Source organism: Aggregatibacter aphrophilus ATCC 33389, assembly GCF_900636915.1.
In the GTDB taxonomy this organism is placed as follows: Bacteria; Pseudomonadota; Gammaproteobacteria; order Enterobacterales; family Pasteurellaceae; genus Aggregatibacter; species Aggregatibacter aphrophilus.
In genome coordinates this window covers 2,016,237-2,246,922 of the sequence record NZ_LR134327.1, presented here as the reverse complement: position 1 = coordinate 2,246,922, position 230,686 = coordinate 2,016,237, and the positions used below count along the sequence as shown (strand labels likewise).

The following is a 230,686-nucleotide window of genomic DNA, read 5'->3' as shown; positions in this document are numbered from 1 at the left end:
TTTAGAAAAACATAAAAAATAATCTTTTATGTTTTCTCTAATCGACTGATTTGGCTGATAATTTCCCCGTCGGCCAATCGGGTTCTGATTTGCTCACCAACATTCACTTCTTTGATCGAACGAATCGTCAAATTTTGTTGGTTTTGTGTAATAGAGTAGCCACGTGCTAAAACTTTTAACGGGCTTAAACTATCCAACTTACCACACAGATGTGCTAACTGTTTTTGTTGAAGACCTAGGGTTAAATTCATTTGGGAATTTAACCGCACTTTTAGCTGAGAGAGTTGTTGTTCGTGTTGTTGTATACGTAATGGTAGCGGGTTTTTATACAACCGCGTCGAAAGTGTGGTCAGATTTTCCGATGTTTTTTGGCAATGATGACGTAAGCTTTGTTGCAATCGATGGCTTAACTGTGTGATTAGCTGTTGCTGAATGCGGAGTTGTGCCTGAGGATGTTGATTTTGCAAGCGCAAAGACAGATGCCGTAGTATCTGTTGTTTCTCCACAAATAGACGATCCAACGCAATTTCGATACGTTGTCGGTGATATTGAAGCTGTTGCAGTAATTCCGTTTGATTCCGACGAACCAATTCTGCCGCGGCAGAGGGGGTTGGAGCACGTAAATCGGCAACAAAATCCGCAATGGTGACATCGGTTTCATGCCCTACGGCGCTAATCACCGGAAGATTAGAATGAAAAATAGCACGAGCCACAATTTCTTCATTGAAACACCATAAATCTTCCAATGAACCTCCGCCACGGCCAACGATCAGTACATCTACTTCTTGGCGCCGATTGGCCAATTCGATCATCTGCGCGATTTCGACCGCCGCATCTTTGCCTTGTACGGCCGTTGGATAAATAACAATCTGAAGACTCGGATCACGACGTTGCAAAATATGTAAAATATCCTGCAATGCCGCCCCGGTTTTTGACGTGATAATACCTACCGCTTTACTAAAGTGCGGTAGGTTTTTTTTGAGATGTTGTGCAAATAACCCTTCTGTCGCCAGCTTCAATTTTAATGCTTCAAATTGCTGCATTAATAAACCTTCACCGGCCAAGTGCATGCTTTCAATAATCAGTTGATAATCACCGCGAGGCTCATACAACGTTACATTGGCATGCACCAACACTTGCATTCCGTTGGTCGGACGAAATCCCACACGCATATTTTTCATACGAAACATGGCGCAACGCACTTGGGCGTTTTCGTCTTTTAGACTTAAATACCAGTGACCGGAAACCGGTTGGCTAAAGTTGGAAATTTCACCGGTCAGCCAAACAGGCCCCAGTTGATTTTCCAACATTAATCGCACGGATTGATTGAGTTGGCTGACAGAATAAATATTACCAGTCGACTTCATTCACCTTCTCGTGTAACAACACCAAAGCATCATCCAGCCAGTTGCAAATGCTATCGATTAAAATATCCAAAGCGGCTTGTTTATCTTCGGCATTTTCAATTAAACGGGTTAAAAACGCATAATCAACCGCTTCGCCATCGGCTAATTGTTTTAAGATTTCCACTTCGGTATCAGTGAGTTCGTCCATCCATTCGCCGTTAGCATAAACGCGCAATGGGCTTTCGGTGTAAAGCAGTTTGCAGTTATTATCTTGAACCAATGTTGCACCGCTTTCGAAAGCATCAAGAACATCACTAGGATCTGCCATTTCCGGCATTTCCCAAAGGTCGTAACGTCTGCGACTGACTGTGGTTGCAACGGTTTGTTGGAATAACTGATCAAATTGCTCAGACTCAGACAGCTGCTGTAAGAACTGCTGTTTTAGCTGTTGAACCATTTGCGGATCCAGTTTACCGGTTTTCTGTACGTTTGGATTTAAGCGGAACGGAATCGCTAATTCGTTAGTTTCTAAATTTGGATGACGCAAATTTTCGCTAAGATTTTCAATTAAATCTGTCGCATTTGGATAACGTAAACCGAAGGAGAACGTTAAACTGTCACCTTGTGCAACACCATAGTGCGATAAGCGGGATGGTACATACAGCACATCACCCGGTGCCAATACTTCATCAAAAATCAACTCACCCATGTCATCAAAAATACGAATTGGTTGATTCGGCTTGAATTCGGTTGACGGATCACACCATTTACCCAACTGCCAACGACGATGACCATATGCTTGCACCAAAAATACATCATATTCATCATAATGCTTGCCGACTGAGCCGCCATCCGGCGCCATGGAAACCATGATGTCATCACGTTGCCATTGCGGGATGAAACCAAATTTGTTCCATAAACTGCCCAATGTCGGTGACCACTGTTCCAAATTTTGGATCAGAATAGACCATCTATCAGGTAAATTTTCAAAGTCATCTAAGTCAAACGGGCTGGTAAATAACTCCCAGTTGTCTTCAGAATGTTGCTTTATTAGACGCGCGGTAACATCTTCTGACTGCGCTAAATTCATAATTTCCGATGCATCAAGCTCATCGATAATTTCAGGTAGGCCGTTACGAATGAGTAATGGTTTTTTTTGCCAGTAATCACGTAAAAAGATTTCCGGCGTTATTTCGGGAGGTAAACAATAGTTACTCATGTATATTCCTTAGTTATATATGAATCAGTGTATCTGGAAAGATTTTTTATATAACAGACAAGTTTCTTTAATTAATTTCAGAAAATAAACTTTGCTCCAGAAAGATTTCACTAATCAACAATGGTACTTGCTGAATGAAAATCAAAGAGCGACGGGCATAATATTGAGTTTGGTAATCAAATGCCCACTGAATTTTTTGCCGTTGAAGCGCTTGAGTAAAAAGCCATTCACCAATAGGTTTCGTGCCTAATTGTAACAAATTTTGATGAGATTTCAGCAGTTCATATGAAATTAATGTGCGTGCAGCAACCCACTGACTGTTATCACCATATAACAAGACTTCTCGACACCAGTAGGGCTTATTCGGCAAAAGTGCGGTCTCATTTTCAAATATTTTTTCTATCCATTTCTCAGACTGCACTTTAACATCAAACTGTTGGCAGACTTGCTTTAATCTTGCTGTTAACGAGCCTTTTTCAAATAACCAACTTTGAACGGTTAATGGAATCTGCATGGTCTGCAAAACCTGTTCTTCATGCCATTGTAAACGGGGAAAAATGGAATTAGGCATTGCTATAAATCTCTCGATTATTCAGCCAGCGACGAATGAGCAATTCTGCCTGCTGTGGATATTTTTGTACGAGTTGTTTGGCATAAAACTGCACGGTCGGTAACATTTTACGATCTCGCATTAAATTTGCTACTTTAAATTCGGTAATGCCTGTTTGTTTAGTGCCAAGCACTTCGCCCGGTCCTCGAATTTCTAAATCTTTTTCCGAAATGACAAAGCCATCTTGCGTGTCCCGCATTACCTGCAGGCGTTTCTGCGAAATTTTACCTAATGGCGGTTTATACATTAGTACGCAAAAAGAAGCTGTGGTGCCACGCCCAACCCGACCGCGTAATTGGTGAAGTTGCGATAACCCTAGGCGTTCGGCATTTTCAATAATCATTAAACTGGCATTTGGCACATCGACGCCCACTTCAATCACTGTCGTCGCGACCAGTAAATCCAAATTAGCATCCTTAAACTCTTGCATAATTTCTCGTTTTTCAGCAGGCTTCATTCGCCCGTGTACCAGACCGATACGTAAGTGCGGTAGGATTTTACGAAGATCTTCAGCAACCGCTTCGGCGGCTTGCGCTTCCAATACTTCTGACTCATCAATCAAGGTACAGACCCAATAAGCCTGCCGCTTTTCTTCTGTACAAGCCTGGTTAACCCGCTCAATAATGTCGGCACGACGATCTTCAGAGATAGCAATTGTTGTTATTGGCGTACGTCCGGGCGGTAGCTCGTCAATAATTGAGGTGTCCAAATCGGCATATACAGTCATGGCCAATGTGCGTGGAATCGGCGTGGCGGTCATAATAAGCTGATGAGGATAAACGCCTGCTTGGTTGCCTTTTTCACGCAACATTAAACGTTGGTGTACGCCAAAACGATGTTGTTCATCCACAATGACCAAACTCAGATTATGAAATGCAACTTCGTCTTGAAATAGGGCGTGCGTCCCGACCACCATTTGTACATGGCTGTTTTTAATCCGTTCTAATTCAGCAGTGCGTTGTTTACCTTTGACTTTGCCGGCCAGCCAACCGACATCAATGCCAAGCGGCTCAAACCAACGGCGGAAATTTGTGGCATGCTGTTCGGCTAAAATTTCTGTTGGAGCCATTAACGCCACTTGTTTACCATTATCAATTGCCGTCAACGCCGCTAATGCGGCGACCAATGTTTTACCGGAGCCTACATCGCCCTGCACCAAGCGCATCATAGGATAATTTTGCTGCAAATCCTGTTCAATATCTTGGGTAACGCGCAATTGTGCATGGGTCGGTGTGAAAGGTAATTGTGCTAAAAAGCGTTGTTTTAAATCCGATTGCGCACGTAATGGTTCTGCAAAATTCTCCTGAATTCCTGACCGCACTTTTTGCATAGCTAAATTATACGCCAGCAATTCCTCAAAAATGAGGCGCTGTTGGGCTGGGTGCTTCCCCTCTTCTAACGTCTCCAACGAAACATCCGGTGGCGGATTGTGTAAAAACTGAATTGCTGACTTGAGATCAAAAGGGTGTGGGTTAAACTCCGTTGGCAATAATTCCGCTAATGGTGTTTTTTCCAACACCTGTAGAGCCTGAGCGATGAGTTTACGCAAAGAAGTTTGCTTTAAACCTTCGGTTGTAGGATAAATCGGCGTTAACGTTTCCGACAAAACCAAAGGTTTATTGTCATGAATAATTTGATATTCAGGATGGTGCATTTCTGCCATAAAACGCCCACGACGCACCTCACCAAAGGCTTTTACCCTTGCCCCCGGTTGTAAACTGTTTTTCATCCCGGCGTTAAAATTAAAAAAACGTAACGCGAGTTTTGCTGAGCCGTCAGACAGGTATGTCATTAACATTGGACGGCGTCCAAATTGCACTTCCGTGCTTTGCACTACACCTTCTATAGTGGCATATTGTTCAGGTCGGAGATCAATGATGGGGGTGATGCGGGTACGATCTTCATAACGCAGAGGAAGATGAAATAGAAGATCTTGCAGATTTAAAATGCCCACTTTGCCTAGTTTTTCTGCAATTACAGCCCCAACACCGGAGATGGCAGTGAGTGGAATGGCATCTAATAATTGGGCGTGCATTATTGATTGATGTTACGTTCAATGTGAATCAATTCAGGCATCTGTTTGATTTTACGGATGATATTTGCCAAGTGTTTAATATCTTTTACCGTTAATAACACGATAATTTGATATAAACGGCCTTCCTGTTCTTCCGTCCAAATGCTTTGAATATTGCTGTCCATGGAAGAAATGGTGGACATCAAATGTGGCAAAGTACCTTGTTGGTTAATCATTTCAATACGCAATTCGGTCTCAAATTCAATTTGCGTATCGCTTTTTTCCCAATCCACAGACATATAATGTTTAGGATCATCTTTGCGGTTTTTCAAATTAGAACACAATTCGTGGTGAATGACCAAGCCTTTGCCCGGGCTGGCATATGCAATAATCGGATCGCCCGGCACAGGATGACAACATTGCGCAAAGGTGGTTAATAAACCGCCATTACCTTTAATTTCTAATGGAGTTGCATTGTTATCCGGATTACCATCAGTGTCGATTTCGATAGATTCTCCCAACAAACGATGTGCAATTACCGTACTCATTTGATTGCCCAAACCGATTTCCATAAATAAATCATTAAGGCTAGCTAATTTGAGATCGGTTAATACATTTTGAGTGAATTCTAGATTAAGTTCTTCCAGTTTTAGCGGGCTTAAAGCATGCGCTAATTGGCGTCTGCCCGACTCAATAGCTTCATCGCGGCGTAAATCTTTTAATGCATGGCGGATACTGGAACGGGCTTTTGCGGTAACTACAAAATTTAACCAAGCCACATTCGGACGCGCATTGGGTGAGGTTAAAATATCAATTGTCTGTCCGGATTCTAAAGCTTGGGATAATGGGTATGGTTTGCGATCGACATTAGCCGCCACACAATTTTTACCCACGTCGGTATGTACTGCATATGCAAAATCTACCGGAGTAGCCCCTTTCGGTAATTCCACAATACGACCTTTTGGCGTAAACACGTAAATTTCTTTCGGGAAAAATTCGGATTTCACGCTTTCGATAAATTCGAAAGAATTACCCGCACTTTGTTGCAGTTCTACCAAACTTTGTAGCCAACGTTGAGCGCGAATTTGCGCCGGCGTACTATCATTTTTCCCGCCTTGTTTATATGCCCAATGTGCGGCTACGCCCATTTCCGCCATTTGATCCATTTCTTCTGTGCGAATTTGCACTTCAACAGGCACACCATGCGGGCCGATCATAGAGGTATGTAAGGATTGATAGCCATTAGCTTTCGGCACCGCAATATAATCCTTAACCCGCCCCGGACGTGGTTTATAAAGGCTGTGCATTTGTCCTAAAACGCGATAGCAAGTATCCACATTATTCACAACAGTACGGAACGCGTAAATGTCCATAATAGAATGAAATTGTTGATCTTTTAAGCGCATTTTTTGATAAATGGCATAGAGATGCTTCTCACGCCCAAAGACTCGCGCTTGAATGCCCACATCTTCTAATCGCCCTTTAATTTCTGCAGAAATACGTTCAATCATGTCTTTACGATTGCCACGTGCGATTTGCACGACTTTTTGCAGCACAGCATAACGTTGGGGATGCATCGCCTCAAAGCCCAAATCCTCAAGCTCATTTTTGATATGTTCAATGCCTAAACGATGAGCAAGTGGGGCGTAAATTTCGAGGGTTTCTTTGGCAATTCGACGACGTTTATCAGGACGTAATGCGCTTAAGGTACGCATATTATGGGTTCGGTCGGCAAGTTTTATCAGCACGACGCGAATATCCTTGGTCATTGACAAGATCATCTTACGGAAATTGGCGACCTCAGCTTCTTGACGGGTACGAAATTTGAGCTTATCTAATTTAGAAACGCCTTCAACGATTTCAGCGACACTAGCACCGAATTCGCCTTTCAGTTGTTCTTCTGTATAAGGCGTGTCTTCAATTACATCATGTAATAAAGCCGCCATTACTGCCTCATGATCCAAACGCATCCCGGCAATAATGGACGCTACGGCGACAGGGTGGGTGATATAAGGTTCGCCACTAGAGCGAGACTGTCCTTCGTGTGCATCGCGGGCAATCACAAATGCACGTTTAACTAATTCAACTTGTTCAGGCGGTAAGTATTCCTGAATAATATGATTTAAGCCTTCGAATAGATACAAAACACACCCAACTGACTAAAAACGTTGTAAATATTAACCGCACTTTACTCGGACAACAAAGAAACGGCGCTCACTTCAACACGCTCATGCGCCAAATGTTCTTGGCGTTCTTGCGCATCTAAAATTTCATTGTTAATTAAACCTTTCTCAATTTCACGCAACGCGATAACAGTTGGCTTATCGTTATCTTCCGGCACCAACGGTTCGCGGGTATGTAACTGCAATTGTCTTGCACGACGAGCCGCAGTTAAAATTAAATCAAAACGGTTACCAATTTTTTCTACTGCATCTTGCACGGTTACACGAGCCATAAATTACTCCAGTTTGCTAAATCTAATGAATCTAAAAGGGCAGTATGATACTAAAACTACCCTTAATTTGCCAGTAATTGTTCAATTAAGCCTTTATTTTCTTGTTGTTGGTGACTTAGTGTTAAACGTTCGGCACGCAAAATTGCTTGCAAATCAAAGAGTGCCTGTTCGAAATCATCATTCACAATCACATAATCGTACTCATCATAATGGGAAATTTCGCTCATGGCTTTTTCCATGCGGTCGGCAATCACTTCTGCGGAGTCTTGTCCGCGTCCGATTAAGCGCTTTTCCAACTCACTTAATGACGGCGGCAGAATAAAAATGCTTTTTACGCCCGCTACCTTTTTACGAATTTGTTGTGCGCCTTGCCAGTCAATATCTAAAAACACATCAATACCTTTGGCTAAATTTTCCTCAATAGCAAACAAAGAAGTGCCGTAATAATTGCCACCAAACACTTTGGCATATTCTAAAAACGCATGTCGTGCGATGAGGTCTTCAAATTCGCTATGGGACACAAAATAATAATGTACACCTTCTTGTTCACCAGGGCGGGGCGGTCTGGTCGTATGAGATACGGAAACCATCATTTTATGGCTGTTGGCTCTTTTTAATAATGCGCTAATTAATGAAGATTTGCCGGCCCCACTTGGCGCGGAAATGATGTATAAATTGCCTTGTAACATAATGATTCTCTCGTTAATGATTTTCGCTATTATGCCCCTAAGTTAATAAAAAATCAGCAAAAGTGCGGTCATTTTTTACAGAATTTTTTTATTCGGTGAACTATCATGTTTTTTTGTTCATCCCCAAAAGAGATACATTCTCAAATTCAAGAAAGCATGTTATAATCCCCCTCGAAATTGGTAGATGGAAATCAAACATCCACTTCTATTTATTTAACCTTTTCGTTTAACTTAAAAATATAAGGTGAAATCTTATGGCAATTAAAATTGGTATCAATGGTTTTGGTCGTATCGGCCGTATCGTATTTCGTGCAGCACAACATCGTGATGACATCGAAGTAGTCGGTATCAACGACTTAATCGACGTTGAATACATGGCTTACATGTTAAAATATGATTCAACTCACGGTCGTTTCGATGGCACAGTTGAAGTAAAAGACGGCAACCTAGTGGTAAACGGCAAAACTATCCGCGTTACTGCTGAACGTGATCCAGCTAACCTTAACTGGGGTGCAATCGGTGTTGATGTTGCAGTTGAAGCAACTGGTTTATTCTTAACTGACGAAACAGCTCGTAAACACATCACTGCCGGTGCGAAAAAAGTTGTTTTAACCGGTCCATCCAAAGACAGCACACCAATGTTCGTACGTGGTGTAAACTTTGATGCTTATAAAGGCCAAGACATCGTTTCTAACGCGTCTTGTACAACTAACTGTTTAGCGCCATTAGCAAAAGTTATCAACGACAAATTCGGTATCAAAGACGGTTTAATGACCACTGTTCACGCAACCACAGCAACACAAAAAACTGTTGACGGTCCATCTGCAAAAGACTGGCGCGGTGGTCGTGGTGCGGCACAAAACATCATCCCATCTTCTACCGGTGCAGCCAAAGCTGTAGGTAAAGTTATTCCTGCATTAAACGGCAAATTAACCGGTATGGCGTTCCGTGTTCCAACTCCAAACGTGTCTGTTGTTGACTTAACCGTTAACCTTGAAAAACCTGCAACTTACGCGGAAATCTGTGCGGAATTAAAACGCGCCTCCGAAAACGAAATGAAAGGCGTTTTAGGCTACACTGAAGATGCAGTAGTTTCTACCGACTTCAACGGTTGCTCACTCACTTCTGTGTTTGACGCTGCTGCAGGTATTGCATTAACCGACACATTCGTGAAACTTGTATCTTGGTACGATAACGAAACCGGTTACTCTCACAAAGTATTAGACTTAGTTGCTCACGTTTACAACTACAAAGGCTAATCCTGAGTTTCAACGATAAAAATAGCTCCTTTTTAGGAGCTATTTTTTTGCTTGAGAATAGCGAAAAAAATGAAAAGTGCGGTCGTTTTTTCGGGTATTTTTTAAAACGCCAACACCAACACGCCGGATAAAATCAAGCCTGCACCAATCAACAATTTTGCGCTGATAGGCTCACCTAATACGGTTATTCCTAAAATAATGGCAATAACCACACTGAGTTTATCAATCGGCGCCACCCAAGACGCAGGGGCAAGTTGTAACGCACGATAATAACACAGCCAAGAAAGACCTGTTGCTATGCCTGATAGAATTAAAAAAATCACCGGCTTAGCCACAATATGTTGCGGTAACTGCCACTCATTTCGCATTGAAATAATGGCCATCACAACAAATAAAATCACCACAGTACGAATAAATGTGGCCAAATTACTATTCAATCCTTCCACACCTAATTTTCCCAAAATGGCGGTTAACCCGGCAAAAAATGCGGAACCGATCGCAAACCACACCCAATTCATATTTATTCCTTAATGTTTTTACACAATTTCCTTTATAATACACCACGTTTTTCGACAAAGAAATTTACCTTGACATGACTACCGTTAACCAATCAGCACTGGTTGCTTACAGTGCAGCCCAAATATACCAACTTGTGAACAATTATGAACGCTATCCCGAATTTCTTCCCGGTTGTGTTGGCAGTAGAACTTTAACAAAAAGTGCGGTGCAATTAACTGGAGAATTAGAAATAAGTAAGGCGGGTATTCGACAAAAGTTCACTACCTGTAATACAATGGTGGAGAATCAATCTATTAAGATGCAATTGGTCGATGGCCCATTCAAATTTTTACAAGGCGAATGGCGGTTTGTTGAATTAGATGAAACAAGCTGTCAAATTCAGCTCTATTTAGAATTTGAATTTTCTAATCCATTGGTTGCATTTGCGTTCGGTCAGATCTTTACTCATTTAACCAATAAAATGATTGATGCCTTTAAACAGAGAGCAAAACAAATTTATGGTTGATAAGATTAAAATTCAAATTGCTTATGCATTTCCTGATTATCATTATCTAAAATCTTTTAGTGTAGATGAAGGCACGATGGTACAAACCGCTATTTTGCAATCAGGAATATTACAGCAATTTACCGATATTGATTTACGCAATAACAAAATCGGTATTTTCAGTCGTCCGGTAAAACTCACCGATCAATTAAAAGACGGCGATCGTATTGAAATTTATCGTCCGTTACTCGCCGATCCGAAAGAAATTCGTCGGAAACGTGCCGAAGAACAGGCAAAGAAGAAATAATATTTAATTAAAGTTATTATGGTGACCCTACCCAAACCTACGCTCCTTTTTTTTGATTCCGGCGTTGGCGGCTTAAGTGTTTATCAAGAAGTACAGAAATTACTCCCCGATTGTCATTACCTCTACTGTTTCGATAATGCGTTTTTTCCCTATTCTGAAAAGCCTGAAGAAGGCATTGTTGAGCGTACGTTAAAAATTTGCCAATGTATCGACAACATGTATCCTTTAGATCTTATTGTTATCGCCTGTAATACGGCAAGTACGGTGGTTTTGCCGGTATTGCGTAAACATTTTTCCATTCCTATTGTTGGTACGGTACCTGCGATTAAACCTGCGGCAGAACAAACGCAAACTAAGCATATCGGATTGCTTGCCACTAAGGGAACGGTAAAACGTCAATATTTATCTGATTTAATTGATAAATATGCCTCTTTTTGTCAGGTTGAGAAAATTGGTAGTACAAAATTAGTGGAATTGGCCGAACACAAGTTGCATGGTTATCCTATTGATTTAAATGAGATAAAAGTAGAATTGAGTGAATGGGAAAATATACCTGATTTAGACGCTGTCGTACTGGGCTGTACGCATTTCCCGCTTATCAAATCTGAAATTCAGCAATGTTTACCGCAAGTTAAGTATTTTATTGATTCTGGCGTAGCAATTGCAAAACGGGTGAAATCCTTACTAAAAGAGGTAAAAGTGCGGTCAAAAAATCAAATGAATTCTCAAGTGTTTTGTACCAAGCCGCTTGTAAAAGAAGATAGCTTATTACAACGTATTCATTCATTGGGTTTTGAAAAATTAAGTTTACTGGATATTGATAGCGAAATTTTGTGCGAATTTGATAAAAAATAATCAATCGAAAAATATTTTGCAAAAAATCACAAAAAGGGGTTGCAAGGTCTGGATAAAAGCCTATAATACGCCCCCACAACGACGCGCCGTTGTAAAGCACTAAACAGCGCGTCGTTTTTTGTTCTTTAACAATCAATCAGACAAACTGTGTGGGCACTTGAAGATTCGTTTTTAAAAGAATTTTAAAATTGAACTGAATAGTGCTACGAAGATTCGTTTATTTATAGATAGATTAATTAAGTCAGCAGTATTGAGCGATTAAACTTTTTGAATTGAAGAGTTTGATCATGGCTCAGATTGAACGCTGGCGGCAGGCTTAACACATGCAAGTCGAACGGTAACAGGTAAGTACTTGTACTTATGCTGACGAGTGGCGGACGGGTGAGTAATGCTTGGGGATCTGGCTTATGGAGGGGGATAACGACGGGAAACTGTCGCTAATACCGCGTAGAATCGGGAGATGAAAGTGTGGGACCTTCGGGCCACATGCCATAGGATGAACCCAAGTGGGATTAGGTAGTTGGTGGGGTAATGGCCTACCAAGCCGACGATCTCTAGCTGGTCTGAGAGGATGACCAGCCACACCGGGACTGAGACACGGCCCGGACTCCTACGGGAGGCAGCAGTGGGGAATATTGCGCAATGGGGGCAACCCTGACGCAGCCATGCCGCGTGAATGAAGAAGGCCTTCGGGTTGTAAAGTTCTTTCGGTGACGAGGAAGGTTGTTGTGTTAATAGCGCAACAAATTGACGTTAATCACAGAAGAAGCACCGGCTAACTCCGTGCCAGCAGCCGCGGTAATACGGAGGGTGCGAGCGTTAATCGGAATAACTGGGCGTAAAGGGCACGCAGGCGGACTTTTAAGTGAGGTGTGAAATCCCCGGGCTTAACCTGGGAATTGCATTTCAGACTGGGGGTCTAGAGTACTTTAGGGAGGGGTAGAATTCCACGTGTAGCGGTGAAATGCGTAGAGATGTGGAGGAATACCGAAGGCGAAGGCAGCCCCTTGGGAATGTACTGACGCTCATGTGCGAAAGCGTGGGGAGCAAACAGGATTAGATACCCTGGTAGTCCACGCTGTAAACGCTGTCGATTTGGGGATTGTGCTTTGAGCTTGGTGCCCGTAGCTAACGTGATAAATCGACCGCCTGGGGAGTACGGCCGCAAGGTTAAAACTCAAATGAATTGACGGGGGCCCGCACAAGCGGTGGAGCATGTGGTTTAATTCGATGCAACGCGAAGAACCTTACCTACTCTTGACATCCATGGAATCTTGTAGAGATATGAGAGTGCCTTCGGGAACCATGAGACAGGTGCTGCATGGCTGTCGTCAGCTCGTGTTGTGAAATGTTGGGTTAAGTCCCGCAACGAGCGCAACCCTTATCCTTTGTTGCCAGCGATTTGGTCGGGAACTCAAAGGAGACTGCCGGTGATAAACCGGAGGAAGGTGGGGATGACGTCAAGTCATCATGGCCCTTACGAGTAGGGCTACACACGTGCTACAATGGCGTATACAGAGGGCGACGAAGCCGCGAGGTGGAGTGAATCTCAGAAAGTACGTCTAAGTCCGGATTGGAGTCTGCAACTCGACTCCATGAAGTCGGAATCGCTAGTAATCGCGAATCAGAATGTCGCGGTGAATACGTTCCCGGGCCTTGTACACACCGCCCGTCACACCATGGGAGTGGGTTGTACCAGAAGTAGATAGCTTAACCGCAAGGGGGGCGTTTACCACGGTATGATTCATGACTGGGGTGAAGTCGTAACAAGGTAACCGTAGGGGAACCTGCGGTTGGATCACCTCCTTACCGAAAGACGAACTTAAGTGTCCACACAGTTTGGCTGATGATTGTAGACAGAGCCAGAACACTATAGAAGACAAGAAATCCTGTTGGGTCTGTAGCTCAGGTGGTTAGAGCGCACCCCTGATAAGGGTGAGGTCGGTGGTTCAAGTCCACTCAGACCCACCACTTAGACTGGTGAGTTTGGTTGGTTAATTTCATTGTGAATTAACTTTCAATATATCAAAAGCACTATGTGTGAGTGAAAGCCAAAGGATATGATTGGGGATATAGCTCAGCTGGGAGAGCGCCTGCCTTGCACGCAGGAGGTCAGCGGTTCGAACCCGCTTATCTCCACCAATATCGTCATAGTTAAGTTTATTGCATACGTATTATTAAAAATACCATACTTATCTTCTTTACTTAAAGTAGATACGTTATTTGTGGTCCAAATAGGTAGGCGTAAAGATATCAAGTCAATAAATTTAACTATGATGATAAAGAAACAAACTTCTTTATAAAAACCTGTTCTTTAACAAACCGGAAACAAGCTGAAAACGAGACTTTCAAGAAAGTCTGAGTGAGAGTGATTGATAAAAGGTGATTACTCTTAATAAATTAACTGTTACTGCTTAGCGGCGTTAAGTGTTTTTCGATTCAATGTTGTGATTTTAAGTGGATTTTCAATTTAATGTTAAGTTCATGAGGTTGAGTTAATCATAAGGTTGAGTTAATCATAAGAATACTTGAGGTTGTATGGTTAAGTGACAAAGCGTACAAGGTGGATGCCTTGGCAATCAGAGGCGAAGAAGGACGTGCTAATCTGCGAAAAGCTTGGATGAGTCGATAAGAGGCGTTTAATCCAAGATGTCCGAATGGGGAAACCCAGTGGGTGAAGAACCCACTATCATTATCTGAATCCATAGGATAATGAGGCGAACCGGGAGAACTGAAACATCTAAGTACCCCGAGGAAAAGAAATCAACCGAGATTTCGTTAGTAGCGGCGAGCGAACGCGAAGGAGCCTGTTAGTGATAATGACAGAGGCAGAGGAACAAGCTGGGAAGCTTGGCGACACAGGGTGATAGCCCCGTACTCGAAGTCCAGGTTATGGTACTAAGCTAACGACAAGTAAGGCGGGACACGTGATATCCTGTTTGAAGATGGGGGGACCATCCTCCAAGGCTAAATACTCCTGATTGACCGATAGTGAACCAGTACTGTGAAGGAAAGGCGAAAAGAACCCCGGTGAGGGGAGTGAAATAGAACCTGAAACCTTGTACGTACAAGCAGTGGGAGCCTGAAAGGGTGACTGCGTACCTTTTGTATAATGGGTCAGCGACTTATATTTTGTAGCGAGGTTAACCGAATAGGGGAGCCGAAGGGAAACCGAGTCTTAACTGGGCGAGTAGTTGCAAGGTATAGACCCGAAACCCGGTGATCTAGCCATGGGCAGGTTGAAGGTTGGGTAACACTAACTGGAGGACCGAACCGACTAATGTTGAAAAATTAGCGGATGACTTGTGGCTGGGGGTGAAAGGCCAATCAAACCGGGAGATAGCTGGTTCTCCCCGAAATCTATTTAGGTAGAGCCTTGAGTGGACACCTTCGGGGGTAGAGCACTGTTTCGGCTAGGGGTCCATCCCGGATTACCAACCCGATGCAAACTGCGAATACCGAAGAGTGATACTCAGGAGACACACGGCGGGTGCTAACGTTCGTCGTGGAGAGGGAAACAACCCAGACCGCCAGCTAAGGTCCCAAAGTCTATATTAAGTGGGAAACGAAGTGGGAAGGCTTAGACAGCTAGGATGTTGGCTTAGAAGCAGCCATCATTTAAAGAAAGCGTAATAGCTCACTAGTCGAGTCGGCCTGCGCGGAAGATGTAACGGGGCTCAAATATAGCACCGAAGCTGCGGCATCAGTAGCAATACTGTTGGGTAGGGGAGCGTTGTGTAAGCGGAAGAAGGTGGCTCGAGAGGGCTGCTGGACGTATCACAAGTGCGAATGCTGACATAAGTAACGATAAAACGGGTGAAAAACCCGTTCGCCGGAAGACCAAGGGTTCCTGTCCAACGTTAATCGGGGCAGGGTGAGTCGGCCCCTAAGGCGAGGCTGAAAAGCGTAGTCGATGGGAAACGGGTTAATATTCCCGTACTTGGATAAACTGCGATGTGGGGACGGAGCAGGTTAGGTTAGCGTGCTGTTGGATATGCACGTTTAAGTTGGTAGGTGGGGAGTTTAGGCAAATCCGGACTTCCTTAACACTGAGAGATGATGACGAGGCTCTACGGAGCTGAAGTAACCGATACCACACTTCCAGGAAAAGCCACTAAGCTTCAGGTTTATCTAAACCGTACTGAAAACCGACACAGGTGGTCAGGTAGAGAATACTCAGGCGCTTGAGAGAACTCGGGTGAAGGAACTAGGCAAAATAGCACCGTAACTTCGGGAGAAGGTGCGCCGGCGTAGATTGTAAGGGTTTACCCCTGAAGGTTGAACCGGTCGAAGTGACCCGCTGGCTGCAACTGTTTATTAAAAACACAGCACTCTGCAAACACGAAAGTGGACGTATAGGGTGTGATGCCTGCCCGGTGCTGGAAGGTTAATTGATGGTGTAATCGCAAGAGAAGCACCTGATCGAAGCCCCAGTAAACGGCGGCCGTAACTATAACGGTCCTAAGGTAGCGAAATTCCTTGTCGGGTAAGTTCCGACCTGCACGAATGGCATAATGATGGCCAGGCTGTCTCCACCCGAGACTCAGTGAAATTGAAATCGCCGTGAAGATGCGGTGTACCCGCGGCTAGACGGAAAGACCCCGTGAACCTTTACTATAGCTTGACACTGAACATTGAATTTTGATGTGTAGGATAGGTGGGAGACTATGAAGATGATACGCCAGTATTGTTGGAGTCGACCTTGAAATACCACCCTTTAACGTTTGATGTTCTAACGAAGATGACGAAACGTGGTCTCGGACAGTGTCTGGTGGGTAGTTTGACTGGGGCGGTCTCCTCCCAAAGAGTAACGGAGGAGCACGAAGGTTTGCTAATGACGGTCGGACATCGTCAGGTTAGTGCAATGGTATAAGCAAGCTTAACTGCGAGACGGACAAGTCGAGCAGGTACGAAAGTAGGTCATAGTGATCCGGTGGTTCTGCATGGAAGGGCCATCGCTCAACGGATAAAAGGTACTCCGGGGATAACAGGCTGATACCGCCCAAGAGTTCATATCGACGGCGGTGTTTGGCACCTCGATGTCGGCTCATCACATCCTGGGGCTGAAGTAGGTCCCAAGGGTATGGCTGTTCGCCATTTAAAGTGGTACGCGAGCTGGGTTTAGAACGTCGTGAGACAGTTCGGTCCCTATCTGCCGTGGGCGTTGGAGAATTGGTTGGGGCTGCTCCTAGTACGAGAGGACCGGAGTGGACGCACCGCTGGTGTTCCGGTTGTGTCGCCAGACGCATTGCCGGGTAGCTAAGTGCGGAAGAGATAAGTGCTGAAAGCATCTAAGCACGAAACTTGCCAAGAGATGAGTTCTCCCAGATTATAAATCTGTAAGGGTTGTTTAAGACTAAGACGTAGATAGGCATGGTGTGTAAGTGGTGCGAGCCATTGAGCTAACATGTACTAATTGCCCGAGAGGCTTAGCCATACAACGCTCAAGTGTTTTTTGGGGAGACCTGAGGCATGAGGGCGGAATTGGGTGAGTAGCAGTTAAGAGAGAGTAAAGAGAGACTGTAGGTGATTCACCGGGAATAGAGGTGATGATACAGAGAGAAAGTTGAGAGTCAGCTTGTTTTGGTTTGAAGGATAGAGAGTAAGATAAAGAAGACGGATTTTAAGTCATCGACCGAATTTTGGCGGCGATAATGCGGTGGGTCCACCTGACTCCATCCCGAACTCAGAAGTGAAACGCCGTAATGCCGATGGTAGTGTGGGATGTTCCCATGTGAGAGTAGGTCACCGCCAAGCTGAATGTAGCCCCCTGATGTGAATGCATCGGGGGGTTTTGTTTTTGGGCAAAGCGGATAAACAGGATTAAGTTAAAGGTTGAAGAAAGACTAAAGGCAAAGAAAGAGAGCAAAAAGTAAGAGAATGACAAGTTACCAATTAAAGAGATAACGGAGAGATAACAAGGGAATTTAGCGAAAAAGAAAACCGCACTTTGGAATAGATTCAAAGTGCGGTTAGTTTTTGGGATGTTTTTATAGACGTGGGATTATTTTCCGCTCCATGCCTTGATGACATTTAAACGTGCATCAACTTTGCTTTGAGAGTCACCTTTGTAATAATCTTTTGCTAGGCCGCCTTCCCAGCCACCGTAATTTGGGTTAGGTAAAACAATATAAGTTTTACCGAATTTAGCTTGGTTTTTGGCAACAAAATCACGACGATCCGCATTTAATTTTCCATGTGTAGCGTCACCAAAATCATCTAAGTTATCGCCCATATAAAGTACAATATCGTAACCTTGGCTTTCAATTTCGGCGAAACGGGCAGATTTAGCAGATTTATCTTTTTTCAAATAAAGTGAACTTTCATCAACACCGGTAAAGCCTAGACGCTTCATGTCATCAATTGTACCGGCTTTTTCATTACTGTCTTTGCGATTAGAGACATAGAACATTTTACCTTTATTGGCATTGACATAATTATTAAACTCTACTGCACCGGCAATGGCTTTGGATTCTCTAGCATCAACCCAACGAGTCCAATCTTTGCTATCAAATGGTTTATTGTTTTGAATTTGCCAGCCAGCATAGGCACTGTTATCGATCATAGTTTCGTCTAAATCAACAACAACCGCTTTTTTCTTGCCTTTTTTCGCTTTGGCATGATCAAATGCTACTTTAGCTGTATTAAATGCTTGATAGGCCAATGCATCATATTCACCGGATTCTTGCATCCAGTTAATTCCTAGCACAGCTTGTTGCTGTAATTGAGTATCTCCTTTTGATGTATTTTGTGTACAACCCACTAATACAAACGCTGACATTACAGCAACTGCAGTTATTTTTAGTGTATTTTTCATTGTTTTTCTCCTCTTAATTTATGTGATAAATACCTGAAAAATTATAACAAGCATCATGTATAATTCATAGCATTCTATTCCCCATTCTCTTTCTTTTTTATAAGGTTTTACGATGTCTGAATTATCTAATCCTGAGCTAGTAAAAACGGTAGTTTTATTGGCCACCAGTGTCACTATTGTTCCGCTTTTTAAACGTGTTGGGTTGGGAAGTGTATTAGGTTATTTAGTTGCCGGATGTTTGATCGGGCCCTCTGGTTTTGGCTTGTTTCAAGACCCCTCCAATATTGTTCACATGGCTGAATTAGGCGTTGTAATGTTTCTTTTTATTATTGGTTTGGAAATGCATCCAGAGCGTCTATGGGCAATGCGTAAGGCGATTTTTGGACGAGGCTTGCTGCAAGTAGGGCTTTGTGGTGTGTTATTGACATTAGCGGGTATTCATTTGCTAAATCTCAGTCTTCCTATTGCCTTCATTGCGGCGATGGGATTTACACTTTCTTCTACCGCTATTGTCATGCAAGTTTTGGAAGAGCGTGGCATCAGTTCAACGCCTAAAGGCCAGCGTGTTGTTTCCACATTATTATTTGAAGACCTTTCTATCGTTCCCTTGTTGGCATTTGTGGCCTTTCTTTCTCCGGAAACAGATAATGCATCACATTCTACCAACTGGGCAGGTATTGGCATGGCATTGGCTGCGGTATTAGGATTAGTCGCTGCCGGTAAATGGCTGATGAATCCGATTTTCCGAATGATTTCGAAGGCACATATTCGAGAAATGATGACGGCAGCTGCCTTACTAGTGGTACTTGGGGCTGCATTAGCTATGGAAATCAGTGGGTTGTCTATGGCGATGGGGGCGTTTGTTGCTGGTGTAATGTTATCTGAATCGGCTTTTCGACATCAATTAGAAGCTGATATAGAACCGTTTCGTGGATTATTGCTAGGTCTATTTTTCATGGGCGTAGGGATGTCATTAGATTTTGCATTAGTTTGGCATAATGCGTTATGGCTACTCGGTATTGTTTTCTTGTATATATTAGGGAAGGCTATAAGCGTGTATGCTGTGGCACGTATGACATTATTAAACCATAAAGAAGCCATTGGGCGTACGGCAATTATGGCGCATGGTGGCGAGTTTGCATTCGTTTTATTTTCTGCTGCGACAACCGCAGGTGTCCTGTCTGCAGGTTTAAATGCAACATTTACGGCAGCCGTGATTATTTCTATGTTGTTTTCGCCATTAATTGTATTAGTTCTACGTCGCTTATCAAAGCCAAATACTAAGGAGAATATAAATACCGATCATGTAGATAGCATTGATTTGATTGAAAGCGTTGAAAATAATGTTGTGGTACTGGGTTTTGGACGTTTTAGTCAAATTGTTTGTCAGACATTGTTGGCTCGAGGTATTCAAGTCACCGTGATTGATGCCAATATTGAACGCATTCGTTCTGCGGCAAAATTTGGTTTTAAAGTGTTCTACGGCGATGGTTCCCGCTTAGATGTATTGCGCGCTTGCGGTTTAGAAAAAGCCTCTTGTTTAATTTTAGGGATTAGTGATACAAAAGGTATTGAATTGATTGTTGAGCAGATTAAACATGAATATCCGTTATTGCCAGTACTTGCTAGAACTTATGATCGGCAAAGTGCGGTCAATTTAGTGAAACTTAGTATTGATTTTCAAATTCGTGAGACCTTTGAATCTGCCTTGCTTTTAGGACGAGAAGCGTTAATTCGTTTAGGTGTAGATCAAATTGAGGCTGATGAAGTTGTTACTTTCATTCGTCAATTAGATCAGGAGCGTTTAAATGAAGAGGTTTTGCACGGATTTTCAGCTGAATTGGTCAGAAAATATTGGACGCCAAAACCTTTTATTCGTCCCACACAACATGCTGAAGCGTTAAATGAAGAAGCCGCAGATATTTTGGCTGAAACAGACCAAGCTTCTTCAGTTGAAGAACATACAAATGAACAGATAAAAGCGGTTTGATTGTTCATAAAATAAAGGCACGAAATTATTTCGTGCCTTTATTTTGAAATTTATTCTATTATTTTGCTAAGCATTGTGCATAGCTATCTGCTGTAAATTGGAGGAATGCAGCATAAGAATTGGCTCCGAGTTTAACGGCATCTCCCATCGGGTCAAGGCGACCGACATTCACTTTAGTACCTTTACTTAAGCTCTCAATCACTTTTGGCGTAAATTGAGGCTCGGCAAATAAGCAGGTCACTTTATGTTCGGCAATTTCTTCTTTAATTTTCGCTAAGGTTTTTGCACCCGGTGCAACTAGCGGATTAATCGTGAAATAGCCAGTTTGTTTTAGACCGTAAGCGTTGTTGAAATAGCCGTAGGCATCATGGAATACATAGAAGCCTTTCTCTTTGACATCTGCCAATTGTGTTTTGATTTTGGCACTTTGTTCATCTAAAGTGCGGTTAAATTCTGCAACGTTTTTTTCAATGAGATCTTTTTTCTCCGGATATTGTTTGAGTAATTTCGCAGCAATACGTTGTGCTACCGCTTTGCTAATGTCCGGAGAATACCAAATATGCCAATTCACACCCAAATCTTCATGCTCGTGATCATGATGGTGCTCGTGCCCTTCGTGTTCATGTTTGTGATCGTGACCTTCATGCGCGTGCTCATGTCCTTTGTGTGCATGATCGTGATCTTCATGCACATCGCCTTCGCTATGATGATGGTGATGATGTTCACCTTTTAATAAAAACGGTTCAATGGCGGCAATATCTTTGATCGTCAACACTTTTTTATAATCCAAATCATCAATGGATTTATCTAAGAAAGCATCGACATCTTCACCGATCCATATCAGCATTTCAGCAGATTTTAGCTTTTGTACATCGGAAGGTTTTAAACTGTAATCGTGCGGTGAGGCGCCGGCAGGTACTAGCACTTCGGTATCAGTGACACCATTAGCAATTGAGGAAGCAATAAAACCTAAAGGTTTAACGGAAGTTACGATAGAGGCCGAGGCCGCAGCAGAAAAAGAAAGAATGGCCGCAGCAATCGCGGTAGTTTTTAAGTGTTGAGCTAACATAGTCTTGTATTTCCTTCTATTATTGGAATATGAATGAGATAAAACCAAGGTAGGTTACTCTTTTTTCATTTAAATTTCTATCTTTTTTTATTTTGAAAAATAAGTTAGTTGTTATTTTTGTGATAACCTTTCTAGCACTCGTGATACCGCGAAAAAACCAAAAGTAGCAGTAATCATTGTTGCCGCACCGAATCCATTGGCACAGTTCATGGTAGCGGAAGTGGTACAATTATCACGCACTTGCGGAAAAATAATAGGTTGTGTGGAAAACACGCTATCGACAGCAAATTTTCGTTTTGGATTTTGTGTAAAATGAAAATCCTTGCGTAAAACCGACCGCACTTTTGCCAGCAAAGGATCTTGAATAGTGCGGCTTAAATCAGCTATTTGAATCTGGCCGGGATCCGTTTGCCCGCCGGCACCGCCGACCGTGATAATTTTGATTTTATTCCGTTTACAGTAGGCTATTAGTGCAGCCTTGGTTTTTACGCTATCAATGGCATCTATTACATAATCGTAGTCTGGATGGATATATTGGGCCAAATTTTCGCCAGAAATAAAGTCATCAATTATTTGCACGTCACACTCAGGGTTAATAAGTTTAACCCGTTGTTGCATGACTTCGGTTTTGAGTTGGCCGATATTACCGGTTAGCGCATGAATTTGGCGGTTAATATTGGTGACACAAATGTCATCCATGTCGATCATGGTGATTTTGCCTACGCCTGAACGGGCAAGGGCTTCCACCGCCCATGACCCCACACCGCCAATGCCAATGACACAAATATGCGCTTGGCGCAAACGGGCTAAGGCATCTGCGCCATATAAGCGCCCAATGCCGCCGAAACGCTGTTCGTAGTTGTCAATGCGTGCCATTAACGTAACACCCAAACGCGACCATAATGTTTAGATAACCCTGCAATGTGGCCGGCTTGATCACCGATACCGCGATATAAATCGAAGTGATGTCCGTTCACGGCGCCCCCCACATCTAATGCTACCATCAAATGTAGCTGATGTTGTTTTGTCCAATTGCCCTCATTATCAATTTGTGGCACTTCTACCAATAATACGCTACCCATCGGAATGACACTGCGATCCGATGCTACGGAAGCCATTGGCACCAAAGGTACGCCGGCGGCGCCTTTCACTTTGCCGTAAGGATCATTTTTAAAGAAGACATAAGATGGATTGCGCTCTAATAGGCCTTGGGCGCGGGATGGATTTGCTTTGACCCACTCCCGAATAGCCTGAATAGACATTTTCTCTTTTGGAATTTCACCGTCTTCCACCAACAAGCGGCCTACCGATTGATATTTATAACCGTTTTGACCGGCATAGGCGAAATAGTTTAAATTGCCTTCACCAAAATCCACATAGCCACTTCCTTGCACGCCCAATAAGAAGTTATCAATCATGGAGTCGCTGTAAGCCAGTTCCAAGCCTTTGCCTTTCAATGCGCCTGCGTAAATTTCAGCACGAGAGAAACGTTTTTGTGTCGGTAAGGCATAAATCGGTTGGTTATATTGACCTTGTGGTGTGCGGCGGGCATGAATGACCGGTGAATAGTAACCGGTCATTAACACGTTTTGATAGCCGTCAAAACCTTTCATTACTTGCGGATTAATGCCGAAATTGGCAAGCTCGCCCACATTCGCTCCGGCTAACACCCACGCTGTAATTTTTTCATAAGTGGGCGCAAAATTGCTACTGAGTTTGCTGGAGTAAGTATTTACATTAGAAAGCTGTGTTAAAAAATCACCTTGATTTATGACCGCACTTTGGTTCTCGACGCGGGGTACCGGGGTAAAAATAGCCTGTTGATAATTGCGTCCGTTATACACCGCACCGAATTTTTGCGGATCGACATCGGTTGCGTTCGGACTGCTACTTGGCGTTACGGTATTTTTATTGGTGTTCGAAGAACAAGCTGTTAAAACCGCCATGGCGGAAAGGGTCAGAAATTTATAAAGGGAGGTTCGATTCAATAGCATACAACGTCCTAAGAAAGAGTGGATAAAACAAAGAAAGGCGAATTTTACACCAATTTACTGTGGATGAATATGAAATTCATGCTCGTTGGCATCAAGTGCGGTCATAAATAATGGTGTTTTTTGTGTTAAGTATTATGGGTTTTATGTTTAAAAAAACAACGTATCGTTTATTTTTACAACGAATAAACAAAATTTTTACACTTAAACTTGCAATTGATTTTCAAACGGGTATATTAGGCGCCCTCGAACGCGGGGTGGAGCAGCTTGGTAGCTCGTCGGGCTCATAACCCGAAGGTCGTTGGTTCAAATCCGGCCCCCGCAACCAAATTTTAAGAAAGGCATTCATTACAAACGAATGCCTTTTTTCTTATCTATTAAATGCTTTTCTTTTGCAACGCATCTAAAATTTTCTGATGAATACCGCCAAAGCTACCGTTGGACATTACCAAAATATGGTCGGTTGGTTTCGCTTCGGTTGCGATCATATTAACCAGTGTCTCTAGCTCATCACTATGCGAAGTTGGTTGTGTTAGTGCGTTGGCAATGTCTGTTACCTTCCATGGAATGGTTTCCGGCTGGAATAAAAATACCGCATCGGCTTTTTCCAATGCCGGAGCGATTTCATCTTTATGCACTCCCATTTTCATCGTGTTAGAACGAGGTTCCAGCACCGCTAAAATGCGGGCATTGGCACCGACTTTGTCGCGAAGTGCGGTCAATGTTGCGCGTATTTCTGTAGGGTGATGGGCAAAATCGTCATAAACGGTGATGTCATGTATGTTTCCTTTGACTTCCAAACGGCGTTTGGCATTGATAAATGTTCCTAAGGCTTCGCAGGCTTTTTGAATGTTCACGCCTGCATGATGGGCTGCGGCAATGGCCATTAAACCGTTACGCATGTTGTGTTCTCCCACAATATTCCAGTGTACTTCAGCGACTTTTTCACCTTTGTGGAACACCGCAAATTCTGTGCAATCATGGGGAATGCGTTCAGCATACCATTCCTGATCTTTGCCTACATATTGGCATTCTGACCAACAGCCCATAGCGAGGGTTTGTTCCACGCTTTGTTCACCGGCAAAAGACAAAATGCGGCCATTGTTTGGAATTGTGCGAATCATATGATGAAATTGGCGCTGAATGGCTTTTAAATCCTCAAAAATATCTGCGTGATCGAAACCGATGTTATTAATAATCAACGTGCGTGGGTTGTAATGTACGAATTTTGAACGCTTATCGAAAAATGCGGTGTCATATTCATCCGCTTCAATGACGAAATACGGACTTTTCCCTAAACGTGCAGAAATGCCGAAATTCCCTGCGATACCGCCGATTAAGAAACCCGGTTCTAAGCCATTTTGTTCTAAAATCCAAGTGAGCATACCGGTAGTGGTGGTTTTACCGTGTGTGCCGGATACCGCCAAGACCCAACGATCACGCAATAAATGATCATGCAACCATTGTGGGCCGGAGGTGTAAGGAATGTTGTTTTCTAACATATATTCAATGCTAGGATTTCCACGTTTCATAGCATTGCCCACAATAATCATATCCGGCGCGGGTTGCAGTTGGCTCGGCTCAAAGTGCGGTATGATTTCGATGTGATTTTCTGCGAGGAAGGTGCTCATTGGTGGGTAAACATTTGTGTCAGAGCCCGTTACATGATAGCCCATTTGTTTGGCGATCATTGCTATGCCACCCATGAATGTGCCGCAAATACCTAAAATATGAATGTGTTTAGTCGTCATCTTGAATCCTTTTAATATCGCATTATTTGCCGCTTGATATGAAAAAATGTGTTGTGAATCACAGAAATAGGAATCTTTTCTATCAGCAAGAATCTAAGCTGTTATAATAAAGTAAGTTCGGAATTGAGTAAATTCATTAATCAAACAAGGAATAAAACATGAAAACGTTAGGCGAATTTATTGTAGAACGACAAGCTGAATATCCCAATGCTAAAGGTGAGTTGAGCGGTATTTTATCTTCTATCCGATTAGTGGCAAAAGTGATCCATCGTGATATTAATAAAGCGGGGTTGACCAATAATATTATCGGTAACAGCGGAGTGGAGAACGTGCAGGGCGAGGCGCAGATGAAGTTGGATTTATTCGCCCATAACACGATGAAACAAGCTCTTATGAGTCGTGAAGAAGTCGCCGGGTTCGCTTCTGAAGAAGAAGAAAATTTCATTGCATTTGATACGGAACGTGGTCGTAATGCCAAATATGTGATTTTAACTGACCCATTAGATGGTTCATCAAATATTGATGTAAACGTTGCAGTGGGAACAATTTTCTCCATTTATCGTCGTGTATCACCTCTTGGTACACCGGTAACGCTGGAAGACTTCATGCAGCCGGGCAATCGTCAGGTTGCGGCAGGTTATATCGTGTATGGTTCCTCCACCATGTTGGTTTATACCACAGGTAATGGCGTTAACGGTTTTACGTACGATCCATCTCTTGGAGTGTTCTGCCTTTCTCACGAAAACATTAAAATCCCACAAACAGGCAAAATTTATTCCATTAATGAAGGGCAATACCTCAAATTCCCAATGGGCGTGAAAAAATATTTGAAATACTGTCAAGAAGAAGATAAGGAAACCCAACGTCCATACACATCTCGTTATATTGGTTCTCTGGTATCTGATTTCCACCGCAATATGTTAAAAGGTGGTATTTACATTTACCCAAGCGCTACTAACTACCCAAATGGCAAATTGCGTTTATTGTATGAAGGTAACCCAATGGCCTTCTTGGCAGAACAAGCGGGTGGTGTAGCAAGTGATGGTTATAATCGAATCTTAGATATTAAACCAACAACCTTGCATCAAAGGGTACCACTATTCATTGGTTCTAAAGAAATGGTTAAAAAAGCTGAGCAATTAATGCGTGATTTTAAAGATCAATAATAGATGTTAAAGTGCGGTTGGAAAAATAGGTATTTTTTATATTATCTTTGCATGCCTATTTTCTTTATTTTGAGTGCCTACGCTATATTTAGATGTTTCTTCTTTATTTTTAATCCGATTTAATTATAAGGATATTTTATTAATAAGATTTCCAAAGTTATTTGGAACGGCTCAACATAACTGTTTAGTTGTCTCAGAGTTATCAAGAACTCATGCTAAATCCAGTTCAATCATAATACATTTATATTCAATCTTTTCTAAAATCTTTAAACTGAGCGCGATAAGTGCATTTTTTTCTTCAGTTTCACTTTTCGCTGACGCTGGGTCGTATCAAGTTTTTGGTAGCGGTTCAACAACCGCTGCTGCAGTAGGAACAAATGAGGCGACAGTAAATGGCATAACCTACGGCGGTTTTGCAGGTAATAATCCACTAGCCACTGTAAGCGTAGGTTCCGAAGGTAAAGAAAGAACCATTACTAACGTGGCTGCAGGTCGAATTAGCAAAACTTCTACAGATGCCATTAATGGCTCTCAACTCTATGCTGCATTAGAAAAAAATACGATTGTTAATAATAACAACACCTATAATATTAATAGGTTAGAAAATAAAATGAATAGGGAAAACAAACGCTTACGCGCAGGTGTTGCAGGTGCAACAGCAACAGCTGGTTTACCACAGGCTTATACGCCGGGTAAAAGCATGGTAGCTGCTGCTGTGGGTGGCTATCGCGACCAAAGTGCGTTAGCGGTAGGCGCTTCCCGCATTACCGACAACGGAAAAGTCATTTTGAAATTAACCGGTAACGTTAATACACGTGGTGATTTCGGTGGCTCTGTTGGTGCAGGCTATCAATGGTAAGATAAATTTACCTATGCAGAAAATAAAAAAACCTCCTCAGCATTGAGGAGGTTTTTTTATTCCTAAGCTTAGAGGGTATAAGCAAAGTTTGCCCATAGTGGCAGGCTTGCACTAATAAATAACAAAATAATTAAAGTGTTATAAGAGAGTTTCCACTGTTTAAAAATATGTACGGTAAGCATGGCAGCAATGACAAAGTGCAGTAAAACATACAGCAATAAGGCAAATTCATTGTAAAAAATGACCGCACTTTGTTGGGCAAAATAGAACAAATTTGCCACTACAAAAATCGCATTCAAAGCAAGGATAACGATGGCCGACAACATTAACAATGCGATAAAACCTTGCAGTCGATTACGGGAAATAACTAATGCTAAATTGGCTAAAATAATCCCTAACAGGATTTGTGCTACAGGGTTAAATTGGATTAAATTTTCCGTATCAAAGAGAACTATGCCATAACATATTACGCCTAAGGTGCCGATCAAACCGGCTATTTTAAGTAAACCATCACGTAATTCCTCTTCCTGCGGTTGTCTCCACGTGGTGAGAACTAATGCTAAACCGCAGACGCTTACAAAGTCTGTCAGAATATAATGATAATTTGACCAAAAACTCAGCAAAAACCAAACTACCCAAAAGATAGCAAAATACATATTTACCAAACTGAGGCGGGAGCGTTGTCCGTTACAAATTTCACCTTTAAGAAAGACAATCAGACAAATCAGTTGCGCCGTTAATACACCAAGAGCTAAGTGTGAAATGGCTTTTGATTGTGGTTGTAGCCATAAAGCGAAAATATCAATGACGAGCAATAATAAAACAGGAAATAAAGAGGCAAGTGCGGTTAAAAATTTGGGTTGTTGTTCGGACATAATGTTTCCTAGGCATGAGCAGAGTCAATTTTGTGGTGCATTATGCAAGAATTCGCAGAAGGGGTCAAAAGTGCGGTGGAAAATCCCACAGTTTTTTTATGCATTAAATATAGTATTTTGACTCTTCTCTTTCTAAAATAACGCCACCAACAAATAGGAGAAAATATGTCCGTGAATTTAATTGAAATGGGAAAACAGGCTAAACAAGCCGCTTTTGTGCTTTCTCAACTTTCCCAACATGAAAAAAATAACGCCTTGGCATTGATTGCCGACCAACTGGAACAGGAACAAGAACGTATTTTAGCTGCCAATGCGCAAGATATTGCGGCAGCCAAGCAAAATGGCTTGTCAGATGCGATTATCGATCGCTTGCTGTTAACGCCGGCACGTTTACAGGGCATTGCTAATGATGTACGTCATGTGATTTCTTTAGCGGATCCGGTAGGTAAAATTATTGATGGTGGTTTACTGGATAGTGGTGTGAAAATTGAGCGGGTTCGGGTACCGTTAGGGGTGATTGGAACCATTTATGAGGCGCGCCCGAATGTTACTATTGATGTGGCGAGCCTATGCTTAAAAACCGGTAATGCGGTGATTTTGCGCGGTGGAAAAGAAACACAACATTCTAATCAGGTGTTGGTGGAAGTCGTGCAAAATGCTTTATCCCAAGCGGGCTTGCCGAAAACCGCGGTACAGGCGATTACTGATCCGGATCGTGCGTTAGTGATGGAATTGTTAAAATTAGATCAATATGTGGACATGATTATTCCTCGTGGGGGCGCGGCATTACATCAATTAGCCAAGGAGCATTCAACCATTCCAGTGATTGTGGGCGGTATCGGTGTTTGTCACATGTTTGTGGAAGAAAGTGCTGATTTGGAAAAAGCCCTGCCGGTGATTTTAAATGCTAAAACTCAACGCCCAAGCACATGTAATACGTTGGAAACTCTTCTAGTACAACGCAGTATTGCGGATGCATTTTTACCAAAATTGGCGGAGGCGTTGAAGGAAAAAAATGTAAAATTGCACGCTGATTCGACCGCACTTTTCCTATTGCAAAAAGCTGGGGCGAATGTTGTGCCGTTGCAGGAAGAGTCGCTTAAGCAAGAATGGTTGTCGCTAGATTTAAATGTCGTTATCGTGGATGATTTGACACAAGCGGTGGCGCATATTCGCCAATATGGTAGCCAACATTCCGACAGTATTTTGACCTCCTCGCAAAAATTGACCCAACAATTCATTGCTCAAGTGGATTCTGCTGCAGTTTATGTCAATGCCAGTACGCGTTTTACCGATGGGGGGCAATTCGGCTTGGGGGCGGAAGTTGCTGTGAGTACGCAAAAACTCCATGCTCGTGGTCCTATGGGATTGGAGGCATTGACCACCTATAAATGGGTTTGTGTTGGAGATTATTCGATTAGATCTTAATTTTTTCAGTAAAATTTATAAATTATCTAAAATTATAAATTAATTGTTTGACAAAACTCCGATAAATGAGTAATCGTATGGTAAAAATACAATTCATACTTATTAATCGGAGTTTATTATGTCCCATCTGTCAGTTGCTAAATTTGGTGGCAGTAGTGTTGCCAATTATCCTGCCATGCAGTCTTGCGCCAAAATCGTTATTGCTGATCCGAACACCCGCGTTGTGGTGCTTTCCGCTTCCGCCGGCGTCACCAATTTATTGGTTGCCTTAGCAAACGGTTGCGAAGAGCCTGAACGTAGTAAATTATTAGGCGAAGTGCGTCAAATTCAAGAAAATATTTTGAATGAATTAAAAGATGACAGCACTGTTCGTCCGAAGATTGAAGCCTTATTAGACAACATTACTTCCCTTGCAGAAGCCGCTAATCTTGCGACGTCACTCGCATTAACCGATGAACTCATTAGCCATGGCGAAATGATGTCTTCACTGATTTTTGTGGAAGTTTTGCGTGAGTTTGAAGTTCAAGCCACTTGGTTGGATGTACGTCAAATCGTAGCCACTAACAGCCATTTTGGCAAAGCCGCACCTAATGATGAACAAACCCGCGCCAATAGTGAGCGGGTGTTAAAACCGTTAATTGATCGTGGTGAACTGGTGATTACGCAAGGGTTTATCGGCCGTGATGAACAAGGCAAAACGACGACATTAGGTCGTGGCGGTAGCGACTATTCTGCTGCTTTGTTAGCAGAAGTGCTTGATGCGGAAGATGTGCTTATTTGGACGGATGTAGCCGGTATTTATACGACGGATCCTCGTATCGTACCAAATGCACAACGTATTAGCACCATGAGCTTCTCTGAAGCCGCGGAAATGGCGACCTTTGGTGCGAAAGTGTTGCATCCTGCAACCTTATTACCGGCGGTGCGTAGCAATATCCCAGTGTATGTCGGTTCCAGTAAAGTCCCGCAAGATGGAGGCACTTGGGTCACCCGTGATCCTCAACCGCGCCCGACTTTCCGCGCTATTGCACTACGCCGTGATCAAACGTTATTAACGTTATCTAGTCTCAATATGCTGCATGCTCAAGGTTTCTTAGCCAATATTTTTACTATTTTAGCGAAACACAAAATTTCTGTAGATACCATCACGACTTCAGAAGTGAGCGTGGCGATCACCCTAGATAAAACAGGTTCAGCCTCTTCTGGTGCAACATTATTGTCTAACGAATTGATTAGTGAGTTGAGCGAGTTTTGCACGGTCAAAGTGGATACCGGTTTATCCTTGATCGCGTTGATTGGTAATGCATTACATACAACTTCAGGTACAGCAAAACGTATTTTTGACACCTTAGAGGCCTACAATATTCGTATGATAAGCTACGGCGCCAGCACCAATAACGTTTGTTTATTGGCGGATAGTGATAAAGCCGATGAAATCGTACGTGCCTTGCATAAATCATTGTTCGAATAAAAACTATAAAAAAAATGACCGCACTTTGTAAGATACGGTCATTTTTTTGAATATTATAACGTTGGATAGATCGAAAATTAGGCAGGTTTTCAAAATATTCTGCCAATTAGTACCTAATATTATTCTTATAGATTTACCTGCAATAAAAAATAGCACACATAGCCAAATCTATTATTTCAAGCCATTTTTACGAATATCTCTAGTATTTAGAGGGTGTTGAATGGTGCCCGAGGCCAGACTTGAACTGGCACGCCTCGAAAGGCGAGGGATTTTAAATCCCTTGTGTCTACCGATTCCACCACTCGGGCATCGAGTGATTAGCTAACTGCTTTTGGAGTTATGGAGGCGTGTCCCGGAGTCGAACCGAGCTACATGGATTTGCAATCCAGTGCATAACCGCTTTGCTAACACGCCATGAGTTTGGAGCGGGAAACGAGGCTCGAACTCGAGACCCCGACCTTGGCAAGGTCGTGCTCTACCAACTGAGCTATTCCCGCATTTGTTGTTAGTGCGGTGCATTTTACTGACTTATGCCTAACTGTCAACAAACAATTAAAAAAATAAGTGTGTTTGTTGAAAAAAATGCAAAAAATTCAACTTTAAGAGACAGAAAATTTAATCCGTTTAATCAAGTACTTATAAAAATTTTCTTTAATAGCACAAGGGTTTGTGCCAAAATGAGCCTCAATTTTTATAAAAATTGCGATATGAAATTTTGTTATTTTATCGGAGGATGTATGATGCAAGAATATGAGATTGATACTTTATTAGTTCAAGCCGGTAATCGTTCAGATGAGCGAACCGGCGCGGTTTCCACCCCTATTTTCCTTTCCACGGCCTACGGCCATCACGGAATTGGTGAAAGCACTGGCTTTGATTACACCAGAACTAAAAACCCAACCCGTAGCATATTAGAAGACACCATTGCCAAATTAGAAAAAGGTGAACGCGGATTTGCTTGTTCTTCTGGTATGGCTGCAATTCAATTATTGATGTCATTATTTACTTCACCGGATGGATGGATTGTGTCCAGCGATGTGTACGGTGGCACTTATCGTTTATTGGATTTTTGTTATAAAAACACCAACGGCGTGAAACCGGTATATGTAAATACCGCGTCTGTAAATGAAATTGAGGCAGCGATTACGCCGAATACCAAAGCCATTTTTATTGAGACGCCGTCTAATCCGTTAATGGAAGAATGCGATGTGGATGCCATTGCGAAGGTAGCGAAAAAGCATGATTTATTACTCATTGTTGATAATACATTTTTAACACCGGTGTTATTCCGCCCGATGGAGCATGGCGCGGATATTGTTATTCACAGCGGCACAAAATATATTGCCGGTCATAATGATGTGTTGGTAGGTTTAATTGTTGCGAAAGGGCAGGAATTGTGTGATCGTCTAGCTTATATTCAGAACGGTGCAGGTCCGGTGTTATCACCATTTGATTCTTGGCTAACCATTCGTGGCATGAAAACCTTAGCCTTACGTATGCAACGTCATGAAGAAAATGCGAAAGCCATTGCGGAATTTTTAAAACAACAACCACAAGTTAAAGATGTGTTATATCCTAACAAAGGCGGGATGTTATCGTTCCGCTTACAAGATGAAAACTGGGTGAATATTTTTTTAAAATCCATTAGATTGATTACCTTTGCTGAAAGCCTTGGTGGTACGGAAAGTTTTATTACTTATCCGGCAACCCAAACCCACATGGATATTCCGGAAGCAGAACGTATTGCGCGCGGAATTACGGACAATCTGTTACGTTTCTCTGTGGGGTTAGAAAATGTTGAGGACATTAAGGCTGATTTAGCACAAGCATTTGCACAACTGAAATAAGTGATTAACGGAGGGCAAAATGAAAGTTGCGGTGTACAGTACGAAAAGTTATGACCGAAAATATTTAGAATTAATTAACGCTAAGTATGGTTTGTCGTTAGAGTTTTACGATTTTATGCTTAGCGAGAGAACAGCAAAAATGGCCGAGCATTGTGAAGCGGTGTGCATTTTTGTGAATGATGACGGAAGTCGAAAAGTGTTGGAAAAACTAGCCGCACTTGGTGTGAAAATTATCGCGTTACGTTGCGCCGGGTTTAATAATGTGGATTTAAAAGCAGCGCAAGAGTTAGGTTTAACCGTTGTTCGCGTGCCGGCCTATTCACCGGAGGCTGTTGCAGAACATACTGTTGGGTTGATGATGACATTAAACCGCCGTATTCACCGTGCTTATCAACGTACTCGTGAAGCGAATTTTTCTTTAGAAGGGCTGATCGGCTTTAATATGCATGGACGAACCGTCGGTGTTATCGGTACCGGTAAGATTGGTGTTGCCGTTATGCGTATTCTAAAAGGATTCGGTATGCATATTTTGGCTTATGATCCGTTCAAAAATGCGGCTGCAGAAGAGCTGGGGGCGGAATATGTGAGTTTAGATGAGATTTATCGTCGCTCTCACGTTATTACTCTGCATTGTCCGGCCACACCGGAAAACTACCATTTATTAAATCGTGATGCTTTTGCCAAAATGAAAGACGGCGTGATGATTATTAACACCAGCCGTGGTACTTTAATTGATACCCAAGCCGCCATTGATGCGTTAAAACAACGTAAAATCGGTTCTTTAGGGATGGATGTGTATGAAAACGAAAGAGATTTATTCTTTGAAGACAAATCTAACGAAGTGATTTTAGATGACGTCTTCCGTCGCTTGTCTTCTTGCCACAATGTGTTATTAACCGGGCATCAAGCCTTTTTAACGGAAGAAGCGTTAACCAGTATTGCCGATGTAACGTTATCAAATATCTACGCGGTAGGCAAAGGAAAACCTTGCGATAATACAGTGCAACCATCTTAGTTTTTAGCAATTAAACTAATTTGTGCGAATGGCATCACGCTATGCTATTATGCGCGAACATTTAAACAAAAAATGCCATGTGAAATGGCATTGTTCATCAAAAGAAATAAGGACAGAAAAATGAGTGAAGTATTACATTCCAGCGATGCAACTTTCGTAGCCGATGTTGTTAATTCAGACGTTCCGGTATTGTTAGATTTTTGGGCGCCATGGTGCGGTCCGTGCAAAATGATTGCCCCGATTTTAGATGATTTAGCAGTAGAATTTGCCGGTAAAGTGAAAATTGTAAAAATCAATATTGATGATAACCAAGCTACACCGGCACAATTTGGTGTTCGCAGTATCCCAACATTGCTGTTATTCAAAGACGGCAAACTGGTGGCAACCCAAGTTGGTGCATTACCTAAAAATCAATTAGCGGCTTTCATAAACCAAAATATCTAATTTAATCAAACAAAAAACGCCGAGCTTTATGCTTGGCGTTTTATTTTGTGACAAAAGTACGGTGGAATTTAAAAATATTTTTAAAACCTACCGCACTTTTATTTCATATCGCGCAACCGCTTTAAAATTCCTTTCATATAATTATCCAACTGCGCCGTCAATCGCAAGGTTTCGCCGGTATGTGGATGTTCAAAACGAATCGAGTAAGCGTGTAAAAAGAGGCGTGTTAAACCTAATTCGGCCATTTGTTGATTGAATACTTTGTCGCCATATTTGCTATCTAAGGCAATCGGATGACCGGCATATTGGGTGTGGACGCGGATTTGATGGGTTCGCCCGGTTACCGGCGAAGCCTTAACCAAGGTCGCATTAACATAACGCTCCTCCACGGAAAAACGGGTTTCCGACGGTTTACCCTGTTCGCTGACTTTGACAATACGTTCGCCGCTAGATAGTTCATTTTTTAATAACGGAGCCTGCACTACTTTGCAATGAGATTGCCACTGCCCACGCACAAGCGCTAAATACTCTTTTTGTACTGTTTTTTCACGCAGTTGTTTATGAAGATTGCGCAAGGCTGAACGTTTTTTTGCCACCAATAGAATACCCGAGGTGTCACGATCCAAACGATGAACCAATTCTAAAAAACGGGCTTCCGGACGTAGCGCACGTAATGCCTCAATCACGCCAAAATCGAGCCCGCTCCCACCATGCACGGCGATACCGGAAGGCTTATTGAGCACCAATAAGTAATTGTCTTCAAATATAATTTGTTGTTCTAGTTGGGTGACTTTGGTCAGCTTATTGGAAATTGTCTCCTGTGCTTTTTCTGCCACGCGTACCAGTGGAATTCGTACCACATCATCAGCTTGTAATTTATATTCCGGCTTGCTTCTGCCTTTATTCACCCGTACTTCGCCTTTACGCACAATGCGATAAATCAGGCTTTTAGGCACACCTTTTAAGCGCGCAAGGAGAAAATTGTCTAATCGTTGGCCGGCTTCGTCATCATTTATGGTGAGAAATTGTACGTTTGGGTTAACTATCTTTTCATTCATCTTTTTTGGTTATTACGATCTTTTACATAAAAATTGACGCGCATCATAGCATATTGCGCTATGAGTTTGAATGTCGCAAAGAATCTTCCCGGAAGGGTAAAACGCCTTGCTAAAAATCCCTATTCAGGCGATAATAATGCGCCTTTTTAAGTCATAAAAAAGGCTTTAAAATAAACACGTTATCATTGATAAAATACAATGCGGCATTCGGCATAAGACGTTGTTATTGCAATGATTTTTAACCATCAGTATGAGCGACAGCTTGCAAGCCATTTTTTAACAGGTTTTGTTTTTTATTCACATATCAAGATGGTATGAATGTGAATAAGGTGGCCAATGCACCCAGCAGATGACAGTCGGGAAGACGGACATTCTGCGACAGACACGAGGTCGGCGACTAAGCAAAGTGCGGTCATTTTTGATGACGTATTTTTAGGGTGTTAAACCCTTTTGATAAAAGAGAAAACGAATGAAAAGAATGTTAATTAACGCAACTCAAAAAGAAGAGTTGCGCGTTGCGTTAGTCGATGGACAACGCTTATTTGACTTGGACATTGAAAGTCCTGGTCACGAACAGAAAAAAGCCAATATTTACAAAGGAAAAATCACTCGCGTTGAGCCGAGTTTGGAAGCTGCTTTTGTGGATTATGGCGCAGAACGCCACGGTTTTTTACCGTTAAAAGAAATTGCACGCGAATATTTTCCGGCCGATTATGTGTATCAAGGTCGTCCAAATATTCGCGATATTATCTCTGAAGGACAGGAAGTCATTGTTCAGGTTAACAAAGAGGAGCGCGGTAATAAAGGCGCAGCACTGACAACCTTTGTTTCCTTAGCCGGAAGTTATTTGGTGATTATGCCAAACAACCCGCGTGCCGGTGGCATTTCTCGTCGCATTGAAGGCGATGAGCGTTTGGAATTAAAAGATGCTTTGAGTTCTTTAGATGTGCCTGAAGGTGTCGGTTTAATCGTGCGTACCGCCGGTGTAGGTAAATCGCCTGAAGAATTACAATGGGACTTGAAAGTTCTGTTACATCACTGGGAAGCTATTAAACAGGCGTCACAAAGTCGTCCGGCTCCTTTCTTAATTCATCAAGAAAGTGACGTTATCGTTCGTGCGATTCGCGACTATTTGCGTCGTGACATCGGCGAAATTCTTATTGATAGTCCGAAAGTCTATGAAAAAGCGAAAGCACATATTAAATTAGTGCGCCTGGATTTCATTAATCGGGTAAAACTTTATCAAGGCGAAGTGCCGCTGTTCAGCCATTATCAAATCGAATCACAAATCGAATCTGCTTTCCAACGTGAAGTTCGTTTGCCTTCCGGCGGTTCAATTGTCATTGATGTTACTGAAGCACTAACCGCTATCGATATTAACTCTGCACGTTCAACTCGAGGCGGTGATATTGAAGAAACAGCATTAAATACTAACCTTGAAGCAGCCGATGAAATTGCTCGTCAATTACGTTTACGCGACTTGGGTGGTTTGATTGTGATCGACTTTATCGACATGACGCCGGTGCGCCATCAACGTGAAGTAGAAAATCGTATTCGCGATGCTGTGCGCCAAGACCGCGCGCGTATTCAAATTAGCCGCATTTCCCGTTTTGGTTTGTTGGAAATGTCCCGCCAGCGTTTAAGTCCATCTCTAGGTGAGTCTTCGCATCATGTATGCCCGCGTTGTCAGGGGATGGGTAAGATTCGTGATAATGAGTCATTGTCTCTTTCTATTCTTCGTTTGTTAGAAGAAGAAGCGTTAAAAGAAAATACCAAACAGGTTCATACGATTGTTCCGGTACAAATCGCGTCTTACTTATTAAACGAAAAACGCAAAGCCATTCATAGCATCGAAAAACGCCATAATGTGGATATTGTGGTGGTGCCGAATGAAGCGATGGAAACACCGCATTTTAGCGTGTTCCGTGTGCGTGATGGCGAAGAGATGAATGAGTTAAGCTACAATTTGGTAAAATTACATCAAGATCGGGATGAAACATTTGCTGCAGAAGAATCTTTAGTTTCCCGTAATATTGATAGTGCTGAAGCTGAAACGCCAGCGGTTGAAAGTGCTGCGGTATCTTTAGCCATTACAATGCCTGCGCCTGAGCCGGTAGAGCATAAAGAAAAAAGTGCTCCATCTTTGTTCTCTCGCTTATTGTCTGCGCTAAAAGGTTTGTTTGCCTCTGAACCAAAACTGGAAGAACAAACTAAGAAAGCGCGTAATAATAACCGCAATAGTAACAATCGTAATCGTCGTAATCAAGAGCGTCGTAATAGCCGTCGTCAGCGTAATGATAATGCGGATAATGTTGATGTACAGGCAACGGAAAGAACAGAAAAATCTGAGACTAAAAACCGTAATCAAGAGCGTAATGCAAAACGTAACCGTAAAGCAGAAGTGATTGAAGAGGTTATTAATCAGAATGCTATTGAATCAGCAACGAATGAAACCAAATCGGAACAGGTGACGCAACGTCGTCAACGTCGTGATTTACGTAAGAAAGTGCGCGTTAATGAAGAGGTTGCAGAAACGAATGTTGTAGATGCAGAGACTATCGCGTTCGCAGAACAAAAAAGCGTAGAATCAAAACCTGCAGTGCAACAAGTTGATGAAAATGTTGTTGTAGCAGAATCCGTTGAAGTGGTAGACGTTGAAAACGAAGCTGAAAAATTCCATGATAATTCACGCCAACGCCGTTTGCCACGTCATCTGCGCGTGAATAATCAGCGTCGCCGCCGTAGTAATGCTCAAGAGAAGTCACCGATGCCATTATTTGCGGCAGTAGCTTCTCCTGAATTGGCAAGCGGTAAAGTTTGGATTGATATGAATCAGCTTAATCAACCGAAAGAAAATACATTTTTGTCTGTTGATGAGCTATTAGAACAACAAAACCAATGTGTGTCGAATGAACCGGAAATTACGGTTCCGGCATTAGACATGATTGTTGAGAAAAGTAAAAGCGATGTGCAACCTTTGACGGAGTTTATTACCCAACCGGCAAATGATTCCGTTGAGAAAAAAGTACAGGCTTCTTTACAGCGTTTGAATCTCAATAATGTGGTTTCTGAACCAACCGCAACCAAAGTTGAAGAGAGCGTTTCTGCCCCTATTGCCGATGCTGTAAAATGTATGCCGGAAACTGACCGCACTTTTAGCTTTAGCGGTCGTTTAGGCACATTTTCTCCGGTAACCCATACCAAGGCTGAAATGACTTGTGCAAAAGCCTCGGAAGGGCCGATTACTGCGTATCCTATTCAGGAATGGAAAGAATCCCGTTACTATTTTTATGGTAAAGGGGCAGCAGGGCATCATATGGCAATTAGTCATGTGTATTCCGAACCGACAAAAGCATAATCGTTGGAAAATAAAGCAGTTAAATAATTTCTTTTATTTAACTGCTTGACTTGGGTGGGTAAAGTCCGTATTATTCACCTCGCTCAAAACCACGGAGGAATGGTCGAGCGGTTGAAGGCACCGGTCTTGAAAACCGGCGAGGGTTTACGCCCTCCCTGGGTTCGAATCCCAGTTCCTCCGCCATATTTCAAAAAAAGCGCTAAGTTTATGATTTAGCGCTTTTTGTTTTCCGTTATCTGTGGTTTTTTGTGTACTAAAATGATGATTAATTAAATTTGTAGTATGAATTCTTAATGTTACTGATTTGCTGAAATTACCATCGACTTATCATGATGGAGAGCTTATTCCATAAGCCGATGAAGTTAAAAAACATCTGAATAATCCACCGCACTTTGTGTCGATTTCTTTTTTATAAATACAAAAAAGGACTAGGTGCTAAACCTAATCCTTTATTTTCTTATCATGTTTTAAATTATTTCTTTGCTATTTTGTTATCTAATGCAAATGCTCTGGCTCCTGCAAAAACAAAGTATAAGAAGATAAAACAGTATAAAATTGTTGGCTCACCGCCATTCATAAGTGGGAAGAAAAAGCCTTTAGGGGCATGGAACATAAAATAGGCTACGGCCATTTGACCGCTTAATAAGAAGGCGGATACTCGGGTAAATAAACCTAGAGTTAACAAGATGCCGAAGACTAATTCGATCACACCGCCAATGCCCATTAAAGAAGTGAGCTCTACGGAACCGTTACCGCCGGTCATTGACATCGGGAATTCCCAGAATTTTGTCGTGGCGTGTAACACGAAGGCTTAGCCTGAAACAATGCATAATAAGCCCAAAAAGTAATTGCTGTATTTGTTTAAAAACATAAATTTTCCTTAAGTAAAACCATCATGAATGAATTAGACGGCGTATGCTAATATAAAATTTAAGGAACAAAAATATCAAAACAGAAAATAATTTTTTACTTTTTGTTAATAATTGGCGCTTTTGGCGGCATTTAGTGTTGCGATAAATTCATTCGCAGGTAAAAAACCGGTAATGCGTTGAGATTGAATTTCTTCTCCTTGTTTATTAAAGAAAACGATGGTAGGCAAGCCCGTCACGGCCAGAGCTTTCATCAAAGTGCGGTTAGATTCGCTGTTATTTGTCATATCAACTCTTAATAATAAAAGATCCTTCAACGCCATTTGTACTTGCGGGTCTACAAAGGTTTTATGTTCAAATTCTTTACAGGCAACGCACCAATCCGCATATAAATCTAACATGGCAATTTTATTTGGGTGCTGTTTTAGCACTGTTTGCAATTCGTCATAGTTTGAAATTTGTTGAAAAACGAGTGAATTTTTAACCGCACTTTGTGTATTCGCTGTTTGTGAGGTAGCGGTATTGTCTTGCCACACCCAGTTTTGTAATGGTTGTGCCGAAACAATGGCAGCGATAAAGAACAAAATGCGGAAGAATAAACCGATGCCGTTTGAGCGCATTTGTGTTGCTAACCAAATAAAGAAACTCACGCCGAGTAATGCCCATAAACGCGGTTCCCAAATGCTTGGAATAATGCGCGAAATCAGGAAAATCGGTAGGGCTAACATAACAAAGCCAAAGGCTGTTTTCACGTTTTCCATCCAAGCCCCGGATTTCGGTAAGATTCTATTGCCAAATACGGTGATTAATATTAACGGTAGGCCCATGCCTAATGCCAATAAATAAAGGGTTAATGCGCCGATGACGAAATCGCCGGATTGTGCGACATAAAGTAGGGCGCCGGATAACGGCGCAGAGGTGCAAGGGGAGGCCACTAAGCCGGCAATCGCTCCCATGGCAAAGACACCGAAAAAAGCGCCGCTTTTTTGTTGTTGGCTAAATTGAGTGAGTTTGGTTTGCAAAGATGATGGCAATTGCAAGGTGAATAGGCCGAACATGGATAGTGCTAACAATACGAAGATGATGGAAAGTCCAATCAAGACATAAGGGCTTTGCAACGCAATTTGGAACGGTAGGCCGATCAACACGACAATTAATCCGAGCAACGTATAGGTTAAGGCCATGCCTTGTACGTATACAAAACTTAGCGCAAGTGCGCGCCAGTTGCCGGCATCTTCTTTTCTACCGCCAATAACAATGGCGGAAAGCAACGGCAACATCGGTAGCACACAAGGCGTGAAGGCCAATCCGATACCTAATACAAAAAACCACAACATGGCATATTTGCTTTGTGACAGACTATCTGCCAGTTGATTTTGCTGTGATGAAAAAACGTTGGGATTTTCCACCGCACTTTGTGATTCCTGATGGGAGGCGGCGGTGTTTTGTTTCATATCGGCAGTTGAGACGTTGGGTAAAATGTCGCCAATTTTGAATTTTTTAGTTTTCGGCGGATAACAAAAGCCCTGAGTACAACCTTGATAAGTCACTTCAAGCAGATCCTGAGGTTTCGCGTTTTTGAATGGTAAGCTTAGGTTAAGTTCATGTTTAAAGATGCTGACTAAACCAAAGTAAGGATCTTTATAGTGTTCTGCTTGTGAGAGAAATTTAGGCGTGCTTTCAACAGGCTTACCATTCACGGCAAATTCAAGTTTATCTTGATATAAATAGTAATTTTCTACCATTTGCCAATGCATTGAGAGTTCATTATCAGCTCTTTGCACTTGAAGTTGGAAGGCTTGATCCACGGGCAAGAATTTAGGCTTATTATTAAATAAATCTGCTTGTGAGGCCAAAGAGGTAAAGAAACAAACCAGTAAAATAAATAGTCTTTTCATCATAAAATTGTGTGTAATCCTAAATAAAAATGGCACACATTCTAGCATTAGAGCAAGAATTTTGCTGTAAAATATCATTTTTAAAATTTATCACTACGATTTATAAAATGTATTGCCGAATCGGCATTAAAGACATAAGTAGGACATAAAGATGAATATTACCGTTTATTGCGGCGCAAGTTTAGGCAATCAGCCTGAATATCAACAGGCCGCTGTAGCCTTAGGACGATGGATTGCACAAAAACAACATACCTTAATTTATGGTGGTGGCAGAGTCGGATTGATGGGAGTGTTAGCTGATACGGTATTAGCCAACGGCGGAAAGGTTATCGGTATTATTCCTGCCTTTTTGCAAGCGCGGGAATTGACACACTCAGACTGTACCGAGTTGATTGTGGTAGACTCTATGGCAGAACGAAAAGGTTGCATGCTCAAATTGACCGATGCCTGTATTGCTTTGCCTGGCGGCCCTGGCACATTAGAAGAAATCAGTGAAGTTTGCTCTTGGACAAGAATCGGTCACCCCCCCATCCTTGCATTTTGTTCAATACAAATGGCTTTTATGAAGCATTAAGAGCGATGTATCAACGTATGGTTGAGACAGATTTTCTCAATGAAACTTATTTTAAAAAATGACTATTCAGTGATAATCGCACGGAAATTGAGCAATTTATTGCCGAATATCAACCACCTGAAATCCGTACTTATTAAAGTGCGGTCAGAAATTCTCTCGTTTTTTTACAAGAATTAAGTTGTCTCAAGTCTATTAATTGGCAGTACGTTTTTTCTTTGTTTTTTACTTTAATGGATAAAAAATAGGGGTCTTATTTTTCTATTGAAAATAAGTTTGCGTGAAAAATATTTTTAGTGTAGGATAGCGCGCATTGTTATTTTTCACTAAAAAATAAGGTTGTAAACAAATGAAAAAAGGTATTCACCCTGAAAATTATCGAACCGTGCTTTTTTATGATTCTAACGCCAAGCAAGGCTTTTTGATTCGTTCTTGTGCCCGAACTACTAATACCATGAAATGGGAAGATGGCAACGAATACCCAGTATTTATGTGCGATACATCTTCTGCGTCGCATCCATTTTATACCGGTAAAACAAGACAAATTGCCAGCGAGGGCCGTGCGAGCGAATTCGCGTCTCGTTACGGAAAATTCGGTTCGTTAAAATTAAAATAAGGAAGCGAAAATGCAAGTGTTATCTTCATTAAAAAGTGCCAAAACGCGTCATCCTGGTTGTAAAGTCGTGCGTCGCCATGGCGTTGTATATGTGATTTGTAAAGAAAATCCTCGTTTTAAAGCCCGTCAAGGCGGTAAAAAGAAACGTTAAAATAATATTATTGTTTTGTGTGTAAATTTTGAGCGGTTGCTCAATTTATCCTCCGAAGGTACTCAGACCATAGGAGGATTTTTTATTTTGTAAAAAGCCACTTAAACCTGGCTAATTTTATGACCTAGATCATAAAATCAAGCGCTAATACCTATAATGTTGTATTTTTTATTGTTACAATAATGTTGCAACTATAAAATGGAACTTATTAAAAATCTCACGGCCTTATGGTAAAGCAATAACTAAGAAAATTAAGGATTTGCCAATGCAAACACCACAAATTTTAATTGTTGAAGACGAAACTATCACTAGAAACACGTTAAAAAGCATTTTTGAAGCAGAAGGATATGATGTATTTGAGGCCTCCGATGGTTCTCAAATGCACAAAATCTTGGATACGCAAACGATTCATTTGGTGATCATGGATATTAACCTACCGGGAAAAAACGGTTTAATGTTAGCCCGTGAATTACGTGAAAATGCCGACATTGCATTAATGTTCCTGACAGGCCGCGATAATGAAGTTGATAAAATCCTCGGATTGGAAATCGGGGCTGATGATTACATCACCAAGCCATTCAACCCTCGTGAATTAACTATCCGTGCACGCAACTTGCTACAACGCACCATGCAGGAAAACCAACGCGCGCAGCATGTAGAGCAATATAAATTTAACGGTTGGATATTGGATTTAAACAGTCGTACATTGATTACGCCGGAAGGCGAAGAACGCAAGCTACCGCGTAGTGAATTTCGTGCTATGTTACATTTCTGCGAAAATCCGGGCAAAATTCAAAGCCGTGAAGAGTTATTGAAGAAAATGACCGGTCGTGAACTGAAACCGCAAGATCGTACTGTGGATGTGACTATTCGTCGCATTCGGAAACATTTTGAGGATCATCATGATACGCCGGAAATTATTGCGACTATTCACGGCGAAGGCTATCGCTTCTGTGGTGATTTGGAATAAATAAAAAAATCAGCGTTTCGGCGCTGATTTTTTATTTCTTGAAACTTAAAGTGCGATCGAAATTTACTTTAAAAATTGACCGCACTTTAGTTTTATGTCACTTTCAAACAGGCTACAAAATGGCTGTTATTCTCGCTATTAAATGCCGGTTTCTGTTGGGCACAACACTCATCGGCAAGCACGCAACGGGTGCGAAACACACAGCCTGATGGCGGATTAATCGGTGAAGGCAACTCACCTTCCAGTAGCTGGATGGACTTATTGCGTTCCAATTTAGGATCGGGAATCGGTACGGCGGACATGAGGGCTTTGGTATAAGGATGTTTAGTATCTTTATACACTTCCTCATCAGTGCCAAGCTCTACAGCGTTGCCAAGATACATCACCAATACGCGGTCGGAAATGTGTTTTACGATAGCCAAATCGTGGGCAATAAAAATCAACGACAAGCCCATTTCTTTTTGTAACGATTTTAATAAATTCACTACCTGTGCCTGAATTGACACATCCAACGCAGATACCGGTTCATCGCAAATAATCATTTTCGGTTCAATGATTAAAGCACGTGCAATGCCGATACGTTGACATTGTCCTCCGGAAAACTCGTGCGGATAGCGGTTAATCAAGTTTGGCAATAAACCGACTTTTAACATCATCGCCTGCACTTTTTCTTTGACTTGTGCTGTAGTCAAATGCGGTTGATAAATTTTTAGCGGCTCGGCGATAATCTCACCGATATTCATGCGTGGATTTAATGAAGCCAAGGGATCTTGGAAAATCATCTGAATATCTTTACGGGTGTGGCGCCACTGTTTTTGCGATTGCTTCCGTAAATCTTTACCAAGCCACACAATTTCGCCCTCTGAGGCTTCTACTAAGCCGATAATGGCGCGCGCAAGCGTTGATTTACCACAGCCTGATTCGCCCACTACACCAAGTGTTTCTCCCTCATAAAGTTTAAAGGACACGTCCTTCACTGCTTTTAGCGTTTGCGGTTTGGCAAAAAATAAGGATTTATCGTTCTTAATTTTGAAGTTCACGCCGAGATTTTTTACTTCTAGCAGTAATTTTTTTTCTAATTTATTGTTCATATTGACAATTCCTCCGGTGCGAGCCAGCAGTTACGCAAATGTCCATCGGAAAGTGCGGTGAGTTTTGGCGGTGTTTTTTGGCATTGGTCGGATGCAAATTGACAACGTGGTGAGAACGGACAACCTTGTGGCAAATGTAATAAATTCGGTGGATTGCCGGGAATGGTCACCAAATGTTCTTCATCAACATCGAGGCGCGGAATGGCGTCCATCAAGCCGATAGAATACGGATGGGTAGGGTGATAGAAAATTTGTTCCGCGTTGCCGTATTCCATCGTACGTCCTGCATACATCACCAAAACATGATCACAAATGCCGGCAACTACGCCGAGATCGTGGGTAATCATAATAATCGCCGTATTAAATTCATGTTTCAGTTCATTTAATAAGGTCATAATCTGCGCTTGCACGGTGACGTCCAAGGCGGTAGTCGGTTCATCGGCGATTAATAATTTCGGACGACATAACAAGGCCATGGCAATCATCACCCGTTGGCGCATGCCACCGGAAAACTCGTGCGGATACATGCCCATGCGCTTTTTCGCTTCGGGCATTTTTACCGCATCGAGCATTTTTACCGATTCATTAAAGGCAGTTTGTTTGTCATAACCTTTATGCAACATTAACACTTCCATGAGCTGTTCGCCGATTTTCATGTAAGGATTTAACGATGTCATCGGGTCTTGGAAAATCATAGAAATTTTTTCCGCACGGATTTTATTCAGTTTGGTCGTCGGTAAATTGACTAATTGAATACCGTCAAACAAGGCTGAGCCGGAAACAATTCCATTTGCTGCTAACAAGCCCATTAAGGCGAATGCCGTTTGAGATTTCCCCGAACCGGATTCTCCTACGATACCTAGCGTGTGGCCTGCGTCTAGGGTGAAGTTTAGATCGTTTACTGCCGTGACAATGCCGTCTGGTGTTTTAAAACTGACATGCAAATTTTGCACATCCAATAAGTGGGTTGAGTTTGTCATGAACAGATCCTATCGGTCTTTCGGGTCAAGAGCATCGCGTAGCCCGTCGCCGATAAAGTTAAAACAAAATAATGTTAAACATAAAAAGAATGCCGGAAAAATTAGCAACCAAGGTGAGACTTCCATTTGTGCCGCACCGTCGCTTAATAAAGCGCCCCAACTACTCATCGGTTCTTGCGTGCCTAGACCTAAGAAACTTAGGAACGATTCAAACAGAATAAATCCGGGCACTTCCAGTGAAGCATATACCGCCACCAGTCCCAATACATTCAGAATAATATGTTTGAAGATAATTTGCCGACGTGGCACACCGCAAACGATCGCGGCTTCCACGAATTCTTTATTTTTTAGACTGAGGGTTTGCCCGCGCACAATACGTGCAAGACCAAGCCAGGCAATAGCACCGATAGCGACGAAAATCAGGAGAATATTTTGTCCGAATAACGTTACTAATAAGATAACGAAAAACATGAACGGGAATGAACTTAAAATTTCCAGAAAACGCATCATTACCATATCGATTTTGCCACCGAAATAGCCGGAAATGGCGCCGTAAATTGTACCGATACACACGGAAATCAATGCGCCGGCAATACCCACCATTAACGAAATACGGCCGCCAATAGCGGTGCGTACCAATAAATCACGACCTGAGGCGTCTGTGCCAAAGAAATGGTATCCTTCCAACGTTGGGGCGGTGCTCATCATATTCCAATCCGTATCTTCGTAAGTAAAAGGGAAGAATAACGGTGCGAACGAAATAAATAATAAGATGAGAAATAAAATCACCAAACTGGCAACCGCCGCTTTATTGCGGAAAAAACGGCGTTTAGCATCTTGCCATAAGCTACGACCTTCCAGTTGCATATCTTCCATACGATCGGCAACCTGTTCCATAAAATCCGCATTTTTTTGATTGATCGGTTTACTACGTTTAATTGTTGTCATACTGCATCCTTAGTAACAAATTTTCGGATCAATCACCGCATATAGAATATCGACGATAGCGTTAAATAAAATCGTTAATGTGCCGACTAAAATGGTCAGGCTTAACACCAAAGAATAGTCACGGTTTAACGCGCCATTGACGAATAATTGGCCCATGCCGGGCAAACCGAATACACTTTCAATGACCATAGAACCGGTAATGATGCCGACAAACGCGGGGCCTAAATAGGTAATAACCGGCAACAGAGCAGGGCGTAATGCGTGTTTTAAAATAATGCGGGCGGTAGATAGCCCTTTGGCTTTAGCGGTGCGGATAAAATTAGAATGCAGCACTTCAATCATAGAACCTCGCATAATCCGTGCAATGCCTGCCACATAGCCAATCGTTAGCGAGGCTACGGGCAAAATCATATACAGGGCGGCGCCACCGTTCCATCCACCCGCAGGCAACCAGCCTAGGGTTATGGCGAATAGCAAGACCAATAATGGAGCAAACACGAAACTTGGCATTACTACGCCGATCATGGAAAAGCTCATGAGAATGTAATCCCATCGACTATTTTGGTTTAGCGCGGCCAAGCTACCGGCTAATATGCCGATAAGCACGGCAAAAGCAAAGGCGGTCATCCCTAATTTAAACGAAACAGGAAAAGCAGAGGCGATCAAATCATTCACTGATTGATCTTTATATTTAAAAGACGGACCAAAATCTCCTTGAGCCAGATTTTTTAAATATAGGATGTATTGTTTATGTAAGGGTTCATTTAGGTGATATTTGGCTTCTATATTGGCCATAACTTCAGGCGGATAAGCGCGTTCCGAAGTGAACGGACTACCCGGCGCCAATCGCATTAGAAAGAACGAAAAGGTGATTAAAATAAACAGGGTTGGCAAGGCTTCCAACACCCGTTTAAGGATAAACTTGAACATAACTGCCCCAACAGACCTAAAACAGGGAAAAAAGAGCGGTCAAAATTTTTAGCGTTTTTTGAGCCGCTCTAAAAAGAGCTAACACAAGGTTAGTGTTTAATAATATAAAGGTTACGTAATAAGATGTGATCTTGCGGATCTTTGCCTGAATAACCTTTTACATAAGGTTTCACTAAACGTGGATTGACATAGTTAAAAATCGGCACGATAGCAAAATCATTCGCTAAGATTTCTTCCGCTTTGGCATAGGCCTCAGCACGTCCTTTTGCATCTCCGGCAAGGTAAGATGCTTCGATAGCTTTATCGTATTCCGGATTTTTGTATTTTGCCGTGTTATTGCTAGAGTTAGACAAGAAATAGTTACCGAACGTAGTCGCTTGGTTATAGTCCGCATTCCAACCTGCGCGGGCTACATCGTAGCGTTGTCCGCGACGGTTATCGATGTAGGTTTTCCATTCTTGGTTTTCCAGTTTTACGTCCACCAAGCCTTTAGTATTAGCTTTCCACATGGAGGCTGCTGCAATAGCAACTTTTTTGTGGTTTTCATTGGTGTTATAAAGAATAGTGAATTTCAACGGATTGGCTTTGCTGAAGCCTGCTTCTTCTAACAATTTGATGGCTTCTTCATTTCGTTTTGCCATTGGTTCTTTGGAATAGGCCGGTTGTTGAATCAATTCACCCTCCGCAATGTAGGTTGGAGTAAACACATAGGTTGGTGTTTGACCTTGGGCAAGCACTTTGTCGGTGATAACATTACGATCCAATGCCAAGTTCAACGCTTTTCTGACCCGAACATCATAAAATGGCGCTTTAGTGTGATTGATTTCATAAGAATAAGTGGCCAAAGTTCTGGTAGTAAACACTTCGTCTGGTAATTCTTTTTTCAACTTGGCAAACTGTTCAGGCGGTAGGGCGTAATTGGTAATATCCAAATCTCCCGCACGGTAACGTGCTACGTCAGTGCTTGCGTTTTCAATCGCTAAAAATGTTGCTGAATTAACCACGGTTTCTTTATCATTCCAATAAAGCGGGTTACGTTCAAATTCAATTTTCTCATTAATTACATGATTTTTTAATTTATACGCGCCATTGCCCACAATATTGTCTTTTTTCACCCAAGCATCACCAAATTTTTCTACAATTTTTTGTGGCAATGGTAGTAAAGATTGGTGAGTGGTTAACCCGACAGCATAAGGTACAGGATTGTCGGTGTGCACTACAAAGGTGTAGTCATCTTTGGCTTCAACGCCGAGTTCTTCAGGTTTTTTCTTGCCGTCAATAATGTCTTGGGCATTTTGTACTTGTAAATAATCTAAAAAACTAGCATAAGGTGAGGCGGTTGCCGGGGTTACTAAACGACGCCATGAGAATACAAAATCATGGGCAGTAACAGGATCACCATTTGACCATTTAGCATCTTTACGTAAATGGAACGTCCAGGTTTTGTAGTCCGGTGTATTTTCCCAGCTTTCAGCTACACCGGGAATTAAATTCCCATCCGAATCCATGCTGACTAACCCTTCAAATAATTGATAAGCCACTTCAGATTCTGGTACACCTTCGGTTTTATGAGGGTCAAAACTTTGTGGTTCGGAGCCATTATTAAGCATAATATTTTGTGTCTCGGCCAACTGTGTTCCTTCAGGCACTTTGGCGGCATAAACGCTACCGGATAATGCAATAGCGAGAGCTGAGAGAAGTAGTTTATGTTGCATTTGAGTCTCCTTGTTATTAGCAATCAACAGTTGTTTGTCTCTAGAAAAATTGTTTATCGCAAAAAAATAAGTTTGTAAAGGTTAATTAATAGAAAATGTCGCTTTATTCATTTTTTATTAAAAAATTAAGTAGAAATCACAGAAAATGAAATAATCTTAAAGAATATCCAAGCTCTGCCAAATATCGTCAATGCGTTTTATTACCTCGGGATCTTTTTTGATCGGCGTTCCCCATTCCCGCGTAGTTTCACCTATCCACTTGTTGGTGGCATCAATGCCCATTTTGGAACCAAGCCCTGCAATTGGGGAGGCAAAATCTAAATAATCAATTGGTGTATGTTCAATCATTGTGGTGTCGCGGGCAGGATCACAACGAGTCGTCATCGCCCAAATTACATCTTTCCAATCGCGGATATTAATGTCGTCATCACATACGATGACAAATTTGGTGTACATAAACTGCCGTAAAAATGACCAAACTCCCATCATCACCCGCTTGGCATGGCCGGCATATTGTTTTTTCATGGAAACCACTGCTAGGCGGTAAGAACAGCCTTCCGGCGGTAAATAGAAATCGACGATTTCAGGAAATTGCTTTTGTAGAATCGGGATAAACACTTCATTTAACGCTTCTCCCAGCACTGCCGGTTCATCAGGCGGACGACCTGTGTATGTAGAATGGTAAATCGGCTTATGGCGCATGGTGATATGGGTGACGGTGAATACAGGGAAATATTCCTGTTCGTTGTAGTAGCCCGTGTGATCGCCATAAGGGCCTTCAAGTGCGGTCTCTTTTGGATCAATATAGCCCTCCAAGACGATTTCCGCACCGGCAGGCACTTCTAATTCGTTGCTGATCGATTTCACCACTTCTGTTTTCGTGCCACGCAATAAGCCTGCGAAGGCATACTCCGATAAACTGTCCGGCACCGGTGTTACTGCTGCTAAAATGGTTGCAGGATCTGCCCCCAATGCCACGGAAACCGGAAATGGCTCATTCGGATGAGCTTGCTGCCATTCCTGAAAATCTAATGCACCGCCACGATGAGAAAGCCAACGCATAATCAATTTATTTTTGCCAATTAACTGTTGTCGGTAAATGCCTAAATTTTGGCGTTTTTTATTTGGCCCTTTCGTGATGGTTAGCCCCCAGGTGATTAACGGCGCAACATCGTCTTTCCAACATTGCATAATCGGTAATTGATATAAATCCACTTCATCGCCGCTTAACAGAATTTGCTGGCAATCCGCCTTGCTTAGAACCTTGGTTGGCATATTCAACACCTGTTTATATTGTGGCAATGTTTGCCATAATTCTTTAAAGCCTTTCGGCGGTTCGGGTTCTTTTAAAAACGCCAATAATTTTCCGACTTCACGTAACGCAGTTACCTCTTCTTGCCCCATACCTAACGCGACCCGTTTCGGGGTACCGAATAAATTGCACAGCACCGGAATATCAAAGCCTTTCGGATTCTCAAATAGCAGGGCAGGGCCACCGGCGCGTAAAGTGCGGTCGGAAATTTCGGTCATTTCTAAATAAGGGTCGATTTCTTGGGAAATGCGTTTAAGCTCGCCTTTGCTTTCCAAAAGGGCGAGAAAATCGCGTAAATCTTTATATTTCATTTTGTTAGCCTGAATTTATAGGAGGGTAAGCATTTCGGTTATGTTATAGTAATCTGATGCGTTTTGCTATCTTTGAGCGGATTCGGTAGAATGAGCGCCAATTTATTTTAAATATCAAACAGATTATGACGAAGAAAAAAGCAAAAGTGGCGTCTAACACCATCGCATTGAACAAACGCGCCCGCCATGACTATTTTATTGAAGACGAAATCGAAGCTGGCCTTGAATTGCAAGGTTGGGAAGTGAAATCCATGCGTGCGGGCAAGGCCAATATTAGTGACAGTTATGTTATTTTCAAAAACGGGGAGGCTTTCCTCTTTGGCGCTACAGTACAGCCATTGAGTGTCGCCTCTACGCATGTGGTCTGCGATCCGACCCGTACCCGTAAACTGTTATTAAAACAGCGCGAATTGGATTCTTTATTCGGCAAAGCAAACCGTGACGGGTTCACATTGGTTGCCCTTTCGCTTTATTGGAAAGGCGCATGGGCAAAAGTGAAAATCGGTTTGGCGAAAGGGAAAAAACAACATGATAAACGTGACGATATTAAAGAGCGGGAATGGAAAGTGGCGAAAGATCGTATTATGAAAAACGCAGCGCGTGGATAGGGCTTAACGCCAAAAAAAGTGCGGTTAAAATTCACAGAGAATTTCGACCGCACTTTTTTATTTCTAGGGAAGGTTAAGGCTTATAGATAATTTCTACGTCTTCTTCATCTTCTTCTGACCAGTCATCCCAATCATCGTCTTCATCGTCAAAATCGGCATTTTCCAATTGCTCCTGATGATATTCTTCCCATTTGAATTTCACTTCTTCGTTTTCAACCGGAACCGCTTCGGTCTCACGTGGGTTGGCTTCCAAGAAGTCCATAATATCACGGCAAAGCTGCGACACGTTTTTGCCTGTGGCGGCAGAAATTAAATAATAATTCTCCGTCCAGCCAAGGCGTTCGGCGATAGCTTCGGCACGTTCATGGGCTTCTTCATCGCTCATTGTGTCGATTTTATTAAACACTAACCAGCGTGGCTTCTCTGCCAAGAATTCGCTGTATTGAAACAATTCTGATTCAATAATCGCCACATTATCTGCCGGATCGGATTCATCGATAGGGTGAATATCTACCAAGTGAATTAATACGCGGCAACGTTCTAGATGTTTTAGGAAGCGAATGCCTAATCCCGCACCTTCGGAGGCACCTTCAATTAAGCCCGGAATATCGGCTACCACAAAACTGCGATTGTCATCCACTTTCACTACGCCTAAACTTGGCACCAAAGTGGTGAACGGGTAATCTGCGACTTTCGGTTTGGCAGCGGAAACAGCACGGATAAACGTAGATTTACCGGCATTGGGTAAACCCAACATGCCCACATCGGCAAGCAACATAAGCTCTAACAATAAATCGCGTTTTTCTCCTTCCGTGCCCATGGTTTTTTGGCGTGGAGCACGGTTGACGGAGGATTTAAAGCGGGTGTTGCCGAGCCCGTGATAACCGCCTTTGGCCACCAATAATTTCATACCGTTTTGGGTTAAATCACCAATGACTTCTTGGGTGTCGTTATCAATAGCGCGGGTGCCTACCGGCACGCGTAATGTGATGTCTTTGCCGCGGTGTCCGGTGCAATTAGCGCTACGTCCGTTTTCCCCGCGTTCGGCGGCATAACGTTTTTCAAAACGGTAGTCAATTAACGTATTTAGGTTTTCATCAGCGATTAAATAAACATCGCCGCCATCACCACCATCGCCACCGTCCGGTCCGCCTTTCGGAATATATTTTTCACGACGGAAACTGGTACAACCATTGCCCCCGTCACCTGCTTCGACGCGAATCAAAGCTTCATCAATAAATTTCATTCAACTTCTCCAAAATACTGAAAATTATCACCGCACTTATTGGCGGGCAGAGAATAACGTGTGCCCGATGGCGGATAAAATTGCTCCGCATACTACAATAAACGCACCGATATAGCTAATAGTATTTAGTTCCGGTGCGGTAAAATCTGTCGGGTCGATGTAGTGAGCGATATGAGCAAATAAAATGGTAAATAACGGCACTAAGGTGATAACCACGCTCACTTTCGACACATCCCATCGGTTTAGGGCTTCCGCATAGGCACCATAGCCGAAAAGCGTGTTTAGGCAACAATAAATAAAGCAACCTAGGGCAAATGGGGTTAGATTTTCCACTTGGGAAAATTCGGCAAAAGGTGTGAATACAAGGGCGCAACCCAAATAGATCATTAACAGGATTTGCTGCGAGCTAAATTTACGGAGCATTAATTTTTGTGCCATGCCATAGGCTACCCAAACTAAAGAGGCGCTAATACTGATCAGAACACCGGTAGAATAGGCGTTTAACCCGGTAAAAATATCTAACCGATCGTTGAAAAATAATCCTAAACCGATAAGCAATAAAAATAAGCCGATTTTTTGATGCATGCCGAGCTTTTCTTTAAAAACGAATATGCCACAAATTAGCATTCCGAAAGAGGACACGTGAATAAAAATTTGCGCAACGGAAGGCTCGATGTAATTAAGCGAGCTGTTGAATAAGAAAAAGTTACCGGCTAAGCCAATAATGCCGACGACAACCAACCAGCCGTAATACCCGAGCTTGGCTATCTGCGGCAATTTGTTTTTATATCCGAGCAAGATAAATAAGACGAGGCTGGCAGTGATGAAGCGATACCACACGATGGTTTGCACGCTCATACTGGAAAGCACTTGTTTCAACGCAACAGGTAAAGACCCCCATGCCATGGCGGTGATTAATGCAAAGAGAAAACCCAAGACAGGCTGTTGTTTCATTAAAATTACCTATAAAAAAACCCTGCTTTTGCAGGGCTTTTTATTTTTATTCTGTGAGTAAAATTATTCAGTTACGATACTTACGTATTTACGATTTTTTTCGCCTTTCACTTCAAATTTTACTTTACCATCGGCAGTTGCGAATAAGGTGTGGTCACGTCCCATTCCAACATTGTTGCCTGCGTGGAATTTAGTACCACGTTGACGAACGATGATGCTGCCTGCTAATACAGATTCACCACCGAAACGTTTTACACCAAGACGTTTAGCTTCAGAATCACGACCGTTACGAGTTGAACCACCAGCTTTTTTAGTTGCCATCTACTTGATCTCCTCTGAAATTATGCTTGAATCCCAGTGATTTTCACTTCTGTGAACCACTGACGATGACCTTGTTGTTTACGGCTGTGTTTGCGACGACGGAACTTAACGATTTTAACTTTATCGCCACGACCTTGTGCAACTACTTCAGCCACTACTTTCGCGCCGGCAACGACCGGTGCGCCGATTTTAACATCTTCACCATTAACGACCATCAACACTGAATCGAATTCAACTGTTGCGCCAGTTGCAAGTTCAAGTTTCTCTAAACGAACTACTTGACCTTCGCTTACTCGGTGTTGTTTACCGCCACTTTGGAAAACTGCGTACATAAATACTCCGCTATAATTGTGCTCTAATGTTGTTTCATTTCGCACATAAAATTCATATAAATAGGGCGCAAATTCTACGGAAAAATTTACCCCATGGCAAGGGTTTATTTGAAAGAAAATAAAAAATTTCGGAATTTCGGCGGATTGATTTCAGAAAGCCTAAAAAATCAGGTAAAATCCACCGCACTTTAATGTTCCCGGTTTAACCTAATCGGCCTCAGTTAGTCAAAATTAGATGAAATGAATACAACAAATTTAATGGATATGAATGCAATCCAAGCGCTAAGCCACGCGGATATGCAAAAAGTGAACGAATCAATTTTAGCCCAACTCAACTCAGATGTTGTTTTAATTAACCAATTAGGCTTTTATATCGTGCAAGGCGGTGGTAAGCGCATTCGTCCGTTAATTGCCGTGTTGGCGGCAAGAGCCTTGGGCTTTGAAGGACCGCAGGCGATTACCTGCGCAACCTTTGTAGAATTTATTCACACCGCGTCTTTACTGCATGATGATGTCGTAGATGAGTCCGATATGCGACGCGGACGTGCTACGGCGAACGCGGAATTTGGTAATGCGGCTAGTGTGTTGGTGGGGGATTTTATTTATACCCGCGCCTTCCAATTGGTTGCTCAGCTGGAATCCTTAAAAATTTTGCGCATTATGGCGGATGCCACCAATGTGTTGGCAGAAGGCGAAGTGCAACAGTTAATGAACGTTAATGATCCGCAAACCAGTGAAGAGAATTATATGCGGGTGATTTACAGCAAAACCGCTCGTTTATTTGAAGTGGCGGCCCAGGCAGCAGCAATTATCGCCGGCAGCAATGAGGCGCAGGAACAGGCCTTGCAAAGTTATGGACGTTATCTCGGCACAGCATTCCAGTTAGTGGATGATGTGTTAGATTACAGCGCTAATGTTAAGGCCTTAGGGAAAAATGTGGGCGATGATTTAGCTGAAGGTAAGCCGACGCTTCCTTTATTACACGCGATGCACCACGGCAATGAACAACAAGCCGCGTTAATTCGCGAAGCCATCGAACAAGGTGGGAAACGTGAGGCCATTGATGAGGTGTTAGCTATTATGGCAGAACATAAATCCCTTGATTATGCGATGGATCGCGCTAAACAAGAAGCACAAAAAGCCGTTGATGCGATTCAGATTCTGCCGGAAAGTGAGTATAAACAAGCGTTGATTTCCTTAGCGTATTTATCCGTGGATAGAGCATATTAATGAAAAAGCGACTCCTAACATGTTTGTTGTGCTTTTTTAACCAATCAGTTTTATCAGCCGATTTTTCCTGCGCAGAACCAAATGGCGCATCTAAAATGGTGACATTTTTCAACCAAATTGATAAGCATCACATGGAAAGCGGTTTGCTACCGCCCAACGAAAAACTCGTTCGAACCGATAATTCACAGATGTGGGAATATACAAATAAGGCGAATACAAAGGCTGTACTTGAAGTAAAGTCTGCCGATACGCCAAAGTTTTTTTGTTTTCACTTTATAATCCAAAAGGTTCAACAATATTTGTTTATAAATGTATCGAAATTCTTCAAGCTAAATAATCATGACAGAACAACAATCTCAAAGTGCGGTCGGTTTTCAACATAAAACGCGCAAACAAAAACCGCGCAAAGATCCGAACGCACCTTTTATCCGTGAAACACTGGAATTGCCCGAAGGGCACAATAAACTTCTTTTGCATTCCTGTTGCGCGCCTTGCTCGGGCGAGGTGATGGAAGCCATTTTGGCATCCGGTATTGAATTTACGATTTATTTCTACAACCCGAATATCCACCCGTTAAAAGAATATTTGATTCGCAAAGAAGAAAATATTCGTTTTGCACAGAAATTTGGTATCCCGTTTATTGATGCCGACTATGATCGTCAAGAATGGTTTGATCGTGCTAAAGGCATGGAATGGGAGCCGGAGCGCGGCATTCGTTGTACCATGTGTTTTGATATGCGTTTTGAAAAAGCGGCTGAATACGCACATGAACACGGTTTCCCGGTGTTCACCAGTTGCCTTGGTATTTCGCGTTGGAAAGACATGGAGCAAATTAACGGTTGCGGTCATCGTGCGGCAGAAAAATATGACGATGTGATCTATTGGGATTATAACTGGCGTAAAGAAGGTGGCTCACAACGGATGATTGAAATCAGTAAACGTGAGCGTTTTTATCAGCAAGAATATTGCGGTTGCGTTTATTCTTTGCGTGATAGTAATAAATGGCGCGAACAAACCGGTCGTCAAAAAATTGAAATCGGTAAACTTTATTACTCGCCGAATCAATAAGTTATTCAATGTATTCATCAACGGCAGATTATAAGCCCAAGGCGTAACGCAATGCCTGTTTTTTCAATATCGGGGTTTTATCTGCCGCTACCAACGCCAAATTACGTAACACCTTCAATGGCAAAATCTCTTCCTTAAAGGCCTTATAAAACAGATCCATACCTGATTGCATCAGCAAATTATCGACTTTGCGTTTTTGTTGGTAACGCGCCAGTACCTTATCATTGGCGATATTTTCCTACTGCCGAAGCGCAGAGCGTATGATCTCAATTAAGACTTTCATATCTTTAAAACCGAAGGTGCATGCCACACCGATCATGCCGCCACCGACGACAATAACATCTTTTTGAATATTCGCCATTTTTCCCGTTTCTCCTCCTGTTTCAAACGGGCTTTATTCTACCTCCAATAGGTAAAATTCTAAAGAAAATCTGCTTTTTGGCTAGTCAGTAAAAGCGCAAAACTGTAGAATAGCCAGTCAATTTTTATGATTAATTAGAGTGAATTTCAACCCATATGACGCAAAAATTACATATTAAAACCTGGGGCTGCCAGATGAATGAATACGATTCATCCAAAATGGCGGATTTGTTGCATAGCACGCATGGACTAGAATTAACGGATGTGCCGGAGGAAGCGGATGTATTGTTATTGAACACTTGTTCCATTCGTGAAAAAGCGCAGGAAAAAGTATTTCATCAGTTAGGCCGTTGGAAAGAATTAAAGAAAAGCAATCCTAAGTTATTAATCGGCGTAGGCGGTTGCGTAGCATCGCAAGAAGGCGAGCATATCCGCACCCGCGCACCTTATGTGGACATTGTTTTTGGACCGCAAACGTTGCACCGCCTGCCGGAAATGATTAACCAAATCCGTGGCGGCAAAAGCTCCGTCGTGGACATTAGTTTCCCGGAAATCGAAAAATTTGACCGTCTGCCGGAACCGCGTGCGGAAGGTCCGACAGCGTTCGTTTCTATTATGGAAGGTTGTAATAAATATTGTACTTACTGCGTAGTGCCTTATACACGCGGTGAGGAAGTGAGCCGTCCGGTGGATGATATTCTGTTTGAAATTGCCCAGTTAGCAGAGCAGGGGGTGCGTGAAGTGAATTTGCTTGGTCAAAACGTGAACGCTTACCGCGGGCCAACATTTGACGGTGAAATCTGTACTTTTGCCGAGTTATTGCGTTTAGTGGCAGCCATTGACGGCATTGACCGTTTGCGTTTTACCACCAGCCATCCGATTGAATTCACTGACGACATTATCGATGTGTATCGTGACACGCCGGAATTGGTGAGTTTCTTACATTTGCCGGTGCAATCCGGTTCTGACCGCATTTTAACGATGATGAAACGTGGTCATACGGCGATTGAATACAAATCCATTATTCGCAAACTGAAAGCGGTGCGTCCGAATATTCAAATCAGCTCAGACTTTATTGTCGGTTTCCCGGGTGAAACGGAAGAGGATTTCGAGCAAACCATGAATTTAATCGCACAAGTGAATTTCGATATGAGTTTCAGCTTCATTTATTCCGCGCGTCCCGGTACGCCGGCAGCGGATTACCCTGATGACGTGACCGAAGACGAGAAAAAACAGCGCTTATATTTGTTGCAGCAACGCATTAACAACCAAGCTGCACAATTCAGCCGTGCGATGTTAGGCACCGAGCAACGCGTATTGGTGGAAGGCCCGTCCAAGAAAGACATTATGGAATTGACCGGACGTACGGAGAATAACCGTATCGTCAACTTCCAAGGTTCACCGGATATGATCGGTAAATTTGTGGATATTAAAATCACGGACGTGTTCACTAACTCCCTACGCGGTGAGGTTGTGCGCACGGAAGATGAAATGGGATTGCGAGTATTGCAATCGCCACAAATGGTGATTAACCGTACCCGTAAAGAAGATGAGCTTGGCGTAGGACGTTACGTTGGCTAATGAGAACGCATTAAAATGAAAAAACCTTGCAATGTGTTGCGAGGTTTTTTTGTGGTTATTTCTGCGTTTCAAGGAAAACCAAATATTCTTCCAACATTTCAATGGCTTCTAAACAACGGGCGCGGCGTTGTTCTAGTTGTTCCAGTTTTTGTCGATTAAACGGCAACCCTTCTCTTTGCGCTTTGCTTAAATCATCTTGTTCACACTGAATTTTTTCATTAAAAGAGGCTAAGTATTCATAGTATTTCGCTAAGCGTTCGCGCGGTGGTAAGGTATGAACAGGATGATAGCGTTTATCCGCCAACTTGCTTTCTTCTTTCGCTTTAATAGGAAAGAGTTGTACATTTTGCTGCTGACGGGTTAACGCATCCGAAAGTGCGGTGCATTGTGCCGACAGTTTTTGCGTGTAAAACTGCAAGGCTTCAAGATTCTCACTTTTAATCTGCTCAATCTGAGAGAAAGTTTGTTCGATCTGCTCAAAATAAAACGCTGTTTTTCGCCAGTTTTCCGTGAATAAATTTTCCGAAAATTTGGTGTAAACCGTTTCTTCTTTCTGCGCGTCATAACGCTCGAAAAAATGCTGAAGGCTTTTTTTTAAACGTTGGATGGAAATGTTTTTCATAGGCGTATAGAAAATGAAAGTGCGGTGAAAAATTTACGTGTTTTTTCAACCGCACTTTTGAACTTACAAATACATGGCAGCAATCCAACCGAAGACTATTAACGGAATATTGTAGTGAATAAAGGTCGGCACAACGGAATCCCAAATGTGGTCGTGTTTGCCATCCATATTCAAACCGGATGTCGGCCCTAATGTGGAGTCAGATGCTGGTGAACCTGCATCACCCAACGCTGCTGCAACACCGACAATGGACACGGTAGCGAGTGCGGAGAAACCGAAAGATAAACAAAGTGGCACATAAATGGAAGTAATAATCGGCACGGTAGAGAAAGAAGAACCGATCCCCATGGTAATAAGTAAACCGACGAGCAACATCAAGAACGCAGCAAGTCCTTTGCTTTGGATGACGCCGGTACTTAACACTTCAACCAATTCTTTTACACCGCTCGTGCTATTAATCACATTGGCAAAACCGGAGGCGGCAATCATCACGAAGCCGATCATCGCCATTAAGCGTAAGCCTTGTTGGAAAATATCGTTGCTTTCTTTGAGTTTAAAAATACCGAATACGGCGAAGATGATTAAACCCACTAAGCCTCCGATAATTGTGGAGCTAGTAACTAATTGCACAGTGAAGGTGGCAACAATAGCGATTAAACTGGCTGTAATTTGTTTAGGGGTAATATTAGCAATGTGCTGCTCAATGTCTTTGGTTGTCGGCTCGGCTGTGGCGACAACATATTCACGCGGTTTGCGATAAGTAATGAAGATGGCTGTAAGTAATCCTAAAATCATGCCGATAACCGGAATAGTCATTGCCAACGAAACTTCACCTACGGTGGTTTGTAAGCCTAGCGCTCCGCCTACGGAGTTAATATTTTTCACCAAAACACTTTCGATAAAGATTTTTCCGAAGCCTACTGGTAATAGCATATAGGTAGCGGTTAAACCGAATGTCAGCACACACGCTACGGCACGGCGGTCAATTTTCAATTTGTTGAAAATAGCAAGAAGTGGTGGGACAACAATTGGAATAAACGCGATGTGTACCGGCAATAGGTTTTGTGAAGAAATTGCGAATAATACTAAAACGCCCAATAACACATATTTGAACATAGCAATGCCGTTGGCGGATGGAGTTTTGTTCATGCGAGTAATGATTTTATAGGCGAGTAAATCGGTGATGCCGGATTTAGAAATAGCAATGGCAAATGCACCGAGCATGGCATAGTTCATAGCTACTTCAGCACCGCCACCTAGCCCACCGGTGAAGGCTTCAATGGTTTTTGTTAGGCCTAAATCACCGATTAAACCTGCCGTGAGGGCAGAGATAACCAGTGCAATGACTACATTAATTCGTAGCAAGCTAAGCGCCAGCAAGACGATGATTGAGATAACGACAGGGTTAGTTAACATGTGTTTATCCTTATAAGTTAAGTTATTGATAATTTACTCGAAATACAAAATTTGTCTAATAAAATTGCCATTTTATTTTGTGGGAATTAATTTTGATGTAAAAAAAGAAACCCCCTCGAAAGCGGACTTCCGAGGGGGCGATATGCAATGATTTATTCGTACCTGCTCGGAAGTTATCTTCCAAGCACACCAAATACCTGAAAGATCATTCAGTTACATGGTGGTGATGGTGACGAATAAAGTTCATTTTAAATCTCCTGCGTGACTTGCTTTTTAAACTACTGGAAAAATTTTTTTGTCGCAAGTACTTTTTCAAAAAATTTGCAAAGTGCGGTCAATATTGGTGGCGTTTTTAATCTTCTGTCGCAATATGTGGAAATCCACCCAGTGTTTTTAAGTGATTCACCATATAACAAAATAATTCTGCAGTACGTTCCGTATCGTAGAGGGCAGAGTGTGCTTGTGATCCATCAAAAGGGATTTTGGCCGCTTGGCAGGCTTTAATTAACACCGTTTGACCAAACATAAAACCGCTTAGGGTTGCCGTATCAAAGGTGGAAAAAGGGTGAAATGGGTTGCGTTTGGCGTTGGTGCGTTGTGCTGCTGCCATAATAAAGCCCTGATCAAAGGCTGCATTATGCGCCACAATAATCGAGCGTTGGCACTCGGCATCTTTCTGTGCGCGGCGTACCATTTTAAACATTTCGCTGATGGCAATGTTTTCACTGATGGCACCGCGCAGCGGGTTGTCAATGTCAATGCCGTTAAATTTAATGGATTCAGGATCGATATTTGCGCCTTCAAAAGGTTGAATGTGGAAATGGCATTTTTGATCCGGTACCAAATGACCATTGTCATCCATTTTTACCGTAATTGCTGCCAGTTCTAACAATGCATTGGTTTTAGCATTCAAGCCTGCGGTTTCCACATCAATAATTACCGGTAAATAGCCACGGAAACGATGTTTTAAGAGATTATAGTTTATGGTTTCTTGTGTTTCAGACATACATTTTCCTAAAAATAAAACGTGGATAACCGTTCATAATCCACGTTAAAAAACGTTTGAATTTTCTATCGCACTTTTGGCGCGAATTAGTTGCCTAATCCGGCTTGTGCGTTTTTGTTTTCGATAAATTCGATTTTATAACCGTCCGGATCTTCCACAAAGGCAATCACGGTTTTGCCGCCTTTTACCGGGCCGGGCTCGCGGGTGACATTGCCACCGGCTTTACGCACGGCTTCACAAGTGGCGTAAATATCGTCCGTGCCGATAGCGATATGCCCGTAAGCGGTGCCGAGTTCGTATTTATCCACGCCCCAGTTGTAAGTCAGTTCCAACACGGAAGCCTTGTCTTCATCGTCGTAACCTAAAAATGCCAGAGAATATTTGTACTCGGGATTTTCGCCGGTGCGCAATAAACGCATACCCAACACATCTTGATAAAACCGAATGGAACGTTGTAAATCGCCGACGCGTAACATGGTGTGTAAAATTCGCATGGTATTCTCCCATAAGTGAAAACTGTGCCAATTATGCCACAGAATGAGGGCATTTGTTTTGAGAAAATAAAAAGGACTAAGCAGCTTAGGCTTAATCCTTTTTGAATATGGCGCATCATAGAAACACGGTGAAAACCCACCGCACTTCTATGGCTTAGAAGGTGTAATTGACATTTAAGCGAACATCGCGACCCGGTTCGGGTAGGGTGGAAACACCTGCACGTTGGCTGTGGCTGCGATAATATTTATTAAACGCATTATTTAACGCCAAGTTAACGTTGATGTTTTCAACCGGTTTCCATGTGACGTAGAAATCGTTCACACCATATCCGGGGCGTTTAGTGGTGGTTGAACCGCCACCACGGTTATTCGTGCTGGTATCATAACTCGTATGCTGTACGAAACGTCCTCTCCAGCCAATTTCTACATCAGGTTGCTCAAAGCGGTAAGCCACGCCGGTAGTCCAAGTCCGACCAATTGGAATGGCAGTAACCGTACTGTCGACGGTTCTGCCATCTAATTCAGGCTTGCTATAGGCTACACTGGCACGTAAAGTTAAACCTTCATATTTATATGCCGCACCTAATTCGTAACCGCTATTTCTCAACTTACCTGCATTTTGAATTTCAAAATAACCCGGTCTGATTTGAGTGAACGCGTGAGTATCCTGAATCGTTTGCCAGAAATAGCTACCGTTTAATGAAAGGCTATCGGCTAATTTATAGTTGAAACCGATTTCCGTATTGCGTGACTTTTCAGATTTAATATTGCCGGCAATGGAATAGACTGCAGGGTTTCCTCTGGTAGTTCCTGACGACAATAGAATTTCCCGGAAACGAGGACTACGGGTTGCGTAGTTTAAGCTGGCACTAAAACTTAAATCCTTCGTTACTTCATAGATTAAACCAAAACTTGGGTTTAAATTACCTTTGTTTGATTTTCTGCCATCCATAGCTCGGAATGAGAAGTGATCGTAACGTAAACCTGTGGTTAAGGTGAATGCACCGAGACCCCAGATACCTTCTGCATAAACGCCCACATCACGTTTCTTTTGATTTCTTATTTGTACCCCGTTTTGCACCGTGAGAGAATTTGGTCTGCCTTCTTGATCACGGTAATTGACACCATATTTGATTAAGTGAGACTCACCGATTTGAGAATCTAAGTTAAGGTTTGCACCATTGGCAACCAAATGGATTTTGGAACGTTCGGTAGGTTCTTCTCGGCTAATAACTGTACGCCAAACATTGGCTTTTGCGGTACTGATAAAGCCAATGTTTTTGCCGGTCCACTCAATCTTGCCGGTATCATTAGTGGTGACGCGATAGCGTGGAGCATTAACTGATTCTCTTCCGTCCTGAGCAAAGTCAAACTCCTCACGTAGTGCGCGGACACCATAATGGCGTTCTTGGCGACGGCTTAATTCAATACGATGATCTTCGTTTAGATCTACACCGACTTTAGCCAATAAACCACGCTGACCCAGTGCACTATTTTTGATCTTATAGCCATTACCCGCTTTGTAATCACGTTCTTTTACCCAGTTACCGGAAATTAAAGCATCGAATGCACCGACTTTGGAATAAATGGTGGCGCCTTTGCTCCAACCACTATTCGAACTTACACCGGCATTAACTTTAAAACCAAAGTCTTGTTCCTCTTTCAGCAAATCTTTTGCGCTGACAGTTTCCGCCACGATTGTACCACTGGTGGCGCCAATGCCGGCGCTGGCTGACCCAGTCCCTTTTTGCACGCTCACTTTCTTGAATAGTGCCGGATCAAACATGAAACGGCCTTGGTGGTGGAAGAGTTGGGCGTCGGTATAAGCATCATCCACTTTCACATCCACTTGATCTTGCCCCATCCCACGAATGGTAAACCATTGTGATGTTCCGTGACCACCTCCGAAGTTAATCGCCGGTTCGTCTTTCAATAAACCTTTTAATTCGGTTTCCGTACTGCGATTAATCGATTCAGTTGTAATCACATTAGTTTTACTTTTGGCACCGGTATTTTCTGAAACCACGTTAATGACTTCTAAGTTGTCCGCATAAACCGCGGTGGCAACTAACATTGCGAGGGGAAGCAATGAAAAATGTTTGCGCATAAATGCTCCTATGAAGGTTAATGACGATAAATAAATTACGGGGGGAATTTAGCCTATTTATTGAATTTTTGCAAATGATAATTATTACTATGCTTGCTCTTATATACCCCTATATTTCCTCCTTTTTTAAGCGGAAAAAAGTGTGGTACTTTTTGCGGAACGTTACATAAATGTGTTTGTTGATAAGTTTGTTCAATGATTTCGGAATCTTCAATATCTACCGCAATGCTATTGTTAAGTTTGTATGCGAACAACAAGAAGAGCCTTTAAAAAATAATAGAGGAATAGAGGAAAAGATTGGTAAATTTTTTTGAGATCATTAATTTTGTTTAAAAAGGGAGTTTTGAACTAAAAATAAAGTTTTTATTAGAAGATTATTCTGTTGTGGCTTATTTGATTCCTAGTAAAATCTACAGTAAAAAATAAAAGAAAAGTGATCTGTGTGCTAATTTTGAGTCTTTATGTAGATAAGTTAAATAACCTATTAAATGAGGTAAATTAAATGTATATAACTTGTTATGTTATCTTGTGAAGTTGCTTTCTTGCTTATGGTCAGACCAGTTTTTTTATTGACTGAGTGTAAGAGAAATACCTTTATTTATCAGGTGTCATAAAAGGTTTTACCATCTTCCTCAAAATCGTCATGTGTTTTTATTGTTTTTACCAAAAAAGGATCTTTGATATTTTATAAAAGATGTTGTTATTGAAGGTATTTCTTGGCAACAGAACATTCACATCATTAAACGAAAACAAAGGAGTTTTTTATGTTTTCATTTCTCAGGGCCTCTCCGCCGGCATCTCGAATTGAGTCTTCCCGAGTTGATGCGGAGTATAAGAAATTACGTTGGCAGGTATTTGCCGGGGTATTTATAGGTTATGCGGCCTATTATTTGATCCGCAAAAACTTTTCTTTAGCTATTCCATACTTAATTGACGAATATGGTTTTACCAAAGCCGATTTGGGAACGGTGGGAGTCGCATTATCACTGGCTTACGGCTTTAGTAAGTTCATTATGGGGAACGTATCCGATCGTAGCAATCCGAAGTATTTTATTACCATTGGTTTATTGGGGTCTGCTACAGTCAGCTTGATTTTTGGTTTAGTGCCAGGCGTACTTTCTTCCATTCCGATAATGATCGTGCTTGCTGCCTTAAATGGTTGGTTCCAAGGCATGGGTTATCCTCCTGGGGCGAAAACGATGACTAACTGGTTCTCAGTGTCCGAACGGGGCGCTTGGTGGAGTTGGTGGAACGTTTCTCACAATTTAGGTGGCGGGTTAATTGGTCCATTAGCGATTTTGGGTCTATCCATATTCGGCGTATGGCAATCTTTATTCTATTTGCCGGCGTTAATCGCCATTGTGTTAGCCTTCATCATGTTCTATTTAATGCGTGATACGCCAGAATCTCAAGGCTTGCCGCCGGTAGATGAGTGGCGAGGCGAAAAGGTGGTGCAACATGTTGAATCAGCCCACACGCTTTCATCCACAGATATTTTCAAAAAATATATTCTAAATAACAAATTCTTATGGGCGATTGCTATTGCCAATGTATTTGTATATTTCATTCGTTATGGCATTATCGACTGGGCACCGACCTACTTAAAAGAAGTGAAACATTTTTCCGTAGATAAACAAAGCTGGGCATATTTCCTGTATGAGTATGCAGGGATTTTCGGCATGCTGACCAGTGGTTATTTGAGCGATAAAGTGTTCAAAGGTCACCGCGCCCCGCCAATGCTGTTGTTCCTGACAGGTGTGCTTGTTGCGATTTTTGTTTATTGGAAAAATCCGGCGGGTAATCCGTTGGTCGATAATATCTGTTTGGTCGCAATTGGTTTCCTGATTTACGGACCGGTGATGATGATCGGCTTGCAGGCAGCCGATTTGGTTCCTCGCGTGGCCACCGGCACTGCAACAGGATTAACCGGATTATTCGGTTATCTGCTCGGGTCCGCCAGTGCGGGGTATGTGATGGGTAAATTAGTGGATTTATTCGGTTGGGACGGCGGTTTCTATGCGCTGATTGTTTCCTGTTTCTTAGGTTTTGGCTTTATTGCCGTCACCTTGTTCCATAAACCCAATGCAACTAAATAATATTTAGCTTGCTTTGAATGATAAAGTGCGGTCAAAATTCATCACAAAAAGTGACCGCACTTTTGCTTTCTTTTTAATTTAAAAATTGGCAGAATACGTTTGATTTTTAATTAAAAAATTAAAAGGAAGGAGTATGAACACCTCATCTTTGTTCAATTTATCCTGGCCTCGTTATCTTAATTTACTTTTTTTATTATTAAGTGCCGGGTTTCTTACTAGCGGTATTGTGACTTTAATTGCCGCCAATTTGGATTATTTTTCCGATCTTGCAAAAATTTATGGATTACAAGCCGTATTACTATTTTCTATTGCATTGGGCTTTTGCTTTTTTCTGCGCGAAAGCCGTAAATTGGAAAAAGAAAAATTAAAACTACTATCTGCCACTTTCTTTTTTATCACCTCTGTTCTTATCGGCGCTGTTTTTGCTTTGGTGGGACAAACCTATCAAACGGGGGCTAACGCATGGGAATTATTTGCCATTTGGTCAGTATGCCAATTGCCGTTGTTATTATTACTACCAAATGTCGCCTCAGCGTTATTGTTGGTTGCAACTACCAATATTGCCTTATTTTTGTTTAATGATAGCAGCTATGAGAATGACATCGCGCTTTCCGCGGTAAGTTTAAATTTTATTTTCTTGCTGTTAAGTGAATTATTTATTCATCGATTGCATGATGGGAACTGGCGACTTCTGCCTAAGTTCCTTGTATTCTTAGTGCTGGTGAATCTGTTTTTTGTCAGGATTTTGACAGATTTTCTAGGTAATGACGTTGATTCCAGCGTTTATTTCTTTATTCTTTTCTTGCAAGTGGCGCTTCCATCTTTGGCGTGTATTTGTTTTTATAAACAGTATCGCATTGACTTTGTGAACTTAATTACTGCCACTGTGAGCTTGATTACTGCCTTTGGCTTTTTCCTTTTTTCTAATGTGAATTCTGCCGATTTTGCCGTATTAAGCGGTTTATTACTGTTTATTATTACCATCGGCGCTATCATGTTATTACATGGTTGGTATAAACGTCATTATCCGCAACGGAAAAGTATTTCTTGGGCGTTATCTATTCTGCTTATTTTCGCCATTTTTATCGGTATCGTTACCGGCCTAATTTGGATCTTCTTAGCATTAAACGTATCCGATCCGCGCATGAGTTTGTTGGTACTAAGCGTTATCGTGTTATTTATTGCTTTAGGGATGCATTTTGGTAATCCTGATGCGGAAAGTCATATATCAATTATCATCGGTATTTTCTTCTTAATGGGCTATTGTTTGTTGGGCGGTTATTTTCTTTCTGATGTATTTGATAGATACGATAGCGGTACATTAACGATAACTACGCCATTATTATTTATGGTCGTGGTGGGGATATTTTATTTTTTACGCAAAGAAATTTGGTTGCGTACATTAACCATCATGACTGTGTTGGTGATGTGGCATATCTATTTTAGTGATTTCTATTTCATTGGACTCGATTACGCTAATCAAGTGGAATACCACTATGTGCCTTTCTACATTTTGACTATGCTAGGTTGCGTAGTGGCATTTTTAACTCAAAAAGTTTATGGCGAAAACGAAAAAGTCAGCGCACAGATTTCGCCTTTTGCTTGGGCGTTTTTGCTGTTTAGTATTTGTGCTTCTTTGCAAAATGCGGGCTATATCTTGGTTGGTTTTAGCCAAATGGCCGATGAATTGCCAAAAGTGATGAGCTTTGCGGAGCTCTTTGATGTCATGACTGCAGGCGTATTTACCCATGCAGATTTCGTACTGGGCTGGATCATTCCGTTTTTAGTTGGTCTTACACCGTTGGTTATTTTCTTGGTTATTCGTCGTTTATTTGTCTTAGATCGAGCTGAAACTATCTTGATAAGTTTGGCTTTTGCTTTATTTATCATCGGGTTTATTTCTCAACCGTCAATTTTATTTTTGGTGACATTATTGTTGTTGGCATATTTGATGAATAGCCGAATGTTATTTTTTATCGCCGTTTTCTTTTTAACGATGAATTTAGGCATATATTATTACTCCTTGATCATTCCATTGCTTTATAAAGCGTTGTTATTGCTTCTCTTTGCCTTGATATTTAGCTGTGTTGCTATTTATTTGTTACGAAAATATAAACCACAAACTCAAAGTGCGGTCGGTTTTGCCAACGTTTCTAAAGTGAAGCCGTTGGTGGCATTAGCTGTAGTATTGCTGATACTGATTCCTCTGAATTACAAAGTGCAGCAGTTTGAAGATGTGTTGGCGACGGGTAAACCGGTGGTGTTAAAAATTGCACCGGTGGATCCGCGCTCCTTGATGCAAGGGGATTACATGGCATTGAGTTATGCGATTTTAAACGACATTCGTGCCAATTTGAATGAATCTGAAGATGGCGTGACTCTTGCTAAAGAGAAAAAACATCCAAGTAAAGTTTATGCGCTGATTCATCAAGACGAACAAGGCGTTGCTACCTTATGTCAGGTGGAAGATAGTCCGCCGAACGATTTTAAAGATTGTGTCGCTAATGTGTATTTGCCGGTGAATAATTTCAAATGGTTGCCTGAATTACCGAGCCAAGAATATTTCTTTGCTGAAGGCAAAGGGCAACATTATGCGCAGGCGGAATATGCCGAATACCGTTTTAAGGATGGTATTTTGTTGTTGGCTCGCTTGTTGGATAAGGATTTGAAAGCGTTATAGAAAAATTGAAAAGAAAAGTGCGGTGGGTGTCGTTTAAAAACGCATTAAAAACCTACCGCACTTTTTATTTTAGCCAATTATTTTATCGCCACCATAGAACCGAAATTAAAGCACTGAAACCAAAGTTCTACATGAGAAAATCCCACGTTTTTTAACCGCACTTTGTGAGAGTCAATGGAGTCGGTTCGCATGACATTTTCAAGTGCGGTACGTTTTTGGCTTACTTCTAATTCGCTGTAGCCATTGGCGCGTTTAAATTGATGGTGTAAATCAATGAGCAATTCATTGATGGCAGTATCTTCAAAACGGAATTTCTCCGACAATACTAATAAGCCGTTTGGGTTTAATCCTTGGTAGATTTTTGTCAGCAATGCCACGCGATCCTCTGGGGGCAAAAATTGTAGGGTGAAATTTAAAATCACCATGGACGCATTTTTGATTTCAACTTGGCGAATATCATCACATAAAATATCTACCGGGATGTCGCTATGATAGGCCGCAATGTGCTGACGGCAACGCTCGACCATAGGTTGGGAATTATCGATACCGATAATTTTTACATTGGGCTGTTGAATATGACGACGGGCGGACAATGTTGCCGCGCCACGGGAACAGCCGAGATCGTAAACATTACTGTTGGGCGTGACAAAACGTTCGGCTAGCATACCTATAGCGGTAATGATATTGGAATAGCCGGGAATAGAGCGTTGGATCATGTCCGGAAACACTTCGGCAACGCTTTCATCAAAAGTAAAATCACCCAATTTTTCGATTGGGGTGGAGAAAATGGTGTCTTTGTTCATGAGAGTAAATAAAAATTACATGATTTAAAAATAACTATTTTATGGTGTTCTAGATATAGAATATATAGATTTAGATATTATGATTTTCTTTAAACAAGCATTTCATCGCCTTTTCTTCTTGCATAATACGGATAGCTAAGATGATCATGTATAAAGGTAATATAAACATGGCAGTTAGTTTAGCTTGGCATAGTAAGCTTAAACCAATTAATTCGGGAATGATATTCAGAAAATAATTAGGATGTCTAAAATATTTGAATATAAATGAAGTATTTATCTTATGATTAGGCAAGATGTAAACTTTTACAGTCCAAATTTCTTTTAGTTGATAGATTACGTAAAATAGCATTATAAGAGAGAAAATCAAGATTATTAATCCAATCTGAGATTCTTTATTAAAAATAACTTGATTGTAATTGGCTTCAGTAATACATGAAAGATAGAATAAAATATGTACTACTGATAAGGCAATTGAATTTTTCTTTCCATATTGTATGGCGCCTTTTTTTAGTAAATTTTTTTCATTTCTGATTGAAATAGATAAAGTATAAAATCGTAATAATAGAGCTAACGCAAAGAAAATGTTAATAAGTAACATAAAGGCTATCCTTTTTAAGTGATATGTCGTGTGATAACAAAGGGTTATGTTTATTTTATCGTTCTATGAGTATAACTCATGTAAGAAGCTGATAATGACTATAGTATAATATCTCTTATAATAAGAAATATAATTTTTATTGATAGGTATTTTAAGTTACTATACTTTTTCGCATACTAAATAGATTTATCAAAATGAGGTATAAAAATGATGCGTTCACATTATTGCGGTGCGTTAAATCGTACCAATATTGGTCAAGAAATAACCTTAAGCGGATGGGTTCATCGTCGCCGTGATTTAGGTGGTTTAATTTTTATTGATATGCGCGATCGTGAAGGCATCGTGCAAGTGTGTTTTGATCCGAAATATCAAGAAGCCTTAACCGCCGCTGCGGGTTTGCGTAACGAATTTTGTATTAAAATTCAAGGCGAAGTCATTGCCCGTCCGGATAATCAAATCAACAAAAATATGGCGACCGGTGAAGTGGAAGTGTTGGCAAAAGTGTTGAAAATTTACAATGCTTCCGATGTGTTACCGCTCGATTTCAACCAAAACAATACTGAAGAACAACGCCTAAAATATCGTTATTTGGATTTACGTCGTCCTGAAATGGCGCAGCATTTGAAAACCCGCGCGAAAATCACTGGTTTTGTGCGCCGCTTTATGGACGACAACGGTTTCTTGGATATTGAAACGCCGATGCTCACTAAAGCCACCCCGGAAGGCGCGCGCGACTATCTTGTGCCAAGCCGTGTGCATAAAGGCAAATTCTACGCGCTTCCGCAATCGCCGCAGCTTTTTAAACAGCTTTTGATGATGTCCGGTTTTGATCGTTATTATCAAATCGTGAAATGCTTCCGCGATGAAGATTTACGCGCGGATCGTCAGCCGGAATTCACGCAGATTGATGTGGAAACTTCGTTCTTAACCGCGCCGGAGGTACGTGAAATCATGGAACGTATGGTGCACGGTTTGTGGCAGCATATTTTAGGTGCCGATTTGGGCAAATTCCTGGTGATGACCTGGCAAGAAGCAATGACTCGTTTCGGTTCGGATAAACCGGATTTGCGTAACCCGCTTGAATTGGTCGATGTGGCAGATATTGTTAAAAATGTTGAATTTAAAGTATTTAATGAGCCGGCAAACAATCCAAACGGCCGTGTTGCCGTAATTCGTGTACCAAATGGTGCTGAAATTACCCGTAAACAAATTGATGAATATACACAATTTGTTGGTATTTACGGTGCGAAAGGTTTGGCTTGGGCGAAAGTGAACGATATTAATGCCGGTCTTGAAGGCGTACAAAGCCCGATTGCAAAATTCTTAAATGAAAATGTGTGGAAAGCGTTAGCTGAGCGTGTTAAAGCACAAACTGGTGATATTTTATTCTTTGGCGCAGATAAATGGCAAACTACGACAGATGCAATGGGCGCATTGCGTTTGAAATTAGGTCGCGACCTTGGCTTAACCCGTTTAGACGAATGGCAACCGCTTTGGGTGATTGATTTCCCCATGTTTGAGCGTGATGATGAAGGCAACCTTGCTGCAATGCATCACCCATTTACCTCACCAAAAGATTTTACGCCGGAACAATTAGAAGCAGAACCCACTGATGCGGTAGCGAATGCTTACGATATGGTCATTAACGGTTACGAAGTGGGTGGTGGTTCTGTCCGTATTTTCGACCCGAAAATGCAACAAACCGTGTTCCGTATTCTTGGTATTAATGAACAAGAACAACGCGAAAAATTCGGCTTCTTGTTAGATGCATTAAAATTCGGTACACCTCCGCATGCAGGTTTGGCATTTGGTTTAGATCGTTTAACTATGCTCTTAACGGGCACTGAAAATATCCGTGATGTGATTGCATTCCCGAAAACAACAGCAGCGGCTTGTTTAATGACTGAAGCCCCAAGTTTTGCGAATCCGCAAGCTTTGACAGAGTTAAGTATTCAAGTTGTTAAAACAGGCAAGGAAGACGAATAGATTAATCTCAGTAAATTTACTCATGAAATGGATTGGGTAGGGTTGTTTTTTCCTGATGTTGCAAAATCGTTTTATCCGCGATAGCACGTAAGTCATAGGTTAATTTAGAATAAGATTGATATATGAAAAGACCTATATCTATTCCTATTATTTGTTGGGCAAATATCGCCATTAATTATCTTATCGCTTTGGTTCTTACTTTAGTGATTTTGGCTATCGGGACATCTTTCATTAGTATGGGAGACTAGTTAGCCTTAATTTTGCCTTATCTTAACCTTATTTATTTTAGTTGTTTATTTGAATAATATGATTCTTCGTGGGCAACGCTGGTCAAGAGAGATTTTTATTGCTTGGTGCATTGTTCTTAATGTACTGGGGTATGTTCTTTTTGAAGATATGCAAATTACGTTAGTCAGTGTTGCATTTTCTATTATTAATATTATTTGTTTGTATCATTCTTCTGCCAATCACTTTTTTGCTTGGAAAGGTGCTTAATGGTTAAGGTGGATATTAAGAGCTGGCTAATTGAAATATAAAAATAACCAATCCGTTCTCATTGTCATTTATGCGGAAGATACACGACGGGTACTGATGTTACAACGACGGGATGACCCAGATTTTTGGCAATCGGTAACTGGCTCTCTAGAGATGGATGAAACCCCCACTGAAACTGCAATTCGTGAATTGTGGGAGGAGGTGCGGTTAGAAATAGAAGCAAAATCGACCGCACTTTTTGATTGTGATGAGCGTATAGAATTTGAAATTTTTCCGCATTTCCGCTATAAATACGCACCGGATGTCACCCATTGTCGAGAGCATTGGTTTTTATTGGCAGTGGAGCAGGAATTTACGCCTGAATTGACCGAACATCTCGCGTTTCAATGGGTTTCGCCGGCTCGAGCGATTCAAATGACAAAATCTCCAAATAATGCGGAAGCAATTAGAAAATATTTATTATAGGGGCAATTATTGCCCTAGTTTCATTATATAAATTAAGGTGCAGAAAGTTGCACTCTACGTTAGAAGGAAAACAACATGGCAGGCCACAGTAAATGGGCAAATATTAAACACCGTAAAGCCGCACAAGACGCACAACGCGGTAAAATCTTTACAAAATTAATCCGTGAATTAGTTACAGCGGCAAAAATTGGTGGTGGTGATGTCAGTGCTAATCCTCGTTTACGCGCGGCAGTAGATAAAGCCTTAAGTAATAACATGACCCGGGATACGATTAACCGTGCTATTGAACGAGGAGTCGGTGGTGGCGATGATACTAATATGGAAACCCGCGTTTATGAAGGTTATGGTCCGGGTGGTACGGCGGTTATGGTTGAATGTTTAAGTGATAATGCCAACCGTACCATTTCTCAAGTTCGTCCAAGTTTTACTAAATGTGGTGGTAACTTAGGTACCGAAGGTTCCGTCGGTTATCTTTTCAGCAAGAAAGGATTGATTTTAGTGAATCAAGCCGATGAAGATGCATTAATGGAAGCTGCGATTGAAGGTGGCGCAGATGATGTTCAGCCTCAAGATGACAGTTCTTTTGAAATTTATACTGCGTGGGAAGATCTAGGCTCCGTGCGTGATGCCATAGAGGCTGCGGGCTTTAAAATCGAAAGCGCAGAAATAACAATGATTCCATCAACGACAGTGGATTTGGATGCGGAAACCGCGCCGAAGTTACTTCGTTTAATTGATATGTTGGAAGACTGTGATGATGTACAAAACGTCTATCACAATGGTGAAATTAGCGATGAAGTCGCAGCAATGCTATAGAAGGAGCATTTATGAAATTAGTTAAAACATTATCAGCTATCGCAGTTGTCGCCGTTTTGGCTGCTTGTTCAAACTCTGCTAAAAAAGAAGAGCCGATAGTTAAATCTGAGAAAACAGTTGTTTATTCTTGCGGTAAAAAACCTGTGAAGGTTGTGTATCAGTTTGAGGGTAAAGAAGCGGTTGAAGCTCAAGTTTCTTTAGGTAAAAAGGTTATTGCCGAAGGGTTACAACGTGATACAGCACAAAAAGATTTCACATCTTTTGCTTCCGATAAATATACTTGGAATGTAGATACCGGTTTCACTTTGGACAATACGACTGAAGTTGATGCGGTAATGTTGACACAGAAGGGTAAAAAATCAGATAAGATTTTAGCAAAAAATTGTTCTATTAATGCTAAAGCCACAGCTAAAGCAAATCAATAGAATCTTATTTAGATTAAAACGGCTAGATATTCTAGCCGTTTATTTTATTCCATAGACTATGACGATTATTTTAGGTATTGATCCTGGTTCGCGCGTGACAGGATATGGAGTGATTCGACAACATGGCCGCCAATTGGAATATTTAGGCAGCGGCGCTATTCGCACTCAAGTGGATGATTTACCAACCCGTTTAAAGCGTATTTATGCGGGGGTGACGGAAATTATTACGCAATTTCAGCCGGATATGTTTGTCATTGAACAGGTATTTATGGCAAAAAATGCCGATTCTGCCTTGAAACTGGGGCAGGCGCGAGGTACTGCTATTGTTGCGGCGGTAAATCATGATTTGCCGGTATTTGAATATGCTGCGCGTTTAATTAAACAAACTGTCGTAGGAATTGGCTCGGCAGATAAAATTCAAGTACAGGATATGGTGATGCGTATTCTCAACCTTTCCGATAAACCACAGGCAGATGCCGCAGATGCTTTGGCCATTGCCATTACGCACGCCCATTCCATACAACATTCTTTCCATGTCGCCGGTGCGGTAAATCAGCACAAAACGCAAGAAAAAGTGACCGCACTTTTGCGTACTAGATATAGCCGAGGGCGATTTCGATTAAAAATTTAACTGGATATTTATCCAGTTTTATTTTATCCTAAGCTCAATTTTTTACTCAGTCATCAGGATACTTATGATCGGCCATTTAACCGGCATTTTAATGGAAAAACAACCTCCGGAAATTTTATTGGATGTGCAAGGCGTAGGGTATGAACTTTTATTGCCTATGACCAGTTTCTACAACTTGCCGGAGGTGGGCAAGCAAACCAGTTTATTTACGCATTTGGTGGTGCGAGAAGACGCCCATTTGCTTTTTGGATTTTCGCAAAAAACCGACCGCACTTTATTTCGTGAACTCATCAAAACCAATGGCGTGGGGCCGAAGCTGGCGTTGGCGATTTTGTCCGCGATGTCAGTGGATGAGTTTGCCTATGCCATTGAGCGCGAGGAATTATCCCGTTTAGTTAAAATTCCGGGGATTGGTAAGAAAACGGCAGAACGCTTGTTGGTTGAATTAAAAGGTAAATTTAAAGAAGTGAAAACCCATGATTTCTTTGTACAGGGCGACCACTTGCCAAGTGTTAATGCTGAAACCGTAGCGACAATTGAACCTTCAAATGAAGCAGTAGCTGCATTGATAGCCTTGGGTTATAAACCATTGGATGCTGAAAAGATGGTGAAAAAAGTCTCCAAACCGGAGCTTTCCAGTGAGCAATTAATTCGCGAAGCATTGAAAGCAGCATTGTAATTAGAGATAGCCAAGATGATTGAAGCAGATAGAATTATCAGTGCCACCGCGAAATTAGATGAAGATGTCATTGATCGTGCCATTCGTCCAAAATTGTTGGCAGATTATGTGGGACAGCCACAAGTTTGTGAGCAAATGGAAATTTTTATTAAAGCGGCTAAATTACGCCAAGACGCTCTAGATCATTTATTAATTTTTGGGCCGCCAGGGCTCGGAAAAACCACATTAGCCAATATTGTCGCCAATGAAATGGGGGTCAATATTCGTACAACCTCAGGCCCAGTATTGGAAAAGGCGGGTGACTTAGCAGCAATGTTAACAAATCTTGAGCCACATGATGTGTTATTTATTGATGAAATTCATCGTCTTTCACCGGCGATCGAAGAGGTTCTTTACCCAGCTATGGAAGACTATCAATTGGACATTATGATTGGTGAAGGTCCAGCTGCCCGTTCGATTAAGCTAGATTTGCCGCCCTTTACATTAATCGGTGCAACAACCCGCGCAGGTTCTTTAACATCGCCGCTACGTGATCGTTTTGGTATTGTGCAGCGTTTAGAGTTTTATTCTGTGTCGGATTTAACCTCAATTGTGTATAGAAGTGCGGTCTGTTTACAGCTTAAAATTGATGATGCCGCCGCTTACGAAATTGCCCGCCGCTCTCGTGGCACGCCGCGTATTGCTAATCGGTTACTACGCCGCGTGCGAGATTATGCTGATGTACGTAACAATGGCATGATTACAGAAGAAATTGCCAAAGCGGCATTAGCAATGTTGGATATTGATGACGCAGGGTTTGATTATTTGGATAGAAAATTATTGATGGCTGTGTTAGAGCGCTTTGATGGTGGGCCGGTTGGGTTGGATAACTTGGCTGCAGCGATTGGTGAAGAGAGAGATACTATTGAAGATGTGCTCGAGCCTTATTTAATTCAGCAAGGCTTTTTGCAACGAACACCAAGAGGGCGAATTGCGACACTAACAACATATCGCCATTTTGGTGTTGAAAAGATTACATGATAGAACAAATAAAAGGCTTATTGAAAATCAATAAGCCTTTTATTTGTTCTGTTAGAAATTATTGCGTTTGTTGTTGCTGTTGTTTCATACTATTCAATTTAGCTAACGCAACATCACAGCTTTTAATCTGTGTTGCTAATTCCATTTCTAGGATTTGCTTTTTGCTTTGGTTAAGCTTGCTTCTGATTTTATTAACTTGGGGATGTGTGCCAGGCTGTTTTTCTGCTTCGGCAATCAAATTTTCAGTTTCGCTAAATAAATCTTTACATTGCTTTGGCATTTCAACCGCTGTTTTTATGTTTTTTTCTTTGACGGTTTCTGTGGCGCCGACCATATTAGAAAAACTCATAACCGCCATTATTGAAAAAAGTGCGGTCAGAATTTGAGTTATTTTTTTTGTCATTTGAAAGCCTTTCAATTGTTCAAGTTATAGTCCATAAATCTCGCATGAAGCTATCAGAATCTCTTATTGATGTCTAGAGTTTTTTATATTTTTTGATTTTTGTATGATAAAAGTGGAATAAATGTTATGAGTTTGTTAATTAGAAATGCAATTTGACATCTATCAATTTAACTAAAATTACTTATTTGGGGTTATTTTTGATTTAGTTCACAAAAATGTGACTTGTATAACAATTTTACTATTCTTTATCCCTATATTTAGTAGTAGAATACACAAGTTACTTGGGTTATCTATGTAATAATCGACTCAAACAACTGCAAGAAGTGGTCATTATAAAGATAATTCTATATGCAAATTCAAAACATTTTTGAGTTTATGGGGTGGTTACTCAGTAATCATAAAATTTAAGGACTTGTATCCTTTACAAGGAGTCGAGATGTTAGACGTTGTTGAACTCTCAAGACTGCAGTTTGCTTTAACTGCATTATATCACTTCATATTTGTGCCATTAACGTTAGGGATGACTTTTCTGTTGGTTATCATGGAAACACTTTATGTCGTCACAAATAAAGAAGTTTATAAAGATATGACCAAATTCTGGGGTAAGTTATTTGGTATTAACTTTGCGCTGGGCGTAACCACCGGCGTTACAATGGAATTTGAATTCGGCACTAACTGGTCATATTATTCTCATTATGTGGGAGATATTTTCGGCGCACCTCTTGCCATTGAAGCGTTGTTAGCCTTTTTTTTGGAATCTACTTTTGTCGGTCTTTTCTTTTTTGGATGGGATCGTTTAAGTAAAGGTAAACACCTTTTGGCAACTTACTGTGTTGCATTCGGTTCAAATCTTTCCGCCATGTGGATTCTAGTGGCAAACGGCTGGATGCAGTCTCCGGTCGGTTCCGAATTTAACTTTGAAACCATGCGGATGGAAATGACCAGTTTCATGGATTTGTGGTTAAATCCGATTGCGCAAAGTAAATTCTTACATACTTTATCCGCCGGTTATGTTTCCGCTGCATTCTTTGTATTAGCAATCAGCTCCTACTATTTACTGAAAGGTCGCGATATTGGTTTTGCCAAACGTTCCTTCTCTGTTGCTTCTACTTTCGGTATTATCTCTGTGGTTTCTGTGTTAATCGTGGGGGACGAATCCGGTTATGAAATCGGCTACGCACAGCCGACTAAGTTGGCTGCGATGGAAGGCGAATGGCATACCCAGCCAGCTCCGGCTGCCTGGAATATGATTATTGTTGCAAATCAAGCAGAGCAGAAAAATGATTTCTCCTTGCAAATTCCATATGTAGCAGGGATTATTGTTACCCGTTCATTTGACAAACAATTCAGTGGTTTGATCGATTTGCAAGAACGTAATCTTGAACGTGTGCGTAGTGGTATCCAAGCCTATGCCTTATTGCAACAACTGAGAGCGGAGAAAAAGGCAAACGGTCAGGCAAGTGAAGAAACAAAAGCGAAATTTGATAAAGTACAAAAAGATTTAGGTTTCGGCTTATTGCTAAAACGTTATACCGATAACGTGGTTGATGCTACTGAAGAACAAATTAAACAGGCAGCAGCAGATACAATTCCTAAAGTAGCACCGACATTCTGGTCTTTCCGTGTGATGATGGCTACCGGTGGTGCGATTTTACTGCTAATGTTGCTTGCCTTTGTACAGAATGTTCGTAAAACCGTAGGCAGTCGTCCGTTATTATTAAAAGCATTATTGTGGGGGTTGCCACTGCCGTGGATTGGTATTGAGTGCGGTTGGTTTTTGGCGGAATATGGTCGTCAGCCTTGGGCGATTTATGAAGTATTGCCGGTAGGTGTTTCTGCTTCCAAGCTTGCGCCGGGCGATTTGTGGTTCTCTATCGGTTTGATTTGTGCGTTATATACCTTATTCCTCGTCGTAGAAATGTACTTAACGTTTAAATACGGAAGATTGGGTCCAAGTGCATTAAAAACCGGCCGTTATTATTTCGAACAATCCTCTAAATAGGCAGGAGCTTAACTATGTTTGATTATGAATTTCTACGTTTTGTATGGTGGATCCTAGTTTGCGTATTGCTTATTGGATTTGTCGTTACCGATGGTTTTGATATGGGTGTTTTAAACTTATTACCATTTACTGGTAAAAAAGAAGTGGAAAAACGCATTATGATCAATACTATCGCTCCACATTGGGATGGTAACCAGGTTTGGTTGCTTACTGCTGGCGGTGCGATGTTTGCTGCATGGCCGACGGTTTATGCAACATCATTCTCCGGCTTTTTCATCGCAATGATTTTAGTCTTGGCTGCATTATTCTTCCGCCCGGTGGGGTTTGAATATCGCGCTAAAATTGATAGCCCAACTTGGCGTAAAGCTTGGGATTTTGGGTTATTTATCGGTGGGTTTGTACCGTCCTTAGTTTTCGGTGTGGCATTTGGTAATTTGTTGCAAGGTGTTCCGTTTGAGTTTAATGAGTTACAGCAACCGCAATATACCGGTACATTCTTTGAATTATTAAATCCGTTTGCCTTACTTTGTGGTGTTATCAGCTTTACTATGTTAACAACGCATGGTGCTAACTGGTTACAAATGAAGACTACAGCGGAGTTACGTGAACGTGCGCGTACGATTTCTCAAGTAGGAGCATTTGCGACATTAATCATGTTTGTTTTTGCCGGTGTGTGGCTATTTTTCAAAGATGGTTTTGTAGTGACCAGTGTTATTGATCATAACGCCCCATCTAACCCAATTGGTAAAGAAGTGGCTGTGCAAGCCGGCGCATGGTTTAACAATTATAAAGAAATGCCAATTTTATGGTTATTCCCTGTGTTAGCAGTAGGCAGTGCTTTACTTAATATTGTCTTTTCTAAAGCGAATCGTTGTGGTTTTGCCTTCTTGTTCTCTGCATTAACTATGGCAGGTGTTATTTTAACGGCAACTATTGCAATGTTCCCATTTGTCTTGCCTTCAATTTCCAATCCGGGAATGAGTTTGTTAATGTGGGACGCTACATCAAGTAAATTAACCTTAACCTTGATGTTCTTCTTAGCATTATTCTTTGTAGTGATTTTGCTTTCTTACACAATTTGGGCTTACTATAAAATGTTTGGTCGAATTGATAGTAGCTTCATCGAAGAAAACAAAAACTCATTATATTAAGGAGATAGTATGTTTTATGTAGTCTGGGTATTGGGTGTTTTGTTAGCAATTATGCTAAGTGTAGTTGTCACTATCAGCATCGAAAAAACAGGAAAATTTGACGAGTAGTTAAATGATTAACTCACTATACCAATTAACAAATAAGGGTTCGTTACGAACCCTTTCATTTATTTTGGCTCTAACGTTAACAATTTTTTTCTTTTTTAACGTAAATCAGTTTGCAACCCAATTAAGAGCGGTAGAATTTTATTATGTTTTTGCACTAATTTGGGGAACTGTTGTCTTATGGATTCATGGTATTGGTTTTGAGATCCGTACTATGATTTGGCGAACCATTTTTATGCCATGGGTAGGTTATGTTGCTGGCATAATTAGTTTGTTTAATAACCTATTGACTTAAAATCAATAGGTTAATATTTCTTAATAAGCACGATTTCAGGCTTGCTAATCATTTTGAGGCGCTCTAAAATAGCCAACTTCCTGTATTCTAAATTCCCAGAAGGTAAGGAAGTTAATTTGGAACAGCATGTTTTTCATTATTCTGCCCGTGTTTATTATGAAGATACGGATGCGGGCGGAGTAGTTTACCACGCACGCTATTTGCATTTTTTAGAGCGTGCTAGAACGGAATATTTAAGAACATTTAATTTTTCCCAACAGGAATTGTTAAAGGAAGAAAAAGGGGCTTTTGTGGTGAAATCTATGCATATTGATTACCGCATTCCGGCCAAATTGGATGATTTATTACATATTGAAACCATTGTTACGGAAATAAAAGGTGCCTCGATTATTTTCTCCCAAACAATTAATCGGGATGAATTAACGTTATGTCAGGCTACCGTGAAGGTAGCCTATGTTGATCTTGGAAAAATGAAACCTGTTGCAATTCCAAAGGTAATCAAGACAACCCTTGTCAGTTAACTATAAATAAGTTGTTTTCGGAGTATGTAATGACTGCAGAATTAAACTTTTTAGATTTGTTTCTAAAAGCCAGTATCGTTGTTCAATTGGTGATTTTAATTTTAATTATTTTTTCAATCACATCTTGGGCAATCATTATCCAACGTAGCCGTGTGTTGACTAAAGCATTAAAAGAATCAATGGCGTTTGAAGATCGCTTTTGGTCCGGTGAGGATTTAAATAAATTGTACGAAGGCTTATCTAACCGCCGCGATGGTTTAAGCGGTAGTGAACAGATTTTCTATGTCGGTTTCAAAGAATTTTCCCGTTTGAAACAAGCCAATCCTGATGCGCCGGAAGCGATTATTAAAGGTAGCACCCGTGCGATGAATCTTTCCATGAACCGTGAAATTGAAGATATTGAAACCCGTGTTCCGTTCTTGGCGACCGTGGCTTCCATTAGTCCTTATATTGGCTTATTCGGCACCGTATGGGGGATCATGCATGCATTTATGTCGTTAAGTGGCGCGAAACAAGCAACATTACAAATGGTGGCACCGGGTATCGCCGAAGCGTTGATTGCAACCGCAATTGGTTTGTTCGCAGCGATTCCTGCTGTAATGGCTTATAACCGTTTAAGTTTACGGGTGAATAAACTTGAACAAAATTACGGTAATTTTATTGATGAATTTACGACCATCTTGCATCGTCAAGTATTCGGTAAAAATCATCATAACTAAACGCCAAATTTATTAACCGCACTTTATGTAAAAAGTGCGGTCACAAAATCTAGTAGATTTAAAGATTGGTGTTGCCAATCAACGAATAGTATTTTAGAAGTTTTATAAATTTAGAAGGTGGATATGTCTTATCGTCGCCAGCGTCGTGATATGAAATCTGAAATCAATATTGTTCCATTTTTGGATGTGCTTTTGGTATTGGTTTTAATTTTTATGGCTACTGCGCCTATTATCAGTCAAAGTGTAGAAGTTGAACTGCCTGATGCAGTGCAAAGTCAAAACATTTCTACCGAAGACAAAACACCGGTTATTTTAGAAGTGTCGGGTGTTGGTCAATATGCCATTTCAATTGGTGGAAATCGTACGGAAAATTTAACTGAAGATATGGTTACCCAATTATCAAAACAAGAGTTTGATAAAGATAACAATACAATGTTCTTAGTTGGCGGTGCCAAAGAAGTACCTTATGAAGAAGTAATTAAAGCACTTAATTTACTTCATCTCGCCGGAATTAAGTCAGTTGGATTAATGACGAATCCAATTTAATGAAAATAGGTAACCATTGTGCAGAATAAGCGACAAAAAGGTGATGCTAATGCAGTTGTGATTTCGATCATAATGCACGTGGCTTTGTTTGGGTTATTAATCTTGAGTTCGCTCTATCATAATATTGATATTATGGGAGGCGGTGAAGGTGATGACGGCGAAGTGATTGGTGCGGTAATGGTTGATACCGGTTCAGCAGCGCAAGAATGGGGCCGAATTCAACAGCAGAAAAAAGGTCAAGCCGAAAAGCAGAAAAAACAAGCGTTGGAAGATAAAAAACGGGAAGAACAAAAGCAGGAAGAACAAAAACAACAAGAAGCTCTAAAAGAGAAACAGCGCCAAGAAGAAATTGCTCGACAAAAAGAATTAGAGCAACAGAAAGAACAGGAAAAACAAAAACTGTTAGCTGAACAGAAAAAACAACAGGAAGAAAAAGCTCGCTTAGAAGCTCTCGAGAAACAAAAACAGGCAGAGGAAGCCAAGGCTAAACAAGCTGCTGAGGCTGCTAAATTAAAAGCAGAAGCTGAAGCAAAACGTTTGGCTGCAGCAGCTAAACAGGCGGAAGAAGAAGCCAAAGCGAAAGCTGCGGCCATTGAGAAAGCAAAACAAGAAGCTAAGGCAAAAGCTGATGCGGAGGCCAAGGCAAAAGCAGAGGCTGACGCCAAAGCGAAAGCAGAAGCCGATGCAAAAGCAAAAGCGGATGCGAAGGCCAAAGCTGATGCAGAGGCTAAAGCAAAAGCGGATGCAGAAGCGAAAGCTAAGGCTGATGCGAAAGCAAAAGCGGATGCGAAGGCGAAAGCTGACGCGAAAGCCAAAGCGGAGGCAGACGCGAAGGCTAAAGCTGATGCTCAACGTAAAGCAGATCAAAATGCATTGGATGATTTCTTTAATGGTGGCGATGTCGGTGGCGGTAGTGCAACACAAGGTGGAAATGCTAATAAAACAGGAAGTCAAGGCTACGGAGCTTCCATGGGTGCGGGGGATGGTGGTAAAACAGGCTCGGCTTATGCCGGCGTGATTTATTCTTCTGTCAAACCGTATTTCCGAGGAGACACTCGTTTCATCGGTAAAGTTTGCGATATTAGAATGGAACTTGCTAGCGACGGGACCATTTTGTCTTATGCGAAAAAATCCGGCCCAAATGATTTATGTGCCGCTGCATTGAATGCAATTGAGCAAACAAAGAAAATGCGCAGAGCACCAACACCGGAAGAATATGAAATGTTTAAAAGTTTTACTTTAGGTTTTGACCCAAGAAAAGTGCGGTAGTTTTTTATCGTATTTTTTAAACAATAGGAGAACAAATGAAAGTAGTTATTCGAATTTTTAGCTTATTTATTATGCTATTTGGGTTAACTTCAGTTTCCCGAGCGGAGGTTCGTATTGTGATTGATGAGGTGATGGATTCTGCCCGTCCAATCGCAGTAGTCCCATTTAAGTGGAATGGCCCAGGAAGCGCACCGGCAGATATTGCAAAGATTATTTCCGATGATTTGCGTAATAGTGGAAAATTCAATCCGATGCAAGTTAGCAAAATGCCTCAACAACCGACTTCAGCTGCGGAAGTGAATCCTGAAGTTTGGTCAGCACAAGGTATTGAAGCTGTTATTGTAGGACAGGTAACGCCATCAAATGGTGGTTTTGATATCGCATATCAGTTGGTTGATACTATGGGAAGTGCTGGTTCAATTCTTTCTCAGAATCAATATACTGTAACCCCAAAATGGCTTCGTTATGGTGCCCACACTGTAAGTGATGAGTCGTTTGAAAAGTTAACTGGTATTAAAGGAGCATTTAGAACCCGTATTGCATATGTTGTGCAAAAAAATGGTGGTTCTCAACCTTATGAAGTCCGCGTATCCGATTATGATGGTTTCAACCAATTTATTGTAAATAGAAGCTCTCAACCGTTTATGTCTCCAGCATGGTCTCCAGATGGTAAAAAATTAGCTTATGTTTCTTTTGAAAACAAAAAAGCACAAATTATTTTACAAGATCTTGGGTCTATGGCTCGTAAAGTTGTTGCTTCATTCCCTGGCCATAATGGTGCGCCGGCATTTTCTCCGGATGGTTCGAGATTGGCATTTGCCTCTTCAAAAGACGGTGTATTGAATATTTATGTAATAAATTTGGGTAGTGGACAGGTTTCTCAGTTAACCAGTGGTGCCGGCAATAATACTGAACCATCTTGGTCGCCTGACGGTCAATCAATCGTGTTCACATCCGATAGAGGCGGCTCTCCGCAAGTTTATCGTATGAGTGCATCCGGTGGCGGTGCGTCTTTAGTCGGTGGACGCGGCAGTGGTCAAATCAGCTCAGATGGTAGTACCTTAGTAATGATCGATGGAAGTAATAACATCGTGAAAAAAGACTTGGCATCCGGCAGCGCTGAAGTGCTAAGCTCAACTTTCTTAGACGAAAGCCCGAGTATTTCACCGAATGGTATTATGATTATTTATAGTTCTACCCAGGGCTTAGGAAAGGTGCTACAATTAGTATCCGCTGACGGACGCTTTAAAGCACGTTTACCTGGAAATGATGGACAAGTGAAATTTCCAGCTTGGTCACCATACTTAACTAAATAAACAAGGAGAAATCAATGAATAAATTGACTAAAGCACTATTAGTTGCTGGTTCAGTAGCTGTGCTAGCAGCTTGTGGATCTTCCAACAAAACTGAGAACGGTAATGGCAGCAACGGCCAAACTTTTGGCGGCTATTCCGTTCAAGATTTGCAACAACGTTATAACACCGTATTATTCGGTTTCGATAAATACGATATTCAAGGCGAATATGTTCAAATCTTAGATGCTCACGCTGCATACTTAAACGCAACTCCAGCAACAAGTGTACGTGTTGAAGGTCATACCGATGAACGTGGTACACCAGAATACAACATGGCATTAGGTGAACGCCGTGCGCATGCCGTACAAAATTACCTAACTTCTAAAGGTGTTCAAGCTGGCCAAATCTCTACCGTTTCTTACGGTGAAGAAAAACCAGCTGAGTTAGGACATGATGAAGCTGTATACTCTAAAAACCGTCGTGCAGTGTTAGCATACTAATTTACAGTATCGTACAAAAAAACCGGGATTCTACCTGGTTTTTTTGTTTTTATGTATGTGAGTGTTATTTTTAGAAATAGTGTAACTATTCTTTTACCACTATTCTCTCATTGGTCTAGAGACTCTTATCAAAACCGATAGTCAAAATTCAATGAATTTTTTTGAGCACACTTTATTGATATAATACTCATAGTTCCTGATGAGTATTCAGGCAAATAAGTAAAAAAACAAAATTTTTTATTGATTATTAAATTAAAATCAGTATTATAAGCGCTCGTTGTTAAATGTTACTTGGGTCGTTAGCTCAGTCGGTAGAGCAGCGGACTTTTAATCCGTTGGTCGAAGGTTCGAATCCTTCACGACCCACCAATTTAAAGCTGTATTTCCCAAATGGGTCGTTAGCTTAGTCTGGTAGAGCAGTGGACTCTTAATCCATTGGTCATAGGTTCGAATCCTATACGACCCACCAACTATCCCTACTGTCTAGTTAATCACTTTAGATATCTTTATGTTGTAATTTTGTATTACTCCTAATTTATTTCTCTTACAAATTTTTATGTTTTGCGATCCGGATCGCAAAAACTCTCCTTGAGCATTCCTTTTTATTCTTAGTCTGATTAAAGTGCGGTCAAAAAAAGGAACGTTTATGCAAAAGGGATTTACCCTGTTAGAAATCTTAATCGCCCTGCTGATAATAAGTGTATTGCTCACATTGTCGCTTCCCGCATGGCAGCAGCATCGTCAGCAAAATATTTTGCAGAAAGAACAACAAAAGCTGTATATCTTTTTGCGTCAAATTCAGGCTAGAGTGGAAAATTCATCCGACATTTGGTTTTTAATTGCGAATCGCCATCAAATGACGCAACGTTGGTGCCTCACTGCTCAAATTAAGAGTGACAAATTATGTGATTGCCTCAACCCGCAGCATTGCCCGCAAGAGGTTTCCGCACATTTTTACTATCCTACATTTGAAGACACCATATTAATCAGCAAGCGTTACTATCCTTTTGAATTTACCCGTTTGAGTGGTATTCGGAACACGGCGTCAACAGCCTGTTTTGTGTTACAAGCGAATCATCAACGAACCCTATTTTCATTTTTTAATGTGGGTAGTTTGAAGTTAAAAGATAACCAATCCTTAAGCGCCTGTGTTAATGATGAAGAATAGAATTAGGTTAAAACAAAAATACTATTCGGGACAAAGTTTGGTGAGCTTAATGCTTTCGGTGTCGCTTTCTTCGTTTTTACTCTTGGTAATTTTGCAGTTTTATAGTCAACATCAGCAACAGAATCAGGAGATTCTTTTACGTTTGCAGTTACAAACGGAGTTACAACGCGTTGTTCAGCTTATGGGAAAAGATTTGGCGCGTACCGGTTTTCGGGCAGTGAGCGAGAAGTTAACAAAAGATAACTTGTCCTTATTTGAACAACCGAATCAGCCGTCTGCAATTACTATCGCTCAAATGAATGCAGAGAAAAACAACAGTTGTGTTGTATTTTTTTATGATCTTGATGTTAACGGTTGTGTGGGAGGGCAATATAAAGGCGATACTTGTCTGGCGAATGGGCGAAATGCAACCAAAGAAATTGAACGCGAATTATTCGGTTATCGGCTCAATAAAAAAATGCTGGAAACCCGTTTAACGTATAAAAGTGCGGTGAAACAAAATTGCAGTTTAGAAGATTGCCAACGCTATACCCAACAATCTGCCTGTAATCACGGTGGTTGGGTGGATTTGTTAGATGATAAAGAATATGAAATCTCTCATTTAACCTTTGATTGGCTGGCGGAACAAAAAGGCATTGAAGTGCGTTTAATTGGGAATTTAAAGCAGAATAAAAAAATTATCTACGAAACCGCTATCGTTGTGCCGTTATTAAACGGAGGAGTACCATGATAAAGGCTCAACGCGGCATGATGACAATCACCTTGTTGGTGTTGCTCAGTGGTGTTTTGCTTCTTGCCATGCTATTTAACGATGATTTACTTCGTTTGTATTCATCCATTGCCTCTCAGCGACATTTATATGCGGAACAACATCTAACCTTGCAACATCTCAGCTTTACGGAGAAAAATGCGCGTTGCGAACAGCTTTCCACGCAGGAAAGCGGCGATACGTTTTTATTGACATTCCGCTTGGATAACAATCGATTCGTTGATGGCGTGAGGCATTATGTGTGGTGCCGCCGGGATAAATTGTTTCAAAAACAGCTGGTGCGAAACAATCATGAAAAATTGTTTGATCAGTTTATTTCCGAAGCGGGGCTTGCACTTTTTCGTCAACAACTGCAGTCGCCACCGTTAATCTTAGCTAAGTCTCCCTCTGTAGCATTGTATTGGTTTGGTGTAGGTGAAACCGAATGGGAGATTGACAAAAACGTGAATGCGGTGATTGTCGCCGAAGGCGATTTACATATTCGCGGTCAAGGCAAAATTAGCGGTTCGATTATTACGAAAGGGCGATTAACTTTAGATGAAAATATCAAAGTGACTTATTCAAAATCCGTTGCAACACAGATTGTGCAACAATACAGCCGTTGGCGTTTAGCGGAGAAGAGTTGGTATGATTTCACGCCTTAATTTTATTCGACAGAAAGGCATGAGCTTGCTGTCGTTGTTGGTGGCATTAAGTTTATTTAGCGGTATTTTTCTCACGTTTAACCAATGGGGTAATGCACAACGTAAAAGTGCGGTGGAAATTTACCAACGTTTTCAAGGGATCCAAATTGCCGAAAATCAACGGCAACGCCAGTTCCTTGGTCTGTCTTGTGAAAGGGATATTTACCAAAATCATATTCGTTTTCAGGTGGTTTGTCGGCAAAATCAGGTGACGGTGAAATATCCTCGCGGTGAAATTAGTTTATAATAGCGCAATTTATATTTGGCGAATTCCCGGAGGTTGTGTGTTTACCGTTTATCATTCCAATCAGCTTGAGGTACAAAAAAGCATTCTGGTTGAGTTAATTCAACGTCAACCGCTGAGTAATTCGCTCCAATCGGAAATCGTTTTAGTGCAAAGCCCGGGCATGGCGCAATGGTTACAATTGCAAATAGCCGAGCAAAAAGGCATTGCGGCGAATTTTGCTTTCCCGATGCCCGCCAGTTTTATTTGGCAGCTTTATGCCGATAATTTACCTGATGTATCTCAAAGCAACCAATTCAACAAAAATGCCATGATGTGGCGCTTAATTCGCTTGATTCCTGCCTATTTACATCAACCTGATTTCCAACCATTACGGCATTATTTGGCGCATTCCGCGCAGTCGGAACAGTTCAAACTCTACCAATTGGCAGGGAAAATCGCCGATTTATTCGACCAATATTTAGTTTACCGCCCCGATTGGATTAGCGCTTGGGAAGAGCATCGGGATGTTGAAATTTGCCAACAAATCGAAAGCCAATTAAGCGTTGATAATGATCGTTTACTGGCGCAGATTCAACAGAACATTACATGGCAGGGCGTATTGTGGCGCGCTTTGGTGCAAATGGTAAAAACCGATACCGGGTTGGATTTGGTACAACACCGCGCCCATTTACACCGGTTACTGTTAGAAAAACTCCGCGAAAATCGACCGCTCTTTTTACCCGAGCGCTTATTCATTTTCGGTATTCCTGCCTTGCCAAAAGCCTATTTGGAAATATTTCAGGCGATTAGCCAATATTGTGATGTGCATTTGTTCTTCAATAATCCTTGCGAGGAATATTGGGGTGATATTGTGGATCCGACATTTGTAGAAAAATTAGCGTTGCGTCGGCGCACCGATTATCGCAATCAGCGGGAAAAACCGTTACTGTCGGCGGAGCAAGTTGAGTTTGTGCAGCAACAATGGGATGTGACTTACGATCAGGAAAAATTACAGGTAGGGAACCCATTATTGGCTTCATGGGGAAAATTGGGACGGGATTTTTCTTATTTATTGACACAGTTGGAACCGCAGGAAATTTCAGCTTATGTAGAGATTGCACCGCGTAATTTATTATCGCAATTACAACATCAGATTCTGCATTTAATGCCAAGTGGCACCGAACCGTTAAATTATGTGGAAAATGACCGCTCTTTAACCTTCCATTCTTGCCATAGCGTGATGCGCGAGGTGGAAACCTTACAAGATTATTTATTGCATTTGTTCCAAACAGATCCAAACCTTACGCCGAAAGATATTATCGTGATGGTGGCGGATATTGACAAATATACGCCGTATATTCAGGCGATCTTTGGGCAAAACAGCGCACCGAACAGCGCCATTCCGTTTTCTATTTCCGATAACAAATTATCGGAAAATGATGTGCTGATTGCCGGGTTCTTAGCATTGCTACAGCTAAAAGAAAGTACATTCAGTGCGGAAGATGTATTGGCGTTTTTGGATATTCCGGCAATTCGTGAACGTTTTGCCATTGAATTGCAGGATCTTGCTCAAATTCGTGATTGGGTAAAAAATGCGGGCGTGCGTTTTGGGTTGGAGAAAAATGCCGACGGCGAAACCAATTATAATTCATGGCAGGCGGGCTTAGAGCGAATGTTGCTTGGTTATGCGTTGCGTGAGGAAAACGGCATTTGGCAGGATAGCCTTGGGTTAGATAACAGTTTTGGGTTGAAAGGACAGTTAGTCGGGCGATTGTCGGAATTTATAGAACGCTTGTTTGCGTGGTATCAAACCTTACAGCATTCCTTCAACATCACACAGTGGCAACAGTATTTAACGGCATTGGCAGATGATTTTTTTGCGGTCACAACCGAAACCAATGAAACCTTGTTTTATATAAAAGACGTGATTCAACAATTTGCCGAACAGTTGCAGGACGTGCATTTTGAGCAACCTTTAGTCATTGATGTTGTGGCAGATGTGATGAATAGTGCTTTGGAAGAAAACCCAAATCACTATCGCTTTTTGGCGGGCAAAGTGAATTTTTGCACCTTATTACCCATGCGTTCTATTCCGTTCAAAGTGGTGTGTTTGTTAGGGATGAATGATGGTGAGTATCCTCGCCAACAACAAGCCAATAGTTTTGATTTAATGCAATATCATCGCATCAAAGGCGATCGTGCACGCCGTGATGACGATCGTTATTTGTTCCTTGAAGCACTGCTGTCTGCGCAGGAATATTTGTACATCAGTTACATTGGACGTTCCATTTCTGATAATCAAGAACGTGAGCCCTCCGTATTGGTGAGCCAGTTATTGGATTACATCGTAGAAAATCTGCCGGATAAAGGCAAAGATTGGCGGGCATTACTGGTGCAACAACATGGCATGACGGCATTCAGTCGAAAAAACTTTGAAAAAAACGACCGCACTTTTAGTCAATCTTTTGCGCAACAATGGCTACCGTTGGCCAATTCACAAGCTGGTCGAATCTTGCAAGATTTTATTCAACCCATGGATTTCGATGCTTGGGAAGAAGAGCGCGACATTGAATTTTCCCGTTTGGTGGCTTTTGTAAAAAATCCGGTGAAATTTTTCTTTGAGCGTCGTCTTGGCGTTAATTTTTCCGAACAGGAAGAAAGCATTGCCGATAGCGAAAATTTTGCCTTGGATAACGCCTTGGAAAAATACGCTATTCATGCGGAATTGGTGGAGTTTGATGGCGACCAAACAAATGCGTTTTTTGCCCGCCAAAAAGTGAAAGGTGTGCTGCCACGCGGTGAGTTTGCTACCTTGTATGCCAATCAATTATTGGCGGAAACGAACGCGTTTAAAGAGAAAATTATCGATTATGTGTCACAAACTCCGCATAGCCTTTTTGCTCAATTGGCGGTGCCGACCAAAAACGGTGAAATTACCTTGGCAGGTAACGTGGATCGCCTGTATGACGAACCTTCACAGCGGGTAACTTGGCGTATGGCGACAGTGAAAGACAAAGATCGCATTGAGGCCTGGCTGTATCATCTATTGTTATGCGCCACGCAGCCACAGCCGACGGAATCCATTTTTCAAGGCAAGGACAAACGCGAGATTTTTCATGTGGTGCCTCAACCGGAGGCCGTTGCGCAACTGCAAATTTATGTCGAAAGCTATTTAGCCGGATATGCACAATTACAGCTGATTCCGACAACGGGCATTGACGCGTATTTGGAACTGATTTCCAATGAAAGTGCGGTCGATTTTGAACAATGTTTTGCGCGGCTAACCAAAATTGCCGAAGGTGATGATTATTCCCGTGGCGATTTATATTGGCAGCGCGTGTTGGTGCAAACGCAGGAATTAGATTTGAATTGGATAAATCACCAGGTGAAAGCGTGGTTTGTGCCGATGTTACAAGCGATTAAGGAGGAAAAATAACCTTATAAATACGCAGCCATCACCACAGCATTTTCTCGTTTGCCATCGACAGTGGGGTAATAGTTTTTGCGGATATCCACCTGATTAAAGCCCAGCGAATCATAAAGCGCCAGGGCTTTTTTATTGGATTCGCGCACTTCTAGCCACAATGTCAAAATGCCTTTTTGTCTGAGTTGGGTGATGAGTTCGTTTAAGAGTTGTCGTCCGAGTCCCAAACCTTGTTTTTGCGGATCGATAGCAATATTAAATAAGGTGGCTTCATCTAGTACGGTCTGACAAATAGCAAACCCGTAAATCTTATTTTCTTCGAGGATCTTTAAATTGAGATAACGCTCGCCTTGGTTATTTTTCAACGTGCCTAAACTCCAAGGCACGGCGTGAGCCGCCTGCTCAATGGCATAAAGTTCGTCAAAGTCTTGTTCTTCAATCAGCGAAATGGTTATCACGACAGATCCTTGTTATTCGGCATTGATGGAAGGGGATTGTTGAATGGTTTGCCAAAATTGACGCTTTGCCTGCGGATTTTGTTTAAATTCCTCAAGATCATCAGACTGCCAGACATTTAACGGTTGTTGGAAAGGTAAAGTGCGGTCGTTGTTTGATGTGTTTTTAGAAAGCAACCAATAACTGACTTCGTGGTTGACTTGCAAATAAGTAAGCTGCTCAAACGTGATGTTTAATACTTGCTTGCTATTAAGCGTCAAGCTGCGTAACACATCCTGCACAACAGGCTGCTGCAACAGATTTTGCTGACTGACGATAATCAAACGAATATGCTCCGGCACGGCAATATTGATAGCGCCCAGCAACACATCAGGGCGATGGAGCTGCCATTGGCTGATGCCCATTTGTTGCAGTAATACATCTCGACGGGAGTAAGGTTGGCGCGTTTCTTGCATATCTAAAATCAATTCAATCCAGTATAATGGGCGCCCATTTTAACCAATAAGGCAGAGGATTAATAGCGTGATTTGTGCAGAAAGCGAAGTGTTGGAACGGCATTTGGATTTTTTAACGGGAAAATCGTTATTACTTACCGGCGCGGTGAACGATGATTTTCTTTCCGATTTACGACGCCAAGGTTTTAACGCTCGTGCTTGGAGTTGGTATTTTGATTACGCCAACCGAGAAAATCAAAAGCAACAAAGTGCGGTGGATTTTTCCCTCGAATTTCAACGCCAAGCCGATTTGATCCTGTTTTATTGGACGAAGAACAAGCAGGAATGCCATTTCCAATTAATGCAAATTCTCGCCAAAAGCCCGGTGGGGCAAGAAATACTCATTGTCGGCGAAAATCGTAGCGGCGTACGTTCTGCCGAAAATATGCTTGCGGACTTCGGCGATATTCACAAAATCGACTCTGCCCGCCGTTGTAGTCTTTATCATTTTCAGCTAGAAAATCCACCGCACTTTGAGCTGAATTCCTTCTGGAAATCTTACCAACACCCACAACTTGCCGATGTCACCGTGTATGCGTTACCGGGCGTATTCAGCGCCGCCGAACTGGATGGCGGTACCGCATTATTGTTGTCCACCTTAAAAAATGTGTCGGGCGATGTACTGGATATCGGTTGTGGCGCAGGCGTGATTGGGAGTTACATTCAAAAACATCATCCGAAAACTAAGCTTGTGATGACGGATATTCACGCTATGGCACTTGAATCGGCACAGCGAACGTTGAGAGAAAATCAGTTGCAAGGCACGGTGCTGGCAAGTGATGTGTTTTCTCATGTGGAAGGAAAATTTGACCTGATCATCTCCAACCCGCCGTTTCATGATGGCATTGATACCGCTTATACTGCCGTTAACGAATTGATTAAACAAGCAAAATGGCATCTTAAAACCGGTGGTGAATTGCGCATTGTGGCGAATGCCTTTTTGCCTTATGCCGACTGGCTGGATCAACATTTCGGCGACCATGAGGTATTGGCGAAAAATAATAAGTTTAAGGTGTATTCAGTGCGCGGATGAGTGAATGACGCAGTAAATTCTACTGGCTTAGCAAAAACCTTTTAGTTAGAATTCTACCTATTATTTACTACTTCGGGAGAAGACTATGAACTTTCCTAAAATTGCGCAGCAAGTCATTGAGAAACTTGGTGGAAAAGAGAATATTGCAACCGCCGCACATTGCGCCACACGTTTGCGTATTGTATTACACGACGAAAGCAAAGTGGACAAGGAAGGTGTTGATAACATTGAAGGTGTTAAAGGTCAGTTTGCCGTGGCAGGACAATATCAAATTATTTTTGGTTCCGGTACCGTGAATAAAGTCCACGCTGAATTAACTAAATTACTCGGTATCGGCGATGTGAGTAAAGCGGAAGTGGCAGACGCCGCGAGCGGTAACCAAGGTTTGTTGCAACGTTTGGTGAAAGGTTTAGCGGATATCTTCGTACCGATCATTCCGGCCATTGTGGCAGGCGGTTTGTTGATGGGTATTTACAGCATGCTCACCGCCAAAGGGTTCTTTGTGGATGAACTCAGCGTCATTGACATGCATCCTGAACTCAAAGATTTAGTGGATTTCATTAATACCATTGCGAACGCACCGTTTGTGTTCTTGCCGGTATTGCTTGGCTTTTCCGCCACCCGTAAGTTTGGTGGTAACCCATTCCTTGGGGCCGCATTAGGCATGTTATTGGTTCACCCGGCACTGGCTGACGGTTGGAACTATGCTTTAACTCTGGCAGAAGGCAAAATCCAATATTGGAATGTGTTTGGTTTGGAAATTGAACGTGTAGGCTATCAAGGCACTGTGATCCCAACCTTAATTTCCGCTTGGGTGTTGGCAACGTTAGAAAAAACGTTTCGTAAATTTGTGCCGTCTTATTTAGATAATTTGGTCACACCGTTATTTTCTTTGTTTATCGCAGGCTTCTTGGCGTTTACCATCATCGGCCCAATCGGACGTGAAGCAGGTTCATTAATCGCGGCAGGGTTAACCTGGTTATATGACACATTAGGTTTCATCGGCGGTGCAATTTTCGGTACCTTCTACGCACCAATCGTGATTACCGGTATGCACCAAACCTTCATTGCGGTGGAAACCCAATTATTAGCGGAAATGGCACGCACCGGCGGTACCTTTATTTTCCCAATTGCGGCAATGTCTAACATTGCGCAGGGCGCCGCCTGTTTGGGCGTGGCATTTGCCTTAAAAGATCCGAAAGTTCGCGGCTTGGCCATTCCTTCCGGCATTTCTGCGTTGCTTGGTATTACCGAGCCGGCCATGTTCGGGGTGAACTTGCGTTATCGCCAAGCCTTTATCGCAGCCATGGTTGGCTCCGGTCTGGCGAGTGCGTTCATTGCCTTCTTTAACGTAAAAGCAATCGCCCTTGGTGCGGCAGGTTTCTTAGGTATTCCATCGATTAAACCGGACAGTCTTGCCATGTACAGCATCGGTATGGCCATTTCCTTTATTGTGGCGTTCAGCCTTTCCACTGTTTTAGTGAAACGCTCACAGGCTAAAGCGTAGTTTAGTAACCTTGAGAAAGCACGGATTTGTGAAAGCAGGTTCGCGCTTTTTCTTTTGCCTAAATACAAAAATACGTTTAAAAACAACCGCACTTTTTTACAAATTTTCCGTGCATTTCTACATAAAAGCAAACGTTTGCTTTATAATGCAACACCTCCATTTTACTTCATAAATCAAAGGAAATTATTCATGCAATCAACTCGTCCCATTCGCCAAGCATTGCTTAGCGTGTCCGATAAATCCGGTATTGTGGAATTCACCCAAGGCCTCGTAAAACGCGGTGTTAAGCTGCTTTCTACCGGCGGTACGGCAAAACTGTTAGAACAAAACGGCTTGCCGGTAACCGAAGTGTCCGATTACACTGGTTTTCCGGAAATGATGGACGGTCGCGTGAAAACTTTACACCCGAAAGTGCACGGTGGGATTTTAGGTCGTCGTGGTGCGGATGATGTCATCATGCAACAACACGGCATTGAGGGTATTGATATGGTGGTGGTGAATTTATATCCTTTCGCCGCAACCGTAGCTAAGCCAAACTGCACGTTAGAAGATGCTGTGGAAAATATTGATATCGGTGGCCCAACTATGGTGCGCTCTGCTGCGAAAAACCATAAAGATGTGGCGATTGTTGTTAATAATCAGGATTTTGATGCCATTCTTGCCGAAATGGATCAACATCAAAACAGCTTAACGCTTGAAACCCGTTTTGATCTTGCCATCAAAGCGTTTGAACATACCGCGCAATACGATTCCATGATTGCCAACTATTTCGGACAGTTGGTGAAACCTTATCATGTTGCCGCTGAAGAGGATGCTGAGGCGAAGTGCGGTCAATTCCCACGGACTTTAAATTTGAATTTCGTGCGTAAACAAACCATGCGTTACGGCGAAAATGCCCATCAAAATGCCGCGTTTTATGTAGATCTCAATGTAAAAGAAGCGAGCGTGGCGACGGCAAACCAACTGCAAGGTAAGGCTTTGTCTTATAACAATATTGCTGACACCGACGCAGCTCTTGAATGTGTAAAAGAATTTGATGAGCCGGCCTGTGTGATTGTGAAACACGCCAATCCGTGCGGCGTGGCCTTAGGCAAAGACATTTTAGAGGCCTACAATCGTGCCTATCAAACAGACCCAACCTCAGCCTTTGGCGGCATCATTGCGTTTAACCGTGAATTAGACGAAAAAACGGCAAATGAAATTGTAGAACGTCAATTTGTGGAAGTGATTATCGCACCGAAAGTGTCTGCGGAAGCTGTTGAAGTGGTGAAACGTAAGAAAAATGTCCGTTTGCTTGAATGTGGAGAATGGCAAGCGCGTACCCAACGTTTAGATTTCAAACGCGTGAATGGTGGATTGTTAGTACAAGATGCGGATTTAGGCATGGTGGGCTTGGATGACTTAAAAGTGGTCAGTAAACGTCAACCGACCGAACAAGAATTGAAAGATTTACTATTCTGCTGGAAAGTAGCGAAATTTGTGAAATCGAATGCCATTGTTTATGCCAAAGATAACCAAACTATTGGCATTGGTGCAGGTCAAATGAGCCGCGTGTATTCGGCTAAAATCGCTGGCATTAAAGCGCAAGATGAAGGCTTGGAAGTGGCCGGTTGTGTAATGGCATCCGATGCGTTCTTCCCATTCCGCGATGGTATTGATGCGGCGGCGAAAGTAGGCATTCAATGTGTGATTCATCCGGGCGGCTCAATGCGTGATCAGGAAGTGATTGATGCGGCAGATGAGCATAATATGGTGATGGTATTGACCGGAATGCGGCATTTCCGTCATTAAATATTGCGGGATTTGGGTTACCTAGGGTAACAAGTTACCCTAGGTTAGTTATAATTTTGCCCTTAGGGCAAGAGCAATGTTCCCCAAAGGGGAACAATTATGCTTAACCGTGGGTATACTTACCCACGGCGATTCACAAATACAAGGATCATTATGAACATCCTCATCATCGGAAACGGCGGTCGTGAACACGCCCTCGCTTGGAAAGCGGCGCAATCTCCATTAGCAGATAAAATTTTCGTTGCACCGGGCAATGCCGGGACAGCGTTAGAACAAAAGGTCGAAAACGTGAATATTGCCGCAACGGATGTTCCTGCGTTGGTTAAATTTGCCCAAGATAACCACATTGGTTTAACGATCGTGGGGCCTGAAGCGCCACTTGTGATTGGCGTGGTGGATGCGTTTCGTGCAGTCAGTTTAAACATTTTTGGACCAACGCAAGCGGCGGCGCAATTGGAAGGTTCCAAAGCCTTTACTAAAGATTTTTTAGCGCGTCATAAAATCCCAACTGCGGAATATCAAAACTTCACTGAGGTCGAACCGGCATTGGCTTACTTGCGTGAAAAAGGCGCGCCAATTGTCGTTAAAGCGGATGGCTTGGCGGCAGGCAAAGGCGTGATTGTGGCGATGACGTTGAAAGAAGCGGAAGACGCGGTGCGCGATATGCTTTCCGGCAATGCCTTTGGTGAAGCCGGCAGTCGAGTGGTCATTGAAGAATTTTTAGATGGCGAAGAGGCGAGTTTTATTGTCATGGTGGATGGCAAAAATGTCGAGCCTATGGCGACCAGTCAAGACCACAAACGTGTGGGTGAGAAAGACACCGGTTTGAATACCGGCGGCATGGGGGCTTATTCTCCTGCGCCTGTGGTGACACCTGAAATTCATGAGCGCGTGATGCGTGAAGTGATCTATCCAACGGTCAACAGTATGGCGGCAGAAGGCAATGTTTACACGGGTTTCTTGTATGCCGGTTTGATGATCATGCCAAATGGTCAACCAAAAGTGATCGAATTTAACTGCCGTTTCGGTGATCCGGAAACCCAACCGATTATGTTACGTTTGGAATCGGATTTGGTGGAACTTTGTCTTAAAGCCTGTGATGGCAAATTGGACGAAGTGAAATCCCAATGGAACCCGAAGGCTTCTTTAGGTATCGTATTGGCAGCAGAAGGCTATCCGGGAGATTATCGTAAAGGCGATGAAATCAGCGGCTTGCCACAAAGTGCGGTCGAAAATGAGAAAGTTTTTTTTGCAGGCGTAGAAGCGAAAGCGGGCAAGTTAGTTACCAATGGAGGCCGCGTGCTTTGTGCTACAGCATTGGGCGACAGCGTATTTGAGGCGCAACAGAAAGCCCTGAAACTGGCTGAACAAATTCAATGGAACGGTCGTTTTTATCGTCGTGATATCGGCTATCGCGCCGTGGCTCGTGAGCAGAAAAAATAACGGAAAAAATGACCGCACTTTGAATTTAAACGTGCGGTTTATCATTGTGAGAAAAAGGAGCATGTTATGAAAAAATGTTTTTTGAGTAGTATGGCTATCTTATTATTGGCAGGTTGCGCTAGTGCTTCCGGCGACACACAAGGTTCAGCATTAGCAGGCGAGTGGATTTGTCATTCTATACCGACGAAAGATAGATTGACCTACGATCGCTTGGATCACTTTATCTTAAAATCCAATGGCTCCGGCTCGTTGCGGGGAATTTCCAGTATTGCGATGGATAAGGAAACAACAATTCGCTATTTAACAAAAGGCAATGTCAAATGGCAGAACAAAAATGATGTCTTAAGTTTTGATTTCCTTGATCGTTCTATGGTGCCGGCACACAGTAAAAATGCCGCTAAAGCCATTAAACAGAATAAAACTTTGCAACAGCAAGAAAAAGAACAATTGGATGATTTTTATTGTAAGTGTAACGATCACGTTGAAATGCCAATTGAGCTTAAACAGGATGGCAATAAGCTGATTTTGGGCAAAGACTATGCGACTTGCCGACGAGTGACGGAGAATGATAAAGACATTAAATTACTAAATAAGTGGTTTAATACGAAGAAATAAACAGTTGTCATTCTAAAGTTTATAAAAACGCAGATGATTTTGACCGCACTTTGAACGGTATCATGTGATAGTGGTATCTACTTTTCGTCTTGATAAATGAGTCAAGCATTTTAGAAATAGAAAAAATTCTTTTTACCCCATTAACTTTAGCATTTGATGCTGTTTTTTATTCATTAGGGGGCATTACAACTTTAATGGATAAAAGTACTGAAAAATAGTTTAGTAACATATTTAAGCTGTTTGCAGTAGAATAACAATACGTTAGGTTCTGTATTTGTTTTATAACGTTTTAAATGACTTTGGCACAAATAGCCAGTACCCTTATGATTTTACTTTTTGTAAGTACAGAGGATTTTTACATGAAAAAATTAGTTTTACTCGGATTAACCGTATCACTATTAGGTGGTTGTACTTTGTTGGATATCGTGGATGACGGCAAAATCACCCATCGTAAATTAACTGGTGAATGGCAATGTACCGCCAGCTATCCGGAACATAACACCAAGACGGTGAGTCGTTTGAAACTGATTGGTGACGGTTCGTTGGTAAATAACAGTTCGATTATTGAACCCATTGATAAGCCGTTCTTTGTGTATGATTTAAGCAGTACAGGAACGTGGAAATTAGATGAGCAGACTCACAAATTAACTTATACCCTCACCACCAACTCGGTACAACGCAATCACACTGAAGATGCCTTGGACGCTATGGAAAAGGATTCCAGATATAAACCTTACGAAGAGAACCTGTTTAAGAAATACAGCAAGCGCATTAACAAACAAAACACTATTAATTTTGTAGTTACGTCATTAACTCGTGATTCGAAAAATGGGCAATATACGCTTGTTTTAGAACAAAAAACTGCACAGAAGAGCTATATAAGTTCTTGCGTGCGTTAATAACAATGATCTTGGTGAAAATTTTTCATCATCATGGTGAAAAAAACACATCTGATTTTATTAAAAATTACCTACGAAATTGAGTACAATAACGCGTATTCCAATTAACTACCAAGAAGGAAAACACAATGTTTAAAAAGAGCATGAATATCGCCGATTACGATCCGGTTTTATGGCAAGCCATTCAAGATGAAAATCGTCGTCAAGAAGAGCATATTGAACTTATCGCTTCCGAAAACTATGCCAGCCCGCGCGTCATGGAAGCACAAGGTTCACAATTTACCAATAAATATGCGGAAGGCTATCCGGGCAAGCGTTACTATGGTGGTTGTGAGTATGCCGACATTGTGGAACAGCTTGCTATTGATCGTGCAAAAGAATTATTTGATGCAGATTATGTGAACGTACAACCGCATTCCGGTTCACAAGCTAATGCGGCGGTATATGGCGCGTTAATTAATGCAGGTGATACTATTTTAGGGATGGATTTAGCCCATGGTGGTCACTTAACCCACGGGGCGAAAGTAAGTTTCTCCGGTAAAATCTACAATTCTGTGCTTTATGGTATTACTGCTGATGGTTTAATTGACTATGAAGACGTACGCCAAAAAGCCTTAGAGAGCAAGCCGAAAATGATCGTGGCCGGCTTCTCTGCGTATTCTCAAGTGGTAGATTGGAAGAAAATGCGTGAAATCGCCGATGAAGTGGGCGCGTATTTGTTTGTTGATATGGCGCACGTTGCAGGCTTAATTGCGGCAGGTTTATATCCAAATCCATTACCATACGCCCATGTTGTCACTACAACGACTCATAAAACCTTGGGTGGTCCGCGTGGTGGTTTAATTCTTTCTTCTTGTGGCGATGAAGAGATCTACAAAAAATTGCAATCTTCCGTATTCCCGGCAAACCAAGGTGGCCCATTAGTCCACATTATTGCGGCAAAAGCGGTTTGTTTCAAAGAAGCATTAGAGCCGGCGTATAAAGAGTATCAAGCGAAGGTAATCCAAAATGCCAAAGCTATGGTGGAGATGTTTAAACAACGCGGTTACGACGTTGTGTCTAACGGAACTGAAAACCACTTGTTCTTGGTGAGTTTTATCAAACAAGGTTTAACCGGTAAAGCGGCAGATGCGGCGCTTGGCAAAGCTAATATCACGGTGAATAAAAACTCTGTGCCAAATGATCCGCAAAAACCATTTGTCACATCCGGTATTCGTGTCGGCACCCCGTCCGTGACCCGTCGCGGTTTTAACGAAGCTGATGTGAAAGAGCTTGCAGGTTGGATGTGCGATATATTAGACGCGCTTGGTAAAGAAAACGAAGAGCAAGTGGTTGCTGCTACCAAGGAAAAAGTATTGGCAATTTGTAAACGTCTTCCGGTTTATGCCTAAGTCCAATTAAACGAATAAACAAAAGCGGCAATAAAAATTGCCGCTTTTTCTTTATGGGTGTTTTAGTTATATTTTCAATATGTTATTTCTGTTTCTGGGTTAAAGATTGAATGGATTAAGATAAGTTTCTGCTAATTTTTATATCCAAAGTGCGGTGGTTTTTCCGAGCGTTTTTCATATCACTATAAAAAAACAAAAGACCTGAAGATTCAGGTCTTTTTTTATACTCAAAACGTGTATTAAGCAATTTCTGCCAGTTTTACCGGGCGTCCTTCATCTAAAGAACGTTTGGCGGCAAGTGCGATAATCACAGGTTGTAACCCGTCATTGCCGTTCACTAAAGTTGGTTTGTCGTTCACTACGGAATCCACAAAACACGCCATTTCATCGGCGAAAGATTGCATATAGCGTTCTAAGAAGAAGTATTTCGGTTTTTCGGCGATAACACCGGCTTCACAGGAATACACGGCGGTAGAATCCGTATCATTACGGGTTTGTACCGCGCCTTTGGAGCCGAACACTTCTGCCCGTTGGTCGTAGCCGTAAACCGCTTTTCGGCTGTTATCGATCACACCGATAGCACCGTTAGCGAGTTTTAACGTGATGACGGCGGTGTCAATGTCGCCGGCTTTGCCGATTTCCGGATTCACCAACACGCCGCCTGCGGCATACACTTCCACCACTTCGCTACCGGATAAATAACGGATCATATCGAAATCGTGGATAGTCATGTCGAAGAACATCCCGCCGGAGACTTTTACGTATTCAATAGGCGGTGCGTCCGGGTCGCGAGAGGTGACGCGAATTAAGTGCGGTTCGCCGATGTCGCCGTTTTCTACACGGGTCTTGATGGCTTTAAAGTTATGGTCAAAGCGACGGTTAAAACCTACTTGGAATTTCACTCCGGCTTTTTCTACTTCAGCCAAGACTTCTTTAATGCGATTCACATCGGCATCTACCGGTTTTTCGCAGAAAATGTGTTTGCCGGCACGGGCGGCTTCAATAGAAATCGGTGCGTGGGTATTGGTGGAAGAACACACTAACACGGCGTCAATTTCAGGATCCTGCAGAATTTGTTTGTAATCCTCATAAACGTGTGGAATGCCCATGTCTTTCGCCCATTGTTTGAGTTCATCAGTGACGCGAACATCGGAAATCGCTTTGATTTCAGCGCCTTTGACATATTTTGTGATGCTTTCGGAATGCACGCGACCGATACGACCGGCGCCGATAATGCCTACTTTAATCATGATTAAATCCCCGCTGTTTCTTTAATGTACTTACGGCCTTTAACGGCATATTCAAATGGATTGGCAATGGCCGGATCCTGTTCCGCTTCAACGACCATCCAGCCTTTGTAATTGTGTTTTTCGAGAATGTCGAAAATCGGTCTGAAATCAATCACACCATCGCCCGGCACGGTAAAGGTGCCTTTACGCACGCCTTCCAGGAAGCTCAGATTATTGGCTTTTACGTCGGCGACCACTTTATCGCGCACGTCTTTCAAATGCACGTGGCAAATGCGGTCGATGTATTTTTCCAAAACATCCAGCATGGCTTTTTGTGAGCCTTCAGAATAGTAGAGGTGACCTGAATCGAATAACAAATACACGTCATCATTAACCACCGCCATATATTTATCAATTTCTGCTGGGGTTTGAATGCCGGTGCCCATGTGGTGGTGCAGGCAAACTTTCATGCCTTTTTCGGCGGCAAGTTTGGCAAGTTCGTTGTAACCTTCGGCGAGGCGTTGCCATTCCTCTTCGGTGAATACGGTTTTCTCTTTGAACACGGCTTTGGTGGTGCCTTGAATACTACGGCTTTGTTCGGAACAACCGATCACTTTGGCGCCCATGGTATGGAGGAAATCACGATGTTTGATAAATTCTTTGATGGTTTCCTCTTTTTTACCATCGACAAAAAACGTACTGAACCACGCATTACAAATTTGAATACCGCGAACAGCCAGCTTATGTTTTAACACGTCCACGTCGCGCGGATATTTATTTCCAACTTCACATCCGGTAAAACCCGCAAGTGCCATTTCACTGACACATTGTTCAAAGGTATTCTCTTTGCCAAGATCAGGCATATCATCGTTAGTCCAACCGATTGGCGCGATACCTAATTTCACGTTTTCAGCTTTCATAGTGTTTTCCTTCTCAACAGAGTGGTTAAATTGGAGATAATAAATTGAATCGGATTAATAACGTCTTGCTTCGTTAATGTGTTTCACGCTGCTTTCATGCGCTTGGCGGATTTTTTCTTTTTCTGACACTTCTGCTACGCCAACGTGCCACCAGCTGCCGTAGCCGTGAATCATGGTTTTTGGCAAGACTTTTATGTCAATCAACGTAGAGATGGTTTGTTTTTTCGCATCGGCAAGGGCGGCGCGTAATTCCTCTTCAGTGGTGACTTTATAGGTTTTACAACCGTAAGATGCCGCATTCATGGCAAAGTCAACGGGCACGAATCCGCCGTCTAATTTATTGGTTTGCGGATTTCTGAAGCGGAATTCGGTGGCGAAGCTGTCCATACCACTGCCGATTTGCAGATTGTTAATACAGCCGTTTGTCATGTTGTCGAATAAAATTACGTTGATTTTTTTATGTTCCTGAACGGAGGTCACCAGTTCGGAATGGAGCATCATGTAAGAACCGTCGCCCAATAAGGCATAAACCTCTTTTTCCGGTTGCGCCAATTTCGCGCCCAATGCGGCGTTCACTTCATATCCCATGCAGGAGTAGCCGTATTCCAGATGGTAAGTGTTTTCGCCCTTGGATTGCCATGCCCGTTGCAAGTCGCCCGGCAAGCTGCCCGCGGCGCCTACGATAATGTCGTTTTCGCCCAAGGTTTCATTGAGAATGCCTAACACGCGGCTTTGGGGCAGATGGGATTGGGTCAATTTAATAAATTCCGCATAAACTTTTTCCCGATCCAAGGCATCGTCCACTTCCGGCACGAAATTGGTTTCGGTGTAAACCACGTGATAAATCCGTTGGAGTTCTTGGGCAAATTGCGCTTTGGCTTCGGCAACGGCGTTGCCCCATTGGGCACGGTAACGGTAGCCCGTCAGTGCTAAAAGTGCGGTCAGTTTTTCCAGCGTTTCTTTGGCGTCGGCAACCACTTGGACGCCATCCAGTTTATAGGCATCGAAACGGGCAACGTTGATGTTCAGGAATTTCACATCCGGATGTTGGAAGATCCATTTGGAGGAGGTGGTGAAATCCGTGTAGCGCGTGCCGATACCGATAATCAGATCCGCTTCTTTTGCCAACAGGTTGGCGCTCAAACAGCCGGTCTCGCCTACACCGCCCACGTTCAAAACGTGCACGGAAACGACCGCACTTTTTCCCGCCTGGGTTTCGGCAAAAGGAATCTGGAAGGTTTCGGCAAACTGTTTTAATTGCTCCGCCGCTTCGGAATAACGCACCCCGCCACCGCAGACAATTAACGGTTTTTTCGCCTTCAGAATCAAATCCACGGCAGATTTCAACATAGGTTCGGTAGGGAGCGTGCGCTCAATGCTGTGAATGCGTTTTTGCAGGAAATATTCCGGGAAATCGTAGGCTTCTGCTTGGACGTCTTGCGGCAGGGCGATGGTGACGGCGCCGGTGTCCGCCGGATCCGTTAATACCCGCATGGCGTTAATGCAGGCGGTCATCAGTTGCTCCGGACGGCTGACTCTATCCCAATATTTGCTCACGGCACGGAAAGCATCGTTTGTGCTGATGCTTAAATCATGAAATTGCTCGATTTGTTGTAAAACCGGATCCGGTTGGCGGGTGGCGAAAACATCACCCGGTAAAAGAAGAAGCGGAATGCGATTGGCGGTTGCGGTGGCGGCGGCAGTAATCATGTTGGCGGCGCCGGGACCGACGGAAGAGGTGCAGGCGTAAATTTTTTTACGCAGATTTTGTTTGGCAAAGCCGATTGCCACGTGCGCCATGCCTTGTTCATTACGTCCTTGGCACACAATCAGATCACCACTGTCTTGTTCCAACGCCTGACCGATTCCAAGCACATTGCCATGACCGAAAATACCAAAGATACCTTCAACAAATTTTGTTACTTTGCCATCAAATTCGATATATTGATTATCAAGAAATTTTATAAGCGCTTGTGCAACAGTAAGTCTTACGGTTTTCATCAGAATCTCCTTTTACGGGTAGCTAGCATTGAAACCAGTATATAAGCATTCTTTTAATTTTAAATATTTTTGAAACAAAAATTTCATTTTTGAGACATAGATCAAATTTTCCCGAATTTATATTTTATCTTTAAAAAACACTTAAACAGCCTATTAACAGTATGAATCATAAAATACCGAATAGAAAATCGGATGATGTCTGTTTTGTGATTAAGGTCTAAAAAATTAAATTTCAATATTGATTTTTTTGAAATATGTGTTTCAATTTGTGTAGGTGAAACAATTTTACTAAGTAGAAGGAATTGCATTATGAAAACGGTAGAAAAAACATTAGACCTTATCTGTCTTGGTCGGGTTGCTGTTGATCTTTATGCACAACAAATCGGTGCCAGATTAGAGGACGCTTCTTCTTTTTCCAAATATCTGGGCGGATCCTCCGGTAATGTGGCCTATGGTACGGCGGTGCAAGGCGTGAAATCTTCTATGTTGGCACGCGTTGGTGATGAGCACATGGGACGTTTTTTACGCGAGGAATTACAACGCGTCGGAGTGGATACCAGCCATTTGATTACGGATAAAGAACGTTTGACCGGGCTTGTGATTTTAGGCATTAAAGATCAGGATACTTTCCCGTTGATTTTTTACCGCGAAAATTGTGCCGATATGGCGATTACCAAAGCGGATTTTGATGAAAGCTATATTGCTTCCGCCAAAGCCTTAGCCATTACCGGCACGCATTTGTCCCACCCGAAAACCAGAGAAGCGGTGTTGACGGCGTTGGAATATGCGGGCAGAAATAACACAAAACGTTTGTTGGATATCGATTATCGCCCGGTGTTATGGGGACTGACCTCCTTAGGGGATGGAGAAACCCGTTTTATTGATTCGGAAGCGGTGACGAAATCATTGCAAGAAGTCTTACACCATTTTGATGTGTTGGTGGGAACAGAAGAAGAATTCCATATTGCCGGCGGTTCGACAGATACATTAACCGCACTTAAAAACGTGCGTAAGTTCAGCCACGCCGTTTTAGTTTGTAAACGTGGTGCATTGGGTTGCTCGGTATTTGAAGGTGAGATTCCTGATGATTTGGACGGCGGACTAAATGTTTATGGCGTCAGAGTGGAAGTGCTGAATGTGCTTGGTGCGGGTGATGCCTTTATGTCAGGGCTGATTCGTGGTTACATCAATAATGAAGGTTGGGAGCAGTCTTGTCGTTATGCCAATGCTTGCGGAGCATTGGTGGTTTCCCGCCACGGTTGCGCTCCTGCAATGCCGACCAAAGCGGAGTTAGATAATTATCTTGCCCGTGCAGAATCGGTACCTCGTCCGGATTTGGATGAACAACTTAATCATTTACACCGTGTGACTACTCGAAAAGCCAAATGGGATAACTTGTGTATTTTTGCCTTTGATCATCGTAAGCAACTGGTCGATATGGCGAAAAAATACGGTGCGGATGTCAAACGGATTCCTAAATTGAAACAGCTTTTATTGCAGGCGGCGGAAAAAACGGCGCAAGAAGAAGGTATTTATGATGGTCAGGCAGGGATTCTTGCGGATACGACTTTCGGACAGGCCGCATTGAATGAAATTACCGGTAAAAAGTGGTGGATTGGACGTCCGATTGAATTGCCGTCTTCCCGTCCATTACGTTTGGAACACGGTGATTTAGGTAGCCAATTAGTCGGCTGGCCACAAGAACATGTAGTGAAATGTTTGGTCTTTTATCATCCGAAAGACAGTGCTGAAATGAAAGCGGAGCAGGATTCAACCTTAAAACAGGTGTATCAAGCCTGCTGTCGAACCGGTCATGAATTGTTATTAGAAGTGATTTTGCCTGCAGATATGGAACAAAACGAACAATATTATGCAGACATCATCGCACACTTCTATCAGTTAGGCATTAAACCGGATTGGTGGAAATTGCCGGGCGTATCGGCACAAGGCTGGGCGAATATCAGTGAAGTGATTCGCACAAACGATCCATACTGTCGTGGTATTCTGATTTTAGGTTTAGATGCGCCGGAAGAACAATTCAAAGCCGTATTTGACGCATCAGTAGGTGCGCCTTTAGTCAAAGGCTTTGCTGTTGGACGGACCATTTTCGGACAACCATCGGCAGACTGGCTTGCTGGAAAATTAACGGATGACGAGTTGATTACCGAAGTGGGCGAAAGATACAGAAGATTAATTAAACTGTGGCAAGCCCGCAAATAAGCATAAACGTAAAATGCCCCGTCATGGGGCATTTTTTGTTACTTAGTGTTTTTTCTCTTTTTCTTTCTCTTTTTCCAATCCCAACACAATTGCCAATGTTTGAACCAGCGTCATGGTAGAGCATTGTGAACGGAATCCCAGCACCTGGGCTTCTTTTATCACAAATGCGATATCGCTAAACGCAAGTAGCGGGCTGATTTGGCTGTCGGTGATAGCGATTTGTTTAACGCCTTTCTTGGCGCTGGTGTTCATAATGTTGACGGTTTCCGCCGCATAAGGTGAGAAACTAATCGCGACGACCACATCCCCTTCTTTGACCTGACTAAGCTGCTCATCAAACATGCCGCCTAAGCCGTTGATTAAAAAAGCACGACAGTCCAAATGATGTAGTGCATAGTTAAGGTAGCAAGCTGCGCTAAAAGAACGCTTTAACCCAATAATAAAGATATTATTTGCTTCTTTTAGTATCTTAGCGGCGGCATAAATTTGTTCATTTGTGGTTTGTTCTGCTAACTGATGCAATGCCTGACTATTGGCTTGCGAAAAGATTGTTAAAATATCTTCCGGCGATTCTTCCCCTTCCGATTGCGCGATTTTATGCGAAAGTTGCAGCCTTTCTGTGTAATTTGTCGTTTTTTCCATGAGATTTTCGCGAAAGATTTGTTTCATTTCGTTAAAACCGGAAAAACCGAATTCGGCGGCAAAACGGATTAGTGTAGAGGGAGGGACATCTGCTTTTTCTGCAATCGTGGCGACCGTATCAAAAACGATGCTATCGCTGTTATCTAAAATGTATTGAGCAACCTGCTTAAGCCTTTTACTTAAACTGTCGTAGCGGGTTTGTATTTCTGTTTGTAAATTGGTTAATTGAGATTTTTCTTTCATATTGTTATATCCATAAAATAAATATTTCTAGATCTTATAGAGATGGATTAAAAACCTCAAGAAAAAAAGCGGTCATTTGGCTTGAAAAAATCAGTATTGTGTAGCAAATGCACAAAACAGTTGTTTAGCTTGTCGACGCATGAGTTTTATGCTGCCCAAACACAGATATTACTCAGGATGAGACAGGTTACCAATCGTCATTTCAGCTTTGTGAAACTACATAAAAATACCGGAAAAAATGACCGCACTTTAAGTCGATTTTATGGATTTAAACTTTCGTTATTTGAATTTATCGGCGTATTTTTCACTGTTGATCCAGGCGTGATCCTGTTCCCAAGTAAAGCGCCATTTTCTGACCGGTCCCGCCATGACGTTTAAGTAATAGTTGTCATAACCGGCAATAGTAGCGACCGGATGATAACCTCTCGGTACCTGAACCACATCGCCGTCATATACCGCCATACATTCATCTAATGAACGGTCGTCAGTGTAGACCCGTTGTAATGCAAAACCTTGCGATGGCGAGAAACGGTGGTAATAGGTTTCTTCCAAATAGGTTTCTGTTGGAGAGTTTTTATCATCATGTTTATGGCTAGGAAATGAACTGGTATTGCCCTCATCAGTAAACACTTCTACGACCAATAATGCGTCTGCGGTTTCGGTCTCTGGCAATATATTATGTACTAAACGCTTGTTATTGCCATATCCCCGTTTTTCCACGCCCACGTCTTTCGGTTCAATTAAACGAACCGACAAATTGCCTTGACTTGGTGCACGACAAACAGCCAGTTCCAAATAGCTTTCCGCTTTTATTTGAACCTGTTGATGATGTGGAACATACACGGAATAAGGTGGGACCCGTTCAAACGGGGAGGCTCTATTTCCGATATGCTCAAAGGTCGCTTGGGCAGTCGTCACGGTCGCTTTACCTGCCACCAAAACAAAACAAGTCTCGGTATTTTCTGTGTCGAAGGTGAGTTCTTGGTCTTTTTGTAAGTGGTACATTTCAAAACCGACGTACTCCCAATTGGCCGTTTGGGGTGTGATTTTTTGTACTTCGCCGTTTTTTTCGGGATGATCTTTTCTTGATTTGGATAGTAAATAACTCATCGCGTCCTCCTAAAATAAATAGCTCAATAAACCCTTTGGATAATACTCCCTTAGCTCAATTAATCTACTAGGATTTCATTAAAATCAGATACAGATCACAAAAGTGAAACAAAAAATTCATTTTTTATTTATATGTATTGAATTTTCCAAAATGGAGGGTTAACGTGGGTTGTCTGTAAAATAAACAAGGAGAAATATTTCAATTTATAAACTTAAGCCGTAAATCTACAACAATGTATTAATCAGGAGAATATATATGGACATTGAACTACGAAATAGATATTTATTTTCTCAGGAGTTAGTCAAAGAAGTTGGGAAAATTGCACTGGATTTTTATCTTAATCGCAAGGAGTTAAAAATCGAGTGTAAAAAAGGCGATTTGCAGGATCAAGTTAGTATTGCAGATAAAACCGTCGAAGCGAAAATTAAAGACGCATTAAAACAGTATTTCCCGCAAGATGGTTTTTTAGGAGAAGAATCCGGTGCAGAAAACTTAGCCTGTGAATATTGTTGGGTAGTGGATCCTATTGATGGTACCAGCCCATTTTTATATGGATTAAATGCTTGGTGCATTTCCATTGCAATTCTACACAAAAATCAGATTGTCTCCGGTGTGATTTTTGACCCCGTCCACAATGAGTTATTCAGAGCAATGAAAGGTGATGGGGCATTTCTTAATGATCATCCTATTCATGTTTCCTCCTCCACCTCATTAAAAGAAGGATTAATGGGATTAGGCGTGTCTCACCGCGTTCATCCTAATACTTTTACTCCCGTGCTACATCAAATTTTACTTGATGGCGGAATGTTTATTCGCAATGGTTCCGGCGCATTAATGTTGGTGTATGTGGCGGCAGGTCGTTTGATTGGCTATTTTGAACCGCACATTAATGCTTGGGATGTTTGTGCAGCTATTATTATTGTTCAGGAAGCCGGTGGATGTGTGAATAATTTCCTTGAAAATGATGGCTTATTAAAAGGAAATTATATTTTAGGTTGTTGTAGTGAAGCTGTGTTTACAAGACTAAATCACATCAAAAACTCACATGAAACACAATGAAAGTAGAAAGGAGGCTATATGTCAGTTCTCAGCTTTTTTAAGGCCAGTTCGGCAATCCCCTTGAAAGATTATACGGAGAAAATGTTTAAGAGTACTCGAATGAAAAGCTTTTGGGCGTTTTCATTTGCTTATGCCATTTATTATGTCTGTCGTTTATCTTTTAACGTAGCCAAACCTATTTTGGTGAATAACGGAATCTTAACGCCAACAGAACTCGGGGTTATCGGTTCCGCAACCTTTATTACTTATGCTGTCGGTAAATTCGTCAATAGCGCTTTGGCCGACCATTCCAATATCGTTCGTTTCTTTTCCGTCGGATTGTTTTTTTCTGCGCTTGCTAACTTTGCCATGGGAATGAACACCAGTGCGATTGTGCTTACCATTATTTGGGGTTTCAACGGCTGGGTGCAATCTATGGGGGTGGGGCCTTGTGTCGTGGCATTATCCCGTTGGTATGATGACAAAGAACGCGGCTCCTATTATGGTTTTTGGTCTGTTGCTCATAATGTTGGTGAAGGCATTACCTTTGTTGTCACAGCTGCCGTGATTACCACATTCGGTTGGCGTGCAGGGTTCAATTTTGCAGGGATTGCCGGATTATTGGGCGTGCTTGTGACCATTATGTTTATGAAAGATTCACCGGAATCTTGTGGATATAAACCGATTATTAAAACCGAATCGAAAGATGAAGTTTTTGATAATAAGGAAGTGTTAAAGCACCAATGGGACGTCATAAAAAATCCGGCGATTTGGATTTTGGCGGTTGCCTCTTGTTGTATGTATATCGCCCGTTACGGTGTGAACAGTTGGGGCGTTTTTTTCCTTGAAAACGGAAAAGGTTATACCACTATTGAAGCCGCATCCATCATTAGCGTGAACAGTATCGTCGGTATTTTAGGAACAGTGGTTTCAGGATGGTTATCCGATCGTTTCCTACATGGTAAGCGAAATATTATGACCATCGGTGTCAGTTTGTTGAATGCGATTTCCTTAGCCGCGTTTTTATTTGCACCGAATGGCAATACTTGGTTCTCCATTATCGCCCTTTCCGTATTTGGTATTACGCTTGGCATCCAATTGTGCTTCTTAGGTGGATTGTTGGCCACAGACATTTCCCATAAATCTGCTTCCGGCATAGCACTAGGTATGATGGGCGTTTTCGGTTATGCAGGGGCTGCAGCAGGGGAATTTTTGACTGGATTTATGTTGGATAAAACGACCGTAATTAATGAGGCCGGTAAGAAAATTTATGATTTTGACAGCTTGTCTTATTTCTGGGTCGGTGCAGATGTTTGTTCTGTTTTAGCATCCGTTCTATTTGCTATCGTCGTGTATTATCAAACCAAACGAATAACGAATTAATGATGAATGGCAAAAAGTGCGGTGGATTTTTACCGCACTTTTATATTTTGCAGAGTAAAATCAGATACAGATCACAAAAATGAAATAAAAAATTCAAATGAAATAAAAATGATTTGAAAATTTTATTTTATTTTCCTACTCTATAGCTACCTTGGGTGATGAGCATCGTTGTTTTATGTAAATTGCCATTCGTTTATCGCATGTTAATTTCTTAAATCATAAGAAGGAGTTCAAAATGGAAACTGTTTATAACTTTATTAATGGTAAACAAGTGCCAAGCAGAGGGACAAAAGCGCATCCGATTTATAATCCGGCAACAGGCGAGCAAATTCGCCAAGTGATCATGAGTTCGCCTGATGATGTCAATGAAGCGATTGAGGTTGCGCATAAAGCCTTTGCCGATTGGTCAGCGACCTCTCCGCTACGTCGTGCCCGTATTATGTTTAAATTTAAAGAATTATTGGAAAGAGATTGGGATTCATTGGCGCGTTTAATTGTTGAAGAACATGGTAAAGTTTATTCCGATGCCTGTGGTGAGTTGACACGTGGTTTGGAAGTGGTGGAGTTTTCATGCGGTATTCCTCATTTATTGAAAGGTGAATTTTCAGAGCAGGCAGGGCGTGGCATTGATATTCATTCTTCCTTACAACCATTAGGGGTAACTGTAGGTATTACGCCATTTAATTTCCCAGTAATGGTGCCGATGTGGATGTTCCCGATTGCATTAGCCTGTGGTAATACCTTTATTTTAAAACCGGCGAAAGCCGATCCTTCTTTGTCCATTCGTTTGGCTGAGTTGCTAAAAGAAGCCGGCTTGCCTGATGGTGTATTTAATGTGGTACATGGTGACCGTAATGACAATGAAATTTTATTACGTGATCCGCGCGTTCATGCAGTGAGCTTTGTGGGCTCTACACCGGCGGCGGCACATGTATATAAAGTCGGTTCCGAGTTCGGCAAACGCGTGCAAACTTTTGGTGCGGCGAAAAACCATGCATTGATTATGCCTGATGCGGATATTGAATCCACGGCGAACGCTTTGTTGGGAGCCGCATTTGGTGCAGCGGGTGAGCGTTGTATGGCACTGGCATTAGCTGTGACGATTGATGATGAAACCGCAGATAAATTAGTGGCGGCCTTAAAACCGAAAGTAGAAGCGCTTCGTTATGGTCCGGGTATTCCGAAAGACGGTGAAAAAGAAATGGACTTTGGTCCGTTAATTACTCAACAACATCTTAATAATGTGACGAATTACATTACAACTGGTGTGGAAGAAGGCGCAACACTCGTTGTTGATGGTCGGGGTAAAAAACCGGCAGGTCATGAAAATGGTTTCTTTATTGGTGGCTCCTTGTTTGACAATGTAACTGGCGATATGGTGATTTATAAAGAAGAAATCTTTGGTCCGGTGCTTGGTATTGTCAGAGCGAAAAGTTTTGAAGAAGCGATGAAATTGATTAATGAACATCCTTATGGAAATGGTACGGCAATCTTTACCTCCGATGGTGGTGCGGCGCGTGAATTTGCGTATCACGTTCAAGCCGGTATGGTGGGTATTAATGTGCCGATTCCGGTGCCGATGTCATTCCACTGTTTTGGCGGTTGGAAACATTCTTCTTACAGCACGTTGAACGTTTATGGTCCGGACGGTGTTCGTTTCTACACGAAGATGAAAACCGTCACCACACGTTGGCCGAATAAATATGTGATTGAGAATGCGGCATTTAGTATGCCTACATTGTAATCAGCTTCATTTTTAAATCATTGGGAGGAGATAATGGAAAATTGGAACTTATCTCCTCTTATTTTATGCAATAAATGGTAAGGATAGGGTATGAAACAAGTGCGTATCGGTTTAGTCGGAACAGGGTATATCGGACGTTATCATGCAATTGCTTATGCGCAGGCACCAACGGTTTTTTCGCTTGATGCCGAATTAGTGTTGGAATATTTGGCCGAAGTCACATCGGAGTTAGCGGAAAAGAAAGCAAAAGAATTCGGATTTAAACGTTTTACGGACGATTGGCGTGATATTGTGCAGGATCCGAATGTGGATGTCGTAGATATATGCACCCCTAATTTTCTTCATAAAGAAATCGCATTAGCCGCCATTGCCAATGGTAAACATGTTTATTCTGAAAAACCACTTGCACTGACCGCGACTGACGCCAAATTGATGTATGAGGCGGCGAAACAGGCGGGCGTTAAAACGTTGGTAGGGTTCAATTATATAAAAAAACCAACAACGCAATTAGCAAGAGAAATTATTGCAAACGGTGAAATTGGTGAGGTGATTCATTTTTATGGTACGCATAATGAAGATTATCTTGCTAATAAAAATACACCATTGGATTGGCACTGTGTGAAAGAAAAGGCCGGTTTAGGTGCACTCGGCGATCTTGCCGTGCATATTGTTCAAATGTCTCAGTATTTACTAGGGCAGGACGTTGGCAAAGCCAACGTTCAAAATCCTTTGGATTTTTTGACCGCACTTTGGGTGGAAAAAGAAAAGCCTAGAAATATTTCTAGGCTTTTTTTGTTAAGGCATAATGAGGAATTAATAATCCTTCGGATCATACCCATAATAAGCTCGAGTTAGAATCGTTTGCATATCTTCTACCATCGGTAAACGAGGGTTTGCCGGGGAACATTGGTCTTCAAAGGCGAGCAGTGCCACATCACGACGGGCATCCATCCACGCTTTTTCATCCAAGCCTTGTTCTTTGAAAGACATCTTAATGCCACAACGCACAGCTAAATCGTAGCAGGCTTGGGCGTAAGAACGTACGCCTTCTTCCGGTGTGCTGCAAGGCAAGCCGAGCATACGGGCGATGTCTTGGTATTTTACATCTGCTTTGTAGTAATTATATTTCGGCCACGTAGCAGTTTTTTCCGGACGAGTACCGTTATAACGAATCACGTGCGGCATTAAAATCGCGTTGGTGCGTCCGTGTGGTGTATGGAAACGCCCGCCGATTTTGTGGGCAAGGGAGTGGTTCATCCCTAAAAACGCATTGGCGAATGCCATACCTGCCATGGTGGAGGCGTTGTGCATTCTTTCGCGCGCTTCAGGATCTTTTTCGTTCACGGATTTTTCCAGGAACTCAAACACCAGTTTAATGGCTTGCAGTGCAAGACCATCGGTGAAGTCGCTAGCAAGAATGGATACATAAGCTTCGGTGGCGTGGGTTAATACGTCCAAGCCGGTGTCGGCGGCGACATGTGCCGGTACAGTGATCACTAATGCCGGATCCACAATGGCGACGGTCGGGGTAAGCGAGTAGTCGGCAATCGGGTACTTTTTATTACCTTCGGTGATAACCGCAAACGGTGTCACTTCAGAACCGGTACCGGATGTTGTCGGAATACCGATAAATCTGGCTTTACGACCTAGTTGCGGGAATTTAAACGCGCGTTTACGTATATCCATGAATTTCTGTACCAAATCGCGGAAATCCACTTCCGGTTGTTCATAGAATAACCACATCACTTTTGCCGCATCCATTGCCGAACCACCACCCAGGGCGATAATGGTATCCGGTTTATAGTTACGGATTAACTCCGTACCACGGCGTACGGTTTCAATGGACGGATCCGGTTCTACATCGGCAAATAATTGGTAGGTTACGTGATTGCCACGAGCCGTAATTTGGTGGGCGATTTTTTCTACGAAACCTAAGTCCACCATGGTACGGTCGGTGACGATGACCACGCGTTCCATGCCGCCCATGGATTGAAGATATTGAATTGAATCCCGTTCAAAATAGATTTTTGACGGCACTTTAAACCATTGCATATTGTTTCTCCGTCTGCCTACTCGTTTAATGTTAATTAAATTGACCGCACTTACGTTGTTGCCCACGGAATTTTTACCATAAGAACCACAACCTAACGTAAGGGAAGGCAGGAAGGCGTTATACACATCACCGATACCGCCGAAGGTAGAAGGCGAGTTCCAGATAACGCGAATGGCTTTCACCCGTTTACCAAATTCTTTGGCAAGCTCCGCATCGGAGGTGTGAATGGCGGCGGAGTGACCCAAACCGTGGAATTCCACCATTTGTTCCGCTTTTTCAAGACCGTCTTCACGGGAGGTAGATTTAATTAAAGCCAGTACCGGAGAAAGTTTTTCACGGGTTAGCGGCTCTTTTTCGCCCACTTCTTTACATTCGGCAAGCAGAATATTGGTTCGCGGTGGCACTTTGAAGCCCGCCTGTTCCGCAATCCAGGCGGCAGGTTTACCCACCACATTGGCATTCAGTTTCGCGCCGCCATAGTTCTTGCTGTTGGCTTTTGTGCCGAACATGAATTCTTCCAGCATGGCTTTTTCTTTCTTGTTCACCATATAAACGCCGTAAGAAAGCATTTCTTTTACAAAATCGTTATAGATTTCTTCATCGACGATGGCCGCCTGTTCGGAGGCGCACACCATGCCGTTATCGAAGGATTTAGACATCACGATGTCGTGCACTGCTTGTTTTAAGTTGGCGGATTTTTCCACATAAGCCGGCACGTTACCTGCACCGACGCCCAATGCCGGTTTGCCGCAGGAATAAGCAGCTTCTACCATGGCATTCCCGCCGGTAGCAAGGATGGTGGCGATGCCCGGGTGTTTCATTAAAGCGGATGTGCCTTCCATAGATGGTTTTTCGATCCATTGAATACAATTTCTCGGCGCACCGGCGGCAATAGCAGCTTCATACACAATGCGGGCGGCGTGCGCGGAAGATTGTTGGGCGGAGGGGTGGAAGGCAAAAATGATTGGGTTACGGGTTTTTAGCGCAATGAGGGACTTGAAAATGGCGGTGGATGTCGGGTTGGTTGTCGGGGTGATCCCACAGATGACGCCCACAGGATCGGCGATTTCGGTGATGCCTGTTACATCATTTTCACTTATTACGCCGACGGTTTTTAAATGCCGCATATTGTTAACGACATATTCACAGGCGAATAAATTTTTGGTCGCTTTATCCTCAAATACGCCGCGCCCGGTTTCTTCATAAGCGTGCATCGCCAGCACACCATGTTGATCCAGCGCCGCCACAGAGGCTTTCGCCACAATGTAGTTCACCTGCTCTTGGTTCAATTGGCGGAATTCTTTCAGCGCAACCAAACCTTTTTCAACCAGAGCATTCACTTCTGCTTGTGCAGGACTTACTGCATTTTCAACATTACTCATAATGTTTTCTCCTAAAGTTTAAAAATTAAAATATAACTGGTTAGAATTATATTGTATGCACAAGTGATCTTAATCACATTTTTTGGTGATTAGCTGAAATGTTTGATCTGGGTCAAAAAACAAACTGCTTTGACTACCGTTATTTATTTGGGATTGGTTGGATTGGCGGTTATGCTGGTCATATAAAAATAAAGGTAACGCATTGCAAACCAAAGAAATTGAGAAACATAACGGAATCGATAAAAAATCTTTTCCGTTATTTTTTTAAAGAATATAAACTTAGATTTAACTTTGAGGACATAAACGCATTAATTAATAACCTTATAACACTAGTGTGGCATTTAAGGCTAATCAAATATAGACCCAAATTTATAATCCAGGTTTAACCTCAAGGTTCTGCCCGGTGCAGGATTTAATCCCATATTGTTCGCGTCTAAATAATATCTGTTAGTTAGATTATCCAGCGTTGCAGATATTGTTAGATCCTTTGAAATTTTATAATTTGCGAAAAGATCGACTATTGCATATGGCTTCCATTCGGCAGAATTTGTCTCCCCGGTACTATTGTTTGGCGAAAATATCGAAACTATGCGTTTTGAGTAGTAATTGTGGCGCGCACCCAGTTCAAGTTTATCATCCCAAAATCTAAATCCGACTGTAGTCGTTATCGTTGTTTTAGGAGGCAACGTATTGGCGAGATTGCTTCCGCTGATACCGCCCTCAAAGCACTGCGTTGTATCTCTTATTCGTCCGACTTGATCGTCCCTACGGCAAAATTTCGTTTTTAGATAGTGTGTCATACCTATCTGTGTATAGAAGCTTCTCATATCAAAATATGCCGAAGTCTCATACCCACGAAAAAGGGCGGATCTAATATTGACGGTTTGTAGTCTGCCTTGCGTACTCGTTCTGGTGAGATAATCTTTCGTGAAGTTATTAAAATAAGCAAATTTAAAACCTAAAAGATTATCTCCACCGCCTATATCATCAAATAATAGATTTGTGCCAATTTCCCAGTTCTTTTGTCTCTCAGGCTTTAACTTGTAGGTTTGATAATCGACTATTTGTGTGCTAAATCCGCGCGATGCTTGAAACAAACTCGCTGAGCGTACAGCCTCGGCATATTTTATGTAAATTTGCGCGTTCTCATGTGGTTCGAAGGTAAACATCGCGATTGGTGATGTGGCCTTAACGCTTGGAGGTTGCGGCCAAGAATAAATCCGGCATCTTTTTTGAAACGGGTTGTTGCGCACCGGTTCACAGACGGAATTCTTCGGATCGGGCATATTTTTGCGTACGAATTTATCTTCGACTCTGGGCTGAAAATCATGAATTGCGGTGCGGATGTGTCGCAGACCTAGATCTATTTTAAGCCAGTTCGTGATCGGATAATTAAGCGAAATGAAGGCACTTTTTTCTTTGCGCTTTGCGTTTCTGATGTAAAACGGTGCTACAGCGTTGTCAGGATAGCCTTTTGCGCGTACTCTAGCAGCCATATCTTTAGGCGGATGAATTCTTTCGCGCGAGTAACTTATGCCGTAGTTTATCGTTAGTGGTCTATCGAAAATTTGCGCTACACTGGTGTTGCTTAAATTTAGTCCCTTCTGCTCGGAGATTGTAAAGTGCGCGTGGCGAGAGCTGAAATCAACCAGATCCTCGATGAAAGGTGTAAAGCTAGAAGTGTCACTTTTAGTGTAATATCCGCTTAAAGTTAGCTTGATAAATGGATTTGTCGGATCGAAGATATATTTTGCGCTGTAGCTATCGGTCTTTACTTCCGTGCCTTCTCCCTGCAGCGCACCGTCTCCACGAAAGCTCGTAATGGACGGCATCAGCTCGCCGAATTTGCTTCTATAGCCGCGGTAGGTCAAATTTAAAGCATGCGTGTCGTTGTAAGTGTTAAACTTAGCCAGATAGGACTTATTATCCTGGCTGGTATTTAGTACTTCCTCGCCACCACGAAAGTAGGTATAACCGTTTTGCTCTTTAAATCTCAGCCTACCGATCCTAACATCTTCTTCAGTCACAAGAGGTCTGCCGAATCTGTCCTTTCTCGTAGGGTCTCTGTGTACTTCAAAATCATCTTCATTTTTATATTCGATATCTTCTATCACTGGTACGGCGCCATGGCGTCCGACGAAATAATTGCCCTGCTTCTTTTTGGCGTAGGCCAACACAATGTCGGCGTTTTCCCACTTTTTAGAAAATGCGAGCGAGTAGTTGTAGCTTTTGCCTAAATTTTGAAAAGGATTTTTGGATGCGTATTTCGCGTCGGGATTATAGGTTTGCTTCGGACATTTACCCGAACGGTTGGTACGACATTCGTCTATCCATTTAGTGCGGTATCCACCGCGTGTATAAAGAGGCGGTTTGTCCGTAGTATTAGACATCGTGCCGAACCGCAAGCGAAGTCCCCAGTTCTTATTTTCGGGGATTATGTCTTTGTAGCCTACAGTATTCATTCTCACTACACCACCTGTGGCGCCGGTAGCATCTGCTTTGAGTGACGGGCCTTTTTCTATTTCTACGCGCGAGATGAGATCAGGATCCAGATATGTTCTGGTACTTGAACCTGCATAGCCTTGCCACGAAGGGATAGACTGAAGCGAATCATCGATCAATACAGGAATTCTGTTTTCGTTGGCTATACCTCTGATTATAGGGGTTATAGCGCCGCTATTTCGTTTGTTGCCAACCATGACGCCCGGAATTCCGCTTAAAAAATCACCTACTGATGAGCCGCGAAAACGTTGAATTTTTGTATCATTGAGATATGAGTACGAACCGGATTTTAGATAGCTTTCCAGTTCATCCTCGTATGAAGTTTTACTTTGCCCGGTAACTACTATGTCCGGTAGAACCGTAGTTTGAGGGGCAGCATCGATACTTTGTGATGTGCAGATCAAAGTGGTCAAAAAGAGTAGTGTAGGGTTGCGTTTGTCACTTTTTTGAGATTTTTTAAATTTAAAATTCATACTGCTCCTTTAAAATATAATTATAATTTTAGGGACGGTATTAGATTAACAGTTATATTACTTTGTGAAAATTAATATAGTTCATTGAAATAACTGCACTTTCATCTGAGAATTTATTAGATATTACTCCTGATTCTCCGTCTTATTCTATTGAAAAATTTGAAAGTAAAAAGTGCGGTCGAAATTCACTATGAATTTTAACCGCACTTTTGTTATTGACTAAGGCAGCTCATTAATATCATCTTTGTTGACTTTGGGTTGCACCACGTGTTCACGGTCAAGACCTAAGTCATATGCAATAGCAATCGCAACGAAGATAGAAGAGTATGTCCCGAATCCGATACCTATTAGGAGGGCCAACGAGAAACTATGGATTGTCGGGCCGCCGAAGACAAAAAGGGCGATCACCACAATTAACGTCGTCACTGAAGTCATAATAGTTCGGGAGAGAGTTTGTGTTAATGAAATGTTAATAATGTCGATAGAAGCAATCCGTCTGATTTTACGGAAGTTCTCACGCACTCGGTCAAATACCACAATACTATCGTTTAAAGAATATCCCACCACGGAAAGAATCGCCGCGATGAAAGTAAGATCCATTTCAATTTGTAAGTAAGAGAATGCACCTAGTGTCACAATCACGTCGTGCGCTAAAGAAAGCACACCACCGATTGCTAAGCGCCATTCAAAACGCATACCCACATAAAGTAACAACATAATAAGCGTTGTTAAAGTCGCGTAAATGGCACCTTGAGTTAACTCTTCCCCTACGTTTGGCCCAACAAACTCAATGGAACGAATTTGAATATCACTATCCAATGTGCTCAACATTTTCTTCACATGATCGCCGATTTGTGCGTTTTCCGTTGCTGGTAGGCGAATCATGACATCACGTACGCCACCGGTGGTTTGCACGAGTGGGCTTTCGATACCGTTTTGAGTAAGGGTAGTACGTATTTTTTCCAAATCCGCAGGTTGGGAAAAGTGCGTATCCACCACCACGCCACCGGTGAAATCTAAGCCCCAGTTGAAGCCTTTGGTAAACACAAAGAATAATGAAACTGCGATAATAACCACGGAAGCAAGATAGCCCCACATACGGAATTTCATGAATTCCACTAAACGGAAAGGGAGTTTAATGCCTTGAATTTCTTTAATTGGCTGACTTCTATTTTCTAAATTCACAATATGTTCCTCACCGTTAAATTGATAATTTATCAATTCGTTTGCCGCCGTATAAGAAGTTCACGATTGCCCGTGTGCCGGTGATTGCGGTAAACATTGAAATGGCAATACCTAAAGACAAGGTGATTGCGAAACCTTTAATTGGGCCTGTTCCCACGGCGTAAAGTGCCACGGCGGTCAAAATGGTGGTTAAGTTAGCATCGAAGATGGAACTAAACGCACCGCTATAACCTTCATTAATAGCTTGTTGAACCGGACGACCGTTGCGGATTTCTTCTTTAATCCGCTCGAAGATTAATACGTTCGCATCCACAGACATCCCGACCGCCAATACGATACCGGCAATACCCGGCATGGTGAGCGTGGCACCTGGTAATAACGACATTAAACCGACTAATAAAACGATGTTGGCGATCAAAGCGACATTGGCGATAAGGCCAAATTTACGGTAGTAAATCACCATAAACGCCACTACGATCATTAAGCCCCAAAAGCTTGCTTGCAAACCTTGTTCTACGTTTTGCGCACCAAGAGACGGACCGATGGTGCGTTCTTCCACGATTTGAATCGGTGCAATCAACGCACCGGAACGAAGTAATACGGCAAGATTTTGTGCTTCTGCAGGAGAATCAATACCGGTAATTTGGAATTGACTACCGAAGCGGCCTTGAATGGTTGCAACGTTAATAACTTCTTCGTGTTTTTGTAAAATGGTTTTACCATTTTCGTCTTTTTTGCCGCTGTCTTTATATTCAACGTACAACGTTGCCATTGGTTTTTGGATGTTGGCACGCGTCGTTTGCGACATAATTTCGCCACCTTCACTATCCAAGGTTACACTAACTTGTGGTCTGGATGTATTTTGATCAACACCGGAACTCGCGTTAGTAATGTGTTCACCACCTAATACCGCGCGTTTATATAGCACGATAGGGCGATTGTTTCTGTCATATTTCACTTCAGAATCAGAAGTGACCATACCGCGAGCCGCCGCTTCTAAGTTTGCGTTGCCGTTGACTAAACGGAACTCAAGAGTAGCCGTCGCGCCAAGAATTTCTTTTGCGCGTGCGGTGTCTTGCACACCCGGCAACTCAACCACGATACGTTCTGCGCCTTGGCGCTGAATCACCGCTTCCGCAACACCAAGCTCTGTCACACGTTTACGCAAAATACTTAAGTTTTGTTCAATAGCGCTTTCGCGGGCTTCGTTTAATGCGGCGTCAGACAAACCTAGGGATAATGTATTATCGGAAATGGCTTTTACTTCTAAATTTTGGTGTTGGCGACGCAAATAACGTTGCACATCGGAAAGTTGTTCTGGGCGAGCTAACGTAATGGTTGTGCCAAAATTTTCTGCCGATTTGATGGCGGTGTACTGATATTTTTCTCTACGTAACTCTGTGCGCAAGGAATCCTGTAATTGTTCCTGACGTTTGCTTAAAGCAGAATTCATATCCACTTCCATTAAGAAACGTACGCCACCGCGCAAATCTAAGCCCCATTTCATCGGATTACCACCAATACTGCTTAACCATGTTGGTGTTGCCGGTGCAAGGTTTAAGGCGACAGAATAATTTGTGCCTAATTTCTCGGTGATTTTATCTTTGGCGAGTAATTGCGCATCAGTGTTGTTAAAACGTACTAAGATTGAACCGTTTTCCAACACAATGGATTTAGTTGCCAGATTATTGTCTTTTAGAACGGTTTGAACTTCGCTTAAGATGCCGGAATTGGCTTCTTGGCCACGAGTTCCTGAAATTTGTACGGCAGGATCTTCACCGTAAAGATTTGGAAGAGCGTATAAAACACCAATGGCGATCAAAAAGATCACCATTAGATTCTTCCATAAAGGGTAACGATTTAACATAGATTTCCTGTTCCCTTGAGGAATAGATTAAAGAGTTTCGATTGTGCCTTTGGGTAATACGGCTGCAATGTAATTACGGTTAATAGTAATTTCGGTTTTATCATTTAATGCGATAACGATGACATCGCCCTTTTCAGGCACTTTGGTGATTTTACCGATGATACCGCCGGCAGTTAATACTTCAGTGCCTTTAGTTAATTCGGACATCAATTTTTTATGTTCTTTATTTCTTTTTGCTTGCGGACGATAAATCATAAAATAGAAAATCAATCCGAAGATAATGAAAATAAATAACATTGACATTGGGCTGCCTTGTTGAGCTTCCATTCAAATTTCCTTTTAGTTAATGAAAAGAGAAGACGCTTTGGAGCGTCCGTAAACTGATTAAAATCGGCAGTTAAAATACCATAAATCTGCTTAAATGTGAAAATGATATTGCAAAAATAACGGCAAAAATAACGGCAAAAATGACCGCACTTTTATGTACTAAACGGGTAGGTCTATTCCTTGATTTTGGTTATTTTAATACTTCGTTGAGACTGATTTGTCACGACGAAAGATAAATCTTGTTCTTCGCACAACAAACGAAAATCTTCAATGTTACTTTCCGATGAAAGCAACACCGTCAATACATCATTTAGGGTTAATGTTTTGACGGCTTTCTTCGTCATTAATAATGGCAGAGGACAACGATACTCACGAGTATCAATTTGATATTCCATGGTTTTTACTATTGACTGCTTATTTTTGTACTTGGCGACGGGTACTCATGATTTCACCAATTTCACGTAATTCTGCTTCCGATAAATGTTGTTTACCAAGCTCAAATAACGGCTCTTCCAACGCGATGTGTTTGTCATAGCCCGACACCACATTATTAATTAATACGATATCGACATTATTCCGTTCGCCATCCAACAAAGATTTTAGCTGTTCGGATAATTTCGCCCAGTTATCATGCAACGTCACGTGTTGTCTTTCCAACTCATCAATGTCTTTTTGCGCTTCCGGCACATGTTTCACTAAGAGTGGGAAAAAATCTTTTTCCTCGTCATCATGGTGTAGCGGGGCAGACTGATTGAAATAATTTAGAATTTGTTGAACGTCATTTTTCACCGCCTGATTGCAACCATGTTTTTCTAAATAATCAGGCAAAATCGTGAGTTGGCGACAGAAACGCTTTACTTTGCCATGACAGGCATACAACATTTCAATGGGTTCGTTCCAACTGGCGAATTGCTGAGGTTCAAGGATTTGCATAGAGACTCCTGTGATAGATGAAAGTGCGGTGGAAAAAACACTTAAATTTTTCACCGCACTTTTCATTGATTATTTTTTTAGCTGATTATTTTTCTGTTTCTGCAAGTTGTAACGGCGGAATCGGCTTGCCGATTCTCGCATAAAATTCCACCACGAAATCATCGAAGCGATCTTCTTCAATGGCCTGACGAATTTCTGCCATTAAACGTTGATAATAACGTAAATTATGAATGGTGTTTAGGCGCGCACCGAGGATTTCGCCACATTTATCCAAATGATACAAATAGGCTTTGGTGTAATGCTTACAGGTGTAGCAATCACAGTGTGGATCCAATGGGCTGGTGTCGTCTTTGTATTTGGCGTTGCGGATTTTCACGATTCCGTCGGTGACGAATAAATGACCGTTTCGTGCATTACGGGTCGGCATGACACAGTCGAACATATCGATACCGCGGCGCACACCTTCCACTAAATCTTCCGGTTTACCTACGCCCATTAAATAGCGTGGTTTGTCAGCAGGGATTTGCGGGCAAATGTATTCCAAAATGCGGTGCATATCTTCTTTCGGTTCGCCCACGGCTAAACCGCCCACGGCATAGCCGTCAAAGCCGATGTTCACCAAGCCTTCCAAGGATACTTTGCGTAATTCTTCAAACGTACCGCCTTGGATAATGCCGAATAAGGCGTTTTTGTTGCCTAATTCATCAAAACGGTTGCGGCTGCGTTGTGCCCAACGTAAAGACATTTCCATGGATTTTTTTGCATAGTCGAAGGTTGCCGGGTAGGGCGTGCATTCATCGAAAATCATCACAATATCGGAACCTAAATCATATTGGATTTCCATGGACTTTTCCGGTGATAAGAAAATGCGTTCGCCATTGATTGGGTTTTGGAATTTTACGCCTTCTTCGGTAATTTTGCGCAACTTACCTAAACTGAACACTTGGAAACCGCCGGAATCGGTGAGGATCGGACGATGCCATTGCATAAAGTCATGCAAATCGCCGTGTTTACGCATCACTTCTTGCCCGGGGCGAAGCCATAAATGGAAGGTGTTACCAAGGAGGATTTCTGCGCCGGTAGCACGTACTTCTTCCGGTGTCATACCTTTTACCGTGCCGTAAGTGCCTACCGGCATAAACGCCGGGGTTTCAACCGTAAAGGTGCCTTGTGGGCGTTCAAATACCAAGCGACCACGACGGGCGTTGCCGCTGGTTTTATCTAATTCATACTTCATTTAATTTCCTCAACGAATAAACAGTTCGAAGGTTTTTTAGTCAATAAAAAAGCCTGCTTAAATACACAGGCTTCATGCTATAGTTTTCCGCAATGCCTTTTGAGCAGAGGGGGACTCTATTAATGATAGCCAAGCTGTTTTTGCTTTCAGGCTAGACTAGTAGAACCTTGTTTTTCATTTTATGGTTTGCTCTAAAATAAGTCAAATTCCACACTTTTTATTCTTCCTGAAATTTGTTGCAATTTTTTACATTTCACTCTGTCAAATACCTTATTGTTGTCTGAAAGCTAATATTATTTAAAGGAAGTATATGCAACGTAGAGAGCTATTGAAACTAAGCAGTTTGGCATTAGTGGGAATGTCAGTTGCTCCATCATTAATGGCAGAAAAAAAACGAGCAAACAAGACTAACGAAACCTTATATTTGAATTTTAACGAAAATTCTTTAGGTATGTCAGAGAAAGCGAAGCAAGCGGTTATTGATAGTTTAGCAGTCGCTTATCGTTATCCTGATAATCAACGAGCCGAATTAATTACACAACTGGCCAAAAAGTATGATGTGCAAGATCATTTCATCTCTTTGGGAAATGGATCTTCGGAAAATATTCAAGCTGTGGTTCAGTGGTTGGTTTATAAAGCCAGACAGGCAAAACAAGCGGTACAGTTAATCGTACCGGAACCGACTTTTGATTATGCGGAATTGTACGCGAAATTTCTCAATGTGCCGGTAGTCAAAGTACCATTGACTGCTGATCTTTCATTTGATTTAGCCAAGTTGCAGGAAACCGCCGAGCAATTTAGTGGTCTCAATATTTTTTATTTATGCAACCCGAATAACCCGACTTCAGCCATTACACCGGCAAAGGCGTTATTTCCATGGATTAAAAAAGCACCGGAAAATTATTTCTTTTTATTAGATGAGGCTTACGCCGAGTTTGTGCAAAATCCTACCTTTGAGAGTGGTATTAGTTTAGTTAAACAAGGGTTTAAAAATGTTGCAGTAACCCGTACATTTTCTAAATTTTATGCGTTAGCCGGTTATCGTGTCGGTTATATGTTGGCAGATCCTGATGTGGTGCTGGAAGTGGAAAAATTTATGTCCATAGACAATACCAACATTGTCGGTGCGGTTGCTGCTACCGCTTCCTTGCAAGATCAAACTTTTGCACAGTTAAGTTTACAAAGCAATGCCGAATCACGTCGGATTGTGCAAAATGCGTTGAAGGAGTTAGGATTAAAATTTGTACCGTCTAATGGCAATTTCGTTTTTCATGAGATTAAAGGCAACATAAAAACTTATCAAGAACGCATGAAAGCAAATAGAATTCTTGTTGGGCGTGAATTTTTACCGATTCAAGGTTGGAACCGTTTGACTTTGGGTACGCCAGAAGAAATGCAATATTTTGTAAATGTATTAAAAGAGTTTCGAAAGAAAGGTTGGGTTTAGACTTTAACAACAAAAATAAGGTGGGCATTGAACCCACCTTATTTTTTTATTCTAATCCCTTCACATTCGGATTCTTGTTAATAAACATCGCATCACCGTAACTGAAAAAACGATAGCGATTTTCTACCGCACTTTTATAAGCATTCATGGTGTGGCTAAATCCTGCGAAAGCAGAAACCAACATAATCAATGTACTTTCCGGTAAATGGAAGTTGGTGATTAAACAATCCACGATGCGGAACTTTTTGCCTGGGTAAATAAAAATAGATGTGTCGGAAAAATAAGGTTCAATTAACACCGCACTTTGTTTTTCTTCTGCGGCTAATGCTGCGCTTTCAATCGAGCGAACTGATGTCGTACCGACCGCAATGACCCGTTTGCCGGCTTGTTTTGTGGTGAGAATAGCATCACAAACCGACTGTGGCACTTCCACATATTCTGCGTGCATAACGTGATCTTCAATGTTTTCTACTCGAACCGGTTGGAATGTTCCCGCGCCCACGTGCAAGGTAACGAAGGCAAAATTTACACCCTTTTCTTTCAATTTTGCCAAGAGTTCATCATCAAAATGCAAACCTGCCGTCGGTGCCGCCACTGCACCTGGCACTTTGTTATAGACGGTTTGGTAACGTTCCTGATCTGCTTCCTCGTCAGGGCGATCAATATACGGTGGCAACGGCATATGCCCGATTTGCTGCAACACATCAAAAAGTGCGGTCTGTTTTTCGGCTATTTCGATCTCAAACAAGCTATCTTGGCGACCAAGCATTATTGCTTTCACACCATTGCCTTCGCCCAGTTTATCTTCACCTAAAATCAATTCCGCCCCGGCTTTCGGTGCTTTGGATGAACGTACGTGGGCTAAAAAACGCGATTCACTCAGTACACGCTCAACTAACACTTCAAGCTTTCCGCCGCTAGTTTTTCGCCCGAACATCCGAGCAGGAATTACTCGGGTATTATTAAACACCACCAAATCGCCAGGCTGAATTAAATCTAATACATCGGCAAAAGTGCGGTGAAAAATTTCCCCGTTTTCACCATTTAGTTGTAATAAACGGCTGGCTGTCCGCTCCGGTTTCGGATAACGGGCAATCAGCTCATCAGGTAAATCAAAATTAAAATCGGCAACACGCATAATTGAAAAAATAGGTTTGAAAAATAGGGCGGTAGTCTAGTGCGAATTGGAGAGAATCTCAAGGGGAAACTAGTGCAGTTTTATTTTTGAACATCACATTAGCAAACATGCACTTTTTATAAATGCAAAAAACTCCCGCTGAACGGGAGTTTTTTATTTGAAATGCCAATTAGATATTACACACAGCAAATAGCACGATAATGCTGTAAAGCGTGGCTAGGCCATAGAAAATAAATCCGCCAGCAGGCACATGGACTTTAACGTCGTGCATACCGTGATGGACACGGTGCAAGCCTGCCCACATTGGGAAAATGGTAAGAGCCAGAATAACCAATTTACCCACCCAGTGGTGTGCAAAGGCGATGATGTTATCCGGGCTGACAAGGCCAAAAGGTAATAGCAAACCGAGGATAAGAATTAATACCGGGAAGGCAAGTCCGCTTATCATGCCGCCTGCACTAAACATTAACCAGACAGGTGGTTCGTTTGAACGTTTTGGATTTTGATTAACCATGTCTTCCCCCTAAATAAATACTAACACTAAAGCCAATACGGTGACACCCACAAACATTCCGCGCAAAGCGTTTTTAATTAGTTTTGCGGGCAAGCCTGTCGTGCCGGATATCACTTCGCCTGTCATGTCGAATAGGGTGACAGCGTGGAGCAATAAAGCAGCCAGTGAGACGATGTTAAGAATCACGACAATTGGATTTTGTAAGAACGGAATGAAGTTCATAACAAATCCGTCCGCTTTGCCTAAACAAATGACGCCATAAAGCAATACTAAACTGAACCAAACCGTTGGAAGTGCAGTGGCTTCGCGTAGCATATAGAACTTGTAGAAATCCCAACTTTTCCACCAAGTCGGGGTCATTTCACGGACATATTTTTTACGTTTACTTACTGTTGTTGTCATAATCTTTCCCCTTATGCCTTCGGTTTAAGCATGGAAATGAGATAATCTTTGGCACTTTCTAATTTGCCCTGGTTAATGGCAGTGGCTGGGCCAACGTGTTTTGGACACACTTCGGAGCAAGCACCTACAAAGGTACAAGACCAAACGCCGTTTTCACCATTCATGATTTTCATCCGTTCTGCCTTGCCATGGTCACGGTTATCTAAGTTATAACGATGACCTAAAGTTAATACGGCCGGACCGACAAATTCAGGGTTTAAACCGAATTGTGGGCAGGCGGCATAGCATAAGCCACAGTTAATACACATAGAGAACTGACGGTATTTTTCCAATTGCGCAGGCGTTTGTTTAGTACGGCTTTTAGCTAATTCTTTGGACGGATGCGGTTTACCGTCTAACTCAGGCGCTTGGTTACCGATCACATAAGGTTTGATGGCTTCCAAACTTTCAATGAAGTGACTTAAGTCAACGATTAAGTCGCGTTCAATCGGGAAGTTTGCTAAGGCTTCAACACGCATGTGACCACTGTAGTCACGCAAGAAGGTTTTACATGCCAGTTTCGGAATGTTGTTTACCATCATGCCGCAAGAACCACAGATTGCCATACGGCATGACCAACGATAAGAAAGCTCAGGTTCAAGTTTATCTTTAATATAGCCTAAAGCGTCAAGTAATGAGGTCTGGCTATCGTAAGGCACTTGATAGGTTTTCAAGTGTGGCTCTTTGTCAACTTCCGGGTTGTAACGTAGAATTTCAACGTTCATGATTGATTGTTCGGCCATGTTATTACTCCTTACCTGCTTGAGCTTGTTCTGTCGCTTTGGCAGCCGCTTCAGCCGCTTCTGCTTCCGCACCGTAAACGCGTTTTGCCGGTTGAGATTTAGTGATTTTCACCGGGCTGTATTCAATGCGTGGTGCGCCGTCCTCGTTATAGAACGCCAAGGTGTGTTTTAAGTAGTTCACATCGTCCCGCTCAGTGTAGTCTAAACGTTGGTGTGCACCACGAGATTCTTTACGCTCAATAGCAGAGTTGGCTATAGATTGCGCTACGTCTAAAATGTAGCCTAATTCAACGGTGTACAATAAGTCTGTATTAAATACGCTAGAGCGGTCTGATACATGAACGTGTTTAAAACGCTCTTTCAATTCAGCAATTTTATCAACGGCTTGTTGCATACTTTCTTGTGTACGATAAATACCGCAGCCTTCTTCCATTGCTTGACCCATTTCATCACGAATTTCAGACCAAGATTCTGTACCTTCCTGGGCAAATAAGTCATTTAAGCGTTTAACAACATCTTGTGCTTGAGCGTCAATTGCACTTTGGTTGCCTGGTTTGGCTTCCACTGCACGTTGTGCTGCATATTCGCCGGCAACACGACCTAATACCACTAATTCGGCTAATGAATTGGAACCTAAACGGTTAGCACCGTGTAAACCGGAAGAGGCACATTCACCCACGGCAAATAAGCCTTTAATACGGGTTTCACTGTTGAAGTCTACTTCAATACCACCCATGGTGTAGTGCACTACAGGGCGCACAGGAATTGGGGCTTGAGCCGGATCCACGCCTTCATAGGCTTTTGCCAATTCACAAATAAACGGTAAACGTTCGTGTAAATATTGTTCTCCAAGGTGACGTAAATCCAAATGCACCACATCAACGCCTTTGGCGGTTTTTAATGTATTGCCTTTGCGCCATTCTTGCCAGAACGCTTGGGATACTTTATCGCGCGGACCTAATTCCATATATTTGTTTTGTGGTTTGCCGATTGGTGTTTCCGGTCCCAAACCGTAGTCTTGAAGATAACGGTAGCCGTTCTTATTCAGCAAAATACCGCCTTCACCACGACAACCTTCGGTCATTAAGATACCGGTATTTGGCAAGCCGGTCGGGTGATATTGCACGAACTCCATATCACGCAACGGTACGCCATGGCGATAAGCCATAGATAAACCGTCACCGGTAACGATACCGCCGTTGGTGTTGAAACGGAATGCGCGGCAACCACCGCCGGTAGCGATAACAACAGCGTTGGCGTTAATTTGTACTAAAGAACCTTCCATCATATTCATGGCAACCATACCGCGGGCATGGCCGTCATCAACTAAAATATCAAGTACGAAGTGTTCATCGAAACGTACAATTTGCGGGAATTGAATAGAAGTTTGGAAGAGAGTGTGCAATAAGTGGAAACCGGTTTTATCGGCGGCGAACCAGGTTCGTTCGATTTTCATGCCGCCGAAACGACGCACGTTTACGTCACCATCAACTTTACGGCTCCAAGGACAGCCCCAACGTTCAAGCTGGGTCATTTCTACCGGTGAGTGTTCAACGAAATATTCTACAACGTCTTGTTCACAGAGCCAGTCACCACCGGCAACAGTATCTTGAAAGTGTTTGTCGTAAGAGTCTTCTTCTTTGATGACGGCTGCTGCACCACCTTCTGCTGCAACGGTATGGCTACGCATTGGGTAAACTTTTGAGACTAACGCAATTTTAAGGTTGGGATTAGCTTGAGCTGCAGCGATCGCCGCACGTAAACCACCACCACCGGCGCCAACAATGGCGATATCGACGTTAACAGTTTGCACGATATTCCTCCAAGTAAAGAGATAAATTTGAGTGAAAATACCGAAATAAAGCTATTTGGTACTGTTAGGGTGTGAATATTTTGCCATTATTTTTTTTTATTAAAACTGTTTTTGTGAAATTTGTCACGATTTCGTGATCTACCTCAAAAAAGTTACTGTAAATAAAGAGTTGTTGATATTCTGTTTAATAATTAACATTTATTTAATTAAAACGTAACAAGAAGTAAACAAAAAGTGCGGTGGGAAAATGAAATGTTTTTCAAGATTTTGCCATCTACCTGTAATTACCATTTTATGTTGTTATGAGGAACAATAACTTTATGTATTCCCGACGACTTGTTTTAAAATAGCGACAATTTCATTTTTCCTCATTTGAAAAGGCATTTTTATGTTTGAACAAGAGCAATGGCAACCTACCGCCTCCGTTAAAAATTTATTAACCCGTGCCAAATTACTGACAGAAATCCGTCGATTTTTCACCGATCGCGGTTTGTTGGAGGTGGAAACGCCGGTATTGAGCGAATTTGGTGTCACGGATGTGCATCTCGCAACGTTTAGTACGGAATTTATTTCACCGTTCGGTGAGCAATCGAAAACCTTGTGGCTTTCCACCAGCCCGGAATATCACATGAAACGTTTGCTGGCGGCAGGCAGCGGGCCTATTTTTCAAATCGGCAAAGTATTCCGTAATGAAGAGGCAGGTAATCGACACAACCCTGAATTTACTATGTTGGAGTGGTATCGACCGCACTTTGATATGTATCGCCTGATTAACGAAGTGGATGATTTATTACAACAAACTTTGGAATGCCCGCCGGCGGAAAGCATGAGCTATCAATTTGCCTTCCAGCAATATGTGGGATTGGACCCATTATCGGCGGACTTGTCCGAATTAGTGGAAAAAGCGGAAAAACATCAGTTAATGGGGGCGGAAAATGAAAGTCGCGACACCTTATTACAATTTTTATTTAGCACGGTAGTGGAGCCGCAAATTGGGCAGGAGGCGCCGGTAGTGGTGTATCATTTCCCGGCAAGTCAGGCGGCTTTAGCGCAAATCAGTTCGGAGGATTTGCGTGTGGCGGAACGTTTTGAGTTTTATTATAAAGGATTGGAGCTGGCTAACGGTTTCCACGAATTGTCTGATGCGCGCGAGCAATTAAGACGCTTTCAGCAAGATAATCTGCAACGGGAAAAAATGGGGTTGCCTGCGCGCGCCATTGATACGCGCCTATTGGCTGCATTACAGGCAGGAATTCCGAATTGCTCGGGGGTGGCGTTGGGCGTGGATCGCGTATTGATGATTGCCATGGGCACGGAGAGCATTAAAGAGGTGATTTCTTTTGCGATTGATAACGCTTAAAAGTGCGGTCATCAATGGCGATGTTTTTTTTAATGCTAAAAGTGCGGTCGAAAAATAAAATGTTTTTTATGACCGCACTTTTTGTTTACTTCAAAATAAACATTGGTGTTTGGCTAATCGGATCGCGGTGAATCACCACCTCTAAATCAAACACCTCTTTTAACAGCCGCTCTGTCATCACTTCGTCAGGCGTCCCTTGGGCCATAAGGTTGCCGTCTTTGAGAACGATTAAATAATCACAATAACGACAAGCCTGATTTAAATCATGGAGTACCGTAATGACGGTTTTGCCGTTTTGTTGCATTTGACGCATCATGCCCATGAGTTCTGCTTGTCGGTTGAGATCCAAATAAGTGGTTGGTTCATCTAACAGAACAAGCTCTGCATCTTGCGCTAATGTCATGGCTAGGAAAACCCGTTGTTGTTGCCCGCCGGATAAATCCGATACCAAATGTTCCGCTAATTCTGCGGTGTGGGTTTGTTCCATAGCCCAAGCCACTAATTGCTCATCTTTATCACTCAATTTGCCCCACAAATTCAAATAAGGCGAACGGCCGTAAGCAATTAATTCACGTACTTTAATGCCTTCCGGCACCAAATGTTGTTGTGGCAAGAATGCTAATTGTTTGGCGTATTCTTTCGGCGTGCTTTGCCAAATATCTTTGCCTTTGTGAGTAATTGTACCTAGGCGAGGCTTGAGCAAACGGGCCACCGCTTTCAGTGTTGTGGATTTGCCACAACCGTTCGGGCCAATTAAAGCAATGATTTGGTTGCTCGGAAAGGTGAGAGATAAATCCCGTACGATAGTTTTATCTTGATAGCCTAATTGTAACTTATTGATCTCAATGCTCATTATTTCGTTCTCATCAATAAATAGAAGAAGTAAGGGGCGCCGATAATGGCGGTGAGAATACCGGCGGGCAGTTCTGTCGGCGGATCGATAACCCGCGCTAAAATATCGGAAATCTGTAACAACAACGTGCCGATTAGCATGGCCGCCGGCAATAATGTGCGGTGACGTCCACCGACCAATTTGCGTGCTAAGTGCGGTGCAACTAAGCCGAGAAATGCGATGGGGCCGCAAATGGCGACGGCTGTGGTGGAAAGCGCAACAGCCAGCACTAATACCAAGATTTGCGTTTTATTTACGCTTACTCCCAAGGTGGCCGCTTTGTTTTCACCTAAACCTAAGGTGTCCAAATCTCGACAGAAAATAAACGGTAACGGCAATAACACCAACAACCAAGGCAAAACGACATTGACATAAGCCCAACTTCTGCCCCACAAACTTCCGGTTAGCCAAAGCATAGCCGTGTTGATTTCTACCGGATTGGTTAGCATTAAATAATGGCTGATTGCCGCCCATAGGGCAGAAAGCGCTACGCCGATAATGGCCATTTTGATCGGACGGAAGTTAAAACCACATATCATCCATAACAAAATGAAAGACAGGACACCGCCGATAAAGGCGAAAATCGGTAGCCAGTAAAAGGCTAAATTCGGTAGGAAGATTAATACGGTGACGGCGATTAAACCGGCGGCATTATTGATTCCTAAAATATCAGGAGAGGCCAACGGATTACGCACGACACTTTGCACCAACACCCCGGAAATGGCCAATGCGCCGCCGATAATAATGGCGAGTAGCGCGCGTGGCAGACGGTATTCCATTAAAGTGAAATAGTTTTTATCGTCAGGGTGAAAGGCTAGGCTAATTTCATCAAAGGATAGCGTGTAAGTGCCGTAACGAATGCTTAATACAAATAATAGCGCGACCGTACAGAGTGCCGATAAGTAAAAGCCGATTGCACGGAATCCTGAATGAGAACGGCGCATTAGTGTTTTCCTCTGGCAAATAATACAAAGATTGGCGCACCGATTAAGGCCAAAATGGCGCCGGCAGGCACTTCACTTGGGAAATCAACAGCACGGGCAACGGTATCAGCCCCCAACATTAAAATGGCGCCTAATAACATGGACATGGGTAATGATTTTCGTAGATCATAGCCGATCCAATAACGTGCTAAGTGTGGAATTAACAAACCGATAAAGGCGACCGGGCCGGCTACGCTAACGGCTGAACCCACAATTAATAATGCCATGATATTGGCATACCAACGCAGACGGAACAGGTTAATTCCCAAGGATTGAGCGGATTCGTCGCTCAAATTGAGTAAATTTAAGCGGCTGGCAAAGAAGAGGCAAAAGAGAGCGCTCGATAGCAGAAACGGCCAAATAGCGTGCCATTCGTTCCAACGGGCATGAGAAATACCGCCGGCAAGCCAACTCATTACGCCAAAGGCATGATCTTCTGACATAATTAACACTAATTTGGTGAGGGCAGTACACAATAACGACACGGCAATCCCCGCCAAAATAACACGACTGCGATCGCCGCTACTGTCTTTCCACGCGTTGCTGATCAACATTACAACCAACCAGCTGATTCCACCGCCGATACTTGCCACCAAGGCAATGCTATAGCCTGATAATAAGGCCGGGCTAATGGCACTCGCCGTTACCATGGCCAAACTTGCGCCGGAATTGACGCTTAGTAGCGTTGGTGAGGCTAGTGGGTTGCGGGTGATGGTCTGTAATAATGCCCCGGCTACCGCCAAATTGGCGCCTAATGCGATCGCCACTAGCGCCCGCGGAAAGCGTAAATCGACCACGGTGATCTTGGCCAATTCATCGCCATTGGGAAAAAAGGCGTTTAGTGCATCTAATGGTGAAATTTCAATAGGGTAGTATAAAAACAGGCTTCCCCATAACAGGAAAGCCAGTCCTAGTAGGGGCAAGCCCCAACGAAAAGCTGTGCCAAACATTATTTTTGATTAACGAATTGTTCAACTTGTTTTGCCATGATCTCACTGGCCGTAATGCCGCGTCCGCGTGCCCACATATCGGCATTGACGCTAAATACACGTTTGGCTTTTACGGCAGGAATGGCTTGCCATAAAGGTTCAGTTTCCCATTTGCGGGCGATACTTTCTTGGCGATAGTGGGCGATAAACATATAGTCCGGTTTTTCCATCACTAATTGCTCAAGATTGATTTCAGCAAAGGCTTGAGTGGCGTTTGGTAATTTTGGCGAGTTAAAACCTAGAACACCAAGGAAGCTGGCGACATAACCACTGTCATTTTGTAAATTGAATTTGTCTTCGCGGGAGGTGCCGAAAATTGCTTTTTTGCCTTTCACATTGATATTTTGCGTAATGCTTTCGATAATTTTATTGTGTTTATCAATTTGCAATTTCATTTCACCCCCTTTACCGACAACATCGCCGATTTTTTGTGCCGTATCAAGATTCTCCTGATAGCTTTCATGGCGGGAATCAAACATCATGGTCGGGGCGATTTTTTTCAATTCTTCATACACAGCTGTGTGACGGGAAGGATCAGCGATAATTAAATCGGGTTTTAATGCGGCAATCGCTTCAAGACTTGGTTGCGAACGGGTACCGACAGATTGCCAAGGTTGAATCTTATCGCGCACTTCCTGCAAAATGCGGGTTTTGTCGTTGTCATCGGCAACGCCGACCGGGCTAACACCGACTTGAGCAAGGGCATCAACGAAAGAATATTCTAATGCGACAATGCGACTTGGGGTTTGATCAAGAGTGAATTCACCTTTAGCATCGGTGACGGTTACAGCACTTGCCGTCACAGAAGCCATAAGGAAAAGAGAAGTAAGGGTTGCTTTGACGAATTTTTTCATTTCCGAGTCCTCTGTCATCATAAAAATATCAGCGTAAGAGGTTGGATTATACACAGGACTTAATATTGAGAATAGTTCTTTTTTTAACCTCCGACCACGTCAATGATCATCACTTCTGATTCTGAACCCAAACGCATTGGCACGCCCCAAAATCCATAGCCGGAGGTGACGAAAAAGTGGCCTTGATTGATTTGTTCATAACCATAGCTTAAACGATAAATAAATTTCACAATGAGATTTGCCGGAAAAATCTGTCCGTTATGGGCATGACCGGAAAGTTGAATATCAATGGGCAAATTGGCGTGTTGTTCAATATCTGTCGGACGGTGATCCATTAAAATCACAGGCAGATCTGTATTCACATCCTTTAATAATTGCGCAGTGGTAGGTCGATCCGTTACTAAATCATCGTTACGCCCAATTAGCGTAAAGCGATCATCAATCACCAAACTTTCATCCATCACAGGAATAATGCCTGCTTTGCGAATTTCCTGTTCAATACGCGCTTGGTCACCAAAGAAATCATGATTGCCTAGTGTGGCATAAACCCCAAGGGGAGCTTGTAGTTTGGCTAAGTGCGGTTGCATTTTCTCCGCTAAATAGGCGTTGACGTTATCATCCATAATATCGCCCGGCAGGAGGATAATATCCACCTTTTCCTGTTGCATAATCGCAGCCAGTTTGTCCAATTGCTTAGCACCAAAGAATTTCCCTAAATGTGTGTCGCTAGCCATCCCGATACGTAACGGTTTCATCGGTTTGTTCAATCGTACTTGATAATGGTGTACCACAGGTGTGTAAGCGTTATACAAACCAAGCCCGATGAAACCAAGGAAGATAATCGGATAGAGCAGTTTTAACACCTTGTCCCATTTTTTAAAAAAGATATGCAATACGCCTACAGTAACACTACTAAAGCCCGAAAAAAGAAGCAAGGTGAGCGTAAAGGCACTCACGATAAACGTTTCGGCAAATAGGCGTAATGGTGCACTTAACACCACACAATTCAGCACGATAAAGACCCAAATGGTTAAACGACGACGGCTTTTCCCTTCTAAATTGAAAATCCAGCTTAATGTGCGGGCGAAAACCCAAAGCATAAGCTGTAATGCCACGAAGGCGATTTCAAAACTCAGGTAATGTCTGGCTTCCATAATCTTCCTACTTATGATCGATCAACATAAAGTGCGGTCATTTTCCAGCACGAATTGAAAAGCTTTAATGGTAATACGGATTAATATGCCGGAACAACCTATTAATGAATTTGAATATTTCCAAGGGCAAAAAATTCCGTTAAAATGCGTCCACTTTTTTACTCAAATAATGGAAGAAAATTTATGTTCGGAAAAGGTGGCTTGGGCGGCTTAATGAAACAAGCCCAACAAATGCAAGAAAAAATGCAGAAAATGCAGGAAGAAATTGCTCAATTGGAAGTGACCGGTGAATCCGGTGCCGGATTGGTGAAAATTACTGTAAACGGTGCGCACAATTGTCGTCGCGTAGAAATTGATCCTTCTTTAATGGAAGACGACAAAGAAATGTTGGAAGACTTAATTGCGGCGGCGTATAACGATGCCGTGCGTCGTGCTGAAGAATTACAAAAAGAAAAAATGGCTTCTGTCACTGCCGGTATGTCATTGCCGCCAGGCTTTAAAATGCCATTCTAAAAAAATATCGCCAAAATTGACCGCACTTTTCGTTAATCGATCCTTAAAGTGCGGTTTATTTTTTTATCAAATCTATCGAGAATGCTATGCAAACCAGTCCATTGTTAGAAAATTTAATCGAAAGCTTACGCGTGCTACCGGGGGTCGGGCCAAAATCCGCACAACGGATGGCATACCATTTATTGCAGCGTAATCGAGGCGGTGGAATGCGTTTGGCGCAAAGTTTGACGGAAGCCATGTCAAAAATCGGTCACTGCGAACATTGCCGAACTTTTACCGAGGAAGCGGTTTGCAGTATTTGTAACAATCCTCGTCGTCAAAATTCAGGTTTGCTGTGTGTGGTGGAAATGCCGGCAGACATTCTTGCTATTGAACAAACCGGTCAATTCTCAGGACGTTATTTCGTGCTTATGGGGCATTTGTCGCCGTTAGATGGCATCGGTCCGCGTGAAATTGGCTTGGATTTACTGCAAAAACGATTGCAAACGGAATCGTTTAATGAAGTGATTCTTGCCACCAACCCAACGGTGGAAGGCGATGCCACTGCAAACTACATCGCAGAACTTTGTTTGCAACAAAAAGTTAAAGTCAGCCGTATTGCCCACGGCATCCCGGTGGGCGGGGAGCTAGAAATGGTGGACGGCACCACCTTAACCCATTCTTTCTTGGGCCGTCGTGAAATCGGCTAAGCTTGATTCTCATCTATGCGACTGTTTATAGCTGAAAAACCGAGTCTTGGACGTGCCATTGCCGATGTTTTGCCCAAGCCGCACCAACGTGGTGATGGCTTCATTAAATGCGGCGATAACGATTATGTCACTTGGTGCGTAGGGCATTTGTTGGAACAGGCGGAACCTGACGCTTACGACGCACGCTTCAAACAATGGCGCTTAGAGGATTTGCCTATCGTGCCGCAAAAGTGGCTGCTCATTCCGAAAAAAGAAACCCATAAGCAACTGAAAACCGTTGAAAAACTGGTACATCAAGCCGATATATTGGTCAACGCAGGCGACCCGGATCGAGAGGGACAACTGTTGGTGGACGAGGTGTTCAGTTATCTCAATTTGCCTGCCGATAAGCGTAATGCCATTCAACGTTGTTTAATCAGCGATTTGAACCCAAGTGCGGTAGAAAAAGCCATCAAAAAATTACAACCTAACCGAGATTTCATCCCTCTTGCTACCTCCGCATTAGCCCGCGCCCGCGCCGATTGGCTTTATGGTATTAATATGACTCGCGCTTATACCATTCGAGGCAGACAGGCAGGCTATAACGGCGTGCTTTCTGTTGGGCGTGTACAAACACCGGTGCTGGGCTTGATCGTACGTCGTGATTTGGAAATTGAAAATTTCCAACCAAAAGATTTTTTTGAAGTGCTGGCTTGGGTGCGCGATCCGAAAGAGGAAACCGCACTTTTTTCCGCTTTATGGCAGCCGAGCAAAGCCTGCGAAGATTATCAGGACGACGACGGACGTGTACTTTCCCGCGCGCTTGCGGAAAATGTCGTCAAACGCATTACCGACCAACCGGCAAAAGTCACCGATTACACGGATAAGAGGGAAAAAGAAACGGCACCGTTGCCATATTCCCTTTCTGCATTGCAAATTGATGCCGCCAAGCGTTTCGGGATGTCGGCGCAGGAAGTGCTAGACACTTGCCAGCGTTTGTATGAAACACACAAACTCATTACTTATCCGCGCTCCGATTGTCGTTATTTGCCGAAAGAGCATTTTGCCGATCGTATGGCGGTGATGAATGCTATTTCTACTCATTTAACACCATTTCAACCCCTGCCCGAAATTATCAATCCTGAACAGAAAAATCGTTGTTGGAACGATAAAAAAGTGGAAGCGCACCATGCCATTATTCCTACAGCCAAAAATCGTGCCGTTAGCTTAACCCAAACGGAACAAAACATATATTTTCTTATTGCTCGCCAATATCTCATGCAGTTTTGCCCCGACGCGAAATACCGTAAATGCAAAATTACCTTGGATATCGCAGGCGGAACTTTCGTTGCCCAAGCGCGCAACTTACAAATTGCCGGTTGGAAACAACTTTGGGGAAAAGAAGATAACGATGATGAACAGCCTGATGCCTTGTTGCCGGTGGTGAAAAAAGGACAGATTTTGCATTGCGAGAAAGGCGACATTGTCAGTAAAAAAACACAACCGCCGAAACCCTTTACCGATGCAACGTTGCTTTCTGCTATGACGGGTATTGCCCGTTTCGTGCAAGACAAAGAGTTAAAAAAAATTCTGCGAGAAACCGATGGATTAGGCACCGAAGCCACTCGGGCGGGAATTATTGAATTATTGTTTAAGCGGGGCTTTCTATATAAAAAAGGGCGCAATATTCACAGCACCGAGGCAGGGCGTATTTTAATCAATGCTTTGCCGGATGTGGCTACCCAACCCGATATGACGGCACATTGGGAATCTCAACTAGACAGCATTAGTCGAAAACAGGCGAGTTATCAGCAATTTATGCAAAATCTTACCCAGCTTTTGCCTGAGTTATTGCACTATATTAATTTCTCCGCATTGCGCGAGCTAAGTCGTCATAATCAAAATGTGAAAACGAAAAAGCCAAAAACACCAAAGAAAAGTGAAGCAGACGAAAAAGTGCGGTGATTTTTAGAAATGTTTTTGACTGACCGAATTTGCACCAAATAGCCTAAAAATATACAAAACGACTTGCGAAAGGCAAAGATATCCGCTAATATCTGCGCCGTTATTTTTCATTAGAATTTGCTAAATCAGAGAAGATAAAATGTACTCAGCTTTATTAATCATTTACTTGGTCGTTTCCATTGCCCTCATTGCGTTTATCCTGTTACAACAGGGTAAAGGTGCTGATGCAGGCGCATCTTTCGGTGGTGGCGCATCCGGTACAGTTTTTGGCTCTGCCGGCGCAGGTAACTTCCTATCCCGCACGACTGCTGTGTTAGCAACAATCTTCTTTATTATCAGTATCGTTATTGGCAATCTAAATTCACATAAAAACAATGTAAAACAAGGTGCATTTGATGATTTATCCGGTACAGCGGAACAAATCCAACAGCAACAACAAAAAGCACCGGCTGTGTTAGATACAAAAAATAGCGATATTCCTCAACAATAAAATTTATCGAATTAAGCTCTGGTGGTGGAATTGGTAGACACGCTATCTTGAGGGGGTAGTGACCGTAGGTCGTGCGAGTTCAAGTCTCGCCCAGAGCACCAAAAACAAAACCTAGCATAATTGCTAGGTTTTTTCTTTTTATAGTTTTTTTAAATTATTTTTCCTTTATTGATTTACTTATAATTATGGTAATTTTTATAGGGCTTAGTATATATCCTATAGAAAGAGGTCATTATGTGAAAAACACTTTTAATTTTGACCGCACTTTGACTGGTACAATATGCTGCTGTCAAGTCAAATAATAATCATGAGGAATTTACTTGCAACGAGCAGAAGGATTGTAAGGAAATGAGTTCTTGCACCGAAGCAAAATACCATCGTAATATTTGTGGTGAAGGACGGCTGGATCGTGATAAAGACGGTATTCCTTGTAAAAAACCTTGCTAATTTGCAAGGCTTTCTTTTTTTAACGATATTAATTCGATGTTGTTTTTCGCAACAAGCTATATCCGAGGATCGCTGATACGCCCGAACCTGATAAAATACCTAAGCGGGAGAGTGTGTCGAAACTGTTATGTGGCGTTTCTCCAAAAGCGAGACCTGCAAGGAACATGGACATCGTGAAACCTATGCCACACAGCACGGCAATAGCGAAAATTTGTTGGAAATTAATGCCTTGTGGTAGTTTGGCAAGATTGCATTTGACCGAGAGATAGCTAAATAAGAAGACACCGAGCGGTTTTCCGATGATTAAACCGAGCATAATGCCGAGGGTGAGCGGTGAACTTAAACTGGAGAATCCCACGTTTTCCAAGGATACGCCGGCGTTGGAGAAGGCAAATAGCGGCAGAATTAAATAGCTGCACCACGGTGTCAAAATATGTTCGAATTGATGTAATGGTTTTTCACCCTTGCGGCCTCGCATTGGGATGCAGAAACCGATGATTACGCCCGCAAGGGTAGCATGTACGCCGGATTTTAATACGGATGCCCATAAAATCAAACTAACCACCATGTAAGCGCATAATGCGCCTATTTTCATGCGATTCATGAGTACAAGAATAGTAATTGTGATAGCGGCCAAAATTAGGGCTTGGGTACTGAGTTCGTGGGAATAAAAAATGGCGATAACGATAATGGCGCCAAGGTCATCAATGATGGCAAGCGCCAATAAAAACACTTTTAACGGTAATGGCACGCGCTTACCTAATAACGCCACAATGCCTAAAGCAAAGGCGATGTCAGTTGCCATGGGAATTGCCCAACCGGATTGAATTTCCGGGGAATGTTGTGCAATCAAGAAATAGATTAAAGCAGGTACGATCATGCCTCCTAGTGCAGCGATCGCGGGGAAGATTGCCTGTTGATAGCTAGAAAGGGCTCCTTCTAACATTTCACGTTTGACTTCCATGCCTACCAAAACGAAGAAAACCGCCATAAACCCATCGTTTACCCACATTAATAACGGTTTGGCAATGCTGAATGCGCCGAATTGTACACTGACTGGGGTGTCCAAAAAATTAAAATAGCTTTCACTAAGAGCTGTGTTGGCGAGAATGATGGCCATCAAAGCAAAGATGAAAAGCAATATGCCACCAGCAGCTTCGGACTGGAAAATTTTTTGAAAACGTTGCATAAACAATAGTGCTCCCTTAGATAGCGCCTTAAAAGCAAGGCATAAATACGAAAGCCAAGGAACTTACAGGAAATTGATGATATTTTCAAGAAAAGTAAGATTTTATTAATGTAATAATCTGTATTTTTTTGGTGATTTGTTTATTTTGAAAAGTGAAATAAATCACTGTTAATCTAATTTTTTTAAATAGGATTTTCCCAGTTGATTCATTTGATGCTGAATCCAAAATTGTCTGCGTTTGGTATAAGCGCCCGGCGCATTGACTTTATAAATAATGGGGTTAGGCAACACTGCTGCCAAAAGTGCGGCTTCATTTTGCGATAAATTTTTAGCAGGCTTTTTGAAATAAAATTGGCTGGCTGCTTCCACGCCATAAATCCCTTCACCGAATTCCGCAAGGTTTAAATACACTTCTAAAATGCGTTTTTTTGACCATAAGGTTTCCAACAACAGAGTTGCAGGCACTTCAATTCCCTTACGTAGCCAGCTTTGCCCATGCCACAAATAGAGATTTTTTGCCGTTTGTTGGGAGATAGTGGAGGCTCCACGCGTGCGTTTACTTTTTTGATTATGTTTGAATGCTTTTTCAATGGCGCTAAAATCAAAACCGTAATGTTCGGGAAATTGCTGATCTTCGGCGGCAATTACCGCTAGTTGCATTGGCCAAGCAATATCGTCAATGCTTACCCATTGGTGGCGGGTGGTGTACTCAAAATCACCGTCTAACAAGTGGGCGATTTTTTGTTGCAACATATAAGCAGAGCAGGGGATTGGAACAAAGCGAAAAATGAAAGTAATAGCTACCGTGGCCAGAAAAAAACGGATTAAAAAACGCACCGCACTTTTGTAGGAAAAATGAAATCTGCGTAATTTGAATTTACGCAGATTTAATCGATTCAAAATGATGTTAGTCAGCTTTTTATTGCGCATTAAGTTGATTTTTTATCCAGTCGATAAATTCGGGATCCATCGTTTTTAACATATTGGAACCTCGAGTAATGGTTGCCGCACTGGTATTTAGGTTTTGTTGAATTTCCCGCTGTGGTAGGTTTTTATCCAATAATTGCGCGATAATTTGTAAGCGTAACCCCACGGCATCCCGTTCATCGGCAGTCAGTAATAAGGTTAATACATCTTGTTCTTTGCCTTGTTCAAATGCGGTTTTTAGCATATTGAGAAAGGCGTTCCATTGTTCTAAATTGCGACTAATATACATATCAACAATCCTATACTATTAAACTAGTGCGGCTAGTATAGCCGATCATATTCCTCATTGCTAAAGGTTTGTGGATCTTCTTTTTCTTGCAATATTTGATAGTAAAAATCGTAAGTCAGCACATTTTGAACATAACCACGGGTTTCATAGAACGGAATGGAGGCCACAAATTCATCCATTTCCAACTTACCATTGGCACGCGCCAACCATTTTTCCACGCGATGAGCACCCGCATTATAAGCTGAGGCGATCAGAATGCGGTTATTCGGATATTTGGCGTTTAGCTCCGCTAAATGTGCCGTGCCTAACAAAATATTATTGAGCGGCTTAAATAAATCCGCCTCGCCTGCATAAGGCAATTTGGCATTGTCTGCTGTCACTTTGGCGGTGCTTGGTAGCAATTGCATTAATCCGCGTGCATTGGCGGAAGATTGCGCTTGCGGATTCCAGGCGCTTTCCTGACGAGAAATCGCCATGGCAAAGCTTTTACTGACATTGGTATTTAGCACGGCTTGCGGTTTGGTTTTGCTTAATGCCGGGCGGCTTTTAAGTGCAATATCATAATAATGGCTATAAGCAATTGGTAAGCGCAACTGAATGTAATCAAACGCTTTAGCAATGATGGAACCATCCACACCTAAATCAAACCAGTTTTGTTGGTTGGCATATTGACTAAGCGCCATTTGTTTCTCTTTTTTGTCATTACCGGACAGATTTTCCAACAGGAAACGCCAACGCTGTTTAGCCGGGCCAAATCTTTCGAGTTGACGTAGTTCGGCAATTTCTTCCAATGCCGGTTTTACTTTTTTAAATTCATCAGCCCAATAAGGATCGGAGATACTCGGGGCAATAAGTAATTCCGGTTGGCCGAAATCGTAACCGTTGCCACGGGTTTTCGGATCTAATTTGGCAGCTGCCAACATTGGATAAAAACCCCGTTCATCAGAAAGTGCGGTCAATATTTCTTTTGTTTTTTTGCTATCGTGTTTCGCTATCGTTTTGGCCTGCCAATAACGCCATTCTTGTTTTTGCTGACCTTCTGCTGAAAGTGCGTTGAGCCATGGGGTTAAATCGGTCTTTTGCCAAATGGCCATACGCAAACGGCGTTCGGTAAGGTTATCTGCTTTTAATTTGAGAATTTCCGCATCCCGCCATTGTTGGAAATTCGGGCTTTCATTGTCAAAAAAACGACCAAGAAAAGCAATTTCCCACTCACGAATTTGCGCATCTGTTAATTGCCAATTTTTTGCCCATTGTTGATAGGGGGCAAAGTTAGGCTCTTTCATTGTTTCCGATAGAGTGCGTAAATAACGCGGAAAGGTTTGCACCACTGCAAATTTTGTGACGATTTTATTATTTTCTTCAATGAGTGGTAGTCTATCGGCCAATTCAGGCAGGGTTGCCGGATTTTTTAATAGGGACTCAAAGCGTTTTAAATTCGCCAAAACCATTTCGTCTTCTTTCGCACTATCAATTTTATTTAATTCCGATGATAGCAACGCCATACCGTTCGCATCATTTTGGGCAAAGAGTTTCTCGGCTTTTTGGTAGATTTTATCTTGTGTCCGTTTGCCATCGGAATACCATTTTGCCCAAAGTTGCGCGTCATTAGGGAGTTTGCTGTTGGTTAACCAAAGTTGTTCATAGCGGGAAATAATGTTTGAGTCGCTGTTGGAATTTTGTTTTTTATTTGTTTCGTTTTTTGTGCGTTCAAGCTGAAGTTCGGCATTTAATACGGCTATTTGCATCTCCAAGGAGCTTGGCTTAATGCGTTGTGCATAATGGACTAATCCTTCCGTATAATCAGCATTCATTAAGAGTGTGAAAATGCCTTGTTCCCATCGATTGCGTAAAAAATGTGTAGGGTTTTGCGCGATAACTTGTTCAATTTCATGTTTTAATGCTTTTACTTCTTCAGGTAGCGTGTCTTTACTAACGCTTTTAATACGGGTGTCAAGGTAGGTGGTCATCGCATCCATTTTCAATGGATAGTCTTTTAAAGATTCAATGAGCTTAAGATATAACTCGATGTTATCAGAAACATTGTTATTTTTTACCGCACTTTTTAACAGATTTTCTAGTTGTAAAAATGTTGCCCGTTGAGCCATCCGTTTGAGTTCATCTGCATTTCGGGCTTTCGTCCATTTGGCCTGCTCATGTGCTAAATTCAGTTTATGCTCTGTTTTATGCGTATGTTGATTGCCCGATGCTGAAAACGAAAGTGCGGTCAAAATTAGCAGAGAAATTGAGGTTTGTTTCAAATATCGCATAGTCATTTCCCATTGTGTATCAGTTGAAAACGGCAGTGTTTTATTTTATTGATGACACTCGCTTGAGACGTGTGTCATCAAATTTCATCACAGCGTTAAAACACTTTTTTAAATGGTTTAATCGTTACATCATCATACACGCCGGCCTCGACATAAGGATCTTGCGCAGCCCAATCTTTAGCGGCTTGCAGACTGTCGAATTTAGCAATAACAGTGGAACCGGTAAAACCGGCTTCGCCTGGATTTTCATCATCAACTGCGGGATTTGGGCCTGCAGTGAGCAAACGATCTTCGGCTTGTAGTTGTTTCAAGCGTGCGAGATGCTGTTCGCGTACGGCTAAACGTTGAGCCAAAGTATTCGGTTTGTCTTGTGCAAAAATGACGTAGTACATTTTGAGTCCTCTTGTAAGTTTATGGCGTATTGATGTGCGCTAAGGCAGCTTCTAATTCATGGTTATTTTCGCGTGGGATAGTACGAGATTTGCCTTTTGGATCGACGGCGACAAAAGTAAATTGTGCTTCCGTCACGCAATAGCGTTCACCGATGGGTTCGCTTGCGACTTTTTTCACCCAAACTTCCACTTTAACTTTAATTGAGCTACGTCCAACGTGTAAACATTTCCCATAGCAACATACCACATCGCCTACGGTCACCGGACGAATAAAATTCATACTTTCTACCGCTACGGTCACAACACGACCATGGGCGATTTCTTTTGCTAAAATGGCGCCACCCATGTCCATTTGTGACATAATCCAACCACCGAAAATATCACCGTTGGCGTTGGTGTCTGACGGCATGGCTAAGGTCCTTAGCAAGAGTGTGCCCTGAGGTTGCTGTCTAGTTTGAGTGCCAACTAATTGATTTGACATAAGATTATTCCTTTTTTTGTTCTTGTTCGCTTTTCGGTAAATAGCGATAAATATAAAGACCGGTGATGATGGTGGCGACAAATGTCATGCTGATAATACCGAAGGACTTAAAATCTACCCAAATATCATCCGATAAATACTGGCTGATATAAATGTTGATCAACATACATAAAATAAAAAAGCCGCTCCAACCAAGGTTTAGATTCTTCCAAACTTGTTCAGGTAATGCAATTTCTTTGCCAAGTAATTGTTGAATCAGTAATTTTTTGAAACCGAACTGTGCGATCAATAAAACTAACGCAAATAGGGCGTAAATAATGGTAACTTTCCATTTTAAGAATTCAAGATCGTTGAAATAGGCAGTGAGTGTACCGAAAAAGACAACCGCACCTGCCACGAACTTTTGTTGAGTTTCAATTTTGCCGTATTTCAGTTTTAAAATAATGAATTGCACTATAGTCGCGAGCACTAATGTGATTGCGGCTTCACGAATACCAACCAATTTGTAAACCACAAAAAAGAGGATTAGGGGAATAAATTCAAGTAATTGTTTCATAAAGGATTAAGCCTTGCTAACGAATAAAGTATAAAAACGATAACTGATGATTAAGCTAAATACATTAACAAATGCGATCAAAACCATCATGATTATTTCTACAAATATATTAATTGATAAACTCACTAAGATATTTTCTATCATTGGCATTACAACATAAATAAGCAGACAAAAAATAAATAGAATGGAAAGACGCCCTTTACCTGCATACCAAATAGTTTTCCAACTTTCAGACAGAGAACTTTCGGTTAGTAAATAATGTATCGGGGCTAGGCATAAACGAACGTACAATGCAACACCGATAATCATGGCAAACATGGTGAGAGTGGAGGGGGATATATTTTGTTGATTGGCGAGAAAAACTCCTGTTAAGCCAATCATTAAAGGAATAAAAATAAGCAAACTAAGTAGAATCATTCCCCAAATCCGTTTTAAGCTGGCGAAAAAACTGCTTGTTAAAGACATGAACGCTCGCCGACTCACTTGGTTTATTGTCACTAAACACCATGCGCCAATGAACAGATTCATAAATTGTTTACTTAGTAAAAATGCGATGATGTTGCTAATTAGCTCATCAGGAATATTTTTTGGCAGGCCATCTTGATTGAGCACAATTGCGGCGATTTGTTCCGGCAGGAGGGCGGATTGTAAAAGTACAATTAAAAAAGAGGCAACAACATAAAGCCCAATCAATTTTACAAGGGTGAGCTTTTCATTTTGAATAAAATTCCAGCTGTCTTTAATAATTTGGGTAAAGTTTATTGGCATTTCATTTACTCAACTTAAGATAAAACAAGTGCCCAATTATACTGTCTTTAGGACTAAAAGCATAAAAAATCTGCATATTGACCCATCACAAGAAAAAATACCTCAAATTTTTAGTCACAAATTTACCCGTAACTTAGTGTTTTTTCATAGCGCTACCGGCATAAGTAATGTTCAAAATCTATTGCTTTATTTCACCGCACTTTTCTCTGTCTTTATTTCGTGTGGCGATTAAGCTGCCGCATCCAACATTTCTTTTGCATTGGCCAACACGGCGTCGGTAATTTTGCTACCGCCCAACAATTTAGCCAAGGCATTGACCCGTTGTTGAGCCGAAAGTGCGGTCATTTTTGTTTCCGTTTTTTGATCGACGGTCGATTTTTCGACGGAGAAATGATGTATTCCGTGACAGGCAACTTGTGGTAAGTGGGTGACACAAATGACTTGGCATTTTTCGCTGAGTTTTCTTAATAGTTTGCCCACCACATTCGCTGTGGCGCCACTGATGCCTACATCAATTTCATCAAAAATTAATGTCGGAATTGCTGTTTGATTGGAGGCTTGCACTTGAATAGCCAACGCAATACGGGAAAGCTCACCGCCAGAAGCAATTTTCGCGAGTGGTTGTGCGGTTTGCCCTAAGTTACTTTGCAATGTGAAAATTGCATTGTCCGCACCATTTGCGCCGATCTTGTCATAGTCACTATGTAGCTCAATAAAAAATTCTGCGTGTTCCATGGCCAACTGTTTAATGGATCTTCTAACCAACTGTGCCAATTTTTGTGCACCAGCTTGACGACTTTGATGAAGTGCAATTGCTGTTTCCAACATTTTTTCACGGGCAATCTGTTCTTGCGCGATCAATTCTTCTTCACTTTCAGAAAAATTTACTAACTGGACTAATTCCTGCTTTAGCTGACGATGAAATTCTACTAAATCTTGCGGTTTGATATTGTGTTTGCGTGCCAGTTGTACCGCTGTGCCCATTCGTTGTTCGATTTCAGCCAATAATGCAGGATCTTGTTCAATATGGCTACTTAGTGATTGCATTTCACTGGTGGCTTCTTGTACTTGAATTAAGGCCTCTTGTAACAGATTTTGGACTTCGGTATAACGATTATCCAATTCGCACAATTCGTTTAAATGTTGTGTAGTGCGATAGAGTAAGGAATCCACGCTCACCGTTTCATTCTCACTTAATAATTGCAAGACCGACTGTGAAAGTTGGGTAAGTTCTTCGCTGTTGGATAAGCGGGTGTGATCTTCTTCTAATTCCGCGTATTCATTCTCCTTTAAATTAAACTCATCCAGTTCACTGACTTGATATTGTAAAAGCTGTTTTCGAGCTTCATTTTCCGCGCATTTTTGTTGGAAGGTTTTTACTTGATGTTGCAGGTTTCGCCATATTTGATAGTCGGCGCTCATTTGTTGCAAAAGTGCAGTGTGGTGACAAAAATTATCAACAAGCTGGAGTTGATATTCGTTTTTTAATAACAATTGGGAGGCGTGTTGGCTGTTAATTTGAATTAGATGTTGTCCAATATCTTTTAGTTGCGCAGCAGAAACAGGAATGCCGTTAATAAAGGCTTTTGACCGTCCGTCACTGTTAATGATACGCCGTAAAATACATTCTTCCGGATTATCGGCGTCTTGCAGTTCTTGTTCCTGCAGGAATTGATAGGCAGGATTGTTTTTGTTGATATGAAAGGTGGCGCAAATATCGACGCGCTCTTGTCCTTCGCGTAACATGGAAATTTCCGTACGCTGGCCGAGACATAGCCCTAAGGCATCAATAGCAATGGATTTTCCCGCGCCGGTTTCACCGGTAATCACGGACATTCCCTGCATTAATTCAATGTTTAAATGACGAACGATAGCAAAATTATTAATTGTGAGTTGGGTCAACATAAGTAATCCTCTTTACTGTATGTTTGTCAGTATATTACTGTTTTAATGCACAGTAAAGAGGCTTTGTTGATTTTTAAGAAAAGTGACGTAACCAACCTAATTTTGTGCTTAATACTTTGTAATAATTGTAACTTTTGAGGTGCAATAAACGGAGCGGATAATCACATTTTTGAATATGTACAATATCATCAGGTCCGAATTGAAGGGCAACTTGACTGTCACAACCTAATTCCAATTTTGAGGTGTTGTATTCTGCAAAGCGAATGGAAATTTTGCTGTTACCATCCACCACCAACGGTCGTGAAGACAATGTGTGCGGAAACATCGGCACCAACGCAATAGCGTTCAGTTGTGGCGTAAGAATCGGACCTCCGGCAGAAAGAGAATATGCCGTAGAACCGGTGGGCGTTGAAATAATTAATCCGTCGGAACGTTGGGAAAAAGCAAATTGATCGTTGATATGCACATGAAAATCAATCATGTGGGCAATTTTGGCCGGGTGAATTACCGCCTCATTGACAGCAATGCCACTTGCAATGATTTCACCGCTTCGCTCGATACAGGCATTAAGTAAAAAACGTTCCTCTACAAAAAATTCGCCGTTTTTCAAACAGGCCTGTAATTGGGAATACGTATTTTTAGGATCAATATCCGTCAAAAAACCTAAATTGCCACGGTTAATGCCAATTAGCGGAATATTATATTTTGCCAAAATACGCGCACGTCCCAACATATTGCCATCACCACCAATTACGATAGCTAACTGGGCGGATTCGCCGATTTCTTCTAACGAAGCCAAATGTTTAGGCGGAAGCTCGATTTTTTTGCCGATTTCCTGTTCAACTAAAACGTGATAGCCATGCTCTAACAACCAAAAAAATAGATTTTTGTGCATTTGCAGGTTAATGTCATGGCGCGGTTTTCCCACAAGTCCAATGGTTTGAAATGATGTATGTAAGGTTTGGGGTTTGGCCGTATTTGGCGTATTCATATTTCTTTGTCGTTACTTGAATTCAATAAATTGGGCACTATATTACACCCAATCACCCTGACTTGCCAGCAAGTGCAGGGGTTAAGATTTTTTGTTATAATCGCCCAACTTTTATTTAACGGAGAATGACAATGGCAGACGAGCAAAGAACAGATAACAACCCGGAATTAGAACAGGAAATTCAACAAGAAGAACCCATTCAAGAACAAAACCAAACCGAAGATCCACTAGAAGAAGCTATTGCCCGAGTACAAGAACTGGAAGCACAATTAGCGGAAACCGCTAAAAAAGAACAGGACTTGTTATTACGCACCCGTGCTGAAATTGACAATATTCGTCGTCGTACTGAACAAGATGTGGAAAAAGCCCACAAATTCGCGTTAGAAAAGTTCGCCAAAGACATTTTAAACACTATTGATAACTTAGAACGCGCGCTCGCAACGCCGAGAAATACTGAAGATGAAAGTGTCAAAGCCCTATTTGACGGTGTTGAACTCACCTTAAAAGAACTATTGGCAACCGTTGCCCGTTTCGGCGTAGAGCCTGTGGGTGCTGTCGGCGAGACCTTCAATCCGGATTTACACCAAGCCATTTCTATGCAACCTGTAGAAGGTTTTGAAAGTAATCAAATCACCACCGTGTTACAAAAAGGCTACTTGCTAAACGGTCGCGTGATTCGCCCGGCAATGGTGATGGTGGCTGCGTAAGTTGAGCTAAATCGGATAAAAGTGCGGTCGTTTTAAAAAATGTTTTTCAAAACGACCGCACTTTAACGCAAAAGAAAAGGAGAAGCGAGGGCTTCTCCTTTTTGTTTGGTTAGAATTCAAGTTGCATTGAAAGTCTATAATTACGACCTGGTGCGTTGAAGCGGTTGATACCCAATCCGGTCTTTTGATCAATCAAATTACTTGTACCAAATGGGCGAATTGATCTTGCAGAATCCCAAGTAACATATTTTCTGTTTGTGAGATTATATACTCCGGCTCTTAAAGTTAAGTTTTTGATTGGTTTAATGTAACCAAGTAAATCAATCGTTGTATAAGAATTACTACGCCATTTGATGGAACTGTCTTTTTTTCCTTCGTCTTTGTGGTACATGTTGTAAGTATCTTTAGCTTGTTTTGCACCGGCATGGGTTATATACAGATCTAAACCGAATTTATCATCAGAATGAACATAACCTATACCATAAACAGCAGTTCTGGGCTGAATTGCGTTCATCGGAATATCGCCATCCATTCTCCCTTTTTGGTAAGTGTATTTATAACTTAAATTAAATCCATTAAGGATTTTTGCTAAATCATTCAAAGAAATTTGAGACACGATTTCAAAGCCTGTTACTTTTGCATTGGGTCTATTTATATTTTGATATACATTAAACGGGCGTAACTTAGAATGTCCTTGTAGTTGTTTGTTGCCTTTGTATACCAAATCAATGAAGTTATTATATCGGGTCTCAAACACAGACGTAGAAATATAGCCCACATCATTGTGTAAGGTTACAGACAATTCTTTAGTTTTTGCGGTTTCTTGCTCAAGATCCTTATTGGGTAATACAGAGAAATCAGGGTGTTTAAAGGTAAAATAAATTTCATCACTAGTTGGCGCCCGGAATGCTTTGCTATATTTCGCCTGCAAGCGCAGCCAATCTAGTGGATCTACCGTCGTATTCAATGAATATGAGCTGGCAGAGAACTTTTTCGGCTGCGCAATTTTTTTGATATTCGCGTTTGCGTTAGCTTCCCGTCTTGCCTGATTTTCAGGAGATGTTAAATCGGATGGATCAAACTTTGGATCTGTTATATACAGATTAGTTACCAGATCATCAGGAATTTTTGGGGTGACGCCGGGGATATATTCCGGATTATATTTCACTCGGTCATAACGGTAACCGATACCGAAACTTAAGTAATCATTTAATTTGAAATCGTCAATAAAGTACAGTGCGCCTGTTTTAGTTTTCACAGGAATTAGGAAAGAATAAACATTTTTTCTATTGCAAAGTGCGTTGTAGCGATCCGGATTATTTATTGAAGGTGAACAATCTTTAGGATACTGAGCCCACCACTTTATATTTCTAGCACTGATGCCTGAAATATTTATCATTTCTTTTTTAGATTCTGCCCATAGCCCACCATAGGACAGATCATGTTCTGTACCGGAGATTTCAATATGCTTTGTTAAATCAATATTGATTTGCTTTGTTTTGGTTGTAAGATCACGCTGCGTCCATAAGTTTTCTTGATAACCGGATTTATTTGGCATGAAAAATACCGGTCCGCTTAATTGATCCTTACTCATTACTTTAGTTTTGGCATATTTTTTACCATCACGTTCAAAAACTTCAAATGGAATATCAACCGGTGTTCCATCACGTTGAAAACCTCCAATCGTTTTTTTGTTACAGTTTATAGCATCACAGCTTAATATATGTGAAGTATTTGTTGTCAGAGTTTGTTCATCACCAATGACCTCTTCCGATTTTAAATTGTATTCTTTTCCATTTATTTCAAATGATTTTTTAGCCGGGGCTCCGGGGATTTTCAGTTCAACAGTACAGAAATTGCTAGGATCATTCTCATCTTCTTCACAGTACTTATAATATTTTACACCCGGATATTTTTGTTCCAGCACATGCCATTGTGCTTTTTGCCACCGGTATTTTGCAGTGCTACTTGGATCTAAAGGGACTTGCTCTTTTATTGTTTTTGTTTGTGCCGGAGTATTTGTATATTTGGCTAATTTATTATCATTACCGACAAGTTTATTATCCTCATTATATTTCATACCTAACTTATTTTGTGAGGTAGGGCACTTATCATTTCCATCACAATAATCATCTGTTCTTGCTCTAGTCGTAATCTTTTGTTGAGAATAAGTCATTTTTAGCGTATCCCAAAGTGGGGTAGTTGTGAAATTCTCATAAGTAAAAGCAAAGTTTTTACGTTCAACCTTATCATTCGTGTGTCTTAATTCTATTTCATCATAAGTTTTATATTTCGTGTTAGGCTTTAAGGTATAAGAGAAATCATGTCCTTTAGACGTTTGTTTATACAAGTCTGCCATAACGGAGAAACGGTGATTATCTGTTGGTTGAAATGCAAATTTCAATAATGTGCTGTCTAACGTACGGCGATAAGGATCTGCTTTTTCTCTGGCTTTTCCTTGAACTCTTTCATCGTAGTTTTTGTAACCAAAGTTCTCTAATTCATGTCCTTTGCGCGATGTAAGAACAGCAATCGCGTCAAAATATTTATAGCGACCGGCAAGCGTGAGCGTATTAAGATTTTGGTTATCTGCTGTGTTGTAGCCCCGCTTGTAGGAAGCATAATAGTTTTTATCGGTCAGATAGTCGCGTGCATCTTTGGTTTCAAAACTGACCGAACCACCTAATGCGCCACTACCTGATTTTAAAGAATCAGCCCCTTTTCGGATCGTAACTTGTTTTAGTGTCTCAATTTCTGCACTATTACGTGTATTATTAAAATTACCGTAACCTTCAAATAATTCTTTAAAACCTTGTGATGAGATGGTTTCTGCTTGTGCCAGTCCGTCAATTTGAATAGCGACCCGATTTTCTTCCACGCCTCGTACGGCAAATCCGCTGTTACCGAAACGCCCTGCTTCAACTACCGTTATACCGGTATCGTAACGAACTAAATCTTTTACGTCTTGGGCTTGTTGTTTCTCTAACTTTTTGGCATTTTTAACCGTTTCACCGATTTTCGGTGGAGTTTTATCATCAGGGTTTCCGTTACTCTCAGCACTGCTTGAAACAACGATCTCATTTAATTTTTCTTGTGCGCTTTCTTCTGCATAGGCAGTAGAAACAGTTAAACTAAGGAGAATAGAATAAGAAAGATAGTTTGGTTTAAATTTACTCATGTATGACCTTTGGTGTTAATTTTATTTTTTAATAAATGAAAATAATTCGCGAGATGATAATGAAATTTATTTTCTTTGCAACAATAACGATAAGTTATATCTAATTTATTTGATATATATCATAGTTTGAGTTTTGAAGGAGATGAATTATTTATTAAATAAACCTAATATTATGTAAGGTTAAAGATTTTTAATCGACGTACCCTTCAGCAATTTACGCATCCAACTGCGACTTGCGGATAGGTGGTGAATTAAGTCTTCGCTCAGCGGCAATGGTTCGTTATAGATAAGCGAAGCCAAAGTTTCGCCCAGTATCGGAGCGGAGGTTAAGCCGCGTGAGCCGAGGGCGCCGATGAGATATAAATTCGGAAACACGGCAGCCTGTGGAATGGGTTGTTTACGACGGCGTAAGTTAAACAAATTTTTATAATCCACGCATTGCTGTTCAAAATTCGGCACATTGCCGACTATCGGGATGCGATCGCGCACGGCGCAACGTACGCCGATTCGCGCCAGATTGGCAGACGTATCCACCTCTTTTACCCAAGGCATACCCTCTAAGTTCTTTTGGATTTTTTCCTGATTTTCCCGCTGTTCCTGTTCGCTAAAGGTGCGGTCAGCGCAATCACGCACATGGCTGGCGCCAATGCAATGGCTGGTTTTAGCCTGATCGGCAGGCGTGAGGTAGCCGTCATAGCAGATCACGGATTTCAGTTTCAGCAGATGCTCTGACGTGGGAATCTGGCTAACTTGTCCACGTACGGCATAAAGCGGTAGCGACTGCGTTTGTGGAAATTCATGCAGTTGATGACCGTTGGCGAGGACAACGATTTGATGATGGAACGTTTCGTTTTCAGCATTTGTCACCAGCCAGCCGTTTTTTTGTGGGGAAAGTGCGGTCACTTTTTGTGATATTTTTATGCTGAGCCCGCGCCGTTGCAAATAAGCGAACAGATTCTGCACAAATTGTTGTGGCGCAAGCCATCCACCCAGTGGAATAAATCCGCCACCACAAGGCAACGGGAGACCGACTTTATCGCTTAATTCTGCTTGGTTTAAGCTTTGATAAAGGCTTTCAGGCAGCTGAAGTTGCGAAACTTTCTGTAATTTAACCGCACTTTTTTCGTTATACCCGCACAGCGCCACGCCACAAAATTCATGTTCAAATTCAATGAGGTTTTCGGCATTACGTAATTGTTGTAAGCCGTAAGCAAACGCGTGTATGTAAAAGCGAATGTTACGTTCGTCATCGTCGCTCAGTTGCGGATAAAACGCCCCTTGCTTATTGCCGGAGGCGTTCATCGCCGGCTGTGGATCTTCGCAATAAAGGGTGACGTTCGCGCCACGTTGCATTAAGGCGAATGCGGTAAATAAGGAGGCTATGCCGCCACCCACAATGGCAACATCCGCCACACCTTCAAACTGAGCAGGTTGTGGCAGGTACCATGGGGTGAAAAGTGCAGTTGGTTTTTCAAGTGTTTTTTCGCCCGCCAAACACTCCCGTTTTTTGCCGTAGCCTTTACGTTTTTGCACGCTGAAACCGACATTTTCTAGGCCTTTACGCACCGCACTTGCGGCAGTGAAGGTAGCGAATGTGCCTTGCGGTTTGGTGTAACGGTACATTTGCGTATAAAGCGCGTCATTCCACATATCAGGATTTTTACTCGGAGCAAATCCGTCTAAAAACCATGCATCGATTTTGTCACGCATATAATCGCCGAGCTGTGGCAAATTGTCGTGAATATCACCAAACCACAGATCAAGGGTCGTTTCCTCAAAATGAAAACGATAGCAACCTTCAATGGGATCCAACCAATGCTGCTGTAATTGTGTGGAGAGAGAGGCAAATTGCGGATAATGTTGATGAGCACGCGAGAGGGCTTCTGCGGTTAGCGGATATTTTTCAAAGGAAATAAAAAATAGGCGTTGTAATGTTGCCTGTGGAAATTGTTGGCGAAATTCACGAAACAGCGTGGTGACAGCCAAAAAATTCAGCCCGGTACCAAAGCCTGTTTCGGCAATAATAAAATACGCTTGTTCATGTTTCTGCCAGCGTTGCCACAATTGATTGCCCTGTTGGAAAACGTAATGGCTTTCTTCCAAACCGTCTTGGTTGGAAAAATAAACGTCGTCAAATTGGTCGGAAATAGGCGTATTTTCTTGATTGAAATGAATGTTGGCATGAGTCACTAAGCGCATTGGGCGTGATTTCCTTTGGTTGGTTTTGAGGTGTCTAATATGATACGCCGATTTTGCCTAACTGGTCTAACGTTATAATTAATGCTTGCAATATTTTGATTTCATAGTAAATTGCGTTCAGCTAACAAATGTAAGTCGAAATCAATTTCCCAACTCATAAGGAATAACGAATGAAAAGAGCAGTGATCACCGGATTTGGTATTATTTCCAGTATTGGTAACAACAAAGAAGAAGTATTGGCTTCATTGAAAGCCGGTAAATCCGGTATTGAAGTCGTGCCTGAATTTATCGACATGAAAATGCGTAGCCATGTAGCAGGTACCGTTAAATTAAACCCAAGCGAGTTAATCGATCGTAAAGTGTATCGCTTCATGGGGGATGCTGCAGCCTATGCTTACCTTTCTATGAAAGAGGCCATTGAAGATGCTGGTTTAACTGAAGAACAAGTGTCTAACGAACGTACCGGCTTGGTTATCGGCGCCGGCACAGGTTCTGCCCACAACCAGTTGGTGGCTTGCGATGCTGTGCGTGGTCCGCGCGGTGTGAAAGCCATCGGCCCTTATGCCGTCACTAAAACTATGGCATCCAGCGTATCCGCTTGCTTAGCAACTCCATACAAAATTAAGGGCGTGAGTTACAGTATCAGTTCCGCTTGCGCCACTTCAGCACACTGTATTGGTAACGCATTAGAACTCATTCAATTAGGTAAACAAGACATTGTGTTTGCAGGCGGTGCGGAAGAGTTGTCTTGGGAATGTGCGACTGAATTTGACGCGATGGGCGCAGTTTCCACTAAATACAATGAAACCCCAACCAAAGCCTCCCGTGCGTACGATGCAAACCGTGACGGTTTCGTGATTGCCGGCGGCGGCGCAGTGGTTGTCGTAGAAGAATTAGAGCACGCATTGGCGCGCGGCGCAAAAATTTATGCCGAAATTGTCGGTTATGGTGCGACTTCCGATGGTTATGACATGGTCGCTCCAAGCGGTGAAGGCGCAGAACGTTGCATGAAACAAGCCATGGCAACCATTGACACACCAATCGACTACATTAACGTGCACGGTACATCGACTCCTGTAGGTGATGTGAAAGAATTGGGTGCGATTAAAAATGTATTTGGCGATAAAATCCCGGCAATTTCTTCCACCAAGTCCATGACAGGTCACTCTTTAGGGGCTGCCGGTGCGCATGAAGCTATTTATACCTTGTTAATGTTAGATAACGATTTCATCGCACCGAGCATTAACATTGAAACTTTGGATGAGCAAGCCGTTGGTTGTAACATCGTGACCGAAACGAAAGAAAACGCCGGTTTACAAACCGTGATGTCCAACAGTTTCGGTTTTGGTGGTACCAACGCGACTTTAGTCTTTAAACGTTACAAAGGTTAATCTTTCGGATTAATTTCTCTTAAAAGTGCGGTCGAAATTCAATGTGTTTTTCGACCGCACTTTTTCTGTCCTAGCAAAACTTTTCCGCGAGATCTGTACAATTAAGGTACAATAGCCATCATTTTTCTTTTGTCACGGAATGCTATGAAAAATATTAAACATTTTGCCCGTCGTTATGTGGATTGGGTAGTTCGTCTAGGGAAAATTCGTTTTTCCATTTTAGGTGTCGCCGTGCTGGCTGTGTTAGCGCTTTGCACACAAATTATCTTGAGTATCATTTTTGTTGGAAAAATTTATTGGCAGGATCTTTTCCGTTCCATTGTGTTCGGTATGATTTCCGCGCCTTTCGTGATTTATTTTTTTACCTTATTAGTGGAAAAATTGGAGCACTCCCGTTTGGCGTTGTCCCATTCCGTTGAGAATTTGCAAAAAGAAATCGACGAGCGTCTTTTGGCGGAAAAGCGCTTGTCCGCGGCTTTAGATAAAGTAGAAAAAATCAACCGCGACAAAACCACGTTGATGACGACCATTAGCCATGAGTTACGCACGCCGTTAAACGGTATTATTGGCTTAAGCCGAATTTTATTGGAAGAACAACCCACCGAACGTCAACAGAATTATTTAAAAACTATCAATAGTAGCGCCGTTTCACTGTCACATATTTTCAGCGACATTATTGATTTGGAAAAAATTGACGCCCGCCGAATCGAATTACATCGCAAAGAGACGGATTTTTACGCTTTGCTTAATGATATTAGCAATTTCGCCTTATTAATGGCGGAAGAAAAACGCCTTGAATTTCATTTGAATTGCCCGCCAACCTTGCCAAACTGGCTTATGTTAGATGGCGTACGACTTAATCAGGTTTTATGGAACTTGATTACTAATGCGGTGAAATTTACGCAACAAGGTAGTGTAACGTTATCCGTTGAACAAACCGCCGACAATGAATTTGCCATTCGGGTAACGGATACCGGCATTGGTATTGATGAAGCGGATTTAGAAAAAATCTTTGAACTGTATTATCAGGTTAATTCTAATCGCAATAAATCCTTGGGCAGTGGTATTGGGTTGTCGATTTCTAAAGCTATTGCACAGCTGATGGGAGGCGATTTAACTGTTACTAGCGAGATTGGTCACGGTTCCACCTTCCTGTTGACGTTTAAGGCGGAAGAAGCTTTCTGTCCGTCGTCTGAAGACAGTAAGTTACCATTAAAGCTTAATATCTTGTTGGTGGAAGATATTGAAGTAAATGTGGTAGTGGCGAAATCCTTGTTGGAAAAATTGGGTTACCAAATTGATGTCGCCATGACCGGCACGCAGGCCATCGAAAAATTTGAACAAAATTATTACGATTTGGTGTTTTTGGATATTCAATTGCCGGATATGTCAGGCTTTGATATTGCCAACCACCTGCGCCAAAACTATGAAAACGGCACCTATGACTTCCTTCCTCCGTTAATTGCATTGACGGCAAATGTGGTGCAGAAGAAGGAGGAATATATGGCGCAAGGCATGGATGATGTTATCCACAAACCGCTTTCTCTGGATGAGTTGAATCAGTGTCTGTTCGATTATTTTGGTGAAGAAATTACGCAATTTGAGCTTACTGAAACCAAACAACCGCAAGTATCTTCCGATTTCGACACGAAAATGCTGACCGAACTGGTGGAAATGTTAGGCGTGAATTTTGTGCAAGATAATCTGACATTATTTGAAGAGACTATGGATGGCTATATCATTGAATTGCAACAAGCCTACCAAGCCTATTTGCAAGATCCGGAGCTACAAACGAATGTACTTTCTTCAGCTCATAAAATTAAAGGCGCCTTGGCTTCCGTTGGTTTAAAACGTTTACAGGAAATCGCCTCGCGGGCACAAAATGCCGAGACAGAACAATGGCAGGATAATATCGCAAACTGGGTGAATCTGTTGGCGACCGAATGGCAAGGCGAGGTAGATAAATTGCGGGTGTGGTTAAGCGAGTGTGAATAGAAAAACGCTGTTTTGTGACTGTACTTGGGGCTTTTATTTGTAGGGACATTCAAGCATGGATGCTTGAATCATCAGATGACTAAAAATCACTGGTAAGTTCTCAAAGAGATTCTCAAATTACAAAAAATAATGACCGCACTTAATTAAGTGCGGTCGTTTTTTATGGTGTTTTTCAATTTTTTATGAATCGGAAGATTATTTTTTCTTCGCGTATTTCAAGGAGTCGATAGCCACAGCAAGGATGATGATGCTACCTTTGATGATATATTGCCAGTAAGGGTTAACGCCGATGTAAGTTAAGCCGTAGTTGATTACGGTGAAGATAATTACCCCGGTAATAACGCCGACAACCGTTCCCACACCGCCGGCAAAGGATACGCCACCCACTACGCAAGCGGCAATAGCATCCAACTCATACATGAAACCGAGGTTGTTGGTGGCGGAGCCGATACGACCGGCTTCTAACATCCCACCGAATGCATAGAACATACCAGCAATGATATAGATAGCTACAAGGTTACGGGCGACGTTTACACCGGATACTTTGGCTGCTTCAGGGTTTCCGCCAATGGCGAAGATGTTTTTACCGAAACGAGTTTTGTTCCACATTACCCACACCAAGAAGGCGCAAATTGCGGCATAAATGGTGATGTAGGACAATTTAAACGCACCTAGACGAATAAAACCTTGGGCAAAGATAGAGAAGTTTTCGCTGAAACCGGCGATAGGGGAGCCACCTACAGCATCGTAATAAAGGGAGTTGAAACCGTAAACGATAATCATGGTACCCATAGTTGCGATAAACGGAGTCACGTTTAAGTAAGCGATAACCAAACCATTGACTAAGCCGATGACAGCACCAACAGCACAAACGGCAAGGATAACTACCGGAATTGGAATTTCACCGAGGTCAGGGAAAACACGGTTCATGTTTTCCATGGATTGCAACATGGTTGCAGAGATTACTGCAGCGAGACCGACCTGACGACCGGCAGACAAGTCGGTACCTTGTGTCACCAATAAGCCGGCAACCCCAAGGGCGATAATTAAACGCACAGAGGATTGGGTCAGAATGTTACTGAAGTTGACCAAGTTAAGAAATGTCGGATCTTGTGCGATGATGATGCCAAGTAAAATCAACAACACAAAATAAATCGCATTTTGTTTTAAAAAATCGAATGATTTATTTTTTTCTAAGGCACTCATAATTTGTTCCTTTGTTACTTATAAATATTTTGCGGCAAGTTGCAAAATCTCTTCTTGAGAGGTTTTTGCAGTTTCAACGATACCGGCAACTTTACCGTTACTCATCACGAGAATACGGTCGGTTACCCCAAGTAATTCAGGCATTTCGGAAGAGATCATGATGATGCCCTTATCTTTTTTCGCCAGTTCTTGAATTAATTGATAGATTTCAAACTTCGCACCAATATCAATCCCACGGGTTGGTTCGTCCAACATCAGAATCTCAGGTTGGGTCAATAACCAACGGCCGATAATGACTTTTTGTTGATTACCGCCGGAAAGTGAGCCAATCGTCGTTTTGTGCGATGGCGTTTTGACATTCATAGAATCAATTACCCATTGAGTGTCGCTACGCATTTTTTTATTGCTGAGTAACTTCCATGGTGTTAAGTAAGATTTCATATTGGAAATCAAGGAGTTGAACTCAATGCTTAAGTTAGAGTAAATCCCTGTTGAACGACGTTCTTCGGTCACCAAAGCAAAACCGTGGTTGATTGCCTCAAGTGCGGTGTGATTTTTCACTGTTTTTCCATTGAGTTTGATTGTGCCAATTTTCAGCTCGCGTACGCCGAAAATGGCTTCAACGATATCTGTACGTTTAGCACCAACGAGACCTGCAATCCCTAAAATTTCCCCTTTACGTAAATTGAAAGATACACCTTGAATAGAAGGCTGGTTTAACGCGGTAAGATTTTCCACTTCTAATGTGATTTCTTTTGGTACGTTGGTTTTTTCCGGGAAACGTTGAGTTAATTCACGACCTACCATCATGGAGACGATTTCTTCCATGGTGGAGGTTTTTACCGGTACGGTATTAATCCATTTTCCATCACGCAGAATGGTGATTTCATCACAAATTTTGAAGATTTCATCCATTTTGTGAGATATGTAAATAATACCGCAACCGCGATCTTTTAATTTTTGAATGATTTTAAACAGATGTTCTACTTCTTTTTCAGAAAGTGAGGATGTCGGTTCATCCATAATCACAATTTTAGCGTTATAAGAAAACGCTTTCGCAATTTCGATCATCTGCATTTGTGAAACGGAAAGTTTGGCTACTTTTTCTTTTGGATCAACATCAATGTCCAATTCATCAAAAATAGCTTTGGTATCACGGTACATTTTCGCGTGATCCACAAAAGGCCCTTTAAGTGGGTAACGACCAAGCCATAGGTTATCCATTACGCTGGTTTGACGCACAAGGTTAAGCTCTTGGTGCACCATGGAAATGCCATTTTCTAAGGCATCTTTTGAGGTTTTAAAATTCACGGGTTTGCCTAAAAACAAGATTTCACCTTCGTCTTTAGCGTAAATGCCGAACAAGCATTTTAACAACGTGGATTTACCCGTACCGTTTTCCCCCATCAATGCGTGTACAGAATGCGAACGGACGCTTAAGTTTGCGTGATCTAAGGCTTTTACGCCCGGAAAGGACTTGCTGACATTAGTCATGGTAAGCAGGACTTCGCCATTTTGATTTTGGCTTCCGCTTTGACTTTGAATTTGCTCTGTCATATCCAACCTCATAAATAAAGGGGAAGGGACATAAGTGTTGTCCTACGCTTCCCCTTACATTAATAAAACAAATTTATTTTAAGAATTCTGATAAGTTATCTTTATCTACACCAACATAAGGAATGCGTACAACACGATCTTTAAGTTCCCATTTAGTGCCTTCGGTAGCCGGTTTGCCGTTTGCTAAGTTATTAGATAACTCAACAACCGCTTTACCTTGGTTTACACCGTCATTTAACACAGTACCGGCAAGGTCGCCTTTCTTGATCAGTTGTAATGCTTCCGGTAGGGCGTCAACACCGAAAATCGGTAATTTTTTACCGTGTGCTTTGGTTGCTTCCAATGCGCCTAATGCCATACCATCGTTGTTAGAAATGATGACTTCAATGTCATTCGCTTTAGAACTGGACAACCAAGCATCCACTTTATCTTTCGCTAATGCAGCATCCCACATACCGGTATCAATGAAGAGTTGTTCAGTTTGAATGCCTTGAGCGTGTAATTGTTCTACTACATATTTTGTACGCGCTTCTGCATCTGGGTGACCAGGTTCGCCTTTTAATAAAACATATTGGATTTTGCCGTCTTTATTTAAGTCTAATGCCGGCATTGCTTTCCATTGTTTTGCAATTAAGTCACCCTGGATAATACCGGACTCTTTTGGATCAGTACCTACAAAGTAAGCGTTATCATAAGAGGCAATCGCTTTGGCGCCCGGGTCTTTATTAAAGAAAACAACAGGAATATTATCCGGTTTTGCTTTACCAATGATGGTTGGTGCAGCAGACGGGTCAACTAAGTTGATCGCAAGGGCTTTTACACCTTTGGAAAGTAATACGTCAACTTGGTCGTTTTGAATGGATTGTGCGTTTTGTGAATCATTCATTAACAATTTCACATCTTTTAATTGTTCAGCATCCTTTTGGATTTCTTTACGCATTAAAGACATAAAGTTATCGTCATATTTGTAAATGGTTACACCAATACGGGTTTCTGCTTGTGCGGCACTGATGCCTGCGCCGAAAGCGACTGCTAAAGCAACTGCACTTAAAACTGTTTTTTTCATAATGCATAGTCTCCATTTAACTATATTAAAATTGGATAGAGGTATTTAAGATGATAATTTATAAGGCATTATTATCAATTCTTACCTTTTTACACTGCAACCGCTACTCAGGTAATTGTGCGTAGAATACAGGCTTTTCTAATTCAAGACTGTGATCATATTCACATTTATGAAAACGATTACATCTTTAGCTTAAAAATAATACAATTTTAGTTCTTTACACTGTTGTGATAGGTGTTTTCCACCGAAAATCGTCTGACCAACGTCGGATTAAACTGTGGATTAATCGGCATGGAAATCGTTTTATCTACTAGGCTGAGCGCTAATTTAGCTGCGTAATTTGCCATTAAATCAATAGGGTAGCGAATAGTTGTCAATTTAGGTACCAAATAACGGGCGATAGGCATATCGTCAAAGCCGATAATCGAAAATTGTTTCGGTACTTTAATATTATTTTCGTTGAGTACAGACAACGCACCGGCCGCCATAGAATCATTGTAAGCTACCACAGCAGTCAAGTTATCGTTATAACTTAATAGGTTAATCATGGCTTCTTCGCCACCTTCAAAATCCGGCGAGTTATGCACGATAGCATTTTCCTCAATAGGGATGTGGTGCTCTATGAGGGCTTCTAAATAGCCTTGTTTACGATCCGCTTCATCGTTAATTTTATGGTTCGACCCGATATAACCAATATGCCGATGTCCCGCCTTTATTAAGGTGTTAGTGGCGATGTAGGTGCCTTTTTGGTTATCTAAACTTACACAACGGGATTCATAGCCTTTAATACAACGATTGATAATCACCATGCCGGGCACACTTTCTAAGTAAGTCGCCAAGGTTTGATCATCTAAAGCCTTGGAATGCACCACTAAACAGTTACAACGTTTGCGCAGTAGCGTATCAATGGCTTCTTTTTCTTTTTCTGCCTGATGGTATCCCATACCGATCAAAATATTTTTGCCGTGTTCCATGGCAACGTGATCCACTGCTTTTACCAAAATGGCAAAAAATGCATCTGTCACATCCGTCACCACGACACCTAAGGTATCGGAGTTTTGAGAAGCTAACGCTTGGGCGTTAGCATTAGGGCGATATCCCAATTGTTCAATGGCTTTAAGCACCGCAAGGCGGGTGTCTTCTTTCGCTGATGGATGGTTGTTTAGTACTCTGGATACTGTCGCAACCGATACGCCCGCCTGTTTTGCGACATCTCGAATCGTTACCATAAAACACCTTTTGATCTTTAACTGAATTTTGCTAAATCATAATCTTAAATAGTTGTATTTGAAAACGCTTACTTTTAAAATTGCTGGGTTCGTCACAAATTTTTTATATTTATAAAAGGTTTTTAGTATAAAGCACAGAATGAAATCTGTTTTTGTGATCTTGTTAACAGTTTATTTTACTCAATATGGTATTTTATGTAATCGTTTTCATAAATTAAATACAACCGAACAGAGGTACATTATGACAACTGTTTTTGACCCTACCGAACACCCACACCGCAGATATAACCCCTTGATTGACCAATGGGTTTTGGTTTCTCCTCACCGTGCTAAACGCCCATGGCAAGGGCAACAAGAAAAAGTGAGTGAAGAACAAAAGCCAAGTCACGATCCGAATTGCTATCTTTGCCCGCGTAATAAACGCATTACCGGTGAGCCGAATCCCGATTATCACAAACCTTATGTGTTTAAAAATGACTTCTCCGCACTGTTAGAAGACACACCGGCACCGCAACATAATGACAATCCGTTATTCCAAAGCTCGCAAGCGCGCGGGGAAAGTCGTGTGATTTGTTTTTCACCCGACCATAGTAAAACGTTGCCATTATTGACCGCACTTGAGATCGAAGAGGTCATTAAAGTCTGGCAGGAACAGATCCGTGAACTCGGACAAAAATACCAATGGGTACAACTCTTTGAAAATAAAGGCGCAGCGATGGGCTGTTCTAATCCACATCCACACGGACAAATCTGGGCAAACAGTTTTCTGCCGAATGAGGTGGCACGGGAAGACAATGCTCAACGCCAATATTATGAGAAACACGGCTCTGTGCTGTTAGTGGATTACGTCCAACAAGAACTGGCCCGCAAAGAACGTATCGTTGTGGAGACAGAACATTGGGTTGCTGTGGTGCCGTATTGGGCGGTTTGGCCGTTTGAAACGTTGTTGTTACCAAAAGCACAGGTTAAACGCTTAACGGAATTAAGTGACGCCCAAGCGAAAGATTTGGCGGTGATATTGAAAAAACTCACGACCAAATATGACAACTTATTTGAAACCTCTTTCCCGTATTCCATGGGTTTCCACGCCGCACCGTTTAACGGCGAAGAAAACAACCATTGGCAATTGCACGCCCATTTCTACCCGCCGCTTTTACGCTCTGCCACTGTGCGCAAGTTTATGGTGGGTTACGAAATGCTCGGCGAAAGCCAACGTGATTTAACGGCAGAACAAGCAGCAGAAAGACTGCGTGCGTTGAGTGACGTGCATTATAAAGTGCGGTGAAATTTTTGTGGTTTGTAGGGATAGGCTTTATGCCTGTCCAATATTAGACATCTAGGTTTTGATAAGACAGGCATAAAGCCTGTCCCTACGCATTTAGAGCCAAATTTATGAGAAATTCAGAAGGAAATAACATGACCCCAATCCAAAAATCCCAACACATTTTCAACCAAAAATACAATCAACAACCAGAGTTGACCGTGTATGCTCCCGGTCGCGTTAATATCATCGGCGAACATACCGACTACAACGATGGCTTTGTGATGCCATGCGCCATTAACTATGGTACGGCGATTGCCGGCGCGAAACGCAACGATCATGTTTGGAATGTGTATGCTGCCGATTTGGATCTGTCTGATGAGTTTTCGCTAGATAAAGAAATCCCACAAAGTGAACAAAAATGGGCGAATTATGTGCGTGGTGTGGTGAAATTTATTCAGGAACGTTGCCCTGATTTTAAACAAGGGGCGGATTTGGTGATTTCCGGTAACGTGCCGCATTCTTCCGGCTTGAGCTCTTCTGCTGCGTTGGAAGTGGCAATAGGAAAATTCTGTCAGCAGTTGAGCGATTTGCCTTTAAGCCATACGGATATTGCGCTTATCGGGCAAAAAGCGGAAAACAAATTTGTTGGTGCCAACTGTGGCAATATGGATCAGCTGATTTCTGCGCTCGGACAACAAGATCATTTGTTGATGATTGACTGCCGTAGCCTTGAGACCCAACCAACGCCAGTGCCGCAGGATGTAGCGGTGATTATCGTGAACTCTAATGTGCCGCATGATTTGGTCACCGGCGAATACAACACCCGTCGTCAGCAATGTGAACGTGCAGCGGCGTTTTTCGGCGTGAAAGCCTTGCGTGATGTGTCAGTGGCACAATTTAAAGAAAAAGAACCAGAATTGACCGCACTTGATCCGCTGGTCGTCAAACGCGCCCGCCATGTAGTCACGGAAAATCAACGCGTGTTAGATGCGGTAGAAGCCTTGAAACATAACGACTTAACCCGTCTTGGCGAATTAATGGGACAGTCGCACGATTCCATGCGAGACGATTTTGAAATCACCGTGCCACAAATTGATTATTTAGTAGAATTGGCGCAGTTGGTCATCGGTAAACAGGGCGGTGCACGCATGACCGGAGGTGGTTTCGGTGGTTGTATCGTTGCTCTTGCGCCACACGATAAAGTGGAAGCTGTACGTAAAATCGTGGCAGACAATTACGAAAAACAAACGGGCTTGAAAGAAGACTTCTATGTTTGCACCGCTTCGCAAGGAGCACACGTATGTTAGAACATCATGTTCAAGGCACTGCGCCGGACAGCTTGCCATTTAATCTTTTCACCTTGCAAAATGCGCAAGGAATGCGAGTGCGGTTTACTGATTGGGGGGCGACGTGGACGTCTTGTCGCGTGCCGGTCAAGGGTGTATTACGTGAAGTCTTGCTTAGTTGCAAATTGGAAGAGTATTCCGTTCAGCAAGCCTATTTAGGCGCGAGTGTCGGGCGTTATGCCAACCGTATTGCCAATGCCCAATTTACGCTTAATGATAAAACCGTGACCTTAACCGCCAATCAAGGAAAACACCAACTTCATGGCGGTGTAAACGGCTTTGATAAACGCCGTTGGGCACTAGAAAAGTGCGGTGAAAATTTCGTGTGTTTTTCCTTGCATTCCGCCGACGGCGATCAAGGCTTTCCCGGCAATGTGGATGTGACGGTGACTTACACATTAACGGAAGAGAATTCGGTAAAAATCGAGTATGCAGGGAAAAGCGATCAGGATACGGCATTGAATTTAACCAACCATGCTTATTTCAATTTAGAAAATGCTGAGCAGGGGACAGATGTTCGTCATCACCGCTTGCGCCTGAATGCAGATTTCTATTTGCCGGTAGATAGCGAAGGCATTCCAAATTCGCCGTTAAAACACGTTGTCGGCACAAGTTTTGATTTTCGCGTTGCCAAGCCGATTCAACAAGATTTTATGCAAGGCGAACAGCTAGCCACCAAAGGTTATGATCATTCTTTTATTGTGAACAAGGCCTGGCAAAAACCTTGTGTCTTGTTGAGTTCACCAAATGACGATTTGCATTTGGAGGTGCTGACTTCACAAGCCGCATTACAGGTTTACACCGGTAACTTCCTCGCTGGCACACCCACTCGAAAGGGCACGCAATACGCTGATTACAGCGGCGTTGCGTTGGAAACGCAATGTTTACCGGACACACCAAATCACCCGGAATGGCAAAATTACGGAGGCATTGTGAAAGCTGATGAGGAATATTATCAATGGACGGAGTATCGTTTTAAAAATTAAGGCGTTCTAAAAAATGCACCGCACAGATTGGTTAAAAGTGCGGTGCATTTTTTTCACGTTTTTTACGGTATTATGTAGCAAATGCACAAAACGCTTGCTGAGCCTGTCGAAGCATTAGTTTTGTGTATCGGAGAAGCTGAAATGACTTACACTTCGACAAGCTCAGTGACCGCAATTTCAGCTTTGTGCAACTGCTACATAATGTCGGTTTTTTAGACCGCGTTTGATTGTTGGGCAATAGCTAAAAATTCCTTGAAGAATGTCGGGAAGGTTTTGGCCGTGCAGTTTGGATCCAAAATCGTTACCGGCGTGTCGGATAACGCCACTAAGGCGAAACACATCGCCATGCGGTGATCGTTATAGGTTTCAATTTCCGCCGCCTTGAAGTCCGTTAATTTTAAGGGTTGAATACGAATAAAATCTTCGCCTTCTTCCACGTCAGCGCCCACTTTGCGCAGTTCGGTTGTCATGGCGGTTAAGCGATCCGTTTCTTTCACCCGCCAGTTATAAATGTTACGAATCACGGTTTCCCCTTCGGCAAACAGCGCGGTAGTGGCAATGGTCATGGCTGCATCGGGAATATGGTTCATGTCCATATCCACACCGTGTAACGGAGCTTGTTCCGCTTCAATGAAATCCTCGCCCCAGGTGATTTTTGCCCCCATTTTTTCTAACACGTCCGCAAATAAACGGTCGCCTTGAATACTGTTTTTGCCGATGCCCGTGACTTTCACTTTGCCTTTAATGGCACCTGCCGCTAAGAAATAAGAGGCGGAGGAGGCATCGCCTTCCACCAAAAACGAGCCGGGTGATTGGTAAGATTGTTTGCCTTTCACGAGAAAGCGTTGATAGTTTTGGTTTTCAACTTCCACACCGAAGATTTTCATCATGTTAAGGGTGATGTCGATGTAGGGTTTGGATACCAAATCACCAACAATTTCAATTTCACTGTCGTCTTCTGCAAGGGGGGCTGCCATTAAAAGTGCGGTCAAAAATTGTGATGAAATGAAGCCGTTGATTTTAATCGTGCCACCACGTAAGCCAGTGTTACGAATGGCAATCGGCGGGAAGCCCTCGTTTTCTAAATAACGAATGTCTGCGCCCGCCTGCAACAGCGCGTCTATTAAGTGCTGAATCGGGCGCTCTTTCATGCGCGGCTCGCCGGTTAAAATCACTTCATTTTGTGCGGAAGCGCCTTCACGCGCCAAACAAAGTGCCGCTGCCAACGGACGCATGGCGGTGCCTGCGTTACCTAAAAATAACGCTAAACCGTCATGCCATTGAAAGGCTCCACCTAAGCCATGCACTTCGCAGACAGATTTATCGTCAGATAGGGAATATTGCACGCCAAGCTGTTTTAAGGCGTTAAGCATGTGGCGGATGTCGTCGCTGTCTAGCAAATTAGTGACTTTGGTCGTCCCATGTGCTAATGCAGCCAACAATAAGGCGCGGTTGGACAGACTTTTCGAGCCGGGCATGTTGATCGTGCCTTCAATGTGGCGGATCGGGTTAAGGGTAATAGAAATGGCGTGTTGCATAAGTCGTCCGTTATAAGCCTAAGATTTCGCTAAGTGCGGTTAAAAAACGCTGATTTTCTTCCGGCAAGCCGATGCTGATGCGCAAATGGTTCGGCAAACCGTATCCGGCAAGCGGGCGCACGATCACACCTTTGCGTAACAACGCCTGATAAATCGGTGTGGCAGGTTGTTGTAAATCCAACATCACGAAATTGCCTTTGGACGGCACATAACGTAAGCCTTTCTCATCAAAGAAATGTTGCAATAATTGTAAACCGACGTGGTTATTTTCCGCTACTTTTGCGATAAATTCGTCATCTTGAATGGCGGCAGTGGCCGCGGCAAGGGCCAGGCTGTTGCAGTTAAACGGTTGACGTACGCGATTTAACAAGCCCGCAATTTCCGTAGAGGAGACCGCATAACCGATCCGCAAACCGGCTAATCCATAGGCTTTGGAGAGGGTACGGCACACAATAAGGTTCGGATATTTTGCCAACAAGCCGAAAGAATCCACGCGTTCGCTCGGCTCGGTAAATTCCACATAGGCTTCGTCCAGCGCCACGATCACTTGCGGAGGCACTTGGGCCAAAAAGTCGGCAATTTCTACCGCACTTGAGAAGGTGCCCGTCGGGTTATTCGGGTTGGCGATGTAAATTAATTTTGTTTTTGGCGTGATCGCTTTCAGAAAAGCAGTCAAATCATTGCCGTAATTTTTCGCCGGAATTTCTACACGTTTGGCATTCAAGGCTTGGCTAATCAACGGATAAACAATGAAGCCATATTGGGAATAAATGATTTCGTCCTGCTCGGAAGCAAAGGTATGGGCGATGAGTTCAATTAAATCATTGGAGCCGTTGCCAAGGGTGATTTGTTCCGGCTGTAACCCGAATTTTTCGGCAACTGCCTGTTTGAAATAAAATCCGTTGGAATCGGGGTAAAGATTAAGGTTGTCTAATTGCGCCTGAATGGCGTCTTTTGCACTTGGTGGTAAACCGAAGGGGTTTTCATTAGAAGCGAGCTTGATGATGTTATCAATGCCCAATTCGCGTTCCAGTTCTTCAATGGGTTTGCCTGCTTGATAGGGTAAAAGTGTTTTAACGCCTTCATTGGCGCGATCGAGGTACTGCATGGTTGCTCCGAGTGGTGATGAAGGAAAATAAAAGTGCGGTGGATTTTTACAATGAATTTCAACCGCACTTTTAAAAGGGTTACGCGTTTTCTTCCGCGAATTTTTGCATGAATTGAATCAATGCTTGTACGCCTTCAATCGGCATGGCGTTATAAATGGAAGCACGCATACCGCCTAGCACTTTGTGGCCTTTTAATGCTTGTAGTCCCGTCGCGGTGGCTTCAGCGACAAATTTAGCGTTCAATTCATCATTGCCGGTGTTGAATGTCACATTCATTAAAGAACGGTTGGCTTTCGCCACGTTATTGCGGTAGAAATCGCTGCCGTCTAAATAATCGTAAAGCAATTTGGCTTTGGCAAGGTTGCGTTGTTCGATTTCCGGCAAGCCACCGATGGACAATAAATGTTTGAACACCAAAGAACATAAATACCACGCGAAAGTCGGCGGCGTGTTGATCATGGAATCGCTGTTTTTTTGCGTTTCGTAATTCCAAATCGACGGTGTAGCTTTGCGTGCTTTGCCGATTAAATCATCACGCACAATAACGAGGGTGATCCCCGCCGGGCCAAGGTTTTTTTGCGCCCCGGCATAAATTAAGCCGAATTTGCTGATGTCCACTTTACGGGAAAGAATAGTCGAGGAGAAGTCACCCACCAATACAGCGTTGCCCACGTTCGGCACATCAAAAATTTCCACGCCGCTGATCGTTTCGTTCGGGCAGTAGTGAACATAATCATATTGTTCGGCAATGTCGCTAAAATCGAGGGATTTTACTTTGAGTTCATCACCGGGCTCTAAAATATTGATTTCATCGATTTCACCGAAGAAACGGGCTTCTTTCGCTGCCGTGGCTGACCAGTGACCACTGTTTAAATACAGAGCTTTACCATTTTCACGTAATAAATTCATCGGAATTGCCGCAAATTGACCGCGCGCGCCGCCTTGCAGGAAAAGAACTTGGTAGTTATCAGGAATGTTATAGAGTTTGCGAAAATCCGCCTGAGATTGGGCGATTAATTCCATGAACAATTTGCCACGGTGGCTCACTTCCATGACGGAGGTACCTTGCCCCAGCCAATTTAATAATTCTTGTTGTGCTTGTTCTAAAACCGCTTTGGGCATCATTGCCGGACCGGCACTGAAATTAAATACGTTTGCCATATGTATTTCCTTTTCTTAAATAAAATAATAGCTAGAGTTTTATCACCTCGCTGTTTTCTAATCAATGCTTTTTACGGAAATTTTTTATATTTGCCGCGAGATGGGAGAATGCACCTGAAAATGTGTGAATGCTTTGACGAAATAGGGAAAAAAGGCTACATTATCGCTATTCATTTTTTAAAATAAGGGAGCAAATCGATGGACAATGTCAACAAATCTTTTCAGGATGTTTTGGAGTATGTGCGTATGTATCGCTTAAAAAATAAACTGTTACGCGATATGGACGATAATAATCGTAAAATTCGTGATAACCAAAAACGGGCTTTGTTGTTAGAAAACTTAGATCAATATATTCGTGACGACATGACGATTCGAGATGTGCGTGCCATTATTGAAAGCATGCGGGATGATTACGATAATCGTGTTGACGATTACATTATTCGCAACGCCGAATTGTCAAAACAACGTCGCGAAATCAGTAGTAAAATGAAATCCCAAACGAAACCTCAGGGCAACACTCCGAAAAAAGCGTAATCGTGATGTGTAGTTTTCTATAAACGTAAACGGTGACTAGGTTCTCCGTTTACGTTTTTTTTTGTTATTTTAGGTGCGACAATGTCTTTTTTCTCTTACTTTTATTTAGAAAATCGAATGTATTTTCAAGACTATTTGAAATACATTGCGATTTTCGTTGCTCTTGCTGCGTTACTTTTGGTAACTACTTTATATTTACGCCATCGTTTAGAAACTAAATATCGTGATCTCAGTATTATTTTTTTGTTGCTAATAGTGTTATTGCTGGGCTTGCAATATAACCAGTACCAACAAAACCAGGCTTATGCCGACAATACCTCACGTATGGTGACATTTCTTAATTCGGTAAAAGAAGTGAAGCATGTCTCCTCTGAGGAGATTCGCGTCAACAGCCGCAGCCTTAGTAATGGTATGATATTGAATATTCAGGATAAATATTATGAAGTGCATTTTAATAATGACTTCAGTGCCTACAGCTTATCGCCGATAAATTTGGTGAATCCGAATATTAACCTAATCGACAAGGAGGGGAATTAATGGATGGTTATACCTTATTAGGCCTTAAACTTGCTATGGGCATTATTGGTCTTGTGCTACAAATTAACCTTATGGGTAAAGGCAATCTGGCGCCTACTTCTGCCATGGATCAAGTACAAAATTATGTACTAGGCGGCATTATTGGTGGCGTGATTTATAGTGATAGCATTGGTGTCTTGCAGTTTTTTTTAGTGTTGGTGCTTTGGACCTTGCTTATTTTTACTTTACGATTTATTAAAAACCATAATCGATTTGTGAAATCTATCATCGATGGTAAGCCGGTCTGGGTGATTTTAAACGGTAAAGTACAAACTGGGGAATGTATGAAAAATAGCATTTCCGCCTACGATCTCATGTTTAAATTACGTTCTGCCGGTATTTATGAAATCGGTACTGTAAAACGTGCCGTGTTAGAACAAAATGGTCAACTTTCCGTCATTCAATACAGTGACGAAAACCTGCGTTATCCGCTGATTATTGATGGCCAGCTGGATTCCGATATTTTAGATATCATCAATAAAGATGAAGGATGGGTGAAACAACAGTTGGATCAATTGGGATTGACCGTGGATAAAGTTTATATCGGAGAGTATTTGGATGGGCGGTTAATTGCGCATCTTTATGAGAATGTTTAAAAATAACTTATCGCACTAGGTAAAGACGTCTCCTAACATTCTACTTTTTATTGAAAGCCAACCGCACTTTGATTTTGTAATCAAAGTGCGGTTTGTTTTTTAGGTATTTTTACTTACCAGTAGTTATTAATTTCTGCTCGAATAGCTTCGGCGGTGGCTTTGCCGTTTTCCCCTACAAGGGCGCGGCCGGCGATGAAGGCTTTGGCGTTTTTAATTTCTTTAAAGAGGTGAATATCTTGTGGCACGATACCGCCGGTGATGGAAAGCTCAAGGCCTAAGGCAGATAATTGTTTCATGAGATCCACATCTTCCGGTGTCCAACCTTTACCGGCTAACTCCGCGTCGCGGGAGCGGTGGTAGATGGCTTGCTTAACCCCTAAATTCACCCAGTCTTTGGCATCATCTAACATCCAGTTGCCGTAGATTTCGATTTGAATTTCTTTTTTTACTTTTAAATTCGGGTTTGCGGCGTTGAATTCGTCTGCTACTTTTTTACAGGCGGCTTTGGTGGCCGGGTGGGCAGCAGCGGAAACCGTTAGCCAGTCGGCGCCGGCTTCAAAGGCCATTTTTGCAAGAATTGCACCGCCATCGGTGGTTTTTAAGTCACAGACGATGATGTGATTTGGGTGAAGTGCGCGTAGGGTGGAAACAGCTTTCATGCCTTCTGCACAAGCCAAAATGGTGCCCACTTCTATAATTTCCACTAAATTTTCTGCCTGTTTGGCATCGGTTACGGCTTTTTCTAAGCTGAGGGAGTCGAGGGCGATTTGTAACAATGGTTTGCTCATATCAGTTTTCCTTTATAAAGATTAATCGGTAAAAGTGCGGTAAAAAAATGCAGTGTTTTTTTACCGATAGATGATTAGGCATTAAGTGCCGCATCAATCACGGCAAGCACTTCTTCTTTGGTTTTGCAGTCGAGGAATTTTTGGATGTTTACGCCGTCATCGCTTTCCGGATCATCAAAAATTTGTGTGATTTCAACAATCCCTTCAATGTGAGTGTCGGAATCGCTACCGGCCAAGGTGACTAACACGGAAATCGGTTCGCCGTTGAAATCCACCGGTTCGCTTAAGGTGGTTAAACCGAAAGCGGTTTTAATGACGCCGTCTTCCGGGCGAGAATGAGGCATGGCAAGGCTTGGCGCTAACACGATGTAAGGGCCGAGTTCTTTTACTTTGGCGATAATGTTATCGTAATAACGCGGTTCAATGGCGCCGGAAGCAACCAATAAGTCGGTACCGATTTTGATGGCTTCTTCCCAGTTGGCGGCGGATTGATTGAGTTTGATGGAATTGTTTTCGATAAGAGATTCTTTCAGCATGAGCGACTCCTTTGAGATAGGGTTTTCCCCTGCGTGAGCAGGGGAAGGGTGCGTTATCTAGCGGAATTGTATTTGTTAATAAGTTCGACCAGTTCATCGCCGAACGAGTTCGGATTTAACATATTTTGTACGCCAAGGACGAATTTACCTTCGCCTACTTCAATTTCTCCGGCCAAGTGTTTGGAGGAAACGATGATGTCAACTTCATTTAATTTACCTTTGTAATCGGTGACAGCGCAAGAATCCATCACATTTGCAATGCCGCGTTTGTCTAAATAACCTTTAATTTTCATTTTCATCATCATGGATGAACCTTGGCCTGAACCGCATACCGCGAGAATACGAATTGGGCGGGTGCCGTTTTGTTCAATAGTGGCCGCTTCAGCTTTCACTTCGTTAACCGGTTCGTCTTCTACGCCGTAGCCATCCATTTGTTCTAAAGTTTTGCCCGCAGTCGCTGCAGCCGCTTCGTCGGCGCGTAATTTTTTAGAGGCGAAGAACATATAAACCAAGGAAAGTGCAACGATAACAAAGAAGAAGAACGGTATGCTGATGATACCTTGCAGGATTGGTGGGAAGAGTAATGCCCAGTCTGCCATGCCCATCCAACCGTTAAATACGGTGCCTTGGTTGGCTAGTAGTTGGATAACCCATGCGGAACCCAAGACCTCGATAATCCCCATGACGAAACAAATTTTCATAACCGCTTTCCAACCGCCGAAATGGTTGGCGAACACACCGATGGTGGCATTAGAGAAGAACATCGGGATAAAGCCAGGGATGATTAAAATTGGTGCGTTAAATCCAAGCAAAATACCCACAGCTACAAATTGACCGATGGCACCCCACATAAAACCGAATACCATGGCGTTCGGGGAGAAAGCGTAAATCGCCGCACAGTCGATAGCGAGTACTGCATTTGGGATGACGCGTTCAGAAATCCCTTTGAAGGCTTCGGAAAGCTCTGCAACGAACATCCGTACCCCCATAACGATAATCTGAATGGCTACGGCAAATTTTAAACCGGTTTCTAAAATGTAAATCGACCAGTGGGTTTTACCTGCCATGGTTTGTAAGTTATCTAAGCCGAAAGAAAGCAAAATAATCCCGAAGAATACCGACATTACAATAGCGGTGGCGGAAATGCTGTCGTGGAAAATGTGTAACCATTTCGGTAAATCCATGTGATCCACGTTGTCATTTTTATCCCCGAGTTTCGGTGCGATTTTCGTAGCGATCCATGAAGCGACCTGTTGTTGGTGACCAATCGAGAAGCCTGCACCACCGGTGACGGATTGGGTAGGTTTATACATAATATTGGATGAGATTCCCCAATATAACGCCATGATGACCGCGGTATAAACGATGGTTTCCCACATGGATGCACCGATAATCATATAGAACACTGCCACCAAGCCAGCTTGTTGGAACATGATGTGACCGGTAAGCATGATGGTGCGGATACCGGTGAAGCGTCTGAATACCACTAATAAAATGTTCAAGGCCAACGCTAATAACACGGCATATCCCACCCAACCATAGTTATCGCCCATGGTTTGAATGGTGGCTTGCATACTGGTGTAAGGGTCGATAACCGCACCGGTTAAGTTGTGGAATTTCGCCAAGTTTTCGATAATTGGTTTAAAACCGGCAACTAAGGTTGCAGCACCTACTTGAACCAACATGAAACCGACGATAGTTTTAATGGTGCCTTTGATGATGGTTGCTGTGTCTTTTTTCAACAGGATGTAACCGATACAGGCTACGATACCGAGTAGAAGTGGCGCTTTAGAGAGGATCTGTTCGTTGATCCACATGAAGATTTCCATAGTAATGCTCCTTGAAATGTAGAGTTAATATAAATATTCATGCGTAAATTTCGTTTATTAGCGGCGGATAATAAATATTTATAATGATTTTTAAAAGATGTTTTTTGATAAATTGTGAGCAATGTCACGATTTATTTTATTGTGAAATACTTATGTGTGATTAGAAATTTCGAATCAAGAGTTGGCGTTGGTATCTAAGGTTAAAACGTTAGTTAAATCTGAAATCTAATAAATTTTTAACCTATTTTAATAGAAAAATAAAAAAAAGATTCCCTTATTTTGAATGATTGTTTATGATTATAAATGATTAAATTATTCTACTAAACCTAAAAATAAGGAGTGTATTGTATGGCTAAAGTTAATGAAATCACCCGCGAAAGCTGGATTCTTTCCACCTTCCCAGAATGGGGCACTTGGTTAAATGAAGAGATTGAAAACGAAGTGGTACCCGAAGGCAATTTTGCTATGTGGTGGCTAGGCTGTGTTGGTGTGTGGATTAAAACTCCGGCAGGCGCCAATATTTGCATGGATCTATGGTGCAATCGTGGTAAGAGTACTAAAAAAGTAAAAGATATGGTACGCGGTCACCAAATGGCAAATATGGCGGGTGTGCGTAAGCTTCAACCAAATTTGCGCGCCCAACCGATGGTATTAGATCCGTTTGCCATCAACGAAGTCGATTTTATTTTGGCTTCCCATTATCATAGCGACCATATTGATGTAAACGTCGCGGCAGCAATCGTGAATAACCCCAAATTGGATCATGTGAAATTTGTTGGTCCATGGCATTGCGCCGAATTATGGAAAAATTGGGGTGTACCGGAAGAACGGATCATTATCGTTAAACCGGGTGATATGGTGAAATTAAAAGATGTTGAAATTTATGCCTTGGATTCTTTCGACCGCACTTGCCTGGTGACATTGCCGGTTGAAGGTGCGGAAGAGAGAGGAGGCGAATTAAAAGGGCTTTGCCCGTCTGATGAAGAAATGGGGCGTAAAGCGGTGAACTATGTGTTCAAAACGCCAGGCGGTAATATTTATCATGGTGCCGATTCTCACTATTCCATTCAATTTGCCAAACATGGTAAAGATTTCGATATTGATGTGGCATTAAATAACTACGGCGAAAACCCAGTGGGTATTGCTGATAAAATGACCTCTGTAGATTTGCTCCGTATGGCAGAATGTTTACGCACCAATGTGATTATTCCGGTGCATCATGACATTTGGACTAATTTCATGGCCAGCACTGATGAAATTCTCGCATTATGGCGTATGCGTAAAGATCGTTTGCAGTATAAATTCCATCCGTTTATCTGGGAAGTCGGCGGTAAATATGTGTACCCGCGTGATAAAGATTTGATTGAATATCATCATCCGCGTGGTTTTGATGATTGCTTTGAGCAGGAACCGAACATCCAGTTTAAATCCATGCTTTAAGTTAAATAAAATATTGCCGTCGCTTTTTAGCGGCGGCAATTCTCAGGCAGTTCATTAGGTTATGGATGTAGGAAATGAAAAGGAAAACATAATGAACGAACGTTATCGTCATAATCAAATATTAGATTTACTGAAAGAGCGAACCCTTCTTTCGACCAACGAAATTATCGATACCTTTAACATCTCGCCGGCAACAGCACGTCGCGATATTAATAAATTAAATGCGCAAGGGTTACTTAGAAAAGTCCGTAACGGCGCCGAATACCTTGCCCTTAACGGTAAAAAATATGCGCAGCCCCGTGTTGTTAATAATGCCGAAGAAAAACAACGCATTGCCGAAGTCGCAGCAAAACTTTGTGAAAACGGGCAAAGCGTCGTACTGACTTGCGGCACCACCATGCAAATGCTGGCGGATAGCCTGTGCGGATGCAATGTACAGATCATTACCAACTATTTGCCTTTGGCTAATTTCCTCATTGAACATAATCATGACGATGTCGTCATTATGGGTGGTCAATATAATAAAAATAAAGCGGTGACTTTATCCCTAAACTCCACTAACGAACCGGCTTATGCCGCCAATATTATGTTTACTAGCGGCAAAGGCATGACCACAGACGGCTTATACAAAACAGATATGATTATCGCCAATTCGGAACAGCATATTTTACCCAAGGTCAGTAAACTGGTTGCGTTGGTTGACAGTTCAAAGCTCGGACGCGAAGTGGGCATGCTGTTTAGCAAACTGAAAGATATTGATTTACTGGTGACTGGAAAAGAGGCCGATCCAAAGATTATTCAAGAATTAAGAGATAAAGGATTAGAGGTTATTCTTGCCTGATGTGGTGGATTTACTGCTGATCCATAAGTAAAGGAGTGTATTGTGAGAAAACATAAACTGGGTATTTATGAAAAAGCCCTGCCGAAAAATATTAGTTGGCAAGATCGTCTTTCCATTGCCAAAGCCTGCGGTTTTGATTTTGTTGAAATCTCCATTGATGAAACCGATGAACGTTTGGCACGCTTGGATTGGAGTGAAAAAGAGCGTATTCAGTTGGTGAAAGCTATTATTAAAACAGGCATCACTATTCCTTCCATGTGTCTTTCCGGCCATCGTCGCTTCCCGTTCGGGAGTCGTGATGAGGCGACCCGCGCACGCGCTTATGAAATTATGGAAAAAGCTATTAAGCTAGCGGTGGATTTAGGCATTCGTACTATCCAACTGGCAGGCTATGACGTGTATTACGAAGAACAGGACGAAGGCACCCTGCAACGTTTCCAAGAAGGTCTGGAATGGGCGGTGGAATTGGCGGCAAGTAACCAAGTGATGATAGCGGTAGAAATCATGGACACCAAATTAATGAGTTCCATCAGCCGTTGGAAAAAATGGGATGACATCCTTCGTTCTCCGTGGTTCACCGTATATCCTGATCTTGGTAACTTAAGTGCGTGGAACGACAATGTCGCGGAAGAGTTGAAATTGGGCATCGATAAAATCTCTGCCATCCATTTGAAAGATACTTATAAAGTGACAGAAACCTGTAAAGGCCAATTCCGTGATGTGCCATTTGGTGAGGGATGTGTGGATTTCGTTACCTGTTTCAAAACCTTGGCAGAATTAAATTACCGCGGCGCATTCTTAATTGAAATGTGGACAGAAAAAGCCGACGAGCCAATTGCTGAAATTATTAATGCTCGCCGTTGGATTGAACAAAAAATGAAAGAAGGTGGTTTCCAATGTTAGAAGAATTGAAGGAAAAAGTGTTAAAAGCTAATTTAGCGTTGCCAAAACACTATTTGGTCACATTCACTTGGGGCAACGTGTCTGCTATTGACCGCGAGAGAAATTTGGTAGTCATTAAACCTTCCGGTGTGGAATATGATGTTATGACGGCAGAAGATATGGTGGTGGTGGATTTATTCAGTGGCAAAGTGGTGGAAGGGACAAAAAAACCGTCCTCCGACACGCCAACGCACTTGGAGCTTTACCGTGAATTCCCAACTATCGGTGGTATCGTACACACCCACTCACGCCACGCCACCATTTGGTCGCAAGCAGGTGAAGATTTAATCGCCGCCGGCACCACCCACGCCGACTATTTCTACGGCTCCATCCCTTGCACCCGCAAAATGACCCCGGCAGAAATTCAAGGCGAATACGAATTGGAAACTGGCAAAGTTATCGTGGAAACCTTCCGCAAACGTGGCATCGACCCGAAAGATGTGCCCGCCGTGTTAGTCCATTCCCACGGCCCGTTCGCCTGGGGTACCGACGCCGACAACGCCGTTCATAATGCGGTAGTACTGGAAGAAATCGGCTACATGAATTTATTCACCCGTCAACTCCGCCCGAATTTGCAACCGATGCAACAAGAATTATTGGATAAACATTATCTACGCAAACATGGCAAAAATGCGTATTACGGGCAGTAATTCCAACCGTTAAAATTCATCTCAAAAAACGACCGCACTTTTGGGATTCTATTTTGTAGGGATGGGCTTTATGTCTGTCCCTATAAAAATTCTTCATTGCTCATACCAGTCAGTATGTCAGCCGGCTTCTTCCGGTTGTGGCTAATTCTCTAACGAAAATATCTCTTCGAAAATCCACCGCACTTTCCACTTATTTCTTAACTGGCTAAATGCTAAAAAATAGATAATAATCTGCGCGCATTAAAATAATCTACATGGAACCAATATTGAGAACAAAATGAAAAATAACAATACTCTTATTCCTTTTGAACAGCAGGAAATTATTCGTCGTGAACGTCATTTGGCTAAATATGCTAACACGATGGATTGTCTCTTCTGTATTCCCTTTACTAAACAAGGGGTTGGTCTCGATGCTATTCTTTCGCTCATTCCTTTTGTCGGCGACATCACCGGCCTATTACTGACTTTAAAAGCCTTCCGCATGGGCAAAGAGTTAGGCGTACCGGAACATAAAATGCGACCGGCGGTGTATTTGGCTTTTGCCGATATGTTATTGGGCATGATTCCGGTGTTGGGCACACTTATTGACATCTTCCTACAACCGACTTATCGCACCATGAAAATTATCAATGAGCACGTTCGCAGCGAGTATGGCATAGATAGTACCTTGCATTTGGAACGCCCGTTCATGCACGCCGGTCTTGAAAAGAAACAGGAAAAATCTGCCTTTTGGCGCCATCCTGTTGCCGCATGGATTTATCTGCACCTGCCTGATTTCTTTGGTTTGATTATGCTAATTCTGATGGGATGGGCTGCTGTGGCGTTAACAAAATGGGCTTGGGGTGGTGTTACTTATTTGTTTAACGCATTGATTGGTTTTTTCTAAGCTAAGGCAATTGGAAGACGGGATTTATTCTGCCTTGATTAGATATGATGAAAAATAACCCAAGCGTCCACGCCGCTGTTTATTTGATCTAACTGTGAACCTGTTTTCCATCAAATTGATGTAGAGAAACGCACAAAAAAGTGACCGCACTTTAATAAAGTGCGGTCACTTTTTTAGTGTTTTTATCCCACCACAAACGGCAGATAACCCGCTCGAATGGCAAATGGAATGGACGTGATAATAACACCTAACACTAACACGATGAAAAGTGTCAAATTACCACCCCAAACTTTATACGGTAGGTTGGGATGAATTTTACGAGCCTTCCACACGAGAGAGACCGGAAGAACTACGGCGTAGAAAGCGAACATTTGACCGGCGTAGCCTAAGGCAAGGATGAAACCTTTCGGGTAGAACAAGGCGAAGACGATAGGCGGGATGAAGGTCATTAAACCAAGGGAGAAACGACCTGCGTTGATGTTAAAGGAACGTTTTAATAAGTCTTCGATACATTCTAATAAGCCGATTCCCACGCCTAAAAATGAAGTGATTAACGCCAGGGTGGAGAAGATTTTCACCGCGTTTGCCATGATGTTGCTTTGCGTAATGGTAAGGGTAGCGGTGACCAAACCATTTAAGGTCGGATCCTTTTGCAAGATTTGCAGAAACTCGTTTTGTGTGAGCAAACCGTGGGTGGAAAGTTGCCACAATATGTAGGCGAATAGGGTGATGCCGGAACCGACCAAAATGGCTATGCGAAGGGCTTTTACGTTACCGTCTAAGTATTTGTTTAAACTTGGAATGGAGCCGTGGAAGCCGAAGGCGGTGAAAAATACCGGACTGGCGGAAATAATCAGGGCGTTATCAATCGGCATGGCCATGAGATTATCTAATTTGATGGCCGGTAACATGAGCGCCAATACTACGATGAACGTGGCGATCATGGTGAAAAACAGCAAGCGGTTGATTTTATCCACGCTGTGTGTGCCGATGACAATAAAAGCACCGAAGAAAACGGTGAAAATTAATACGGCGGTTTTGCCGGTAGTTTCATCATCGATAATCGTAGGCAGAGTATCGGCCAATAATGAGCCGCCTCCGCTGATATAGGCGGCGATTAAGGCGTATAAAAAGATGATTAATACAGCGGTGGAAATGATGCGTCCCGGTCGACCGAAATATTGTTCGGCCAAGGTACCGATGCCTGCATCGCTTGGCGCAGTTTGGTAAAGTTCAACGAAAAGTAATGCGGTAAATGTTAATAATGCCCACAAGCCTAATAATAAAAGCAAGGTGGCACTAAAACCAATCCCGGCGGAGGTGAGTGGCATAGCCAACATACCTGCGCCAATCATTGTACCTGCGACTAACAACGTACTTCCCACTGTTTTGTTCATTGCTGTTCCTTAGTATGTATTTAAAAATTGACGGTGATTGTATTTTAAAATTTACAGTCTGTAAAATAAAGATCGTGATATAAGTCACAAAATGTTAATTTTGTCTGAAATTTATGGATGATATTTTATATATGAGCGGGCACTTTATGGGCTACAGTCAAATCAGCCATTCCGTGTCAGAATTTTGTGTAATGAATTGTTTACAGCTTGGGGTAAGTAAAATTATGGCTATTGTGTTGAAATGGTGTGATAGCAGTTATTTGGAAGAGCAGAATAAATTCCGTATTTCGGGAGGATTTTCCGAGATGCCTATTTACTGGAGGGAGAAGGTTCAGTATTTATAGGATTTTTTTCATTAAAACCGATTTGAACGACACTTTTGACGAAGCTAACATTACCGTGGAATGTAATTTTTCTTATAGCTCGGAAGTGATTTGTCTGCGTATCTGCTTATGGAATATTATTTCCAAACCATGTGAAAATGCTCTGGTTAGTTCTGTAGTTTTGTGTGAGGGTGGTGTAACCATTCTTCATATATCAGTGGGAATCATAACGAATGGATACAGTAGTGATGCGCCAAATAACGGTAATTCCTCTGCTAGCGGCTTAGTGACGGAGGAGCGTCATATTCAAAACAACTTATTAAAAATGAAAAATATACAACGCCTGATTCGTGTGACCATTACAAATGGACAAGTTATGTTTAAAAATTATTGGACTTTACCGATGTTGCCGAGATGATTGTTATTCATTATTAACTCACTGAAAACTTACTTATTGTGCAAGGAGGCCTTGAGGAAATAAAAAATAGTACAAAGTAGATAGATTGCACTTTTTGTTTTATCACACTGAGAAATTAGTCAATGCCAAATTGATCACGCACGAAGGCTTGGAAGTCAGTACAGCCGCCAATGTGTTTTTCATCAACTAAAATTTGCGGCACGGTTTGTACCGGTTTGCCGATAATTTTAGCAATATCGTCTTTACTTAGACCTTGCTCGATAATATCGATGTAGCGATAATCAAAATTATCCACCGAATTTTTTAATTTTTCCGCTAAGGCTTTAGCGCGTACGCAGTACGGGCAACTTAGGCGGCCATAAATTGTCACAAACATCATTTTTCCTTTTGTGTGGTAAATAAACGCGCTGATTTTACGGCGTGCACGAAAAAGAATAAAGTGATTTTGAGGCAGTTGGTGTAAAATACGACGAATTTTAACGCCGCCGTATGAGGAAATTTTATGTCTGAAAAAAAATATACGTCTTCCACTTTAGATTGCATATTATCCCATCGTTCTATTCGTCATTTCACTTCTGAACCGATAGAAGAGAAGGTCATTGAGCAATTAGTCAATGCGGCCCGTTTGGCATCCACCTCTAATCATTTGCAATGTGTTTCTATTGTGCGTATTACCGATCCTGCGCTGCGTGAGCAGATGATGGTGTATAGCTCTAATCAGGAATATGTGAAAAGCGCACCGGAGTTTTGGGTATTTTGTGTGGATTTTCATAAACATAAACAAATTTGCCCAACCGCGCAGTTAGATTATGCGGAAGTGCTGCTCATCGGCGCGGTGGATACCGGTATTATGTCGCAAAATGTGTTGTTGGCGGCGGAAAGTTTAGGGCTCGGCGGAGTGTATATCGGTTCTTTGCGTAATGAAATGGACGCTGTCGGCAAATTGTTAAACTTGCCGGAACATTGCTTACCAATGGTCGGCATGTGTTTGGGCTATCCTGATCAAGATCCGCCGAGTAAACCACGGTTACCAAAAGAAACCTTATTCTTTGAAAATGCCTACCAACCGTTGGATACCACCAAATTGGACGAATATAACCAAACCGTGGCGGAATATTACCGTCAGCGTAGTAATATCGACATGGATTGGTCGCGTAATGTGATTAAGAGTTTGGATAAGCCGATTCGCCCGAAAGTATTGGCTTATTTGCAGCAACAAGGTTTTATTAAAAAGTAATATATCAATGAAACTATTAATGTTGTGCCGTGAACCGCGTTTGTATAGCTGTCGGCGTTTAAAACAGGCGGCAGAAGAAAACGGCCATCAAATGGATATTCTCGATCCGAATCGTTGTTTGATAAAACTCGGTAAAAATCCACCGCACTTTGCTTTGTATTATCAGGCGGATGTGGAAAGTGAAGCGCAATTATTGCCACAATATGATGCCGTGTTACCCCGCTTTGGTACAGGCAGTATGCTCATGGGCTGTCGCGTATTGCACTATTTTCAAGCATTGGGTGTACCTTGCTTGAATAATGTAGAAGCCTTTTGCAATGCGCGAGATAAATGGTTGAGCTTGCAAATGTTGTTGCAACATGACATTGCTGTGCCGGATTCTTTACTTGGCGGTATGGAAGTGGATGCCAATCGTGCGGTACAGCACATCAGTGCGCCAACTATCTTGAAAACCCTAAGCGGCTCGCAAGGTATTGGTGTGATTTTGGCGGAACAGCCACAAAGTGCGGTCAGTATTTTAGAAACATTGAAGCAGGCGAATGTGCCGGCATTAGCGCAGGAATTTATTGCAGAAGCCCAAGGCGCCGATTTACGTTGCTTTGTGGTGGGCAACCGCATTATCGCAACCATGCAACGCATCGGGCAAAATGGTGAATTTCGTGCTAATTGTCACCGTGGTGCCACTACAGAAAAAGTTGTATTAACCGAACAGGAAAAACACATTGCCTTAAACGCAACGAAAGTGTTAGGCTTGGACGTGGCAGGCGTGGATTTAATCCGTTCAGCCAATGGCCCGTTGGTATTAGAAGTCAATGCCAGTCCGGGGCTTGAAATGATCGAGAAAACCAGTGGCATTGATATTGCCTTGCAGATGATCTTACATTTAGAACAAAAGATTCGTAATCAGGTTGGAGTAATAAAATGATTATTTATTTACACGGTTTTGATTCCAGTAGCCCGGGCAATCACGAAAAAGTATTGCAGCTAAAATTTATCGATGATGATGTGCGTTTTATTAATTACAGCACATTGTACCCGCGTCACGATATGCAATTTCTTTTAAAAGAAGTGCATAAATTGGTATCCGAATCGAAAGATGAGAAACCGTTAATTTGTGGCGTCGGACTTGGTGGTTATTGGGCGGAACGCATTGGTTTTTTGTGTGGCATTAAACAAGCGATTTTCAATCCGAATTTATTTCCGCAGGAAAATATGGGTGGCAAAATCGATCGTCCGGAAGAATATGAAGACATTGCGACCAAGTGCGTGGAAAATTTCCGTTTGAAAAATAAAGCTCATTGTTTGGTGTTTTTGTCTGTAGAAGACGGCATTTTAGATTCCCAACGCAGTGCCAAGGTTCTATCGCCTTATTATGATGTGATTTGGGATGCCGTAGAAACCCACAAGTTCAAGCAGATTTCCCAGCATTTACAACAGATTAAAGCTTTTAAAGAAGCTTAACTTCAACAAAAAAGAGTCGTTTAACACGACTCTTTTTTGTTAACCATTCATGTCAGGATCTAATGTATTCAATGGGAAATTCGGTGGTAGTTGAGGGCTGGCATCATCTTCACCCATTGGGTCAACTTCCGGTTGGGTTTTAAACTCGTCCAGTGAAGTTGATCCTTTTTCTTTACCTAATAATTGCGGTTGTAATTTGATAAAATTACTCTCCGGCGATAACCAAATATTGATAAGCATTTGGCTAAATTCCGGTTCAAACTCATGATCCAAAATAGAATCGTTCAAAATAAAATAGCCTTTGTCGGGCAAAGCAATATAGCGTAATACGGCATTTGGCGAGAAATCGGGGAAAATCTCCTGCATTTCTTTTAGCCACAAATCCATTTTGGTTTTATCCGCTTTCAAATGTTCCATTTCTTTAATTAAGCTGATGGCGAAATTTTTGCCTTCAACAGGTTTTTCATATTTGAAAGAAAGCATCATTGGGAGTTGGTTTTCTTTGTATTCGCCATTTTCTGTCGCCAAATCAATGGAGTACACCAAAAACGGTCCCCAGTTATAATCGGCATTCCCCACATTCACCCACTGCGCGGAAAGTGCGGTCGGTATTAAACTTAAAATAAACAGCAATGATTTCAGTTTCATAAACAATCCGTCAGAAAAATGTTATGTGGGCAATTATAACAAAAAAGACGAGAAAGCGATCTCGTCTTTTTCATTTTGCTTTTGGTAGACCTATTTTAAGCTGCCCACCATGTCTTCAGGGCGCACCCATTTGTCGAAGTCTTCGGCTGACACCAAGCCAAGATTAATGGCTTCTTCGCGTAAGGTTGTGCCGTTTTTGTGTGCGGTTTTCGCAATTTTTGCCGCATTTTCATAACCGATATGCGTATTAAGTGCGGTCACTAACATCAATGAATTTTCCAATTGTTGTTTAATGCGAGGATAGTTCGGTTCGATGCCGACTGCACAGTGTTCATCAAAGGATACGCAGGCATCACCCAATAATTGCGCAGATTGTAAGAAATTTGCCACCATAACCGGGTTGAACACGTTTAATTGGAAGTGGCCTTGTGAGCCAACGAAAGCAATAGTAGTATCGTTACCGAATACTTGCGCACACACCATAGTTAACGCTTCGCATTGGGTCGGATTGACTTTACCCGGCATGATGGAAGAACCCGGTTCATTTTCAGGGATTAAAATTTCACCGATACCGGAACGCGGGCCGGATGCCAATAAACGAATGTCGTTAGCAATTTTGAATAAGCTCATGGCAAGCTGACGTAATGCGCCGTGGGTTTCCACAATGGCATCATGCGCGGCTAAGGCTTCAAATTTATTTTCTGCGGTCACAAAAGGATGTCCGGTGAATTTTGCAATGTATTCCGCCACTTTCACATCATAACCTTTTGGCGTGTTCAAACCGGTACCTACCGCTGTGCCGCCAAGGGCTAACTGACTTAAATGCGGAAGAGTGTGTTTTAACGCGCGCAAGCCGAAGTCTAATTGTGCCGCATAAGCAGAGAATTCTTGACCTAATGTTAATGGCGTCGCATCCATTAAGTGCGTACGACCGATTTTCACCACATCTTTGAAGGCTTCAGATTTTGCCGCAAAGGTTTTTTGCAAGCGTTCTACACAAGGAATAGTGTGTTCAACCACTTTTTTGTATGCTGCAATATGCATAGCGGTTGGGAAGGTATCGTTAGAAGATTGGGATTTGTTCACATCATCATTTGGGTGAACGAAAGATTTTTCCCCTAATTTGCCACCATGTAAAACGTGCGCGCGGTTTGCCACTACTTCGTTCACGTTCATGTTGGATTGTGTACCGGAACCGGTTTGCCAAATCACCAACGGGAATTGATCGTCTAATTTATTTGCTAAAATTTCATCGCAGGCTTGTGCGATCAAATCACGTTTTTCAGCAGGTAACACGCCTAAATCATGGTTGGCAAATGCTGCCGCTTTTTTCAAATAACCAAAGGCTTCGATAATTTCACGAGGCATTGAAGCCTCAGGGCCGATTTTAAAATTGTTACGAGAACGTTCGGTTTGCGCAGCCCAGTATTTATCTGCAGGAACTTGAACTTCACCCATCGTGTCTTTTTCAATGCGAAATGCCATTGTAATTACCTCTTATTGATTATTAATGAAAAGTTAGTTGGATTCTAACACCGGCAAACCAATCTATGAACTGAAATCATAAACAGAAAAACAGTTTTGTGACTTAGATCATAAAGTGCGGTCGGTTTGCAAAATGTTTCGGAAATTAACATTTTCTATTTGGGCCGATTTCCGCTAAAATCTTGCGGTTAAAATTCTCAATTTTTGAACTTTTTTTATGCCAAAAAACGCACAATTTTACTTACTTAGCGACACCTCGCCTGTCCGACCAAATTTATCCGCTGTGGAAAGTTTGGCTTGCGATCTTGCCGCCTCTGCATGGCGACTTGGCAAGCGAGTGTTGTTGGTGTGTGAAAGCGAGGTGCAGGCGTTGAAAATTGACGAGGCTTTGTGGCAACGGGAACCCGACGAGTTCGTTCCGCACAACCTTTCCGGCGAAGCCACCACGTATGCCACGCCCATTGAAATTAGTTGGACGGGCAAACGCAATGCGCAAAGCCGTGATTTGCTGATTAATCTGCAACCGCAACTGCCGGAATACATTAATAGTTTCAACCAAATTATCGATTTTGTTCCTGTGGAAGAACAACCAAAAGCTTTAGCGCGTGAGCGTTATAAACAACTAAGACAGTTAGGTTGGGCGTTGAGTACGGAGCAGGCATAATGATATAAAAAACTCCCCCTCTTTGCCAAAGAGGGGGGGGATGGTTACAAAAAACACTTAAAAAATTGACCGCACTTTTATGAACGACATCACTTTTTACCAACGCTTTGAAGCCGACATCCTCGCCGGGCGGAAAACCATCACCATTCGGGATAAATCCGAAAGCCATTTTAAAGCGGGCGATATTTTGCGTGTTGGTCGATTTGAGGATAACCAATATTTCTGCACTATTGAAGTGTTAAGTGTGTCGCCGATTACTCTTGACGAGCTAACGGAACAACATGCGAAGCAGGAAAATATGGGGTTGGATGAGTTGAAAGAAGTGATTCGGGGGATTTATTCGAATGAAGGGAGTTTTTACGTAATTTCATTTAAGTCATTAAATAGGAGGAACTAAAATGTCTATTACAGTTGAGACAAAAGAAGAATTAGAAAAAGCAATGAAAAACGGTGAAAAAGAAATCGTTGTCATTGGAGAGTTAGCAGAAAAACTACATAAGTCTAAGAAAGTTACAAAATTTGGCGCTCCAACAATTGCAGCATTAACTGCAGCAATTGCTGCAGCACCTTTTACTGGTGGAATATCTACTACTTTAGGAGTTTCTGCAATTGCAACTTTAACAGGATTAGAAGTTGCTGTTATTATTGGAGTTGTTTTTATTGGCATATCTTTATTGATTGTTCTTTATAAAGATTATGAAGAAATTGAAGTAGATATGGATAAAAGAAGACTTAAATTAAGAAAGAAACAAAAATAGTAATGTAGGGTGGCTTTAGTACATCATTTCAATATTAAATAATGTGATGGGCTAAATCCTCCTACCAAAGAGAAAAAATAAATGACCCAAAAATTCGAAATGGCAGACCGTTTTAATCCGTCTGCGGTAGAACAAGCCCTTTATCAACATTGGGAAGAGAGCGGTTATTTTAAACCGACTGAAAATGAAAACGTGCCGAGCTATTGCATTGCAATTCCGCCTCCGAACGTAACGGGTTCCCTACACATGGGGCATGCTTTCCAACAAACCTTAATGGATACCTTAATCCGTTTTAATCGTATGGAAGGGCATAATACCTTATGGCAAGCGGGAACAGACCACGCGGGCATCGCCACCCAAATGGTGGTGGAGCGTAAAATTGCGGCAGAAGAAGGCAAAACTCGCCACGATTATGGTCGTGAAGCGTTTATCAACAAAATTTGGGACTGGAAAGCTTATTCAGGTGGCACAATTAGCCAACAAATGCGCCGTTTAGGTAACTCTATCGACTGGGAACGCGAGCGCTTCACCATGGACGACGGTTTATCCAATGCGGTAAAAGAAGTGTTTGTTCGCTTGCACGAGGAAGGTTTGATTTACCGTGGCAAACGCTTGGTAAACTGGGATCCAAAACTGCACACCGCAATTTCCGATTTAGAAGTGGAAAACAAAGAGATCAAAGGTTCCCTTTGGCATTTCCGCTATCCGTTAGCTAACGGTGCGAAAACGGCGGATAGTAAAGATTATTTAGTTGTGGCAACCACGCGTCCGGAAACCATGTTGGGTGATACGGCGGTGGCGGTTCACCCGGAAGATGAGCGTTATCAATCTTTAATCGGTAAAACCGTGGTTCTGCCGTTGGCAAATCGTGAAATTCCGATTATTGCTGATGAATATGTGGATCGTGAATTCGGTACCGGTGTGGTGAAAATCACCCCTGCGCATGACTTTAACGACTATGAAGTGGGTAAACGTCACAGCTTGCCAATGGTTAACGTGTTAACCTTAAATGCGGATATTCGTGATGAAGCGGAAATTATCGGTACCGATGGCAAACCGCTTGCCGGCTATGAAGCAACGATCCCTGCTGATTTCCGTGGTTTAGAGCGTTTCGCTGCACGTAAGAAAATCGTGACAGATTTTGAAGCGCTAGGTTTATTAGACGAAATTAAACCGCATGATTTGAAAGTGCCTTATGGCGACCGTGGTGGTGTGCCGATTGAGCCGATGTTAACCGACCAATGGTATGTGAGCGTGAAACCGCTTGCTGATGTGGCAATTAAAGCGGTGGAAGACGGCGAAATCCAATTCGTACCGAAACAATACGAAAACCTTTACTTCTCTTGGATGCGTGATATTCAAGATTGGTGTATTTCTCGCCAACTTTGGTGGGGACACCGTATTCCTGCGTGGTATGACGCAGAAGGCAACGTTTATGTCGCACGCAACGAAGCCGAAGTGCGGTCAAAATATAACTTAGATTCTGCGGTTGGGTTAAAACAAGATGAAGATGTGCTAGACACGTGGTTCTCCTCAGGTTTATGGACGTTCTCTACCTTAGGTTGGCCGGAGCAAACCAAAGAACTTAAAATGTTCCATCCAACGGATGTCTTAATCACGGGCTTTGACATCATCTTCTTCTGGGTTGCGCGTATGATTATGTTCACGATGCACTTCGTGAAAGATGAAAACGGCAAACCGCAAGTACCATTCAAAACGGTGTACGTAACGGGCTTAATCCGTGATGAGCAAGGCCAAAAAATGTCGAAATCGAAAGGTAATGTACTTGATCCTATCGATATGATTGACGGCATTAGCCTTGAAGATTTACTTGAAAAACGCACCGGCAACATGATGCAGCCACAATTAGCAGAGAAAATTGCCAAAGCGACCCGCAAAGAGTTTGCTGAGGGTATTGCCGCTCACGGCACAGACGCATTGCGCTTTACATTAGCTGCATTGGCTTCAAACGGCCGTGATATCAACTGGGATATGAAACGCCTAGAAGGCTATCGTAACTTCTGTAACAAGTTGTGGAATGCAAGCCGTTTCGTGCTCACCAATGACAAATTAGATTTAAGCCAAGGCGAAATTGAATTCTCCGTGGCAGATCGTTGGATTCAATCTGAATTCAATCGCACAGTAGAAACTTTCCGCAGTGCATTAAGCCAATACCGTTTCGACCTTTGTGCCAATGCGATTTATGAATTCACTTGGAACCAATTCTGCGACTGGTATTTGGAGCTCACCAAACCGGTATTTGCCAACGGCAACGCAGCGCAAATTCGTGCAGCAAGCCAAACCTTAGTTCATGTGTTGGAAAAATTGTTGCGTTTAGCACACCCGCTCATGCCATTTATTACCGAAGAAATTTGGCAAAAAGTGAAAGGCTTTGTGGGCATCACCGCCGACAGCATCATGTTGCAACCTTTCCCTCGCATCGAAGAAAACGCGTTTGATGCCGAGGCTGAAACAGAGATCAATTGGCTTAAAGAAGTGATTGTTGCCGTACGTAACATCCGTGCTGAATGCAATATTCCACCAAGCAAAGGCCTCGATCTGTTATTCCGTAATATTTCTGCGGACGAGCAAAAAATACTGGAAAAACAGACCGCACTTTTACAAGCCATGGCGAAGTTAGACAACGTCAGCGTGCTTAAAGAGGGTGAACAAGCGCCGTTAGCCGTAGCGAAGTTAGTCGGCAACACCGAAATCCTCGTACCGATGGCAGGTTTCATCAATAAAGAAGCCGAGCTTGCCCGTTTAACCAAAGAGATTGAAAAATATCAAAACGAAGTCAAACGCATTGAAAGCAAACTCAGCAACGAAGCCTTCGTCGCTAAAGCCCCGGAAGCAGTTATCGCCAAAGAACGCGAAAAACAAGCCGAATACCAATCCGGATTAGAAAAAATTCGTGAACAGTATAAGGCGATTGAGGCGTTGTAGTCAGTTTAATTATGGCCAATTAAAAGTTGCTGTCTACTATTGGTATATATCAACTATGGATAAATTAACTCCTGAACAGCGTAAAAAGTGTATGAAGGCTAGCAGTAAGAGCAAAGGTACAAAGCCTGAATTACTGCTTGCTAAGCATTTATGGGGTTTAGGATTAAGATATCGTAAGAATGATAAAAGTATTTTTGGCACTCCCGATTTAAGTTTTAAAAAGTACAAAATTGCAATTTTTATTGACGGAGAATTTTGGCACGGAAAGGATTGGGATATTCGAAAGTATGATATTAAAAGCAACAAAGATTTTTGGATTTCAAAAATTGAGCATAATATGCAGAGAGATAAGACAGTAAACGAGTATCTTATTTCTGAAGGTTGGATAATATTTCGATTTTGGGGAAAGGATGTATTAAAAAATCCTGAAAAGTTTAGTTTAGAGATACAGAAAGCAATTTATGAAAGATGTGTTAGATGATGGCTTAGTAGAAGAGCCGGCTGCGCAATATAGTCTATTTGAACGGGACACCATATTTAAATCTAATTCACAAGAGAAGTTTACTTTTATTGATTTATTTGCAGGTATTGGTGGATTTCGTATTGCCATGCAAAAATTAGGTGGTAAATGTGTTTTTTCTAGTGAATGGGATGAACAGGCACAGAAAACTTATGAAGCTAATTTTGGTGATTTGCCTTACGGTGATATTACATTAGAAGAAACAAAGAGTTTTATTCCTGAGAAATTTGATATTTTATGCGCAGGTTTTCCTTGTCAGGCGTTTTCTATAGCAGGAAAACGTGGAGGGTTTGAAGATACTAGAGGAACTTTATTTTTTGATGTTGCAGAAATTATACGTCGTCATCAACCTAAAGCATTCTTTTTGGAGAATGTAAAAGGATTAACAAATCACGACAAAGGTAGAACATTAAAAACCATATTGAATGTATTAAGAGAAGATTTAGGTTATTTTGTTCCTGAACCGGAAATTGTTAATGCCAAGAATTTTGGTGTACCCCAAAATAGAGAAAGAATTTATATTGTAGGCTTTCATAAAAGCACGGGTGTCAATAGTTTTAGTTATCCTGATGCATTAGATAAAACGGTAACTTTTTCTGATATTAGGGAAGAAAATCCGGTTCCGACTAAATATTATTTATCAACTCAATATATTGATACATTAAGAAAGCATAAGGAACGCCATGAGAGCAAAGGTAATGGCTTTGGTTATGAAATTATTCCTGATGATGGAATAGCTAATGCGATTGTAGTAGGAGGAATGGGGCGTGAACGTAATCTTGTAATTGATCCTAGGATTACGGATTTTACTCCCACTACGAATATTAAAGGGGAGGTAAACCGCGAAGGTATTCGTAAAATGACTCCGAGAGAATGGGCAAGATTACAAGGTTTTCCTGATAGCTATGTTATTCCTGTCGCTGATGCTTCAGCGTATAAACAATTCGGTAATTCGGTAGCTGTACCGGCTATTCAAGCCACCGGTAAGAAAATTTTAGAAAAATTAGGAACTTTATATGACTGAATTTTTTTCTGGTAATAGAGGAGAGTGGAGTGAGCCTTATGCCCTCTTTAAGTTATTGGCTGATGGTCAGCTTTATCTAGGTGATAGTCAACTAAATAAACTGGGAATTGTAATGCCGATTTTATCAATTCTTCGGCAGGAAAAAAATTATGAGGGTTCATATATACTTCATGACAATTTTCAAAATATTATAGTTACATATAAGGATAAAGAATTCACAGTTCCAATCTCTGAATTTAAGGAAAAAGCTGTTTTACTGCTATCAGAAATAAAAAATGCATCAGGGAATAGGGCTTTCTCTATCCCGAGTATTGATGATTTTCTAAAGAAGCTCGGCTTTACTCATCTCAGTGCAAGTTCCTCGTCAAAAAGTGATATTCATATTGTTGTTCATGATTTAAGAACGGGTATTACACCTACTTTAGGATTTAGTATTAAGTCTCAACTGGGAAGCCCTGCGACACTTTTAAATGCAAGTAGAGCTACCAACTTTATATTTCAAATACATAATCTAAAAGATAAGAAAATTGAATATATTAATTCTCTTAAAGGGATAAAGGAAAAAATAAAAGAAATCAACTTCCAGGGCGGAAAACTAGAATTTATTAGGGTTGAAAACTGTAAGTTTTCTAATAATCTTACATTAATAGATACCAAGTTACCTGATATTTTTGCTGAGATGATATTGGTTTACTATTCTTCTAAACTAAATAAAATAGATGATGTGACGGAGCATATTAGTAGATTAAATCCCTTAAATTATAATTTATCCTGTAACCATAATTATTATGAATATAAAGTAAAACACTTTCTTAATGATGTCGCTTTAGGTATGCGTCCCGATGATGTTTGGTTAGGGAAATATGATGCAACAGGCGGATATTTGGTAGTAAAAGAGGATGGGGAACTTCTTTGTTATCATATTTATAGTAAGAATTCTTTTGAGGACTATTTATACCATAATACAAAATTTGATACCCCGAGTTCATCAAGACATGATTTTGGTCATATTTATGAAAGAAATGGCGAGTTTTTTATTAAGTTAAATATACAAATTAGATTCTTATAGTAAAAAATGCGGTGAATTTCCACCGCACTTTTTTAACTTATCTTTTTCATCTGCATTTCCAATCCCATGAAAATAGGAACGACAATTTCATCAGGCAATCCATGGGTATTTATTTCACTGATTCTTGGATATAGTGCACTGATTTCATGCAAAATATCTTCTACGGTTTCCTTTGCCAAGCCTGCGAGTTTGGCGGTATTGAAAATGTGGCGGAGCTGTATTTTATCCCATAAATAATGTTTATTTTCGCCGTGCCACGCCATGGCCATTTTGACTTTTTGCTTTTGTAGTCCGTTATATTTGATAAGTGGATAGGCGGACATCACGTCATAAAAAGGCGTTAGACGATAGCGATTCTCTTGTTCCAAAAATAAACTGAAATTTTTGCCATGGCCGTCAATGGCACAAAGTAGCCAAAAAACAATTTGCGCTTTAAAAAACTGCTTGCGATCTGCTTGGGCGCTGGATGAACCGTTGAGAAGCGACATAATTTGAAGAATGCTCGGCCCGCCGTCATTTTCATATTTTCGCGCAGGGGCGATGTTGAGTGCTTGGCACATATCTTCCTGTGGTAAACGAATTAGCCAACTTCTGTTTTCAGACCAACGGCGATCAAAACGTTCCACAATCAGCACTTTTATTTCACCGAAATACTGAATTTGGCTTCGAGGAACCGGCAAACCGAAGGCTTTCATAATATTCAAGCAAAGCCATTCATTTTCACAGCTGCCAGAAAGATCAAGTTGCCCTTGTGCCACCATACCAATCGGAAGTTTAAAAATATGGCTGGTCGCGGTGGAATGCAAAGGGCGCTGCCATTGATTCTGATAATAAAGGAGCGCTGTTTTTTCCTGAGCGCCGGCCAAAGAAATTCGGAAATCCTCGCTTTCTTCCATGCCGAGAGGAAAAGTGCGGTAGTTTTTCAGTACGTTTTCCACCTCTTTGTCATTTAGCGGTTCTGCATAAATTTGGCGTACTGATCGGCTTTCTCCCTGATAAAGCTGAATTGCACCGATACAATCCTGTCCAATCGCCGAAAGTAAATCAAATGGGGATTTTGTTGAGGTTTGGAAACGTTGTTGAATGCGTGAACGAATCTGCTCATTGTCCGGGAGGAGATTATCGAAGAAATTGTAAACGGAATCTCCTCGATAAATTTTGTGCGACAAGGGCAGTGACAATGAAATAGGACGCGAGCGAACAGATTCAAGCCATTTTTCTGCATACTGAAATTCGGTTGCGCCACTGGTGAGTTTTCGCCATTCACCGACTAACAAGCCATTCATGGCAACGTTTAGAATCGAGTTACTCATCACCATGCCTCATCGTCATCGTATGTTGCTGTTGGCTCTTTGATTGATAGATTAGTATCAGATGATTTTTTGCGAGGTTGTACAATAAGCTCTAGTTCTAATCCTGCCAGAATTTTAAATAGCGTTTCTAACTTAGTACGCTCCGGCTCATTCTCAAACGCTGAAATTCTGGCTTGGGTCGTTCCGGCGAGTTTAGCAACATCAGTTTGTGACAGATCGCCTTGATAGCGAAATTCACGAATTACATGAGAAAGCATTTTTGCGGTGGTGATAACCATGGTGACTCCTCATACGCTATAGCGTATAGAAATTATTTTATACGCTATGGAGTATAAAATTTGTTTTATATCTTGTAAAGCATAATTTATGCTTTATATTCTGTGTGATATAAACTGTAAACGATTAAAATTTCCACCGCACTTTTCTCCCAACTATTTTTCTCCTTTTACTGTTTCAACCCAACGCTCAATTAAGCGTTTGCTTTCCGCGTCGGCGCCAAAGCGGATGAAGTCAATATCCAATAATTTTAGTTTGCTTGGATCGCTGGCTTTTGGGGACGCTTTCGCATGGATGTTGGCAGGGATTTGGTAAGAGTCGGACTCACGCCATGGGATTTCTTGCGCTTCGGTGTCGAGAACGAAGTCCACGAAGTGTTTGGCATTTTCTAGATTACGTGCGCCTTTGATAATGCTTACCGACCCTAACGTGTAGCCCACGCCTTCACAAGGCAAAATGCCTTTTACTGGTGCGCCTTTGTCTTTTTCACGCACATAGCCGTGCATAAAGGCAATATCAACGCCCACTTCACCGGTAGCTAAATTGCCGGTAGCTAAGCCGCTTTTCGAATATTGTGCCACGTTCGCATTGAGTTTTTTCAAGTAATCAAACGCTTTTTCTTCGCCCCAAAGCTGCACTAATGTCGTCAGAAAAGAATAGCCCGTGCCGGATACGCGGGGATCGGCATACTGAATTTGATTTTTGAATTCCGGTTTGAGCAAATCGGCAAAGCATTTTGGTTCCGGAATATTGAGCTGTTTTAATTTTTCCGTATTCACGCCAATGGCGACTTCCATTAAATAAATGATCGACGTGTAATCACCTCGTTCATCCATTAATTTCTTAAATTGCGGCATGATATTTTTTTGTAACGGAGAACGATAGGTCGCGAGCAAACCTTGGTCGGCGGCTTGTAAGTGCGGTTCAAATGTGCCGCCAAACCATACATCGGCTTGTGGATTTTCTTTTTCTGCTTTGATTTTACCGAGCACGGTGCCGGTGCTGTTTCGTACAAATTGAGCATCCACGTTGTATTTTTCGGCAAAGCGTTTCGTGACTTTTTCACAGGTCACATTTTGTACGCTGCAATAAATGGTCAGTTTGCCTTCCGCTTGGGCGTTGTGTGTATAAAACAGCATTGGAAGTAAGCAAAGTGCGGTCGTTTTTAAGGATGTTTTTAGGGGAGAATAATTTTTAGAAAGCTTGGTCATTGAGTTAATCCTTGGTGAGATTGAAAAACAAAACCAGCTAACAACTAAACGGGAAAATTGGCTGAAATAAGCCATGGAAGCAGAGTGAAGTGCATTAGTTTCCTACGTCAGTGCTAACTGTATCAGGTTCACGGGTATTTCTCAGCTCTGTTATTTAAGCTAACGGAGCACCCCGACTAACGCGCATTACTATAGGCGTTTGTTATTGATTTGTAAATAAAAGTGAAAAATATTTCTTTTTTGGACCGCACTTTAGTGTCGGTTTCCAAAAGGCGGTTTGGCAAACCAGACCAAAATAAATAACACCAAAAACAGCACGGCGGATAACCAAAAAATCTCGTTGGCGCCGATGATAAAACCTTGCGATGTAATGTTACGAGCAAGCAGAGAAGAGGTTTGTTCTTCGCCCATGCCAAAACGCTCCATCATTTGGTAATACTGTTGTGCGTTCGGGTTATACGGGGTAATGGCTTCAGTCAGCTGTGAGTGGTGAACGGCTTCACGGTTATACCACAAGAATGTAGTAAGGGAAGTGCCGATAGAACCGGCGAGGGTTCGCAAAAAGTTAAACAAACTGGAAGCTGAGGCCATTTTGTGCGCCGGTAAATCAGACAGCGTAATGGTGGTGAGCGGCATGAAGAAACAGGCAACAGCTAACCCTTGTACCATTTGCGGCAGTGCCACATCGGCAAAGCTCATGCCCGGTTCAAAGGTAACGGCGCGCCAATAAAAGGTAATGGCATAGACTACAAAGCTGATGGTCACCAAAATACGCATATCGATTTTATGTCCAAACTTACCGATAAGAGGGGATAACAAAATCGGGAACAGTCCTACGGGCGCTGATGCTAAGCCGGCCCAAGTGGCGGTGTAGCCAAAAACCTGTTGCAACAACAAGGGAATTAATACGACGGAGCCGAGGTAAATTAAAAATGCCAAGCTGGTGGATAAACAGCCTACAGTGAAATTGCGTTGCTTGAATAGGGAAATATCTACTACCGGGTTGTCGTCCGTGAGTTCCCAAATGACAAGTGCGCTTAAGGTAACGGCAGAAATGACGGCAAGAATAATGATTTCAGTGGAGTTGAACCAATCCTGCTCACGTCCTTGATCCAGCATTAATTGCAGGCAGCCCACACCTAATACCAACAAGATTAACCCCATCGTATCTATAGGCTGGTGCTGAATTTTACTTTCTCTCGGCATTAAAATTTTCCAGCTGGCACCGATAATGACAAGCCCAATCGGTACGTTAATAAAGAAGATCCACCCCCAATGTAAATTATCACTGATCCAACCGCCGAGAATGGGACCGAAAATCGGTGCAACTACTACGGTCATTGACCAAAATGCCAATGCCATACCCCGTTTTTCGGGAGGATAGTTATTGAGTAGCAAACTCTGAGACAGCGGAATAATCGGGCCTGCCGCTAATCCTTGGAAAATACGGCACAGAATCAACATTTCCAAGCTATGGGAAATGCCGCATAACCAAGAGGCTAAAACAAAAAGTGCGGTGGAAATGAGGAATAATTTTACTTCCCCAAAACGTTTGGCAAGCCAGCCGGTAATCGGAATAGAAATCGCATTGGCGACGCCGAAAGAGGTAATCACCCAAGTGCCTTGGCTGAACGATGCGCCGAGATCGCCCGAAATCGTGGGGATCGCCACGTTTGCAATGGTGGAATCCAATACTTGCATGAACGTGGCAAGAGACAGCGCTAACGTAATGATGCCAAGGGCAGCACCTTCAATAGGTTTTTGCATGATGGGCAAGCCTTAGTTTGTGTTATCGCGAATAATTTTTTCGATGAGATTTTCCACCGCACTTTGATCATAATTCAACGTATTGGTGGAATAGAGCGGCGCAGTACGTTTTTGTTGCGATAACATTTCACCACGGGTATCTGAAATATTCACTTCAACCAAGGTAGATAAGCCCATACGCAACGGGTAGTTAGCGATTTGTTGTGCATCTAAGCTGATACGTACAGGCACACGTTGCACCACTTTGATCCAGTTACCGGTGGCATTTTGGGCAGGGAGCAAAGAAAATGCGCTGCCGGTTCCCATTTCGATACCTTCTACTTTGCCATCAAATTTCACATCATGACCGTATAAATCAAAGGATAATTTCACCGGCTGTCCGATTCGCATATCTTTTAATTGTGTTTCTTTGAAATTGGCATCAACCCACATTTGTTCGTTGGAAATAATTGCCATCAGCGCGCTACCCACGGCAACTTTTTGTCCCACTTGTGTGCTTCGGCGTGCTACATAGCCATCGACCGGGCTGGTGATTTTGGTACGTTGCAAATTGAGCCACGCCTGTTTGACCGAACTGATGGCTTTTTGAATTTCCGGCTGCTCTTTTAGCGGCACATTCATTAATAAGGATTTATTGGCAGCAAGCTGGTTCTTAACCGCTTTTAAGTTGGCTTCCGCTGTCATTACTGCTTCTCTGGCGTGTTGTAGCGATTCTTTATCAATCGCTCCGCTTTTCCCTAACTGTTCACGGCGCGCTAAATCGCCTTGTGCTTTGGTCAACGCCGTTTGGTTGGCTTGAACAGTTGCTTCCAGTTGTTTCACGGTGTAGCCGAGTTGCGAAATTTGGCGTACTGCACTTGCCAAGGTATTTTGTGCTTGGTTGAAACTCAGTTGATAATCCGTGTCATCCAATTCAAGTAACACATCTCCCGCATGCACAAAATCCATGTTTTCTGCATTAATTTGTCGCACGTTTCCGGCAATTTGCGAAGAAATCATCACTTGGTTACCACTCACATAAGCGTCTTCGGTGGTTTGATAATTTTTAATAAAAAAGAACCAATATAATCCGGTGAGAACGGTGATAAGGATGAGGATAAAAAAGAAAATACTTAACGCTTTTTTACGTGTATTTTTGGGGTTGGAAACCGTTGGTTTACTTACTTCTGTCATTTATGTTCCTTTTTGATAGGTTTCGGAAATTGTTTTTTATTATTCAATTTTTATTATCTATCAATTCTATTCGGTGTAACAATTAGCGCTATTATGTGCTTTTTTCTATACTTACGCCAACAAAAACGAACGATTTGGGGTTTATATCGTTCATCTTTTTATAAATTAACAAAGTATAGGAGAACACATTATGTCAAAAACAATGATTGGTTTAGATACCGCAAAATCTGAAGTCTTAGCTGCAAAATTAAATGAATTATTAGCTACTTACCAAGTGTTTTATACCAATGTACGTGGTTATCACTGGAATATTAAAGACGTGAACTTCTTTGAATTACACGCAAAATTTGAAGAAATTTATACTGATCTTGTGGAAAAAGTGGATGAAGTTGCAGAGCGTATTTTGACCTTGGGCTACACACCAAACAATGCGTTCAGCCAATATTTAAGCCATTCCCGTATTAAAGAAGAAATTGCAGTGAGCAGTGCGGCGGCCTGTTTAAGAGGTACTTTAGAAGGTTTCAAAGTCTTGTTGACACAACAACGTGAAATTCTTGCTTTTGCTGCGGATGCAGATGACGAAGGCACCGCTTCACAAATGAGTGATTACATCAAAGAACAAGAAAAATTGATCTGGATGTTCCAAGCTGCTTGCCAAAGCTGCCGCGGTTAATTAATCCTAATCCAAAAGAAAAATCCTGCTTTAACGTATGTTAGGGCAGGATTTTTTGTAAGCAGAGAAAACTCTGAATTAATTCTTCTATATTTATTTTAAGATATATAATGTATCAATGAGTTACATTAACTTAAATGACGAATAAATATCCGCTACGCATAAGTCTTCATCTAAATAATCTTGTGTAGCATTCGCTCTCTGTGTGAAAACATCGCAAAAATCGACCGAACTTTGAGATAGAAAAGGGCGTCATGAGCGCCCTTTGTGTATTGAATTTTATTCCTGTGGTGTCACCACTTCAATTTCTACGTTGCTGTGTAAGCCTCGCGGTAACTGCGTCCCTTTGCGACCCCGTTCGGCACGGAATTTCTGTAAATCTTCCGGCTTCAAGGTCACTTTACGTTTACCGGAATGGAAGACCAGGCTGGAATTTTCCTCAATCAACAATAACCGCACCAGTAATTCGGAACGCGCTTTGGCATTAGCGGATGGAATGGTGACGATTTTGTTGCCTTTGCCTTTAGAGAGTTCCGGTAAATCTTGCACCGGGAAAATCAGCATTCTGCCGGCGGAGGTAAGTGCCACCAAAAGTGCGGTCGGATTTTTCAGTGTTAATGGCGGTAACACTTTGGCATTTTCCAGTAAGGAAATGAGCGCCTTACCGGCTTTGTTACGAGCGACTAAATCGGCGAATTTACAAATAAAGCCATAGCCGGCGTCGGATGCCATGAGCAACGGTTGATCTTCATTTTCAATAAGCAGCTGATCAATGGTTGCGCCTGCCGGCAGGGTAAGTTTTCCGGTGAGCGGCTCACCTTGTGAGCGGGCAGACGGCAGACTTAGCGGATCCAGTGCGTAACTGCGCCCCGTGCTGTCGATAAACACCGCCGGTTGATTGCTTTTACCGTAGGCATGCGCCAAATATTTGTCGCCGGCTTTGTAGCTTAAGCCTTGCGGATCAATGTCATGCCCTTTCGCGCAACGCACCCAACCCATTTCTGATAAAATCACCGTCACCGGTTCTGTCGGCAGCATTTTATTTTCTGCAATGGCTTTGGCTTCCGCTCGTTCAACTAACGGCGAACGGCGTGGGCTGGCGTACGTTTTGGCATCTTGTTGAATTTCTTTTTTCAACAGCGTATTTAAACGGCGTTCGGAGCCTAAAATCTCTTCCAAAGATGACCGCTCTTTTTCTAACTCCGCTTGTTCCGCTTGCAACTGATGTTCTTCTAGTTTCGCCAAATGACGCAAACGCAAGTTCAAAATGGCTTCCGCTTGTGCATCGCTTAAGTTGAAACGTGCCATTAATTCGGCTTTTGGCTCATCTTCGTGACGGATGATTTCGATGACTTCATCAATATTCAAAAAGGCAATCATCAAACCTTGCAAGATATGCAGGCGGGCAAGCACTTTGTCTAACCGATATTGCAAGCGCCGGGTCACGGTGGTGCGACGGAAAGTCAGCCACTCGGTGAGGATTTCCAACAAATTTTTCACTGCCGGTTTGTAATCCAAACCAATCATGTTCATGTTTACACGGTAGCTTTTTTCCAAATCGGTGGTGGCAAATAAATGCGCCATCATGGCATCGGTATCTACGCGATTCGAACGCGGCACGATCACAATGCGCACCGGATTTTCATGATCTGCTTCATCACGAATATCTTCTACCATCGGCAGTTTTTTCGCGGTCATTTGCTCGGCAATTTGTGCAATCACTTTGGATGGCGAGGCTTGGTGCGGCAGGGCGCTGATAATGATTTCCCCGTCTTCCTTTTTCCATGCTGCGCGCATTTTGATAGAGCCGCGACCTTGTTGATATATTTTGCGAATTTCTTCTTTCGGCGAAATGATTTCCGCCTCTGTCGGGAAATCTGGGCCTTGTACTACGGTTAATAAGTCATCCAAGGTAGTTTTCGGATTATCCAGCAACATCACTGCAGCATCGGCGATTTCATTTATATTATGCGGAGGAATATCCGTTGCCATCCCCACCGCGATCCCTGTTGTGCCGTTGAGTAAAATATGTGGTAAACGTGCCGGTAAATATTGCGGTTCTTCTAAGGTGCCATCAAAGTTCGGTTGATAATCTACGGTACCTTGACCGAGTTCAGCCAATAGAACTTCTGAAAGTTTAGATAAACGGGATTCCGTATAACGCATTGCTGCGAAAGATTTAGGATCGTCCACCGCGCCCCAGTTGCCTTGGCCGTCAACCAATGGGTAACGGTAAGAGAAGGGTTGCGCCATTAACACCATGGCTTCATAGCAAGCGCTATCACCGTGCGGGTGGAATTTACCCAACACATCCCCCACAGTACGGGCAGATTTTTTATATTTTGCCGCCGCATTCAGCCCAAGCTCGGACATGGCATAAATAATGCGTCGCTGTACCGGCTTCAAACCATCACCGATAAACGGCAAGGCGCGATCCATGATGACGTACATGGAATAGTTGAGATACGCCCTTTCGGTGAAGTGGCGTAGTGGCATTTGTTCGATGCCTTCGTAGTTGATGGAGTCAGTCATGATTTATTTTTGCGTTTTATTTATGTCGATAATGTTCATTTAATTTATTGGTTTTCGCCAAATTCTCCCTCTTCTGTTAAGAGGAACTGGGGAGATTTAAAGTGCGGTTGATTTTTGAAATGTTTTGAAGTGTTTGAAAATTTCACCGCACTTTTCTTCTTACACAGCCAAATCCACTTGATCCCCGTTCGCTTGCAACCAGTTTTTACGGTCTTCAGCGCGTTTTTTGGCCAGTAGCATATCCATAGTTTCCATTGTTTCTTGGCTTTCTTCGCCTTGTGCTTCAAAGGTGAGTTGCACTAAACGACGGGTGTTCGGATCCATCGTGGTTTCGCGTAATTGCATTGGGTTCATTTCACCCAACCCTTTAAAACGCTGTACGTTCGGCTTGCCTTTTTTCCCTTTCAGACGATCCAAAATAGCCTCTTTTTCGCTTTCATCGAGGGCATAGAAGACTTCTTTGCCTAAGTCGATTCGATAGAGCGGTGGCATCGCTACATACACATGGCCTTGTTCCACCAGTTTCGGGAAATGGCGTAGGAAGAGGGCGCAAAGTAGGGTGGCAATATGTAAACCATCCGAATCCGCATCGGCGAGAATACAGACTTTCCCGTAGCGCAATTGAGATAAATCATCGTTGTCGGGGTCAATACCGAGTGCCACGGCAATGTCATGCACTTCTTGTGAAGCTAACACTTGCTCCGGTGAGACTTCCCAGGTGTTCAAGATTTTACCGCGCAACGGCAGAATCGCTTGGTATTCACGCTCCCGTGCTTGCTTGGCAGAACCGCCGGCGGAATCCCCTTCCACGAGGAATAATTCGGTTAAATTGAGATCTTGTGAGCTGCAGTCGGCGAGTTTGCCCGGTAACGCAGGACCGCTCACCAGTTTTTTACGTACCACTTTTTTCGCTGCACGCAAACGGCGTTGGGCTGAACTGATTGCCATATCAGCCAGTAACTCAGCTTGTTGAATATTTTGGTTCAACCACAAACTGAAAGCATCTTTCACAACGCCACCAATAAACACCGCACTTTGACGGGAGGAAAGGCGTTCTTTGGTTTGTCCGGCGAATTGCGGATCTTGCATTTTAAGGGACAGCACATAAGCACAACGATCCCATAAATCGTCAGCAGTGAGTTTCACGCCACGCGGCAATAAATTGCGGAATTCGCAGAACTCACGCATGGCATCTAATAATCCTTGACGCAAACCGTTGACGTGTGTGCCGCCAAGTGCGGTCGGAATCAGGTTTACATAGCTTTCGCCAATTAGTTCGCCGCCTTCCGGCAACCATAATAACGCCCAAGACACCGCTTCTTTTTCGCCTTTAAACTCACCGATAAAAGGTTGTTCCGGCAAGGTGACTAAACCGTTTACCGCTTCCATTAAATAGTCGTTCAAGCCGTCTTGATAAAGCCAAGTGTCTTCGGTGTCATTCACTTTATCGATAAATTTAATTTCTAGCCCTGAGCACAACACGGCTTTGGCGCGGAGTAAATGACGTAAACGGCTGACGGAGAATTTTTCGCTGTCGAAATATTTCGGATTCGGTTTGAAATGCACGGTGGTGCCGGTCGTGCGACGACCGCAGGTACCGATAACGGTGAGGTCTTCCACTTTTTTGCCATTTTCAAAGGCGATTTTATACACTTCACCGTTACGTTTAACGGTGACACCAACTCGCTCGGATAAGGCGTTCACCACCGAAATTCCTACCCCGTGTAAACCACCGGAAAACGTGTAATTTTTATTAGAGAATTTTCCGCCGGCGTGCAGTTTGCTCATGATGACTTCTACGCCGGATACTTTTTCCACCGGATGAATATCTACCGGCATACCGCGTCCGTTATCGGTCACTTCAATGGATTGATCTTTATGCAAAATCACTTCAATTTTCGTGGCAAAACCGGCAAGGGCTTCGTCCACGCTGTTATCGATAACTTCTTGTGCGAGGTGATTTGGGCGGGTGGTGTCGGTGTACATGCCTGGGCGGAGTTGTACGGGTTCAAGGTCTTTTAAAACGGTGATTTCGTTGGCGGAATAATTCGTTGTCATAGTCATTCATTAATAAAATCTTGGAAGCAAAATTGCGCGGGATTATAGCAAAAAACAACGGGATTTTTAACCGCACTTTAATGGATTTGGTAAAAAGTGCGGTGGTTTTGGCGGGTGTTTTGCTTTTGTTTGAGCAATGTCGGATGGTGGGGGCTTTAAAAAGGTCTCGGCAAGTAACTATTTTAACCGATGAAAATATAATCTTTTTTAGATTATAAGTCTTGAGGGAAAAATTTAACCTTGTTTAAAGAAGCATTAATAAATGGTTTTTTAAGATGCAAGATTAAGTATTGTTTCTATTTTAAGGTAAAACAATAGCTGTAACCTATTGAATTGATACATTTATATTAGAAGGGATTCATATTTTTTTGTGGTATAAATTCAGCCCAAAAGGAGGTATGTTAAATCAGACTCTTTTTTACTTTTATATGGAAAATTAGCTTTCTGTATTGAGAAGTTTAGACTAACAGTTAAATTTATTTTTTTAAGGATTAATTATGACACATCAATTAGTTAAAAAGACTTTAGTTGCTTTATTGGTTACCGGTACATTTTCTGTTGGAGCACTGGCACAAGCGCCTTCTCAACGAGTCCCAGATCCTATAGATCAAATATTTAAAAACAAAAACGATATTGCGGCCAATAAAGCTACACTGGAAAAAAAAGCAGATAGTGTTGATGTCGAACTTAATCGTAAAGCTATTTCAGGGATAGCTAAACAACAGTTTGATGATGGAAAAACAATTCGGGCTAACAAAGATAATATTGATAAAAATACTAAAGCGATTGCGGAAAATAAAGCAGCTTTAGGCAATGTTAATAAGAACATAAATGGTATACTTAGGGATGTTCAGGATTTGACAGTAAGAACTACTGGAAATGAAGCCAAATCTAGAAGCAATGAACAAAAAATTAAAAAGAATGAAGAAAATATTAATAAAAATGCATCTGATATTAAGGAGAACAAAAATAAAATCGCCGAGAATAAAAAAACAATTGAAAATAAAGCAGATAAAGCTGATGTAGAGAAAAACAGAGCCGATATTGCAGCAAATTCCAGAGCGATTGCAACCTTTAGATCTTCAAGCCAAAACATCGCGGCATTAACGACCAAAGTTGATCGTAATACTGCGCGTATTGATCGATTAGATAGCCGAGTCAATGAATTAGACAAAGAAGTGAAAAATGGCTTAGCTTCCCAAGCTGCACTCAGCGGTTTGTTCCAACCTTATAATGTCGGCAGCCTTAACTTGAGTACGGCTGTTGGTGGTTATAAATCTAAAACAGCACTAGCGGTTGGTTCAGGTTATCGTTTCAATGAAAATGTAGCCGCGAAAGCCGGTGTGGCAGTAAGTACCAATGGTGGCAGCGCAACCTATAACGTCGGTTTAAACTTTGAGTGGTAATTCACTTAAAGTGCGGTCAGAATTTTAGGTGTTTTTGGCTGCATCAATAAAACAAAACCCGTTTTCAATGAAAACGGGTTTTTTGTGTTTCGTGATTAACAATTATTTCGCAATGCGTTTATATTTAATTCGGTGCGGTTGAAGGGCTTCGGCACCGAAGATTTTCTTCTTCCATTCTTCATAATCGGAGAAGTTACCTTCGTAGAACGTCACTTTGCCTTCATCACCGTAGTCTAAAATATGAGTAGCGATCCGGTCTAAGAACCAGCGGTCATGGGAAATGACCATTGCACAGCCCGGGAATTCTAAGATAGCATTTTCTAGCGCACGCAAAGTTTCTACGTCAAGGTCGTTAGTTGGTTCATCCAATAACAATACGTTGCCGCCGGCTTGCAACAATTTCGCTAAGTGCAAACGACCACGTTCCCCGCCTGAAAGCTCGCCCACACGTTTTTGCTGATCGACCCCTTTGAAGTTGAAGCGTCCTACATAAGCACGGCTTGGAATTTCAAAGTTGCCGATAGTTAAAATATCTTGTCCGTTAGAGACTTCTTCCCACACGGTTTTCTTGTCATCCATAGCATCACGGAATTGATCCACGGAAGCTAACACGACAGTTTCGCCCAAGGTGATGGTACCGGAATCCGGTTGTTCTTTGCCGGAAAGCATGCGGAATAAGGTAGATTTACCCGCACCGTTTGCCCCGATTATTCCAACGATAGCGCCTTTCGGAATGCTGAAGGACAAGTCATCGATTAAAGTGCGGTCGCCGTAGGATTTACTTAAATGCTGAACTTCAATGACTTTATCGCCTAAGCGTGGACCAGGTGGAATAAAGAGTTCGTTGGTTTCGTTACGTTTTTGATATTCGCCGGAATTAAGCTCCTCAAAACGAGCCATACGCGCTTTGCTTTTCGCTTGACGACCTTTTGGATTTTGGCGTACCCATTCCAATTCTTTCTCAATGGATTTTTGGCGGGCAGATTCTTGCGCTTGTTCTTGCGCCAAACGTTTTTCTTTTTGTTCCAACCAAGAAGAGTAGTTGCCTTCCCAAGGAATACCTTCACCACGGTCAAGCTCCAAGATCCAACCGGCAACGTTATCTAAGAAGTAACGGTCGTGGGTAATTGCCACAACGGTGCCTTCGTAGTCGTGTAAGAAGCGTTCTAACCATGCCACTGATTCCGCATCCAAGTGGTTGGTCGGTTCGTCTAATAACAACATATCTGGTTTTTCGAGTAATAAACGGCAAAGTGCAACACGACGGCGTTCACCCCCAGATAAATGTTCGATTTTGGCATCCCAATCCGGTAAACGTAACGCGTCGGCGGCGCGTTCTAATTGGTTATCTAAATTATGCCCATCGTGCGCTTGAATGATGGCTTCTAATTCTGCTTGTTCGGCAGCGAGTTTGTCGAAATCAGCGTCGGGATCGGCATATAACGCATAAACTTCATCTAAACGAGTTAAAGCACGTTTAACTTCACCTACCGCTTCTTCAATAGCCTCACGCACGGTTTGTTGCGGTTCAAGTTTTGGTTCTTGCGGAAGATAGCCTATTTTAATGCCGGGTTGTGGACGAGCTTCCCCTTCGATGTCTTTATCAATACCCGCCATAATGCGGAGTAGGGTGGATTTACCGGCGCCATTTAAACCAAGCACACCGATTTTGGCGCCAGGGAAAAAACTGAGGGAAATATCTTTTAAAATATGACGTTTCGGCGGAACGACTTTGCCTACTCGGTGCATCGTGTAAACGAATTGTGTTGACATAATTCTTCTCTAATTAAAATTAAGGGAAAAAGTTTAGGAAAAGTGCGGTCATTTTTCTTTGCGTTTTGCGTCGTCCAATAACCTTAGGAAATAAATAATTCGAGGGCTCATTCTACTTGATGTTGGCCTTTCGTGCCAATTTTTCCAAGGAAATTTTTAACCCATAAAAATCACTGAACATTCAACTATTTTTTTTGTCATACCAGTTATCGAAATCTTGAGGGATTTCGTTGTTTTAAGATTGTTTTTATTGGAGAAAAAAATTAATGAAAAAACGCAATTTTGTGTTAACCGGTATTGCTCTAGGATTGAGTATTTTAACCACGCCTATGATGAGCCAAGCTGAAATTCCTGCAGTGGTAGAAGGTCAACAAGTTCCAAGCCTGGCACCAATGTTAGAAAAAGTTTTACCCTCCGTTGTTTCTATTTCTGTAGAAGGCAAACAAAAAGGTCGTTCAGCCCAAATGGATGATTCCATTCCGGAAGAATTTAAGTTCTTCTTTGGGCCGGATATGTTTGATCGTGATCGCGCTCCTCGTAATTTCAAAGGCATAGGTTCCGGTGCGATTATCAACGCGGAAAAGGGTTATGTTTTAACCAATAATCATGTAATTAAAGATGCAGATAAAATTACTGTGCAACTTCAAGATGGCCGTGAATTTAAAGCAAAAGTGATCGGTGCCGATGAGATGTCTGACGTGGCGTTAATTCAAATCGAAAAACCGAAAAATTTGACCGCACTTAAGATCGCCGACTCTGATAAATTACGCGTAGGTGATTTTACCGTTGCAATCGGTAATCCGTTCGGTTTAGGTCAAACCGTGACTTCCGGTATTGTGTCCGCTTTAGGTCGCTCTATGGGCTCTGATAGCGGTATGTACGAAAACTACATTCAAACCGATGCCGCGGTCAATCGCGGAAATTCCGGTGGTCCGTTGATTAACCTGAATGGCGAATTAATCGGCATCAACACCGCTATTATTTCTCCAAGCGGTGGCAATGCGGGAATTGCGTTCGCTATCCCAAGTAATATGGCGAACAACTTAGTCCAACAAATTCTTGAATTTGGTGAAGTACGTCGTGGTATGTTAGGCATTAAAGGGGGCGAATTAAATGCAGATTTAGCCCAAGCCTTTGACATTGAGGCTAAAAAAGGTGCTTTTGTGAGTGAAGTCATCCTGGGTTCTGCTGCCGATAAAGCAGGCTTAAAAGCCGGTGACGTCATTACAGCCATGAACGGTCAAGCAGTTTCCAGCTTTGCTGAAATGCGTGCGAAAATCGCTACTTCAGGCGCGGGTAAAGAGATTGAATTGACCTATCTACGTGATGGCAAATCCAATAACACTAAAGTAACGTTACAATCTGACGAACAAACCCAAACCAGCGCCAACAATTTGTTACCGGCATTGGAAGGGGCAGAGTTGAACAATTATGATGAAAAAGGGGTAAAAGGGGTATCCATCAGTAAAATCAAACCAAACTCTTTAGCGGAACAGCGTGGCTTGAAATCCGGTGATGTGATCATTGGCGTTAACCGCCAAAAAATTGAGAATTTAGGTCAATTACGTAAAGCGTTGGATAACAAACCGTCCGCTGTTGCTTTAAATATCATCCGTGGCGACAGCAACTTCTACTTGTTGGTGCAGTAAGCTCATAGTAAAAAAACAAAAAGGCGAATTTATTTCGCCTTTTTTTATGAAAACACCGAGAAAAACGACCGCACTTTTACTCGCCTGATAGCATAAAACTTTCCCGCAATTGTTGCAGCTGATCACGTACCGCGGCAGCTTTTTCAAATTCCAAATCTTGCGCAAATTTATGCATTTGCTGTTCCAGTTTCTTGATTTGTTGTTGATATTCCTTCGGTGATGTTGGTACCGCATAAAGTACGGTCGGTTCTGCCACCATTTTCCCGCGTTGTTTATTGGCTTTAGCTTTTTGATTGGCACCCTGACCGATATCTAATAATTCACCCACTTTTTTATTTAACGCCTGCGGAATAATACCATGAGCTTCATTATATTTCGTTTGTTTTTCACGGCGGCGATTGGTTTCCGTAATGGCTTTTTCCATAGACTTGGTGATGCTGTCCGCATACAAAATCGCTTTACCATTCAAGTTTCGCGCAGCACGTCCGATGGTTTGAATTAAAGAACGTTCGGAGCGCAAGAAGCCTTCTTTATCCGCATCTAAAATCGCCACGAGTGACACTTCGGGAATATCCAAGCCTTCCCGTAATAAGTTAATCCCGACCAACACATCAAATTCGCCTAGGCGCAAATCACGGATAATTTCCACACGCTCCACCGTATCAATATCGGAGTGCAAATAACGCACACGAATCCCGTGTTCATCTAAATAATCCGTTAAATCTTCCGCCATTTTTTTGGTCAACGTCGTCACTAAAACGCGCTCGTTTTTATCCGCTCTTTGACGCGCTTCAGAAAGCAAATCATCCACTTGAATAGACACCGGGCGAATTTCAATTTGCGGATCCAGCAAGCCTGTTGGACGCACAACCTGATCGATAATTTCACTACTGGATTTTTCCAATTCATAAGGTCCCGGTGTAGCCGAAACATAGATGGTTTGCGGAGCCAAGCGTTCAAATTCCTCAAAACGTAGCGGACGGTTATCCAACGCCGAAGGCAAACGGAAACCATATTCCACCAACGTTTCTTTACGGGAACGGTCACCGCGATACATCCCACCGATTTGTGGCACAGTGACATGAGATTCGTCGATAATTAAAATCGCATCAGACGGCATATAGTCAAATAAGGTTGGCGGCGGTTCGCCTTCATTTCTGCCCGACAGATAGCGTGAGTAGTTTTCAATCCCCGAGCAATAACCCAGCTCATTCATCATTTCAATATCAAATTGAGTACGTTGGCTAATGCGTTGTTCTTCCAGCAATTTATTTTCTTTAATGAAATATTCCCGTCGTTGCGCCAGTTCCACTTTGATTTTTTCAATAGCATCTAAAATGCGCTCGCGCGGTGTGACGTAGTGCGTTTTTGGATACACGGTAAAACGTGGCACGGCACCAAAGCTGCTTCCTGTGAGCGGATCGAATAAGCTTAAACGCTCAATTTCATCATCAAATAATTCAATGCGTACTGCGCGCTCATCGGATTCTGCCGGGAAAATATCGATAATTTCCCCGCGCACACGAAACGTACCGCGCTGAAATGCCTGATCGTTACGCGTATATTGCAGTTCCGCCAGTTTAGCCAAAATCTGACGCTGATTGATTATCGCCCCTTGTTGCAAATGCAACATCATTTGTAAGTAAGAATCCGGATCGCCCAAACCGTAAATAGCTGAGACGGAGGCAACCACGATGGTATCCCGACGTTCTAAAAAAGATTTCGTGGCGGACAAGCGCATTTGCTCAATTTGATCGTTAATGGACGCATCTTTTTCAATGAAGGTGTCACTGCTCGGCACATAGGCTTCCGGCTGGTAATAATCATAGTAAGAAACGAAATATTCCACCGCATTTTCAGGAAAAAAGGCTTTCATTTCCGCATAAAGCTGAGCTGCGAGCGTTTTATTCGGGGCAAGCAACATAGCCGGTCGATTTAACTGCGCAATCACATTGGCAATCGTAAAGGTTTTTCCGGAACCCGTAACGCCCAGTAGGGTTTGGTGTGCTAATCCGTCTTCTAAATTTTCAGCCAGTTTTGCAATGGCCTGAGGCTGATCTCCGGAAGGGTTGAAATCGGAATGAAGAATAAAAGGCTTAGTGTTAATTTTCTCTGACATAAAGTGCGGTCGATTTTTGAGGTGTTTTCTAAATGCTGTGTATTTTAGCATATTTACTACTCCAGATTGAGTGATAAAAAATGAAGTTTTACACAGAGTTAGGCTTGTCAAGTATGTTGCCTCACAAATTTATAAAAAAAATTTAAAAAATTCTCTAGATTTTTATTAACTAATTGAAAAATAAATAAATGTTATTTTGCAATCAATTCAGCTAAGAATTTCTGTAAAGCCTGATTTCATCAGGGATTAGCTCATTTGTAAAATAATAACTCACAAACTTATCCACAGACTTTGTGGATAGAAAATTAAAGTTAGGAATGTCAAAAAATTTTTAATTTGAGGTGTTGACAAGGAGTGGTCGGATAAGTAATATACGCGCCTATCTTTTTGATACCGAATTATTCCTCCTTAGTTCAGTCGGTAGAACGGTGGACTGTTAATCCATATGTCGCTGGTTCAAGTCCAGCAGGAGGAGCCAATTTTTTTCTTTGGATAGTTTTTATTTGTCTCCTTTTATAAAAGCTAAGCATACCAAAGGAATTTGAGCCCATACCCTCCTTATGGGCTTTTATTTTTTCTGCTGAAACCTTTCATTTCTTTTTATCTGGCAAATAATACCGCACCACCGCTAACCGGCAGTGTAGAACTATAAAGCAAACTTAACGCAAAGAAAATCAACATGACACCTGCGACACATTTCATCACTGCTTCAATATCTAAATTCGCAAATGGTACGCGATACCATTGACCCATTTTCACTGCTGTCGCACGAGCATAGCGCACTAATAAGGCAAAGGCCGATAAGGTGATGCCGGTGCCGAAAGCCATGGCTAAGGTGGCAAAAACTCCCCAACGGTAAAGATCTAACATATAGGCTAAAAACAACACAAAAATGGCACCAGAACAAGGCCGCATACCGATGCTTAAAATAATCAATAGGCTGTCTTTGAAGGTATGATTTTGTTTTAGTTTGGTCGGGTCAGGCATATGCTGATGCCCACAACTACAATGTTCGTTATGGTCAGGAAAAACGTTTGAAATATGCACCGCACTTTTTTCCGCGATTAATGAGCCCACGCGCATTTCTCCGGACGAAATTCCTTGAATACGTTGAATTTGAGGGCGTTTTTTCTGTTGATGGCGTTTTTTATATAAAATTTTACCGTTTTTCCAACACCAGTTTAAGCCGAGTAAAATGACCAAGCAGAACGCCGTGCGTTCAAGCCACAGTTGGCTTAAATTAAAGTAGCCGGAAGACAGTTGTAAAACTAGTACAATAATTGAGACGGCCGAAATCGCTACAACACCTTGCATCAAAGACGAAAAAAACGTGATTTGCATACTGCGACTAAGTTGGGTTTGATGAGTGGATAAATAACCGGCAATAATAAATTTTCCATGTCCCGGACCAAGAGCATGAAATACGCCATAGAGAAAACTGACTAAAATCAACCAACTTCCCGCATAGGCAGGTTGCTGTTTTATGTCATGTAAATAGCCGGAAATAAGCTGGTTAAATTCCCTTTGCCACAAGGCGACTTGCGTGAACAACCAAGGGAATAGATAAATGATGGCGGCAATTAAAAGGCCAAATAACGCGGTATAAAATAAACGGGATTTCATTAAAACTCTTAAAAACTATTTGCAAATCAACCGCACTTTTTGAGCGAATAACGCGCCAAGCGTGTTATCTTCATTACGTTGCGATTGATCTAATGATGACGCATATTCTTTTATTTTATTATCTACTTGTGGTTCTAATACTTCGCCACGACAATTGGCCGGTAGTTGGGAAAAATCGACTGCCTGATTAACGGGCTGATCGTAGTACATGGCAACATAGTAAGTAGGATCGTAGGTGCTCAAAGTGAATTCGTTATCCACCAATGATTGTGGTTTTGACAGCATAAAATCAAAATAATACAACACTTGCGAACCGCTGGTTTTCATACCGTAATTTTCAGGTTTAGCGCTGTATTTAACTTTATTTTCATTCTTATCAAATAGATAACTAAAATAATGTTCGTTTACAACATTGCTGATAATTTCATTAATTAATTTTTGTAATGCTTGTTTATCGCCATGAGCTTGGTTTATATCATATAACATCGCAGCAGAGCTCGGTTCATCCAGTATCCATTGAGCAGAAAAGCCGACTAACTGTTGGTTTTTCACCAGGATTTTAGTTTTCATGTCAATAAACGCATGCGGGTGGGCAAACACACTTGGCGTTAACAACCAGAACATTAAAAATAAAAAATATTTTTTCACACAGTCACCTTTCGAGAATTTTTGTTGGCACATTTTAACACAAATTAAAACCACTCACAGTAAGCACAAAAAATCGACAAAAATACAAAAATAAGCTATTTTTTGTGATTTATATCAAGAAAACATAATTTAGTATTTTGCAGAAATAGGAAATGTCTATATTATCCAATCACATCAAGTGATTGCTTGATATTCATAAAGTTCCTAAATAAAATAATCATAAATAGCTAAACTACTTTCCTACCTCTCCTAGCGGAGAGGTTTTTTTATGGCTAAAATTTGACTCGTTGGAAAGAATAGCTTATTCAAATGTATTTTTATTGGGTTCCGTGTGAAGAAGAAAGGCAATATAAAAGAGCGGTCAGTTTTCAATGCGTTTTAAAAAAACGTTGGGAAAACTGACCGCTCTTTTTTAATGCAATTTCAATGCAATGTCGTTACTTTACTTCGCGGAACATAATCTCACTCGGAATCACAGAGCCCTGCCAGTAAAGCTCTGTTGCCACTTTTTCGGCCAATTGCATGAAGGATTTGGCAATATCGTCTTCCGGGGCGGCGATGACGGTTGGTTCACCGCGGTCGAGGTCTTGGCGGAGACGAATGTGGAGCGGTTGTTGACCAAGCACTTTGATGTTGTATTTGTCTGCAATGCGCTGTGCACCACCGGTCCCGAAAATCGCTTCTTGGTGACCACAGTTGCTACAAATGTGCATGGACATGTTTTCCACAATACCTAACACCGGCACGGAAACACGCTCAAACATGGAAATCCCTTTTACCGCATCCAATAGGGCAATGTCTTGTGGGGTTGTGACAACTACTGCGCCTGTCACCGGAATTTGTTGGGACAGGGTAAGTTGAATGTCACCGGTGCCCGGAGGCATATCGATCACAAGATAATCCAAGTCAGGCCATAAGGTTTCTTGTAATAGTTGGCTTAATGCGCTACTTGCCATTGGACCGCGCCAAATGGTGGCGTTGTCTTCGTCCATTAAGAAACCGATGGAGTTAGCATACAAGCCGTGCGCTTCGATCGGGGTGATGTGTTGATTATCCGGTGATGTTGGGCGTTGATGCGGAGCACCGAGCATGTGTGGAATGGAGGGGCCGTAAATATCCGCATCTAAAATTCCCACGCGTGCACCTTGTTGTTGTAACGCGATAGCAAGGTTGACGGAAATGGTGGATTTACCCACGCCGCCTTTACCGGAGCTGACTACAATAATATTTTTTACACCTTTCACCGCAGGGTGATTATTGGCGCGTTTGAGGGTGGCGATTTGGTAGTTTAGTTGCCATTTGACACTTTCCACTTCTGCCGCCGCTTTTAATGGTTCGGTTAAGGCATCTTTTAATTCAGCAAAAGCCGTGTTCCAGGCGAAAGGCATGGATAATTCCACACGCAAAGTATCACCGCCCTTTTCGGCTTTTTTTAATGTGTTGAGAGAAATGAGATCTTTTTGCAGAGTAGGGTGTTGAAAGTTTTTGAATAACTGAACAATGTGTTCCTTCTGTTGTTCCGTTAAATTTTCAGAAAATAACGTCGCCATAATGCTTCCTTTTAGTGTAGTAAATTCGTTGGCTATATTTAATCATGACCGCCTTTATCTGTTAAGTTAAAAATGCCTAAATCATGATTAAACTAGAAAAAATACCCTCAATAAGGTAACATAAGCGCCAATTTTTTTTCCGTTTTTTAAGTATTTTAAAGGTCAATATTATGTCGAATTCCAAGCGTAAAATTTTAGTTACTTGTGCCTTGCCGTATGCCAACGGTCCTATTCATTTAGGCCACATGTTGGAGCATATTCAGGCGGATATTTGGGTGCGTTTTCAACGGATGCGCGGCAATGACATTCACTTTGTGTGCGCCGATGACGCACACGGTACGCCGATCATGTTAAAAGCCGACCAAATGGGCATTACGCCAGAACAACTTATTGATGATGTACGTCACAAACATATGGCGGATTTTGCCGGTTTCAATATCAGCTTTGATAACTACCATTCCACACACAGTGAAGAAAATCGCGAGTTTTCAGAGTTCATTTATAACCGCTTAAAAGAAAACGGTTTTATTAAAAGCCGCACCATTTCCCAACTATACGATCCAGAAAAAGGCATGTTCTTACCCGATCGTTTTGTGAAAGGTACTTGCCCGAAATGTAAATCGCCGGATCAATATGGCGACAACTGCGAAGTGTGCGCGGCCACTTATAGCCCTACGGAACTCATTAACCCGCATTCTGTGGTGTCAGGTGCGACGCCGGTAATGAAAGATTCCGAGCACTTCTTCTTTGATTTGCCAAGTTTTGAAGCCATGTTGAAAAACTGGTTGGGCTCCGGATCTTTGCAGCCGGAAGTGGTTAACAAAATGCAGGAATGGTTTGAAGCGGGTCTTCAACAATGGGATATTTCCCGCGATGCGCCATATTTTGGTTTCCAAATTCCGAATACGGAAGGCAAATATTTCTACGTTTGGTTGGATGCGCCTATCGGTTACATGGCGTCTTTCAAAAATCTCTGTAAACGTGAAAGCAGTATTGATTTCGACAGTTTCTGGTGCAAAGACTGCGATGCAGAGCTTTATCACTTCATCGGCAAAGACATCATGTATTTCCACAGCCTGTTCTGGCCTGCCATGTTAGAAGGTGCCGGTTTCCGTAAACCGAGCAATATTTTTGTGCATGGTTATGTGACGGTGAACGGCGAGAAAATGTCAAAATCCCGCGGTACCTTCATTCAAGCGGCAACCTATTTGAAACATCTGGATCCGGAATGTTTGCGTTATTACTACGCAGCGAAATTAAGTAATCGCATTGATGATTTGGATTTGAACTTAGAAGATTTCGTTCAGCGCGTGAACACGGATTTGGTGAATAAATTGGTGAATTTGGCTTCCCGTAACGCCGGTTTTATCCAAAAACGTTTTGACGGGAAGTTGGCGGCAGTATTAGATGATCAGGCTTTATTTAATGAATTTATTGCACAATCTGAGCAAATCGCCACTTATTACGAAAATCGCGAATTCGGCAAAGCCATTCGTGAAATCATGGCATTAACCGATAAAGCCAACAAATATATCGACGATAAAGCCCCTTGGGTGATTGCGAAAGAAGAGGGCAAAGACGCGGAGTTGCAAGCGGTGTGTTCTATGGGGATTCAATTATTCCGCGTGCTTATGGGCTATCTGAAACCTGTCTTACCAAAACTGGCAGAACGTGCAGAGGCTTTCTTGCAGGCGGAATTAACGTGGGCAAATTTAGCGCAGCCTTTATTAAATCACCAAATTGCACCGTTTAAAGCCTTGTTCTCTCGCTTGGATGGTAAACAAATTGAAGCAATGATTGAGGCGTCTAAAGCGGAAAATGCGCAAGTGAATGCCGCGCCTGCCGTGAAAAGTGCGGTCAAAAATGCCAATGAATCTACGGGAGCTATTGAGCCGATTGCGGAGACCATCACGATTGATGATTTTGCTAAATTAGATATGCGAGTAGCGAAAGTATTGAAATGTGAAGCTGTGCCGGAATCTAATAAATTATTGCGCTTTGAACTGGATTTGGGCGATCACAAACGCCAAGTCTTTTCCGGTATTAAAGCCGCTTATGATAAACCGGAAGAACTAGAAGGTCGCTTTGTGATTATGGTGGCAAACCTGGCACCGCGCAAAATGAAATTTGGTGTATCCGAAGGCATGATTTTAAGTGCGGGAACGGGCGGTGCCGATTTATTCTTGTTGTCTGCCGACGAAGGCGTGACGGCGGGAATGCAGGTGAAGTAGTCAATAATGACAAATTTATCGGACAGACTTTATGTCTGTCCGATAACCCGATGATATGAAAAGGACAGGTATAAAGCCTGTCCTTATAGTTAAAGTCTGCGATTAAAGTGCGGTTGCTTTTCCGAGAGAATTTTTACTCGTATTCTTCCAACCACTTCAGCAAAATGGCTTCTAAAATGGATTCGTTAGATTTTTGCGGATCGTCATCAAAATCTTCCAGCTCACAAATCCAGCGGTGCAGATCGGTAAAACGCACGGTTTTTGGATCCAAGTCCGGGTTATTGTCATACAAGGTTTCGGCAATTTGCTGCGTGTCAGTCCATTTCATCAGTGCGCTGCCTCGTTTGCGTGGTTAATGTTGTATTTCGGGATTTCAACGACCAAGTCTTCATCACCGACAATACATTGACAAGACAGTCGGCTGTCTATTTCCAAGCCCCAGGCTTTGTCTAACATATCTTCTTCCTGGTCGCATGGTTCATTTAATGAATCGCCGCCTTCGCGCACCACCACGTGGCAGGTGGTGCAGGCGCAGGAACCGTCACAGGCGTGGTGAATTTCCACGCCGGCGTTATGGGCGACCTCTAATAAATTGTCACCGGCGGCGGCATCAACCACCATGCCTTCCGGGCAAAACTCTTCATTGGGTAAAAAAATCACTTTTGGCATGCTAAACGTCCTCATTTTCCTACAATATCTTCAACGGATTGACCTGCCAGCGCGGCGCGAATAGATTTATCCATACGGCGTGCGGCAAAGTCCTGCGTTGCCAGATCTAATGCTTTGATTCCTTGCTTGATAGCAATGTAATCTTCTTGTTGTTTTAACTGTTCCAACGAAATAATCGTATTTTTGACCGCACTTAATTCGTCGTCATCTAATAAATCATAATCTTGCGCCAGTGCCGAACGCACGCTTTCCAGTACGCGCTCTGCTTCCACCCGTTGTTCCGCCAATAAGCGCGCTTGAATGTCCTCTTTGGCATTTTCCATGGAGGCCTTCAACATATTGGCGATTTCATCGTCCGTTAAACCGTAAGACGGTTTTACCTGAATGGACGATTGCACGCCGGTGGTTTTTTCCATGGCAGTGACGCTTAATAAACCGTCCGCATCTACCTGATAAGTCACGCGAATATGCGCTGCGCCGGCTGCCATTGGTGGAATGCCGCGCAGGGTGAAACGGGCAAGGGAGCGACAGTCGGTAACCATTTCCCGTTCCCCTTGTACGATATGCACGGACATGGCGGTTTGCCCGTCTTTAAAGGTGGTAAATTCCTGCGCGCGCGCCACCGGAATGGTGGTGTTGCGCGGAATGATTTTTTCCACCAAGCCGCCCATGGTCTCAATGCCGAGGGACAGCGGAATCACATCCAATAACAACAAATCAGAATCCGGTTTGTTACCGGCAAGAATATCCGCTTGAATCGCCGCGCCTAATGCCACTACTTTGTCGGGGTCAATGGAAGTTAGCGGTTGTTTTTGGAAAAACTTACCCACTTGTTCACGCACGTAAGGCACGCGGGTGGAGCCACCCACCATGACTACTTCGTGTACTTCGTCCGCTTCTACGCCGGCGTCTTTTAAGGCGCGACGGCAAGCTAACAGCGAACGTTTGACTAAAGGCTGAATCAGTTCGTTAAATTGTTCGCGGGTGATGTTGCCCAACCAATTGCGGTAATGGATCTGTGTTTCCGTTTCGTGGCTGAGGGTTAATTTAAGTTGATTGGCTAATTCAATGAGTTCGCGGTATTGGCTGTCGTTTTCCGGTTTCATCGCGGATTGTTCGATAATCCAATTCGCCAATAATAAATCGAAATCGTCGCCGCCCAGCGCCGTGTCGCCGCCGGTTGCTAACACTTCAAACACGCCACGGGAAAGGCGTAAAATTGAAATATCAAATGTGCCGCCACCCAAATCATACACCGCAATGACGCCTTCTTGTCCGCTATCCAAACCGTAAGCGATGGCGGCAGCGGTGGGTTCGTTGAGTAAACGTAGTACATTTAATCCGGCGAGTTTTGCCGCGTCTTTGGTGCTTTGGCGTTGTGCGTCGTCAAAATAGGCGGGGACAGTAATCACCGCGCCCACGAGGCTTCCGCCCAAGCGCTGCTCACCAAGTGCGGTCAGTTTTTTCAGTATTTCTGCAGAAATTTCAATGGGGCTGCGGGCGCCTTGTGTGGTTTGCAGTAAAGGCAAGCCGTTTTCGCTGGCAACAAATTGATAAGGTAAATTAGGGTAGCGTTGTTGAATATCTGCCAGGCTGCGACCAATTAAACGTTTGACGGAAATTACGGTATTTTGCGGATCATGCACCGCAAGTTCAGCAGCTTCATAGCCCACGATAATCTTGTCATCGCCGCCAAAATGCACCACGGACGGCAACAACGGGCGATCTTGCCCGTCGAGTAAAATTTCGCTGTGGCCATTGCGCACGGAGGCAATGAGGGAATTGGTGGTGCCGAGATCAATGCCTACCGCCAGTTTATGTTGATGCGGTGCGGCGCTTTGACCGGGCTCTGCAATTTGAAGTAATGCCATGTTATATCTCGATGTTTTTATTATAAATCAAATAGATTTTCTTCAACCCGTTCAATTTCGGCTTGGAGTTTTTTGATAAAACGTAATTTATCCGTAATCGCCCGCGCCGTTTGCCATTGTTGTTCGTTAAGTGCGGTGGATAATTCCGTTAAAATGGCGCTGCGGGTTTGCTGAATTTCTTGGCTGAAAGCGGTTAATTCGTTGGCATTTTTTTGCTGTTCGATATTTTCCAGGGTTTCCCGCCATTCCATTTGCTGCATCAAAAAGGCAATATCATTGGTGCTTTTTTCTTCTACGTTTTCCGTTTCGCCGGTGTTGATGTCGATAATGCTGTCGGCGCGTGCGATGGGATCTTTTAAAATGCGCAGGGCATCATTAATTTCCGCCGATTTTTGAATAGCGAGGCGCTGTTCCTGTGCGGAAGCCGCGGAGAAATTATCCGGATGTAGGGATTTTTGCAGCGCCAGATAACGTTCGTTTAATAACGCCGCATCCACTTGAAACGCAACGGGCAAATCAAATAAAGCAAAGGGATTGTTCATAACTGTCTCAATTATACGTTAAAGCTTTCACCGCAACCGCATTCGTCTTTCACGTTCGGATTAGCGAATTTAAAACCTTCGTTTAAGCCTTCTTTGGTGAAATCCAATTGGGTGCCGTCTAAATACACTAAACTTTTGGTATCGACGATGACTTTCACGCCGTGTTGCTCAAACACCTGATCGTCTTCGTTTAACGCATCCACAAATTCCAGCATATAAGACAAACCGGAACAACCTGAGGTTTTGACGCCTAAGCGCAAGCCGATACCTTTTCCGCGTTTTGCTAAAAATGTTTTCACGCGATCTGCCGCGCTTTCGGTGAGAGTGATAGACATATTTTATTTCTCCAAAACTAACAAATCGGACGATAACCGCGATCTTTCTTAATTTAGAAAAAGACAAAAGTGCGGTGGAATTTTTCGGTGTTTTGAAAAACATACAGAAAAGCGACCGCACTTTTATGTTATTAAGAACCTTTTTTCGCTTTGTAATCGGCAATCGCCGCTTTAATGGCGTCTTCTGCCAAAATAGAGCAGTGAACTTTTACCGGCGGTAATTCAAGTTCTTCGGCAATTTGGCTGTTTTTGATCGCACCCGCTTCTTCCAGGGATTTGCCTTTCACCCATTCGGTGATTAAGGAGCTGGATGCGATGGCGGAACCACAGCCGTAGGTTTTGAATTTCGCATCTTCAATAATGCCGTCGTCGTTGACGCGGATTTGTAACTGCATAACGTCACCACAGGCCGGTGCACCGACCATGCCGGTGCCGACGGCGCTGTCTTTTCTATCCATTGAACCGACGTTGCGTGGGTTTTCGTAATGATCGATAACTTTGTTACTGTATGTCATTTTTCTGTTCCTTTCCTAAAATAATGTGGCTAATCAGGCGGCTTCCATCGCCCGTCGAATTAGTGGGCTGACCACTCAATGGTGTTTAAATCAATGCCTTCTTTGAACATATCCCAAAGCGGGGATAATTCACGCAATTTTTCTACCGCACCTTTCATCAGGCTTACGGTATAGTCGATTTCTTCTTCCGTGGTGAAACGACCTAAGGTGAAACGAATAGAACTGTGTGCTAATTCGTCGTTACGACCTAATGCACGTAGGATATAAGACGGCTCCAGGCTGGCGGAAGTACAAGCGGAACCGGAGGAAACCGCGATGTCACGCAACGCCATTATTAATGATTCACCTTCTACATAGTTGAAACTGATGTTCAGGTTATTGGCGACGCGGTGTTCCATAGAACCGTTCACATAGGTTTCTTCGATGTTTTTTAAGCCGTTGTACAGGCGATCGCGAAGGGCTTTAATGCGAGGAATTTCCGTTGCCATTTCTTCTTTAGCAATCCGATAAGCTTCGCCCATGCCGACGATTTGGTGTACCGGTAAGGTACCGGAACGCATACCGCGTTCGTGTCCGCCGCCGTGAATAATGGCTTCTAAACGAATGCGTGGTTTCCGACGCACATATAAGGCGCCGATGCCTTTTGGTCCGTATAATTTGTGGCCGGACATGGACATTAAATCCACCGGCAATTCGGCAAGATTAATTTCCACTTTGCCAACGCTTTGGGTTGCATCTACATGGAAAATAGTTTTGTTGGCGCGGCACAGTTCACCGATAGCCTTGATGTCTTGAATCACGCCGATTTCGTTATTGACGTGCATGATTGAAGCTAAAATAGTGTTGGGACGCAATGCCGCTTTGAATTTTTCCAAATCAATTAAACCGTCGGATTCCGGCTCCAGATAAGTGACTTCAAAGCCTTCGCGCTCCAATTGACGGCAGGTATCGAGCACTGCTTTATGTTCGGTTTTGCAAGTGATAATGTGCTTACCTTTGGTTTGATAAAAATGCGCAGCGCCTTTAATTGCGAGGTTGTCTGATTCTGTTGCACCTGAAGTGAAAACAATTTCACGGGAATCCGCACCAATAAGATCAGCAATTTGATTACGCGCAATGTCAACGGCTTCTTCCGCCAGCCAGCCGAATTTATGGGAACGAGATGCCGGGTTGCCAAAAACACCATCGATGGTTAAATATTCCATCATTTTTTTTGCTACGCGCTCGTCCACCGGGCAAGTCGCCGCATAATCTAAATAAATGGGTAGTTTCATTATTCACTCCTAAATATTACTATTTTTGACCACACTTTTTGCTGTTAAATACGCGTGCTGGCCTATCAGTTATTAACTACAACAAGATTATCAAAATCTTCATGGTGTTTATGAAGATGTTTTCCATGTTTGTCTTTATGTTGCGAAACCAATTCAGCCAATGTGATTTCATTTAAAAAATCGGCAATGCGCAGGCTTAATTTTTCCCATAAAGTATGGGTTAAGCATTCGGCTCCGTTCTGGCAATTGCCTTTGCCTAAACATTTGGTCGTCTCAATATTTTCATTAACAGCGGCGATGACCATACCGATCGAAATTTCATTCGGCGTGTAGCCTAATTTATAACCGCCACCCGGACCACGTACGCTTTTGACGATGTTATTACGACGTAGTTTGGCGAACAATTGTTCCAAATAAGAAAGGGAAATATGTTGTCGTTCGGAAATATCAGATAAACTTACAGGACCATCATTGGCATAAATTGCAATGTCTAAAATTGCAGTTACTGCATAACGACCTTTGGAGGTTAATTTCATTTTTCTTGTGTTCCTATTTAGTTAATAACGTTAAAATCTTTACATTGTTGACTTGTTTAGTCAACTATTATCATTGTGAAGATTTTTGTTTTTTTCTACCGCGCTTAACATTCCAAGCAGGATATTCAGTTCCGTTTTTTCCAACTCGGCGCGGCCATATAAACGACGGAGTTTTTGCATAACACCTTGATTTTGAATAAAACCAAGGGATTGATAAAGCTGCTCCGTGTGATGATAAAAGTATTCGAGCTCCTGCATTGACGGGTAAATATCGACATTGGCGGGTGTCGATGTTACTTCCGCTGTAGTGGCTAAATAGGCCATACGTATTTCATAGCTAATGAGTTGTACCGCCATGGCTAAATTTAGTGAAGCATAATCGGGATTAGCAGGAATAGTGACGTGATAGTGGCATTTGAGCAATTCTTCATTGGTTAAACCAACACGCTCACGCCCAAATACGATAGCCACTTTTCCATTCATTGCATGCGCGACTGTTTTTGTGCCGCATTCACGCGGTTCAATGAGCGAATTCTGCAAATGACGTAATCTTGCGCTAGTGCCGATAACCAAAGAGCAATCGGCCACTGCCTGCAAAAAGTTTTCTACAACGACCGCACTTTTCACCAAATCTTCCGCACCAGCGGCGAGGGCGATAGCCTGATCATCTACGCCTTGTTTCGGCGCCACTAACACTAAATCCGTTAATCCCATTGTTTTCATGGCCCGCGCTGCAGAACCGATATTGCCGCTGTGCGAGGTCTCAATTAAAACAATTCGAATATTTTTTAACATTATTTTTATTATGTAATTTAAAACGATGCGTATTCTAACATAATACCCTTTGTTTTTAGTCAACAATTCTAAAAATTTTTCTGATAGCTATTTCCTTCTAAATCTTTTATAATTTTGACTCTAATTTGTTCTTTAAAATCCGGTGGAATCTATGAACCCAATGTTAAATATCGCTATTCGTGCAGCACGAAAAGCAGGTAATGTTATTGCAAAAAATTATGAACGTCGTGACGACATCATCACGATGGAAAAAGGTAAAAACGATTATGTGACTAACGTCGATAAAGCGTCCGAAGCGGCGATTATCGAAGTGATCAAAAAATCCTATCCCGATCACACTATCATTACCGAAGAAAGCGGTGCGTTAGAAGGTAGTGATAACGATGTTCAATGGGTGATTGATCCGCTGGATGGCACCACAAACTTTGTAAAAGGTTTGCCTCATTTCTCCGTTTCTATTGCAATTCGCGTCAAAGGCCGCACCGAAGTGGGCGTGGTTTATGATCCTATCCGTAACGAATTATTCACTGCCGTACGTGGTGAAGGCGCAAAATTAAATGAAATTCGTTTACGCGTTGAAAATAAACGGGATTTAACCGGCGCTGTGCTTGCTACCGGTTTTCCATTCAAACAAACCAAATACATGCCAATGCAATTTCGCATGATGGAAAGCCTCATTCAAGATGTGGCCGATTTCCGTCGCGCAGGTTCCGCCGCGTTAGATCTTTGCTATGTAGCGGCAGGCCGAGTGGATGGCTATTTTGAATATGGCATTAAAGCATGGGATGTGGCTGCCGGTGATTTAATTGTCCGCGAGGCAGGTGGAATCGTTACCGACTACAACGCCGGCCATAGTTACTTAAAAGCCGGGCATATTGTTGCCGGTGCCCCGCGCGTGTTAAAAGAAATATTAAACAAAATTCAACCTTGTTTAGTTGATGATTTAAAATAATCGTAAAAAACGACCGCACTTTGATTGGCAAAAGTGCGGTCGTTTTTCTTTTTGTTTTTTAACATGAACGTGGCAAACCTACATTAGCAAGTTTTTCCCAACTCAGCACAAAACATATCTATCATCAATGTAGTAGCGAGGATATTCCCTGCGCCAAGTCCAAATGGAAGAACGGGAAAGCGCTAAGTTGGTGTTGTACCCAAAAGATGATTGGCTTACACACCGTAACTTATTGACTGTTTTGTTTATTTTTTTACCTCACCAGGCTTAATTTCCGGTACTGTTTCTTTCTTCATCTCATCAGATTTAGTTTCGGGTTCTGCTTCTTTCTTTACCTCATCGGATTTTGTTTCTGGTGCTGTTTCTTGTTTCATTTCCGGCTGTTCGCCATTGACTTCCGGTGTTACAGCTTCTACCGCATCGCTGACTTGTTCTTCTGGAACATCATCGGACGATTCTTTTTCGATTTCTTGTAGATACTCTTGTCTGATTTGCTCTTCGGTTTTGCCGTTAATAAAAGTGCCTTGATCATTTTTTTCCAATTTAATGGTGTAGTTATCATTGTCTTCCACAAAAATGAGGTTGAGCTTACCTTCTGGTTTAACATTCATGCGGAAATATTGCCAAAATGGCGATTCATTTTTGATTTTTAGACTTTCCTCGTTGGTGTCATCAATCAATGTTTTGTTAAAGGCAACATTGATCGTACCTTTTGTGTTTTTAGTGAAAACATCTAGCTGAGTGAGGCTGTCTTTTTGTGGTGTAATGGTGCCGTTTACATTTAGCTTAAATGGATAAGCCTTGGTTGCGGGATAAGTATTTAAATTAAAGGTCAGGCTTGTGTTATCTGTGGCTAAATTGAGATCTTTCCACTGATTTTCTAGGATCTTATGAAATGTTTCCTCTGTGAGATGGGTGCTACATAAAATACCGTACATACCTGAACAGAACTGGGATTCCGCCAATTTTGCATAATCTTTTACAACAAGCGGGGCTTCAATTTTGAAGTCTTCAAGTTGCATCT

General features: G+C 42.3%; 202 protein-coding genes, 11 tRNA genes, 3 rRNA genes, 4 pseudogenes, 1 riboswitch and 1 other annotated feature (2 of these 222 only partly in view). Of the genes and pseudogenes, 107 read left to right on the top strand and 113 right to left on the bottom strand.

The window, feature by feature from the left end; all coding sequences use genetic code 11:
- Window positions 1-22 carry the 3' portion of an RNase adapter RapZ gene (gene rapZ / locus EL144_RS10785; RefSeq protein ID WP_005704611.1) on the top strand. Its footprint begins 833 nt before the window's first position, so only the last 22 of its 855 coding nucleotides appear in the window; its start codon lies beyond the left edge, outside the window; its stop codon occupies window positions 20-22.
- A 4-nt stretch (window positions 23-26) separates the two neighbouring features.
- Here rapZ and xseA read toward each other — a convergent pair whose 3' ends face one another.
- The 7 genes from xseA to gmk all read right to left on the bottom strand — a co-directional run bounded on the left by xseA (window position 27) and on the right by gmk (window position 8,333).
- Window positions 27-1,367 (bottom strand): exodeoxyribonuclease VII large subunit, encoded by a 1,341-nt coding sequence (xseA, locus tag EL144_RS10780; protein WP_005704612.1) that lies wholly within the window; start codon window positions 1,365-1,367, stop codon window positions 27-29.
- The gene (locus EL144_RS10775) at window positions 1,351-2,565 is read right to left on the bottom strand and encodes a ribosomal protein uL16 3-hydroxylase (protein ID WP_005704613.1); all 1,215 of its coding nucleotides are present in this window, start codon (window positions 2,563-2,565) and stop codon (window positions 1,351-1,353) included. Before EL144_RS10775 ends, xseA begins: the two co-directional genes overlap by 17 nt.
- A 67-nt stretch (window positions 2,566-2,632) precedes the next feature.
- Entirely contained in the window at window positions 2,633-3,136 is a 504-nt protein-coding gene (locus tag EL144_RS10770; RefSeq protein ID WP_005704614.1) for a chorismate--pyruvate lyase family protein, read from the bottom strand.
- Window positions 3,129-5,210, bottom strand: coding sequence for an ATP-dependent DNA helicase RecG (recG, locus tag EL144_RS10765; RefSeq protein ID WP_065336544.1), 2,082 nt, complete (start codon window positions 5,208-5,210; stop codon window positions 3,129-3,131). The genes EL144_RS10770 and recG overlap by 8 nt, the downstream gene beginning before the upstream one ends.
- Complete coding sequence (gene spoT, locus EL144_RS10760) at window positions 5,210-7,333, bottom strand: bifunctional GTP diphosphokinase/guanosine-3',5'-bis pyrophosphate 3'-pyrophosphohydrolase (protein ID WP_005704618.1); 2,124 nt, start codon at window positions 7,331-7,333, stop codon at window positions 5,210-5,212. Before spoT ends, recG begins: the two co-directional genes overlap by 1 nt.
- Window positions 7,334-7,377: 44 nt before the next feature.
- The gene (rpoZ, locus tag EL144_RS10755) at window positions 7,378-7,644 is read right to left on the bottom strand and encodes a DNA-directed RNA polymerase subunit omega (protein WP_005701221.1); all 267 of its coding nucleotides are present in this window, start codon (window positions 7,642-7,644) and stop codon (window positions 7,378-7,380) included.
- Window positions 7,645-7,706: 62 nt separating this feature from the next.
- Window positions 7,707-8,333, bottom strand: a complete 627-nt coding sequence (gene gmk, locus EL144_RS10750) for a guanylate kinase (protein ID WP_005704619.1) — start codon at window positions 8,331-8,333, stop codon at window positions 7,707-7,709.
- Between the two features lie 254 nt (window positions 8,334-8,587).
- On the opposite strand from gmk, the gene gap reads away from it, so the two are divergent.
- On the top strand, window positions 8,588-9,592 hold the full coding sequence (gap, locus tag EL144_RS10745; RefSeq protein WP_005701219.1) for a type I glyceraldehyde-3-phosphate dehydrogenase: 1,005 nt from the start codon (window positions 8,588-8,590) through the stop codon (window positions 9,590-9,592).
- A gap of 101 nt (window positions 9,593-9,693) precedes the next feature.
- Here the strand turns inward: gap and EL144_RS10740 are convergent, their stop codons facing one another.
- Window positions 9,694-10,110, bottom strand: a complete 417-nt coding sequence (locus EL144_RS10740) for an EamA family transporter (RefSeq protein ID WP_005704620.1) — start codon at window positions 10,108-10,110, stop codon at window positions 9,694-9,696.
- 74 nt (window positions 10,111-10,184) lie between these two features.
- On the opposite strand from EL144_RS10740, the gene EL144_RS10735 reads away from it, so the two are divergent.
- From EL144_RS10735 to rrf, 8 genes are all read left to right on the top strand, one after another.
- Window positions 10,185-10,616, top strand: coding sequence for a type II toxin-antitoxin system RatA family toxin (locus EL144_RS10735; RefSeq protein ID WP_032995333.1), 432 nt, complete (start codon window positions 10,185-10,187; stop codon window positions 10,614-10,616).
- Window positions 10,609-10,902: an RnfH family protein gene (locus tag EL144_RS10730; protein ID WP_005704623.1), complete on the top strand. Its 294-nt coding sequence runs from the start codon at window positions 10,609-10,611 to the stop codon at window positions 10,900-10,902. Before EL144_RS10735 ends, EL144_RS10730 begins: the two co-directional genes overlap by 8 nt.
- A gap of 18 nt (window positions 10,903-10,920) precedes the next feature.
- Window positions 10,921-11,757, top strand: coding sequence for a glutamate racemase (gene murI, locus EL144_RS10725; protein ID WP_065336542.1), 837 nt, complete (start codon window positions 10,921-10,923; stop codon window positions 11,755-11,757).
- Between the two features lie 269 nt (window positions 11,758-12,026).
- A 16S ribosomal RNA gene (locus EL144_RS10720) occupies window positions 12,027-13,566 on the top strand.
- A gap of 85 nt (window positions 13,567-13,651) precedes the next feature.
- Window positions 13,652-13,728: transfer RNA gene (locus EL144_RS10715), tRNA-Ile, on the top strand.
- Between the two features lie 95 nt (window positions 13,729-13,823).
- Window positions 13,824-13,899 (top strand) — tRNA-Ala (locus EL144_RS10710).
- A 398-nt stretch (window positions 13,900-14,297) separates the two neighbouring features.
- Window positions 14,298-17,194: ribosomal RNA gene (locus tag EL144_RS10705) — 23S ribosomal RNA — on the top strand.
- Between the two features lie 204 nt (window positions 17,195-17,398).
- Window positions 17,399-17,514 (top strand): 5S ribosomal RNA (gene rrf, locus EL144_RS10700).
- Together the 16S, 23S and 5S rRNA genes with 2 tRNA genes alongside form the textbook arrangement of a ribosomal RNA operon.
- A 247-nt stretch (window positions 17,515-17,761) precedes the next feature.
- On the opposite strand, the gene EL144_RS10695 is transcribed toward rrf, so the two are convergent.
- Complete coding sequence (locus EL144_RS10695; RefSeq protein WP_050332770.1) at window positions 17,762-18,574, bottom strand: 5'-nucleotidase, lipoprotein e(P4) family; 813 nt, start codon at window positions 18,572-18,574, stop codon at window positions 17,762-17,764.
- Between the two features lie 112 nt (window positions 18,575-18,686).
- Here EL144_RS10695 and EL144_RS10690 point away from each other — a divergent pair, with 112 nt between their 5' ends.
- Window positions 18,687-20,564, top strand: coding sequence for a monovalent cation:proton antiporter-2 (CPA2) family protein (locus tag EL144_RS10690; protein WP_005703744.1), 1,878 nt, complete (start codon window positions 18,687-18,689; stop codon window positions 20,562-20,564).
- 58 nt (window positions 20,565-20,622) lie between these two features.
- On the opposite strand, the gene znuA is transcribed toward EL144_RS10690, so the two are convergent.
- The 3 genes from znuA to mltA form a co-directional block, all read right to left on the bottom strand.
- The gene (znuA, locus tag EL144_RS10685) at window positions 20,623-21,633 is read right to left on the bottom strand and encodes a zinc ABC transporter substrate-binding protein ZnuA (protein WP_005703745.1); all 1,011 of its coding nucleotides are present in this window, start codon (window positions 21,631-21,633) and stop codon (window positions 20,623-20,625) included.
- A 111-nt stretch (window positions 21,634-21,744) separates the two neighbouring features.
- Window positions 21,745-22,509, bottom strand: a complete 765-nt coding sequence (gene tcdA / locus EL144_RS10680) for a tRNA cyclic N6-threonylcarbamoyladenosine(37) synthase TcdA (protein WP_005703746.1) — start codon at window positions 22,507-22,509, stop codon at window positions 21,745-21,747.
- Window positions 22,509-23,627 carry a murein transglycosylase A gene (mltA, locus tag EL144_RS10675; RefSeq protein ID WP_005703747.1) on the bottom strand — a complete coding sequence of 373 codons (1,119 nt, stop codon included), beginning with the start codon at window positions 23,625-23,627 and terminating at the stop codon, window positions 22,509-22,511. The genes tcdA and mltA overlap by 1 nt, the downstream gene beginning before the upstream one ends.
- Before the next feature lie 248 nt (window positions 23,628-23,875).
- Here mltA and EL144_RS10670 point away from each other — a divergent pair.
- Window positions 23,876-23,952: transfer RNA gene (locus EL144_RS10670), tRNA-Met, on the top strand.
- Between the two features lie 49 nt (window positions 23,953-24,001).
- On the opposite strand, the gene mpl is transcribed toward EL144_RS10670, so the two are convergent.
- Complete coding sequence (gene mpl / locus EL144_RS10665) at window positions 24,002-25,375, bottom strand: UDP-N-acetylmuramate:L-alanyl-gamma-D-glutamyl-meso-diaminopimelate ligase (protein WP_005703748.1); 1,374 nt, start codon at window positions 25,373-25,375, stop codon at window positions 24,002-24,004.
- Window positions 25,376-25,533: 158 nt separating this feature from the next.
- On the opposite strand from mpl, the gene fbp reads away from it, so the two are divergent.
- The gene (gene fbp / locus EL144_RS10660) at window positions 25,534-26,541 is read left to right on the top strand and encodes a class 1 fructose-bisphosphatase (protein ID WP_005703749.1); all 1,008 of its coding nucleotides are present in this window, start codon (window positions 25,534-25,536) and stop codon (window positions 26,539-26,541) included.
- Window positions 26,542-26,980: 439 nt separating this feature from the next.
- Window positions 26,981-27,400, top strand: a pseudogene (locus tag EL144_RS11790) (YadA family autotransporter adhesin); the annotation flags it as partial.
- Window positions 27,401-27,468: 68 nt separating this feature from the next.
- On the opposite strand, the gene EL144_RS10650 reads toward EL144_RS11790, so the two are convergent.
- The gene (locus tag EL144_RS10650) at window positions 27,469-28,275 is read right to left on the bottom strand and encodes a hypothetical protein (protein WP_005703751.1); all 807 of its coding nucleotides are present in this window, start codon (window positions 28,273-28,275) and stop codon (window positions 27,469-27,471) included.
- A 165-nt stretch (window positions 28,276-28,440) separates the two neighbouring features.
- On the opposite strand from EL144_RS10650, the gene proA reads away from it, so the two are divergent.
- Window positions 28,441-29,703 carry a glutamate-5-semialdehyde dehydrogenase gene (gene proA, locus EL144_RS10645; protein WP_050332773.1) on the top strand — a complete coding sequence of 421 codons (1,263 nt, stop codon included), beginning with the start codon at window positions 28,441-28,443 and terminating at the stop codon, window positions 29,701-29,703.
- Between the two features lie 118 nt (window positions 29,704-29,821).
- Window positions 29,822-31,174 (top strand): lysine-sensitive aspartokinase 3, encoded by a 1,353-nt coding sequence (lysC, locus tag EL144_RS10640; RefSeq protein ID WP_005703754.1) that lies wholly within the window; start codon window positions 29,822-29,824, stop codon window positions 31,172-31,174.
- Between the two features lie 221 nt (window positions 31,175-31,395).
- Here lysC and EL144_RS10635 read toward each other — a convergent pair.
- From EL144_RS10635 to EL144_RS10625, 3 genes are all read right to left on the bottom strand, one after another.
- Window positions 31,396-31,482, bottom strand: a tRNA-Leu gene (locus EL144_RS10635).
- A gap of 32 nt (window positions 31,483-31,514) precedes the next feature.
- Window positions 31,515-31,588: transfer RNA gene (locus tag EL144_RS10630), tRNA-Cys, on the bottom strand.
- Between the two features lie 7 nt (window positions 31,589-31,595).
- Window positions 31,596-31,671 (bottom strand) — tRNA-Gly (locus EL144_RS10625).
- Window positions 31,672-31,911: 240 nt separating this feature from the next.
- Between EL144_RS10625 and EL144_RS10620 the strand changes: the two genes are divergently transcribed.
- The 3 genes from EL144_RS10620 (at window position 31,912) to trxA (ending at window position 34,480) form a co-directional block, all read left to right on the top strand.
- Entirely contained in the window at window positions 31,912-33,021 is a 1,110-nt protein-coding gene (locus tag EL144_RS10620; RefSeq protein ID WP_032995136.1) for a methionine biosynthesis PLP-dependent protein, read from the top strand.
- A 19-nt stretch (window positions 33,022-33,040) separates the two neighbouring features.
- Complete coding sequence (locus EL144_RS10615; protein WP_005703756.1) at window positions 33,041-34,036, top strand: 2-hydroxyacid dehydrogenase; 996 nt, start codon at window positions 33,041-33,043, stop codon at window positions 34,034-34,036.
- A gap of 120 nt (window positions 34,037-34,156) precedes the next feature.
- Window positions 34,157-34,480, top strand: a complete 324-nt coding sequence (gene trxA / locus EL144_RS10610; protein ID WP_005703757.1) for a thioredoxin — start codon at window positions 34,157-34,159, stop codon at window positions 34,478-34,480.
- Window positions 34,481-34,578: 98 nt separating this feature from the next.
- Here the strand turns inward: trxA and rluC are convergent, their stop codons facing one another.
- Entirely contained in the window at window positions 34,579-35,538 is a 960-nt protein-coding gene (gene rluC / locus EL144_RS10605; RefSeq protein WP_005703758.1) for a 23S rRNA pseudouridine(955/2504/2580) synthase RluC, read from the bottom strand.
- Between the two features lie 469 nt (window positions 35,539-36,007).
- Between rluC and rne the strand changes: the two genes are divergently transcribed.
- On the top strand, window positions 36,008-38,896 hold the full coding sequence (gene rne / locus EL144_RS10600; protein ID WP_032995138.1) for a ribonuclease E: 2,889 nt from the start codon (window positions 36,008-36,010) through the stop codon (window positions 38,894-38,896).
- Window positions 38,897-38,989: 93 nt separating this feature from the next.
- Window positions 38,990-39,079 (top strand) — tRNA-Ser (locus tag EL144_RS10595).
- Window positions 39,080-39,368: 289 nt separating this feature from the next.
- On the opposite strand, the pseudogene EL144_RS10590 reads toward EL144_RS10595, so the two are convergent.
- Both EL144_RS10590 and EL144_RS10585 read right to left on the bottom strand, forming a co-directional pair.
- Window positions 39,369-39,767 (bottom strand): annotated as a pseudogene (locus tag EL144_RS10590) (DoxX family protein).
- 105 nt (window positions 39,768-39,872) lie between these two features.
- Complete coding sequence (locus EL144_RS10585; protein ID WP_032996329.1) at window positions 39,873-41,663, bottom strand: protein-disulfide reductase DsbD; 1,791 nt, start codon at window positions 41,661-41,663, stop codon at window positions 39,873-39,875.
- A gap of 151 nt (window positions 41,664-41,814) precedes the next feature.
- Between EL144_RS10585 and EL144_RS10580 the strand changes: the two are divergent.
- The 4 genes and pseudogenes from EL144_RS10580 to arcA all read left to right on the top strand — a co-directional run bounded on the left by EL144_RS10580 (window position 41,815) and on the right by arcA (window position 43,971).
- Window positions 41,815-42,374: pseudogene (locus EL144_RS10580) on the top strand (LOG family protein).
- 209 nt (window positions 42,375-42,583) lie between these two features.
- Complete coding sequence (locus EL144_RS10570; RefSeq protein WP_005701188.1) at window positions 42,584-42,850, top strand: type B 50S ribosomal protein L31; 267 nt, start codon at window positions 42,584-42,586, stop codon at window positions 42,848-42,850.
- A gap of 10 nt (window positions 42,851-42,860) precedes the next feature.
- Complete coding sequence (ykgO, locus tag EL144_RS10565; RefSeq protein WP_005550410.1) at window positions 42,861-43,001, top strand: type B 50S ribosomal protein L36; 141 nt, start codon at window positions 42,861-42,863, stop codon at window positions 42,999-43,001.
- Window positions 43,002-43,266: 265 nt separating this feature from the next.
- A complete protein-coding gene (gene arcA / locus EL144_RS10560; RefSeq protein WP_005701187.1) occupies window positions 43,267-43,971 on the top strand; it encodes a two-component system response regulator ArcA in 705 nt (234 codons plus the stop codon).
- A gap of 92 nt (window positions 43,972-44,063) precedes the next feature.
- On the opposite strand, the gene oppF is transcribed toward arcA, so the two are convergent.
- From oppF to ubiD, 6 genes are all read right to left on the bottom strand, one after another.
- Complete coding sequence (gene oppF / locus EL144_RS10555) at window positions 44,064-45,062, bottom strand: murein tripeptide/oligopeptide ABC transporter ATP binding protein OppF (protein ID WP_005701186.1); 999 nt, start codon at window positions 45,060-45,062, stop codon at window positions 44,064-44,066.
- Window positions 45,059-46,042 carry an ABC transporter ATP-binding protein gene (gene oppD / locus EL144_RS10550; protein ID WP_005703764.1) on the bottom strand — a complete coding sequence of 328 codons (984 nt, stop codon included), beginning with the start codon at window positions 46,040-46,042 and terminating at the stop codon, window positions 45,059-45,061. The genes oppF and oppD overlap by 4 nt, the downstream gene beginning before the upstream one ends.
- Window positions 46,043-46,051: 9 nt before the next feature.
- On the bottom strand, window positions 46,052-46,990 hold the full coding sequence (oppC, locus tag EL144_RS10545) for an oligopeptide ABC transporter permease OppC (RefSeq protein WP_005703765.1): 939 nt from the start codon (window positions 46,988-46,990) through the stop codon (window positions 46,052-46,054).
- A 9-nt stretch (window positions 46,991-46,999) separates the two neighbouring features.
- Window positions 47,000-47,920 (bottom strand): oligopeptide ABC transporter permease OppB, encoded by a 921-nt coding sequence (gene oppB, locus EL144_RS10540; RefSeq protein ID WP_005703766.1) that lies wholly within the window; start codon window positions 47,918-47,920, stop codon window positions 47,000-47,002.
- An 89-nt stretch (window positions 47,921-48,009) separates the two neighbouring features.
- Window positions 48,010-49,635: an ABC transporter substrate-binding protein gene (locus EL144_RS10535; RefSeq protein ID WP_005703767.1), complete on the bottom strand. Its 1,626-nt coding sequence runs from the start codon at window positions 49,633-49,635 to the stop codon at window positions 48,010-48,012.
- A gap of 156 nt (window positions 49,636-49,791) precedes the next feature.
- Window positions 49,792-51,258, bottom strand: a complete 1,467-nt coding sequence (gene ubiD, locus EL144_RS10530; protein WP_005703768.1) for a 4-hydroxy-3-polyprenylbenzoate decarboxylase — start codon at window positions 51,256-51,258, stop codon at window positions 49,792-49,794.
- A gap of 125 nt (window positions 51,259-51,383) precedes the next feature.
- Here ubiD and smpB point away from each other — a divergent pair, with 125 nt between their 5' ends.
- On the top strand, window positions 51,384-51,866 hold the full coding sequence (gene smpB, locus EL144_RS10525; RefSeq protein WP_005703769.1) for an SsrA-binding protein SmpB: 483 nt from the start codon (window positions 51,384-51,386) through the stop codon (window positions 51,864-51,866).
- A gap of 73 nt (window positions 51,867-51,939) precedes the next feature.
- On the opposite strand, the gene cgtA is transcribed toward smpB, so the two are convergent.
- The 4 genes from cgtA to rplU form a co-directional block, all read right to left on the bottom strand.
- A complete protein-coding gene (gene cgtA / locus EL144_RS10520; protein WP_005703770.1) occupies window positions 51,940-53,112 on the bottom strand; it encodes an Obg family GTPase CgtA in 1,173 nt (390 codons plus the stop codon).
- Between the two features lie 36 nt (window positions 53,113-53,148).
- Window positions 53,149-54,066 (bottom strand): DMT family transporter, encoded by a 918-nt coding sequence (locus tag EL144_RS10515; RefSeq protein WP_005703771.1) that lies wholly within the window; start codon window positions 54,064-54,066, stop codon window positions 53,149-53,151.
- A gap of 63 nt (window positions 54,067-54,129) precedes the next feature.
- Window positions 54,130-54,387, bottom strand: a complete 258-nt coding sequence (gene rpmA / locus EL144_RS10510) for a 50S ribosomal protein L27 (RefSeq protein WP_005701175.1) — start codon at window positions 54,385-54,387, stop codon at window positions 54,130-54,132.
- 20 nt (window positions 54,388-54,407) lie between these two features.
- Window positions 54,408-54,719, bottom strand: a complete 312-nt coding sequence (gene rplU / locus EL144_RS10505) for a 50S ribosomal protein L21 (protein ID WP_005695431.1) — start codon at window positions 54,717-54,719, stop codon at window positions 54,408-54,410.
- A 258-nt stretch (window positions 54,720-54,977) separates the two neighbouring features.
- Here rplU and ispB point away from each other — a divergent pair, with 258 nt between their 5' ends.
- Window positions 54,978-55,949: an octaprenyl diphosphate synthase gene (gene ispB, locus EL144_RS10500; protein ID WP_005701174.1), complete on the top strand. Its 972-nt coding sequence runs from the start codon at window positions 54,978-54,980 to the stop codon at window positions 55,947-55,949.
- Window positions 55,950-56,288: 339 nt separating this feature from the next.
- The gene (locus EL144_RS10490; protein WP_005703774.1) at window positions 56,289-57,017 is read left to right on the top strand and encodes an epoxyqueuosine reductase QueH; all 729 of its coding nucleotides are present in this window, start codon (window positions 56,289-56,291) and stop codon (window positions 57,015-57,017) included.
- Between the two features lie 28 nt (window positions 57,018-57,045).
- Here EL144_RS10490 and EL144_RS11785 read toward each other — a convergent pair whose 3' ends face one another.
- Window positions 57,046-57,177 (bottom strand): 2-octaprenyl-3-methyl-6-methoxy-1,4-benzoquinol hydroxylase, encoded by a 132-nt coding sequence (locus EL144_RS11785; RefSeq protein ID WP_111297338.1) that lies wholly within the window; start codon window positions 57,175-57,177, stop codon window positions 57,046-57,048.
- Window positions 57,178-57,255: 78 nt separating this feature from the next.
- The gene (locus EL144_RS11780; RefSeq protein WP_005701171.1) at window positions 57,256-57,378 is read right to left on the bottom strand and encodes a hypothetical protein; all 123 of its coding nucleotides are present in this window, start codon (window positions 57,376-57,378) and stop codon (window positions 57,256-57,258) included.
- A 155-nt stretch (window positions 57,379-57,533) separates the two neighbouring features.
- On the opposite strand from EL144_RS11780, the gene miaB reads away from it, so the two are divergent.
- Window positions 57,534-58,958, top strand: a complete 1,425-nt coding sequence (miaB, locus tag EL144_RS10480) for a tRNA (N6-isopentenyl adenosine(37)-C2)-methylthiotransferase MiaB (RefSeq protein WP_005703776.1) — start codon at window positions 57,534-57,536, stop codon at window positions 58,956-58,958.
- Window positions 58,959-59,013: 55 nt separating this feature from the next.
- Here miaB and priC read toward each other — a convergent pair whose 3' ends face one another.
- The 5 genes from priC to EL144_RS10455 form a co-directional block, all read right to left on the bottom strand.
- Window positions 59,014-59,580 carry a primosomal replication protein PriC gene (gene priC, locus EL144_RS10475; RefSeq protein WP_005703777.1) on the bottom strand — a complete coding sequence of 189 codons (567 nt, stop codon included), beginning with the start codon at window positions 59,578-59,580 and terminating at the stop codon, window positions 59,014-59,016.
- 63 nt (window positions 59,581-59,643) lie between these two features.
- Window positions 59,644-60,996, bottom strand: a complete 1,353-nt coding sequence (locus EL144_RS10470; protein WP_005703779.1) for a Na+/H+ antiporter family protein — start codon at window positions 60,994-60,996, stop codon at window positions 59,644-59,646.
- 103 nt (window positions 60,997-61,099) lie between these two features.
- Window positions 61,100-61,226 (bottom strand) — a sequence feature (His leader region).
- A 122-nt stretch (window positions 61,227-61,348) separates the two neighbouring features.
- Window positions 61,349-62,002, bottom strand: a complete 654-nt coding sequence (gene rnt / locus EL144_RS10465; protein WP_005703780.1) for a ribonuclease T — start codon at window positions 62,000-62,002, stop codon at window positions 61,349-61,351.
- Window positions 62,003-62,088: 86 nt separating this feature from the next.
- Complete coding sequence (gloA, locus tag EL144_RS10460; protein ID WP_005557828.1) at window positions 62,089-62,496, bottom strand: lactoylglutathione lyase; 408 nt, start codon at window positions 62,494-62,496, stop codon at window positions 62,089-62,091.
- 154 nt (window positions 62,497-62,650) lie between these two features.
- A complete protein-coding gene (locus EL144_RS10455; RefSeq protein ID WP_032995143.1) occupies window positions 62,651-64,603 on the bottom strand; it encodes a TonB-dependent receptor domain-containing protein in 1,953 nt (650 codons plus the stop codon).
- 764 nt (window positions 64,604-65,367) lie between these two features.
- Here EL144_RS10455 and pgtP point away from each other — a divergent pair.
- Together pgtP and EL144_RS10440 are read left to right on the top strand one after the other, a co-directional pair.
- On the top strand, window positions 65,368-66,699 hold the full coding sequence (gene pgtP, locus EL144_RS10445; protein ID WP_005703783.1) for a phosphoglycerate transporter protein PgtP: 1,332 nt from the start codon (window positions 65,368-65,370) through the stop codon (window positions 66,697-66,699).
- A gap of 133 nt (window positions 66,700-66,832) precedes the next feature.
- Window positions 66,833-69,379: a GDYXXLXY domain-containing protein gene (locus tag EL144_RS10440; protein ID WP_005703784.1), complete on the top strand. Its 2,547-nt coding sequence runs from the start codon at window positions 66,833-66,835 to the stop codon at window positions 69,377-69,379.
- Between the two features lie 77 nt (window positions 69,380-69,456).
- Here EL144_RS10440 and cmoA read toward each other — a convergent pair whose 3' ends face one another.
- A complete protein-coding gene (gene cmoA, locus EL144_RS10435; RefSeq protein WP_005703785.1) occupies window positions 69,457-70,182 on the bottom strand; it encodes a carboxy-S-adenosyl-L-methionine synthase CmoA in 726 nt (241 codons plus the stop codon).
- A gap of 70 nt (window positions 70,183-70,252) precedes the next feature.
- The gene (locus EL144_RS10430) at window positions 70,253-70,780 is read right to left on the bottom strand and encodes an isoprenylcysteine carboxyl methyltransferase family protein (protein ID WP_005539902.1); all 528 of its coding nucleotides are present in this window, start codon (window positions 70,778-70,780) and stop codon (window positions 70,253-70,255) included.
- A 207-nt stretch (window positions 70,781-70,987) separates the two neighbouring features.
- Between EL144_RS10430 and aspS the strand changes: the two genes are divergently transcribed.
- The 8 genes from aspS to ruvB all read left to right on the top strand — a co-directional run bounded on the left by aspS (window position 70,988) and on the right by ruvB (window position 77,297).
- Window positions 70,988-72,766 (top strand): aspartate--tRNA ligase, encoded by a 1,779-nt coding sequence (gene aspS, locus EL144_RS10425; RefSeq protein ID WP_005703786.1) that lies wholly within the window; start codon window positions 70,988-70,990, stop codon window positions 72,764-72,766.
- Window positions 72,767-73,072: 306 nt separating this feature from the next.
- Window positions 73,073-73,261 (top strand): hypothetical protein, encoded by a 189-nt coding sequence (locus EL144_RS10420; protein WP_005703788.1) that lies wholly within the window; start codon window positions 73,073-73,075, stop codon window positions 73,259-73,261.
- Between the two features lie 30 nt (window positions 73,262-73,291).
- Window positions 73,292-73,726: a dihydroneopterin triphosphate diphosphatase gene (gene nudB, locus EL144_RS10415; protein WP_005701153.1), complete on the top strand. Its 435-nt coding sequence runs from the start codon at window positions 73,292-73,294 to the stop codon at window positions 73,724-73,726.
- 75 nt (window positions 73,727-73,801) lie between these two features.
- Entirely contained in the window at window positions 73,802-74,542 is a 741-nt protein-coding gene (locus EL144_RS10410; protein ID WP_005703789.1) for a YebC/PmpR family DNA-binding transcriptional regulator, read from the top strand.
- Between the two features lie 11 nt (window positions 74,543-74,553).
- On the top strand, window positions 74,554-74,967 hold the full coding sequence (locus EL144_RS10405) for a hypothetical protein (RefSeq protein WP_005701150.1): 414 nt from the start codon (window positions 74,554-74,556) through the stop codon (window positions 74,965-74,967).
- 58 nt (window positions 74,968-75,025) lie between these two features.
- A complete protein-coding gene (gene ruvC, locus EL144_RS10400; protein WP_005701148.1) occupies window positions 75,026-75,598 on the top strand; it encodes a crossover junction endodeoxyribonuclease RuvC in 573 nt (190 codons plus the stop codon).
- A gap of 64 nt (window positions 75,599-75,662) precedes the next feature.
- On the top strand, window positions 75,663-76,277 hold the full coding sequence (gene ruvA / locus EL144_RS10395) for a Holliday junction branch migration protein RuvA (RefSeq protein WP_005701145.1): 615 nt from the start codon (window positions 75,663-75,665) through the stop codon (window positions 76,275-76,277).
- A 15-nt stretch (window positions 76,278-76,292) separates the two neighbouring features.
- Window positions 76,293-77,297 carry a Holliday junction branch migration DNA helicase RuvB gene (gene ruvB, locus EL144_RS10390; protein WP_005703790.1) on the top strand — a complete coding sequence of 335 codons (1,005 nt, stop codon included), beginning with the start codon at window positions 76,293-76,295 and terminating at the stop codon, window positions 77,295-77,297.
- A gap of 58 nt (window positions 77,298-77,355) precedes the next feature.
- Here ruvB and EL144_RS10385 read toward each other — a convergent pair whose 3' ends face one another.
- Window positions 77,356-77,631, bottom strand: coding sequence for a DUF5339 domain-containing protein (locus EL144_RS10385; protein WP_407923679.1), 276 nt, complete (start codon window positions 77,629-77,631; stop codon window positions 77,356-77,358).
- Between the two features lie 505 nt (window positions 77,632-78,136).
- Between EL144_RS10385 and EL144_RS10380 the strand changes: the two genes are divergently transcribed.
- From EL144_RS10380 to recC, 17 genes are all read left to right on the top strand, one after another.
- The gene (locus EL144_RS10380; protein ID WP_005703793.1) at window positions 78,137-79,702 is read left to right on the top strand and encodes a cytochrome ubiquinol oxidase subunit I; all 1,566 of its coding nucleotides are present in this window, start codon (window positions 78,137-78,139) and stop codon (window positions 79,700-79,702) included.
- A gap of 14 nt (window positions 79,703-79,716) precedes the next feature.
- Complete coding sequence (gene cydB / locus EL144_RS10375; protein WP_005701138.1) at window positions 79,717-80,853, top strand: cytochrome d ubiquinol oxidase subunit II; 1,137 nt, start codon at window positions 79,717-79,719, stop codon at window positions 80,851-80,853.
- 9 nt (window positions 80,854-80,862) lie between these two features.
- On the top strand, window positions 80,863-80,961 hold the full coding sequence (locus EL144_RS10370; protein ID WP_005701137.1) for a CydX/CbdX family cytochrome bd oxidase small subunit: 99 nt from the start codon (window positions 80,863-80,865) through the stop codon (window positions 80,959-80,961).
- A 4-nt stretch (window positions 80,962-80,965) separates the two neighbouring features.
- On the top strand, window positions 80,966-81,253 hold the full coding sequence (gene ybgE, locus EL144_RS10365) for a cyd operon protein YbgE (RefSeq protein WP_005701136.1): 288 nt from the start codon (window positions 80,966-80,968) through the stop codon (window positions 81,251-81,253).
- A 116-nt stretch (window positions 81,254-81,369) separates the two neighbouring features.
- The gene (ybgC, locus tag EL144_RS10360; RefSeq protein ID WP_005703794.1) at window positions 81,370-81,774 is read left to right on the top strand and encodes a tol-pal system-associated acyl-CoA thioesterase; all 405 of its coding nucleotides are present in this window, start codon (window positions 81,370-81,372) and stop codon (window positions 81,772-81,774) included.
- Window positions 81,775-81,803: 29 nt separating this feature from the next.
- Window positions 81,804-82,493: a protein TolQ gene (gene tolQ / locus EL144_RS10355; protein WP_005701134.1), complete on the top strand. Its 690-nt coding sequence runs from the start codon at window positions 81,804-81,806 to the stop codon at window positions 82,491-82,493.
- A gap of 123 nt (window positions 82,494-82,616) precedes the next feature.
- Window positions 82,617-83,039, top strand: coding sequence for a colicin uptake protein TolR (tolR, locus tag EL144_RS10350; RefSeq protein ID WP_032995149.1), 423 nt, complete (start codon window positions 82,617-82,619; stop codon window positions 83,037-83,039).
- Between the two features lie 18 nt (window positions 83,040-83,057).
- A complete protein-coding gene (tolA, locus tag EL144_RS10345; protein WP_050332778.1) occupies window positions 83,058-84,308 on the top strand; it encodes a cell envelope integrity protein TolA in 1,251 nt (416 codons plus the stop codon).
- A gap of 35 nt (window positions 84,309-84,343) precedes the next feature.
- The gene (tolB, locus tag EL144_RS10340) at window positions 84,344-85,624 is read left to right on the top strand and encodes a Tol-Pal system beta propeller repeat protein TolB (protein WP_050332782.1); all 1,281 of its coding nucleotides are present in this window, start codon (window positions 84,344-84,346) and stop codon (window positions 85,622-85,624) included.
- A gap of 14 nt (window positions 85,625-85,638) precedes the next feature.
- On the top strand, window positions 85,639-86,103 hold the full coding sequence (gene pal, locus EL144_RS10335; protein WP_005703799.1) for a peptidoglycan-associated lipoprotein Pal: 465 nt from the start codon (window positions 85,639-85,641) through the stop codon (window positions 86,101-86,103).
- A 293-nt stretch (window positions 86,104-86,396) separates the two neighbouring features.
- Window positions 86,397-86,472 (top strand) — tRNA-Lys (locus tag EL144_RS10330).
- A gap of 23 nt (window positions 86,473-86,495) precedes the next feature.
- Window positions 86,496-86,572: transfer RNA gene (locus EL144_RS10325), tRNA-Lys, on the top strand.
- Window positions 86,573-86,749: 177 nt separating this feature from the next.
- Window positions 86,750-87,271, top strand: coding sequence for a prepilin-type N-terminal cleavage/methylation domain-containing protein (locus EL144_RS10320; protein WP_005701128.1), 522 nt, complete (start codon window positions 86,750-86,752; stop codon window positions 87,269-87,271).
- Complete coding sequence (locus EL144_RS10315; RefSeq protein ID WP_032995151.1) at window positions 87,258-88,001, top strand: PulJ/GspJ family protein; 744 nt, start codon at window positions 87,258-87,260, stop codon at window positions 87,999-88,001. The genes EL144_RS10320 and EL144_RS10315 overlap by 14 nt, the downstream gene beginning before the upstream one ends.
- Window positions 87,998-88,684 (top strand): DUF2572 family protein, encoded by a 687-nt coding sequence (locus EL144_RS10310; protein WP_005703801.1) that lies wholly within the window; start codon window positions 87,998-88,000, stop codon window positions 88,682-88,684. Before EL144_RS10315 ends, EL144_RS10310 begins: the two co-directional genes overlap by 4 nt.
- Window positions 88,668-88,970 carry a DUF5374 domain-containing protein gene (locus tag EL144_RS10305; protein WP_032995153.1) on the top strand — a complete coding sequence of 101 codons (303 nt, stop codon included), beginning with the start codon at window positions 88,668-88,670 and terminating at the stop codon, window positions 88,968-88,970. The genes EL144_RS10310 and EL144_RS10305 overlap by 17 nt, the downstream gene beginning before the upstream one ends.
- Window positions 88,971-89,007: 37 nt before the next feature.
- Window positions 89,008-92,385, top strand: coding sequence for an exodeoxyribonuclease V subunit gamma (gene recC, locus EL144_RS10300; protein WP_050332837.1), 3,378 nt, complete (start codon window positions 89,008-89,010; stop codon window positions 92,383-92,385).
- Window positions 92,386-92,387: 2 nt separating this feature from the next.
- Here recC and rimI read toward each other — a convergent pair whose 3' ends face one another.
- Together rimI and EL144_RS10290 are read right to left on the bottom strand one after the other, a co-directional pair.
- Window positions 92,388-92,831 (bottom strand): ribosomal protein S18-alanine N-acetyltransferase, encoded by a 444-nt coding sequence (gene rimI / locus EL144_RS10295; RefSeq protein ID WP_005703805.1) that lies wholly within the window; start codon window positions 92,829-92,831, stop codon window positions 92,388-92,390.
- Window positions 92,832-92,843: 12 nt separating this feature from the next.
- The gene (locus tag EL144_RS10290) at window positions 92,844-93,284 is read right to left on the bottom strand and encodes a DNA polymerase III subunit psi (RefSeq protein WP_032995248.1); all 441 of its coding nucleotides are present in this window, start codon (window positions 93,282-93,284) and stop codon (window positions 92,844-92,846) included.
- 67 nt (window positions 93,285-93,351) lie between these two features.
- On the opposite strand from EL144_RS10290, the gene rsmC reads away from it, so the two are divergent.
- The 7 genes from rsmC (at window position 93,352) to glyA (ending at window position 102,002) form a co-directional block, all read left to right on the top strand.
- The gene (rsmC, locus tag EL144_RS10285) at window positions 93,352-94,356 is read left to right on the top strand and encodes a 16S rRNA (guanine(1207)-N(2))-methyltransferase RsmC (RefSeq protein ID WP_005703808.1); all 1,005 of its coding nucleotides are present in this window, start codon (window positions 93,352-93,354) and stop codon (window positions 94,354-94,356) included.
- 85 nt (window positions 94,357-94,441) lie between these two features.
- Window positions 94,442-95,863 (top strand): sucrose-specific PTS transporter subunit IIBC, encoded by a 1,422-nt coding sequence (locus EL144_RS10280; protein ID WP_050332784.1) that lies wholly within the window; start codon window positions 94,442-94,444, stop codon window positions 95,861-95,863.
- 189 nt (window positions 95,864-96,052) lie between these two features.
- Entirely contained in the window at window positions 96,053-97,654 is a 1,602-nt protein-coding gene (gene purH, locus EL144_RS10275; protein ID WP_032995155.1) for a bifunctional phosphoribosylaminoimidazolecarboxamide formyltransferase/IMP cyclohydrolase, read from the top strand.
- Between the two features lie 153 nt (window positions 97,655-97,807).
- Window positions 97,808-99,097, top strand: a complete 1,290-nt coding sequence (gene purD, locus EL144_RS10270; protein WP_005703813.1) for a phosphoribosylamine--glycine ligase — start codon at window positions 97,808-97,810, stop codon at window positions 99,095-99,097.
- A gap of 66 nt (window positions 99,098-99,163) precedes the next feature.
- On the top strand, window positions 99,164-99,712 hold the full coding sequence (locus tag EL144_RS10265; RefSeq protein ID WP_032995157.1) for a hypothetical protein: 549 nt from the start codon (window positions 99,164-99,166) through the stop codon (window positions 99,710-99,712).
- Between the two features lie 359 nt (window positions 99,713-100,071).
- Complete coding sequence (locus EL144_RS10260) at window positions 100,072-100,611, top strand: hypothetical protein (RefSeq protein WP_005701114.1); 540 nt, start codon at window positions 100,072-100,074, stop codon at window positions 100,609-100,611.
- Between the two features lie 128 nt (window positions 100,612-100,739).
- Window positions 100,740-102,002 carry a serine hydroxymethyltransferase gene (glyA, locus tag EL144_RS10255; RefSeq protein WP_005703817.1) on the top strand — a complete coding sequence of 421 codons (1,263 nt, stop codon included), beginning with the start codon at window positions 100,740-100,742 and terminating at the stop codon, window positions 102,000-102,002.
- Between the two features lie 239 nt (window positions 102,003-102,241).
- Here glyA and iolG read toward each other — a convergent pair whose 3' ends face one another.
- The 3 genes from iolG to iolD are packed head-to-tail and all read right to left on the bottom strand — an operon-like array spanning window position 102,242 to window position 106,152.
- Complete coding sequence (gene iolG, locus EL144_RS10250; protein WP_005703819.1) at window positions 102,242-103,252, bottom strand: inositol 2-dehydrogenase; 1,011 nt, start codon at window positions 103,250-103,252, stop codon at window positions 102,242-102,244.
- 2 nt (window positions 103,253-103,254) lie between these two features.
- A complete protein-coding gene (iolE, locus tag EL144_RS10245; RefSeq protein ID WP_005703820.1) occupies window positions 103,255-104,151 on the bottom strand; it encodes a myo-inosose-2 dehydratase in 897 nt (298 codons plus the stop codon).
- A gap of 54 nt (window positions 104,152-104,205) precedes the next feature.
- On the bottom strand, window positions 104,206-106,152 hold the full coding sequence (iolD, locus tag EL144_RS10240) for a 3D-(3,5/4)-trihydroxycyclohexane-1,2-dione acylhydrolase (decyclizing) (protein ID WP_005703821.1): 1,947 nt from the start codon (window positions 106,150-106,152) through the stop codon (window positions 104,206-104,208).
- Window positions 106,153-106,461: 309 nt separating this feature from the next.
- Between iolD and EL144_RS10235 the strand changes: the two genes are divergently transcribed.
- Window positions 106,462-108,372 carry a bifunctional 5-dehydro-2-deoxygluconokinase/5-dehydro-2-deoxyphosphogluconate aldolase gene (locus EL144_RS10235; protein ID WP_005703822.1) on the top strand — a complete coding sequence of 637 codons (1,911 nt, stop codon included), beginning with the start codon at window positions 106,462-106,464 and terminating at the stop codon, window positions 108,370-108,372.
- 42 nt (window positions 108,373-108,414) lie between these two features.
- Here the strand turns inward: EL144_RS10235 and EL144_RS10230 are convergent, their stop codons facing one another.
- Together EL144_RS10230 and iolB are read right to left on the bottom strand one after the other, a co-directional pair.
- Window positions 108,415-109,257 carry a MurR/RpiR family transcriptional regulator gene (locus tag EL144_RS10230; RefSeq protein WP_005703823.1) on the bottom strand — a complete coding sequence of 281 codons (843 nt, stop codon included), beginning with the start codon at window positions 109,255-109,257 and terminating at the stop codon, window positions 108,415-108,417.
- 279 nt (window positions 109,258-109,536) lie between these two features.
- Window positions 109,537-110,367: a 5-deoxy-glucuronate isomerase gene (gene iolB, locus EL144_RS10225; RefSeq protein ID WP_005703824.1), complete on the bottom strand. Its 831-nt coding sequence runs from the start codon at window positions 110,365-110,367 to the stop codon at window positions 109,537-109,539.
- 256 nt (window positions 110,368-110,623) lie between these two features.
- Here iolB and EL144_RS10220 point away from each other — a divergent pair, with 256 nt between their 5' ends.
- From EL144_RS10220 to EL144_RS10205, 4 genes and pseudogenes are all read left to right on the top strand, one after another.
- Window positions 110,624-111,427, top strand: a complete 804-nt coding sequence (locus EL144_RS10220; protein WP_005701096.1) for an inositol monophosphatase family protein — start codon at window positions 110,624-110,626, stop codon at window positions 111,425-111,427.
- A gap of 18 nt (window positions 111,428-111,445) precedes the next feature.
- Window positions 111,446-112,789, top strand: a complete 1,344-nt coding sequence (locus EL144_RS10215; protein ID WP_012771669.1) for an MFS transporter — start codon at window positions 111,446-111,448, stop codon at window positions 112,787-112,789.
- Between the two features lie 235 nt (window positions 112,790-113,024).
- Window positions 113,025-114,533, top strand: a complete 1,509-nt coding sequence (locus tag EL144_RS10210) for a CoA-acylating methylmalonate-semialdehyde dehydrogenase (RefSeq protein ID WP_005703829.1) — start codon at window positions 113,025-113,027, stop codon at window positions 114,531-114,533.
- A 90-nt stretch (window positions 114,534-114,623) separates the two neighbouring features.
- Window positions 114,624-115,238, top strand: a pseudogene (locus tag EL144_RS10205) (Gfo/Idh/MocA family protein); the annotation flags it as partial.
- Window positions 115,239-115,346: 108 nt separating this feature from the next.
- On the opposite strand, the gene adhE reads toward EL144_RS10205, so the two are convergent.
- From adhE to tgt, 8 genes are all read right to left on the bottom strand, one after another.
- Entirely contained in the window at window positions 115,347-117,968 is a 2,622-nt protein-coding gene (gene adhE / locus EL144_RS10200) for a bifunctional acetaldehyde-CoA/alcohol dehydrogenase (RefSeq protein WP_005703831.1), read from the bottom strand.
- A 347-nt stretch (window positions 117,969-118,315) separates the two neighbouring features.
- Window positions 118,316-120,943, bottom strand: coding sequence for a TonB-dependent receptor domain-containing protein (locus EL144_RS10195; protein ID WP_005703832.1), 2,628 nt, complete (start codon window positions 120,941-120,943; stop codon window positions 118,316-118,318).
- A gap of 219 nt (window positions 120,944-121,162) precedes the next feature.
- Window positions 121,163-122,128, bottom strand: coding sequence for a protein translocase subunit SecF (secF, locus tag EL144_RS10190; RefSeq protein WP_032995250.1), 966 nt, complete (start codon window positions 122,126-122,128; stop codon window positions 121,163-121,165).
- A 16-nt stretch (window positions 122,129-122,144) separates the two neighbouring features.
- Entirely contained in the window at window positions 122,145-123,995 is a 1,851-nt protein-coding gene (gene secD, locus EL144_RS10185) for a protein translocase subunit SecD (RefSeq protein WP_032995163.1), read from the bottom strand.
- A 27-nt stretch (window positions 123,996-124,022) separates the two neighbouring features.
- Complete coding sequence (gene yajC / locus EL144_RS10180; protein ID WP_005701087.1) at window positions 124,023-124,322, bottom strand: preprotein translocase subunit YajC; 300 nt, start codon at window positions 124,320-124,322, stop codon at window positions 124,023-124,025.
- Between the two features lie 173 nt (window positions 124,323-124,495).
- The gene (locus EL144_RS10175; protein WP_005703838.1) at window positions 124,496-124,717 is read right to left on the bottom strand and encodes a sulfurtransferase TusA family protein; all 222 of its coding nucleotides are present in this window, start codon (window positions 124,715-124,717) and stop codon (window positions 124,496-124,498) included.
- Window positions 124,718-124,736: 19 nt separating this feature from the next.
- Window positions 124,737-125,255, bottom strand: a complete 519-nt coding sequence (locus EL144_RS10170; RefSeq protein ID WP_032995165.1) for a hemerythrin domain-containing protein — start codon at window positions 125,253-125,255, stop codon at window positions 124,737-124,739.
- A gap of 85 nt (window positions 125,256-125,340) precedes the next feature.
- A complete protein-coding gene (gene tgt, locus EL144_RS10165) occupies window positions 125,341-126,492 on the bottom strand; it encodes a tRNA guanosine(34) transglycosylase Tgt (protein WP_005703841.1) in 1,152 nt (383 codons plus the stop codon).
- A 310-nt stretch (window positions 126,493-126,802) separates the two neighbouring features.
- On the opposite strand from tgt, the gene EL144_RS10160 reads away from it, so the two are divergent.
- Window positions 126,803-127,939 (top strand): pyridoxal phosphate-dependent aminotransferase, encoded by a 1,137-nt coding sequence (locus EL144_RS10160; RefSeq protein ID WP_005703842.1) that lies wholly within the window; start codon window positions 126,803-126,805, stop codon window positions 127,937-127,939.
- Between the two features lie 46 nt (window positions 127,940-127,985).
- On the opposite strand, the gene queA is transcribed toward EL144_RS10160, so the two are convergent.
- The 5 genes from queA to frdA all read right to left on the bottom strand — a co-directional run bounded on the left by queA (window position 127,986) and on the right by frdA (window position 132,588).
- Window positions 127,986-129,077: a tRNA preQ1(34) S-adenosylmethionine ribosyltransferase-isomerase QueA gene (queA, locus tag EL144_RS10155; protein ID WP_005703843.1), complete on the bottom strand. Its 1,092-nt coding sequence runs from the start codon at window positions 129,075-129,077 to the stop codon at window positions 127,986-127,988.
- 169 nt (window positions 129,078-129,246) lie between these two features.
- Window positions 129,247-129,591: a fumarate reductase subunit FrdD gene (gene frdD, locus EL144_RS10150; RefSeq protein WP_005701079.1), complete on the bottom strand. Its 345-nt coding sequence runs from the start codon at window positions 129,589-129,591 to the stop codon at window positions 129,247-129,249.
- A 9-nt stretch (window positions 129,592-129,600) separates the two neighbouring features.
- Window positions 129,601-129,993, bottom strand: a complete 393-nt coding sequence (gene frdC / locus EL144_RS10145; RefSeq protein ID WP_005703844.1) for a fumarate reductase subunit FrdC — start codon at window positions 129,991-129,993, stop codon at window positions 129,601-129,603.
- Between the two features lie 11 nt (window positions 129,994-130,004).
- The gene (locus EL144_RS10140; RefSeq protein ID WP_005703845.1) at window positions 130,005-130,775 is read right to left on the bottom strand and encodes a succinate dehydrogenase/fumarate reductase iron-sulfur subunit; all 771 of its coding nucleotides are present in this window, start codon (window positions 130,773-130,775) and stop codon (window positions 130,005-130,007) included.
- Window positions 130,776-130,779: 4 nt separating this feature from the next.
- Complete coding sequence (frdA, locus tag EL144_RS10135) at window positions 130,780-132,588, bottom strand: fumarate reductase (quinol) flavoprotein subunit (protein ID WP_005703847.1); 1,809 nt, start codon at window positions 132,586-132,588, stop codon at window positions 130,780-130,782.
- A 388-nt stretch (window positions 132,589-132,976) separates the two neighbouring features.
- Between frdA and epmA the strand changes: the two genes are divergently transcribed.
- A complete protein-coding gene (gene epmA, locus EL144_RS10130) occupies window positions 132,977-133,948 on the top strand; it encodes an elongation factor P--(R)-beta-lysine ligase (protein WP_005703848.1) in 972 nt (323 codons plus the stop codon).
- An 85-nt stretch (window positions 133,949-134,033) separates the two neighbouring features.
- On the opposite strand, the gene fecE is transcribed toward epmA, so the two are convergent.
- The 5 genes from fecE to EL144_RS10105 all read right to left on the bottom strand — a co-directional run bounded on the left by fecE (window position 134,034) and on the right by EL144_RS10105 (window position 138,820).
- Window positions 134,034-134,801 carry a Fe(3+) dicitrate ABC transporter ATP-binding protein FecE gene (gene fecE / locus EL144_RS10125; RefSeq protein ID WP_005703849.1) on the bottom strand — a complete coding sequence of 256 codons (768 nt, stop codon included), beginning with the start codon at window positions 134,799-134,801 and terminating at the stop codon, window positions 134,034-134,036.
- Window positions 134,801-135,784 (bottom strand): Fe(3+) dicitrate ABC transporter permease subunit FecD, encoded by a 984-nt coding sequence (fecD, locus tag EL144_RS10120; protein WP_005703850.1) that lies wholly within the window; start codon window positions 135,782-135,784, stop codon window positions 134,801-134,803. The genes fecE and fecD overlap by 1 nt, the downstream gene beginning before the upstream one ends.
- The gene (gene fecC, locus EL144_RS10115) at window positions 135,784-136,773 is read right to left on the bottom strand and encodes an iron-dicitrate ABC transporter permease FecC (RefSeq protein ID WP_005703851.1); all 990 of its coding nucleotides are present in this window, start codon (window positions 136,771-136,773) and stop codon (window positions 135,784-135,786) included. The genes fecD and fecC overlap by 1 nt, the downstream gene beginning before the upstream one ends.
- A complete protein-coding gene (locus tag EL144_RS10110) occupies window positions 136,773-137,666 on the bottom strand; it encodes a Fe(3+) dicitrate ABC transporter substrate-binding protein FecB (protein ID WP_032995167.1) in 894 nt (297 codons plus the stop codon). Before EL144_RS10110 ends, fecC begins: the two co-directional genes overlap by 1 nt.
- Window positions 137,667-137,749: 83 nt before the next feature.
- Complete coding sequence (locus EL144_RS10105; RefSeq protein ID WP_005703853.1) at window positions 137,750-138,820, bottom strand: metallophosphoesterase; 1,071 nt, start codon at window positions 138,818-138,820, stop codon at window positions 137,750-137,752.
- 183 nt (window positions 138,821-139,003) lie between these two features.
- On the opposite strand from EL144_RS10105, the gene EL144_RS10100 reads away from it, so the two are divergent.
- The 6 genes from EL144_RS10100 (at window position 139,004) to EL144_RS11775 (ending at window position 142,903) form a co-directional block, all read left to right on the top strand.
- The gene (locus EL144_RS10100; protein ID WP_005701065.1) at window positions 139,004-139,333 is read left to right on the top strand and encodes a YbaB/EbfC family nucleoid-associated protein; all 330 of its coding nucleotides are present in this window, start codon (window positions 139,004-139,006) and stop codon (window positions 139,331-139,333) included.
- Between the two features lie 86 nt (window positions 139,334-139,419).
- Window positions 139,420-140,022: a recombination mediator RecR gene (recR, locus tag EL144_RS10095; protein WP_005703854.1), complete on the top strand. Its 603-nt coding sequence runs from the start codon at window positions 139,420-139,422 to the stop codon at window positions 140,020-140,022.
- Window positions 140,023-140,037: 15 nt separating this feature from the next.
- Window positions 140,038-141,966, top strand: a complete 1,929-nt coding sequence (locus tag EL144_RS10090) for a DNA topoisomerase III (RefSeq protein WP_065336518.1) — start codon at window positions 140,038-140,040, stop codon at window positions 141,964-141,966.
- A 139-nt stretch (window positions 141,967-142,105) separates the two neighbouring features.
- On the top strand, window positions 142,106-142,456 hold the full coding sequence (gene secG, locus EL144_RS10085) for a preprotein translocase subunit SecG (protein WP_005701057.1): 351 nt from the start codon (window positions 142,106-142,108) through the stop codon (window positions 142,454-142,456).
- A gap of 15 nt (window positions 142,457-142,471) precedes the next feature.
- Window positions 142,472-142,557 (top strand) — tRNA-Leu (locus EL144_RS10080).
- 169 nt (window positions 142,558-142,726) lie between these two features.
- Window positions 142,727-142,903 (top strand): excalibur calcium-binding domain-containing protein, encoded by a 177-nt coding sequence (locus EL144_RS11775; protein WP_275425265.1) that lies wholly within the window; start codon window positions 142,727-142,729, stop codon window positions 142,901-142,903.
- A gap of 28 nt (window positions 142,904-142,931) precedes the next feature.
- Here the strand turns inward: EL144_RS11775 and nhaA are convergent, their stop codons facing one another.
- The 10 genes from nhaA to EL144_RS10025 all read right to left on the bottom strand — a co-directional run bounded on the left by nhaA (window position 142,932) and on the right by EL144_RS10025 (window position 152,671).
- Complete coding sequence (gene nhaA / locus EL144_RS10070) at window positions 142,932-144,092, bottom strand: Na+/H+ antiporter NhaA (protein WP_005703858.1); 1,161 nt, start codon at window positions 144,090-144,092, stop codon at window positions 142,932-142,934.
- Between the two features lie 168 nt (window positions 144,093-144,260).
- On the bottom strand, window positions 144,261-145,022 hold the full coding sequence (gene mtgA, locus EL144_RS10065) for a monofunctional biosynthetic peptidoglycan transglycosylase (RefSeq protein ID WP_005703859.1): 762 nt from the start codon (window positions 145,020-145,022) through the stop codon (window positions 144,261-144,263).
- A complete protein-coding gene (gene trpR / locus EL144_RS10060; protein WP_005701046.1) occupies window positions 145,012-145,308 on the bottom strand; it encodes a trp operon repressor in 297 nt (98 codons plus the stop codon). Before trpR ends, mtgA begins: the two co-directional genes overlap by 11 nt.
- Window positions 145,309-145,340: 32 nt before the next feature.
- Complete coding sequence (locus tag EL144_RS10055) at window positions 145,341-147,578, bottom strand: transglycosylase SLT domain-containing protein (RefSeq protein WP_050332789.1); 2,238 nt, start codon at window positions 147,576-147,578, stop codon at window positions 145,341-145,343.
- 95 nt (window positions 147,579-147,673) lie between these two features.
- Window positions 147,674-147,970 (bottom strand): YciI family protein, encoded by a 297-nt coding sequence (locus EL144_RS10050; RefSeq protein ID WP_005703862.1) that lies wholly within the window; start codon window positions 147,968-147,970, stop codon window positions 147,674-147,676.
- Window positions 147,971-147,989: 19 nt separating this feature from the next.
- Window positions 147,990-148,451: an acyl-CoA thioester hydrolase YciA gene (gene yciA, locus EL144_RS10045; protein WP_005701043.1), complete on the bottom strand. Its 462-nt coding sequence runs from the start codon at window positions 148,449-148,451 to the stop codon at window positions 147,990-147,992.
- A gap of 4 nt (window positions 148,452-148,455) precedes the next feature.
- Window positions 148,456-149,007 carry a septation protein A gene (locus EL144_RS10040; RefSeq protein ID WP_050332791.1) on the bottom strand — a complete coding sequence of 184 codons (552 nt, stop codon included), beginning with the start codon at window positions 149,005-149,007 and terminating at the stop codon, window positions 148,456-148,458.
- Window positions 149,008-149,013: 6 nt separating this feature from the next.
- On the bottom strand, window positions 149,014-149,775 hold the full coding sequence (locus tag EL144_RS10035; protein WP_005703866.1) for a hypothetical protein: 762 nt from the start codon (window positions 149,773-149,775) through the stop codon (window positions 149,014-149,016).
- A gap of 228 nt (window positions 149,776-150,003) precedes the next feature.
- Window positions 150,004-151,680, bottom strand: coding sequence for a DNA repair protein RecN (gene recN, locus EL144_RS10030; RefSeq protein ID WP_005703867.1), 1,677 nt, complete (start codon window positions 151,678-151,680; stop codon window positions 150,004-150,006).
- A gap of 73 nt (window positions 151,681-151,753) precedes the next feature.
- Window positions 151,754-152,671, bottom strand: a complete 918-nt coding sequence (locus EL144_RS10025) for an NAD(+) kinase (RefSeq protein WP_005703868.1) — start codon at window positions 152,669-152,671, stop codon at window positions 151,754-151,756.
- 131 nt (window positions 152,672-152,802) lie between these two features.
- Between EL144_RS10025 and grpE the strand changes: the two genes are divergently transcribed.
- A complete protein-coding gene (grpE, locus tag EL144_RS10020; RefSeq protein WP_005703869.1) occupies window positions 152,803-153,378 on the top strand; it encodes a nucleotide exchange factor GrpE in 576 nt (191 codons plus the stop codon).
- Window positions 153,379-153,487: 109 nt separating this feature from the next.
- Here the strand turns inward: grpE and EL144_RS10015 are convergent, their stop codons facing one another.
- Window positions 153,488-156,556 carry a TonB-dependent hemoglobin/transferrin/lactoferrin family receptor gene (locus EL144_RS10015; RefSeq protein WP_012771658.1) on the bottom strand — a complete coding sequence of 1,023 codons (3,069 nt, stop codon included), beginning with the start codon at window positions 156,554-156,556 and terminating at the stop codon, window positions 153,488-153,490.
- A 180-nt stretch (window positions 156,557-156,736) separates the two neighbouring features.
- Window positions 156,737-158,755: a bifunctional tRNA (5-methylaminomethyl-2-thiouridine)(34)-methyltransferase MnmD/FAD-dependent 5-carboxymethylaminomethyl-2-thiouridine(34) oxidoreductase MnmC gene (gene mnmC, locus EL144_RS10010; RefSeq protein WP_005703872.1), complete on the bottom strand. Its 2,019-nt coding sequence runs from the start codon at window positions 158,753-158,755 to the stop codon at window positions 156,737-156,739.
- Window positions 158,756-158,925: 170 nt separating this feature from the next.
- Here mnmC and fabB point away from each other — a divergent pair, with 170 nt between their 5' ends.
- On the top strand, window positions 158,926-160,146 hold the full coding sequence (gene fabB / locus EL144_RS10005; RefSeq protein ID WP_005703873.1) for a beta-ketoacyl-ACP synthase I: 1,221 nt from the start codon (window positions 158,926-158,928) through the stop codon (window positions 160,144-160,146).
- A gap of 144 nt (window positions 160,147-160,290) precedes the next feature.
- Window positions 160,291-162,141: an ATP-binding protein gene (locus tag EL144_RS10000; RefSeq protein WP_005703875.1), complete on the top strand. Its 1,851-nt coding sequence runs from the start codon at window positions 160,291-160,293 to the stop codon at window positions 162,139-162,141.
- A gap of 195 nt (window positions 162,142-162,336) precedes the next feature.
- Here EL144_RS10000 and mglC read toward each other — a convergent pair whose 3' ends face one another.
- The 4 genes from mglC to EL144_RS09980 form a co-directional block, all read right to left on the bottom strand.
- Window positions 162,337-163,347 carry a galactose/methyl galactoside ABC transporter permease MglC gene (gene mglC / locus EL144_RS09995; protein WP_005701032.1) on the bottom strand — a complete coding sequence of 337 codons (1,011 nt, stop codon included), beginning with the start codon at window positions 163,345-163,347 and terminating at the stop codon, window positions 162,337-162,339.
- Between the two features lie 18 nt (window positions 163,348-163,365).
- Window positions 163,366-164,904, bottom strand: coding sequence for a galactose/methyl galactoside ABC transporter ATP-binding protein MglA (gene mglA, locus EL144_RS09990; protein ID WP_005703876.1), 1,539 nt, complete (start codon window positions 164,902-164,904; stop codon window positions 163,366-163,368).
- Window positions 164,905-164,977: 73 nt separating this feature from the next.
- Window positions 164,978-165,970, bottom strand: a complete 993-nt coding sequence (gene mglB / locus EL144_RS09985) for a galactose/glucose ABC transporter substrate-binding protein MglB (protein ID WP_005703877.1) — start codon at window positions 165,968-165,970, stop codon at window positions 164,978-164,980.
- Between the two features lie 209 nt (window positions 165,971-166,179).
- On the bottom strand, window positions 166,180-167,199 hold the full coding sequence (locus tag EL144_RS09980) for a substrate-binding domain-containing protein (protein WP_005703878.1): 1,020 nt from the start codon (window positions 167,197-167,199) through the stop codon (window positions 166,180-166,182).
- Between the two features lie 241 nt (window positions 167,200-167,440).
- Here EL144_RS09980 and galT point away from each other — a divergent pair, with 241 nt between their 5' ends.
- The 3 genes from galT (at window position 167,441) to galM (ending at window position 170,795) form a co-directional block, all read left to right on the top strand.
- A complete protein-coding gene (gene galT, locus EL144_RS09975; RefSeq protein ID WP_032995173.1) occupies window positions 167,441-168,484 on the top strand; it encodes a galactose-1-phosphate uridylyltransferase in 1,044 nt (347 codons plus the stop codon).
- 131 nt (window positions 168,485-168,615) lie between these two features.
- Window positions 168,616-169,770, top strand: coding sequence for a galactokinase (gene galK, locus EL144_RS09970; RefSeq protein ID WP_005703880.1), 1,155 nt, complete (start codon window positions 168,616-168,618; stop codon window positions 169,768-169,770).
- On the top strand, window positions 169,764-170,795 hold the full coding sequence (gene galM / locus EL144_RS09965; RefSeq protein ID WP_005703882.1) for a galactose-1-epimerase: 1,032 nt from the start codon (window positions 169,764-169,766) through the stop codon (window positions 170,793-170,795). Before galK ends, galM begins: the two co-directional genes overlap by 7 nt.
- A 212-nt stretch (window positions 170,796-171,007) precedes the next feature.
- On the opposite strand, the gene aroA is transcribed toward galM, so the two are convergent.
- The 3 genes from aroA to serC all read right to left on the bottom strand — a co-directional run bounded on the left by aroA (window position 171,008) and on the right by serC (window position 174,603).
- Window positions 171,008-172,333: a 3-phosphoshikimate 1-carboxyvinyltransferase gene (gene aroA / locus EL144_RS09960; protein WP_005703883.1), complete on the bottom strand. Its 1,326-nt coding sequence runs from the start codon at window positions 172,331-172,333 to the stop codon at window positions 171,008-171,010.
- Between the two features lie 10 nt (window positions 172,334-172,343).
- Complete coding sequence (gene hisC / locus EL144_RS09955) at window positions 172,344-173,441, bottom strand: histidinol-phosphate transaminase (RefSeq protein WP_005703884.1); 1,098 nt, start codon at window positions 173,439-173,441, stop codon at window positions 172,344-172,346.
- 79 nt (window positions 173,442-173,520) lie between these two features.
- Window positions 173,521-174,603, bottom strand: coding sequence for a 3-phosphoserine/phosphohydroxythreonine transaminase (serC, locus tag EL144_RS09950; protein WP_050332793.1), 1,083 nt, complete (start codon window positions 174,601-174,603; stop codon window positions 173,521-173,523).
- A gap of 198 nt (window positions 174,604-174,801) precedes the next feature.
- On the opposite strand from serC, the gene EL144_RS09945 reads away from it, so the two are divergent.
- From EL144_RS09945 to EL144_RS09935, 3 genes are all read left to right on the top strand, one after another.
- Complete coding sequence (locus tag EL144_RS09945) at window positions 174,802-175,137, top strand: DUF496 family protein (RefSeq protein WP_005703887.1); 336 nt, start codon at window positions 174,802-174,804, stop codon at window positions 175,135-175,137.
- Window positions 175,138-175,218: 81 nt separating this feature from the next.
- The gene (locus tag EL144_RS09940; RefSeq protein ID WP_005703888.1) at window positions 175,219-175,674 is read left to right on the top strand and encodes a DUF3290 family protein; all 456 of its coding nucleotides are present in this window, start codon (window positions 175,219-175,221) and stop codon (window positions 175,672-175,674) included.
- Window positions 175,674-176,309 carry a DUF421 domain-containing protein gene (locus EL144_RS09935; protein WP_005703889.1) on the top strand — a complete coding sequence of 212 codons (636 nt, stop codon included), beginning with the start codon at window positions 175,674-175,676 and terminating at the stop codon, window positions 176,307-176,309. The genes EL144_RS09940 and EL144_RS09935 overlap by 1 nt, the downstream gene beginning before the upstream one ends.
- A gap of 113 nt (window positions 176,310-176,422) precedes the next feature.
- Here the strand turns inward: EL144_RS09935 and EL144_RS09930 are convergent, their stop codons facing one another.
- From EL144_RS09930 to EL144_RS09920, 3 genes are all read right to left on the bottom strand, one after another.
- Complete coding sequence (locus tag EL144_RS09930) at window positions 176,423-177,097, bottom strand: 3-keto-L-gulonate-6-phosphate decarboxylase UlaD (RefSeq protein ID WP_050332794.1); 675 nt, start codon at window positions 177,095-177,097, stop codon at window positions 176,423-176,425.
- 74 nt (window positions 177,098-177,171) lie between these two features.
- Window positions 177,172-177,633: a PTS sugar transporter subunit IIA gene (locus EL144_RS09925; protein WP_005703892.1), complete on the bottom strand. Its 462-nt coding sequence runs from the start codon at window positions 177,631-177,633 to the stop codon at window positions 177,172-177,174.
- A 53-nt stretch (window positions 177,634-177,686) separates the two neighbouring features.
- Complete coding sequence (locus tag EL144_RS09920; protein ID WP_005703893.1) at window positions 177,687-179,462, bottom strand: PTS ascorbate-specific subunit IIBC; 1,776 nt, start codon at window positions 179,460-179,462, stop codon at window positions 177,687-177,689.
- A 348-nt stretch (window positions 179,463-179,810) separates the two neighbouring features.
- Between EL144_RS09920 and ulaG the strand changes: the two genes are divergently transcribed.
- From ulaG to EL144_RS09895, 5 genes are all read left to right on the top strand, one after another.
- A complete protein-coding gene (ulaG, locus tag EL144_RS09915) occupies window positions 179,811-180,902 on the top strand; it encodes an L-ascorbate 6-phosphate lactonase (protein ID WP_005703894.1) in 1,092 nt (363 codons plus the stop codon).
- Window positions 180,903-180,993: 91 nt separating this feature from the next.
- Window positions 180,994-181,743, top strand: a complete 750-nt coding sequence (gene ulaR, locus EL144_RS09910; RefSeq protein WP_012771644.1) for an HTH-type transcriptional regulator UlaR — start codon at window positions 180,994-180,996, stop codon at window positions 181,741-181,743.
- A gap of 42 nt (window positions 181,744-181,785) precedes the next feature.
- Entirely contained in the window at window positions 181,786-182,646 is an 861-nt protein-coding gene (locus EL144_RS09905) for an L-ribulose-5-phosphate 3-epimerase (RefSeq protein WP_005703897.1), read from the top strand.
- Window positions 182,640-183,335 carry an L-ribulose-5-phosphate 4-epimerase gene (gene araD / locus EL144_RS09900; RefSeq protein WP_005703898.1) on the top strand — a complete coding sequence of 232 codons (696 nt, stop codon included), beginning with the start codon at window positions 182,640-182,642 and terminating at the stop codon, window positions 183,333-183,335. Before EL144_RS09905 ends, araD begins: the two co-directional genes overlap by 7 nt.
- A 277-nt stretch (window positions 183,336-183,612) precedes the next feature.
- On the top strand, window positions 183,613-184,221 hold the full coding sequence (locus tag EL144_RS09895; RefSeq protein ID WP_005703899.1) for a DUF4112 domain-containing protein: 609 nt from the start codon (window positions 183,613-183,615) through the stop codon (window positions 184,219-184,221).
- A gap of 182 nt (window positions 184,222-184,403) precedes the next feature.
- Here the strand turns inward: EL144_RS09895 and EL144_RS09890 are convergent, their stop codons facing one another.
- Window positions 184,404-185,618 carry an aromatic amino acid transporter gene (locus tag EL144_RS09890; protein ID WP_005703900.1) on the bottom strand — a complete coding sequence of 405 codons (1,215 nt, stop codon included), beginning with the start codon at window positions 185,616-185,618 and terminating at the stop codon, window positions 184,404-184,406.
- Between the two features lie 113 nt (window positions 185,619-185,731).
- Between EL144_RS09890 and EL144_RS09885 the strand changes: the two genes are divergently transcribed.
- On the top strand, window positions 185,732-185,962 hold the full coding sequence (locus tag EL144_RS09885; protein ID WP_005703901.1) for a sugar-binding domain-containing protein: 231 nt from the start codon (window positions 185,732-185,734) through the stop codon (window positions 185,960-185,962).
- Between the two features lie 512 nt (window positions 185,963-186,474).
- On the opposite strand, the gene EL144_RS09880 is transcribed toward EL144_RS09885, so the two are convergent.
- Entirely contained in the window at window positions 186,475-186,735 is a 261-nt protein-coding gene (locus EL144_RS09880) for a GrxA family glutaredoxin (protein WP_032995176.1), read from the bottom strand.
- Window positions 186,736-186,861: 126 nt separating this feature from the next.
- Here EL144_RS09880 and nfsA point away from each other — a divergent pair, with 126 nt between their 5' ends.
- From nfsA to ycfP, 3 genes are read left to right on the top strand one after another with little or no spacing between them, the layout of a single operon-like run.
- A complete protein-coding gene (nfsA, locus tag EL144_RS09875; protein ID WP_005703905.1) occupies window positions 186,862-187,596 on the top strand; it encodes an oxygen-insensitive NADPH nitroreductase in 735 nt (244 codons plus the stop codon).
- 7 nt (window positions 187,597-187,603) lie between these two features.
- Window positions 187,604-188,521, top strand: coding sequence for an ATP-grasp domain-containing protein (locus tag EL144_RS09870; protein ID WP_005703906.1), 918 nt, complete (start codon window positions 187,604-187,606; stop codon window positions 188,519-188,521).
- Window positions 188,518-189,057: an alpha/beta hydrolase YcfP gene (ycfP, locus tag EL144_RS09865; protein WP_005703907.1), complete on the top strand. Its 540-nt coding sequence runs from the start codon at window positions 188,518-188,520 to the stop codon at window positions 189,055-189,057. Before EL144_RS09870 ends, ycfP begins: the two co-directional genes overlap by 4 nt.
- A 39-nt stretch (window positions 189,058-189,096) precedes the next feature.
- On the opposite strand, the gene EL144_RS09860 is transcribed toward ycfP, so the two are convergent.
- On the bottom strand, window positions 189,097-189,705 hold the full coding sequence (locus tag EL144_RS09860) for a hypothetical protein (protein ID WP_005703909.1): 609 nt from the start codon (window positions 189,703-189,705) through the stop codon (window positions 189,097-189,099).
- Window positions 189,706-189,795: 90 nt separating this feature from the next.
- Window positions 189,796-191,190, bottom strand: a complete 1,395-nt coding sequence (gene fumC / locus EL144_RS09855; RefSeq protein ID WP_005700997.1) for a class II fumarate hydratase — start codon at window positions 191,188-191,190, stop codon at window positions 189,796-189,798.
- A gap of 217 nt (window positions 191,191-191,407) precedes the next feature.
- Between fumC and EL144_RS09850 the strand changes: the two genes are divergently transcribed.
- From EL144_RS09850 to EL144_RS09820, 7 genes are all read left to right on the top strand, one after another.
- The gene (locus tag EL144_RS09850) at window positions 191,408-191,854 is read left to right on the top strand and encodes a DNA polymerase III subunit chi (RefSeq protein ID WP_005703910.1); all 447 of its coding nucleotides are present in this window, start codon (window positions 191,408-191,410) and stop codon (window positions 191,852-191,854) included.
- A 79-nt stretch (window positions 191,855-191,933) separates the two neighbouring features.
- Complete coding sequence (gene yqfB / locus EL144_RS09845) at window positions 191,934-192,251, top strand: N(4)-acetylcytidine aminohydrolase (RefSeq protein WP_005703911.1); 318 nt, start codon at window positions 191,934-191,936, stop codon at window positions 192,249-192,251.
- A gap of 1 nt (window position 192,252) precedes the next feature.
- The gene (locus EL144_RS09840) at window positions 192,253-192,612 is read left to right on the top strand and encodes a hypothetical protein (RefSeq protein ID WP_005703912.1); all 360 of its coding nucleotides are present in this window, start codon (window positions 192,253-192,255) and stop codon (window positions 192,610-192,612) included.
- Between the two features lie 81 nt (window positions 192,613-192,693).
- Window positions 192,694-195,558 carry a valine--tRNA ligase gene (locus EL144_RS09835; RefSeq protein WP_005703913.1) on the top strand — a complete coding sequence of 955 codons (2,865 nt, stop codon included), beginning with the start codon at window positions 192,694-192,696 and terminating at the stop codon, window positions 195,556-195,558.
- A 55-nt stretch (window positions 195,559-195,613) separates the two neighbouring features.
- Complete coding sequence (gene vsr / locus EL144_RS09830) at window positions 195,614-196,039, top strand: DNA mismatch endonuclease Vsr (protein ID WP_032995178.1); 426 nt, start codon at window positions 195,614-195,616, stop codon at window positions 196,037-196,039.
- Complete coding sequence (locus tag EL144_RS09825; protein WP_005703914.1) at window positions 196,020-197,102, top strand: DNA cytosine methyltransferase; 1,083 nt, start codon at window positions 196,020-196,022, stop codon at window positions 197,100-197,102. The genes vsr and EL144_RS09825 overlap by 20 nt, the downstream gene beginning before the upstream one ends.
- Entirely contained in the window at window positions 197,095-198,171 is a 1,077-nt protein-coding gene (locus tag EL144_RS09820) for an HpaII family restriction endonuclease (protein WP_005703915.1), read from the top strand. The genes EL144_RS09825 and EL144_RS09820 overlap by 8 nt, the downstream gene beginning before the upstream one ends.
- Window positions 198,172-198,203: 32 nt before the next feature.
- Here the strand turns inward: EL144_RS09820 and EL144_RS09815 are convergent, their stop codons facing one another.
- The 5 genes from EL144_RS09815 to EL144_RS09795 all read right to left on the bottom strand — a co-directional run bounded on the left by EL144_RS09815 (window position 198,204) and on the right by EL144_RS09795 (window position 203,911).
- Window positions 198,204-199,484 carry a type II toxin-antitoxin system HipA family toxin gene (locus tag EL144_RS09815; protein ID WP_080987866.1) on the bottom strand — a complete coding sequence of 427 codons (1,281 nt, stop codon included), beginning with the start codon at window positions 199,482-199,484 and terminating at the stop codon, window positions 198,204-198,206.
- Window positions 199,484-199,762 (bottom strand): helix-turn-helix domain-containing protein, encoded by a 279-nt coding sequence (locus EL144_RS09810; protein ID WP_005703919.1) that lies wholly within the window; start codon window positions 199,760-199,762, stop codon window positions 199,484-199,486. The genes EL144_RS09815 and EL144_RS09810 overlap by 1 nt, the downstream gene beginning before the upstream one ends.
- A gap of 153 nt (window positions 199,763-199,915) precedes the next feature.
- Window positions 199,916-200,971, bottom strand: coding sequence for an ABC transporter substrate-binding protein (locus tag EL144_RS09805; protein ID WP_032995181.1), 1,056 nt, complete (start codon window positions 200,969-200,971; stop codon window positions 199,916-199,918).
- 82 nt (window positions 200,972-201,053) lie between these two features.
- Window positions 201,054-201,156, bottom strand: a riboswitch (TPP riboswitch).
- 67 nt (window positions 201,157-201,223) lie between these two features.
- Window positions 201,224-202,741: a DHA2 family efflux MFS transporter permease subunit gene (locus EL144_RS09800; protein WP_032995254.1), complete on the bottom strand. Its 1,518-nt coding sequence runs from the start codon at window positions 202,739-202,741 to the stop codon at window positions 201,224-201,226.
- A 9-nt stretch (window positions 202,742-202,750) separates the two neighbouring features.
- Complete coding sequence (locus tag EL144_RS09795) at window positions 202,751-203,911, bottom strand: EmrA/EmrK family multidrug efflux transporter periplasmic adaptor subunit (RefSeq protein ID WP_005703922.1); 1,161 nt, start codon at window positions 203,909-203,911, stop codon at window positions 202,751-202,753.
- Between the two features lie 190 nt (window positions 203,912-204,101).
- On the opposite strand from EL144_RS09795, the gene EL144_RS09790 reads away from it, so the two are divergent.
- Window positions 204,102-204,584: a Dps family protein gene (locus EL144_RS09790; RefSeq protein WP_032995183.1), complete on the top strand. Its 483-nt coding sequence runs from the start codon at window positions 204,102-204,104 to the stop codon at window positions 204,582-204,584.
- Window positions 204,585-204,863: 279 nt separating this feature from the next.
- On the opposite strand, the gene parC is transcribed toward EL144_RS09790, so the two are convergent.
- Window positions 204,864-207,116 (bottom strand): DNA topoisomerase IV subunit A, encoded by a 2,253-nt coding sequence (gene parC, locus EL144_RS09785; RefSeq protein ID WP_232010618.1) that lies wholly within the window; start codon window positions 207,114-207,116, stop codon window positions 204,864-204,866.
- 159 nt (window positions 207,117-207,275) lie between these two features.
- Window positions 207,276-209,174: a DNA topoisomerase IV subunit B gene (gene parE, locus EL144_RS09780; RefSeq protein ID WP_032995187.1), complete on the bottom strand. Its 1,899-nt coding sequence runs from the start codon at window positions 209,172-209,174 to the stop codon at window positions 207,276-207,278.
- 497 nt (window positions 209,175-209,671) lie between these two features.
- On the opposite strand from parE, the gene EL144_RS09775 reads away from it, so the two are divergent.
- Window positions 209,672-210,580 carry a YadA C-terminal domain-containing protein gene (locus tag EL144_RS09775; protein ID WP_050332798.1) on the top strand — a complete coding sequence of 303 codons (909 nt, stop codon included), beginning with the start codon at window positions 209,672-209,674 and terminating at the stop codon, window positions 210,578-210,580.
- A 102-nt stretch (window positions 210,581-210,682) separates the two neighbouring features.
- Here EL144_RS09775 and ettA read toward each other — a convergent pair whose 3' ends face one another.
- Entirely contained in the window at window positions 210,683-212,353 is a 1,671-nt protein-coding gene (ettA, locus tag EL144_RS09770) for an energy-dependent translational throttle protein EttA (protein ID WP_050332800.1), read from the bottom strand.
- Between the two features lie 266 nt (window positions 212,354-212,619).
- Between ettA and EL144_RS09765 the strand changes: the two genes are divergently transcribed.
- Window positions 212,620-214,002: a Do family serine endopeptidase gene (locus EL144_RS09765; RefSeq protein ID WP_005703932.1), complete on the top strand. Its 1,383-nt coding sequence runs from the start codon at window positions 212,620-212,622 to the stop codon at window positions 214,000-214,002.
- Between the two features lie 76 nt (window positions 214,003-214,078).
- On the opposite strand, the gene uvrB is transcribed toward EL144_RS09765, so the two are convergent.
- Window positions 214,079-216,121 carry an excinuclease ABC subunit UvrB gene (gene uvrB / locus EL144_RS09755; RefSeq protein WP_032995256.1) on the bottom strand — a complete coding sequence of 681 codons (2,043 nt, stop codon included), beginning with the start codon at window positions 216,119-216,121 and terminating at the stop codon, window positions 214,079-214,081.
- 402 nt (window positions 216,122-216,523) lie between these two features.
- On the opposite strand from uvrB, the gene EL144_RS09750 reads away from it, so the two are divergent.
- Window positions 216,524-216,599, top strand: a tRNA-Asn gene (locus tag EL144_RS09750).
- A 122-nt stretch (window positions 216,600-216,721) separates the two neighbouring features.
- Here EL144_RS09750 and zevB read toward each other — a convergent pair.
- The 3 genes from zevB to apbC form a co-directional block, all read right to left on the bottom strand.
- Entirely contained in the window at window positions 216,722-217,744 is a 1,023-nt protein-coding gene (gene zevB, locus EL144_RS09745; RefSeq protein ID WP_005703935.1) for a zinc transporter permease subunit ZevB, read from the bottom strand.
- A gap of 15 nt (window positions 217,745-217,759) precedes the next feature.
- Complete coding sequence (gene zevA / locus EL144_RS09740) at window positions 217,760-218,368, bottom strand: zinc transporter binding subunit ZevA (RefSeq protein ID WP_133252135.1); 609 nt, start codon at window positions 218,366-218,368, stop codon at window positions 217,760-217,762.
- A gap of 461 nt (window positions 218,369-218,829) precedes the next feature.
- Window positions 218,830-219,942 carry an iron-sulfur cluster carrier protein ApbC gene (apbC, locus tag EL144_RS09735; protein WP_005703937.1) on the bottom strand — a complete coding sequence of 371 codons (1,113 nt, stop codon included), beginning with the start codon at window positions 219,940-219,942 and terminating at the stop codon, window positions 218,830-218,832.
- A 170-nt stretch (window positions 219,943-220,112) separates the two neighbouring features.
- Between apbC and metG the strand changes: the two genes are divergently transcribed.
- Entirely contained in the window at window positions 220,113-222,173 is a 2,061-nt protein-coding gene (gene metG / locus EL144_RS09730) for a methionine--tRNA ligase (RefSeq protein WP_005703939.1), read from the top strand.
- Between the two features lie 133 nt (window positions 222,174-222,306).
- Here metG and iscX read toward each other — a convergent pair whose 3' ends face one another.
- From iscX to trmJ, 9 genes are all read right to left on the bottom strand, one after another.
- Window positions 222,307-222,501 carry a Fe-S cluster assembly protein IscX gene (gene iscX / locus EL144_RS09725; protein WP_005703940.1) on the bottom strand — a complete coding sequence of 65 codons (195 nt, stop codon included), beginning with the start codon at window positions 222,499-222,501 and terminating at the stop codon, window positions 222,307-222,309.
- Window positions 222,501-222,842 (bottom strand): ISC system 2Fe-2S type ferredoxin, encoded by a 342-nt coding sequence (fdx, locus tag EL144_RS09720; protein ID WP_005703941.1) that lies wholly within the window; start codon window positions 222,840-222,842, stop codon window positions 222,501-222,503. Before fdx ends, iscX begins: the two co-directional genes overlap by 1 nt.
- A gap of 11 nt (window positions 222,843-222,853) precedes the next feature.
- On the bottom strand, window positions 222,854-224,713 hold the full coding sequence (gene hscA, locus EL144_RS09715) for a Fe-S protein assembly chaperone HscA (protein WP_005546625.1): 1,860 nt from the start codon (window positions 224,711-224,713) through the stop codon (window positions 222,854-222,856).
- A gap of 20 nt (window positions 224,714-224,733) precedes the next feature.
- The gene (gene hscB / locus EL144_RS09710) at window positions 224,734-225,255 is read right to left on the bottom strand and encodes a Fe-S protein assembly co-chaperone HscB (protein ID WP_005567814.1); all 522 of its coding nucleotides are present in this window, start codon (window positions 225,253-225,255) and stop codon (window positions 224,734-224,736) included.
- 11 nt (window positions 225,256-225,266) lie between these two features.
- Window positions 225,267-225,590, bottom strand: a complete 324-nt coding sequence (iscA, locus tag EL144_RS09705; protein WP_005546629.1) for an iron-sulfur cluster assembly protein IscA — start codon at window positions 225,588-225,590, stop codon at window positions 225,267-225,269.
- 131 nt (window positions 225,591-225,721) lie between these two features.
- Window positions 225,722-226,105, bottom strand: a complete 384-nt coding sequence (gene iscU / locus EL144_RS09700; protein WP_005542252.1) for a Fe-S cluster assembly scaffold IscU — start codon at window positions 226,103-226,105, stop codon at window positions 225,722-225,724.
- 59 nt (window positions 226,106-226,164) lie between these two features.
- A complete protein-coding gene (locus EL144_RS09695) occupies window positions 226,165-227,379 on the bottom strand; it encodes an IscS subfamily cysteine desulfurase (RefSeq protein WP_005703942.1) in 1,215 nt (404 codons plus the stop codon).
- A 65-nt stretch (window positions 227,380-227,444) separates the two neighbouring features.
- The gene (gene iscR, locus EL144_RS09690) at window positions 227,445-227,915 is read right to left on the bottom strand and encodes a Fe-S cluster assembly transcriptional regulator IscR (protein WP_005700958.1); all 471 of its coding nucleotides are present in this window, start codon (window positions 227,913-227,915) and stop codon (window positions 227,445-227,447) included.
- A gap of 60 nt (window positions 227,916-227,975) precedes the next feature.
- Window positions 227,976-228,710 (bottom strand): tRNA (cytosine(32)/uridine(32)-2'-O)-methyltransferase TrmJ, encoded by a 735-nt coding sequence (gene trmJ, locus EL144_RS09685; RefSeq protein WP_005703943.1) that lies wholly within the window; start codon window positions 228,708-228,710, stop codon window positions 227,976-227,978.
- 151 nt (window positions 228,711-228,861) lie between these two features.
- Here trmJ and suhB point away from each other — a divergent pair, with 151 nt between their 5' ends.
- A complete protein-coding gene (gene suhB, locus EL144_RS09680; RefSeq protein ID WP_005700956.1) occupies window positions 228,862-229,662 on the top strand; it encodes an inositol-1-monophosphatase in 801 nt (266 codons plus the stop codon).
- A gap of 245 nt (window positions 229,663-229,907) precedes the next feature.
- On the opposite strand, the gene EL144_RS09675 is transcribed toward suhB, so the two are convergent.
- Window positions 229,908-230,686 carry the 3' portion of a hypothetical protein gene (locus EL144_RS09675; RefSeq protein WP_005703944.1) on the bottom strand. The gene runs 1,429 nt beyond the window's last position, so 779 of the gene's 2,208 nt are visible here — the last part of the coding sequence; its start codon lies beyond the right edge, outside the window — the gene reads right to left on this strand; the stop codon is at window positions 229,908-229,910.

What these genes read in the sequence shown, in the direction of transcription:
- grpE (WP_005703869.1), top strand. Translation starts at nt 152,803, where the DNA reads ATGGCAGACGAGCAAAGAACAGATAACAACCCGGAATTAGAACAGGAA.
- iolB (WP_005703824.1), bottom strand. Translation starts at nt 110,367, where the DNA reads ATGAGTTATTTACTATCCAAATCAAGAAAAGATCATCCCGAAAAAAAC.
- iscX (WP_005703940.1), bottom strand. Translation starts at nt 222,501, where the DNA reads ATGAAATGGACTGACACGCAGCAAATTGCCGAAACCTTGTATGACAAT.
- EL144_RS09840 (WP_005703912.1), top strand. Translation starts at nt 192,253, where the DNA reads ATGTCTATTACAGTTGAGACAAAAGAAGAATTAGAAAAAGCAATGAAA.
- xseA (WP_005704612.1), bottom strand. Translation starts at nt 1,367, where the DNA reads ATGAAGTCGACTGGTAATATTTATTCTGTCAGCCAACTCAATCAATCC.
- mpl (WP_005703748.1), bottom strand. Translation starts at nt 25,375, where the DNA reads ATGACGACTAAACACATTCATATTTTAGGTATTTGCGGCACATTCATG.
- ruvA (WP_005701145.1), top strand. Translation starts at nt 75,663, where the DNA reads ATGATCGGCCATTTAACCGGCATTTTAATGGAAAAACAACCTCCGGAA.
- EL144_RS10290 (WP_032995248.1), bottom strand. Translation starts at nt 93,284, where the DNA reads ATGCAAGAAACGCGCCAACCTTACTCCCGTCGAGATGTATTACTGCAA.
- adhE (WP_005703831.1), bottom strand. Translation starts at nt 117,968, where the DNA reads ATGAGTAATGTTGAAAATGCAGTAAGTCCTGCACAAGCAGAAGTGAAT.
- smpB (WP_005703769.1), top strand. Translation starts at nt 51,384, where the DNA reads ATGACGAAGAAAAAAGCAAAAGTGGCGTCTAACACCATCGCATTGAAC.
- pal (WP_005703799.1), top strand. Translation starts at nt 85,639, where the DNA reads ATGAATAAATTGACTAAAGCACTATTAGTTGCTGGTTCAGTAGCTGTG.
- recG (WP_065336544.1), bottom strand. Translation starts at nt 5,210, where the DNA reads ATGCACGCCCAATTATTAGATGCCATTCCACTCACTGCCATCTCCGGT.
- EL144_RS09885 (WP_005703901.1), top strand. Translation starts at nt 185,732, where the DNA reads ATGGATGATATTTTATATATGAGCGGGCACTTTATGGGCTACAGTCAA.
- EL144_RS10620 (WP_032995136.1), top strand. Translation starts at nt 31,912, where the DNA reads ATGATGCAAGAATATGAGATTGATACTTTATTAGTTCAAGCCGGTAAT.
- recN (WP_005703867.1), bottom strand. Translation starts at nt 151,680, where the DNA reads ATGTTGACCCAACTCACAATTAATAATTTTGCTATCGTTCGTCATTTA.
- EL144_RS09940 (WP_005703888.1), top strand. Translation starts at nt 175,219, where the DNA reads ATGTCTTTTTTCTCTTACTTTTATTTAGAAAATCGAATGTATTTTCAA.
- tolQ (WP_005701134.1), top strand. Translation starts at nt 81,804, where the DNA reads ATGACTGCAGAATTAAACTTTTTAGATTTGTTTCTAAAAGCCAGTATC.
- ruvB (WP_005703790.1), top strand. Translation starts at nt 76,293, where the DNA reads ATGATTGAAGCAGATAGAATTATCAGTGCCACCGCGAAATTAGATGAA.
- metG (WP_005703939.1), top strand. Translation starts at nt 220,113, where the DNA reads ATGTCGAATTCCAAGCGTAAAATTTTAGTTACTTGTGCCTTGCCGTAT.
- zevB (WP_005703935.1), bottom strand. Translation starts at nt 217,744, where the DNA reads ATGAAATCCCGTTTATTTTATACCGCGTTATTTGGCCTTTTAATTGCC.
- iolE (WP_005703820.1), bottom strand. Translation starts at nt 104,151, where the DNA reads ATGAAAGCTGAAAACGTGAAATTAGGTATCGCGCCAATCGGTTGGACT.
- EL144_RS10160 (WP_005703842.1), top strand. Translation starts at nt 126,803, where the DNA reads ATGCAACGTAGAGAGCTATTGAAACTAAGCAGTTTGGCATTAGTGGGA.
- EL144_RS09890 (WP_005703900.1), bottom strand. Translation starts at nt 185,618, where the DNA reads ATGAACAAAACAGTGGGAAGTACGTTGTTAGTCGCAGGTACAATGATT.
- epmA (WP_005703848.1), top strand. Translation starts at nt 132,977, where the DNA reads ATGTTTGAACAAGAGCAATGGCAACCTACCGCCTCCGTTAAAAATTTA.
- purH (WP_032995155.1), top strand. Translation starts at nt 96,053, where the DNA reads ATGCAATCAACTCGTCCCATTCGCCAAGCATTGCTTAGCGTGTCCGAT.
- EL144_RS10210 (WP_005703829.1), top strand. Translation starts at nt 113,025, where the DNA reads ATGGAAACTGTTTATAACTTTATTAATGGTAAACAAGTGCCAAGCAGA.
- EL144_RS09850 (WP_005703910.1), top strand. Translation starts at nt 191,408, where the DNA reads ATGCCAAAAAACGCACAATTTTACTTACTTAGCGACACCTCGCCTGTC.
- EL144_RS10430 (WP_005539902.1), bottom strand. Translation starts at nt 70,780, where the DNA reads ATGTTACTTATTAACATTTTCTTTGCGTTAGCTCTATTATTACGATTT.
- EL144_RS09895 (WP_005703899.1), top strand. Translation starts at nt 183,613, where the DNA reads ATGAAAAATAACAATACTCTTATTCCTTTTGAACAGCAGGAAATTATT.
- EL144_RS09980 (WP_005703878.1), bottom strand. Translation starts at nt 167,199, where the DNA reads ATGGTAACGATTCGAGATGTCGCAAAACAGGCGGGCGTATCGGTTGCG.
- ettA (WP_050332800.1), bottom strand. Translation starts at nt 212,353, where the DNA reads ATGTCAACACAATTCGTTTACACGATGCACCGAGTAGGCAAAGTCGTT.
- EL144_RS10735 (WP_032995333.1), top strand. Translation starts at nt 10,185, where the DNA reads ATGACTACCGTTAACCAATCAGCACTGGTTGCTTACAGTGCAGCCCAA.
- fecE (WP_005703849.1), bottom strand. Translation starts at nt 134,801, where the DNA reads ATGAGCATTGAGATCAATAAGTTACAATTAGGCTATCAAGATAAAACT.
- EL144_RS10260 (WP_005701114.1), top strand. Translation starts at nt 100,072, where the DNA reads ATGAAAAAATTAGTTTTACTCGGATTAACCGTATCACTATTAGGTGGT.
- fecC (WP_005703851.1), bottom strand. Translation starts at nt 136,773, where the DNA reads ATGTTTGGCACAGCTTTTCGTTGGGGCTTGCCCCTACTAGGACTGGCT.
- EL144_RS10140 (WP_005703845.1), bottom strand. Translation starts at nt 130,775, where the DNA reads ATGGCCGAACAATCAATCATGAACGTTGAAATTCTACGTTACAACCCG.
- EL144_RS09930 (WP_050332794.1), bottom strand. Translation starts at nt 177,097, where the DNA reads ATGAGCAAACCATTGTTACAAATCGCCCTCGACTCCCTCAGCTTAGAA.
- cydB (WP_005701138.1), top strand. Translation starts at nt 79,717, where the DNA reads ATGTTTGATTATGAATTTCTACGTTTTGTATGGTGGATCCTAGTTTGC.
- iscR (WP_005700958.1), bottom strand. Translation starts at nt 227,915, where the DNA reads ATGAAATTAACCTCCAAAGGTCGTTATGCAGTAACTGCAATTTTAGAC.
- EL144_RS10035 (WP_005703866.1), bottom strand. Translation starts at nt 149,775, where the DNA reads ATGCCAATAAACTTTACCCAAATTATTAAAGACAGCTGGAATTTTATT.
- glyA (WP_005703817.1), top strand. Translation starts at nt 100,740, where the DNA reads ATGTTTAAAAAGAGCATGAATATCGCCGATTACGATCCGGTTTTATGG.
- EL144_RS10380 (WP_005703793.1), top strand. Translation starts at nt 78,137, where the DNA reads ATGTTAGACGTTGTTGAACTCTCAAGACTGCAGTTTGCTTTAACTGCA.
- EL144_RS10440 (WP_005703784.1), top strand. Translation starts at nt 66,833, where the DNA reads ATGAACACCTCATCTTTGTTCAATTTATCCTGGCCTCGTTATCTTAAT.
- priC (WP_005703777.1), bottom strand. Translation starts at nt 59,580, where the DNA reads ATGAAAAACATTTCCATCCAACGTTTAAAAAAAAGCCTTCAGCATTTT.
- EL144_RS09825 (WP_005703914.1), top strand. Translation starts at nt 196,020, where the DNA reads ATGAAAGATGTGTTAGATGATGGCTTAGTAGAAGAGCCGGCTGCGCAA.
- frdD (WP_005701079.1), bottom strand. Translation starts at nt 129,591, where the DNA reads ATGGTTAATCAAAATCCAAAACGTTCAAACGAACCACCTGTCTGGTTA.
- trpR (WP_005701046.1), bottom strand. Translation starts at nt 145,308, where the DNA reads ATGTATATTAGTCGCAATTTAGAACAATGGAACGCCTTTCTCAATATG.
- EL144_RS09695 (WP_005703942.1), bottom strand. Translation starts at nt 227,379, where the DNA reads ATGAAACTACCCATTTATTTAGATTATGCGGCGACTTGCCCGGTGGAC.
- EL144_RS09805 (WP_032995181.1), bottom strand. Translation starts at nt 200,971, where the DNA reads ATGACCAAGCTTTCTAAAAATTATTCTCCCCTAAAAACATCCTTAAAA.
- recR (WP_005703854.1), top strand. Translation starts at nt 139,420, where the DNA reads ATGCAAACCAGTCCATTGTTAGAAAATTTAATCGAAAGCTTACGCGTG.
- uvrB (WP_032995256.1), bottom strand. Translation starts at nt 216,121, where the DNA reads ATGTCAGAGAAAATTAACACTAAGCCTTTTATTCTTCATTCCGATTTC.
- EL144_RS10455 (WP_032995143.1), bottom strand. Translation starts at nt 64,603, where the DNA reads ATGCGCAAACATTTTTCATTGCTTCCCCTCGCAATGTTAGTTGCCACC.
- rplU (WP_005695431.1), bottom strand. Translation starts at nt 54,719, where the DNA reads ATGTACGCAGTTTTCCAAAGTGGCGGTAAACAACACCGAGTAAGCGAA.
- ulaG (WP_005703894.1), top strand. Translation starts at nt 179,811, where the DNA reads ATGGCTAAAGTTAATGAAATCACCCGCGAAAGCTGGATTCTTTCCACC.
- iscA (WP_005546629.1), bottom strand. Translation starts at nt 225,590, where the DNA reads ATGTCTATCACTCTCACCGAAAGCGCGGCAGATCGCGTGAAAACATTT.
- iolD (WP_005703821.1), bottom strand. Translation starts at nt 106,152, where the DNA reads ATGAAAACCGTAAGACTTACTGTTGCACAAGCGCTTATAAAATTTCTT.
- ulaR (WP_012771644.1), top strand. Translation starts at nt 180,994, where the DNA reads ATGAACGAACGTTATCGTCATAATCAAATATTAGATTTACTGAAAGAG.
- fbp (WP_005703749.1), top strand. Translation starts at nt 25,534, where the DNA reads ATGAAAACGTTAGGCGAATTTATTGTAGAACGACAAGCTGAATATCCC.
- EL144_RS10000 (WP_005703875.1), top strand. Translation starts at nt 160,291, where the DNA reads ATGAAAAATATTAAACATTTTGCCCGTCGTTATGTGGATTGGGTAGTT.
- ispB (WP_005701174.1), top strand. Translation starts at nt 54,978, where the DNA reads ATGGATATGAATGCAATCCAAGCGCTAAGCCACGCGGATATGCAAAAA.
- EL144_RS09810 (WP_005703919.1), bottom strand. Translation starts at nt 199,762, where the DNA reads ATGGTTATCACCACCGCAAAAATGCTTTCTCATGTAATTCGTGAATTT.
- fabB (WP_005703873.1), top strand. Translation starts at nt 158,926, where the DNA reads ATGAAAAGAGCAGTGATCACCGGATTTGGTATTATTTCCAGTATTGGT.
- mnmC (WP_005703872.1), bottom strand. Translation starts at nt 158,755, where the DNA reads ATGCGCTTAGTGACTCATGCCAACATTCATTTCAATCAAGAAAATACG.
- EL144_RS10315 (WP_032995151.1), top strand. Translation starts at nt 87,258, where the DNA reads ATGATGAAGAATAGAATTAGGTTAAAACAAAAATACTATTCGGGACAA.
- EL144_RS11785 (WP_111297338.1), bottom strand. Translation starts at nt 57,177, where the DNA reads ATGGATCTGTTTTATAAGGCCTTTAAGGAAGAGATTTTGCCATTGAAG.
- EL144_RS10015 (WP_012771658.1), bottom strand. Translation starts at nt 156,556, where the DNA reads ATGAGTAAATTTAAACCAAACTATCTTTCTTATTCTATTCTCCTTAGT.
- arcA (WP_005701187.1), top strand. Translation starts at nt 43,267, where the DNA reads ATGCAAACACCACAAATTTTAATTGTTGAAGACGAAACTATCACTAGA.
- EL144_RS10570 (WP_005701188.1), top strand. Translation starts at nt 42,584, where the DNA reads ATGAAAAAAGGTATTCACCCTGAAAATTATCGAACCGTGCTTTTTTAT.
- proA (WP_050332773.1), top strand. Translation starts at nt 28,441, where the DNA reads ATGTCCGTGAATTTAATTGAAATGGGAAAACAGGCTAAACAAGCCGCT.
- EL144_RS10470 (WP_005703779.1), bottom strand. Translation starts at nt 60,996, where the DNA reads ATGTTAACTAACCCTGTCGTTATCTCAATCATCGTCTTGCTGGCGCTT.
- EL144_RS10730 (WP_005704623.1), top strand. Translation starts at nt 10,609, where the DNA reads ATGGTTGATAAGATTAAAATTCAAATTGCTTATGCATTTCCTGATTAT.
- EL144_RS10220 (WP_005701096.1), top strand. Translation starts at nt 110,624, where the DNA reads ATGGACATTGAACTACGAAATAGATATTTATTTTCTCAGGAGTTAGTC.
- EL144_RS10235 (WP_005703822.1), top strand. Translation starts at nt 106,462, where the DNA reads ATGAAAACGGTAGAAAAAACATTAGACCTTATCTGTCTTGGTCGGGTT.
- EL144_RS09880 (WP_032995176.1), bottom strand. Translation starts at nt 186,735, where the DNA reads ATGTTTGTGACAATTTATGGCCGCCTAAGTTGCCCGTACTGCGTACGC.
- lysC (WP_005703754.1), top strand. Translation starts at nt 29,822, where the DNA reads ATGTCCCATCTGTCAGTTGCTAAATTTGGTGGCAGTAGTGTTGCCAAT.
- EL144_RS10310 (WP_005703801.1), top strand. Translation starts at nt 87,998, where the DNA reads ATGATAAAGGCTCAACGCGGCATGATGACAATCACCTTGTTGGTGTTG.
- EL144_RS09945 (WP_005703887.1), top strand. Translation starts at nt 174,802, where the DNA reads ATGGACAATGTCAACAAATCTTTTCAGGATGTTTTGGAGTATGTGCGT.
- EL144_RS09870 (WP_005703906.1), top strand. Translation starts at nt 187,604, where the DNA reads ATGAAACTATTAATGTTGTGCCGTGAACCGCGTTTGTATAGCTGTCGG.
- rpoZ (WP_005701221.1), bottom strand. Translation starts at nt 7,644, where the DNA reads ATGGCTCGTGTAACCGTGCAAGATGCAGTAGAAAAAATTGGTAACCGT.
- EL144_RS10025 (WP_005703868.1), bottom strand. Translation starts at nt 152,671, where the DNA reads ATGAATACGCCAAATACGGCCAAACCCCAAACCTTACATACATCATTT.
- tcdA (WP_005703746.1), bottom strand. Translation starts at nt 22,509, where the DNA reads ATGGCACGCATTGACAACTACGAACAGCGTTTCGGCGGCATTGGGCGC.
- EL144_RS10230 (WP_005703823.1), bottom strand. Translation starts at nt 109,257, where the DNA reads ATGAAAGAAAAATCTCAATTAACCAATTTACAAACAGAAATACAAACC.
- EL144_RS09795 (WP_005703922.1), bottom strand. Translation starts at nt 203,911, where the DNA reads ATGACAGAAGTAAGTAAACCAACGGTTTCCAACCCCAAAAATACACGT.
- EL144_RS10040 (WP_050332791.1), bottom strand. Translation starts at nt 149,007, where the DNA reads ATGAAACAATTACTTGAATTTATTCCCCTAATCCTCTTTTTTGTGGTT.
- tolB (WP_050332782.1), top strand. Translation starts at nt 84,344, where the DNA reads ATGAAAGTAGTTATTCGAATTTTTAGCTTATTTATTATGCTATTTGGG.
- EL144_RS10420 (WP_005703788.1), top strand. Translation starts at nt 73,073, where the DNA reads ATGATTCTTCGTGGGCAACGCTGGTCAAGAGAGATTTTTATTGCTTGG.
- tolR (WP_032995149.1), top strand. Translation starts at nt 82,617, where the DNA reads ATGTCTTATCGTCGCCAGCGTCGTGATATGAAATCTGAAATCAATATT.
- suhB (WP_005700956.1), top strand. Translation starts at nt 228,862, where the DNA reads ATGAACCCAATGTTAAATATCGCTATTCGTGCAGCACGAAAAGCAGGT.
- oppD (WP_005703764.1), bottom strand. Translation starts at nt 46,042, where the DNA reads ATGACAAACTCAACCCACTTATTGGATGTGCAAAATTTGCATGTCAGT.
- znuA (WP_005703745.1), bottom strand. Translation starts at nt 21,633, where the DNA reads ATGTTAGCTCAACACTTAAAAACTACCGCGATTGCTGCGGCCATTCTT.
- EL144_RS10770 (WP_005704614.1), bottom strand. Translation starts at nt 3,136, where the DNA reads ATGCCTAATTCCATTTTTCCCCGTTTACAATGGCATGAAGAACAGGTT.
- rne (WP_032995138.1), top strand. Translation starts at nt 36,008, where the DNA reads ATGAAAAGAATGTTAATTAACGCAACTCAAAAAGAAGAGTTGCGCGTT.
- galK (WP_005703880.1), top strand. Translation starts at nt 168,616, where the DNA reads ATGACCCCAATCCAAAAATCCCAACACATTTTCAACCAAAAATACAAT.
- ruvC (WP_005701148.1), top strand. Translation starts at nt 75,026, where the DNA reads ATGACGATTATTTTAGGTATTGATCCTGGTTCGCGCGTGACAGGATAT.
- EL144_RS10370 (WP_005701137.1), top strand. Translation starts at nt 80,863, where the DNA reads ATGTTTTATGTAGTCTGGGTATTGGGTGTTTTGTTAGCAATTATGCTA.
- aroA (WP_005703883.1), bottom strand. Translation starts at nt 172,333, where the DNA reads ATGCAACACGCCATTTCTATTACCCTTAACCCGATCCGCCACATTGAA.
- hscB (WP_005567814.1), bottom strand. Translation starts at nt 225,255, where the DNA reads ATGAACAATCCCTTTGCTTTATTTGATTTGCCCGTTGCGTTTCAAGTG.
- EL144_RS10305 (WP_032995153.1), top strand. Translation starts at nt 88,668, where the DNA reads ATGATTTCACGCCTTAATTTTATTCGACAGAAAGGCATGAGCTTGCTG.
- EL144_RS10695 (WP_050332770.1), bottom strand. Translation starts at nt 18,574, where the DNA reads ATGAAAAATACACTAAAAATAACTGCAGTTGCTGTAATGTCAGCGTTT.
- purD (WP_005703813.1), top strand. Translation starts at nt 97,808, where the DNA reads ATGAACATCCTCATCATCGGAAACGGCGGTCGTGAACACGCCCTCGCT.
- parE (WP_032995187.1), bottom strand. Translation starts at nt 209,174, where the DNA reads ATGACAACGAATTATTCCGCCAACGAAATCACCGTTTTAAAAGACCTT.
- EL144_RS10615 (WP_005703756.1), top strand. Translation starts at nt 33,041, where the DNA reads ATGAAAGTTGCGGTGTACAGTACGAAAAGTTATGACCGAAAATATTTA.
- ycfP (WP_005703907.1), top strand. Translation starts at nt 188,518, where the DNA reads ATGATTATTTATTTACACGGTTTTGATTCCAGTAGCCCGGGCAATCAC.
- iolG (WP_005703819.1), bottom strand. Translation starts at nt 103,252, where the DNA reads ATGATTAAAGTAGGCATTATCGGCGCCGGTCGTATCGGTCGCGTGCAT.
- serC (WP_050332793.1), bottom strand. Translation starts at nt 174,603, where the DNA reads ATGGCAAACGTATTTAATTTCAGTGCCGGTCCGGCAATGATGCCCAAA.
- EL144_RS10110 (WP_032995167.1), bottom strand. Translation starts at nt 137,666, where the DNA reads ATGAAAAAATTCGTCAAAGCAACCCTTACTTCTCTTTTCCTTATGGCT.
- fdx (WP_005703941.1), bottom strand. Translation starts at nt 222,842, where the DNA reads ATGCCAAAAGTGATTTTTTTACCCAATGAAGAGTTTTGCCCGGAAGGC.
- galT (WP_032995173.1), top strand. Translation starts at nt 167,441, where the DNA reads ATGACAACTGTTTTTGACCCTACCGAACACCCACACCGCAGATATAAC.
- EL144_RS10170 (WP_032995165.1), bottom strand. Translation starts at nt 125,255, where the DNA reads ATGCAAATCCTTGAACCTCAGCAATTCGCCAGTTGGAACGAACCCATT.
- mltA (WP_005703747.1), bottom strand. Translation starts at nt 23,627, where the DNA reads ATGCTATTGAATCGAACCTCCCTTTATAAATTTCTGACCCTTTCCGCC.
- EL144_RS10410 (WP_005703789.1), top strand. Translation starts at nt 73,802, where the DNA reads ATGGCAGGCCACAGTAAATGGGCAAATATTAAACACCGTAAAGCCGCA.
- mglB (WP_005703877.1), bottom strand. Translation starts at nt 165,970, where the DNA reads ATGAAAAAAACAGTTTTAAGTGCAGTTGCTTTAGCAGTCGCTTTCGGC.
- EL144_RS10050 (WP_005703862.1), bottom strand. Translation starts at nt 147,970, where the DNA reads ATGTACTACGTCATTTTTGCACAAGACAAACCGAATACTTTGGCTCAA.
- EL144_RS10090 (WP_065336518.1), top strand. Translation starts at nt 140,038, where the DNA reads ATGCGACTGTTTATAGCTGAAAAACCGAGTCTTGGACGTGCCATTGCC.
- oppF (WP_005701186.1), bottom strand. Translation starts at nt 45,062, where the DNA reads ATGAACAATAAATTAGAAAAAAAATTACTGCTAGAAGTAAAAAATCTC.
- rpmA (WP_005701175.1), bottom strand. Translation starts at nt 54,387, where the DNA reads ATGGCAACTAAAAAAGCTGGTGGTTCAACTCGTAACGGTCGTGATTCT.
- mtgA (WP_005703859.1), bottom strand. Translation starts at nt 145,022, where the DNA reads ATGCGCAATAAAAAGCTGACTAACATCATTTTGAATCGATTAAATCTG.
- galM (WP_005703882.1), top strand. Translation starts at nt 169,764, where the DNA reads ATGTTAGAACATCATGTTCAAGGCACTGCGCCGGACAGCTTGCCATTT.
- cmoA (WP_005703785.1), bottom strand. Translation starts at nt 70,182, where the DNA reads ATGAACAAAGACACCATTTTCTCCACCCCAATCGAAAAATTGGGTGAT.
- EL144_RS10320 (WP_005701128.1), top strand. Translation starts at nt 86,750, where the DNA reads ATGCAAAAGGGATTTACCCTGTTAGAAATCTTAATCGCCCTGCTGATA.
- EL144_RS10265 (WP_032995157.1), top strand. Translation starts at nt 99,164, where the DNA reads ATGAAAAAATGTTTTTTGAGTAGTATGGCTATCTTATTATTGGCAGGT.
- EL144_RS09790 (WP_032995183.1), top strand. Translation starts at nt 204,102, where the DNA reads ATGTCAAAAACAATGATTGGTTTAGATACCGCAAAATCTGAAGTCTTA.
- EL144_RS09765 (WP_005703932.1), top strand. Translation starts at nt 212,620, where the DNA reads ATGAAAAAACGCAATTTTGTGTTAACCGGTATTGCTCTAGGATTGAGT.
- mglC (WP_005701032.1), bottom strand. Translation starts at nt 163,347, where the DNA reads ATGAGTGCCTTAGAAAAAAATAAATCATTCGATTTTTTAAAACAAAAT.
- EL144_RS10515 (WP_005703771.1), bottom strand. Translation starts at nt 54,066, where the DNA reads ATGAAACAACAGCCTGTCTTGGGTTTTCTCTTTGCATTAATCACCGCC.
- EL144_RS09920 (WP_005703893.1), bottom strand. Translation starts at nt 179,462, where the DNA reads ATGGAAATCTTCATGTGGATCAACGAACAGATCCTCTCTAAAGCGCCA.
- EL144_RS10105 (WP_005703853.1), bottom strand. Translation starts at nt 138,820, where the DNA reads ATGGAAGCCAGACATTACCTGAGTTTTGAAATCGCCTTCGTGGCATTA.
- EL144_RS09815 (WP_080987866.1), bottom strand. Translation starts at nt 199,484, where the DNA reads ATGAGTAACTCGATTCTAAACGTTGCCATGAATGGCTTGTTAGTCGGT.
- nfsA (WP_005703905.1), top strand. Translation starts at nt 186,862, where the DNA reads ATGTCTGAAAAAAAATATACGTCTTCCACTTTAGATTGCATATTATCC.
- EL144_RS10490 (WP_005703774.1), top strand. Translation starts at nt 56,289, where the DNA reads ATGACAGAACAACAATCTCAAAGTGCGGTCGGTTTTCAACATAAAACG.
- miaB (WP_005703776.1), top strand. Translation starts at nt 57,534, where the DNA reads ATGACGCAAAAATTACATATTAAAACCTGGGGCTGCCAGATGAATGAA.
- cgtA (WP_005703770.1), bottom strand. Translation starts at nt 53,112, where the DNA reads ATGAAATTTATTGATGAAGCTTTGATTCGCGTCGAAGCAGGTGACGGG.
- mglA (WP_005703876.1), bottom strand. Translation starts at nt 164,904, where the DNA reads ATGACAGAGCAAATTCAAAGTCAAAGCGGAAGCCAAAATCAAAATGGC.
- zevA (WP_133252135.1), bottom strand. Translation starts at nt 218,368, where the DNA reads ATGTTCTGGTTGTTAACGCCAAGTGTGTTTGCCCACCCGCATGCGTTT.
- ykgO (WP_005550410.1), top strand. Translation starts at nt 42,861, where the DNA reads ATGCAAGTGTTATCTTCATTAAAAAGTGCCAAAACGCGTCATCCTGGT.
- yciA (WP_005701043.1), bottom strand. Translation starts at nt 148,451, where the DNA reads ATGTCAAATCAATTAGTTGGCACTCAAACTAGACAGCAACCTCAGGGC.
- oppB (WP_005703766.1), bottom strand. Translation starts at nt 47,920, where the DNA reads ATGTTCAAGTTTATCCTTAAACGGGTGTTGGAAGCCTTGCCAACCCTG.
- ubiD (WP_005703768.1), bottom strand. Translation starts at nt 51,258, where the DNA reads ATGAAATATAAAGATTTACGCGATTTTCTCGCCCTTTTGGAAAGCAAA.
- oppC (WP_005703765.1), bottom strand. Translation starts at nt 46,990, where the DNA reads ATGACAACAATTAAACGTAGTAAACCGATCAATCAAAAAAATGCGGAT.
- rnt (WP_005703780.1), bottom strand. Translation starts at nt 62,002, where the DNA reads ATGTCTGAAACACAAGAAACCATAAACTATAATCTCTTAAAACATCGT.
- EL144_RS09775 (WP_050332798.1), top strand. Translation starts at nt 209,672, where the DNA reads ATGACACATCAATTAGTTAAAAAGACTTTAGTTGCTTTATTGGTTACC.
- EL144_RS10280 (WP_050332784.1), top strand. Translation starts at nt 94,442, where the DNA reads ATGAACTTTCCTAAAATTGCGCAGCAAGTCATTGAGAAACTTGGTGGA.
- EL144_RS10385 (WP_407923679.1), bottom strand. Translation starts at nt 77,631, where the DNA reads ATGGTCGGCGCCACAGAAACCGTCAAAGAAAAAAACATAAAAACAGCG.
- pgtP (WP_005703783.1), top strand. Translation starts at nt 65,368, where the DNA reads ATGTTTTCATTTCTCAGGGCCTCTCCGCCGGCATCTCGAATTGAGTCT.
- EL144_RS10195 (WP_005703832.1), bottom strand. Translation starts at nt 120,943, where the DNA reads ATGAATTTTAAATTTAAAAAATCTCAAAAAAGTGACAAACGCAACCCT.
- yajC (WP_005701087.1), bottom strand. Translation starts at nt 124,322, where the DNA reads ATGGAAGCTCAACAAGGCAGCCCAATGTCAATGTTATTTATTTTCATT.
- frdC (WP_005703844.1), bottom strand. Translation starts at nt 129,993, where the DNA reads ATGACAACAACAGTAAGTAAACGTAAAAAATATGTCCGTGAAATGACC.
- EL144_RS09935 (WP_005703889.1), top strand. Translation starts at nt 175,674, where the DNA reads ATGGATGGTTATACCTTATTAGGCCTTAAACTTGCTATGGGCATTATT.
- hscA (WP_005546625.1), bottom strand. Translation starts at nt 224,713, where the DNA reads ATGGCATTACTTCAAATTGCAGAGCCCGGTCAAAGCGCCGCACCGCAT.
- rluC (WP_005703758.1), bottom strand. Translation starts at nt 35,538, where the DNA reads ATGAATGAAAAGATAGTTAACCCAAACGTACAATTTCTCACCATAAAT.
- EL144_RS11780 (WP_005701171.1), bottom strand. Translation starts at nt 57,378, where the DNA reads ATGGCGAATATTCAAAAAGATGTTATTGTCGTCGGTGGCGGCATGATC.
- apbC (WP_005703937.1), bottom strand. Translation starts at nt 219,942, where the DNA reads ATGGCGACGTTATTTTCTGAAAATTTAACGGAACAACAGAAGGAACAC.
- secD (WP_032995163.1), bottom strand. Translation starts at nt 123,995, where the DNA reads ATGTTAAATCGTTACCCTTTATGGAAGAATCTAATGGTGATCTTTTTG.
- fumC (WP_005700997.1), bottom strand. Translation starts at nt 191,190, where the DNA reads ATGGCATTTCGCATTGAAAAAGACACGATGGGTGAAGTTCAAGTTCCT.
- araD (WP_005703898.1), top strand. Translation starts at nt 182,640, where the DNA reads ATGTTAGAAGAATTGAAGGAAAAAGTGTTAAAAGCTAATTTAGCGTTG.
- yqfB (WP_005703911.1), top strand. Translation starts at nt 191,934, where the DNA reads ATGAACGACATCACTTTTTACCAACGCTTTGAAGCCGACATCCTCGCC.
- EL144_RS10740 (WP_005704620.1), bottom strand. Translation starts at nt 10,110, where the DNA reads ATGAATTGGGTGTGGTTTGCGATCGGTTCCGCATTTTTTGCCGGGTTA.
- EL144_RS09820 (WP_005703915.1), top strand. Translation starts at nt 197,095, where the DNA reads ATGACTGAATTTTTTTCTGGTAATAGAGGAGAGTGGAGTGAGCCTTAT.
- EL144_RS10055 (WP_050332789.1), bottom strand. Translation starts at nt 147,578, where the DNA reads ATGCGATATTTGAAACAAACCTCAATTTCTCTGCTAATTTTGACCGCA.
- trmJ (WP_005703943.1), bottom strand. Translation starts at nt 228,710, where the DNA reads ATGTTAAAAAATATTCGAATTGTTTTAATTGAGACCTCGCACAGCGGC.
- nhaA (WP_005703858.1), bottom strand. Translation starts at nt 144,092, where the DNA reads ATGCAACGTTTTCAAAAAATTTTCCAGTCCGAAGCTGCTGGTGGCATA.
- hisC (WP_005703884.1), bottom strand. Translation starts at nt 173,441, where the DNA reads ATGCAGTACCTCGATCGCGCCAATGAAGGCGTTAAAACACTTTTACCC.
- tgt (WP_005703841.1), bottom strand. Translation starts at nt 126,492, where the DNA reads ATGAAGTATGAATTAGATAAAACCAGCGGCAACGCCCGTCGTGGTCGC.
- iscU (WP_005542252.1), bottom strand. Translation starts at nt 226,105, where the DNA reads ATGACATACAGTAACAAAGTTATCGATCATTACGAAAACCCACGCAAC.
- EL144_RS09860 (WP_005703909.1), bottom strand. Translation starts at nt 189,705, where the DNA reads ATGAAACTGAAATCATTGCTGTTTATTTTAAGTTTAATACCGACCGCA.
- EL144_RS10405 (WP_005701150.1), top strand. Translation starts at nt 74,554, where the DNA reads ATGAAATTAGTTAAAACATTATCAGCTATCGCAGTTGTCGCCGTTTTG.
- vsr (WP_032995178.1), top strand. Translation starts at nt 195,614, where the DNA reads ATGGATAAATTAACTCCTGAACAGCGTAAAAAGTGTATGAAGGCTAGC.
- EL144_RS10100 (WP_005701065.1), top strand. Translation starts at nt 139,004, where the DNA reads ATGTTCGGAAAAGGTGGCTTGGGCGGCTTAATGAAACAAGCCCAACAA.
- EL144_RS10175 (WP_005703838.1), bottom strand. Translation starts at nt 124,717, where the DNA reads ATGGAATATCAAATTGATACTCGTGAGTATCGTTGTCCTCTGCCATTA.
- EL144_RS10535 (WP_005703767.1), bottom strand. Translation starts at nt 49,635, where the DNA reads ATGCAACATAAACTACTTCTCTCAGCTCTCGCTATTGCATTATCCGGT.
- gmk (WP_005704619.1), bottom strand. Translation starts at nt 8,333, where the DNA reads ATGTTACAAGGCAATTTATACATCATTTCCGCGCCAAGTGGGGCCGGC.
- murI (WP_065336542.1), top strand. Translation starts at nt 10,921, where the DNA reads ATGGTGACCCTACCCAAACCTACGCTCCTTTTTTTTGATTCCGGCGTT.
- EL144_RS10650 (WP_005703751.1), bottom strand. Translation starts at nt 28,275, where the DNA reads ATGTCCGAACAACAACCCAAATTTTTAACCGCACTTGCCTCTTTATTT.
- EL144_RS10585 (WP_032996329.1), bottom strand. Translation starts at nt 41,663, where the DNA reads ATGAAAAGACTATTTATTTTACTGGTTTGTTTCTTTACCTCTTTGGCC.
- gap (WP_005701219.1), top strand. Translation starts at nt 8,588, where the DNA reads ATGGCAATTAAAATTGGTATCAATGGTTTTGGTCGTATCGGCCGTATC.
- secG (WP_005701057.1), top strand. Translation starts at nt 142,106, where the DNA reads ATGTACTCAGCTTTATTAATCATTTACTTGGTCGTTTCCATTGCCCTC.
- queA (WP_005703843.1), bottom strand. Translation starts at nt 129,077, where the DNA reads ATGCGTGTTGCCGATTTTAATTTTGATTTACCTGATGAGCTGATTGCC.
- trxA (WP_005703757.1), top strand. Translation starts at nt 34,157, where the DNA reads ATGAGTGAAGTATTACATTCCAGCGATGCAACTTTCGTAGCCGATGTT.
- EL144_RS09835 (WP_005703913.1), top strand. Translation starts at nt 192,694, where the DNA reads ATGACCCAAAAATTCGAAATGGCAGACCGTTTTAATCCGTCTGCGGTA.
- EL144_RS10215 (WP_012771669.1), top strand. Translation starts at nt 111,446, where the DNA reads ATGTCAGTTCTCAGCTTTTTTAAGGCCAGTTCGGCAATCCCCTTGAAA.
- fecD (WP_005703850.1), bottom strand. Translation starts at nt 135,784, where the DNA reads ATGCGCCGTTCTCATTCAGGATTCCGTGCAATCGGCTTTTACTTATCG.
- EL144_RS10690 (WP_005703744.1), top strand. Translation starts at nt 18,687, where the DNA reads ATGTCTGAATTATCTAATCCTGAGCTAGTAAAAACGGTAGTTTTATTG.
- ybgE (WP_005701136.1), top strand. Translation starts at nt 80,966, where the DNA reads ATGATTAACTCACTATACCAATTAACAAATAAGGGTTCGTTACGAACC.
- EL144_RS09925 (WP_005703892.1), bottom strand. Translation starts at nt 177,633, where the DNA reads ATGCTGAAAGAATCTCTTATCGAAAACAATTCCATCAAACTCAATCAA.
- gloA (WP_005557828.1), bottom strand. Translation starts at nt 62,496, where the DNA reads ATGCGAATTTTACACACCATGTTACGCGTCGGCGATTTACAACGTTCC.
- EL144_RS10775 (WP_005704613.1), bottom strand. Translation starts at nt 2,565, where the DNA reads ATGAGTAACTATTGTTTACCTCCCGAAATAACGCCGGAAATCTTTTTA.
- aspS (WP_005703786.1), top strand. Translation starts at nt 70,988, where the DNA reads ATGATGCGTTCACATTATTGCGGTGCGTTAAATCGTACCAATATTGGT.
- parC (WP_232010618.1), bottom strand. Translation starts at nt 207,116, where the DNA reads ATGACTGACTCCATCAACTACGAAGGCATCGAACAAATGCCACTACGC.